The following is a 224,069-nucleotide window of genomic DNA, read 5'->3' as shown; positions in this document are numbered from 1 at the left end:
TGAATGGAAGGCAGAAGCTCTGTCTCGCACCAGGTCCGGAACGTCGTCGGCGTCGCGGAGCGATCCTTGGGGCACGCCGCGTTGTCCATCCCCTCGTTCTTGGCGGTCATCATCTCGACATAGCCTTGCGCCATGCCCTCTGACGCACCCATGCCGCGCATCATGCCGCCGAAATCCTTCACTGACATCTCGTGGAATGCGATCTCGCGGCCGAGTACGTCGGACAGGACCCTCGCCATCTCTTCAAAGCTCAGGTCCTCTGGTCCGCAAAGCGCAAGCTCCGCGGCGCTGTCCCAGTCTTGTCCGATCAGCAGCCGAGAGGCGATCGCGGCGACATCGGCCTTCGCGACATGCGGAAGTTTCAGATCGCCCGGCGTTGGCTGGTAAAATGCGCCCTGCTCGCGGATCGGACCGATTTGACGCGCGATATTGTCCATGAGCGAAGCACAGGCAAGCGAGCGATAGGCTACGCCGGTGGCAGCGATCATATCGTCCATGGCAATACTTGCGGCGGCGAGGCCTGCGGGCTTGGGCCATCCGCGCCCGAGGGCCGAGACGCCAACGATATGGCTCACTGACGATCCGGGCAGCGCGGTGCAAAACGCGCGTGAGAAGTCGACATAGGCGTCTTCGGGGGTCTTCGCGCGGACTGATCCTGGCGGCAGCCAGAACACCGCCGAGACTCCATCAAGTGCCCGTGCAATCGCGCCACCGTCGGCGTGAGAGCCTTCGACGATATCGACCCGGCCTCGCGTGTCCGCGTCGAGCTTTGAGGCATCGCGCAAGATAACACGGACCTTTTCCCCTGCACCCAGAACGTTCGACAGAACGCGGGCACCGATATCACCAGTGGGGGTAGTGATCAGGATCATGGTATTTCCTTTTTCATTTGACACTTGACCATCTACGCAAACCGCTCGGACTTTCTATGCTTGCAAATCCGCATTTTTATAGCCATCGTCCGGATCGTCATGGATACATTGTCCGGAATTGTCGCTCTGCTTCAGCCTCACGATTGCGTCGCGGCCGGATTTGACGCGGCGGGCGATTGGTCCATCCAGTTCGAGCGCCATGTCGGGTTGAAGTGTAACTCTGTCATCAAGGGTGGATGCTGGATCACCGTGGACGGTGGTAAGCCGGTGTGGCTGGATGCCGGGGATTGCGTGATCCTGCCGCATGGATTGCCGTTCATTATGTCAGCGCGTTCCGTCAGCCATGGAACCGATGCCAATGAAATTTATGCGCCCGTCGCACATGGCGGCACGGCCAGCTATGGCGGCGGTGGAGAGTTTTTCATGGCCGGAAGCCGTTTCCTGCTCTCGGGGCCAGCCGCCGAGATGCTTCTTCCGTCCCTGCCCCCTATTCTGGTCGTCAAGGGGGGCGAAAAGGGAGAGGTGCTGGCGTGGGCGCTCAACCGTATCGCGCGCGAGTTGCGCGCGCCGGAACCGGGCAGCGCATTGACCATCGCACATTTGTCCCACCTCATTCTTGTGCAGGCACTTCGTGTGTTCCTCGCTCAGGACCATAGCGGCGTTACCGGTTGGCTTGCCGCACTTTCAGACCTCAACATTTCGCGTGCGGTTGCTGCCATCCATGCCGAGCCTTCGCGATCCTGGACGGTGGCTGGTCTGGCCGCCGAGGCCGGGCTTTCTCGAACAATATTCGCCGAACGCTTCCGGCAGATCACCGGGCGAACGCCGCTTGGATACCTGACCCAGTGGCGCATGTTGCTGGCCATGGACCGGCTCTTGGCGTCAAACGCAGCTTTGGCGAGGATCGCATCAGACGTCGGCTACAGTTCGGAAAGTGCCTTCGCGGCAGCGTTCAAACGTGAGACGGGTCATTCCCCAAGGCGCTACGCACGCGAGGCGCGCAACGGGACATCCCGTTCGGCACTGCGCCGTTATTGCGCGTCAAACGATTGACATGACAAAGGGAACTGCACGCTCGCCCGCAGAACGCATCCATGCTCACGGTTCGATAGCCGACGGTGTTGTGATATTGTCGGGTGGAATGTGGGGCTGATGCCAAAGCTCATGGGTCTGGTCACCGATGAAATGGACGCTTCTTGTCTAACCGCAAAGAAGAAGCGCCAGTGGGGCGTCCAGCAACCGAAGCAGCGGGGCGCATTTTCCCGGGAATTTTCCGGCCTTGAGGTGTCTTCATCCAAGTTAGCGGCCGGACCTTGGCGCAAGGAGCGCTAGACTGTTCTGTCAGCCTGAGGGATTATCCGCGGTCTCGCAGGTCCCCTCGGTTCCGGCGCCGCACATGACCCTGCCGAAACGGCGGCCGACATGGAACTTGCGATGCGGACCTCACCGGCGTACCGCCACTTCCAGCGCTTCGCCCAAGATATCCAGCCCGTGCGTGATCTCCGCATCCGTCGCCGTTAACGGTGGCGCGATCCGAAAGACTGCGCCCATGGCGGGTACTTTGACGATGTTCATGCTCAAACCGCGTTCCATCGCCGCCTCGGCAATCCGGTCGCCCATCTCGAGGTCAGGTACGCGGCTATTTCGGTCGGTCACAATCTCTAGCCCAAGCAACAAGCCGCGTCCGCGTACGTCTCCTATGCAGTCGTGGCGCTGCTGCAACGCCAGCAACCCGTCGCGCAACAAGGCCCCGGCCTGTGTCGCCCGCGAGATCAGCCCGTCGCGCTCCAGCACGTCCAGCACAGCCAGCCCCACGGCAGCCGGCAGAGGGTCAGAAACATGTGTGGTCAGGAAGATGTACCCGCGCTCGTGCGCTTTCTCCTCGATCTCCCGGCTGGTCATCACCGCCGACAGCGGCAGCCCCGCGCCCAATGTCTTTGACAGGGTCAGGATATCCGGCACAACCCCGTCCCGCTCGAACGCGAACATTGTGCCGGTACGCCCCACCCCGGTCTGCGCCTCATCAAGGATCAGCAGCATCTCGCGCTCCTCGCACTTGCGCTTTAACGCGGCAAGATAGCCCTCAGGCAACTCGATGATCCCGCCCGACGACAGGATCGGCTCTGCGATAAACGCCGCAAGGCTGCCCGTCGACTGCGCATCGATCAGCGCAAAGGCGTCGTCCAGCTCTGTCTGCCAGTCAAGGCTGCCATCGTCATGGGTGAAGCGCGGCCGATAGGCATGCGGTGCGGGGATCGCGAAGGAGCCGACCGTCACCGGGCCGTACCCTTTGCGCGCGGCACTGTAGGTGGCCGAGGCCGCAGCCCCCGTCATGCCGTGCCAACTTTTGGTAAATGCCACGATCTCGTGCTTGCCTGTGACGCATTTCGCCAACCGGATCGCCGCTTCATTGGCTTCGCCACCCGTCGACAGCAGCAGTGTCTTCTCCAGCCCCGGCACCATGCGGCCCAGCCGGCTGCATAGCGCGACCACCGGCTGTGAGAGCATGCCGCTGAACAGGTGATCCAGCCGCCCTGCCTGCTCGCGAATGACCCGGACCACCTCCGGGTGCGAATGCCCCAGCACGGCACTCATCTGCCCCGAGGTGAAATCCAGGATAGGCTTGCCGTCAGTGTCATAGACGAAACACCCCTCGGCGCGGTCGATGATCCGCCGTTCGAACACCGGGCCGTAACGCATCACGTGGCTGTCCACATCGGACCAAAAGCTGGAGTGTCGGTTCGCGTCGGGCATTTCGTTGTTCCTTCAATGAAATGAGTCTCGACGAGACCTAACGCAGATCGACTATTGAGTATAATTCATTCCATTGCATCCCGAATCAAGAAAGTCTCATATGCCCGATCTCGACATCGCCCTTTTGCGCAGCTTCGTCACGGTCTCCCGATCCGGCTCCATGCGCGCCGCGGCTTTACGCATCGGACGTACGCAATCAGCGGTCAGCCTGCAGATCAAGCGGTTGGAGGACCTCGTGGGCGAGGAGCTTTTTCACCGCACCGGGTCCGGCGTCACTCTTACAGTGGCGGGGGAGCGCTTCTTTCCCGGAGCCGAACGTGTCCTTGCCGCCCATGACGAAACGCTGGGATCGATCAGACAGGACGGTCTCTGCGGTTCAATCGTCTTCGGCTGCCCCGAGGATTACCTGACCGCCTTCTTCCCCGACTTGCTGCGGCGCTACGGTGCCGCGCATCCTGGTATCGAGATCGAGGTGATCAGCGCCCCCACTGTCGAACTGCGGCCTCTGCTGCAACGCCGCCGCATCGACCTCGCGATCGTGTCCTTGCCAGACACGGCGGACCCGTCCGACATCATCCGCTATGAACCGCTGGTCTGGATCGCGTCAACCGACGCGCCAGCCTTGCTGCAGGAACCGATTTTACCGCTTGCCCTCTCCGCACCCGACTCGCTCGACCATATCGAGGCACGCCGCGCGATGGATGCCGGTTCCCGCCCCTATCGCGTGGCCCACGCCAGCAACGGGCTTGCGGGCCTGCTGGCCATCGCCCGCTCCGGCCTCGCGGTCAGCGTGGCGACCCGCGCCGCCGTGCCCAGCGACCTTTCCATCATCACCAACGGATTGCCTCCTCTGCCCAAACTCGGCATCTCGCTCGCTTACGCGTCCGCACGCCCATCCCCCGCGAGCCGCTCCTTTGGCCGCTTCGTCGCGCTGAACCTGACGTAGACAAATTCTGATTTCTTTCGCGCAAAGACATCGGTGAAGTCGGAAATCGCTGAAGCCTTGAGCGCCCGTTCGACCATCCATGATGGAGAGAGATGAGCCCACCCCGTGAACGAAGGCGACGTGGATCTCGGCTGAATTCCCCGTCTAGGTGGACCGCACCCATCGGGAAAACAGCCCTTGCAGATAGTGGAACGGGCGCATTCGGGCTTTAGGCGCCGTCGCCCGTTCCACGCGTTCAGTCTGATATGATCCAGCCCTAATTGGCGCATGACCCGCTTCGTTGGGCGACGTCCAGCTCTTCAGTTGGCGTCACAAGCGCGGTCAACGGGGTGGATCACGCCCAAGAGCCTGACGACGTCAGCACTCGCTTCGGGTTGGATCGCGGTCGCAGCGTTGCTCGCGCGCCCGATCAGACATGATCTGGGCATTAAGCGCGGTCTCGCTGGTCAGATTCTGCAGATGGGCCCTCTTTAACCTTTCTGACGAAGAGCTGTCGTCCTGCATACACCCGGCCACCAAGACCGTGACTGCTGCCACGACCAAGAGGCGCGTCGTCGTTCGATGACACTGTGACAATGAGATATCTCGCATCTTAATTCCTTCCGGAGTTCTGTGTACCTGTTTGCGGCGGCGGTCCGCACCGCTGCGAACCCCCGTCGCTGCGCAAGGTGCCGACGAAGATTGCGTGAACATGGCGTAGTTGAGAAAATGGCTGCCATCGTTAAGGTCCCTTGGCGTCAACTGGCAGTCAGGAGGGTGGGGTCAGCCTGATAGGCGTGCGGTCAGTCCTTGGGATCATCTGAGCCGGTGCGTTCTGATGGTGTGGGGTCAGACGTCTTGAGCCGCTTGGGGAGGTGGAACGTCAGGCCCCGGCCGTCGCGGGCCGTTTGAACCAAGACCGGATCACGGGTGCCAGCCATTGCTTCAGCGGGCACACCTTGGCGCTTTTGCTTGACGCACAGCTACAGGGGCAAGATTTCTCGGAGCCGTGGATCGGCGCAGGTATCCTGTTGACCGCGCTCGGTCGTGGTGGCGACGACCTGACCCCGGAAAGCGCAGCGCGGTTTTCCTTCTTCGATGTGGATTACACATCAATCCGAAGCCCGATCCTCGTGGCTTGCGGGGCCGAGGATCATCCGCACGTCACGCCGCGCGGCCCTGAATGGCATGCCGACGCCTTTACCGACGCGCCGGGAGCCAATGCGCTGCTGATGATCGCAGGTGTGGGCCACGGCCTTGGCGGTATCGCCGGTCTGGACGCAAAAGAGACGGAGGCCGAAGCCCCCGACGCGCATGACGCGACGCGGCGTCTGACGTACGCCTAGCTGTCGAAAAGCCTCGGCATCGAGGCAGAGACATGGAACAAGGATCGAATGGCCTTGAGTGACGCCACCGCAGATTTGGCAACTCTGGCCGAAAAATCAGCCTCTCAGGCGGCGTTGATCTCGGGCATCTTCACATCGGCCAGCTTGCGTTGCTGGGCCATGATTTCGATGTAGGACAGGCCGGGGTTCGCCTCGGCCAACATGCCGACCTTCATCCAGAATTCGGCCTGAGCGTTGATCGAACGGCACATGACGGTGCTCGACTTACGCAGTTCCTCGTGCAGTTCCTCTGCGATCTTCACGATGCCCATCCGGATCACTCCTTTCAAACAATATGCGAATCATATACGAAACGCATACTGACTGTGATGATCCGTCAATCGGGCGGCGTCGGCAAGAAGATTCACCAACAAAGAAGGGACACCGGGTGGCCACTTACATCAACGTCCCTGTCGCTCCGCCCGCGCAGAGCGCCCGGCGGACGGAACGCATCAAGCTCTACGGGCCGGATGCCTTTGCGGGCATGCGTCGCGCCGGGGCCCTGACCGCCCGATGTCTGGACGAGATCGCCGCCCTTGTCCGGGACGGAACGCCCCTGTCCGAGATCAACACCTTCGTGCTCGACTTCGCCGCGACACATGACGCCCGACCGGCCACTTTGGGCTACAAAGGCTATGAATACGCCTGCTGCACGTCGGTCAATCACGTGGTGTGTCACGGTGCCCCCACGGCGCGAAAGCTGCGCGCGGACGATATCGTGAACGTGGATGTGACGCTTGTCCTTGACGGCTGGTATGGCGATGCCAGCCGGATGTACGCCGTGGGCAAACCCAAGATCGCCGCCGAGCGGCTGATCCGTATCGCGCATGAGGCAATGATGCGGGGCATCCGGGCGGTGCGTCCCGGCGCGCGGTTGGGTGACATCGGTCATGCCATCCAGAGTTACGCAGCGTCGCAGCGGTGTTCCGTCGTCCGTGATTTCTGCGGTCACGGCATCGGGCAAGTCTTTCACGACTCGCCGAACATCCTGAATGTCGGCAAACGGAACACAGGACCCGAACTTCGGGAAGGGATGATTTTTACCGTGGAACCGATGATCAACCTCGGACGGCCTGACGTGAAGATGCTTGCCGACGACTGGACCGCCGTGACGCGGGACAGGTCATTGTCGGCGCAATTCGAGCATTCGATCGGGGTTACAGCGGAAGGCTTCGAGATATTCACGCTCTCGCACCAGGGGCTGCATATGCCGGGGGTCGATCTGGCGGCTGCACAAACCTGAGCGATCAGAGCTCTTCGTCGGACTGCACCGCGCGGTTGCCCATTCCCTACTCAGAAAATTCATGGAGCATCATCCCCATGCAACCTTCGCCCGTCATCATCGCCCGACTGTTGGCCGTATCGCTTGGATTCGCAATGACATCACCCGCGAGCGCCCAAACAGGCAGCGATTTGGACATAGGGGAAAGCATGCCGATTGAGGAAGAACTGACCGCATCGGGCCCGACTGGCCCCCTCAGGGGAACCTTGACCCTACCGACCGAGCATGGGCCGCTTCCGGCGGACGTGCCGGTGTTTCTGGTCGTGCCCGGTTCCGGGCCAACGGACCGCGACGGCAATTCGCCCCTTGGCATCGCGGCGGCGCCATACAGACTGCTTGCCGAAGCACTGGCCGAGCGGGGCTACCCATCGGTGCGAATCGACAAGCGCGGCATGTTCGGATCCGAGGGTGCCATTTCGGACCCGAACGATGTGACGATCGCAAGCTATGGCGACGATCTTCTTGCCTGGACAGCCGCCATCAGGAAGCGGCTGCCCACTCAGGACGGCACGCGCTGCGTCATCCCGATTGGGCACAGCGAGGGCGGGCTGGTCGCCTTGGCCGCCATGGCGCGCATCCCGGACGCCTGCGGGGTGATCTTGATCGCCAGCATCGGCCGGGCCTTGGACGAAGTGATAGGCGAGCAGCTGCGCGCCAACCCCGCCAACGCGCCTTTCCTGCAGGAGGCCGAGGCGGCAATGGCCACGCTGAAGCGTGGCAATCGGGTCGATACGGGCACCATGAGTCCCGCACTTCGGCCCCTTTTTGGCGCAGAGGTCCAAGGCTTCTTGATCGACGCAATGTCATACGACCCTATCGAATTGGCAGCCCGTGTAGAGGTTCCCATGCTCGTTCTGCAAGGCACGCGCGACCTGCAGGTCAGCGTGACGGATGCTCGCATGCTGGCAGATGCCAAAGCTGATGCGACCCTCGCATTGCTTCCTGACGTCAATCACGTCCTCAAGACCGTGGCATCCGAAGACGCTTCGGCGAACCTCGCGACTTACACCAACGCGGCCATTCCGATTGCTCCCTCGGTCGTGGATGCAGTTGCGGATTTCGTTCAAGGGATCAGGCAAGACTAGACCCACGAGAAGCGCGGAGCAGTCGCGCTCAACGCGTCGTTCTGGAAACTGGTAGAAGCATGATCATGCAAAGGGTTTCCTCTCGATCTCCGAAAATCGCTGATTGCAACATGCTTCAGGCAACTCCGAAGCTTACTGATACAGATCACGCGCTCGAATTCGCCGGCGTTCGCGCCGGTCCGCTTTTTCGCGTGGTCCACCAGACAATCGCAGTGATGACGACAAGCCCGGCGCTCGGCACGAGGTTGGCGGGGGTTCCGGCGATCTCACCACGGCTGCTCAGGTCGCCCCCCAGGTCGAGATGGAGCGTCGTGGCCAGAACCAGGGCGCTGACGTTGTAGACCGCGTGCAGCACGACGGCGACCTCAAGGCCCCCCGTTCTCCAGGTTATGGTGGCCATCGCACCGAAAAGCACGAGATACGAGCCAAGAATGTAAGGGGCCAAAGTACCGTGAAAAAGCGAGAACAAGACCGTCGTGACGCCGATACCGAGCATTGCACCGGACAGAGATTCACGTGTCCAACTGCCAACAACCCGGAACATCAAGCCACGAAGCCCGTATTCCTCACCAGCGGCCGCCAGCGGGGTGAGCGTCATGCCGATGATGAAGAACGCGACCAGGTCCGCCGTGCTCCATGGGACTGTGTCACCGGGTGTCAGAAGAAATCCGACTGACATGACGATGAGGAGCAAGGGGCCGAATACAATCAATGCGCGACCGAACACCCCAAACCTGAATCGTCCTGCCACCGAATGCAGGGAGCGGGCGGGAATTCCATAGAGCCAGCGCTGTAGCAGCATGCTGTATGGAATGAGCAAAGCCAAGGACAAGGCCCCCGCAGCGTGCATCAGAGGCGTGAAGCCTGTCCGCCCGAGAAGCTGGGTGTCGATGGCCGAGGCCACGGCGAGGCACACTTGCGCGAAAAGAACGAGACCCGCAAATAGCAGGATGATCGCGACGATTCCTCGGACGATCTTCCGTTTTTCGTCCGCGTAGACGCGATGGTATTCCAAGTCGGCAGGAACCCGCGGTGTGCGTACCATCTCGTCAGGTTCCAGGAACCAACTCTCACGTTTGCGACGCATTCTCTTCCTTTCTTCAGTTCACCCACGGGGAACGTAATGCCGCGCCCTACGCAATCGCGGCCCGCTTTGGGTTCTGCGGCTGATGTCCTATGCGCAGTGGAAACCCGTTCGAGCACCCCTTGCATGCCAAGCACGGCCCTAGTGGAAATCTGCGTTGATACCCGTATCCAGATCCTGCCCCCTTCGCCAAAACACTTGGAAAGCATTCAACATCGAGCTTTGGCCAATCATTACAGGAGGGCCCGACCTTCAGATCTCAGAGCCGCTTCACAAAAAAGAGCCTCGCCTCGTTCATAGGATAACCGTCGATCCGGCCAAATTCGCTGTAGCCCAAGCGCTTGTAGAACTCAGGTGCCTGAAACGAGAATGTGTCGAGCCATATGCCGTCCATCCTTCGCAGGCGTGCTTCCTGCTCGATGCGCGCCATCAACTGGCCACCGACCCCCTTGCCACGGCTCTCCTCGGTTACTGCCAAGAGCTCGACGAACACCCACTTCAGATCAAGCGAAAAACGGGCAGCAAGACCACCGAGGTAACGACCGTCTTCATGCGCCTCGAATAACACCGTCTCGGACTTGAATGATTTCCCGATCGCCTTGGAGTGAAGATCAAGAAGCGCCAGAATACGGTCGCGTGCTTCACCTTCGGAACCTTCGGCAGGGCGGATCTCGGTCATTGTGATATCCTTTCGTCAGTATTTGGTCGAACTAGGGAGATGGTTGCACCGGCAACCGGGGCTGACCTCGAGCCCGGTCCAGTGGGCAGCAAAGGCCCACATGTCGGAGAACTCTGCGATAACCATGTTAGTTGGCTTGCCGGTCCCGTGCCCGGCGCGGGTTTCCACGCGCAGAAGATGCGGCCTGTTTCCGATGTCGGCGGCCTGCAACGTGGCCGTATATTTGAAAGAATGCGCCGGAACGACCCTGTTGTCCGTATCCGCCGTCGTGACAAGAATTGCAGGGTAGCGCGCACCCTCGCGGATTGTGTGGAGAGGCGAATACGACAGAAGGGTTTGGAACTCTTCTTCGACGGCAGGGCTGCCAAACTCCTCAACCCAGGTGGCGCCGCTTGTAAAGCGATCAAACCGCAGCATGTCGAGCACCCCCACCCCCGGCAGGGCTGCGGCGAAGAGGTCCGGTCTTTGATTGACGACGGCGCCGATCAGTAACCCGCCGTTCGACTCTCCATGGATCGCGAGTCCATCAGCGGGCGTGATGCCTTGGTTGATCAGATACTCACCGGCAGCGATGAAGTCGTCGAACACGTTCTGCTTGTTGGCGCGTCGGCCTGCATGGTGCCACGCTTGGCCGTACTCGCCACCGCCACGAATATTCGCCACTGCGTAGACGCCGCCCTGCTCAACCCAGGCCATGGCGGCGGGCGAGAAATGTGGCACCATGCTGATCGCGAAGCCGCCATAGGCATTCAGCATTGTCGGCGCCGGACCGTCAATGTCTTTGCGCCGAACAACAAAGAGTGGCACCCGCGTGCCGTCCTGCGAGGTGTAAAAATGCGGCTCGACCGTGATCGTGTCGAGATCGGTTGCGATTTCGGGTTCGGCCCAGACCGTCGTGCGGTTTGCATCGACGTCAAGACGCAGGACGGTCAGCGGCGCATCAAAACTGGTGAAGGCGAAGAAGGCCTCGTTCGCACCGGGACGACCACGGACGATGCCGGTGCTGCCGGGCCCCGGCAGCGGGACTGTGCCCTCGAACGTTCCATCTAGATTGTAAAGCTCGGCCTGCGACTGGACATCGATCGTGTAGGACAGCAGCAGCCGGTCACCCAGCATCGCGGATCCACCTTCGCGCAAGACTGCATCGGGCCGTTCCGGGATCATTTCCGAAAACCCGGGCTGCGCCTCCGAGAGGTCCATCGTTACAATCCGACCCCGAGGCGCATCCTTCTGCGTTGCAAAGAAGAGTTTCGTGCCGACGTTGCCCAGCAAGAGCCAACGATCATCGTAGCTTTCGATGATGGTATCAGGCGCGGGATCGGCGGAAGACAGGTCCGTCACCGTGACCGCAACGCCCCCCGTCAGCGCGGACGTGTAGACGATCAGGTAACGGCCATCCGGCGTGACATCGACAGAATGCAACAGGGCTTGTCCCGCCGTCGCCGCATGGATCAGCTGATCTTCCGACTGGTGCGACCCGAGTCGATGAAAATAGACGGCATGGCCTTCGACGCCGGCGCTAAAGGCTGCCCCTGCCTCGGGTTCGGGAAACCGGGAATAATAGAACCCCGAACCATTGGGATGCCAGGCGATCGTGGTGAACCGTGCCCATTCCACCGTGTCGTCCAGGATCTCGCCTGTCGATGTGTTGATCACCCGAATGGTCCGCCAGTCCGATCCGCTGTCCTGCATGGCAAATGCCACGAACGTGCCATCGGGCGAGGCGGCCCATTCGGCCAGCGCCACGGTGCCATCCTCTGACCAGGTATTCGGGTCGATCAGGATACGGTTCGCGCCGTCAGCCCCTTCACGCACCAGAAGTTGCGCCTGGTTGTCGAGCCCGCCGTTGCGCGTGAAGAAGTAGAGGCCGCCGCGCTCGACCGGTGGGGTCAAAGTTTCGTGGTCGAACATCGCCGTCAGCCTGCGATGAAAGACATCCCGCCCGGAAAGACCCTCGAGATAGGGCGTTGAGACGGCATTCTGCGCCGCAATCCATTGCGCGACCTCGTCATCCTGGCGCGGATCGTTTTCCAGCCAGCGGAACGGGTCGGCGACGGTGACGCCGAAATGCAGCTCTTCGGTATCGGTCTGACGTGTGTCCGGATAGGTCATTGGCATATCATCCTCTGCAAAGGCGGGGGCGTTAGACAGGAGCAGCGCCGTGGCGGCAGCGCCAAGAAGGTGCTGCGTCACCGAGAGACGCCCCTGTCGCTTGGACATCTCTTGTCGCAATCGGCGGATGGATATGCGCCCGGCGGGCCGGCTGCTTCGTGCTGTCATGGTGATGTTTCCTTTTTTCCTTTCGGACGCGCTGGCCCGAGTGGGCTGCCGCCGTCAGGCAACGGCGTCGCAGATGGGGAGTGTCGCGGCGGCCCGGATCGCCGAAAGGATGCGGGCCGTTGCCTCCTCAGACGTCACGTGCATACCGGCGTTGATCACGGCCGCGCTGATCTCTTCGTCCACCAGGCGCATCGCTGCTGTGATGGCAGCGGCGCAGAGCCTGACCTCGAAATCGTCCGCAGTCCGCGCCGCACGGTCAGCGACGACGCCGATTAGCTCCATCTCCGCCGCATGACAGGCCATGAGCCAGGCAGAGCGCAGGGCCGGTTCGCGGTGCAGGATCGCGAGGATCCGGACAGCGGCAATGCTGTCGCGGACGAAGGCATCGTCAGAGATGAATGCCGTCATGGATCGGGCCAGGAATTGGTCGATGCTTTCGGTTTTCGGCCATTGGCCGAGCAGTGCCGCGAAGCGCAATTCGCTGACTTTCAACACCGGCTCGACGCAGGCTTCCTTGGATCGAAAGTATCGCCAGACAGTTCGCGTCGAGATGCCAGCCGCGGCGGCTATGTCGTCACCGCTGGTCGCATCAAAGCCCTTCTCCCAGAACAGCCTTGCTGCATGTCGGGATACGTCGAGCCGCGCGTCCTCTAGTCTCGATCCGTCTGTCACTCTGTGGCCTCCGTTCCCTCACGAGGGTGCCAGTGGGTTGTTTTTTCGTCGGGCAAGTGAACAGTTTCGCAACATCCACACCAGCCATGTCACTAAGTGACACGAGCACTAGATGTCACTTAGTGACAGTGAGCGCAAGAGGGTAGCTGTTCTTTTGGCTCGCCAGGCGCCACCATGATCACTGACTAAGCCAGATCATGCCCGCAGGCTGCGAGAACCCCCGGATTGGGCGATCCCGAAGTGCTGGTGGGTACAGGTGCTAGGCACTGGTGCCCAAGGCTGGTTCTGCCGATGCAGTAAGCAGCCAACTTCTGAAATCTCGCATGGCAGGTGTAGGCGGTCGGTCCGCAGGCCATGTCAGGCAATACCTACTCGCAGACACCATCGTCGAGAACGGCTGAACCAACCGCCCATCCGCAATGCGGTTTGTGAACATTTCCACCGGTAGGAGCGCCACGCCCCCGCCATCCGATGCAATCTCGGCCATGGCGAGCGAGGAATCGAATATCGGACCGGTCAGCGGTGGACAGAGTGCCCCTGCCTCTGCAAACCAGCGCGGCCATTCATCGCTGCGATAGCTCCGCAGCAGGACCTCGCGGCTGAGGCTTTCAGGGGTCGTCAGATATTCGGCCATCGACGGCGCACACAGCGGTGCGAGCGGAGCCTCAAGCAGCACGTCAGACTCAAGCCCGGTCCAGGAACCGCTGCCATAGCGGATCGCCATGTCGAGCCCCTCGCGCAGGATCTCGACGCGGTTGTTGTTGGTCGAAATGCGAAGGTCAATCGACGGATGCTCCTGCCGGAACTCAGGCAAACGCGGCCAAAGCCAACCGACGGCAAAGGTCGTGACAACACCGATCTTCAACGTCTCGATGTGGCGATGTCCGGTAATGCGGTCGAGCGTTCGCGCCATTGCGTCGAAGCCGTGTTCCAGAACAGGGTACAGCGCCCTGCCCTCATCGGTCGGCACCAATCCGCCGGATGCGCGCACGAACAATGTGACGCCGAGCCGATCCTCGAGCCGTGCCACCTGATGGCTGACCGCGGCTTGGGTGACGCGCAACTCTATGGCGGCGCGGGTGAAACTACCCTGCCTATAGGCCGCCTCGAACACGCGGAGTCCGTTCAGAGGCAGGTCCGGGCGATCCATCGGCATTACTCCAGCTAATGCCAAGTGTGATACTTTGTCGTTTGATGGCCGTGAAGCAGCAAACTAAGGGGTGCGGCGTGACATCCATTGATGTCTCGTAAATTCCAGACCTTGATGGTCGCCCGTCATCACTCGCCTTGAGCAGGCGACGAAGCGGTGCCATGCGCCATCGACTCAGACAAGGATGAACTCATGTTGACACATGCCGTGACGCTGCCCCTACTGGCCGCCGGGGTTTCCCTCGCACTGCTGACAGGCGGCCCTGCCTTTGGCCAGAACCCGAAACTGCATCTTGCCGCAACCATCGACCGCATCGAACAAGAGCTCGACGCGCGCGTCGGTGTTGTGATCCGCGACAGCGGCTCGGATTGGACCGTCAGCCATCGTGCCGAGGAGCGGTTCCTGATGGCCAGCACCTTCAAGACCATGCTGTGCGGCGCCGTCTTGCATCGCGTCGATGAGGGCGACCTAGATCTCGAAGAAAGGATTGCGATCGAGGCCGCAGAAGTCCTCGAGTATGCGCCTGTCACCGAAAAGATGGTCGGCGAAACGATGAGCGTGGGCGAACTATGCCACGCCGCGCTCGACATGAGCGATAACACTGCGACCAATCTGCTGATCGACCGGATCGAAGGACCACAAAGCGTGACCGCATTTTTGCGCGAGATCGGCGATCCGGTGAGCCGTCTGGACCGCCGCGAGCCGGACGTGAACACCTTCGCGCCGGACGACCCGCGCGATACAACCACGCCCGAAGCGATGGTGTCGACGATGGAGACGTTGCTGACGGGCGGTGCACTGTCCCCGCAATCGCGCGCGCAACTGGTCGACTGGATGACCGACGGTGGCGTTACGGGCGCACTGATCCGTGCGAGCACGCCAGCGGGCTGGCATGTCGCCGACAGATCGGGAAGCGGGAATTTCAACCGCAACATCGTGGCGATGGTGACGCCGCCGGATCGGGAACCCTACTTCATCGCCATCTTCCTGTCGGATGCAGATGCCGACTTTAACACCCGCAACGGCGCTGTGATCGAGCTGTCCAAAGCCGTCATGCAGGTCGTGACAAGCCGGTGAGATGGTCGCGGCCGCGCCCAACAAGGCGCGGCCCCCTCCACCAACGCAAGTCGAAGCGCGCAGAGATTTCCAGACTGCGAGTGCGAGGCTCCGACCGCGAAATCGTGATCAGTCCACAAATCGCCACTGGCGAATGTGATTGATCAGCGCCCGCAGCTTTGGTGCCATGTTCTGACGCTGTGGGAAATACAGGTAGAATCCTGAAAACGGCGGCAGGTAGCCCGTAAGCAACGGGACCAGTGCGCCACTATCGAAATGTTCTCTCATGCAGTCCCATGGCGCAAAGGTGATACCGCCATCCGCCAAAGCCACCCGCAACATCAGACGCAGGTCGTTGGTTGTCACCTGTGGATCCACCATGACATCGAAGGGCTTGCCATTCTCCTCGAACTCCCATCGCCACGGGGCCGTGTCGGGGGCGGGTCGCCATCCGACACAACGATGATCGAGCAGATCCTTGGGGTGGTTCGGTGCGCCATATCGCGCGATGTAGGCGGGCGTGGCTGCCGCCACTTCGCGTTGCGGGCCGCCAACGGGCACGGCGATCATATCCTGCTCGATCACTTCGCCCAAGCGGACACCTGCATCGTAACCACCGGCGACGATATCCAACGCGTCATCTATGACCGTCACATCCACCGTAACCTTGGGATGCGCCTCGGCAAAACGCGCAAGCAGCGGCCCCGACAGGAACTCCTCGGCAATGGATGTGACGGCCAATCGCAGCCGCCCACTCGGCACATCTTCATTGGCCTCAAGCGCGTCCTGAACCGCCGCCATTGGAGCGCGCAAGCTCTCGACCAGCCGGGCACCGGCCTCGGTCAGGCGAACCGAGCGGGTCGTGCGCATGACCACCTGTATGCCCAAGGCATCCTCCAGGCGGCGTATGCCTTGGCTCACAGCGGATCGCGTCACACCGAGCCGGTCCGCCGCAGCGCGAAAGTTCTGCTCTTCGGCAACGGCGAGCAGGAGTGGCAGCAAGTTCAAGTCCATAGGATGCCCCCATTGTCGCGCAATGCTAACCAACCAGTCCAGCAATAACGGTATACCGTTCACAATGATCTGCGTCCATCTTGCTTTTTGCAACAGGCAGATAAGGAGAAAATCATGGATAAGGTCATCTTGATTACCGGCGCCTCCAGCGGCATCGGCGAAGGCATCGCGCGCACGCTTGCAGCGCAGGGCGCGAAAATCTTGATGGGCGCGCGCCGCACGGATCGGCTGGACGCCATCGCACAGGATCTACGCGGCCATGGGGCCGAGGTCGCGACGTGGTCGCTTGATGTCACCGAGCTTCGCTCCATGCAGGAATTTGCGCAAACGGCGCTCAACCTGTGGGGCCGCATCGACGTGCTGGTGAACAACGCCGGAGTGATGCCCCTGTCGCCCATGTCCGCCGTCAAATTCGACGAATGGGAGCGGATGGTGGACGTGAACATCAAGGGCGTTTTGTGGGGGATTGGGGCCGTTCTTCCGGTCATGGAACGGCAAGGCGAAGGCCAGATCATCAACATCGGCTCTATCGGCGCGTTGCAGGCCGTACCGACGGCGGCCGTCTATTGCGGCACAAAATTTGCGGTTCGGGCGATATCGGACGGGCTGCGTCAGGAAAGTAGCGCCATCCGTGTCACCTGCGTGAACCCCGGCGTGGTAGAGAGCGAACTCGCCTCCACCATCACCCACGAAGAGACGCAGGCGCTCATAGGGGATTACCGCGCCATTGCACTGCAACCGGTTGATATCGCACGCGCCGTAAGCCAGTTGATCAACGCCCCGGCGACCGTGGACACAACCGAGATCACCATCCGCCCCACAGCATCCGCAAATTGAGGTCGACCATGGAGAAATCAGCCATGCTCACCGCCGTCCTTCTGGCCATCGGTGCCGAATTCGCCCGGAGTGAAACCCCGCACCCCTATGTCGGGATGTGGGTCACCGCCGACAACCGCATCCGGCACGAACTGCTGCCGAATGGCCGCTACGTCGAGGCCCGCGGCGAACGAGAACGCGCCTACGAAGGCCGCTATGAGATCAACGGCACATATATCGAATACTGGGACGACAGCGGCTTTACCGCCGACGGTGAATTCGTTGAACCCGATGTGCTGCATCATGCGGGCATGGTTCTCTATCGGAAGTAACCTCGATCACGCTGGCACATTCTCACCCGCTTTAATCCGGAAGTCGTCGGCTCTCCCGCCTGAGGGGAGCCGACGCAGATCTCCGGACTATACGTGAATACTCACCACCAATGGATTTCAATCTCTCCAGCCCGAAACGGCTATAGAGCCTTCGGTAGGGTTGTCGTGAACAAGAGAGTTAGCACCGGGGAGAGGACGCCCTTAGTGCCGCGACAATTGCGACTGCTTCGGTCGCAAGTTGGTCGCGCGTCGGGGTGATCCCCAAAACCACCATGCGCCAGTAGAGCGGTGCGGGAAGCAGATCGAGGGCCAGATCACGATCGACGGCCTGGTCCAACTCGCCCCGCGTAATCGCGCGGTCGAGAACGACCTGTGCCTGCTCCCGGCGCGCTTTGGCAACCTGAGTGTTCAGATCTCGCATCGGCGCGGACCGTGCAGCCTCGGCATGAAGATCCGGTAGGATGCGTCGGATCATGGGATGGCGAAGGACCACTCTCAGGCGGATCAGAAAGGCAAGTACATCGGCCTCCAGGCTTCCATGGTCGTCGGGCATGGCGATCGTCAACCCAATCGTTGACACTGCCGCGACTGCAAATTCGTGGTGCGACGAAAAGCGACGGTAGATCGCGGCTTTGCCGGCCCCCGCTCTGGCGGCAACCCTTTCCAGGCTTATGGCGGCAAAGCCGCGTTCCGCCCATTCCTCGAAGAAAGCGCGGTAGAGCGCATCGGTCAGATCGGCACGTTGCACGGCAGCCCCGGAAGGTTTTCGTCGGGATTTAACGACGGAACGGTTGCGTTCCAACGAAAGTACTCCTATTTGGTCGATACGTTACCGTTCCATCCATATGAGGTTCCATCATGGCTGACAAGTTCGATAGTTTCTCTGACCTGCTGCGCGCGGCATTAGGTGACCGGCTCGCACCTGCGGACAGCTTGCTCGGTCTTTTCACAGATGACGTGATCTTCGAGTTCCCCTATGCGCCTGACGGGCTGCCAAAGCGGCTGGACGGCAAGGCTGCCCTTGCGGCGCATCTTGAAAAGCTCGGCCCTTTGCTCATCTTCGGGCCGATGGAGCTCGGCAGCGTACATGCTGCTGGCGATACGGTGGTCTTCGAGTTTTCCTGCAGCGGCGCGGGCGTGAATACAGGTGCTCCTTATAATCAGAAGTACATTTCGGTGGTCACTGTGCGGGAAGGGCGCATTGCGCATTACCGCGACTATTGGAACCCGCTGGTCGTGCTGACAGCCTTGGGCGGCACCGAGGCTGCCGCCGCTGCGTATGAAGGGACAGCATGATGGTGGTCGAGCGGGTCCTCATCACCGATGTCATTGGCAGGCCGGTGCGCCAGATTTCTCTTGATCCTGCCGCTCTGGCAGCGCGCTTCGTGGCGCAGGGCCTTCCGCCTGACTACGCCAAGACGCTCACGGGTCTGGGCGTAGTCAGGCGGGCGCTAAAGACTGTATGACCCTGGGCGTTGAGCGGATGACCGGGCAGCGGCCCACGTCATTCCGCGACTTTGCGCACCGCGTCTTCGTGCAGCTATCGCGCACAGATCCTTGTAAAGTCGATGGGCCGGATCGTCCATCAGGAGTCATCACGCTTTGATCGGCTGACGACCGCGAAAGCCTGACTGAAGCGTCGGGAAAAAGAACTTGCGACGCCGGATGGGTTCGTCGACTGCGGGTGTTTGTTAGGCAAGTGGCGTTGTCCGTGCTTAGGTCATTGTTACTCCAGATGTCGTGACCGCATGTCGATTTAGGCGCCGTGCAATCCTCTGTTCTCCATCGTCAAAAATGCTGAAACCGCGTTCGAGAGTATCGCCGGGCATGTGAGATCATTGAGGGTCGCTGTCGTCGGATCGAGAGCGCAGCCGTGGTCCAGAATTCCCGTGCGTCGACACATACCTTCTTCCGCGTTGGGCCGGTGCGGATGCCGGACAAAACCCGACTCGCATCGTGCAAACAGCGGGATGCAACAATGCGCAAATTCGGCACATGCACAGCAGAACACGCAACGCCGACAAGGCGGAGGCCGCCTAAGATGTCTTCGAAATTCCCGATGTACTGCATGCCGAACACCGATGACGCCTGACAAAGAAAGGGATCAGCAATGCGCATCAATGATCTGCCCCACACGACACTGACGCGGCGCACGGCTCTCGCCTCTGCTGGTGCTTTTGCAACAGCAAGTGCGTTGTCCCTTCCAAGTTTTGCCCAGGATCAAATACAAGGAGATTTTGACATGGCAGAGATCACTACCCCCGACGGCAATCGCATTTTCTACAAGGATTGGGGCCCGCGCGACGCCCAGCCGATCGTCTTTCATCACGGTTGGCCCCTCAGCTCCGACGACTGGGACGCGCAGATGCTGTTCTTTCTCTCTAAGGGCTACCGGGTGGTGGCACATGACCGGCGCGGGCATGGCCGTTCGGAGCAGGTCGACAGCGGCCACGACATCGACCACTACGCCGCAGACGCCTTTGCCGTGGTTGAGGCGCTGGACCTGCGCAACGCAGTGCACATCGGCCATTCCACCGGCGGCGGCGAGGTCGCGCGCTACGTGGCGCGGCACGGTGGACCGGCTGGCCGGGTGGCCAAGGCCGTTCTCGTTGCCGCCATCCCGCCGCTGATGCTGCAGACCGAGACCAATCCTGAGGGCACGCCGATGGAGGTTTTCGACGGTTTCCGCGCGGCCCTCGCCGGAAATCGCGCGCAATTCTTCCGCGACGTGCCCGCCGGTCCGTTCTACGGGTTCAACCGAGAGGGTGCGACGGTCCACGAGGGCGTCATTCAGAACTGGTGGCGGCAGGGCATGATGGGCAGCGCCAAGGCGCATTACGACGGCATCAAGGCCTTCTCGGAGACCGATCAGACGGAGGACCTGAAGGCGATGACCGTGCCGACGCTCGTCCTGCATGGCGAGGATGATCAGGTGGTTCCAATTGCAGCCTCGGCCGAAAAGGCTGTCAAACTGCTGCCAAATGGCACGCTCAAGACCTATCCGGGGTTCTCGCACGGCATGCTGACGGTCAACGCCGACGTGCTGAACGCTGATCTGCTGGCCTTCATCACGGGCTGATACACCTGCGGCCCGCCCTGCTGCGATTGTCCGCGCAGGCAACGCCTATCGTCCCAAACAAAGGAACTGTGCCATGTCGAAACGCGATGCCACTTTCCCACCAAACGCCACGCGCTTTGGCAGCGGTCGGCGTCTGCTGGCTCGCCGGTTTTGATGTCGAGATCACGGTGATGGCGCGCATTCCGGGTTGATGCCCGATCAATCGCGGCACCTTGAGGCAAGCGAAAACACCCAAGAACACATGAAATCACCCAAGGAGAGAGCACATGACCAAGCCTGAATTACTAACCCCGGACAATTGCCAGATCATCTTTATCGACCACCAGCCACAGATGGCCTTTGGCGTGCAGTCGATCGACCGGCAGGTTCTGAAAAACAATGTTGTGGCCCTCGCCAAGGCGGCCAAGGTGTTCGACATCCCGACCACGATCACCACGGTCGAGACCGAAAGCTTCTCTGGTCACACGTATCCGGAACTGCTGGCAGTCTTCCCCGATCATCCGCTGCTCGAGCGCACCTCTATGAACTCCTGGGACGACCAGAAGGTGCGTAATGCGCTCGCGAAGAACGGCCAGAAGAAGGTCATCGTCTCTGGGCTCTGGACCGAAGTCTGCAACAACTCTTTCGCCTTCAGCGCAATGGCCGAGGGCGGCTACGAGATATTCATGGTCGCTGACGCCTCCGGCGGGACCTCGCAGGAGGCGCATGACTACTCCATGCAGCGCATGATCCAGGCCGGGGTTGTGCCGGTGACCTGGCAGCAGGTGATGCTGGAATGGCAGCGCGATTGGGCGCACCGTGAGACCTATGATGCCGTCATGAGCCTCGTGCGGGAGCATTCTGGCGCTTATGGCATGGGCGTCGATTACGCCTACACCATGGTTCACAAGGCGCCTGAGCGGGTCGAGCATGGAGAGCGTCTGGCACCCGTGGCCGCCGGATCGGCCGCCGCCGCCGAATAGCGATCTCGATGCGCCGGGTCCGGCGGCTGCTCTGCCCCGCAGCCGCCCCATTCCCTGCCGACGCATCGAGCGGGCCTGCATCGCCCCGCAGGCCCGCCCTTTCTTTCAGGCTGGGGTGAAGAGTGCTGCTGGGACGTTTGACATGCACGAGACGCGACAACACCCGATCAAAACCGCCGCGCCGGTCACCCGCCGGTGGGTCACGAAATCAGGTGCCGCGCTTGGCGCGCTTGGGCTTTTTGCACCCGACACTGCGCAGGCACAATCCAACACGGAGGACGGCATGGCCGACACGATCATCAGAAACGCGCGTGTGACGACGCTTGATCCCGCGACGCCAGACGTCGACGCCGTCGCGATCCGGGATGGTCTCATCTTGGCAACGGGAAGAGAGAACGAGATCATGTGGCTGGCAGACTCGGACACGCATGTGATCGACGCGGGCGGCAGGCGCGTGATTCCCGGCCTCAACGACAGCCACACGCATCTGATCCGTGGCGGGCTCAACTACAATATGGAACTCAGGTGGGAGAACGTTCCCTCGCTCGCTGACGCGCTGCGGATGCTGAAGGAACAGGCGGACCGCACCCCTGCCCCGCAGTGGGTCCGCGTTGTTGGCGGCTGGTCCGAATTCCAGTTCGCCGAACGGCGCATGCCGACGCTTGACGAGATCAACACCGCCGCGCCCGACACGCCCGTTTTTATCCTGCACCTCTACGGTCAGGCGTTGATCAACCGGGCGGCCATCGCGGTGCTGGGTTTCGGGAAGGAGACGCCGAATCCGCCGGGTGGCGAGATCCAGCGGGACGCCCAAGGCAACCCCACGGGCCTTCTAATCGCCAAGCCCTCGGCGCTCATCCTCTATTCCACCCTCGCGATGGGGCCAAAGCTGCCCCTCGAGGAGCAGATCAACTCTACCCGCCATTACATGCGCGAGATGAACCGCCTCGGTATCACATCGGTGATCGACGCCGGTGGCGGCGGCCAGAATTATCCGGATGATTACGCCGTCATCCAGCAGCTGCACGACGCGGATCAACTAACGGTTCGAATCGCGTTCAATCTTTTTGCGCAGACTGCGGGTGCAGAGCTTTCGGACTATGAGAACTGGGTAGCAATGACCGAACCCGGTGCGGGATCGAACATGCTACGGATGAACGGAGCGGGTGAGAACCTGACTTGGTCGGCAGCGGATTTCGAAAACTTCCTCGAACCCCGTCCCGATCTCGTCCCCACAATGGAAAGCGAACTGGAGCCGATCGTCGAGTTGCTGGCGGTGAACAAATGGCCGTTCCGCATCCATGCGACCTATGACGAAACGATCGACCGGTTCCTAACCGTCTTCGAGCGTGTGAACCAGCGCCAGCCGTTCGAGACGCGGTTCATCATCGACCACGCAGAGACGATTACGCCGCGCAACATCGAGCGGATCACGGCGCTTGGCGGCGGCATCGCCACGCAGCATCGAATGGCGTTCCAGGGGGAGTATTTTGTAGACCGCTACGGCGCGGAGGCGGCGCAGGCGACACCGCCGATCCGGCGGATGATCGACATGGGCACCCCGGTCGGTGCTGGCACCGATGCAACACGCGTGGCTTCTTACGACCCGTGGGTCAGCCTCTACTGGATGACCACCGGCAAGACGCTGGGCGGCATGCCGCTTTACAGCGAGGACAACCTGCTGTCGCGCGAGGAGGCGCTGCGGCTCTGGACGCATGGGTCGGCATGGTTTTCGGGCGAGGCGAATGAAAAAGGCACTCTTGCGCCCGGCATGTACGCCGATCTCGCAGTGCTCTCGGCAGATTACCTGAGCGTGCCGCCTGACGAGATCCGGCAGATAAACGCCGTCCTAACCATGGTCGGCGGCCGTATCGTGCATGGCGAGGGCCCGTTCTCCGATCTTGCACCGCCGCTGCCGCCCGCCTCGCCGGGCTGGAGCCCAGTCGGCGCGGTCCCAAGTCCGGGCGCGCGGCAGGCGACCGGTGCCACTGAGATGCGTATTGACCGCGCATGCCACGATGGCTGTGCCAGCGCCTGCTCGCTGCACGGCCATGACCACGGAATTGCCTGGACGAACCCCATTCCCGTGAAAGACGTAAAGTCCTTCTGGGGCGCGCTCGGCTGTTCGTGTTTTGCGGTGTGAAGGGAGGCAGGATGGATTGGAAACCCTATGCTGTGTCGTTTGCGTTCGGGCTCGCCGTCGGGGGGCTCTACGCACTTTTTGGCACACGCTCGCCCGCGCCGCCAATCATCGCGCTGCTTGGCCTGCTCGGAATGCTGCTGGGCGAGACGGCGGTTTCATGGCTTAGGGACCGGACGACAGCCGCAGGGGCCACCGCCCATTGCCTGCACGCGAAACATTTCGCAACGTCCGAGCGTCAGGAGACGGAGGGATGACGCGCTGTCTTGCACTTCTGTTCGCAGTGACGACCGCGCATATGGCCGTCGCCGAACAACTTGTCTTTGAAGGACGGATCGAAGCCTCCGACCGTGCGGTCCTGTCCAGCCGCCTGAACGGCGTCGTAGCTGAAATCCTCTTCGAGGGTGGTGATCACGTCAAAGCGGGTCAGCCGCTGATCCGTCTTGATCCGACCGATGTGGCACTCGCACTGGAGATGACCGAGGCGCGGCTCGCCGAGGCCCAAGCGCGGCTCGACGGGGCGGCCCGGCGAACCGCCCGTCAGGAAGAGATGCTTGACCGCGGGGTTGCTGCGGATGCCACTGTGGGACCCGCCCGCACCGAAAGGGCGATGGCCGAGGCCGCGGTTGCGCTGGCAGAGGCCGAGCGGCGGCGGGCGGCGCTCGATCTCGAACGTGCGATCATACGCGCCCCGATCACTGGCCTCATCTCGCCGCCAGCCGTTGCCGTCGGCACCTTCCTCGAGGCGGAGGTTGCCCCGCCACTGGCGACGATCATCACGCTTGACCCGGCGGTCGTCGCCTACCAAGCACCCTATGCTGAACGGCTCGCCTCCCTCGAAGCGACCGGGTCCAGGACGGTTGCCGAGTTGCTGGAAACCGTCCGAGTAAAATTGCGGCTCCCCGGCGACAGGATCTATCCCGGAGAGGCGAGCCCCCATGCAGCAAGCCCCGAGGTCGACGCAGAGACTGGCACCGTAACCGTATGGGCGCGGTTTCCGAACCCCGATGCGCTGCTGCGGCCCGGCATGGCCGTAATGGTCCTCTCGGAGATCAGCCAGACCGAGGTAGCGCAATGAGCGAGACCACCGCAGTTTCGGTGCCAGTGTCCTTGGCCTTCGCCCCTCACGGGTGCAGGGCTTTGGCGATCCTTGGGCTTGCGACGGTCGTTTCTACTCTCGGAAGCTGGATGCACGATTTCGGCGCGCGCAGGCTTGGGCTTGGAACTTTTGCATCAAGCGCCGCGCCAAAGATATACTCTCTGGTGACCACAGCCGGTCGCCAGCCCGAAGACACCTAAACAGGAGACCAAAACATGAGCTGGAGCCCTTGCCCCGACCCAACCCTCGGTGACGCCGAAAGCGTCGATGCCATTGAGACAGTCATCGTTCCGCGCGCTGTCGATCTCGGCGAGATGACTGTGCGCAGGGCCCTACCCTCGACCGCGCGTCAGATGGTCGGGCCCTTCATCTTCTTCGACCAGATGGGACCAGCCGAGTTCCTAACCGATCAGGGCATTGATGTACGGCCGCATCCGCACATCAACCTCGCGACGGTAACCTATCTCTTGGAGGGTGAGATCCTGCACCGTGACAGTCTCGGAACCGAACAGGCGATCCGTCCCGGTGCCGTGAACTGGATGCGCGCGGGCCGCGGGATCGTCCACTCTGAGCGGACCGCGCCCGAGCTCAAGCGCACCGGGCAGCGGCTATTTGGGTTGCAGACCTGGATGGCGCTACCGGCTGCGGCAGAAGAATCCGATCCGGCCTTCATCCATCATGGTGAGCCGGACCTGCCGACCATCGAGGACGGCGCGCTGACTCTCCGCCTGATTGCGGGCGCGCTCCACGGCGTGCGCTCGCCACTCGCGACGGCTTCTGAGACGCTCTATGCCGACATCGCGCTGGCGGCGGGCGGGACCTATCGCGTGGAGGCCACGCATGACGAGCGCGCACTCTACATCCTGACCGGCCCGATCGCTGTCGATGGAAAAACCCACGAGCCTGGGACCTTGCTGATCCTCGCTCCGCGCGCCGAGGCGGTGATCACGGCCGAGCGCGACGCTCGCCTGATGCTTTTTGGCGGCGAGCCAATGGAGGGCCCGCGTTACATCTGGTGGAACTTCGTCTCTTCGCGCCCCGAACGCATTGAGCAGGCTAAGGAGGAATGGCGGCGCGGCCGCTTCGACACTGTGCCCGGCGACGAGGCGGAATTCATCCCGCTGCCCGAGACGAACAGTCCCCAGCAACGCGCCACGGGCCGTGAGGATCACCAGACATGACCGCCATTCCGGGGCTGCACCACGTCACCGCCATCTGCTCTGCCCCGCAGACCAATCTCGATTTCTATACCGGCACGCTTGGCCAGCGGTTGGTGAAGAAGACGGTCAACTTTGACGATCCCGGCACGTATCATCTTTACTACGGGGACCGAGCCGGGACGCCGGGGACTATCATGACCTTCTTTCCCTTCATCGGTTCCGGACCCGGACAGGCGGGCCACGGCATGGCCTCTGCCGTGGCCTACGCCTCTGATGCCGCGGGCCTTGACGCATGGGTGGACCTTTTGGCGCAGGGCGATGTCAACTTTGACGGGCCGGAGGAGCGGTTTGGTGCCAGGGTGATCACGCTCGCCGACCCCGACCGGCTGTCCATCGAAATCGCCGAGACCGCCGACATGGCGCCCGGCGGCTTCCATTCGGTCACGCTACGCCTTGCCGATCCAGAGCCGACCGCGCGGCTCCTGACCGGGATCATGGGCTACGAGGAGCTTGGCGAGGAGACCGGCCCCGGCCTGTCACGCCTGCGCCTGCGCGCGCCGGGCGGAGAAATGGGCAGCGTCATTGATCTCGTGCGCGACGATGCCACAACGACCGCCCGACAGGGCGCGGGCACCATCCACCACGTCGCCTTCCGCGCCCGCAACACCGAAGAGCAGCGCAACTGGCAGGAGCGCCTGCGTGCCGCGAGGCTCGACGTGACGCCGATCATCGACCGCCAGTATTTCAAGGCGATCTACTTTCGCGAACCGGGCGGCGTGCTCTTCGAGATCGCCACGGACCCGCCGGGCTTTGCCATCGACGAACCGGAGGAGGCACTGGGCCGCAACCTGATGCTCCCCACGCGTTACGAACCGGACCGCGCGCGCATCGAGCGCATTCTCCCGCCACTGTCCGGGCATATGTGACGGACGATCCACACAGTGCTGGCCGCATCCACCGGCGCGGGCCTAGCTAGCCCTCATGCTCCTGCACAGCCGGGGGCCGAGACCAATGAGACCTTCGACTGCGGCGCGGCCCTTGTTCCGGCCAGTGCTGCATTGTTCGCACCCTGGGCGGGCGGGCGGCACCTGAAGGCCGTGGGTGGCCTGTCTGGCGGCCTTGTCGGCACTGGTGATGCGACGGGCGACCCCTTTGGTGGCCTCAACGGTCATACCCCGAAACACTTTGACTACGCGGCCGATCTCTTCGAATTGCCTATCTACTTTGGCTGCCACACCCGCGACCTGCATGTCCCGCTTGCCCGCGTGCGAGAGGGCGAAACGGTCCATGCAGGCTCGCAAGCTGATTGTCGAATGGCGATACACCCCGGTGCCGGACACGCGATCACCGCGCACGATGTGTCCACTCTGCGCAGGCTGCTATCTGACCCCGGCGCAGACATAGCTCTTCTTTCGCGTCCGCCAGTTGAGATTATTCGTCAACCTATCGCGCCACCCTTTTAACTTCGAGCATCCCAAATTCAGATTTTCGCATTGGGCAGTGCATCATCTTTGCACCCCGAACCGAGGTCGCGCATTGAGACTCATAGCGTCTTTCCACCTCACTTCGTCGAAGCAGCCGTGGCCCCGGCATCCGTGCCTTGGACGGCCTCTGCCGCCCCCTTGGCTGCCGCATCGATCACGTCGGCAACCGCCTTCGGCTGCGTCAGGAACACGACATGGCTGCCGCGCACCTCAGTCGTCTCGGCACCGATCCGGCGGGCAGTGCTGCGAAGGAGATCTGGCGCGATGGCACCGTCCTCGGTGGCGACGACAAACCAGCTGGGCTTGGTCTTCCAGGCAGCGACAGTCACCGGCGCTGCAAGTGCGGCCATCGCGATTGGCACTTGAGCATCACGCAGAAACGCCGCGTCGGCCTCATCGGTGTCACCTGCAAAGCCGGCATGGAAGTGGTCGGCATTCAGGTAGGCAAAGCCGTCCGGCTGCTCTTCGGGCACAAAGTTCGGGGGCGGCGGGATCTCGGAGTACTGATCAAGCGTGGATTGGCCAACCTCGGGCGCGAATGCGGCGACATAGACGAGGCCGACAACCTTCGGATCGGTGCCGGCCTCGGTGATCACGCTGCCGCCATAGGAGTGGCCGACGAGAATGACCGCGCCGTCCTGCCTGTTCAGCACACGCTGGGTTGCCGAGACATCGTCGGCGAAAGAGGTCAGCGGGTTTTGCACGATGCTCACATCATAGCCACGCGCGGTCAGCTCATCATAGACCCCGCGCCACCCGGATCCGTCGGCGAATGCACCGTGGACAAGGACGATGTTAGGGACGGGGTTGGCATTGACGCCGAAGGCGACACTGCCGGCCAAGGCTGCGGCGGTCAGGGTTTTCAGGGTATTGGGCACGGTCGTATCTCCTTTGTGAGTTGGAACACAATGCTGCCGCTGGTCGTCGCGCCGTGAAGCGTGAACGGACAGACATCAAGTGCAGGCGCGTTGAAGGGTCCAACAAAGCGCCACTGGTCACGCCGATCACAAGACCAACGACCAGCGAAATCACATCGAGTTGAAGATGGCGCAGGAGTTCGTGGCTCGCGGAACGGCAATGGGTAAACTCTAGCGAGCGCCCTTGTGCCCTGCAGCGCCGAAGCTGTCGCGAAGGTGCCGATCTTGCGGCCTTTCTGATTTGTGCCTGAGAAACAGAGCCGCGAGACTGGGGCTGTTTCGGTCGAGCGCCCTTCTGCGGACGCATCTGGCCACCGCGACTATGGTCTCGCCCTCAGAGCAGGCCGCGCCGGACGACCGCTATGAGGCGCGTGCGAGGTCATCCAAATCTTCATCCGGATCGACGGTGGCCGGTTCTGACGGACCCGTTCAGCCCTCGACAGCCGACAGATCTCGGCATTGTCCGGCATCCCGACCAACCGCAAAGTTGTGGTGCACAAGCCTTTTGCAGTTTGCGTTCAGCAAGGGAAGCGCGCTTGGCAAAAGCGACATCACAGCAAGATCGGCACTGTCACGGCAGTTCCCGCGCCGCGCTCCTCAGGCATCTTCTCTAGTTTTTGTCATCAGGACTCACCTCTTTCTCATACGCAAAGGATGATATCATGACCTTCCGCAACGGCCTCGACTCGCTTCTTCGACCCGAGGATTCGGTCCTCGTTCTGATCGACCATCAGCCCTATCAACTCGCAAACCTGAATAGCCACGACCCGCAAATGGTGGTGAACAACACCACCGCACTGGCCAAATGCGCAAAGGTATTCGGCGTGCCCACAATCCTGACAACCGTCATCGCCGCCCGGGGTGGCGACCTCTTCCCCCATGTCAGCGAAGTGTTCCCCAACCAAGAGGTGATCGACCGAACGACAATCAACACCTGGGAAGATCCGAAGGTCGTGGAAGCGGTCAAGGCGACCGGCCGCAAGCAGTTGGTCATCGCCGGTCTCTGGACAGAGATCTGCGTGGCAATGCCCGCACTCCAGGCGGCGGGCGAAGGCTGGGACGTGACCGTCATCACCGACGCGTCTGGTGGTACGTCGGTCGAGGCTCATGAGGTCGCTATTCAGCGGATGATCGCGGGCGGCATCAACATGATGACTTGGCTGGCACTGGCATCGGAATGGCAGCGCGACTGGGCCCGGGCCGAGACTGCAATCGCTCTTAACGACGCCCTAAGGGACCATCTTGGCGGCAGCGCCATCGCCTATCTGTGGGAACAGCAGCTGCTCAACACAGAGGTTCCAAGCGTCGCCGCCTAACCTCGGCGGGGATGACGAAGCGCCTGACCGCCCCCTCTTACGCGTTCAAGCACGCAGATGCCGAGATCGCCTTGGCCTCTCAATAGGGCGGGCAGCCGCCCAACGTCCAGACCGGCCAGACGCGGCGGTTCAAGGCGGATAGAGAGGCCAACAGGCTCGTTACGAACACGGCCAAACAGGCGAACGCGCGTGCGCTGATCGAAAGCTGCCTCGGGGCGAACAAGCCGGTCGCCCTAAGCTGCCATGCGCCCGGCGTCCTGCGCCATGCCACGGCGCCTGACCGGCACCGATGTCGCCAATACGGAGCACGGGCGCATTCCAACCCTGCATTCGTTCCTTTACCAACCGGGCACTTGTTCGTTGCCCCCCGTTTCGACCGGCACAGGCCCTTGCATGCCAGGCATTGTGCAAAACCCTGCAGATATCCAGCGATTGACCGCGCGGGCCTGCCTGTCCGCACCATCTTTGAACCCGAAGGCGCTGAGCCTACTGCGCCCAATCCTACATCAACCCTTTGCTCGGTGAGTGATATGGACCTTTCTGCCTACCTTACATTCGTCATTGTCAGCGCCGTCCAGACCGCGACGCCTGGCCCCTCTACGTTGTTCATCGTGAACAATGCCGTCGCCCACGGCTGGCGGCGCGCACTGGGCGCGCTCAGCGGCGATCTAGTCGCAATCGCGCTGCTGGCCACGCTGTCCGTCGTCGGATTGGGGGCGCTGCTCCAAACCTATCCTGCCGCCTTTCTCACACTGCGCCTTGCCGGTGCTTTTTACATCATCTGGCTCGGTTTGACCTTTCTACGCGCCGCGCCCCCGCAACCACATCCGTCGGCACAAAGGACCATCCACGAACAAAGTGGATTGGCGCTTTGGATCAACTCCTTCGGCGTTGGCATCAGCAATCCCAAGGCCGTACTCTTCTTCGCCGCGTTGTTTCCCCAGTTTCTTCCGGCTGGCAGCGGAACGGCTGTCTTGGCCCTTTTGGTTTCAACATTCGTGGTCGTGAAATTCGTCATTCTCGGGGGCTACGCGATCGGAGCGCGACAGGCGGTGCGGCTCCTGAGCAAGCCCGAACATGCAAAGCGTGGACGCATGCTGACCGGCATCATCTTCCTCGCCTTCGGGGCGATTATGATCTGGTCTGCGCTGACCGCCACATAAGACCACGTCGCCATGCACGGGCTGACCCGCGACTGGGCCGAAGCGCCTCAGATAGGCGTCGACATCTTCCGCGTCGAGGGCGGGAAGCTGGCGGAACACCGGGAGGTTCTAGAGAGCAAGATGCCACAACTCTTGGCACCGCCGGCCTGATGATCTTCGACCCTGGGCAAGACACGTATCAACCCTGAACGGAACATGCGTGAACGTCCCCAGCCCCTCGGGTCAGGGACATACGTGCCTGCGTCCCGGCTTACACCGGCAAGCATCACCGCAGCGTGTAGGAGCGCACCGGGTCACGAACGGCCCTGCGATAATCGGACGGGCTCACGCGCATTAGCTTGACGAAAACTCTGGCGAGGACCTGGTTGGACGAATAGCCAACCTCAAGCGCGATCTGCGTGACCGGCAGGTCCGTGTGTTCGAGCAGTTCGCACGCCTTCTCCACTCTCAGCCGCGTCATGTAGACCCGTGGCGGCACCCCGACGCTCTGTTTGAACATGCGGGCGAAATGGTAGGGTGAGAGCCGCGCCTCGGCCGCCAGATTATCCAGACTGATGTCTTCCGAGAACCGCTCATGCATCAGCTCGAGGCAACGACGTTCTGCCCACGGCGCAAGGCCGCCCCTTGCCGGAGCAAACGGCGTTCCGCCCAAGCGGCAGAGTTCGGCGAGGATCTCGCAGCCAGCGGCCCGCGCAAGCAGCCGCGACGGTGCCCCTTCGTCCTCGCAGAGTGCCCAAAGGTTCCGCAGCGCCGACCGGATGGACGGCGAGTCCAACACTAGGCCGTAGGTGAAGGAGGTGTCTAACGAGAACCGACCGTCGGCGGCCTCGTCGAGCACGTCCTGCCACTGCGCCAAGGGAAACACCAAGCTACGCAGCCGATGGCTTTCGTCATTGATCACTGTGGTCGCAAAGTCAGGCGCGGCCAAGGCGAGAGTGCCTTTACCGGTTCTCACATCAAAGCGGCCTCCTCCCAAGTTTCCCCTGACACGACTACAGCCAAGCATGTCCTCCATTAGGACGATGTCCGGCAAGGCCGGGCGAGACATGTCTCCGGCCGGGCGCGCCACTTCCAGAAGATCCAAGACCCCACCGGATGATTTTCTGGCCCGCACATAGGACGCATGTTGGCCCTCGCTGTGCCACTGGGCGAATGAAGAATGCGCATGAAAGGTCATTGTCGTCCCTCTAGAGCCACACGCGCGCCAAAGGGTTTTCGCGCCCGTTGATTAAGACGCCTGTCGACCTTCGCGATGGGGAGGACGAATATGCAGGCAGTGTCATCGTTGCATCTCCCATCAGGGAGACAAGCCGAACTTCAAAACAAACATGTCTGTTCGGCAGCGTTGGTACCGATGTTTCACTATCTACGTTGACCTCGAGAATATTAGTCGAATCTGACGTTGATCGCAACAAACGAAGACCGATGACGCGGCGGCGGTTCGCCCTGAGTGTTCCCCATGGTCAGGAGTTTGTTGCGTCAGCAACAAGCAGGAACAGGTTGCATCAAGCGAAAAACGTGTTGGGCATCTCGACGCAAACCTGAGTTCAATCTGCTCTTCTTGCCAAATATTATGTATTTGATAGTCATATATAAATCAGGAAAAAATCCCGATAACGGGCAAGGATTTCTTACGAAAGCCACCATCAAGTCCTGTTGCAACATCTTTTAAGGCACAGTTGATTGCGGCGACCAAATCAGGTGCTTTGGTCGGGCAATTGACGGGCGTCAGTTCGTGGAGGACGGCAAATCTATCCGCAAGAGCGGTGCCATTGCAGCAATGTCAGCGCGTCGTTTCCGCCATCTTCGGCTGCTTCGCTTTCGTGGCCGGGCGCGGCTTGGTCGGGCCATGGCCTGACACGTGCCATGAAATGCGCTGTCGATTTGTCGGAAAAGGCCGGGTGATCACGTCGGCGCGGCACCACACCCTCTGGCGTAACGGCCACTGACCGACAGCAGGAATTCAAGCCATTCGCAGAAACTCAACCGTCCAGAGCAAGCCCGATACAGATACCGGTAAGTAGACGCAGTGGACTAACTGCGACCTTCCGCACGCGGACCCGAGTGACCGGCTCGTGCGCATCAAATCGCAAGAGCGGCATCGTCGTAGCAGGATCAGGAACGTGGGGGCGGACGGCACGCGCTAGACCTGTCTCACTGCAACGCTTTGCGCCCAAACCTCTGCGAACCAGCACGATCTTGTTTGGGCGGACAAAGCAAGCCGGAAAACGGCATGGCTCCAACGAACAGGATTGACCATGACTACCCAAGATTCCCCGACATCACGTCTGACAACCACTGCTGGCGCACCCGTCGCCGACAATCAGAACAGCCTCACCGCCGGGGATCGTGGCCCTGTTCTGATTCAGGACTGGCAGCTGATCGAGAAACTGGCCCATCAGAACCGCGAGCGAATTCCCGAACGTGTTGTCCATGCAAAGGGCTGGGGCGCGTATGGGACGTTGAGGATCACAGGCGACATATCGCATCTGACCTGTGCAGCCGTGCTGCAACCCGGCACCGTGACGCCAATGATCGCGCGCTTTTCAACCGTGGCCGGGGAAGCGGGTGCTGCAGACCATGAGCGGGATGTGCGTGGCTTTGCGCTCAAGTTTTATACCAACGAAGGCAACTGGGATCTCGTCGGCAACAACACGCCGGTCTTCTTCGTGCGCGATCCGCTCAAGTTTCCAGACTTTATCCACACGCAAAAACGCCACCCGCGCACCAACCTGCGATCGCCCACCGCCATGTGGGACTTCTGGTCACTCTCACCCGAGAGCCTGCACCAGGTGACAATTCTGTTCTCGGATCGCGGCCTGCCCGTCAGCCCAATGCATATGAACGGCTATGGCAGTCACACCTACAGCCTCTGGAACAACGAGGGCACGCGGGTCTGGGTCAAGTTCCACTTCAAGACCCGACAGGGTCATCGCCACTACACGAACAGCGAAGCGCAAGACGTCGTGGGGCGAACCCGCGAAGGCTATCAAGAGGCGCTGTTCGGCGCGATCGAGGCGGGGGAGTTCCCGCAATGGACTGTAGAGGTGCAGATCATGACACAGAACGAAGCCGAGGCGTTCGCGTTTAACCCGTTCGATCTGACCAAGGTTTGGCCCCATGCGGAGTTTCCCCCGATCAAGATCGGCGTGCTCGAACTTGACCGCAATCCCGACAACTACTTTGCCGAGGTCGAGCAGCTTGCCTTCAGCCCATCGAACGTCGTGCGCGGCATCGGCCACTCGCCGGACCGGATGCTGCAGGGCAGGATCTTTGCCTATGCCGACGCCCATCGCTACCGGCTGGGCACCCACTACGAGGCGCTGCCGGTCAACAGACCGCGCTGCCCAGTACATCATTATCACAAGGACGGGGCGATGCGCTTTTTCGACGCCGCAGCCAATCCGGACGCCTATTACGAACCGAACAGCCTAGACGGTCCGCAGCAGGATGCGTCCTTCGCCGAACCAACGATCGACCTGCAGGGTCCGGTCGGCCGGTTCGACCATCGCGACGGCAACGACGATTTCATCCAGCCGCGCGCGCTGTTCCAGCTTTTCGACCAAGAGCAGAAAGACCGGCTCTACGCCAATATCGCCACGGCTATGTGTGGCGTTCCTGCTGCCATCACCGAGCGGCAGATCCGGCTGTTCCACCGGGTTCATCCAGATTTCGGCGCGGGTGTCTGCGCGGCGCTTGATGCGATGGACCCGCAATTCTGAACCAAGCCGGCGCGCGAAGAATGAGATGAATAAATCGGAGCCCCCCCTTGAAACAGGCCTTCACAACAGCGCCGACAGAGACGCTATCGACACGCGCAACCGACGGGAATGCCGAGCCGCCTTTCAATCGACACATGATCGGATGACCAGAGTCCATCGTGACACAGGGTGAAGGGAGAAGAAACGCGATGAGCACCGAGTGGCCTCACCTCGACTACCTCGGGTGGCGAGAGACCTGCTCTGCCCTCCACCTATTTCTGCAGATTGCAGGAAAATACCGGCTCGCACATACGCCGTGGCTTAACCATTCTTGGAACGCGACATTCTATGTCACGCCGACGGGGCTGGCATCTTCTCTGATCCCCGACGGTCCGGGCATCGAGCTCCTGTTCGACTTTCGAGAGCATATGGTCGTGGGAAGCTGCGGCAACGGCCACCGGGCGTCTTTCGCGCTCGGGCCGACCACGGTCACGGCATTTCGTGCAGAGTTCGAGACGCTGATCACCGACCTTGGGGGCACGCCGAGCTTCAACGACACCCCGAACAAGGTGCCCTACCCCGTGCCGTTCAGCGAGGATCATCGCGACCGGCCCTATGACCGGGACGCGGTGCAGCGCTACCATCAGGCATTGGTGGCAATCGACAGGGTGTTCCACCGGTTCCGGACGTCCTTTGTCGGCAAGTCCAGCCCGGTCCACCTGTTCTGGGGCGCGCTGGATCTCGCCGTGACCCGTTTTTCGGGGCGGCGCGCCCCGCTGCATCCCGCCGGGATCCCGTTTCTGCCAGACGACGTGGCGCAGGAAGCCTATGACCGCGAAATGTCCGCCGCCGGGTTCTGGCCGGGCGGCAATGGCATCGACTACCCCGCCTTCTATGCCTACGCCTATCCGTCCCCCACCGGGTACCGAAGCGCGTCGGTGCGTCCCGACGCGGCCTTTTGGCACGCGGGGCTGTCGGAATTCATGCTGCCCTACGAGGCGGTACAGAGCGCGCCAGATCCCGAAGAGACGTTGATGGCGTTCTTGGTCTCGACCTACGAGGCCGCGGCCAACCTTGGCGGATGGGACCGCGACCTTCTGGAATGTGCCCATGGACGCCCGCGTCAGGTGCGCGCGCCGAATGCCACACAGACGATTGCCGTCTTGGCGACGGATGGCACGGTCGAGCGGGAAGACGGCCCGTCGAAGGGGCGCTATCGGCTTGTCGTTGATGGTGTCGAGGCCGAGATGAGCTATAGCCGCGTCAGCGCAAGCCAGATCATCATTGATCACACCGAAATCCCCGACGCCTTGCGCGGTCGCAAGGTCGGAGCAAGGCTGTTGCAACAGGCGATCGAGGACGCGCGACAGGATCAGGTGGTCATCATCCCACTCTGCCCGTTCGCGAAGGCAATGATCGGTCGCCATCCGGAATGGCAAGACGTGTTGTCCCCATCAAAGACCTGACAGTCGTGGATCGACCTTGTGGGCTTAAAGCTATTGGCGACTCACGGGTCGCGGTTTCCCGGGGCCCTCTATCCGGGCGACACTCTGTTCGCACTGTCACGCGAAGCCCCGGAGCAGCTTGCGTCCTCACACGCTGGCCTTCTTCTAAGGCTCCCCCTCACGAACTCAGCCTTGAAACAACGAACACCAAATTCGAACACCTGAACTGGCTTCAACCATCTATCCGGGCCAGAAACCGCCGGAGCCGCACATCCTGTGGCGCTTCGAAGATCTGCGCCGGTGTGCCCTGCTCGACGATCTTGCCACCGTGCATGAAGAGGATGCGATCGGCAATCTCGCGGGCAAACTGCATCTCGTGGGTGACGATCAGGATTGTCTGTCTCTGCTCCGCAACCCGGCGCATCAGATCGAGCACTTCTCCGACCAACTCCGGGTCCAGAGCCGAAGTCGGTTCGTCGAACAGCATCAGCTCCGCTCCAAGTGCCATCGCGCGGCCAATGCCGACCCGCTGCTGCTGCCCGCCGGATAGCGCTGCTGGATAGCTGTCGGCCTTGTCGGCGAGACCGGTCTCGGCAAGCACAGCTTTGGCGCGCGCAGCGGCCTCGGACTTGGGCAAGCGCTGCACTGTTATCAGCGCCTCCATGATATTCTCAATCGCCGTCTTGTTGGCGAAAAGCGCGTAGTTCTGGAACACGAACCCGGTGCGCCGCCGCAGGCCAAGGATGTCAGAGTTGCGTGCATGGGCGGCATCCACCGTCAGATCGCCAATAGAGATCAGACCGGCATCCGGCCGGTCGAGGTAGTTGAGGCAGCGTAGCAGGGTCGATTTTCCGGTGCCCGAGGGACCGATGATCACCACTCGCTCGCCCGCAGCAATGTCAAGGTCGATACCGTCAAGGACAGGCTTTCCGCCGAATGTCTTTGTCAGTCCCCTGATCGAGATTCCGGTCGTCGATGTCATCGCGCGTAAGCCTTATCGAGATAGGTTTCCAAAACTTTCTGGCCCTGATTGAGCGCTTCAACCATACCCCAGTAGATCACCGCCACGACAAGAAAGGCCTCGAAGTAAAGGAAGCTGCCGGCAGCTTCTTTCTGGGCGGCGCCCATCATCTCGGTGACACCAAGGGTAAAAGCGAGCGAGGTCGCCTTGAGCATGTCGATGAAGTAATTGACCAGCGTTGGCGCCGCCACACGGGCGGCCTGCGGCAGAATAATGCGCTGCATCAACTGCCACTGGGTCATCCCAATAGACTGGCCCGCCTCCCACTGGCTGCGGTCGACGCTGATAATTGCGGCGCGGATTGATTCTGCCATATAGGCCGCGAAGTGCAGCATCAGACCCAGGATCGCCGCCGTGACCCCGTCGATCCTGGTCAGAACAGACAGTACCTGTGGCAGCCCGTAGTAGAACAGAAAAAGCTGCACCAGAAGCGGAGTGCCGCGAAAGAAGCTGATAAAGACAATCACCAGCCAATCCAGAATCGGCACACGCACAACCCGTTCAACCGCCAGAAGGGCTGACAACACCAGCGCGCAAACCATGGCCACTGACGCCATTGCCAGCGTCAGCGGCACATAGCTCAGGATCACCGGCATCAAGCCGACCATGTACCCGATGTCGAGCCCCTGCACGGACTATTCCGCCAAAAGCGTGGTGATGTCGGACCCGAACCACTTCTCAGAGATCTCGGTCAAGGTGCCGTTCTCGCGCAGGACGACAAGTGCTGCATCGACCTTGGAGCGCAGGGCGCGGCCGTCTTCGTCATCACGAAACGGCAGGGCATTGCGAATTTCCGAGAACGGCTGGCCAGCCAGTTGCAGCGGCAGTGGGCTTTGCTTGATCACCTGAGCCGAAGACACCCGGTCCATCACAAAGGCATCGACGCGGCCAAGTGCGGTGTCCTGCTCGATATTGCTGTCGTAGGTCCTGATCTCGACCTCACCGGCAAAGGGCAGATCGCGCAGCAACTGTTCAAAGTTCGAACCGAGGTTTACGGCCACTATCTTGCCGCGCAGATCGTCGACCCCGGCGATAGCGTCATTGCCCTTGCGCGTTACCACTTGGGCACCGTCGATCACATAGGGTTCGGTAAAGGCGAACTTCGCCTCTCGTTCTGGCGTGATGGTGATTTGGTTGGCAATGGTGTCAATACGGCCCGCATCCAGCGCACCCACCAGCCCGGAAAAGGACATGGTTTCGAATTGGATGTCGAGATCGGCCACCTCGCCCACCGCATTCATGACATCAACTTCAAAACCCTGCAGGACATCTTGGCGCACAAAGGTGAAGGGGAAATAGGCGCCGGACATGCCGACAGTCAAAGTGCCGTCCTCGGCCTGAGCAGCGGCAGCAGAAGCGGCGACAAATCCGGCCAGAGTGGCGGCGCGAAGGATATAGGTCATGGCGAGAGACTCCTTGGTGTCTGCAACAGGGGCAGAGATGCCCACCCATGTGGGCAACCACAAGAGCGACCGGAAATCAGGTCCCGGCATCCCCACAGACGGGAAATATCGGAATGGACCGAGCATTTTGGCCGTAATCTTCGAAACCCGTTCCATCAGAACGACCGGAACCGCGACAAATGTCCCTGAGCTGAGATGTCGTTTCCAGCCACAACGCGGTTGAGCATGGCGGCTATGCATCCGACGCAGGGGAGATTGGCCGCAGTGAAGGCTATGGTCTTGGGCGATGTTCCGGAGCCCCGCTTTTTCGCCTTGACCAGTCATTGGCCCGCATAGCCCAGTCCAAGCCAGTCGGCCACCTCGGCGACGTCTGCGGCGGTTAGCTCATGGCCGCTGGGTACTGTTCGGGTGTCGACCTGCGCACCCTGCGCCCTCAGATTATCGGCCAGTACTGGAGCGTAACTGTCCTGCCCATTGACCATCAGCACATGCGTTCCAGAGAGATCCTCCGCCGGTAGCGGATCAAGGACCTGAACCGCGCGTAGCAAAACAGCACGGCGTACAGCGGACGGGTAGACCTGCATCACGGCGGCCAGAAAGTTCGCGCCGTTGGAATAGCCGAGAAAGAAAAGCCGGGTCACATCGATCCCGTAGTTGATCACCGCGTCCTCGACGAAAGCGGCGAAGGCTTCGGCTTCGCTTTGGATATCGGCCTGATCGAATGTCGTGGCGTCGAACCGTCGGAACCAGCGATTGATCTGTTCCTCGGTGGCCCGGCCACGCACCCCCAGAAGCGTCGCCTGCGGGGCGATGCGGCGCGCGATCGGCATCAGATCGGCCTCGTTTCCTCCGCTACCGTGGAGCAGCACCAGAGTAGTGCCGTCGGGCCTTTCTGGCCGGTTGAAGCGGTGCACGAAGGGGAGCTTTCGGACGGGGAACCGCTCGTCGCCCGGCATCGAGAATTGAGGCAGCATGGCCTCGATATCTTGGGTGTGGCCCGCAACATGCGGCGGAAAGAACAGGGTCCGGCCAAGGGCCTCCGGTGCTTCGTCAATGGTCATGCCCGGCCCGTCAGTGGCGTATTCCATCAGGATACCAGCCGGATCGCGAACATAGAGCGACAGGAAGTACTTTCTGTCATGAATTTCTGTCGGTCCATGATCCAGGAGCGCTTGCCGCAGGGTTCGGATGTCATCGGCATCCTTCGCCCGAAAGGCCACGTGATCGGGCACGCCGGCCCCTGCGACGGATGGTACAAAGCCCGGTGCGTCCCGGACATCGACCACATCTGTCTCTGACGTCATGCGTTGCGTCAGGCCTGTGTGTTGCGCGTACTTATAGCCGAATACTTTCAAGAACTCTGCGGTCTCTCTGGCCTTATCGGTAAGGACGGTTACGCCCCGCAAGCGTATGGGTCCCTCCAGAAGCGGAGCGGGGGTCGACAAGGCGACGCCAACCAGTTTCACGATCAGCCCGTCTGGATCCCTGAGCCGTAGAACCGGCTCTCCGAATTCGCGCGATGGCCCCTCGAACGGGACACTCGCCGCGAGCGCCTTGCTCAGCCAGCTTTCGATGGAGGCCGGGGGAACCGCTAGTGCAATTTCCAGAACCTGGCCGATGCCGGTGCGTCCGCGGCCTGTGGCCTCCCAGACGAGGAAGGTCAGAAGGGATCCGGGGCTGCCCAAGCCATCGCCGTAGATCAGGTGCAATTGCTCGGAATCCGCATAGCCCGCCGTCCGCTTGACAAGTTTGAGGCCAAGAAAGCCGACATAGAAATCGACATTGGCCTGCACATCAGCGGTGATGCCGGTGACGTGGTGAAGTCCACTCATCATTCCTCTGGCATCACCTGCGCTCACGCCCTGCCCTCCCGCGCAATGATCTTTTGGACGGCGGCTCCTGCGGCGATCCTGTCACGCAGCCTCTGCACATCGGAAAAGTTCTGAAGCCCGCCTGGCAGAATTTTTGCCCCCCAGCGGATCATCGGGAAAGCATAGGCATCAATCACCGATCGTCCGCCGAGATGGCGGTTCGGAATGCCGAGATGCTGAGAGGCCAGCTTGAGCCCGGCCCCGACCGTTGCCTGCCGGGCTGCATCGCTCTTGTAGATTGTGTGGCGGTTGGGCATGAAGATCAGCCAGAATGAGGCGTGAAGGTCCGCAGTGAGAAAGGCAGACCAGCATTTCGCGCGGATACTATCACCGCCGGACAGTCCGGCCTCCGATAGCTTTTGCGCTAGATCATCGAGGATCGCGCCGGCCCGAGTCAATAGCCAGCCACTGTCTTCCCGACAGGTCGGAACGGTGCCCGCGGGATTAATGGCGAGAAGCTCCATTGAGCCGACCCTTACCTTGACCGCCTTGTAGGGTGCTCCGATCCATTTCGGCACGATGTGCGGTACCAAAGAGCAGCCAGCCGGGGCGTAGTAGACAGTGGGCATTGCGTTCCCTTTCCGGGATGAACTGTGACGTCAGAGATCACCGCGTGATATGCGCGCATGATGGACGCAGCGTACTGGCGATACCCCATCGCGTCAGGCCGAGCGCGCGAAGGCAAGAAGATCGGCATTGATGAGATCCGGATGCGTGGCAAAAAGCCCGTGTGAAAGGCCTGTGTACGACTTCAGCGTGCCATCCCTGACCAGCCAGATCGCCTTGTGGGCCGAATTCGAAATCGGCACGATCTGGTCATCCTCGCCGTGCAGGATCAGAACCGGTGCGGTGATCGCTTCCATATCCTCGCTGAAATCGGTCTCGGAGAATGCGGCGATGCAGTCAAAATGTGCCTTTGCGCCGCCGGACATGCCCTGCCGCCACCAGTTGTCGATCAGACCCTGACTGACCTTCGCGCCATGCCGGTTGAAGCCGTAGAATGGGCCGCTTGGCAGATCGAGAAAGAACTGCGCTCTGTTGGCCGACAGCGCAGCGCGCAACCCGTCGAAGACCTCTGGCGGCACGCCATCCGGATTCGCATCGGACCGCACCATCACCGGCGGGATCGCAGCGATCAGCACCGCGCCAGCGACACGGCCCCGCTCGGCCCGCGCCGCATAGCGCGCAACCTCGCCGCCCCCGGTCGAATGCCCGACATGGATCACGTCGTGCAGGTCCAGCGCCCAGGTGATCTCGGCAACATCGGCAGCATAGGTGTCCATGTCATTGCCGCTGTCGGTCTGGTCGGATCGCCCATGTCCGCGGCGGTCATGGGCTATGACGCGGTAGCCATGGGACAGGAAGAACAGCATCTGGTTGTCCCAGTCGTCGGCGCTCAGCGGCCAACCGTGGTGAAACATGACGGGTTGGGCATCTTTCGGACCCCAGTCTTTGTAGAAAAGGCGCGTCCCGTCGGATGTGGTGACAAATGCCATGGAAAAGCTCTCTGAAGTTCGACTTGAGTTGATGGGTGGTTCGGGCAGGCAGACGGACGTCAGGCCTTGGGCGTCTTGCGGCGTGTCATGGTGGCCGCAGCAGGTGGCGGACAACTGGCGGCTTGTCGCCCAAATGGTATTCGTTCAGGAGGTCCTGATCCAACTGGTCGGCCCGGGTCACCCGCTCGTGCTGGCGCTGATGCTCGACCCAGCTTTCCACCACGAACGTCTCGACGATCCGCCCCGGTTCGGCGACATCTTCCCAGACATCCCATCGAATTGCCCCGTCGCGATGCCTCACAGACTTGAAACGGCGTAGGGCAGACACGAACTCGACCAGCCGCGAAGGCTCGACCCAATATTCGATTTCGATCAGGACCGGACCGCGGTCCATGCCCGGCTGCACAGAAACGACGGGGTCCGCCCAATGGTGCGAGGGCGCAAGATCGGTGCCCGAATGCTGCGGCAACCGCCAGCGGACCGCCAGGACAACGGCCAGGATCTGCCCCACGCCCGCGATCACCAGAGCCGTGGCGACGCTGGTGCCGGTGGCAAGCGTTCCCCATAGGACGCTGCCGCATGTCATCGCACCCTGAAACGTCAGTAGATAGACCGCCAGCGCCCGCGCCTTGACCCATCCCGGCGCAGCCATGTGCGCGGCAACGTTCAGCGACGTCAGCATGCCGATCCAGCCCAGACCGGCCAGGAAGAGAACGGCTCCGGCGACCCAGGCATGGCTGGCCCGCGCGAGCGCCAGCATTGCAAGCGCGAAGAGGAGTGTCGCGGCGACAGACACCGGATTGGCGGGCACTATTGTCCGCACCCGCTTGAGCAGGATCGCACCGGCGACCGCCCCGGCACCCATGCAGCCAAGAAGCACGCCATACCCGGCTGCATCAAGACCAAGCCCGCGTCGCGCGATGAGCGGCAGCATCGCCCAGAGCGCGCTTCCGAACAGGAAGAACCCCATCGCCCGGATCAAGACAAGGCGCAGCGCAGGAGAATGGCGCGTATAGCGGTAACCGGCTTTCAGGGCACCGAAGAAATGCTCGGGTGGCAGGGTGCGGGCGGCCTGAGGGCGCTTCCAGGTGACCAGCACAACAAGCACGCCCAGCACGGAAAGCGCGTTCAGCGCGAAAACGGCTGGAATGCCGGCAAGGGCAACGATGGCCCCGCCCAGCGCCGGGCCCACCGCGCGCGAGATATTGACGCCGAGGCTGTTCAGCGCGATGGCGTCCGGTAGGGCCTGCCTGTCCACCAATTCCGGGACGATCGCCTGAAATACCGGAGCACTGAGCGCGGCCGCAATGCCTAGCATGAACGTCGCGGCGAGCAGGATGCCAGGAGAGACAAGCCCAGCCGCCGTCAGCATCGCCAGGGTCATCGCCGCAAGCAGACCAAGCACCTGTGCTGCCAGCAGCATCTTGCGCCGATCCACGATGTCGGCCAGTGCTCCGGCAGGCAGGGCAAGCAGGAACATCGGAAGCGTCGTCGCGGTCTGGACCAATGCGACCAGCAGCGGGCTGGGCGACAGCGAGGTCATCAGCCATCCGGCACCCACATCATGCATCCAGGTCCCGACATTAGAGACAATCGTCGCGATCCAGAGCGCCCGAAAGACCGGGTAGCTTAGCGGGCGGGCGCTGCCAGTATCCTCCGACATTTTCTCAAGCATTGAATTTTCCAGTTGGGGGGAAGCGGCCCGCGCTGGCAAAGACGGTCAGATCTGCTTTGGACATGAGATTTTCCATGGTTTGAACGGACGCAGGACGCGCGACGACACCCCATCAACGTTGCGGGACGTGTTGGATGACGCAGCGCCAGAAACGGATTGCCGCCGGGCCATGGCTTGCGATGACCACTTCGGCACCTGCCGAGCGATCGAAAACCCGTCCTCCTTTTGAGCTGCGATGGACCGGATGCGTTGATCTTCAGGACGCATCTGATTTCCTCGCAGAGCTATCCCGGGTGGGAAGCGCGAAGGACTTGGCGTGCAGAACCGACTGCACGACGCTTGCATGGCCCTTGAGCCATTGAACTCCGGCCTCTCCGGCAAGCATGCCCAAGAGGCCGAGCAAGGCGATTATCGGTGGTGCGGGCGAACGAACCGAAACGAGACCATAGATCATGCCGATGACGAGACCGACAACCAGCGAAACGATGAACGGTTGAAACTGGCTCATGAGGGGGTGCCTCCCTTAGGATCAGGTCAAGGGCAGGATATCGTGCGGTCCACCGCCACGCGGCGCAGATGCTGCCTCGAAGGTGCCGATCTTGCGGCCTTTCCGCTCTGCGCGATCGGAACGCAAAGGGGGCCCTTTGTCCGGACCTCTGCCCCCGGCGTGAATCGCCGCTGCCGCGTGCGTTTGACTGCAAAATCGGAGCCGTCGCAGCAAGGCCTGCAACGAGTTCTACCGGAGCAAATTGAACGGCTCGCTCAGTCTGGCCTATTGCGGTCGGGGGTCGTCAGCATCCTGTCTTTACGGAACCAAATGTCCGGCTGGCGATGATAAACGTTGGAAACCTACGATTCATGCTCGCACCACACGCGATCTTGGCGAGGTGCGCGGTTTGAGGGGAGAGGGCGAGGCCTGAGGACGTGTCCAGGACGGTCGGGCAGTTGGGGCCACGCAATAACGACGCAAAGGCACCAATTACGCTACAGGCCGCCTAGCGGTGAACCTTGGCCTCGCACTGCGAGAACAAACGTTTCCTTACCAAAAGGTCGGCAGGTCACGCAGACAAAGCACCCTATCCCCGTTTTTGCCACTTGGTCCCGCAATTCCACGCAGAATGGATAGCAAGAGCGGTCCATCCCAAGCAAGTTCAGCACCGCGCGCAAGTGATGGATTTGCTAACTTTGCTAAGCGCAGTTCGGATCCAGAGCAATCTCAGGGAATAAATCATGCCCTATCCCAACGACCTAGCATCCATGCCTCAGGACATAGAGGTGCCGTTCGTTGTCATCGGCTTGATCAAGGTTAACCAACCCGTCTGCATGCCGCGCAGTGGTGCGCAATGCTTGGGTCCGAGTTTGGTTATGAACGGCGCATTGAGCAGCACGTGTCACCTGCTTTCCACGGTGTGCGCCAATTAGCGCGTAGACGGCCGAATGCCGAAACAAAGTCAATGTTCGGCACTCTTCCGGGGGCATGAGTACGACCCCACACCAACCTTCAAAGCGGACGCCTTGAACCAGAAGATCGCAAATGCGCGATATCAATTCATCTGAAACTGGAGAACAATCATGCGAGCTATGAGCCTTACTGAATTCGGCGGCCCCGACGCTTTCGCTCTTTCTGAATATGAGACCCCCAAAGCCAGCGCTGGAGAGGTATTGGTCCGGGTCCATGCAACCTCTATCAACCCGCTCGATTATCAGGTGCGCCGCGGCGACTACCCCGATCTGGTGCCATTGCCTGCGATTACCGGTCACGATGTCTCAGGCGTTGTGGAAGCCGTCGGCTCTGGCGTATCGGCATTCAAGCCCGGCGATGCCGTCTGGTACACACCGCAGATTTTCGGGGGTCACGGCAGCTATGCCGAGTACCACGTCGCGAGCGAGGCGATTGTTGGTCACAAGCCGGCTGGTCTCACCCATCTTGAGGCAGCCAGCCTCAGCCTCGTAGGCGGCACGGTTTGGGAGGCGCTGTTCACGCGGGCGGGCTTGCGCCTTGGAGAAACTGTCCTTGTCCACGGCGCGGCTGGCGGCGTGGGGCATGTTGCGGTTCAGGCCGCCAAAGCATCTGGCGCGTTCGTTGTGGCGACCGCTTCGGGCTATGATGCCGACTTTGTGCGCAGCCTCGGTGCCGATGTGGTGATCGACTATCGCACCGAAGACTACGTGGCCGTCGTGAACCGCGAGACTGGCGGCGTTGGCGTGGACGTCGTCCTTGACACGATCGGGGGCGACACGCTTGAACGCAGCCCGCGCGTGCTCGCGCAACTCGGTCGCATCGTCTCGATCGTCGACATTCCCAATCCGCAGAATCTGATCGAGGCCTGGGGGTGCAACGCCAGCTATCATTTTGTCTTTACACGTCAGAACCGGGGGAAGCTGGACGAGCTTGCAACCCTTGTTGACCGAGGATTGTTGAAGCCGCATGTCGGCGCGGTCTACCCGCTGGCCGGCATCCCCGACGCCCACGCCCTGCTGGAGCGCCCGCGCAATGGCGTACGCGGCAAAATCGGGATCGCCGTCGTCGACGAGAATGCGTCCAGTCAACCATGAGCCCTCGGTTGATCGCATGTCCGGCAATAGAAAAACCGGGAATAGATGCAGCTCCGTTTTCGAGAGCGCATTAGGGAACTGAAGGAGAGCTGTCATGGTTATAGAAATTGCTACCTTCCAACTGGCACCCGGAAAGGCCGCAGAGTTCTTCAAGGCCATGGAGAACGCAGCAATACATTTGCGCAAAGCGCAAGGGTATCGCGGTCACACCGTCGGCCTTGGCGTCGAGGCGCCGGGCACGGCGACCTTGATCGTCGCATGGCGCAGCTACGCAGATCATGTCGAACACTTTGAGCCGAGCACGGCGCATGAGCAGTTTGTCGGCATTCTCGATGGCCTCTATGACGGTGAAATCAGCGTCATGCATGTCGAAGCCGAGTCGCCACAAGGCTCCGTGTCGCTGCCGATCTTTCAAAGTGAGGCTTAGATTCAAGGCAAGATCGGCACCATTGCCGCAACTCGCGCTCTGCGGTCTTCGCAGTCCCATGCTACAGTATTCGGATACCGTGGAGGACCTGCATGGATCGGTCGAAGCCTGACAGCTTCACGGATCGTGAGCATCTGGGCTGACCTTGTTCGAAACAATTAACGAATGGACTGAAATCATGCCCAAAGGGTCAGACCTGTTTGTCGCCGCACTGGAGAACGAAGGGGTTGACCGAATTTTCGGCGTGCCCGGCGAGGAAAACCTCGACTTCGTCGAGGCCCTGCGCTCCTCTCGCATCGAGCTGGTTCTGACACGGCATGAGCAGGCGGCCGCGTTCATGGCGGCGACGCATGGGCGGCTTACCGGCAAGCCCGGCGTCTGCCTCGCCACGCTCGGCCCCGGTGCCCTGAACCTTGTGACCGGCGCGGCCTATGCGCATCTGGGTGCCATGCCGATGATCCTCATCACCGGACAGAAGCCAGTGATGAGCGCCAAGCAGGCCCGGTTCCAAATCGTCGACATCGTCGCCTCGATGAGGCCGCTCACAAAGATGACACGCCAGATCCTGAGCCCCGCCGCCATTCCCGCGGCGGTGCGTGACGCGTTTCGCGTCGCGGCCGAGGAACGGCCGGGGCCCGTGCATCTCGAACTGCCGGAGGACGTCGCGGCGGCGAACGCCGAGGGCGCCAGCGTCATTCCGCGCCATTCCTACGACCGTCCGGTCGCCAGTGCCGCCGCGCTCGACAACGCGGCCAAGATGATCCTTGCCGCCAAAAGGCCACTGGTCATGATTGGCGCGGCGGGCAACCGGCCCGCGCTGGTCGAGCCGCTGTCAGGCTTCATGGCGCGCACCCGCTTGCCGTTCTTCAACACGCAGATGGGCAAAGGCGCTGTCGATGGCGGCTCAAACCTCTATGTCGGGACCGCCGCGCTTTCCGAGGGGGACTATGTTCACGAGGCTATCGAACGCGCCGACCTGATCGTCGCCATCGGCCATGACACGATCGAAAAGCCACCGTTCCTGATGAAAAACGATGGCGGACCCAGAGTTGTCCATGTCAGCTATGAGTCCGCGACGGTCGAACAGGTCTACCATCCGGATATCGAGGTGATCGGCGACATTGGCGCGTCTGTCAAAGGCCTTGCAGAGCGGCTGGAAGGCAGAGTGTCACCCGACGAGGGAATGCTCCAATTGCGCCAGAGGATTCTGGCCCGGCTCAACGATCGCGCTGAAGAAAATCGCTTCCCGGTGACGCCTCAGCGTCTTGTGCACGAGGTTCGCCGGGTCATGCCAGAAGACGGCATCGTCTGCCTTGACAACGGCATGTACAAGATCTGGTTCGCCCGCAATTACCGCACCCATGTGGCCAATACGCTGTTGCTCGACAATGCGCTCGCCACGATGGGGGCGGGACTTCCCTCGGCGATGATGGCAGCCATACTTCACCCCGAGCGCCGCGTGATGGCTGTCTGTGGCGATGGCGGGTTCATGATGAATTCGCAGGAGATGGAAACAGCTGTGCGGCTTGGGCTGAACCTTGTCGTGGTCATCCTCAACGACAGCGCCTACGGGATGATCCGCTGGAAACAGTCGGTCGACGGTTTTCCCGATTTCGGCATGACCTTCGGCAATCCGGATTTCGTGCGCTATGCCGAGGCCTACGGCGCGAAAGGATCCCGCGTGCGTGCGGTCGAAGACCTTTTCCCGGTGCTCGAAGCTGCCTTTGAGGGCGGCGGGGTCCATCTGGTCGATGTGCCGATCGACTATTCAGAGAATACCCGCGTTCTGGTCGACGAATTGCGCAACCGCACACCCGATGTGGAATGTTCATGACCCGTCGCAGAACGCAGACCCCTGAGATGCGAGGAGATCGGACATGTTGACTGTCGTGCAGGCCTTTGATCGTGCACCGATCGCCCAGATCGAAACCGACGATGCCGCCGCGCTGGAGCGCAAACTTCAAGCCGCCAGCCGCGTGTTCGGGGAGCGCGATGGCTGGCTCAAGCCGCATCAGCGGGTCGCGATCCTGCGCAGGCTGGCGGTTCTGATGGAGGGCAGGCGCGACCATCTTGCCATGCAGATCGCGCGCGAGGGCGGCAAACCTCTGCCTGATGCCATCGTCGAGACCAATCGCGCCATTGATGGCGTTCAAAACGCCGCTGACGAACTGCGCACCTTCGCCGGCCGGGAAATCCCGATGGGGCTGTCGGCGGCGGCGGACGACCGCTGGGCCTTCACCACAAAAGAACCCATCGGCATCGTCGCGGCGATTTCCGCATTCAATCACCCGCTGAACCTGATCGTGCATCAGGTCGCCCCAGCCATCGCAACCGGCTGCCCCGTCATCGTGAAACCGGCAAGCGCAACACCGCTGTCCTGCCTCGACGTCGTGGCGCTGGTCCACGAGGCCGGCCTGCCCGAACCTTGGTGCCAGACCTTCGTCACTAATGACAATACGCTCGCCGAGAAGCTGGCGACCGACAGCCGGGTTGCCTTCCTGAGTTTCATCGGCTCGGCAAGGGTCGGCTGGTCCCTGAAGGCCAAGCTCGCGCCGGGAACACGCTCGGCGCTGGAACATGGCGGTGCCGCACCAGCCATCATCGACCGCAGTGCCGATCTTGGCAAGGTCATCGAACCGATTGTCAAAGGTGGATACTACCATGCCGGTCAGGTCTGCGTATCGACACAGCGCATCTACGTTCACAACGATATCGCCGACGATTTCACGCACCGCTTGGTCGCCCGCGTTGACACGCTGCGCACGGCTGATCCGACCCTTGAGGATACCGAGGTCGGACCGCTGATATTGCCGCGCGAGGCCGACCGTGTCGCAGATTGGACCCGCGCGGCAGTGTCAGGCGGGGCGGTCCTCGCGACCGGAGGCGAACGCCTGTCCGAAACCACCCTGAGCCCGGCGGTGCTGCTGGATCCGGCCCATGACGCGAAGATGTCCATGCTGGAGGTCTTTGGCCCCATTGTCGCGGTCTATCGCTACGATGATCTCGACGACGCCATTCGCCGCGCCAACGCGCTGCCGACGGCCTTTCAGGCCAGCATCTTTGGACAGGACATCGGTGTCGCCCTACGCGCGGCCAACCGCCTTGATGCTTCGGCGGTCATGATCAACGACCCGACGGCCTTTCGGACCGACTGGATGCCTTTTGCGGGCCGCAGGGAATCCGGATACGGCACCGGTGGCATCCCTTTCACGATGCAAGACATGACACAGGAAAAGATGATCCTGATGCGCAAGAGTTAATGGAAAACAGCCCCAAAACAAAGCTGCCCGAGGCGGCATGTGCACCGGCACGCAGGAAAGCCCGCCCTGCTTCCCCAATTGTCTGCCCGTACGTTTGCACAAGGACGGCGCTTTTGACGCGGCTTGTGCGCGTCCGGTCAAGTTGCGCTTAGTCTGATCTGATCACGCATGGAGCAGTCTCATGGTTGAAGTCGTCGCCCGGTTCGTAGAAGGCAATATGATGCGGCATGTATCGACCATGTCGCTGACGTCGAGTATCGGCTTGATGGCGATTTTCGCCGTAGACCTTATCGACCTGTTCTTCATCTCCATGCTTGGGCAGGACGCGCTTGCCGCAGCGGCCGGGTATGCCAGCGTGGTGATGTTCTTCGCGAGCGCGATCAATATCGGGCTTTCGATTGCAGCAGGCTCACTGGTGGCCAATTCGTTGGGAGCCGGCAAGACTGTTCCCGCACGAGAGCACGCGTTCAGTGCCAGCATATTCGCCATTGCCTTCGGACTTCTGATCCCCCTGTTGGCGCTGCCTAATCTGGGCTATCTGCTGGGGCTTCTCGGCGCCTCCGGTGAGGTGGCCGACCGCGCAGCGGATTACCTGTGGATTATCCTGCCGGCCACCGTCTTTTCCGGGTTGGGCATGACCACGGTGGCGGTGCTGCGGGCCTATGGAGACAGCAGGCGCGCGATGTTTCCGTCATTGACCGGGGCGATGGTCAACGGGGTGCTCGACCCGATCTTTATCTTCACGCTGGGGCTGGGCCTTGAAGGGGCAGCCTGGGCAACTGTTGCGGCAAGGTTCGCCACCATGCTGATGGCGCTGTGGCCAACCATCCGGCTTTACAATGGTTTCGCAATCCCGCGCATCGGTTGTTTCCTTTACGATATCCGCGAGGGCATGCAGATCGCGCTTCCAGCCATCTTGGCCACCGTCGCCACGCCGGTTGGCACCGCCATTGTCACCCGCGAGATGGCCAAATACGGGACCGATGCGGTGGCCGGCATGGCGGTGATCAACCGGATGTCTCCGGTCGTGTTTGCCGTAGTGCTTGCGCTGTCGGGTTCGATCGGGCCGATCATGGGGCAGAATTTCGGGGCCGGGCGGCGTGACAGGGTGCGGGAAGCCTTCTACGACGCGGTTATCTTCTCGGCGATCTACGTCCTGGTGGTCTCGATCATCCTGTTTCTGTTTCGGGGACAGATCGCCGATTTCTTTGGAGCCAAGGGCGAGGCACGGGCGCTGATCCTGCTGTTCTGCTGGCCATTGGCGCTGGCCAGTTTTTTCAACGCGGTGATCTTCGTGGCCAGTGCCTCGTTTAACAACCTCGGGCATCCAAGTTATGCGACTTGGGTAAACTGGGGACGCCAGACACTGGGCACCCTGCCGCTGGTGGTGATCGGCGGGGCACTGTACGGGGCGACAGGGGTGCTTATTGGACAGGCGGTCGGCGGCATCATCTTTGCCTTGATCGCGGGATGGCTGAGCCTTTGGATGATCACCGAGCAATCGCACCCGCTAAAGCAGCTTAAGTGTCGGTTCCAATTGCAACGGCGCATGCACGAAATGTATCAAGAGGTAGGGTGAGCAGGTTTTCCCTGCGTGGGAAAAATGTCAGGGCCCTGCGCAAATTCCGGTTCGGCGCGCTCATAGTCACTGGGGCTGCCAATGTCGATTGACGCCAGTGCGAATTTTTCGATGATTTGAGCGCAGGCTCAGGCTGGACCTATGTATGCTGCGGATCGCAGATAGAAAAACACCGCGAACAGGATAACGGATTTCAGATAAAATGTGCCTTTGAAAGCAACCATCGCGCTTTCCAGCTATAGCTGCGGGCTGATCTTCTGACGCGATGCGCCCGCGGCACCAAAAGCACCCCTAGGACCTTTGCGACAGAACCCTTGTGGCGGCTGTCAGTCCGCCGGAACCGACGCATGGCGCAGAACATCGCGAATATCAGTTTTGGACAAAAGACCGTCTTCAACAGCGATATCGGCCAGCGGCTTGCCCTCGGCGAGTGCCCGTTTGGCCATGGCCGAAACACGTGTATACCCCAGTTCTTTGAGGAAAACGGTTGAGACGCCGAAGGATTGCGCGAGGTTGAGATAGCTGCGGTCCTCATCCACCTCCAGTCCGACGATGCAGCGCGCCGCAAAGCGTTGGGCGGCGGCGGTGATCAACGCCATCTGCTCAAAGAGAGACAGGGCGATCAGCGGTTCGAAATGGTTGATCTCCATCTGGCCAGACTGCGCGGCGATGGCGATGGCGGCATCATGGCCATGCACGCGCATCCAGACCTGTTGGACGGTCATGGGGATCACCGGATTGACCTTGCCTGCCATGATGGACGAGCCGGGTTGCACAGGCGGCAATCGCAATTCGCCCAAACCCGACGCGCCGTCGCTGCCAAGGATCACCAAATCCGCGGCAAGCTTGGCCATAATAGCGGAAAGATTACGAAGTTCTGCCGAAAGGCGCACAAACCCGTCGGCGGCATGCATGGCATCGAATGGGTCCTCCGCCAAACGGATTTCCATGCCGAACACCTCTGACAGAGCGGGGGCAATGGCGCGGCGATAGCCCGGAAATGCGCCAAGACCTGTCCCGATTGCGGTGCCGCCCATCGGGACGGTGCGCAAGGTCTCAACAGCGCTTTGCACAGCCGTCAATGCGCGTGACAGGGCACTCGCGTGACCCAAGAAATATTGCCCCCATGTCATCGGTTGGGCCGCCTGCATGCAGGTCCGTCCCGTGCGCAACATGTCGTTAGTTTCATCAGCCTTGACGCGCAGAGCCGAAATCAAGATTTCTATTGCTGCGGTAATGGACGGCCCTGTCAGAACACAGGCCAGCTTCACCGCTGTCGGAAGGGCATCATTGGTGGACTGGCTGCAGTTGACGTGATCGTTGGGATTGACGCGCACATAACATCCCGGTTTGTCGCCCAGGATCTGGCCCGCACGGTTTGCGATCACCTCATTGAAATTCATATTGGTGGATGTGCCCCCCGACCCTTCTAGAAGGGCTGTGGGGAATTGATCGGCATGACCGCCAGCCACGATCTCGTCACAGGCGGCGATGATGGCATCTGCCACGTCTGATGCCAAAGCACCCACCTCTTGATTGGCCATGGCTGCCGCGCGTTTGACCAGCGCCATGGCGCGCATGAAATCAGGATAGGCCGAGAGAGGCAGCCCCATACCGGCAAAGTTTTCCAATGCGCGTGCGGTATTGGACCCATAGAGTGTGTCATCAGGCAACTGGACGTCGCCAAGGCTGTCGGATTCAGTGCGATAAGTCATGAGCGCCTACAGGATCTGAGCAAGGAATTGCTGTGTGCGGGGGTCTTGAGCGTTGTCAAAGAAGGTCGCGGGTGGGCCGGACTCTACGATCACCCCGCGATCGGTGAAGTAAATGCAATCTGCGATCTCGCGGGCAAAGCCCATTTCATGCGTGACGAGGATGCAGGTCATGCCATCTGCTGCAAGGTCCTTGATCGTCGTAAGAACCTCTTTCACGGTCTCGGGGTCAAGCGCGGCGGTCACCTCGTCAAACAGCATCACGTCAGGGTTCATGGCAAGCGACCGCGCGATTGCAACGCGCTGTTGTTGGCCCCCGGACAACTCGCCGGGGTAGGCATCTTCCTTGCCGTTCAAACGGACCTTGGCAATCAGCGCCAGCGCGCGTTTTTCCACCTCTGCGCGGTCTTGGTTGAGCACTTTAATTGGTGCCATCATCACGTTTTGTAAGGCGGTCTTGTGCGGGAAAAGATTGTATTGCTGGAACACCATGCCAACCTTCTTTCGTAGGGCGAGTTTGTCCAGCTTTGGGTCGTTGACCTCTAACCCCTCCACGGTGATCGAGCCTGCCTGAATGTCGTTCAGCGCATTGATGCAGCGGATCAGGGTCGATTTTCCCGAACCCGACGGCCCGATGATACAGACCACCTCGCCTTTCATCACGTCGAGCGAGATACCTCTGAGCACTTCGACAGCGCCAAAGGATTTGTGCACGTCTTTCAACGACACGATTGGCTGTTGGGGGGTCCAGGTCATGGAAGCCTCGCTCATAGTTTCACCGAGTATTTTCGTTCCAGAACGCGCGTCAAAGAGCTGATCGGGTAACAATAAAGGAAGAACCAAGACAGAATATAAAGGTACATCGGGATCAGAAGATCAGCGCGCCCTTCAGCACTCAGCGCAGCGCGCGTCAGGGCCATAACATCATCAACCCCTATGATGGACACCAGCGGCGTCGCCATCGTCAGGACGGCGTAGAGATTCATCCAAGACGGCAGCACGCGCTTGACGGTTTGTGGAAGAATGATGTTCGTCAGGGTCATCCGGCGGCTGAACCCCAAGGATTCAGCAGATTCCCATTGGCCCGTCGGGATAGACAGGATCGCACCCCGCATGAATTCCGACGTATAGGCCATCACGGGCAACGACAGGCCGATCACAGCCTTGATCCAGCCGGGGAACGGGATCTTCACGCCGAAGATCTCGAACTGGAATGGGATCAGCAGAATGCAATAGAACAAAAGGACAAGCCAAGGCGAGTTGCGGAAGAACTGTGTGACAAGCCATGCAGACTGCCGTATCGGACGGATCTGCGACACCTGCAGAACACCCAGGAACACCCCCATAACCGTCCCTATCAGCATCGACAGAACGGAAATCAGGACGTTAAAGCCAAACCCTTTGGCCAAGGTGGGTGTCCATTCCAAAAGGATCATGTGGATCGTGCGTTCGTCTGGCGTTGCAAGCTGCGCAAAGGCGGGACCGATCAGCACGGCGGCCAAGGCCAGCACAAGCGCTGTAAGCGTCCAGAGATTGAAGAGCCGATCCGCAAGCGGCAACCCATCGGCGCGCAGGCGCATGGGCAGCATCACCGGCATGTGGCCGCGAACCTTGGGTTTCAGATGTGGGGAATACATGGTCATTCTCCGTATCCGGGGATGCGCAGCGCCTTTTCCCAACGATGCAGGACCCAGACCAGGATGGCGACCAGACCCACGTAGGACACCAGCAAAACGTTCATCATCTCGCGCACGTTCAGATCCTCGGACCAGATCTGCGCCGAGACATAGAGCAGTTCCGGCACGGCAATCGCATAGGCGAGCGTTGTGGTCTTGACCAGGTTCACCAGATTTGTCCCAAGCGCCGGCAATGAGACGCGCACCGCCAGCGGCAGCACGATATCGGTATAGATTTGCAGGCGCGTATACCCGAGCGCTTCGGCGGCCTCTACCGTAGAACGCGGCACGGCCTCGACCCCTGCGCGAAAGATTTCCACATTCAAAGCGCCCGCAAACAGCGACAGCGAGATGATGGCCCATCCGAAATTGCTGATCAAAGGCTGCGGCAAACCATTCTCGCCGGTGATCCGGAGCACCGTGCCAATGGCAAAGTAAAAGAAGTAAAGCTGAACCAGTGGAGGGGTGTTGCGAAAGAACGCGACAAAAAGCCCGACAGCCACCCGTAACGTGCGTGACGGTGCGCCTTGGACAGCGGCCCCCAGAACGCCGACCACGAGCGACAAAAAGATCGACACGACCGAAAGTTTGATCGTCATCCAGAGGCCAGAAACATAGCGACCGCGATTGTAATCGTCACTGACCACGGCAAGGTTCAAGAACCAGTCGGGGCGCAGCCAGTCGATAAGGGGGTTAACAAAGTCCATCGGATCGGATCACCTCTGTCGCAGCGCAAAGAGATGCCCGGCAGAGACAGGCGCTGCCGGGCAGTTCAGCAAGGACAGGTTATTTCAACCTGTCGTGCTCTGCCTGCAGGAACGGGCTGGGCGCGATGCCATTTGCGGCGTTCCGTTCGATCAGATAGCCGGATTTGTGCCAATCGGTGACGATCTCGCTCATCAATTGACCATAGGGTTGGTCAAGCTCTTCCAGCGGGACTGCGATGGACCATGCCTGCGGATCTTCGGTTGGGAAAGGCATTTCAAACTCGGCCCATTGTGCGTCAGAGGCCAGTTGCGATTCGATCCACGTATTGTCGTATAGAAAGGCGATGCAGCTTCCGTTCAAGAGTGCCGCTGTCGCCTCTGGAATGCCTGCAAAAGCGACCAGATTGGGGCCATAAAGTTGCGTGACTCGCTTGTTATAGTAAGAGCCTTGCAGCGCGCAGACGTCTGCGCCCTTCAGATCTTCCCAATTCTTGAGACCCGCGGCCTTGGGCGCCAGAACATTGGTGCCGCCGGCGTAGTAATTCGGCTCGATCATGCCGATGACTTGACGCCGCTGTTCGTTATCGCCCATCGTTGCGATGATCAGGTTGATACGCCCTTGTTGCAGGAATTCCATGCGGTTAGACGCGACCACCGGGACCAGCTCGACCTCGACCCCCAGCCGCTCGGCGACATCCTTGGCCAGGTCGATCTCAAGACCCTGCAACTCGCCGTCAGAGGTCAGATACCCCCAAGGCTTGTAGTCCTGCTTGACGCCAACGACGATCTTTCCGGCATCCTTGATATCTTGAAGAGCGTCGGCCATGGCGGCGGTGCTGGTCAAGGTGGCCACAACGGCGGTCAGTGCAGCTTTAATATAAGTCCTCATTCCACTCTCCTGTTGTCTGGTGCCAACACGTCTTGCGTGCTGCTTCGGAAGTGATGAAGTTTTGCCTCTGACGAGTCCAGAAAAAAATTGCATTTGTTATTTTTTACAAAGAAAAATTACACTTGCGCCAATTCAGTCTCCGCATAACACTGCGGGTGCCGAGGTAAGAGGTTTGCCGGTTATGAAAATTGACGAAAAGTTAACCCAAGCGTTGCCAAACCTGCCGCGCAAGTTGGCCGTCGCGGCCCGCTATGTGCTTGATAACCCAGAGCGGATTGCAGTGGATTCGATGCGCTCTGTGGCTCAGGCCTGCGGTGTGGCCGCCCCGACGATGCAACGACTTGCGCAACATATGGGATATGAGGGCTACGATGGGTTTCGACAGGACTTTCAGAAACTGTTGATGGGGCGCGGCTTTGGGGCGCGGGTTGACGCATTGCGCAGCACCTTTCAGAGTGACTCATTGGCTAAACTGGTCAGTCACATGACAGAGGCCGCTCAGAATAACATCGCAGAGGTTGCCGCGCATCTTGAGCCAAAGGAGGTTGGGGCCTTTGTTGCCGCTGTCCGTCGCAGCGGGCGCACCTATGTGATTGGCGCAGGCTCCATGTATTGGGCAGCTGGTATGATCGAGGCAACCGGACGACTTGCGGTGCCCGATCTGGTGTCTTTGCCTGCAGGCACCGTGGCGGCGAGCGAGCGTATTTCGACAATCTCCAGTAGCGATACTGTGCTCGCACTTGGAATCGCGCCCTATTGCGCCCAGACAATTGACGCCATGCAATATGCACGTCGCGCGAGTGCGTCAGTTTATGCCATCACCGACAGGCCCAGTTCGCCATTGGCACCCTATGCGGACGGGCTCTTTCTGGCACCGACGGCAAGTCCGCATTACTTTCCGTCAGCCATCGCTGTGCAACTTGTCGCAGAAATTCTATTGGCGGCCTGTGCCGCAGCCAGCGGTGACGCCTCACGGCATCGGCTACGGCAATTGGATGAAATCCGACGCTCCAGCGGTGCCTATCTCGACGAGTAGCGCAACGACCAGTCTCGACACTGCGCCCCGGTCGAATTCCGTTTTGATCCTGATCCGCACGTCATCGTCAGTTGGCTCAGGAACCACGCGAGCACGAGCTGCACGACCAGATCAAGGCTGCGCCAAGCTCGAACCGTCAGGTTCGCGCATCAGACCTGTGTCGCGTCACCGGGCAAGCCGCTTGTGGCGCTCGGGTCATCAAGGTCATTCGGCAAGGCTCGACCCTTGAAGGCTAATAATGGGAAATAAAGCCTGATGGTTACGCAGCATGTCCATGTTGCACTGCCTCGCCCCAGAGACGCGACTGCGCCATCAAATCGATCACCGGCGGCGGCCTCGCTTAATGTCACCAAACCCGTGTTCACCCACGGCTTCTTGCCTGACGAAAGGCACCGGGTGCCTGGCCTGTCCACCGCCGGAAGCTTCTCGAAAAGCTACTGGCATCGCGGTAGGCCAACACAAGTGCGATCGCGTCAACGCCAAGGGTTGTCTTGGTCAGATACCTAATCGCAATATCCTGCCGTGTCGCATCTAACTCTGCTTGAAAAGACGTCTTTTCCTGCCGCAGGCGGCGTTGCAGCGTGCTGCGGCTGATCCCAAGAGAGATGGCAACGTCTTCGGCACCTGTGCGCCCAGAGAGCATCAGATCGGCCAATGCTGCCCGCACCCGCGCGGCGGCGGGCAAAGGATCATTCTGGGCCGCCAGCTGTAGCTTCAGGTCTGCCTCTACATCCGCCCAAAGGGCGGGGTTTTCGGAAATGAAACGGCGTTTCGCGTCCTCTGGCGAAAAGGTGACAAAGGTTGTAGCCGACCGCTCGGGCATGATCCCCAGATGGCTCGCGATCTGTCGCCTTTCCTCTTCTGAGCCGTCGAACCCCGCCGCAACCGGGCAAACAAAATGAGCGGTGGCCCCCCGAATGTTCTCCAGCATGCAGACAAGCTGCAAGGCGCCAAGGCTGGGTGGCATCGGACTATGGATATCGACGCTGTCATACTCTGCGCGCAAGAGCTGGCCATCCTTGAACACCTGCATCCGGGTCGGACCCAGCAGGGACTTGAATTGTGCCAGGCGCGTCAGGCCAGTTTCCAGGTTTGGGGCACAGGAAAGGGTGAAAAAAACCGGGATCACCGGACCCCGGGAAATCGCGACCCCCAGATAAGGGACGAAATCGCGACGGGGCGAGAGGCGTGCAATGGTGTTCCAGGCCTCGAAATACTGGCCAGCCGTCACGCGCAATTCGCTGCGGTCCTGCGCAAGTTTGGCCAGACCTGCCGTCTCGAGCATCACTTGCGGATCGATGCCAAGGATCCGGCAAGACACGTCGGTTCCCATGAAAAGGGAATAGGTCTGTGGGCTGTCCATCGGCTTGGTCCTTGAGGAGTTGGCCATTTATGCCACGGGGGAAAGACCAAGACCATATCCGCAGGGCCGTCTGACCCGATTTGCCAGTGATTGACCACATCTGCATGTCGCTCTTGCTAAGTGCTGGATTTACACTCTCAGGGCGCGCGGTGTCACGCCACGTCCACGAACCGATTGGAGTGAAACATGCTACTCACGGTGAACGGTAAAAGTCATGATGTTGATTTACCATCTGACATGCCCCTTCTTTGGGTTTTGCGGGACGGGCTGAACGTAACGAGTGTGAAGTACGGATGTGGCATCGCGCTCTGCGGTGCTTGTACGGTCCATATTGGCGGCGATGCCGTGCGCTCCTGTCAGGTGTCCTTGGGCGATGTCTGGGCAGACGTCACGACGATCGAGGGGCTGGGAAGGCCCGGCGCTCTGCATGCGGTGCAGGTGGCGTGGATCGCGCATCAGGTGGCGCAATGCGGGTACTGCCAATCCGGCCAGATCATGCAGGCCGCCGATCTTCTGGCGCGCAATCCCGAGCCATCCGATGACGATATCGACGCCGCGATGTCGGGCAACCTGTGCCGCTGCGGGACCTACCCGCGCATCCGCGCCGCTGTCCACGCCGCGGCCAGCGCGATGCGGGAAGTGTGAGGGATGGGCCGCGCCAGAACCATCGCCCGCCGCAGCTTCCTGATCGGATCCGCCGCCATTCTGGGCGGGGTCGCCTTCGGGGCCTATTTCGTGTCCCGCCCGATCGCTAATCCCTTGCGTGACGGTCTGGCACAGGGCGAGGCCGCATTAACCCCTTTCGTCAAGATCACACCGCAAGGCATCACGTTGATCGTGCCGCGCGCCGATGTGGGCCAAGGCATCGCCTCGACCCAAGCCATGCTGATTGCCGAGGAGTTGGACATCGACCCGGCCACCGTCACGCTCGACCCCGGCCAGCCGCATCAGGCCTATTTCAACGGCGTCATCGTGGGTGAAAGCATGCCCTTCCCGGCATGGGAGCATGGGGCGGTGGCCAACACTATGCGCGACGTGATGAGGAACGTCGCACGCCTGACCGGCTCTCAGTTCACCGGCGGTTCCTCATCGGTCGCCGATCTGCACGAAACCCTGCGCCTCGCTGGTGCCACTGCCCGCGAAACTCTCAAGGCCGCTGCATCGGCGCGCACGGGCGTGCAGCGCGCCGACCTTCGGACCGAGGACGGGCAAGTTGTTTTGCCAGACGGCACCCGCATTCCCTACACCGAGCTTGCCGGCGAGGCGGCGGCCATCGCGCCTTTCACCGACGTAACGCTGCGCCCTGCCTCCGACTGGACGCGCTTGGGCAAACCCTATCAGCGCCTCGACATCGTTGCGAAATCAACCGGCACGCAGGATTATGGCATCGACTTGGTGCTGCCCGGCATGCTGCACGCCACTGTGCGCGCGAACCCGGGGCGTGGTGGGGCCATGGCGGGTTCTAACGCCGATGCAGCGCTTGCGATGCAGGGCGTGCGCGCGGTCGTTGCGGTAAACGAGGGGCTGGCGGTCATTGCCGACAACACTTGGTTCGCGTTTCAGGCGGCGCAGGCGCTAGAGGTCGATTGGCTGCCCCCCGACCATCCCGCCAGTTCCGCCGAGATGTGGCAGGCGCTGTCAGCTGCCCGCACGGACGCGTTTCGCAACAGCCGCCTGCGCGACGACGGCGATGTCGAGGCGGCGCTCGCCGGGGCCACCGTGATCGAGGCGGAATACCGCACGCCCTTTCTCGCCCATGCCGCGCTCGAGCCGCTTAGCGCGACGGTGCTGGTCGAAGCGGAGAGCGTGCAGATCTGGACTGCAACGCAGATCCCCGCCGTGGTGCGCGATGCGGCGGTGGCGCTGACCGGCCTCGATCCGTCGCAGGTCACACTTCATGCCCTGCCCGCAGGCGGCAGTTTCGGTCGCAGGCTCGACCATGACTATGTGGTGCAGGCGATCCAGATCGCCGCAACCATGCCCGGCACGCCGATCAAGACTACCTGGAGCCGAGAGGAGGACATGACGCACGATTATCCCCGCCCCCTGCACATGGCTGTTGGCCGGGGCGCGGTGGGGAATGGCCGGGTGCTGGCCTATGATCTCGACAGCGTCAGCCCCTCGCTCATCTCGTCCTGGTTCGGGCGCATCTCCAGCGTGCCGCCGGGGCCCGACACGATGCTGGTCTGGGGGGCCTTCGACCAACCCTATGCCATCCCCAACTATCGCGTCACCGGCTATGCCGCGCCGCAGATGATACCGGTCGGGTCGTGGCGCTCGCCCGGGGCCTGCTCCAATACCTTCTTTCACGAAAGTTTCCTGTCCGAATTGATCCATGCCGCCGGTGCCGACCCCTTGGAGGAGCGCCTGCGCCTGATCGCCGACCCCGATAGCCGCCGCGTGCTCGAGGCGGTGGGCGAGATGGCGAACTGGGCGGGCGCTGACATCGGGCCGGGGCGCGGGCGCGGCATCGCCTTCGCCCATACCCACGGCGTGCCCGTGGCCGAGGTTCTTGACGTGACCCTGACCGAGCGGGGCATTCGCATCGACGAGGTCTGGATCGCCGCCGATTGCGGCACCGTCTTTGACCCCGCGAACGCCGAGGCGCAATTGACCGGGGCCGCGATCTTTGGCCTTGGCCATGCGATGAACTGCGAACTGACCTACGAAAACCACGCCGTGCAGCAGACCAATTTCGATGCCTTCGAGGGAATGCGCCTGAACCAGACGCCGCGCTTCCACACGCAGCTTTTGGGGCGCGCCGAGCGGGTGCGCGGTTTGGGCGAGCCCGCGACCGCGCCCGCCGCCCCTGTCCTCGCCGATGCAATCTTTGCCGCGACGGGCCGACGCCTGCGCGAAATGCCGTTCAGCAAATTCATCAGGTTCGCATGAGAGCGCTCATGCCCTTGAAGCGGCACCTGCATGCTTGCTGCGCATTCTGGCGGGCCCAACCCTCATCCCAGATCAAATAACGCGCGGGACAGCCCCGCCTGACGCGAACGAAAAGGAAAACCCATGGACCAAACCATCTATCCCCAAGGCAGCACAGCGCTTCTTTGCGTCGATCCCTATAACGATTTCCTCGCTGAGGATGGCAAGATGTGGCCCGCCCTCAGCGAGGTCTCGAAAGCCGTTGATCTGCATGCCAACCTGATCAAGATCCGCGCGGCCGTGCGAGAGGCCGGACATCCGATCTTCATCCTGCCCCATCACCGCCACCGCGCCGGCGATTTCGAGGGATGGGCACACCTGACGCCGTTTCAGGCGGCGGCGCATGACCACCAGATGTTCGCCGAGGGGAGCAGGGGCGGTGACTGGTACGAGGGATTCGGCCCCGACCACGGCGACATTGTCGTCAAGGAACACTGGGGCGCCTCCAGCTTTGCCAATACCGACCTTGATGTGCAGCTGCGCCAACGCGGGATCACCCATGTCATCTTTATCGGGGCGATCGCCAATACCTGCACCGAAGCGTCAGCCCGGTATGCGGCCGAACTTGGCTATCATGTGACCCTTGTTCGCGACGCAACGGCGGCCTTGTCCCCGGATGCGCTGCATGCCGCGCATGAGATCAACGGCCCAACCTATGCCCACGCCATTCTCACCACGGCAGAGGTGGTGGGGAAACTGCGTTCACGGGCATAGACATCATCCGCTTTGATGAGGCTGGCTAGATAGCGGACCTTGTGGTGATGATCCGCCCGATAGCTGCCATCATAAGGCTGGGCGAAGACGCCGCGCGCCGCAGGGCAACCGCGAACCAAGCTGCTCAAGACCAGAGCGCCGAATAGGGTGTTTGAACCGTCGAGATTGCGAGCGTTTCACGAGGCCATGAATAGATTGTTTGCCAATATATACTTGGTGATCCTCTTGGTGATCAAAGCGCGCAATCAGGCGAAAGACTTTGTTTTCTTCAAAGGACTTACCCATGACAAACAGAAATCTTTGCGCTCACCAGGACAAGCTCGGGTATGTACCCTCGGCCGATTTGGAGCGGCGAAACCAACACTCTCGATCTTCACACTATCGGCGCCGCTCTTGATATCAGCCTTGGCCAGTCAGACCTTGTCCGATAGGCTTGGGCTGCTTCATTTGCCTATTTCAGATCACCTTTGAATAGTGTTCTGATGGGGCACGGAACTTAGCATCTGGAACGGCTCATTTTCGGGCGGCGATCCATCAATCAATCGGAAGCCCTATGGCCGAAGCACGCGCGGTTTTTCTGGAGGGGAACCTCTTTCGTCATATCACGGTGATGGCGCTGACCTCGTCGGTGGGTCTGATGGCGGTTTTCGCAGTCGATTTCATCGACATGGTCTTTATCGCGATGCTGGGCAACGCGGAACTGGCGGCGGCGGTGGGCTACGCGGGCGCGATCCTGTTCTTCACCACCTCCTTTGGCATCGGCATGGCGATTGCGGCGGGCGCACTGGTGGCCCGGGCGCTGGGACAGGGCGACGCCGAGCTGGCCCGCGCGCAGGCGGCGGCAGCGCTTGTCTGGGGGGTGGTTTTTGGCGCGGTCTTCGCGGCGACGGTCTGGCTGAACCTTGCGGGACTGGCGGCGCTGATGGGGGCTACGGGCGAGACGCTGGATCTCGCGGTGCATTACCTGCAAATCATCGTGCCCAGCCTGCCCTTTCTGATCGTCGGCATGGTGGGCGGTGCGATCCTGCGCGCCCATGGCGACGCGCGCCGCGCGATGATGGCGACGATCTGGGGGGCGCTGGTCAATGCGGTGCTGGACCCGATCCTGATCTTCGGCCTTGGGCTCGACCTGACAGGTGCTGCACTGGCCAGCGTGGCGGCGCGGCTGGTGATCGCGGGCACTGCGCTGATCCCGATCTTTCGCCATCACGGTGGGCTGGTGCGGCCCGGTCTACCAGAGATGTCCATCGCCTTCGTACCGATCGTGACCATCGCAGCCCCGGCGATCCTGACCCAATTGGCGACGCCCGTCGGACAGGCCGTCGTCACCCGCGCCATGGCCAGCTTCGGCGAGGCGGCGGTGGCAGGCATGGCCATCGTGGGCCGGATGACGCCGGTGGCCTTCGGCGTCATCTTTGCGCTGTCGGGTGCCATCGGGCCGGTAATCGGCCAGAACTTTGGCGCGGGGCGGATGGACCGGGTCCGGCAGGCCTACCGCGATGGGCTGCTCTTCTGCGCCCTCTTCACCCTTGCGATGACGGCGCTGCTGTTTGCCTTGCGCGGGCCCATCATTGCGCTTTTCGGGGCTGAGGGGGTGACGCGCGACCTGATCCTCCTGTTCTGCGGACCGTTGGCGCTGGCGTTTTTCTTCAACGGGGTGATCTTCGTCTCGAACGCGGTCTTCAACAACATGGGTCACCCGTTCCGCTCTACCTGGATCAACTGGGGGCGGCACACGCTGGGCACCGTGCCTTTTGTTCTTGCGGGCGGTGCGCTGTTTGGCGCGTCGGGGGTGCTGATCGGGCAAGCGGTGGGCGGCGTGATCTTTGCCGGTGTGGCGGCGCTGATGGTGCGGCGGATGATGGACCGCAAGGCAGGTGCGCCGCCCCCGGAAAAGCCGTTCGACCGGCAGGCGCGGCTGATGAGCCTGATGCACAGGCGCCGGTGACTCTGCGCGGCGGCCTTTTCGATAGGGTAACCAGGGTCGACCATCCGTCATAGGTATGTCGGCGAAAATGGCCCAGCCGATGCCGCACGACGCGTCCCAAGACCGATGCCAATCAGTCCAATCGCCCCCTGCCACCCGGCAGATTACCTGTTGCCAGACAGCAAAACTCCACACATCCCTCGGGGCAAAGCGCGCTCGCGACCATCAAGCCTATGTTTTCGCTAAGCAGGCTTGCATCTGAACTTGGCACCCTCTGCCCGCCAACCGAAATGCCAGCAACGCTGCACAGGCGGCTGGCGCGGTGCGTGCCTCGCACGGGGCGTAAAGCCGCGCGCAGAAGGTGCTTACATTGGGGTATGAGCAGAGAAAGCATGGACGGCTTTATCCACGCAAAACAACGGCCTATGTCATAATCATGGTGCCCGCGGCCGGACTCGAACCGGCACGGCCATACGGCCGGGAGATTTTAAGTCTCATGTGTCTACCATTCCACCACGCGGGCACGAGGGGCGCGGGCGGACAATATCCGCTTTGACGGAGGTGTAAAGCCATAGCCGGGCCTACGCCACGGATCAGATCACATCCGAGAGCGCATTTTCCTTGACCGCCTGCATCGCCACATAGGTCGAGGTATTGGCCAGATGCGGCAGGGTCGAGATATGTTCGGCAAGCACCCGGCGATAATCGGCCATGCTCTGCGTGCGAATTTTCATAAGGTAGTCGAAATTGCCTGCAATGAGATGCACTTGCTCGATCTCGGGGATCTTTGACACGGCGGCGTTGAATTCTGCCAAGGCCGCTTCTCGGGTGTCGTGCAGGCGCACTTCGACAAAGCTCACGTGATCGAGGCCGAGGCGGATAGGATCAAAAAGCGCGCGGTAGCCGGTGATGACACCATCGCGCTCGAGCCGCCTGAGCCGCGCTTGGGTGGGGGATTTTGACAGACCTATCTCGCGTGCCAGCTCTGTGACGCTGATCCGGCCGTCCCCTGCCAGAACCCGCAGAATCGCCCGGTCAAAGCGGTCGAGGTCAAGCTGTTCGTTTTGATCCATCATATGCTCCAAATTCAAACCATCCGACCTGAGATTTCATTCTAATCAGGAAAAGTCACTGGTTCAATGATGCTATGATATGCCATCCAACCATGGGGATCCGCATGCCATACGACACCGATATCCGCCGCGCCATCGAGTTTGCCACCTATGCAGATGAGAGCGAGACATTGGCACGCCTGACCGCTGCCGCAAACCTCTCTGAGGCAGACCGGGCGCGGATCTGCGCGCGCGGTGCCGCGCTTGTTCGGTCCATCCGCGGGCAATCGAGCCCGGGGCTGATGGAGGTGTTTCTGGCGGAATATGGTCTCTCGACAGATGAGGGCATCGCGCTCATGTGTCTGGCAGAGGCGCTTTTGCGTGTGCCCGATGCCGACACGATCGACGCGCTGATCGAGGACAAGATCGCGCCTTCGGACTGGGGCAAGCATATGGGGCATTCCACCTCGCCGCTGGTCAATGCCTCGACCTGGGCGTTGATGCTGACCGGCAAGGTGCTCAAGGATGAAAAGCCCGGCCCCGTGGGCCATCTGCGCGGGGCCATCAAGCGGCTGGGCGAGCCGGTGATCCGCACTGCCGTGGGCCGCGCGATGAAGGAGATGGGCCGCCAATTCGTGTTGGGCGAGACCATTCAAGGGGCCATGGACCGCGCGGCGGGGATGGAAAAGAAGGGCTACAGCTATTCCTATGACATGCTGGGTGAGGCGGCGCGCACTGATGCGGATGCCACCCGCTATCACCTCAGCTATTCGCGCGCCATCACGGCGATTGCCAATGCCTGCACGCAGGCCGACATTCGCAGCAATCCCGGCATTTCTGTAAAGCTCTCGGCGCTGCATCCGCGCTATGAGGTGGCGCAGCGCGAACAGGTCATGGCGGTTCTGGTGCCGCGTCTGCGCAGCCTCGCGCTCTTGGCGAAATCAGCCAAGATGGGGCTGAACATCGACGCCGAAGAGGCCGATCGCCTGTCGCTCTCGCTGGATGTGATCGAGACCGTTCTGGAAGAACCCGCGCTTGCCGGATGGGACGGGTTTGGTGTGGTGGTGCAGGCCTATGGCCAACGCGCGAGCCACGTGATCGACTTTCTCTATGATCTGGCCACGCGGCTTGACCGCAAGATCATGGTGCGTCTGGTCAAAGGCGCCTATTGGGATACCGAAATCAAGCGCGCGCAGGTGGCGGGGATCGACGGGTTTCCGGTCTTTACCTCCAAGGCCGCAACCGATGTGAGCTATATCGCCAATGCGCGCAAGCTTTTGTCGATGACCGACCGCATCTATCCGCAATTCGCCACTCATAACGCCCATACCGCCGCCGCCATCCTTGATATGGGCAGCGACAAGGGCGCGTTTGAATTTCAGCGCCTGCATGGCATGGGCGAGGCGCTGCATGACATCATCCTCAAGGCAGAGGGCACGCGGTGCCGGATTTATGCCCCAGTGGGCGCGCATCGCGATCTCTTGGCCTATCTGGTGCGGCGACTGCTGGAAAACGGGGCGAATTCCAGCTTTGTGAACCAGATCGTCAACGAAGACGTGGCCCCCGAAGAGGTCGCGCGCGATCCTTTTGTGGCGGTGAACGATCCGCAGCCGCACTTACCCAAAGGCCCGGACCTGTTTCAGCCCGAACGGCCCAATTCGCGCGGCTTTGATCTGCGCCATCAACCGACGCTCGACCGGATTGAGGCGGCGCGCGCGCCCTTTGCGCAGCATCGCTGGGAAGCGGCACCGCTGATCGCGGGCATGGCTGCACCCCAAACCCCCGAAACGGTCGAGAACCCGGCAGATCCCGCAGACATGCCGGGCACCGTAGCCTGGGCCAGCAAGGCCGACATCGAGGCGGCGCTGGCCGCCGCAGCGCCATGGAACGCACCTGCCAACGCCCGAGGCGTGATTCTGAACCGCGTGGCGGACCTCTATGAGGAAAATTACGGCGAGATTTTTGCGCTCCTGGCCCGTGAGGCCGGGAAATCCATCCCAGATGCCGTGGCCGAATTGCGTGAGGCGGTGGATTTCCTGCGCTACTACGCCGCCAATGCCCCCGAAGAGGCCCCTGTCGGCACCTTTACCTGTATCAGCCCGTGGAATTTCCCTCTGGCCATTTTTACAGGCCAGATCGCGGCGGCGCTGGCCGCTGGCAATGCCGTGTTGTCGAAACCTGCCGAGCAGACGCCGCTCATCGCGCATTTGGCCGTGGGCCTCATGCACAAGGCGGGCGTGCCTGCCACGGCGCTGCAACTGTTGCCCGGTGCGGGCGATGTGGGGGCAGCACTTACCTCTGACGCGCGTGTGGGCGGTGTGGCCTTTACCGGCTCGACCGAAACCGCGCTGAAAATCCGCGCGGCCATGGCCAAGCATCTGGCCCCCGGTGCGCCGCTCATCGCGGAAACCGGCGGCATGAACGCGATGATCGTAGACAGCACCGCGCTGCCCGAACAGGCCGTGCAGGCGATTGTCGAAAGCGCGTTTCAATCGGCCGGTCAACGCTGTTCGGCGCTGCGCTGCCTTTATGTGCAAGACGACATCGCGCCGCATTTCCTAGAGATGCTGACCGGCGCGATGGATGCGCTGAACGTTGGCACCCCTTGGCATTTGAGCACCGATTGCGGGCCGGTGATTGACGAAGAGGCGCGCGCCGGAATTGCCGCGCATATCCAGACCGCGCGCGCCGAAGGGCGGCTGTTGCACGAGCTGAAGACCCCGAACGCAGGCACCTATATTGCCCCCACGCTGATCAAGGTTGGTGGGATCGGCGAGATTGAGCGCGAAATCTTTGGGCCCGTCCTGCATGTGGCCACGTTCAAATCCGGCGATCTTGACCGGGTGATCGGCGCGATCAACGCCACCGGCTATGGTCTGACCTTTGGCCTGATGACGCGGATCGACGACCGCGTGCAGCATGTGACCGAGGCGGTGCATGCGGGCAATATCTATGTCAACCGCAACCAGATCGGCGCCATCGTCGGCAGCCAACCCTTTGGTGGCGAAGGCATGTCGGGCACCGGGCCCAAGGCCGGCGGGCCGCATTACCTCACGCGCTTTACCGCGCGCGCAGCGCCGGAACAGGGCGAAAAGTGGACCGAGGCCATGTCGGCCAATGCCGCGCAAAAGGCGCTTGATGCGGCCAATGCCGCCGCCCGCACGCCGCGCGCCGCCCTAGTTCTACCGGGGCCGACGGGGGAATCTAACCGCCTGACCAGCCATGTCCGCCCTGCACTTCTTTGCATGGGGCCGGGGGCAGATCTGGCGGCAGCGCAGGCCCGCGCGGTTGAGGGGCTGGGCGGGGTGGCGGTGATCGCCACGGGCCGCGTTGACCCCGAGGCGCTTGTGACCATGGGCGGCCTCTCTGGCGTGATCTGGTGGGGATGCGAAAGCGAGGCGCGCGCCTATGCCGGGGCCATGGCGCGGCGCGCAGGTCCGATATTGCCGCTTATCACCGGGTTGCCCGATACCGGCCATGCGCTCCACGAACGGCATGTCTGCGTGGATACCACTGCGGCGGGGGGTAATGCGGCGCTTTTGAGCGGGATGTCCTGAGCCTCGGGTGGATCAGGACAAAAGCATCCACAGGGCCACGGCCCCCAGGGTCACGCCGAAAGCTGTATTCAGTGCGCGCGCGCTTCCAGCGCGGGCAAAAAGCTGGCCCAATCTCGCGCCCATCATGGTCCACAGGGTAAAGGCCACTAGGTTGTTAAGCGTAAAAATCGTGGTGATACCCAGAACCAACACCGTCCGGTTGGTGTCCGAAACGCTCAGGAATTGCGTGAACATCAGCGCGATGATCACATAGGCCTTGGGGTTGAGGAGCAAGAGCACCGCCCCATCCCCAAACGAGGCCGGGCGTGCCTCAATCGCGCTGTCGCGCGCCCCGGCACGCAGTAAACCCCAAGCGATCCAGAAAACGTAAAGCGCACCCGCGAGTTTGAGCAAGACGAAGACCCCCGGCGCAGCCTCAAGCGCGCCGACAAAGCCGAAACCTATGGCGGCGGTCACCAGCCATGTGGCGATGTGATACCCAAAGCTTGCCGGAAACGTCGCCCTCATCCCAAAGCGCGCGCCATTGGCGGCGAAAAAGAGATTGCCGGGACCGGGACTATAGGCCAGCGGCAAAAGAAAAAGCACAAGCGCAAATGCAAGCTGGGTCATCGTCATCTCCTATGGATGGGACAACTTTGCGCACCGATCCCGATATTGGGCGACCCGGTTCTTGCGCAAATCGTGGCGGCGGGTGCAATCACCGGCTTTCCGTCCCCCGTGATCCGCGCTAGCTTTCGCGCATGTTTCCGATCCGCGATCATAATCCTTCGGGGCGCACACCCTATGTCACCTACGGGCTGATTGCGCTCAACGTGGTGATATTCTTGGCCTATTGGCCGCTTTTCTCAGATGAGCGGGCGCTCAATGTCTTTTTCTACGACTGGGCGATGATCCCCGCCAAAGTCACGCAAATCGGTGACTTCACCGGGCTTTTGACCTCGATGTTCCTGCACGGCGGGGTGCTGCACCTAGCGGGCAACATGCTGTTTCTGTGGATTTTTGGCGACAATATGGAGGACCGGATGGGGCATGTGCCCTATCTTGTTTTCTACATTGCCACTGGCGTTGTGGCGGGGCTGGCACAGATCTTGGATAGTCCGGGGTCGATGGTGCCGACCGTCGGGGCCTCTGGGGCGATTGCCGGGGTGATGGGGGGCTATCTCTTGCTATTTCCGCGCGCGCGGGTCGATATCTTGCTGATCTTCATCGTCTTTTTCCGTGTCATCACGATCCCGGCGGCAATTTTGCTGGTGCTGTGGTTTGCCATTCAGGTGATGGCTGGCCTCGGCAGCGATCCCGATATGGGCGGGGTCGCCTATTGGGCGCATGCGGGCGGCTTCGTGGCGGGCGTCCTTCTGACCCTGCCGATATTTCTGCGGCTGGGCGGCCCGCTTTTCTGGCGGGCGACAGCAGGCACTCCGCCCAATCCAGAGGCTGACTACCGCTTTCGCCGCAGTTCTATTCCAGCCGTGAGGAAACGCCGATGAATACCCCCCTCAAAGTGACCTGCCACTGTGGCGCGGTTGAGCTACGCGTGACGCTCTCGAACGGGCTCGAGACTGCGCGGCGGTGCGATTGCTCGTTTTGCCGCAGGCGTGGGGCAGCGGCGGTTTCGGCCCCCTTGGACAAGGTCGAGGTGGTCCGGGGTGCGGATAATCTGACGCTTTATCAATGGGGCACAGGCACGGCCAAGCACTATTTCTGCAAGACGTGCGGGATCTACACGCATCATCAGCGCCGCTCGGACCCGAATGAATATGGCGTCAATCTTGGGGCTATTGAAGGCGTCAATCCGCGTGATCTAGACCCGATAGGTTGGGTGGACGGGGTCAACCATCCATCAGATCGCTGACCCGGCGCATCAGGGGGCCGACAAAACCCATATGCCGTCCATGAGGCAGCGTTTGGTCCGCAGCCCGCGGGCGGGCTCTGCCCCCTTGGGCCTGAAGCGATGCGCAAGCGTGACACAAGCGCCCTCCACCGAGATGATCCGCACCACACCATCAGCGCGCGTGTTGGGGTTTTTCCAACTCACCTCATCGCCGACTTTTCCGCGCCCTTCCGAATAAAGACTGGCCGCACTGCGCATCATGATGTTGACATCGCCTTGAACCATTCCAGAGCGATCCAAATCGCGGAGAATGGCATTAGCCGAAGCTGGGGCTGCCCCCATGAAGACCATGACACCAATGGCAACAGCGTGCGCGAAATTTCTTTTGTGGATCATGGATCGCCTTCCCCGAGTTGTTACACCAATGCTGGAAAGGTAGGTGGCACTCCTCAGGGCGTCAACACAAAGCCCGCCTCAGCCCCGGATCACGCCCGCAAACTTGTCAAAGATCGCCTCGTTGCCGCAGATCACTTCGCCATCGGCCAGAATATTGCCACCAGAGCGCAGCGGTTCGACAAAGCCGCCCGCTTCGCGCACGATGATCACCCCTGCGGCCAGATCCCAGGCGTTCAAACGCCGTTCCCAGAACCCCTCATAGCGCCCTGCGGCGACATAGGCCATGTCGAGCGCCGCTGATCCCCAGCGGCGCACACCCGCGCAGGTGGGCATCAGCCGTGCCAAATCCTGCAAGGTTTCGGGCAGGTCGGCCCGCCCGCCAAAAGGCAGGCCCGTAGCAAAGATTGACTCGATCATCTTGCTGCGCCCCGAGACACGCAAGCGGCTCTCGTTCATCCAGGCACCTGCACCTTTTTCGGCAAAGAACGCCTCGTCCTTGCTGGCGTCATAGATGACACCTGCCACGACCTCGCCCTTGTGTTCGAGGGCAATGGAGACGGCCCAATGCGGCAGGCCGTGCAGAAAATTGGTGGTGCCATCCAGCGGGTCGACAATCCAGCGGCGGGTGGGGTCCTGCCCCTCTTCCTCGCCGCCCTCTTCGGCCAGCCAGCCATAGGTCGGACGCGCGCCCATCAACTCGGTCTTGAGGATTTTTTCCGCAGCAATATCGGCGCGGCTGACGAAATCGCCCGCGCCCTTCATGCTGACCTGAAGGTTCTCGACCTCGCGGAAATCCTTGGCCAGTGCCCGCCCCGCTTTGCGCGCGGCCTTGAGCATGACGTTGAGATTGGCACTACCTACCATGGGACGGGCTCCTTTTGGGTCAGGCCGGGGCTATACGCCGCGCATCCGCAACAGACAAGGCCCGATCAGGTAAAGCGGTTGTCACGCGGAAAGCCGCGCGGGGCCATGCGCCCCGATCCAGCGCGCTTGCCCAACCATTCCTCAAGATTGCTTTCCGTGCGGGTGCGCCCTGCGGGATCGCGCCAAGTCAGACCGGCCGCGAGATCAAAGGTGGTGGCATCGGACAACCCACCGTCCTTATATTTCTGAAGCCGCACGCCCTTGCCGCGCCCAAGTTCGGGCAATTCATCCAGAGCGAACACCAGCACCTTGCGATTATCCCCAACGCAGGCGACGTGATCGCCCGTCACCGGGCGGCAGACCAAGGCGCGCGCCGGTTCTTTGAGGTTCAGCACCTGCTTGCCGCTGCGGGTCTGGGCGATCACCTCTTCCTCGGGCACGATAAAACCGTCGCCTGCGTCAGAGGCGACCAGCAATTTACGCCCCGGTTTATGGATAAGCAGATCGACGATGCCCGCCTCATTGGGCAGATCGACCATCAGGCGCAGCGGTTCGCCCATGCCGCGCCCGCCGGGCAGGTTTGACGCGCTCAGCGTATAAAAGCGGCCATTGCTGCCAAAGACCAGAATCCGGTCGGTCGTCTCGGCATGGAACATGAAGCGGGGGCCATCGCCATCCTTGAACTTCAACTCGCGGCTCAGATCGAGATGCCCGGTCATGGCCCTGATCCAGCCCATTTGGCTGCACACCACCGTGATCGGTTCACGGTCGATCATCGCCTCAAGCGGCACGTCTTCGACGCTGCCCGCCTCGGCGAATTGCGTGCGGCGCGCGCCGATGGGATGGGTCTTGCCAAAGGTCTTTTTGACCTCTTTCAACTGATCGGCCACCGCCGCCCATTGCAGGGATACATCGTCGAGCAGATCCTCAAGCCCCGCACGTTCCGCCATCAATGTGTCGCGCTCTGCGCGCAACTCCATCTCTTCCAGACGGCGAAGGCTGCGCAACCGCATGTTCAGGATTGCCTCGGCCTGCACCTCGGTCAGCCCGGCCTCTGCGGTGGGTGGGGGCGGTACATAGTCCGCCTCAGACATTGCACGCGGCACGGTGCGGCCCCAATCCTCGCGCATCAGTGCCGCCTTTGGATCCTCGTCGTAGCGGATGATGTCGATCACCCGGTCGAGGTTGAGGAAGGCGATAATCAGCCCTTCCAGCACCTCCAGCCGGTGGTCGATCTTTTCCATCCGGTGCACAGAGCGGCGCAACAGCACCTGCTGCCGGAAATCAAGGAAGGCGCGCAGCACCTCTTTCAGCGAGCAGACCTTGGGCGTTACGCCATCAATCAAGACGTTCATATTGAGCGAGAACCGCACTTCCAATTCGGAGTTGCGATACATCATGCCCATCAACACCTCGGGATCGACATTCTTGGACCGTGGTTCCAGTACCAAACGCACGTCATCGGCGCTCTCGTCGCGGACATCGGCAAGGATCGGCACCTTGCGGGTCTGGATCAGTTCGGCAATCCGCTCGATCAGCTTGGATTTCTGCACCTGATAGGGAATTTCGGTCACGACAATCTGCCATTGACCGCGCCCCAGATCCTCCAACTCCCATTTGCAGCGCAGACGGAACGCGCCGCGCCCGGTCAGATAAGCCTGTGCGATGCTCTCGGGCGGCTCGACGATGACACCGCCGGTGGGGAAATCGGGGCCGGGGATATACTGCAGTAGCGTGTCGTCGCGGGCATCGGGCGACTTGATCAGATGCAGGCAGGCATCAATCAATTCGGCGATGTTATGCGGCGGAATATTGGTCGCCATGCCAACGGCAATGCCCGAAGAGCCATTGGCCAGCAGGTTCGGAAAAGACGCCGGAAGCACGACAGGCTCGCGCAGGGTGCCGTCGTAATTGTCACGGAAATCGACGGCATCTTCGGCCAGACCATCCAGCAGCGCCTCGGCAAAGGCGGTCATCCGCGCCTCGGTATATCGGCTTGCGGCGGGGTTATCGCCGTCGATATTGCCGAAATTACCCTGCCCATCCACGAGCGGATAGCGCACCGCGAAATCCTGTGCGAGACGCGCCATCGCATCGTAAATCGCCGCGTCACCATGCGGGTGATAGTTGCCCATCACGTCGCCGGAAATCTTGGCGGATTTGCGGAATCCCCCCGAACTGGACAGGCGCAACTCGCGCATCGCGTAGAGAATGCGGCGATGAACTGGCTTCAACCCATCCCGCGCATCGGGCAGCGCGCGGTGCATGATGGTCGAAAGCGCATAGGTCAAATAGCGCTCGCCAATCGCACGGCGGAGCGGCTCTGACACAGCCTCGGGCTGCATATTGGGGTCGTCCAACAAATCACTCATGGATATGGTGATAGCCCTGCCACCCTGCGGCGTAAAGCATCCAGAGGCCACAGGTTTCAATCTTTTCCGATTTCCCCTCATGCGACGGCACGAATCGGATATACTGGATGCGCTGCCAAGCACTTTAATCTGTCGTATGGTACTGGGGGGATGCGCAATGTGGCGCTTTATTCTTGTGAGCTTTGCTTTTCTGGGATGGTCTTTTTATGAATTGAGCGGCGGGGCTGATTATCGCCCGTCGGCCAATTCCATTCAGGCGCGTGCCCTTCTTGACAATCACCGGCCGCAGGCCCGGCCCTTGCGTGTGAATGTGATCGAACTGGCGCAGGATGGCACACCCCGGCAGGATGCCGAGGTCACGCGCACCATCACCTCGCTGCATGATCTGGGCCTCAGCATGGGTGATAAAGTGGTGCTGACGCTGGCCTCTGCCGAAGGGGACGCAACACCTGATCCCATTTCCCTCAACCTGCCGACCGTGCGTGTGGCAACGCCCACCGCCCTGCCCGACACGCCAGAGGTGGCCCAGCCCGTGCAAGCGGTTGCGCTGGACGGTGAGACGCTGGCCGCGGCCTCAGACCTGCGCCGGGTTTCGGGAAATTCGGTCAATCTACGCACCGGGCCCGGCACTGGTTTTGGTCGCGTGGCCAGCCTGAAGCGCGGCACCGAAGTGATCGTGCTGCGCGACCCCGGTGAAGGCTGGATCAAGCTGCGCGTGGTCGAGACCGGGCGCATCGGCTGGATGGCAGAGACGCTGCTTACGCTGGCCTCTGACTAACTCTTGCATCGCGGCGCGGCGCACGCCACAAGGTCGGGCATGACGCAACGCTCCATCCTGATCACCGGCTGTTCTTCGGGCATCGGCTATAACGCAGCCCACGGGTTGCGCGCGCGCGGCTGGCGGGTGTTTGCCGCCTGCCGGCAACAAGCCGATTGCGAACGGCTGCGCGCGGAAGGGTTCGACAGCCCACGCATCGACTATGCCGATGAGGCCAGTATTGAGCAGGCCGTGGCCGAAGTGCTGACCGCCACCGGTGGGCGGCTGGATGCGCTGTTCAACAATGGGGCCTATGCCTGTCCGGGGTTGGTCGAGGATTTGCCGCGCGACGCGCTGCGCGAGATTTTCGAAAGCAACTTTTTTGGCTGGCATGACCTGACACGACAGGTGATCCCGGCCATGCGCGCGCAGGGGCATGGCCGCATCGTGCAATGCTCGTCGGTATTGGGTCTGGTTACACTCGGCTGGCGCGGGGCCTATGTGAGCACCAAATTCGCCCTCGAGGGGCTGACCGATACGCTGCGGATCGAAATGCGCGACAGTGGCATTCATGTCTGCCTGATCGAACCTGGTCCCGTGACCACAAAAATCCGCGAGAATGCCCGCGCGCCATTTGAACGTTGGATCGACTGGGAAAGCGCGCATCGCATGGCCGAATATCGCGACAAGTTGCGCCCGCGTCTTTACGGCCCCTACGCCAAAGACAATTTCGAACTGCCCCCCGAGGCGGTCACCAAGAAACTGATCCATGCGCTCGAAGCGCCCCGCCCAAAGGCGCGGTATTACGTGACCACGCCCACTTACCTCATGGGCACGCTGCGCCGCATTCTGCCCACGCGCCTGCTGGATTGGGTGATCTCGAAAGCGTGACGGGCGCGCGCCCGCGTCATATTTTCCCTTTCGCTTTTCGCCCCGCGCCGCCTAGATGTGCCCCAGCACCAACCCCGAAAGGACACCTTATGCTGCAAGACCCGCTTTTCATCCTCATGGCCGTGGGCTGTATTGCGGTGGCGGTGATCCTGATCCGAGGCATTTCCACCTTTGGCAAAGAAGGCGTGGAGAATGCGAAACGATCGAACAAATTCATGCAATGGCGGTTGATCGCGCAATTCATAGCGATCATCCTCATCCTAATTTTCGTATATTTCCGCAGGCAGGGAGGATAATCCATGGTGGTTCTCAACAAAATCTACACGCGCACCGGCGATGCGGGGGAAACAGCACTGGGCAATGGCACCCGCGTGGCCAAACATTCGGCCCGCGTGACGGCCTATGGCACGGTGGATGAGGTCAACGCGACCGTGGGTCTTGCCCGGCTTTATGCCAAGGACGAAACCGACGATGCGCTGGCACGCATCCAGAATGACCTGTTTGATCTGGGGGCTGATCTCTGCCGTCCGGATATGGAGCGTGACAAGGATGCCGAATATCCGCCTCTGCGCATGGCCTCCAGCCAAGTTGACCGGCTGGAAGCCGAGATTGACGCCATGAACAAGCATCTCGAGCCACTGCGCAGTTTCATTCTGCCCGGTGGATCGCCCTTGGCCGCGCATCTGCATCTATGCCGCACCGTGTCACGCCGGGCAGAGCGCCTGACGGTAGAGTTGTCGGCGCTGGAAAACGTCAACGAATCGGCGCTCAAATATCTGAACCGTTTGAGCGACTGGTTCTTTGTCGCCTCTCGCATGGCCAATGACAGCGGGAAAGCGGATGTTCTTTGGGTTCCCGGTGCCAATCGCTGAAACACTCTGGCAACATTCTTGCGCTGAAAACCTGAAACGCGACGTCGCCGGACGATAACGTGACGATTTTGCCCTGTTTCCCGTGCGGCTGAGCCGGTATCAACGCGCTGGAGAGATTATCCGGGGGGCGCACTGCCCCCCACCACCATTAAGGGAGACCATGCCAATGAAGGTGCTCGTGCCTGTCAAGCGTGTGATCGACTATAACGTGAAAGTTCGTGTGAAGGCGGACGGGAGCGGTGTCGATCTTGCGAATGTGAAGATGTCGATGAACCCGTTTGACGAAATTGCCGTCGAAGAAGCGATTCGCCTCAAGGAAGCAGGCAAAGCCAGCGAAGTCATCGCAGTCTCTATCGGCGTGAAACAGGCGCAGGAAACGCTGCGCACGGCGCTTGCCATGGGCGCGGACCGGGCCATTCTGGTGGTCGCCGCCGATGATGTGCATCAAGACATCGAGCCGCTCTCGGTGGCCAAGATCCTTGCCAAAATCGTCGAAGAAGAGGCACCCGGCCTTGTGCTCTGTGGCAAGCAGGCGATCGACAACGACATGAACGCCACCGGACAGATGCTGTCGGCGCTTCTGGGTTGGTCTCAGGCCACCTTTGCCTCGTCGCTTGACGTGGATGGCGACACCGCCGTTGTCACCCGCGAAGTCGATGGCGGCTTGCAAACGATCAAAGTCAAGACGCCGACCATTGTCACCGTCGACCTGCGCCTTAACGAGCCGCGTTATGCCAGCCTGCCCAATATCATGAAGGCCAAGAAAAAGCCGCTGGATGAGAAAACCGCCGCCGATTACGGCGTCGATGTCACGCCGCGGCTGGAAATCACCGGCACCTCCGAGCCCGCAAGCCGCGCGGCGGGTGTCATCCTCGGCTCGGTCGACGAGCTGGTTGCGAAACTCAAGGAAGTGGGAGCCGTATGATGTCTGTTCTTCTTCTCGCCGAAGTCACCGATGGGGAATTGTCGCTGGATGCGACCGCCAAGGCGGTCACGGCAGCGGCCAAACTGGGCGATGTGACCGCGCTCTGCTGTGGCGCCTCTGCGGCGGCGGCTGGTGCTGCGGCGGCCAAAATCGCCGGTGTCAAAAAGGTGCTGGTGGCCGAGGATCCCTCGCTTGGGCACCGTTTGGCAGAACCCACAGCGGCGCTGATCGTCAGCCTCGCGGGCGACTATAGCCATATCGTGGCCCCTGCGACCACGGACGCCAAGAACGTGCTACCGCGCGTGGCCGCACTCCTGGATGTGATGGTGATTTCGGACGCCTCAGGCGTGGTCGATGCCGATACGTTCGAGCGCCCGATCTATGCCGGCAACGCGATCCAGACCGTTAAATCGCGCGACGGCAAAAAAGTCATCTCCTTCCGGACCTCGACCTTTGACGCAGCGGGCGAACAGGCCGCAGCACCGGTCGAGACAATTTCGGCCACGCCGAACCCCGGCCTGTCGGAATGGATCGAAGACAAGGTTGCGGCCTCTGATCGCCCTGAACTGACCTCGGCGGGCGTCGTGGTGTCGGGCGGGCGCGGTGTCGGCTCCAAGGACGATTTCGCACTGATCGAAGGGCTTGCGGACAAGCTAGGAGCCGCTGTTGGGGCTTCTCGCGCCGCAGTCGACTCGGGCTATGCGCCGAACGACTGGCAGGTTGGGCAGACCGGCAAAGTCGTGGCCCCCAACCTCTATGTCGCCGTGGGCATTTCCGGCGCGATCCAGCATCTTGCTGGTATGAAGGACAGCAAGATCATCGTCGCCATCAACAAAGATGAAGAAGCGCCGATTTTCCAAGTGGCCGACTACGGCCTTGTCGCTGACCTCTTTACCGCCCTGCCGGAACTGACCAAAAAGCTCTGATTTGCGGCAAAGCGAAACCGAAGCCCGCGCCTAATCGGCGCGGGTTTTTTATTTGCGCAACAAGGTTTCCAACACCGGCGACAGGGCACGCGATGCCTCGGAATGGGCCAGCAAACCGGGCAGATCGGCGGCGACCCCCTCTTGCATCGGATCAAACCGCATGCCGCGTGTGCCCTGCGCACAGGCCTCGGGGCTGATCACCACCTCAACCACATGGGCCGCCCGGGCCCCCACAGCGCGCAGCATGGCGCGGCTGACAAAGGCAGGATCGTCCGCGATGCCCGCTGCCTCATGCCCAAGGCCGGGCAGATGCCGCGAGAACCACATCAACACGACTGGCGCAGTCAACCGTTCAAGCAACGCCTGCATGCGCGCCACCCAGACCTCTTGCAGACCTTCGCGCAGCACCGCAAACCGGTCAGGCGAAATATCCGCCAAGCGCTGCATCATGTGGCGGGTAAAGTGGAACTCGGTAAAATCGACCTCGGGATAGAGGCGGCGCAAGCGGGGGCTCGCCTCTAGAAAGCGGTCGTTGCGGCGCGGATGCACCCGGTAGAACGGATTGCAAAGGTTGATCGCCCCCGGCACCTGCAACACCACGGCGCGCGCGGCTGACACCAAATCAAGCAGGCCCTCATCCTTGAGAAAGGCATCGACACCCGCATTTGGCCAGCCGAAATTGACGCAGGCCGTTCCCAAGGATCGCTCCATCAGATCAGGATAGGGTCGGTCAATGAAGGTGCCATAGGTTTCAGTGCCGCCAAGGCAGGCCACGAAATCCCCCGTCAAGCGGCGCTGCGGGCCGCGAAAGACCAATTTTGACCCGTCATACCGGACAGGCCGATAGTCGAGGGGCCTATGCCCCAAGCGTTCAAATCCCATGTTACCCACCTTGATCTACTCACCCATGGAAAGGGTGGACGATTCCTCTTGCTAAATCGCTAAACGACCAATTCGCGGATTATTTTACCTATCCCATGCCCTTGCGGCCTACGCCCGCTGCGGCCTATGCTGCTGCAGCAATCGGACAGGGATCGGGCGGATGGACATCACGAGAATCGGTGTGGTTGGCGCGGGCCAGATGGGCAACGGCATCGCCCATGTGATGGCTCTTGCGGGCTACGATGTGCTGCTCAACGACATCAGCGCCGAGGCGCTGGATCGTGCCATGGCGGCCGTCCGCAAGAACATGGAACGCCAAGTCAGCCGGGGCAAGATCGCGCAAGACACTATGGAGGCCGCACTAGCGCGGATCACCACCACCCAGACACTGACCGATCTGGGCAAGACCGATCTGGTGATCGAAGCCGCGACCGAACGCGAGGCAGTCAAACAGGCAATTTTTGATGAACTCTTGCCGCATCTGGAGCCGCATACGATCCTGACCTCGAACACCTCGTCGATCTCGATCACGCGGCTTGCGAGCCGCACCGACCGACCCGAGAAATTCATGGGCTTTCATTTCATGAACCCGGTGCCGGTTATGCAACTGGTGGAACTGATCCGGGGCATCGCCACGGACAAGGACACGTTCAACGCCTGTCTCGCCGTGGTCGAGAAACTGGGCAAGACCGCAGCTTCTGCCGAGGATTTTCCGGCCTTCATCGTCAACCGCATCCTGATGCCGATGATCAACGAGGCCGTCTACACGCTCTATGAAGGGGTTGGAAACGTCAAATCCATCGACGAGTCCCTCAAACTTGGGGCCAATCACCCGATGGGGCCGCTGGAATTGGCGGATTTCATCGGGCTTGATACCTGTCTTGCGATCATGAATGTGCTGCATGACGGCCTGGCGGATACCAAGTATCGCCCCTGCCCGCTGTTGACGAAATATGTCGAGGCTGGGTGGCTCGGGCGCAAGACCGGGCGTGGGTTCTACGATTATCGCGGAGAAGTGCCCGTGCCCACGCGGTGAGCGTTACTTGCTGCTATCGCCCAATGAGAGCGTGTGGGCGCGCAGCCATTCCATGAAACCGCGCGGGTCGCTTTCCAGCATCGCCATGCGCTCGTCGCTGATCGGCGCACCTACAACCGGTTTCTGGGCATTGTTGCAGCTATGCACGACCTCATGCAAAAGCAAACCTTGCCGCAGGGTGGCAGACGTGCGGTTGGCGATCTGATACCAGCGAGAATTCGCCCCCGGAAAAAAGATCGGCACGACGCGCGCACCGGACCGCCGGATCATCTGCGCGGTGAAGACATTCCATTCCCGTTCTATCGCAGGCCCAAACATCGTATCGCTTGAGGCCACGACGCCCGAAGGAAATACGCTGATAACGCCGCCCTCTTTGAGATGCGCCATCGCCTTGGCACGCATCTCGACCGATTTGCGCTGTGCATCGGGTTCGTGGGGAAACGGGACAGAGATCATGTAAGAGGCCGCCACCTCGTCGATCCCGGTCAAAAGCGCGCGGGTGAGGATCTTGTAATCACTCCGCCGCCGACCGATCAGATCGGCAAGGATCATCCCATCCACCAGACCATGCGGATGGTTGGCCACCACCACCACCGGCCCCTCAAGCGGGATATGCGCCACTTCTTCATCCGGGGTCAGCAGGGGAATACCCATGGTATCCAATGCCGCGCGCCAAAACGCCTGACCGGTTGGGGCACCACGTTTCTCGAATTTGCGGATCATGCGCAGGATGGTGATCTTGCCGGTCATCCATTCCATCACACGGATGATGAACGAAGTCAGCCCGTTGTCAAAACTATTGGCATAGGTCAGGCTGCGGCGGTCGTATTTAGTATAGAGGACCGTATCGCCCGTCTCTGTGCCGGACTCTGGCTGCGCCTTGATGTTCACTGCTTTGTTCCTGTCCCGCTCGTGTCGCGACTTCCCGATCCCGCGCGCTTACATGCTTTCGCCAAACCTGTCGGCAACCAGTGCCGAAACCGCCTCTGCCAGAGGGGTTGCATCCGGCCCAACGACTTCGACGTCAATAGTGGTTCCTTTGGCCGCTGCCAACATCAAAAGCCCCATGATGCTATCGCCCGAGGCGGATTGGCCATTGCAAGAGACCTCTGCACGGGCGTCAAAACCCTCGACCACCTCGACCAATTTGGCCGCGGCGCGGGCGTGCAACCCCTTTTCGTTGACGATCTCCATCCGGCGGATCACCTTGTCCATGCTCACCCCTGCCTTCCTACTCTTCTGATACGTTATGGCTGTCGATGTATTTGCGCCCTGCCTCAAGCGCGGCGCGCACCGCATCGGGCAACGGCATGTGTCGGCTCTTGGCCAGCTTGATCAGCATCGGCAGGTTCGCACCATAAAGTATGCGCCGATCATTCGGGCGACAGGCGCGCAGCGACAGGTTCGAGGGCGAGCCGCCAAAGATATCGGTCACAAGCACAACGCCGCCACCTGTGTCGACCGCATCAGCCGCTGCACAGATCTCGTCTTGTTTGGCGGTGCGATCATGGTCGCCCTCGATGGAAATCGCCATCACCCCGGTCTGGGCCCCCACCACATGTTCGACGGCCCTGAGATACTCATTGGCCAGCCCGCCATGCGCCACGATCACGATCCCGATCAAGACTGCGTCACTCCTCAGACGTCGCGGGCGGGGCCGGGGGCCTCTGCCCCGCTGCGCCGCTCCAGTTCTCGGTGCCTTATTGACACTTGCCAGCCATCTTTCGCAAGGGTCGCACCCAAAGTTTCTGCCATCGCCACGCTGCGATGTTGCCCGCCAGTGCAGCCAAAGCCTATCGAGAGATAAGCCTTGCCCTCGGTCTCATAAGCGGGAAGCAGCAGTTCGACAATCTCTGTTACCCGCTGGCGAAATTCTGCAAAGAGCGGATCGCCCGCAATATGCGCCGCCACTTGGGGCACACGCCCGTCAAGGGCCCGCAGGTCTGGCTGCCAATAGGGATTGCGCAGAAACCGGCAGTCAAACACCATATCAAGGCCGCGCGGCAGCCCCCGCTTGTAGGAAAACGAATGCACCGAGACCGCAAGGCTTTCGGCATCGCCCGGCCCATACCAGCGCCCCAATTCTGCGCGCAGGTCATGCGGCGTCATGTCGGACGTGTCGATCAGCAGATCAGCCCGAACACGGACCGGGGCGAGCAAATCGAATTCGCGCGCGATTCCGGCCTCGGCACTCTCGTCCGGGGCCAGCGGATGCCGCCTGCGGGTTTCGGAAAACCGCCGTTGCAGGATTTCGGCGCGGCAATCGAGATATAGCACCTGCAACGGTTGGCCGGGGTGCCAATCACTGCGGTCGATCATCTCGATCAGGGCATTGGTCGAAAAATCACGATTGCGGGCATCAACACCAAGTGCCAGCGGCTTGTCGGATTTTGGCGCCTCCAAAAGACGCGGCAAGAGCGAGAGCGGCATATTGTCGATCGCTTCATAGCCCATATCCTCAAGCGCGCGGATCGCGGTGCTGCGCCCGGCACCAGAAGGCCCCGTGACCAGAACAAGGCGATTGCGCGTCTTTCCGGCCTCTGTTCGAGCGTCAGGCTCGGACGGCATGGTATGGCTCCTTCAGATCAACGTCCCATGCATGAGATATAGCAGGACCGCAGCCGGAAAATGAGCATGATCCGCTTTTTTTACAAGCGGCAGGCTCTGCCCCAGAAGATCGGCATGTTCGAGCGGTGGCAAGCGGTCCGTGCTTTCGGTGTCCAGATCGACAATCAAAGCAAGCGGCTTTGGCCCGGTCGAGGGTATTTGCAGGATACCCATACCGCGCGCCTCGATCTGCCCGCGGATGGTTTCAGGCGCATCCGCCATGATACGCCCTGCCTCAAGCCAGAGACGGGTGCGGTCATCGGCGACCAACCCCGCGCCAAGCGCCAGAAGTTGCAGGGCAAGGCCGGACTTTCCGCGCCCCGATGCCCCCCGGATCAGCACCGCGCGGCCAGAATGCGCCACGCAGGTGGCATGTAGGATGATGTCGGCGGGATGAGGCGCGTCTGTCACCGGCTCAGACCGGCAGACCCACGACAAAGCGCGCGCCCAAGGGATCTGAGGTGGCATCAGCATGGGTGGGACGAATGTTTTCGGCCCAGATCACACCATCATGCGCCTCGACGATCTGTTTGGAGATCGCAAGACCAAGGCCAGAATTATTGCCGAAATCCCCCTCGGGCCGCTCGGAGTAGAAGCGTTGGAAGACCTTTTCCAGCGCCTGTTCAGGGATACCAGGGCCGGTATCTTCGACCACCACCAGCACGCGATTGGCACGGCGGCGCGCCCAAACGCGGATTGCGTCACCCTCTTCGCAGAAACTGATGGCATTGGTGATGAGATTGACAAACACCTGTGCCAATCGCCCCTCAAGCCCGGTGGTGACGATGGGCTGAGGCGGGAAATCCATGATGAATTCGATCCCGTTCTTCTGCGCCTCTTCGCCCAGATAAGTCCCAAGGTTCTGCAACATCTTGAGCAGATCAAAGGATTCTTGTTCTTCCTTGACCAATTCGCTGTCAAGCCGCGAGGCATTGGAAATATCGCTCACAAGACGGTCCAGCCGGCGCACATCATGTTCGATCACCTCCAACAGACGCTCGCGCTGATCGTCGCGCTTGGCAATGCGCATGGTGCCCACGGCAGAGCGCAGGCTGGCGAGAGGGTTCTTGATCTCATGGGCCACGTCAGCGGCGAATTGCTCGTTGCTGTCGATCCGGTGGTAAAGCGCCGAGACCATGCCACGCAACGCACCGCTAAGACGCCCGATTTCATCGGGGCGCGCGGTCAGGTCGGGGATACGGATACGTCCCTTGGCCCCTTTGCCCTTGTTACGGTCGCGCCCGATTTCCGCAGCCGCCGCCAGATCGGCCAAGGGGTTCGAAATGGTCGAGGCAAGAATGAGGCTGAGACCCACCGATACCAAAGTGGCAATCAGGAACATCTGAAGCACGCGCTCGCGCTCTACCCTTGCCAGCTTGTCAAGCTCGCCGCTGGCATTGGCCAACGCCACCACCGCGACAGGTGTATTGCCTTGCATCACCGGGGCGGCCACCGTCAGAACAACGCCCTGCGCGGTCTCGGCGGTGCGCACTTCTACGCCGCCCCCCACTGCCAGATCGACCATGTCACGGGCCACATCCTCAACCACGCGGCTGGCAGAGACCTGATCCACGCCAGAAAACGGGCTTGAAATCCGATCCCACACCCGGCTGAGAAAATCCGTCATTGGCGTTGATGGCAGGGTCGCGGTGCGGTCCTGACCCATCGTATCGCCCTGCTTGCGCCCCACCAACATGCCGGTGCGATCAAACAAAAACACCTCTGTTCCGGTCTGAATATCCAGATTGTCCAGCGTGGTGGCCATGTCCACCCCATCGCCGGTTGCAAAACTGACCGGCGCACCGACAGGCAGACGCGCCTCGACCACATCCGCGATCAGGGCTGTCTGCACCATCAGGCTGTTCGCGCGCTGCATCGCGAGATTGTCGCGTGACGAATTGAGATAGAGGATACCCACAACCAGCACATTGAGCGCAATCAGGTTGAAGGTGATGATCTTGCGCGTCAGCGAGGAGTCACGAAAGCTGAACCAGCCGCGTTTGGCGCGGCGGGCATTCAGCTCTCCTTCGTCCAGACGATCCGGTGCGACAAAATCATCGCCAAGGACAAGGTCGTTATCCTTTCGCGGCTGCACGCTCCGCACCCCTATCCGCTCGACCAGAGCCATTATTCTTCGTTGTACCGATATCCGATACCATAAAGCGTCTCGATTGCCGAAAACTCAGGATCGACCATGCGCAGCTTCTTGCGCAGCCGCTTGATGTGGCTGTCGATGGTGCGGTCGTCGACATAGACCTGATCATCATAGGCCACATCCATCAGCTGATCGCGGCTTTTGACGAAGCCGGGCCGCTTGGCCAGCGCCTGCAACAGCAGGAATTCGGTCACGGTGAGTGATACATCCTGCCCTTTCCAGCTGACCGAATGGCGCAGCGGATCCATCAAAAGATTGCCGCGTTCGATCACCTTGGTTTCTTCGGTTTCGACAACGACATGCCCATTGGCTGCATCCTGACGGCGCAGAAGGGCGCGGATCCGTTCCACCAGCAAGCGCTGCGAGAACGGCTTTTTCACATAGTCATCGGCGCCCATGCGCAGGCCCAGAACCTCGTCGATCTCATCATCCTTGGAGGTGAGGAAGATCACGGGCATCTGCGATTTCTGGCGCAGGCGTTGCAACAGGTCCATGCCATCCATGCGCGGCATCTTGATGTCGAGCACGGCCATATCGGGCAATTTCTTGCTAAAGGCGTCAAAGGCCTGTTGGCCATCATTATAGGTTTCAACCTCAAAGCCTTCGGCTTCGAGTGTCATGGATACGGATGTCAGAATATTCCTGTCATCGTCCACGAGGGCGATTTTGGACATAGTTCTATTCCCTTTACTGCTCGGTCTGCCTGCATTTTTTGTGCCACTATGCTCTGTTTCCGGTCGTTTGATCAATTCAAATCTGCGAATCAGCCGGGTCGCCATGGTCGATTGACGCAGAAATTTCTTGAGAATGGCTAAATTGACTCACTTTACACGCTCTGGCAGTGCAATGTTTGCGCCACCATCCACTTGGTTGCGCTAACCTGCGGCTGGTTGCGCTAACCATATGAATCTGCCCTGTTATTTTTCCAAAGCGGCATGTTAAGAGCCGCGCAGCCGGGCATGCTGCCCGACCGACGCCGCCCAAGCGGCGCCCTGAACGATCCCGTAGGAAAGCTGCGGATCTGGCGAACAGGAGCTTGACAATATGACATTCGGACGGGTGAACCCGCATTTCCAGCTTGAGGATCAAGGTATCACGGGGCTGGGAACGGTCCATTACAACCTCATCGAACCGGCACTGATCGAAGCCGCGCTAAAGGCCGGTGAGGGCACCCTGGGCCAAGGCGGCACGCTGCTTGTGACCACCGGCAAATTCACCGGCCGGTCGCCCAAGGACAAGCATATCGTCAAAACCGACAGTGTTGCCGACACGATCTGGTGGGAAAACAACGCCGCCATGTCGCCCGAAGGGTTCGATGCGCTCTATGCCGATATGCTGACCTATCTTAAGGGGCGCGATGTTTTTGTTCAGGATCTGATCGGCGGTGCCGACCCCGCGCATTCCATCAACATGCGGATGATTTCGGAACTTGCGTGGCACAGCCTCTTCAACCGGACCATGCTACGGCGTCCAAAGCGCGACGCGCTGGACAGCTTCATCGCTGATTTCACGGTCATCAACTGCCCGGGCTTCAAGGCAGATCCCGAACGCCACGATTGCCGCTCGGAAACGGTGATCGCAATGAATTTCGACCGCAAACTGATCCTTGTGGGCAATACCGAATACGCGGGCGAAAACAAGAAATCGGTGTTCTCGCTGCTGAACTACCTCTTGCCGGAAAAAGGCATCATGCCGATGCATTGCTCCGCCAATCACGCGGAGGGCAATCCCGTCGATACCGCCATCTTCTTTGGCCTCTCGGGCACGGGCAAAACCACGCTATCGGCTGATCCCAACCGCACGCTCTTGGGTGATGACGAACATGGCTGGTCGGATCGTGGCACCTTCAATTTCGAGGGGGGCTGCTATGCCAAGACCATCAATCTGAGCGCCGAGGCAGAGCCGGAAATCTATGCCACCTGCGGCATGTTCGGCACGATCATCGAAAATATGGTGTTCGATCCTGAAACGCAGGAGCTGGATTTCGAGGATGACAGCCTGACGCCCAACATGCGCTGCGCCTATCCGCTGCATTACATCTCGAACGCGTCAGAGACCGCGCTTGGTGGGCACCCCAAGAATGTCATCATGCTGACCTGCGATGCCTTTGGCGTATTGCCGCCAATCTCGCGGCTGACCCCGGCACAGGCGATGTATCACTTCCTCTCTGGTTTCACCTCCAAGATGGCGGGCACGGAGCGGGGAATTGATGAACCGCAGCCCGTGTTCTCCACCTGCTTTGGCGCGCCCTTCATGCCGCGCCGCCCCGAGGTCTATGGCAACCTTCTGCGCGAAAAGATTGCCAAGCATGGCGCAACCTGCTGGCTGGTCAACACCGGCTGGACGGGCGGCGCATTCGGCACCGGATCGCGGATGCCGATCAAGGCGACGCGGGCGCTTTTGACCGCTGCTCTCGATGGCTCGCTCAACGATGTGGAGTTCCGCAAGGACCCGAATTTCGGCTTTGACGTGCCCGTGGCGGTTCCCGGCGTGGCCGAGGTGCTGCTTGATCCGCGCCGAACCTGGACCGATCCCACCGCCTATGATGCGCAGGCGGCCAAGCTGGTGCAGATGTTTGCCGATAATTTCGCGCAATATGTCGCCTTTATCGACGAGGATGTGCGCGCGGCGTCGCTGGGCTAAGCCCCCCCATTCGGGAACGCCTGGACCCTCGCCTTGACGGGCGGGGGTTTTTCTTTGGGCGCAAATCGCGCGCGTCCTGTCGGATTTCCGATTTCCTTCGCCGCGCTCTGCCGTTAGCGTCCCGCCAATGTAGTCAGAAGGGAGACAAAGATATGAGCCAGTTCGAGAAAAAGCTTGCCGAGATGGGCGTAACCCTACCCGAGGCCCCTGCCCCCGCCGCCAATTACGTGCCCTATGTGCAGGCCGGTGACATGCTTTTTGTCTCGGGCCAGATTGCCAAGGAGGGCGACACGCTCTTGACCGGCAAACTGGGCGATGATCTTGACGTGGCGGATGGGGCCAAGGCCGCGCGCGCCTGTGCGATTGCCCTTTTGGCGCAGGTCAAAGCAGCCTGCGGCGGTGATCTTGACCGGCTGGTTCGGGTGGTGAAATTGACGGGTTTCGTCAACTCAACCGCCGATTTCACCCAGCAACCCGCCGTCATCAACGGCGCGTCCGACTTTATCGGAGAGGCCTTGGGCGATGCAGGCAAACACGCGCGTGCCGCTGTTTCGGCCCCCTCATTGCCTTTTGGCGTCGCGGTGGAAATCGACGGGGTATTCCAAATCAAATGAGCGCGCTGCCCGACGGTTTCCGCCGTATCCCGCTGGCCCATCGCGGCCTGCATGACGTGACCGATGGTCGCCCCGAGAATTCACGCGCAGGTATCGCAGCGGCAATTGCGGCAGGCTATGGGATCGAGATCGACCTGCAACTGAGCCGTGACAATCAGGCGATAGTGTTTCACGACTACGACCTTGGCCGGCTTACGGCGGAAAAAGGCCCGGTGCGCCAACGCGATGCGGCGGACCTCGCGCAAATCCCGCTTTTGGGCGGGGATGAGGGGATACCCGACCTGCCACAGATCCTTGACCTTGTGGCAGGCCGCGTCCCGCTCTTGATCGAGCTGAAAGATCAGCAGGGGCAAATGGGCGCAAGCTGTGGCACGCTCGAGGCCGCCACCGCAGCGGCGCTTGCGGGCTATGTGGGGCCGGTTGCAGTCATGTCTTTCAACCCAGATATGGTGGTGCAGATGGCCCAACTTGCCCCAGATACGCCGCGCGGTATCGTCACCTGCGCCTACACGCCCGAGGATTGGCCGCTGTTGCGCGCAGAGACCCGCGCGCGTCTGCGCGACATCCCGGATTACGAGGCAAGTGGCGCTTGCTTTGTCAGCCATGACATCGACGATCTGACCGCCCCGCGCCTAGACACCCTGCGCGCCAAGGGGGCCGCGATCCTCTGCTGGACCGTGCGCAGCCCAAAGGCCGAGGCGGAGGCGCGCAAACATGCCGACAATATCACCTTTGAGCGCTATTTGCCCGATCACCCGGCTTGATCCGCGCGCCGCGTGACCCAATTAATCCGCCGGGGCAAAGGAACCGTCAGGGCAGATGACGCAAGATCAGATCACCGTCACCCTGCATGAGCGCCTGTCCGACATCGGGCAGGTGGCTTGGGATGCCTGCGCCTGTCCCGAAACCGCCGAAGGCAGGCCAGACGATCCCTTCACCACCTACCGCTTTCTCAAGGCCTTGGAAGACAGCCGCTCGGTCGGCACGGGCAGCGGTTGGCAACCGCATTACCTGAGCGCCGAACAGCATGGTCAGATCATCGCCGTGGCACCGCTTTACCTAAAATCCCACTCTCAAGGCGAATATATCTTTGATCACAACTGGGCGCATGCCTATGAACGTGCGGGCGGGCGCTATTACCCGAAATTCCAGATCGCCGTGCCCTTTACCCCCGCGACAGGCCGCCGCCTGTTAACCCGTCCGGGATACGAGGACACGGGGCGCGCAGCATTGATTGAGGGCGCGCGCGATGTGGCGCTGCGCAATGGGCTGTCATCGCTGCATATCACATTTTGCACGCAAGCAGAGTCAGAGGCGGGCGCAGCCCTTGGCCTATTGCCCCGGCGCAGCCAGCAATATCACTGGATCAATCGCGGCTATGCCGATTTTGACGCCTTTTTGGCCGATCTATCCTCGCGCAAGCGCAAAGCGATCCGCAAGGAACGCGCCCGCGCTGCAGAGTTCGGCGGCGAGATTGTGACCCTGACCGGCGATCAGATCCTGCCCGAACACTGGGACGCGGTCTGGGCCTTTTATCAGGACACCGGCGCGCGCAAATGGGGTACGCCCTATCTCACCCGCGCCTTTTTCACCCGTGCGCATGAAACGCTGCGCGATGATATATTGCTGATCCTCGCCTTGCGAAACGGGCAACCTATCGCGGGTGCTTTGAACCTGATCGGCGCATCGGCGCTTTATGGCCGGTATTGGGGCGCGATCGAGGATCATCCCTGCCTGCATTTCGAACTCTGTTATTACCGGGCTATCGAATTTGCGATTGCTCAGGGTCTGCAAAGAGTAGAGGCTGGCGCGCAGGGCGAACATAAATTGGCGCGCGGCTATCTGCCGGTGGCCACACATTCGCTGCATTGGCTGCGCGATCCCGGCTTTGCCGAGGCGGTGGCGCAGTATCTCAAGGCCGAGCGTGCCGCAGTTGACCAGGATATAGATATACTCACCAGCTATGGGCCGTTCCGCAAGACCGCACAGGAGGATCACGAATGACCGAGAAACTCAGCGACACCGCCCGCAAGACAACGCTGGCACCGCTTTTGGAGAATGGCTGGGCCATGGTCGAGGGGCGTGATGCCATCTCCAAGACCTATAAATTCAGCGACTTTCCCGAAGCTATGGGGTTCATGACCCGTGCCGCGATCTGGGCCGAGAAGTGGAACCACCATCCCGAATGGTTCAATGTCTATTCCCGTGTCGAGGTTACGCTGACCACGCATGATGTGGACGGATTGAGCAGCCTTGACGTGAAGCTCGCGCGCAAGTTCGACGGGCTAGTGGGCTGACGCGCAAAAAAAACGCCCCGGCCTATGGCCGGGGCGTGGTTATCGCAGGTTCGTACTTTGTTTGCGCTTAGTGCTTGCGCAGCTTGCGGATTGCTTCCAGCTCCGAGGCGCTAATGCCGGTGTTGCGGGCGATGCTGTCGGGCTTTTGGCCAAATCGGGCCATGTCGATGGCCTGTTCGATCATGCGGTCACTCACCAGCCAGTCGAAATCGCGGCGCATCTCGTCCATGCGGTCGGCGATGCTCATCAGCGATGCCTCGTCGCTCAGGCCCAGTCTGTGACCCAGACGCCGTGCGATATGGTCAATCTCCGGGTCGCTCAACCGCAGGACCTGTCCGCTCAGATGCGCCAACATTCGCGCGATCCGAACCGAGACCGCCACAAGCAGCGGCAGGGTGATCATGCAAAGCACCGCGAGCGCGTAGAGGGTAATTTCAAAGTAGGTCATGCTCTGCCTTGTCTCAGCGCGTCATCGCGCTGTAGTCCTGAAAAATGCTGTCGGCGATGCGCTTGGCATCGACCGGATAGTTGCCGTTGGCCACCGCCTCTTTGATCCGCGAGACACGCTCGGCATCAAAGGGCGGGCCTTGCTCGACCATTTTCTCGATCACCCCGACCGAGGCCGAAGAGCTGAGTTTCACGGAATCCACCGCACTGACGGGCTTGTGTGCCTTGGCACCGCTGGCACCGCCCGGTGAGGCCTCGGTCGAAACCGGCATGAGCCGCGGTCGCGCGGCGTGGGAAGAATTGACTGAATCGACCATCTGATCTCTCCGGTGAGGCGCCATTGGGGCGCTGTTCTTGGAGTGAAAAACGGCAGGTCTTCACCGAATGTTAGGACGCACCGTCACTTTGTTGCGTCCCGTCACGGTGACATGCACCACCTCGCCACTGCCAGCATTGGTCACGCGGATATCCTGCCCCATCTGGCCGGGCTCCAGCGCGACGCCTGCTGCCTCGATCCGAATACCGCCGAGGTCGGTGGCAATCGTCACCGGGCCGCCCACATCGACCTGCCAGTCATGTTCCAGATGCCGCGCCAAAAGCGGCTGACCAGCACCCAAGTTGCTTTTGAGGCGGCGACCGATGGCCGTCTCTGGCGACATCACCAGATCGCCCCGCGCGCGCGCGCCAATCGGGGCTTCACGCAGATGCGTGGCCTCAAGAACAGTGCCGCGCGGCAGGCTTTCGGTCAGCACCAGAGCGGGGCGTTGCGGTGCATCGTCGGTCACCCCCGGCAGGCGTGGCGCGGCGGCCCCGCCTTCGATCCGGATCACCCGGCTCCAGCCACCCGGGCTGGCGCAGGTCACTTGCACCGCCTGCCAGCCGCCCTGATGTGGCGCGACGTTGAGGGGGGCCATACAAGGGGGATAGGGCCGATTGGCCGAGACCACCGGCGCGCCCCCCTGCCCTGCATCACGCAGCGCTTGCGCAATCACCGCCTGCACCGCCTGTCCGTCCAGAGCCGCTGCATCAAGGGGCAAGAGGCAGGCCAAAACCACAGCAATTCCGCCCCGGATCACAGCCCCGCCTCGACAAAATAGACCCGCAAGCCATTGAAACTTGCCGGGGAGCGTGTGGGATCGAGCGGGCGTAACGTGGTATGGCGATTGTCGAGGCTGACCACTTCCAACAGGCCGAAACCGTCATTGGGATCATCGACAAAGGCAAGGCTTGCCCGCGTCAGCCCATGCCGACGCCCCAAGGGCACGCTTAGCCCATCCGCACCCAACGCCAGACGCGCCTCGGCGGGTTGGCAGGCCAGGCCGTCCAAAATGGCGCGCACCTCTTGCAAGAGGCCAGCAGTTAGATCGGTTTCCGCGCGGCTGCGGCTCTGGCCCGCGACATAGCCCGCAAAGCCGCCACGCGGCACCATGGCCTCGCGCTGAAAGCGGCGGGTGACGTTGGTGCCGTCTTGACCCATCAGCGCAAGGTCAAGCGTGAGGCGCAAGAGCTTGCCTTGCCGGTCCACAGTGATGCTTTGGCTCATGCGGTGATCGCCCGGCGCGGGCAGGGATTGCCCCCGTGTCAGCGCGGTGTAATCCAGCGCCGCCGCAACCGGCGCGGCAGAGACGGGCGCGATCCGTTCCAGATCGGTATCAGGATGGGCGCGCAGTACCTCCATCAGGTCGCGTGCCAGCCCCTGCGCTAGGGGTTCCGCCCAGGCCGAGGCCTCGGGGGTTACCCGGATTTGCGGCGGCGTGGCGCTGACCGTCATCCGCCGGCGCGACGCACAGGCACCCACCGGCATCGGCCCAACTTCCGCCGCGACCCGCACCAACCATTCCCCGTTCTGCAACTGGGCAGACAGGACACGATGGGTCAGAATACGCCCCGTGGGGCGCAAAATGGTCAGATCGGCGGTGATACGCCCCTTGTCCATCGCGGTATGACCGCGCAAGGACGCGCCACCCGACAGCGCCGCCGTCACCAGCGCCTCGCCAATCGCGCGGCGGCGTGCCGCGTCCTGATCGGCGGCAGAGGCGACATAGGCCCGCCCCTCAGCCTCAACCCAGAGCGTTGCCTCTTTGGCCCCAGCCGCAGCACAAAAGAGGCTGCTCAGCAGAACCAGAAACCAGAATTGCGGCCGAAACACATGCCCCCACATGGCCTAGCCCCGCTGCCGCACGGCGCGCAGGATGTAGCGGACCGTATCGGGATCAAGTGCCAGCACCACCTCAAAGGAATCGTCGCCTTTGGGCGTGATCCGCAGGGTGCGCGCCCCCCGGATTTCACCTGCCACCACCGCGCGCACCGTGTCGCTGCGCAGAACCTGATCGTGCAGCGTGCTTTCGGAATTGATGCGGATGCCGTGGATTTGCTCGGTCAGATCGCGGATCGCCTCAAGCCGCGCAGCGCGGATCGCCATCAGGCGCCGCTCGTTGATCGAGGCCCCCGGCTGGGTCGAGACCTGCGACAGGCCAAGCCCGGTGAATTGCACCACCTCAGGTGCCTGCGCCGCCGCAGGCACAGGCAGGCCCGACAGATCATCCCGCAACTGGGCCACGGCCTCGGTTCGGGGGCTGGCATCGGCAGGCAGGGCATCGACCGCACGACCGGATGACATGCAGGCACCAAGCGGCATCAAGGCCAGCGGCAAGAGCAAGGGACGAAGCAATCTGGAGAACATGGGAACCTCTTTTGACGGGGCCAGACAGGCGCGGTTTTCAGCGCCAGACCTGCAAGGTGCGTGCCAGCCCCAAGCCCATTCCACCCCCCCGTCGTGAGACCCGAAAATTGGCACGCGATTTGCACCGATTACCCCGATGTGATGCAACACAAGGGATACCCGATGGCCGCGCTGAGCCGTGCCTCTTACCGCCCACAACTCGGGGCTGGCCTGCTGCCTGTGGGCATCCTCGCCGTTGTGGCGATGATGGTGCTGCCGCTGCCCTTGGCGCTGCTCGACATTTTCTTTGTATTCAACATCCTTCTGTCGCTTTTGGTGCTGATGGTCGCGCTCTATAGCTACCGCCCGCTTGATTTCTCGTCTTTTCCGTCGGTCCTGCTGATTGCCACCGTGTTCCGCCTTGCGCTCAACGTGGCCTCGACGCGGATCGTTCTGACCTCGGGGCACGAGGGCAGCGGGGCGGCGGGCAAGGTGATCGAAGCCTTTGGCAATTTCGTGATTGCCGGCAATTTCGCTGTGGGTCTGGTGGTTTTTGTGATCCTCGTGATCATCAACCTGATGGTTATCACCAAGGGTGCCGGTCGCGTGTCCGAGGTGTCGGCCCGCTTCACGCTGGATGCCATGCCCGGCAAGCAGATGGCGATTGACGCCGATCTCAACGCTGGAATTCTAACCCCGGAACAAGCGCGCGCACGCCGCGCCGAAGTGGGCGAAGAGGCGGATTTCTACGGTGCCATGGATGGTGCCTCGAAATTCGTCAAGGGTGACGCCATTGCCGGTATCCTGATCCTCGCCGCCAATATTCTGGGCGGTATTGTGATTGGCACCGCACAACACGGGCTCTCGCTGGGCCAAGCGGCGGAAACCTACGTGCTCTTGTCCATCGGCGATGGTCTTGTGGCGCAAATCCCGTCGCTCCTGCTCTCGATCGCCACGGCAGTGATCGTGACACGTGTGGCCTCGACCAAAGACATGACGGGCCATATCGGCAGCCAGATCGGCATGCACCGGGCGTGGCTGCCCGTGGCGGCGGTCATGGCCATCATGGGCCTCATTCCGGGCATGCCGAACCTGCTCTTTCTCATCGCAGCGCTTGCCGCAGGCGGCGTAGCCTGGGCCACCCGCAAACAGCTCGCCCCCGGTGAGACCGCACCTGCGGCTGCTCCCGGCCAAGCGCCGCGTCGCGCAGCACTTCCCGCCCCGGGCGGCGCAAGCACCGGACAGCCGGGCACGCGCCCAGATACAAGCGGGGCCATCACCGCCGAAGAGGTGACGGATTATGCCCCCATCACCATCCAGATCGGTTTCGGCCTCATTCCCCTGATCGAAGAGGGTGCCGGCGGCGCGCTCGTGTCGCGCATTACCGGCATCCGGCGCGAGGTGTCGACGGCCATGGGCTTTGTCATTCCCGGCGTGCGCATCCGCGACGATATGGGACTGCCTGCCAACAGCTACCGCATCCGTATCCGTCAGGCCATCGTGGCCGAGGATATGGCCTATCCAGATCGCAAGCTGGCGCTGCCCGGCGGCGGCACCACCCGGAAGCTGCGCGGGATCGAGGTCAAGGACCCGTCCTTTGGCATGGATGCCGTCTGGATTCAGCCGCATCAACAGACCGAGGCCGAGGCGGATGACTACGTCGTGGTTGAACCCGCCTCTGTGGTCGCCACCCATCTCAGCCAGATGCTTTATGCCCATGCCGCCGATCTCTTGGGCGCGGATGACGTGCAGGGGCTCTTGGACAATCTGGAACGCTCGGCCCCGACGCTGGTCGAATCCGTGGTGCCGAAACTGGTGCCGCTGCATGTGCTGACCGCCGTTTTGCGCGCGCTCTTGCGAGAGCGGATGCCGATTGCCGACCTGCCACGCATCCTCGAAGACCTGGCAGGCATGTCCGCCCGCCTCAGCGAACCGCAGGATATGGCCGAGGCGCTGCGCCCTGCGCTTGCCCCGCAACTCTTGCAACAGATTGCACCACTCAAAGATAGCCTGCACCTGATCACGCTGGCCCCCGAACTAGAAGATTTGTTGACCCGGTCCAAGCATGAGAGCGCCGGGCTGATCGTCGAGCAGGGGTTAACGCGCCAGATCCTTGGCCAGCTGAACGAGGCGCAGGAAGCGCTGGCCGGTCAGGGCCGACAGGCGGTCGTGGTGGTTTCCGCCGCGCTGCGCCGCGCCTTTGCCGCCTTTCTGCGCACCCATGGTGTCGATGCCATCGTGATGGCCGTCTCCGAACTGCCCGACAATCGCCGCGTCGAGATTGCCGCCTCTATCGGCGGTGCCAGAACCGCCCCGCCAAAACCGTCCAACTGAGGATGTGACCAATGAGCACGATGACCTTTCGCGCCCCCGACAGCGTGACCGCGCTGGAACAGGTGCAACGCCGCCTCGGGCCGGACGCCCTGATCCTGTCCAATGACCTGATCGACGGGCAAGTGGTAATCGTGGCCAGCGATGACGATCCCGAGGCCCTGATCAAACCCGCGCCACGTCTGCGGGCTGTGCCTACGTCGCCGCGCGTCGACGTGGTGATTGATGAACCGATTGACCCGATCACGCCGCCGCCGTCGTCTGGGCTGATGACCGCTGCGGTCACAGCAGCTGCACCACGCTTGCCCAGCTTTCTGAATGCCCATGCGCCCAAACCCTTTGACCGGATGCTGGGCGAGGCCAAGGCCACTGCGCCTGCCACTGCGCCTGCCACTGCCACGGCCCCCGAGACACCCGAAGCGCAAGCCCCCGACCACAAAACGCCAGAGCCCGTGGCCCCGGCCCTGCCTGATCCGCTCATCCTGCGCGATCGCCTGCTCTCGGCCCCCCGGATTGTCCTTGTCGGGCCGGTCGGCGCGGGCAAATCGCAGGTCGCATTGCAACTGGCCCTGATGCGCCTGACCCGCACACCGGGTCTGACCGTAGAATTCTGCTTTTGTGGCACAGGATCGCATGGGGATGGCGCCGTCTTGGCACAGAAATCGCATCTGTTGGGTATGACAACCCTGTTTCACACCCCCGACACCCTCGCCGCGCCGCAAGCGGGCACTGTCCAGATCGTCGTGATCTCAGGGCGGGGCAGCGATGGCACATCTTTGGCCGAAGTCGCACTGGAGTTGCCAGAGGCCCGCGCCGCGCTGGTCGTGCCCGGCGGCCTGCGCCCCGAGCGCATCGCCGCCCTCCGGCAGCGTTGGGCAGAGCGGATAGACTCTGCGATCCTGTCGGGGTCCGAGGACATGCCTGACGCAACCACGGATGTGGCGGCCTTGCGGGCTGTGGGTCTGGTGCCGCTCTGGTGCGCCTCCAACGACCGGCTGGTCGAGGGCTTGCGCGTGATCGAAGGCGACAGCGCAACCGAACCCGCGACCAACGATGATCCTGCGCCTTTGGCTCAGCCCATGCTCTTTCGCCACCACGGCCCCGATGCGGAGTCCCGGTCATGATCGCCCCCCAAGCCTATGCGGAACAACAGCCCAATCCGACCCGTCTGGTCGAACAGCACATGCCGCTTGTGCAGCGCCTTGCGTGGCATTTCCACGGTCGCGTGGGTCGTTTCATCGAGATCGACGACCTGCTGCAGGCAGGTTATCTGGGGCTGATCGACGCCTCGCAACGCTATTCGGTCTGTGATGGGGTCAGCTTTGCCGCCTATGCGACCATTCGTATTCGTGGCTCGATCATCGACCATCTGCGCCGCAATTCCAACCTGTGCCGCAACTCCATCACCATGCGCCAAAAGATCGAGGCCACCCGCCGCAAGCTGTCGCAAAAGCTTGGGCGCGAACCCGAGGTGCCGGAACTGGCGCAGTCACTCGAACTTTCGACCGAGGAATTCCAGGACTGGGAAAACCGCTTTCAGACCAATCAGCTTCAGTCGCTCGACGAGGTTTATACCGATCACTCGCTGCTTTTTAGCGATCATGGGTCTACCCCCGAGGATGAGGTTGAGCATATCCAGCTCAAGGCCCTGCTGCAAAGCGCGCTGCAGGATCTGCCCGAACGCTCGGCCTTGGTGCTGCAACTCTATTATGTCGAAGAGCTTAACGTCTATGAAATCGCGGCGATCCTTGATGTCACAACCGGGCGCGTATCGCAGATCAAAAAAGCTGCCATCGGCCAGTTGCGCGACCTGATGCAGGCGCGGCTGCACAACACCGCAGCAGAGTGATCCGCCAGAGCGTGCGGGCGGATCAACCGGCCAAAAGGATTTCGTTCTCGGGAAGGGCCTCGGGCCAGAGCGCCAGCGCGTCGCGGGTTTGCCAGACGCCCAAGGTCTCAGCCAGCGGTGCATAGGCCCGCCCAGCATGACCCGCCACCGCAAGCGCCGCATGCGCCTCGGCCCGCAGCTCTGGTGCCAGTCGCGCAATCATCGCAGGACAGGGAAAAAGGCTCTCGACCGGGGTGCCATTGGCAAGGATCAGTGCGTGGTGATCAAGCAGCAGATGGTGATAGGCCAGCCGCCCGGCCAGATGCGCCACCCGCACCCCCGGCAAACCGACAAACCCCAAGGCGGGGCCTAGGCAAAGCGCGCCATCGGCACCCGGCTCCGGCACAGGCAGATGATGAAACGGCGACAGTTTGAGCGGGCGCATGGGATGCCCGGCCCCCAGCGCCCCAACCTCGAACCTGACCGGTGCCACCGAATTTGAGGTTAGCGGATCAAGATCGACGTCGGTCACTCCCGCCCAGATCACCACCCGCTCTGCGCCTGATGTATCCAGCACTCGATCGCCTGCGACCAGCGTCTGCACATTGCGCTCGCCCGTGGGGGTCAAGATTCCGGTGCCTGCAACCAATCCCAGTGGCATGCCCGCATCAAGGCGATAGGCGGCAGCGGTCAGATCGACAACAAGCGCCACCATTCCCGGCGCATGTGGCACAGCTTGGGGATAGAGAAAGAGGGTCTCACCCGTGTCTTCCTGCCGCAAAAGAACCAGATCGCGGGCCTCGCCCTTGGCCTCGATCACGTCAAGCAAGGGGATTCCCGGCTGCGCGCGACCTGAGCCAAGCACAGTGCACGCGGCCCCTCTAAGGGTTACCTGCGCCCCTGGGATCAGCAGCACCCCGTCAACGGACAGCGCAGCCTCGCGCAACTCGGCGAACTCTTCCACGCCGACCGTCGCATGCGACAAGGTCGGGCACGCTCCAAGAGGCGCACCGCCAAAGACCTGATAGACCACGTGCCATTCAGCCATGCCGCTTGCCTTTCCTTGGTGCCGCGCCATCGTTCCGCGCGCCGTTTTGCGGATCAGCGATCCGCATTCCAGCCTTCCACCAGATTGGTCAGGTAGTCGCCGGTTGAATTGAGCTGGGTCACGATCATTTCCATTTGCGTGAACTGCCCAAGATAGCGGGTGCGCACCTCTTCAGACCGCAAGTTCAGCGCTTCGAGTGCAGTGGTTTCGGTGACAATCGAGGCACCCAGCGCGTCCTCGCGCTGTGCCAGCGCGTTGCCGTCGGCCAGGATGCCCGACAAATAGGATTGCAGGCTGCCAACCATGCTGGGTTGAAAATTGATTTCAGCCCGCTCTGTCCCTGTGGCAACCGTCAACGTCAGGCCGCGCATCGGCCCCGAGGGCACGCGGTAAGCCCAATCGCCATTGGCCTGCGCCGAACCGATCAAGGCCACACCGGCCAGCGTGGCCTCGCCCGTGGCGGCATCGCGGGTCAACGCATAGCGGCCCGCCGTGGCACCGCTGCCGGGTGTTCCACTGATTTGCACAGTCGTACCCACCAGATCGTCACGGATCAGCGGATCAAGCAGCGCCGGATTGGCCGTCAGCGCCGTTGAAAAACGGTCAGCATCGAGCGACAGGCTTCCGTCGCGCTCTGTTCGGATACCAATATCCGACAGATGCACGCCCTTCACGCCAAAGCCACGGGAAAGCACCGATTGCATGCCGCGCAGCACGCCATCGGCCAAGCTGTCACCCGCCAGATCGCCCGCCACGCCACCTTCGCCAAAGCCGCGTGCAGTCAGCGATTTAACAAGGCCCTGCGTGGCGTTGATAATGTCGACAAAGCTTTGCATCACCTCAAGCGCGCCCTCGACATTGGCGCGGCCCGAAAGGTTGGCATCGCTCAGGGTCTGCCCCGTCACATTGAGGGTCACACCGGGCAAAAGATCGTCGATCTGATTGCTGGAGCGGGTCACGGCAATGCCATTGAGGCTAAGCTTGGCATCCTGCGCGCCTTGCACCTGCACCGCGCCGGGATCGGCGCTGATGTCGAATTGCGCCATGCGCGGATCGGCATCCGCCGCCACGCTGAGGCGCAGCGCGTTCTGCGATCCGGTTTCGGAAATGACGCCCAGCGAAAACGTGCCATCGCCAAGGTCAATGACCCGCGCCGACAGCCCGTCAAGGCTGCTCAGCGCCTCGGCCATGTCGGCAAGGCTGCTGCCGGGTTGAAAGGTGATGGTTTGCGCCGTCCGAGTCCCGGCGCTGAATACGGGCGGAACATCCGCCGACCAGTTGCCGAATTCCACCGTCAGCGCGCCTGCGCCAATCTCGGCCTCGGCCTCGGAAAAGCCAACAAAGCTCAGCACCTGCGATTGCGCCAGCTGCGAGACGCCAATGCGCGCGTTTTGGAGGTCTACCTTGCCCGGATCACTGACCGTGACCGAAACGGCGCTGTTGTCACTGCTTAGACTGCGAGACGAGAGGCCGCGCATCAATTCCAGCGCATCGCCCATCTGTTCGGCCTGTCCGCGCAGGCGGTCATAGCCCGACAGGCGCACCTCGGCCCGGTCGATGCGCTCGGCGATCAGCGCCCGCCGGGGCGCGATTTCGGCCTGCGTGAGCGAGTCAGCCAGTTCCGCGATATTGATCCCAGTGCCGCCGCGATTGAGCGCGGTCAGAATCTCGTTTTCCATGATAAGCCCTCTTCGCCCCTGACAACGGCGCGCAACGCCAGGCTGTTAGCCCCGACGCCTCAATAGGTAATCTCAATCTCGATCCGGCGGTTCTGTGCGCGGCCCGCTGCAGTGTCATTCTCAGCCACGGGCAGGGATTCACCCCGGCTGGTCGCGGTCAGACGCTCGGGTTCGATCAGCCCTGAGCCCGACAATTCACGCACGACCGACGATGCCCGCGCCGCCGCGAGCCCCCAATTGTCGCGATAGGGTGACGCGCCACCAAGTGGCACCGAATCTGTATGCCCGGTCACGACAATCTCGCTGGCTTCACCCATCGCGGCAAAGGCCAGACGTGCCATGACATCGCGCGCCTCGTCCGTCAGGTCGGCCCCGCCCGAAGGAAAGGCCCCGCCTTCGCCCACGGTAATCACCACTTTGTCCTCGCGCTGTTCGACCGATACCAGCCCCTCGCCGATTTCTTGCTGCAAAGCGACCTGGAGTTGTGCATCGGCAATGGCGGCGCTGCGCGCGGATTGGCCGGCTTGGGTTTCTGCTTCGGCCTTGCCCTGCATAACCTCGGCCATCTCTTGTATATTGTCCGCAAGCCCTTGCATCATCACATCCGATGTGGATTGCCCGGTCGCCTCTGCGGCCTGTTGCAGGGCCTCGGCGGCCTCGGTCAACTGTCCCGGCAGGCTTTGGGCATCGGGGGCATCAAAGGTCATCACCACTTCACCTTCGCGGGACTCGACCTTGACCTGACCAGACTGCAACGCCTCTTGCAAAGCCTCGGCCATTTCGCGCGCCTCGGATTGGCCGGGCGCATCGGCCCCTTCGCCCTCGGCAGCGCCCTTGCCATCCTCTTCCGTCACCGGACGCTGGATTTCGGGCTGCTCTGTCTCGGTCGTGTCTTGTGTCATCTGTTCAGTGACCGACATCTCGGGTGACGGGCTAAAGGACAGATCCAGAATCGTGGTGCCCTTGGGCTGTTCCATCACCGGCACCTGCCGTTGCACCCCAAAGGCCATGCTGAGCGAGCCTGCTACCATCTTGAACTTGGGCTGGTTGAACTCGGCAAAGGACAGGATCAGCACAAAGAACGCCATCAGCAGCGTGGCGATATCGGCAAAGGTCGCCATCCACGCCGGTGCGCCCTTGGGCGGGCATTTCGGGCACTCGTCCTCGGGGTCCTCGACGGGCACCGGCAGGGGAATGGGTTTGCGCGCCATGGCTCAGACCACCTTGCCTAGGCCGCGAGCAGTTTGGTTTGCAGCTTGGGCGGCAACACCGCGACCATCTGCTCTTGAACGTTGCGCCCGGATTCACCCTTGGCGATATTGCGCAGGCCCGCCAGAACCATATCCCGATACGCGGTTTCACTGGCGGTATATCCCTCGAGCTTGGACAAGACGGGGCCGACCATCACATTGGCAATGAAAGCCCCGTAAAGCGTGGTCAAAAGCGCCACCGCCATCGCGGGGCCAATGGCCTTGGGGTCGGCCATGTTGCCCAGCATCTGCACCAGACCAATCAGCGTGCCGATCATACCCATGGCGGGGGCGATGTCGATCCAACCGCGCAGCGCTTCATGCACTTCGCCGTGGCGCACCTTCATCGCCTTGATCTCATCAGAAAGTTGCTTGACCAGCTTGGACTCGTCCGCGCCATCCACCAACATCTGCAATCCCTTGGAAAAGAACTTGTCGGGCACTTCCTGATTTTCCAGCGCCATAAGGCCATTCTTGCGCGCGACATCCGACAACTCGACCATCTTGGTGATCAGCTCTTCCTTGCTTGGTGCCTTGGGCATGAACGCCTTGCCCACCGCGCCAAAGCTGCGCAGGAAAATTGGCATAGTGCATTTGTACATGACGGCAAAGAACGTCCCACCGAACACGATTAGGATCGACGCCACGTCGATGAACGGCCCCAGACCGCCCGCAGCCAGCATCGAGCCGACCACCATTCCCAGCGCACCGATCAAACCGATGAGCGACGCAATATCCATTGACGGGACTCCCTGAAAAGCGTGGCAACCGGCACTCTGCCAGGTCTCGCAAGAGAAGGGGCAAGAACCATACCAAGCCGATCAGGGTTAGTCGCAAAAGTATTAATTCGTTTAATTACAGACACTTAAAACGATTTTTGGAAATCTTACTAAACATTTTCCGCCGCCGCCGTTGCTCTTGTCAAGCGCTGGGCAGCGTACAGCCAGCAAGCGCCGGCTGGAGTAGCCCCCTGAAAGTGGTCCACCAACTGGGATAGATTGTCCCGTGAATTGGAGGATCAGCGATGGCTGGAAAACGAGAGAAGCCCGAAGAGATCGTATCGAAGCTTCGGCAGGTTGAAGTTCTGCAAGGACAAGGCGCGACGATCGCCGAGGCGGTGCGCCAGATCGGCGTGACACAGCAGACGTTCTACAGGTGGCGTAAGCTCTATGGCGGGATGGGGAGGTCTCAGCTCGCACGCCTGAAGGAGCTTGAGAAAGAGAACCAGCGATTGCGGCGGGCTGTGTCCGACCTCACCCTGGACAAGCTGATCCTGACCGAGGCAGCAAAGGGAAACTTCTGAGCCCTTCGCGTCGCCGGAAATGCATCGACCATGTGCGGCGGGAACTTGGCGTATCAGAGCGCCGGGCCTGTCGCACACTGGGGCAGCACCGATCCACGCAGCGTAAGATGCCGCAAGGCCGTGCTGACGAGCAGCGTCTGACCGACGACATCATTGAATTGGCTGATCAGTACGGGCGCTATGGATATCGCATGGTCACTGGCCTGCTCAACAATGCAGGTTGGTGTGTGAACCATAAGCGGGTCGAACGCATCTGGCGGCGTGAAGGGCTGAAGGTCCCTCAAAAGCAGAAGAGAAAGGGGCGGCTCTGGCTGAACGACGGGTCGTGCGTGCGTCTGCGGCCCGAGCGCCCCAACCATGTCTGGTCCTATGACTTCGTCCAGGATCGCACCGCAGATGGCCGTGTCTACCGGACACTGAACATTATCGACGAATACACCAGGGAGGCGCTCATGATCCGCGTCGATCGCAAGCTCAACTCAACGGACGTGCTGGATGCACTGACCGATCTGTTCATCCTCCGCGGCCCGCCTGAATACATCAGATCCGACAATGGCCCGGAATTTATCGCTCAGAAGGTGCGGGACTGGATCGCCGCCGTCGGAGCGAAGACGGCCTATATCGAGCCGGGATCACCCTGGGAGAACGGATACTGCGAAAGCTTCAACGCCCGGTTCCGTGACGAGCTGTTGAACGGCGAAATCTTTTACAGCTTGAAGGAAGCCCAAATCCTGATCGAGCAATGGCGGGTTCACTACAACACGGTCAGGCCGCACAGCGCATTGGGCTATCGCCCACCCGCGCCCGAAAGCATCGTTCCGCTGGATCAAAGGCCCACAATGCACTAACAATCAAATCGGACCACCCGATGGGGGCAGACCAGCGTCGCCCACGAGCACAGCGTCTAGACGCAGGTCGATGGGAAACTGTTCCGTGATGGAAGAGGTGGGCCAATAACTCGTCATGAACTGCGCTCCGGTATACAGAGGGATATACCACCGCTATAGCAGCATCTCTGACGATCCTTGCGCGGGCAAAAGGAGTCTCGAGACTCTCTAAAGATAGATTTCCGACGCAAGGATACGCGCGACACGTTCAGCGGCGCGTCTTTTGCGGGGTCTTGCGCATGGGCATGACCGGCACTGCGCCTTCGGGAAGAGAAGCGGTTTCCCAATACCGCACGTTCTGCACCCGGCTGACAAGCGGCGCGGCCCCGGCAAAACGCCGGTCCTCACGCGGTGCCGGGTCTGCAAGGCGCGGCGCTTCGCGTGGGGGAAGGCTTGGCCCTGTGACCATCGGCGCGGCGCGCGCAGCCTCGGACTGTCGTTCCACAGCTGGCATCGCCTCGACCGGGCCTAGGCGCGCCATGACAGCCTGCACGCGCCCCAGATAAGCCGCGCCGCGCCTGGGATCGCGGGAATGGTAATAGCGCGTCGCCGCGTCCCAACTGCCGGTTTCCGCGCGCAATTCGCTTAGGTATCGGGCGGCGTATTCTATATTCTGGACAGGGTCGATCATCTCTTCGAGAGTGGCGAAATTATCGCCATGCCAGCGATAATTGAGCTGCATACAGCCCACATCAAACCCCCGAACCCCGCGCGAAACCAACTGTCGCAGATGGGTCAACGCCTCGTCTTTGCCTGAGTAGTAATAGCCCTTGCCCCGCACATTCGAGGTCCAGGCCCAGGCCCGTGTCCCGGTGTCGCCTAGTGCCCGTCCCGATTCTGTGCGCGCGATGGCGCGCAACAGGCCCTTGGGCAAACCATGACGCTCAGCGGCCTGCGTCGCCAGCGCCTCGCAATTCGCGGTGCTGGCGGATGAAAGGGACGGCACCCAGAATAGCGCCACACACAAAAGGATAAGATGTCTCATGCCCTCGCGTTGCAAGCGTCGGGCCAAGTTTGGCACAAGGCCCGAAAACCTCAGCGCAGGAAATCAAACAGGCTTTGCTGGGTGATGCGCACATAGGCCTGTTGCGTGGCGTCCCGCGTCAGCATGGATTGCTGAAGCCGCGTCAGCGCATTGGCAAGATCAAGATCCTCCAGCCCTGACACCGCTTGGCTCATCGCCAGCTTGCGGTTGTCGATCACATCCGATTGCCGCGCGGCATCCGCCGACAGCGCCCCCAATTGCGTGCGTTGGTCGATCAGATGCTCTGACGCCCCGCGCAACCGATCAATCACCGCATCCCGCGTACGCGCAAAGGGCACCAGCGCTTGCGTCCCGCCTTCGGCGTCGCGTGCCACCATCAACACCCCGCCTGCATCGGGCGCGCGCGCGATATTCGAGACCTTCACATCGCCCTGAGCCGTGAGCATCAGACCACCCGTCTCGGGATCAAGCGCGGCGCTGATGCCGGTGGCTGCGGTCTGGGCATTGATCGCCTCAACCGCCCCTGACATGGCCCCTTCTGCGGCGACAAACGGAATCGTCGTAGATCCCAAAGGCCCCTCCAGCGTCATGGACCACGCAGCCGGCGCACGGCTTAGAGTCAGATCAAGGTCAAGCTGGCCCGCACCCGTGACGCTGGCGCGCGGCGCACTGCTCGCTGTGCCAAGGCTGGCCAGAAAGTCGTCGATCACGGCAAAGACATCGCCGCCCTCGGAGCCGATCGCAAACACCGCATCCCCGCTCAGCCCTGTTGGCAGGCTCAGGGATTCCGAAACCTGCAAGCGCGATTGCCCACCATCGCCCTGATAGACCACGCCGCCCGGCCCATCGCGAAACGGATCGGATTGCGTGCCATAGCCGCCAAAGAGCGCACGACCGCTCTCGTCGCGGGCATTGGCAAGGCCCAAGAGGCTGTCGCGCAGCGCCCGCACCTCGGTGCCGATACTGTCGCGCTCGGTCGCCGTCGCCGTGTCCGATGCCGCACGCAGCGCCAACTCGCCCACCCGGCGCATGACATTGCCCGCCTCGCTCAGCACCGTGTCGGCCTGATCCAGCCGCGCCCCAGCCCGTTCAAGATTGTTGGAATAACGATCCAACGCCTCTTGCTGTTCTTTGGCCGCCGACAGGCGCAAGGCGCGCACCGGATCGGCAGAGGGGCGGGGATCATTCACGCCAGAGGAAATCTGCCCCTGCAGATCGGAGATCCGCTCATTGACCTGTGACAGGTTGCGTGTGGTGACGTTGTGAAAAAAACTGGTGCCGATACTCATTCAAACCCTCATATCGCTTGCAGCAGGGTGTCGAACAGGGACCGCGCCACTGAAAGGACCTGTGCATTGGCCTGATAGGCCTGTTGCTGTTGCATCAATTGCGCCGCTTCCGCATCCAGATCGACGCCGCCCAACTCTGACTCGGCGCGTGCGGCGCTCTCAGCCTCGGCCTCGGCAGTGGCGACCCGGCTCTCGCTGGCCGTAACCTGTGCCCCCGCCCGCTGTTGCAGACTGGCAAAGCCGGTGGCATAGCCGCCCCGCCCGGTCAGCCCGTCGCGCTGCCGCAGATTGGCCATCGCCTCGACACTGCGCCCATCCCCGGCCCCGCCTGCGTTGGGCGCAGTCAAATATCTGTCACCGGTCACGCGCCCACCGCCCAACGTGATCTCCAGATCGCCAAATCGTGCCGTGCCCGCCGCATCCAGCGTGCGCGACGCCAAATGCGCGCCACTGTCGCGATCGAAAAGCCCGACAAGACCTGTGGTGGCATCAAGCACCCGCACTTCGCGGGCGCGCTCTGTCGCGGGCGTATCGCTGATCTGTCCTGCCAGACGCAGGGCACCAGTGCCGCCCATCACCACGATCAGATCCTCATCAGGAATAGAGTTGAGGCGCAGCACAGAGCCCCCGCCAGTGGCGACATTCTCAACCCCAAGCACCCGGTCATCCGTGGCCGTCAGACGCAGCGCGCCGTCTTCTGTCACCTCGGCGCGCAGGCCCAAGGTCTCGAACCCGGCAGCTGCCGCCCCCGGCTGCGCCTCAATCATCATTTCGCCGTCAAGGGCGCTGAACTCGATCTCGACCCGGCCAAAGGCGGTGTTGATATAGCCTGTGCCGGGGAACGTAACAGGCAGAACCACCGCCCCCGCCGACACGCTGACAAAATGCTCCTGCCCATTGAGCTTGATGGTAAAGCTCGACGGCAGGCTCCCGGCATCGAACGGCTGTCCGATGACCGTTGTCACCGGCGCATTGCCAGCCCCCATGCCAAAGCGCGCCGCCTCGCCCGCATCGCTGGGCAGACGCAGAGCAGAGCCATCAAGCGTGCCGCCCTCGGTTTCAAGGATGAGGCGGTTGTTCTCGTCAAATCGCGCAGTGATGCGGCCCTCTTCGGGGCCGCTCACCACCGGCGCGCCGCCGCTCATCCGAATGCCATAATCCTGCGCCCCAAGGCTTACGCGCATTTGCGCGCCATCGGGTGGCAGCGCCGGTAGCGCTGCACCCGTGATCCGGCTTGCTGGGGCCGTAGCCCGCAGATCAGCGGCCAGCGCCCGCGCCATTGCGGCCCCCGAGCCAAGCGCCGGATCGGCCTCAGCCGTCACCACGCGGCCATCGGCCCCGGTCACGGCGATCCGTCTCAGGCTCAGATCCCCCGGTCCCGGCTCTGCCGGGGTCAGGGTCACTTGCGCGCCTGCTGCGCCAGTCTGCCGTGTGATAAGGCCGTTCTCGAACCCATCTGGTGCGGCCACCTGCAAAACACCGTTCTCGGTGACGCCAAAGCCAGCGCTACCGCTCAGGCGCACCGTGCCGGAAATCCGCGCCGCATCCGGCCCGCCAGCCCCAAGGCTCACCGTGCCCAACGCCGCGCCATCCGGTGCCAACCGCGTCAACAAGGCGGCCTCGCCTCCGGAGTGGGTGAGGCGCGACAGGGAAATATCTGCGCCTTGATCCTCGACCAGCACCAGCCGACCGCCATTGGGGGCCCGCTCGGCGCGGATGCCCGTGGCCCCCGATTGCGCGTTGATCGCCGCTTGCAGCCCTGCCACCCCGACCGCGCCCATATCGGCCGAAATCGTGACGGGCGTCAGGTTCTGCCCGCTCAGCTGAAAGGACAGCACTCCGCTTGTGGGCAACGCCAGCGCAAGCCGTGTTTCCGCCTCGGCGCGCACCGGCAGGGCAGTTGTCAGTTCCTGCGCCATCCAGGCCGCATTGGCCCCCTCTGGTAGACGCAGCGTGCTGGATTGCGTCGCCCCCTCATAGCCGACCTCAACGCTGGGGTTGGCCGGGGCGGGGATGGTGCCGATCCAGGCAGCAATACCGCCAGCCTGCCCCAAGAGCGCCACGTGATCGCCCCCCACGGATTGCCGCCCAAGGCTGAGCCCGCCATAGGGTGCGGCCCCGTCCAGGTAGTCGGCGCTATAGGCCGCATCTGCGTGAAACCCGTTTTCCTGCGTCAACAGCGCGGCCGCTTCGGTGGCACCCAAAGGCGGACCAGAAAGTTGCCGCCCGTCGCGGGTAAAAACCGACAGCACCGCCGCCGGGGCCGCATCGGCGACCACCACACCCGCCACGCTGCCAAGATTGGTCGCAAGGCTCGCGACAAGCGGCAAGACCCCGTCACGGGCCATAAGGGTCAACGTATCACCCTGCGCCTCGGCCAAAAGCCCAAAGGCGGCCAGGCGCTGCCCATCAGCGGTTTCTACCGCGCCGGAATTCAGCGCCGCCGCCAGTGCGTCGGTCGTCAGCCCCGCAGGCAGTGCGAATTGCGCGACACCTTCGGGCGTGGTCAGGCTTAGCGCTTGCGGGTTTGCCCCTGCAAGCGGCCCTAGATCCATCGCCGCAAGGCGCGGTTGCACCGACAGCGCGGCATCTGCATGACCCGCCGCGATCACGCCGATGACGCCTGCATTCAGAAATTCGACAGGATTTTCCCCCAGAACCCCCGACAGATCCCGCGGTCCGGTGCCCTGTGCGCTGAGCACCGTGGCGCTTAGCGTGGCAGTGCCGCGATTGCCCGGCACGGCGCTGACTGTCAACGTGCCTGCCGCCGCAATCCCCTGAGGGTCGTTTAGCACAAGTGTCATATGCCGCGCCGAGGCATCCTGCCGTGCCAGCGTGATCCGGTCGCCATCCAGCGGCACACCACTCATCTCGATCCGTAACCCCGGCAGGCTGAGGGTCTGTTCGCCTGTCGCCAGAACCTGCCCAGCCGCATCGCGCGCCTGCCACAGCCCAGAGGGTGCATCCTGCACCAGGGTCAGCGGCCCCGCAGGCATGACAGTTGCATCGGTGATTGTCACACTGGCCGCCCCCGTGCCGCGCATCAGCGCGCCCGGCGTGGCCTCCCATCCCGATACGGAAAAGAGCGCGCCACCACGCCCGCCCGTGGGCGTCAGGCCTTGGGCATGCACCGCGTTGATTTCTTCCGCCATCCGGCTGGCCCAGAGATCCAGATCAGAGGCCGCTTGCGCCATGGCCCCGGCGGCATTCGCCAGACCGCCCAGCATTCCGCCGCGCAGCGTGGTCTGCACCTCGACCGCTTTGGTGTCAGCGGAGGTGACAGTGTAGCGCCCCGCCGTGCCAACCTCGATCCGCCCGGCACGACCGCGTTCCAACACCATCGGCCCGCTGCCATCCGCGCCAAGCCGCACGGTCGCGCGGCCAGCATCATCCATCTCGACATCAATCGCCACAAGTTCCGCAAGATTGACCAAGAGCCGGTCGCGCTGATCCAACAGAGGATTGCGTGCGCGCTCATCGGTGACCTGCGCCAATTGTTCCTGAACCTCGGCCAAACCGCTCAAGACGGTGTTGGCCCGCTCTACGGTCTGTGCGGTCTCTTCGCGCACGTTGCGCGTCAGCACGTCGATCCCTTCGGCCAGATCGGCCACACCCCCGGCCAGCGCTGTGCCCGCACTCAAGACCGCTTGCCGCAGCCCCTGATCTTCAGGCACCTGCGACAACCCGTCGAGCGCATCGAAAAATCCATCCAGCAAATCGGGCAAGCCGCCCTCACCCGGCAAAAGGCGATCTTCCAGCGCCTGCACATGGCTCAAATGCGTCTCTGCCGCACCAAGCGTGCTTTGGGCATCGCGGCTGCGCGCAGCCACCAACCCGTCAAAGGCGCGGCGGATGTCCACCACGTCCACACCGCCACCAACGCCAACCTCCTGCATCACCGCGTCGCGGCGGCGATACCCGGCCGTATCGACATTGGCGATATTCTCGCCGGTCACGCCAAGCGCTGTGCGATAGGCCAGAACCCCGCCGCGCCCGATGTCCATGAGATCGACCATGGTTTACTCCTGAACCCCACCCAGATGGGCGGAAAACTGGCGATAAATTGCCTCTGATAGGCCCAGACCCGAACGCCCGGCCCCGACTTCGGTCAGCGTGCTGTCAAGCAAGGATTGAGCGGTCTGGGTCGCAGAACTTTCCGTCAACGAATCTCCAAACGACGCAGCGCGCCCCGATTGTAGGATCTGATTGAGAAAAAGCGCCTCGAACCCCTCTGCCGCGCCACGCAGCCGATCCTCGTCGCGCGTGGCTTTGGCGGAAATGCGGTCATCCGAGAGGCTGGCGGTCTGGCGCGCGTCAAACGCTGTGGCAAGCGGGGGCAGGGTCATGGCGGCGCGCTCCTCAGATCACGATCAGTTCGGCGCGCAGCGCACCCGCACGGTGCAGCGCCTCAAGAATAGCCACCAGATCAGCGGCACTTGCCCCCACGGCATTGATCGCATCAACCAGCGAAGCCAGCGACACACCGGGATCGAAAACGAAGGCGGGATTGTTTTCCTGTTCCACGTCAATCTGTGTGTCCGGTGTCACCACGGCATTGCCCGGCACCACCACGCCCCCATCCTGACCATTGACCACCGTCGCGGCCTGATCGACGTTGAAATCCTCGTTCACCCGCACGGTCAGCGACCCATGCGACACGGCGGCGGGCGTCACCCGCACCATGCCACCGATCACCACCGTGCCGGTGCGCGCATTGACGATGACTTGGGCAGGCGGCGCAGCGGGATCGACCTCGATATCCTGCAAAAGCCCCATGAACGGCACCCGCGCCGCCGGATCGGCAGGCGCACGCACCCGCACCGAACTGCCGTCAAAGGCCACGGCCACGCCATCGCCGAATTGCGCATTGATCGCATCGGCCACATTGCTCGCGGTCGAGAAATCCGGGCGATTAAGATTCAGCACGAAATATTCGGTTTCGAGAAACGACGTCTCGACCATACGCTCAACCGTGGCACCGCGCGGCACCCGGCCCACGGTGGGCACATTGACCACGACAGACGAGCCGTCACCGCCCTGCACCCCCAGACCGCCAACCACCATATTGCCTTGGGCGATGGCGTAAACCTCGCCATCGGCCCCCATCAGCGGCGTCATCAAGAGGGTGCCACCTTGCAACGACTTGGCCTTGCCAGCGGTCGAGACCGTCACATCCAGCACTTGACCGGGCTTGAGAAACGGCGGCAATTCCGCCGTCACCATCACCGCAGCCGCATTCTTGGCATCCAGATCATTGGTCCCCACCTCCAGCCCGAGGCGCGAGATGATGGATTGCATGGATTGCCGCGTCAGCCCCGAATTGCCATCGCCCGAGCCATTGAGGCCCACGACCAGGCCATAGCCCACCAACGGGTTTGACCGCACCCCGGCCACATCGGCAAGATCCTTGAGCCGGTCCGCCAGCGCCGCCCCCGGCACAAGGCACACGAGCAACAGCAGAAACCGCAGCATACCCGCGCCCATCATAGCGGTGACACGGTTTCAAAGGCGCGGCGCAGCCAGCCTTGTTTGGCTGTATCGGCCACGTCACCGGCCCCGACATATTTGATCTCGGCATGGGCGATCCGGTCCGAGCGCACGACGTTATCAGCGGAGATATCGGTAGGCCGCACAACACCGCGCAGACGGATATATTCCTGACCGTTGTTCAGCGTCAGTTGTTTTTGCCCGATGATTTCCAGATTCCCACCCGGCAGCACCCGCACCACCGAAACCGACACCCGGCCGGTCAGCGAATTGGACTGCGTGGCATTGCCCCGCCCGGCATAGCTGCGGGTGGTGCCGCTGGTCAGGCGCCCATCGTCAAAGCCAAAGGACAGAACGTCAGGCAAATCCAGCTCGAAACTGTCGGTCTTGCTTGATCCCGCGGCCTGCGATTTGCTGGCGGCGAACCGTTCCGAGAATTCGACCGTCAGGATGTCGCCCACGGCACGCGCGCGCCGGTCGGCCACGAAAAGACCGTTGGAATATCCGGCATAGATCGAACCGGTGGGCATCAGGCGCGATTGCTGCACCTCTTCGACCGGATAAACCGGTGCGTAAAGCTCCGATTCCGCTTCCTCGATCTTGGTGGAGCAGCCCGCCAGCGCGATCAGCGCGGCGGCGGTGCAGGTGAAACGGCGCATCATGGTCCCCTTCAGAGGTTGTTGGCGAGATAGCTCATCATCTCGTCCGAGGCCGAGATGGAGCGGGAATTGATTTCATAGGCGCGCTGCGCTTCGATCATTTCGACCAGCTCTTGCACCACATTGACATTCGAGGTTTCAAGCGCGCCCTGAACCAGATCGCCCATGCCATCCTCAAGCGGATTGCCCACAACCGGTGCGCCGCTGGCGGTGCTCTCGACCACAAAGGTCTCGCCCACCGGCTCTAGCCCGCGCGGGTTGGCGAATTGCGCAAGGGTCAACTGCCCCACCTCTTCGGCCTCGACCGCATCGGGCAGGGTCACGCTGATGATGCCATCGCGGGAAATGCTGATGCTGGTGGCCTCGGGGGGGATCTGGATTTCGGGCTGCACGACATAACCGCTCGATGTGGTCAGCACGCCATCGGCATTCTGGGAAAACGTGCCGTTGCGGGTATAGCCGATCCGCCCGTCGGGCATCAGCACCTGAAAGAACCCCTTGCCGTCAATCGCAAGATCAAGCGCGTTGTCGGTCGTGGTCAGGCTGCCTTGGGTATACATCTTTTCGGTGCTGACAAGGCGCACACCCGTGCCCAACGTGGTGGGCGCGGTCTGTTCAGTGGCTTCCGAGGTTTGCGCTCCCGCCGGACGCAGCGTCTGATAGAGCAACGTTTCGAAATTGGCGCGGTCGCGCTTGAATCCGGTGGTGTTGACGTTGGCCAGGTTGTTGGAAATCACCTGAATGCGGGCCTGCTGGGCGTTCAGCCCGGTTTTGGCCACATGCATCACGTTCGAGGACATCGGCGCTGCCTTTCCTGAGGTCTCTGTTCGATCTCAGTCTGCAAGCCGCGTGCCAGCCCAATCAGGTCTTACGACCAATGCCTCGGCAATTTTAGCCCCATGTTCGAAAAATGCAGCCTCGGGCCGTTCAAGGCACAGGCCTGCACGCCTCGGGGCGCGCCTCGGCGGGCATGTCTGCGCACCATTTGACAAATTCTGCGCCTGCGCGTTCCTGCACCGCCAACCGTGCCTTTGGCTCCAGATCGGCCATCGCCACCTCGCGCAGCGCCACGGCACCCGGCTCTTCAAACGCGGCCCCAAGGGTGAACCACAGCGCCGCCTCGTCCATCTTCGCGGGCGTGCGCAACTGCGCCTCAACCCGGCCAATCGCCGCGAATTGCCCCGGCACGCCGTCCCTGGCCCGCGCGCTCAGATCGGCAATCAGCCGGTCGGCCAGACGGGCGCGCGCCGCCTCTGTCAGCCGCCCCAGCAACAGGTCGCTGACCTCCATCGCCCGCATCTCGCCCGCAAGACGGGCGCGCCACGCCCAATAGGCCGCCGCCTGATCATCCTGCGGCACGCCCTGCCCGCGCGCCAGCATCACCGCCAGATTGACCTGCGCCGCGCGGTGCCCGGCCTGTGCCAGATCCGCGAAAATCGCCACAGCAGCGCCCGCCTGCCCATCCTGAGCCAAGGCCACGGCGCGACCGAAATCCGGCGTGGACCCGGCCATCGCCGCCGCACCACATAGCCAGAGCGCAGAGACCAGCAGAACGCGCCGCATCTATTTGCCCGCCATCATCACGAGTTGCAGATACATCATGCGCCGCCGCTCGCCATCGGGGCGCTGCTCATAGACCACCAAGCGATGCCGCTGCGTCGGGGTCATTTCCACCTCGATACTGACCGCCTCGGGCAAATGAATGTCGTGCTGTGCAAGCAGCGCTTTGGGATCGGCCAAGAGGGCAGTGCTGAACGCGCGATCAATCCAGCTGCGCGCCAAGGCCCGCCCAAGGATTTCCGGCAAATGCCGCTCGACCAGTGAAATGTCATGCAGATTGGTGCTTCGCCGCACCAGAGGAAAGGCATCCGGTGTCTGGCCCGGTGTGGCCTGTCCCGCAGCCCGGCGCAGAATCCTGAATTTCGACAAGGCGCCCGCCACTCTGCCCACTCCTTTTGGTTCCTTTGCGTCGCTCGGGCGACACGGCCCCACGCAATCACAACGACAGAAAAGACCGCCAGTTTAGCGCCGCTTGGCGCGATCCTTGCTCTTTGCCTTACATGACCCGGATTTCGCCTCGCCAACCGCTGATTGTCTTTGCCGTGACTGCAAGTCTCGGGCCAATCGCGCTTGGTTTGGCCAGTCTCTGGATCCTGAACCAGACGCCTGCGGTGCCACAGCCCACAGCGGCACCCGCGCCCGCATCAGAGGCCCCCACAGGGCCAGAGCCGCGCCGCTATCTGCCGCTCAGCCTGCCTGTGACGGTGTCGCTGCCCGAGGGTGGCGGCACGCTCAGCATCGGCTTGGGCGTTGCCCTGCGCGAGGCAGGCAGTCTTGAACTTATGGCGCGACTGGCTGATCGCCAGCAAGAGGCGCAGGCCGAATTGGCCGATGTCATGCTGCGCGCCGCCGAAAGCCTGCCTGCCGATACACGCCTTGCAGCGCTGCGCGACAGCCTGCCTGAAACCCTGCAAGAGGCGATGAACGCCCGGTTGATCGCCATGGGCGAAGAGCCCGCCATTCTTGAGGTTCTGATCCTCGACTGGGCCCATGCCCCGTGATTGGCAGACTTCTTGCAGCCCGAAAACAAATACCAAGCCCGAGAAAGGACATCCCATGATCGCCATGCGCCAGACCTTCATACCCGCCCCCGGCACCGATCCGCACAAGGTGGGCGTGGAACTCGTTCTTTGTGATGAACATGGCGAACCCCGGCGTCAGCATGTCTGGGGTTTGGTGCGGCTTCTGCGTCGCCTCTGCTGAGGGCGTGCCGGGTTTTCTTTAGCGCTGATGCCGCAGATGATGCCGCAGGCGCAGCGCAAAGCCCAGAGTTCCAAAACCACAGATTGCCCAGCCGATCAACAGAGGTGCCGGCATCAACCCCGCCACCGCCGTAGCCCATCCGGGTTGCAGGTAGAGCCCGGCAATCAACGCGCCCGCAATTGTCAGAAACATGCGCAGCCGCAGACAGGTGCCGCAGGCCGTTTCAGACGCAATCGCCATCAGCGCGGCCCCACCTTGCGGTCGCAGTTCAGATAGACCAGATTGGCCCGCCCCTGCCCTGCCCGCCGCGCCGCCTTGGCCGATAACACATCGGCGGTGCGACGCACGGCATCCAGCGCCTCGGCCAGGATCGCGATGCGGTCCTGCGCGCCATCCTCTGCGAGAGAGGCACCACCAACCAAGGCAATGACTGCGCAGCGCAGGGCATGATCCGCACGCGATACCGCCGCGTGATCGCCCGTCTCGGCTGCTGCGACAAGCGCGGTCGTCAAGTTACGGATCTGATCGCCAAGAAGGCTATAGGTCATCTGTTGTACCACACGTGTCATACCGCCTGCGCCTTGACCTGAGATCCGATCTGTTGCCAGGCGTCCAGAATATCGCCCATGGCGGCGGCGGCCTCGGTCAGGCGCGCGCCCTCCTCGCCCCGAAGACCTTTGAGCACGTGGAACCGTGCAAATTCGTACAGCTGGAACAAATCCCCTGCCAGATCGCCACCCGCCTCGAAATCAAGGCTCGATTGCAGGATGTAAATCGCCGTCAATACCCGATTGACGTGATCAGAGGGCAATGGGCGCGCCTCTTGTTGGGTGCGCGCCAAGACACCAAGCGAGCGGTTGAGTTCGCGCAGCGTGACAAAAACGATGTCATAGGGGTCGGTGGCCGCCTCCTGCACGAGGGTCTCGGCCTGACGGTAACGGGAACGGGCGAAGGCGAAACTCATCGAAACTTCCTTTGACATGATTGCCAGATCTGTTTTTCAAAACGGCAAAATGCGTCAGGATGTTAGCCCCGGTGGCATGACCACCGGGGCAGAGTTTCACGCGGCCACGCTCGCTGTGCGCGTATCGCCCGAAACCAAGGCGCTGACGGCCACAACCATGCCCACTTCGCCCCCCGACAGGACGGCGATACCGCTCATGTCGCGCATCCCCGACAAAACGCCCTGCAACGGACGCAGCATCACAAGCTGCTGCCCCAAGAGTTCGTCCACCGGAATGGCGATGCGGGTTTCGTTGCTGCTCAAAATCACATAGAGCCGTGCACCCCGCGCCGCCTCGGGCGCCTCTGGCATCAGCGGATGCACCGGCACCAGCGCGCCCTCGTCGATGTTGAGCATCCGCGTTGCCCCAGAGGCCGACACAGGCAAAAGCCGGTCGGTCTGAAGGATGCGGTGAATCGTGTCCACAGGCAGCACATAGCGCACATGCCCCACTCGGACGACCATGCCATCGAGGACAATCATATGCTGCGGCACGCGCAGATGGAACCGCACCCCGGCCCCAGCGGGCAGGCTGACGCGGCGCAGCGCACCCTTTTTGCGCGCCATCTCATCGGCCAGCGCAGCATAGGCGGGGGCTGTCGCAGCCTCGGGGCTGTTATCGGTCAGCTCGACGCGCACGTGATCGCTTTCGGCCTCGACCGAGATATGAAACCGCGAGGCAGGGTATTCTCCCGCCAGTCGCAGATTGACCAGGGTCTTGAGCGGGCCGCGCAATTCCTCGATCAACATTTGGTCGAGCATTGCATCGCCGCCCACATAGGTGACAGTTGCATCGACCCCGATCTTGCGCGAGCGTGTGGCGACATAGGCCTTGAGCGGACGCAACAGCACCTCGGCCGGGCGCGACCGCTGCGCCACGCTTTCTTGTTGCAGATGTGACAGCTCTGTAGAGAGTTGCGCACCGGACTCGCTGATTTCCTGAAGCCGCAGATGATGCTGCTCCAAACGGTCGCGCAGGACAGAGCGCACACGCTGCTCCAACTCACCCACCCCGGCGACGCGCAGCGCCTCCAGCACATCCTGCACCAGATCAACCGAGGCCAGCTGCGTCAATTCATGCTCAAGCTGCGCATGGCTGGCGGAAATCGCCCCCACCGCCTCGAGCAACGCGAGGCTGTCGCCAACATCCGACATCGGGATCAGGTCGAGCGTGTCCGGTTCGACGGCATCGCTTTCAGATGCCTCACTTACCCGCAACGCCCGCGCCATCATCAGGCGCGCGCCAGTTGGGTCGAGCATGGCAAGCCGCTCGACCATCCGATCTTCTTCCAACGTCGAGGCGACGAGGAAATCAAACAGGGTCGCCTTATCCAAGAACACCGTCACGTTGGTGATCATGCGGACGACGCCGGTGGTAATCCACTCAAGAAAGCCCTGCGCCAGCGCGTCATCATCATTCAGATCGGCGCGCAAAACGTAGAAATGCAAGCCTTCCTTGATCGCCTCATGGGCGGTCTTGACGCTCTCGGGCGACATCACGCGGTGGAATTCCGGTGGCAGGCCCAACCGCGTCTCGATGCTCTTGGCGGTCATCACGCCACTGGCTACGAAACAGGCGTTGGTCGCCTCTTCAAACATCTTTTCGATCCGCGACGTATCGGGCGTATCGCCCTGATCCAGCGCATCGAACACCAGTTCCATCGTATCGATGAACCCGCGCCCCATCTGGAGCAGGATCACATCTGGTGCCTTTTGATCAACGCGCACCCGCGCGAATAGATCAATCAGCGCCATCGTCAGTTGCGACGCGGTGTCGATCCGATAGTTCAAACAGGCGAAATGAACCTGCCGCATCAACGTGTCGAAGGCCGGGAACCAATTGGCCTCTGCCTCGCCACCGCGCGCCTCCAGACCCCTGCGCAGGCTTTGCAGCGTCTCAAAGATATGATCGGCGCACCACATGCTCAAAAGCTTGCTTGGTGCCATTCTCTCGGCATCGAAGACCGAGGCGGGCAGGCTGCGCTCGACGCTGACCAATTCCTCATACAGCGCCAGTTCCGCCGCACGGTAAGCCTGGCCTGCAGGCTCTTGCGACAGCCTATGGGCGCTATCGACCAGCCGCACATAGCCGCGTGGCGCGGCCAGATCGGCAATCCGTTCCGCCAAATCGCGCCGCTCGTCCATGGTGCAGGGCGTTTGGCCCGCCATCCGTATGCCTTGGTCGGAAATCAGCGGATAAAGCTCTGCAACCGCGTTGAAGAACGCGCGGCCATCGCTGATCGCATCGACCGGCTCAGGCGTGGGCGTGGGGATGTGACCGGACGTGAAATCCTTGGCATAACGGGCCCGCAGCGCGGCGACATGGCCGTCGGCGTCGGGGCGGCTCATGCCTGTGGCGTCGGCTATCGGGTCCAGCAGCGCAACCCAGTCTGCCAAATACAATTGCCGCGCGGCATAGCGCAGGCCATCCGCTTCTTTGCGCAAAGTGGCTGGGCTTGTCGCCTCTGACCAATCCGAGCAAAGCGCGTCTAGTTTCTCGAGCGTCTTGGCCACCATATCGGCAAAGATTTGATGATACGTCGGGTCTGCCCGCAGCTTGCCTTCAGTGATTTCGACAACGGGTTTGGGCCGTGCTTTGGTTTTCTTTTGCGGCGCAGCCTCGGGTTCAGGGGCGGCCGCAACCTCGGGTTCAGGCTCTGGCTCAGGGGCCGCAACCGGGGCCGGCGCTGGCATTGGCTGTGCCTCTGGGGCGGGCATGTCCATCGCTTCAGGCTCGGCGCTCTCTCCGCCCAACAGGCGACGCATCGCCTTGCTCAGATCGCGGGTTGCGGTAAGGTCCGGGGCATCTGCATCTAGAAACGGTCCCAACAGGGCCAGCCAATCGGCAAGGTTCAATTGCCCGGCCGCATAGTGCAGGTTATCCGCTTGTTTGCGCGCAGCACGTGGGCTGCTGTCCTCGGCCCAATCCGCAAGCAGAGCGTCAAGCCCGTCGCACGCCTTGACGGCCATATCGTTGAAAATCTTGTGATGCTCCGGGTCAGGTGCCAAGAGCTTGCCTTCTGTAACCTCGGCTACGGTCTTGACCTGCGGTGCGGGCTCAGGCTCGGGCTCCGCCTCCAGCTCTGGCTCCAGCTCGGGCTCAACGTCAGGCTCTTCCTCGGCCTCTGCCTCGGGGGCTAGATCTTGGTCAAACTCCGGCTCGTCATCGTCACCTTCGAATTCGTCGAAATCCGCGCCATCGCCGCCATCCAATTGATCCAGCAACCCCGCCAGACCCATATCAAAGGCCGGAACCTTGGGTTTGGGTGCGGGCGCGGGTGGAGCGGCTTCCGGCTCTTCTTGCACGTCAGCGGGCGTCGGCGCTGCCTCATTCTGCGGCTCGGCGGCCTTGTCCTCAGACGGGGCCGCGGGTGCCTCGGCCTCGCGCCCTGTCAGCCGCCCGATCATCGCGCGCAAATCCTGTTTCAGCCCCGCCGTCGGTTCCGGCTCTACATCGGCGCGGGTGTCGGCGGTTTCTTCCAGCATCCCGCGCAGCGCATCGCCGGTGCGCATCAGGATGTCGGTGATCTCACCACTCATCGGCACGCCTTCATCGCGCACCAGCCCGATCAGATCCTCGGCCAGATGCGCCAGCCCCTCGACCTGGGCCAGTCCCAGCACGCGCGAGTTGCCCTTGAAGGTATGGACAGCCCGGAACAGAGCGCCGATATGCGCGCCCATATCGCCTGCGCCCCCTTCAAGGGCATCGAGCGCCGCTTCCATAGCGTCAAGGGACTGCGCGCCGTCATCGGCATACAGCATCCAGATTTCGTCCATCTCGTCCATCATGGTGTCACCCGCCCAGTGGGTTGCATTCCGGCCCTTAGGCCCCGACCAGCGCCCGCATTACGCGCGTCAATTCGTCTCCGGTCTTTTCCTCGAGGTCATGCGACACCGTGCCAGAGGGCTTGGAAACCACCCCATCCGCCCCCAGTTCGCGCGCCTTGGCAGCCAAGGGCGACCCCTGCACCGTCACCGAGGACAGCATGCAGATTTTGGCCCGCGTCTTGAGCTTGGCGTGACGCAGAAATTCCAACCCGTCCATCACCGGCATCTCGATATCGAGCAGGATCAGGTCAAGGTCCGGAAGATCCGGCAACTTGTCCAGCGCCTCTTGCCCATTGGCGGCCTGTGCCACAAGTTTGAAATCCTTGCGGGATTTCAGAAAGCTGGAGATGTAGAGCCGCATCATTGCGGCATCGTCCACCACCATTACATTGTAAACCATCGTCATTACTCCGAATTATCTGGAATTGCGCGGGAATGAGGCGGCACCGGGCCGCCCCCCGCTTGCCTCAGAAGCCGTGAAAGCCGCGTGCGTCGAGATCAAGCGATCCGCCGCCGTTCAGACGCCCGTTGGGCTTGCCGCTCATCATCGCCTGAATCTGCGCCATCATCTCGGGCGTCAGACCGTTGAAGCCCCCCATCGGCATAGCCGCAGCCGTGCGACGCAGCTTGAAGCGGCCGATTTCCTCTTTCATCTGCTGGGTGGCCGCACTCATCTCGGCGGCTCCGGCAGCAAGCTCATCCGCCTGTTGGCTGGAATCGAGCGCGGATTTGGCGATTTCGGTCATAGCCATCGAAATCTGCGCCACGCCGCGTGACTGTTCCGCGCCAGAGCGATCAATCTCTTCGACGATTTCCTTGACCTGCGTGATCTGCTGGGAAATGCCGGTGAAGGCTTCGGATGTCTCATCCGCAATGCGCACACCCGCATTCACCCGGTTCGACGCATCCTCGATCAGATCCGAGGTCTCGCGCGCTGCTTTGGCAGAGCGCCCGGCGAGGTTGCGCACCTCTTGTGCCACCACCGCAAAGCCGCGCCCGTGCTGCCCAGCCCGCGCCGCCTCGACCGCCGCATTCAGCGCCAAAAGGTTGGTCTGGAACGCAATCTCGTCGATCACTTTGATGATCTTGGCAATGTCCTGAGACGAGGTCTTGATGCCATGCATGGCGGTGACCATGTCCTTGATCTTGGCGGCACCCTGATCGGCCAGGCCCACGGCGCTGCCCACGAATTTCGACGCTTTCTGTGTCGACTCGGCGTTGGCGCGCACCTGCTGGTCTGTCTGGTTGACCGACGCAGACACCTCTTCGACCGAGGCCGAGGCGACCTGTGAATTGGTCGAGAGCGTCTGGCTCGAATGGGCCACCTGAGTGACCGTTGTCGCCACCTGATCCACCTGCTCTGCAATCACCGCAAAGGCACTGTTGAGGCTGCCAAACGCCTGTTCGAAAGACTCGATCACACTGCGGTATTCACCCTTGAACTTGGACAGGTCGGCCTGCACGTCAAGATTGCCCGCAACAATGGAATCCGACAGCGTGCGGATTTCAGCAACGACCCCCCGGAAGTTGCCGCGTACCTTCTCGATGATGGTGTTGAGGAACACCTTCTTGCGCGGCATCTGCGGGAAGGGCGCATCGAAATTACCTTCGCCGAACTCTTCAAAGACACCCATCGCCAGCTTCTTGGTCTCGATATGCGCCAGCACCATAGCATTGAGCATCTCTGCCGCCTTGCGGACCTCTGCCTTGTCAAAGGTGTTGCTGTCGATGAAGACATCGATATCGCCCGCATCATGCGCCGCGGCCATTTTTTCCATCTCGGACAGCAGAAGCCGGAATTGATCCAGCGTGCGGTCATTCTCGGCCGTGACGCGCTTGATCTCGGTCACGTCACGCCATTCCACCAGCACGAATTGCGTGCCGCGCTCGACGCCCGGCACGGGCGTCGCGGTGAACTCCAGAGAGATGCCTCCGACGGTAAACGCCCCCTCGTGCGGACCTGTCATGTTGTCCATGATACGCCGCTGGTAATGCGGGTTCTTGTGGAACACATCGACATTCTTGCCGATGATGTCGCGCGCCCGGAAATTCGGCAGATCGCACCGGATGTCATTCTCGATCCGCTCGAACATCTGGAACCCGGTTTCGTTGCAGTAGAGGATGTTGTAATCCTCATCCGCAACCATGATGGGATTGCCAAGCGAGGCCAACAGCGTGGTGGCCACAACGCGCTTCGAGAAATCCATTTCTTTCATATCGTCCATGGTGTCGTTGGCCTTGGGTTTGCTGTCGCGCGGGGATTGCGAGGTCATTTGTTCTTTCCTTTCGGTGTCGCCGGCGGGCTGGTCCGGCGCGGGCTGGGGGGAGGATGTCTCCGTCGTCGGCGTTGCGGCCGACCGGGACGTGAAAACAAGGTCCGGATCGGTCTCCGGGGGATTGGGTTCTGGGGCAGCCATGGATCAGGCCTCGGCCATCATTGGTGGGACGAGCACGTCATCCTCGACCAGTAGGTTGACATTGAGCAGGATGGCCACCCGCTCTTCCAGACGGCCCAGACCCAACACAAGGCTGCGGCCCTCAGAGCCCGAGAAACTATGCGTCCGGTCAATCTGGTTCGCCGGAATATCGAGCACCTCGTTGACACCATCGACAATCAGGCCCACCGGCGCATCATTGACCTGCAACACGATCACCACGGTGCGGTCATCATAGGCCTTGTCCGGCATGCCAAAGCGCAGCCGCACGTCCATCAGCGGGATCACCTTGCCACGCAGGTTGATCACGCCCTTGATGTAATGCGGCACGTCCGGCACGCTCATGATGCGTTGCAATCCGACAATCTCGGTCACGACGCCAATCGAAACCCCGTAGAGCTCAGAGCCGACCGGAAAGGTCAGATACATGGTCTCAATGGAATCCGACGGCTCGGCCTGAAGCTCGGTCTGCGGTGTCTGCGTATCGGCAAACGCGGTTTTGGTCATGGTCAGACTCCTCTATGGGTCATTCGGGGGGCCGGGGCGGCGGGTGCCCGCTGGGTTGCAGATGTCGTGCCAACCGAAGCCAGCAATTGCGCCGCCATCTGGTCGAGCGGCACTTGCGCCAGCGCAGCCCCTCTCTCCCAGGCGCGTGCAGGCATGCCAAAGACCAGCGATGTTGCTTCGTCCTGCACATAGGTCTGCGCCCCGGCAAGACGCGCAGCCAGCAGGCCATTGGCCCCGTCGCTGCCCATGCCGGTCAGCACGGCGGCACTCAGGCGCGGCGCAGCCACTTGCGCGGCTGATGTCAGCAGCACGTCGACGGAAGGCATCGAAAAACAAACCGGATCGCCCGTCACCAGCTCGACCGCCAAGGTACCCGAAGCGGCGCGGCGCAGCCGCATGTGCCGCTCGCCCCCCGGCGCAATAAGGGCGAGGCCAGGGCTCAGACGGTCGCCATGGTGCGCCTCGCGCACCTCGATGGCGCAGGTCGCGTTAAGCCGTCGGGCAAAGGCCTCGGTAAAACCCGCAGGCATATGCTGAACAATCACGACAGGCGGACAATTGGCAGGCAGTGCTTGCAACAAAGAGCCAAGCGCCTGAACCCCGCCTGTCGACGCGCCAAGCGCGATCACCCAATCGCGCGATAAAACAGGAGCGGCCAGTGTCGGCGACGGCACTGGCGCTGGATCCGAAACCGGAGATTTCATCCGGTGCATATCGACCTGTGCCACCGCCCGCACCCGCGCAGCAATGGTCGCCAATGCGATATTGTCGACCATACCCGGCGCCACGCCTTGCGGCTTGGGCATCACATCGACCGCCCCGGCCTCGAGCGCCTCGATACTGCGGCGCGCCCCAAGCTGCGTGCTTGACGAGACAACGATCGTGGGAATTCGCAGCCGCGCCACGGTCTGACGCAGGAATTGCATCCCGCCCAGCCCCGGCATTTCCAGATCAAGCGTGATCACATCCGGACGGCGCGCCATGACAAACTCATGCGCCTCTTCGGCACTCGCGGCCTCGCCGATCACCTCGATGCCGGGATCAGCACCAAGCGTCCGGGTCAGAAAACGCCGGAAAAAACTTGAATCGTCTACGACAAGCACCGTGACGGGTGCAGCAGAGCGGGTCATCATGACCTCCTTCGGTAAAGACCGGTGGCGACAGGCTCCCATAGGGTGCCCAATTGGCGCACGGATTCCGTCACAGAGGTGATCAGCCAGCCACCCGGCTCGACCACGTCATAGAGGGCATTCACCGTGGCAACCTGATCGGCCCGGTCGAAATAATAGAGCACGTTCCGGCAGAACACGGCCTGAAACGGAAGGTTGAACGGATAGGGTGTCGCCTTGAGGTTCATGCGCCGAAAGGTGCAGGCCCGACGCAACTCGGGCGCCACCCTGTATTGATCCAGCCCCGCAGGTTCGAACCAACGCTTGAGCACCATCGGATCGGTCTGCGAAAACTGGCGGTGGGAATAGATGCCCAACTCGGCCCGCTCGACCATCGGATCGCTGATGTCAGTGCCCAGAATATGCGTGCGGTTCAGCGCCGCGGGCCCCAACCGGTCGGCCAGCATCATGCCGACGGTATAGGCTTCTTCGCCACTCGAGCAGGCCGCCGACCAAAAGCGGAACTCAGGCCGCTCTTTCAGTTCGGGCAGGGCAAGGTTCATGAACTGATCCAACACCTCGATCTCGCGAAAGAAATAGGTGTGGTTGATCGAGGCCGCGTGCAGCACCGCAAGCTGTAGATCCTGCGCGCCAACGCGGTCCAACTCGCGCGCGAGATGGTTCAGATCGGGCAGATCAAACCGCCGCAACACGCGCTCCATACGCTGCCGCAGCAGATCAGCCTTGGACGGACCAAAGGTGATTCCGCAGCGGCGGCTCAACCAATCGCGCAACTGCTCGAATCCGGCCTGATCCGCATAGACCTGCATCAGCGCCCGCCCCCGTTTGCCAGTCGCTCGCAATCGAGCACCATCGCCACCTCGCCAGAGGACAAGAGAGCAAAGCCCCAGCTCGCGCGCACCCGTGTCAGCGTGCCTTCAAGCGGCTTCATCACCACCTGCTGACGGTCAAGGATTTCATCAACGGGCACCGCAATCGGCCCAGAGGTCGACTCGAACACGATGAACACCATCTCTGACAGCGGCGGCAATTCGCTGCGCATACCGTCAAAGAACTTCTCCAGGCGGCATACCGGAATGAACCGGTCGCGCTGTCGCAACATCTCGCATCCGCCCTCGGCGGACAGGGCCAGATGATCCCCGAGACCCGGTTTGACGATCTCGGCAATATCGTCGATGGGCACACAATAAAGCTGCGTGCCCAGCCGCAGGATCACGCTATCGAGAAAGGCCAAAGACACCGGAATATGCAGCGACACGGTCGTGCCCTTGCCTTCTTCGCTCTGGACCCCGATCCGCCCCCGCAAATCTTTCATGGTGGTGTTGAGCACATCCATACCCACACCGCGCCCAGATAGGGTTGTCACGGCTTCGGCGGTCGAAAAACCGGGCTCAAAGATCACCTTCCAAACGGCGGCATCTTCGGGCTCTTCGGTCGGGCCAAAGAGACCCCGCTCGCGCGCCTTGGCCAGGATCTTACCCCGGTTCAGCCCGCGCCCGTCGTCGATCACCTGAATTCGCACCTCGCTGCCCACCTGAGCGGCAGACAGGATAATGCGGCCCGCAGGCGATTTGCCCGCCGCCTCGCGCTCGGCCGGCGGCTCTAGTCCGTGATCGGCGGAATTGCGCACCACATGCAGCAACGGATCATAAAGACGGTCCGCTACAAGCTTGTCGATGGATGTATCCTCGCCACGCATCTCAAGGTCGATCTGCTTGCCGGTTTCACGCTGCAATTCACGCACCATGCGCTTGAGCCTGCGAAACACCTCATCCACCGGAACCAGCCGCAATTCGCTTGCGGCATCCTGCACCTCGCCCACGATCATCGACAGCCGATGTGCCGCCGCCTCGAACCCCACAAGGTCGAGATTGGCCAGTTCCGGCGCATTGATGGTTTCAGACACCGACAGCGACAACTCGCCCACGAGGTCCATCAATCGCCCGATCTTGTCCGACGAGACGCGAAGCAACGCCCCGCCAGAGGCCTGCTCGGGCACCTGCTCTGCACGCGCCGTCATGCCTGCGGCCCTCGTTCAGGACACAGCTTGTTTGGGAACACACTCGCCATGTGATCAGGTCTTTCTCAATCTGTCGGCCTGCTAGCCGGTGACATCTGCATGCGCCGATGCAACCGGCGTGCCAGACTAAATCCCGCGCTCAGGCGGCATCTTCGGCGTTCCCATCGAAATTGAAAATACAGACCCCCTCGAACCCGGTAGATCGAAAGAGAAAGGTTTTCTTCATCGTCTGGATGAAGCCCCCATGTTTCTTTTCGAAGTTCTTGAGATCCGCGATACTCGGGAAGAACAGGTTGACGGAAATGTCCCCCTCCTTGCCGATCATGACGGTCAGGCCTGAGATACGGCATTCCGGAATCGCATTCCCCAGAATCTCCGTGATGAAAGGGGCCGCGATCTGTGCCGCATCGAGGCTTGGAAACTTGAGATGATACGTTTTCGATAACATTGTTGCCTACCAGTTGAGCTCTTCTGAGTTCCCAAACGGACCCCTGCCCAAAAATGTGAGCGCCCAGACGACATATCTCGCGAGTATCTTTGGTGCGCGCCCGCTCGCTTTTGGCGTGATCCGACGCTGAAAGCGCAACATGATCCAAAGGACAGCGCCACATCTCTCCCCGAATGACGAAGCCTCGACAGGTGACAGTCGACACCTCGCGTTTTCGTCGGAGTTGCGACGTTTTCAGGGTCCTGAGACCGAAATTTCCCCGCAAAATCGCGACTTTGGGCAATTCCGGGGGTGAATTGCCCCCAAATCCCGCGTGGCACGATCCCTGCTTACAGTTTTCATATCGCAATCAACGAGGTTTCCCATGGCCGACATCTGCATCACCGCCGCGAATTTCCCTCAGGCACAAGCCCTCAAGGCCCTGCTCGACGGGCGTCGTCTGAATGTTCGCATCGGCTATCAGCCCACCTGTCACACCTTGGTGCAGGGGGCGCCCGTGACCGACCAGCGCGCGCTGGTGGAACTGGCCCGCAAGCTGGGGGCGAAACGGATCGTGGTGATCGAAGGTCAGGCCGCAGAATTTGCTCTGCGCGAGGATCTGGGCGGACGCATGCTGACCGTATCGCTGCCCGATAGCGGCCTGCCCGCCCTGCGCGATGCCGCCTTGATGGCAGTGGCCGATCTCTTGGCTGCTCCGTTCGGCACCATGGTCGCCGCCGACCCGAACTCTGGCGCGCTGATCGACATGGCCCGCCGCGTCGCTCGCTTTGACGTCAGTGTCTTTATCAACGGCCCCACCGGCAGCGGCAAAGAGGTGCTCTCGCGCCTGATCCATCAGGCCTCGCCGCGCGCCGACAAACCCTTTGTCGCCATCAACTGCGCCGCCATCCCCGAGAACATGCTCGAAGCGCTGCTCTTTGGTCATGAAAAAGGGGCCTTCACCGGGGCCAACACCGCCAACAAAGGCTATCTGCGCGCCGCCGACGGCGGCACGCTGCTCCTTGACGAGATTTCCGAAATGCCGATGGCGCTTCAGGCCAAACTCCTGCGCGTCATTCAGGAAAAGGTCGTGACCCCGCTCGGTAGCCAGACCGAAGCTCAGGTTGATGTCCGCATCCTCGCCACCTCCAACCGCGATATGGAGGCCGAAATTGCCCGCGGGGCCTTCCGCGAAGACCTCTACTACCGCCTCAACGTGTTCCCCTTGGAAACGCTGGCCCTCTGCGCCCGTCCGCAGGATGTGCCGGTGTTGGCGCAGGCCATGCTGCGCCGCCACACACCCGAGGGCCTGCCCACGCCGCTTTTGTCGCCCGAGGCCTGCGACATCCTCGCCGGTCACGCCTGGCCCGGCAATGTACGCGAGTTGGAAAACGTGATGCAGCGCGCGCTGGTGCTCGCCGATGGCATGGTGATTGCACCCGAACATATCATGCTCGTTGCCCGCCCCACCTCTTTGACACGCTCGCGTCCCGCAGCCCTTCCCACCTCTCTTGCCGCCTGATCCTGACCTGACATGAGCCTGACCGGCATCTCCTCTTCCGTCAGCATGATGCACGCCTCGCAGGCGGCAGCACGCCCTGACCCTATTCAGCGCCCGACCGCCATGGCCGACGCGCAGGGGCCGGGCTTTGCTGAACGGCTGGGCAAGGCGGTCGAGAGCGTGAACACCCAGCAAAGCAAGGCCTCGCAGGCCGCCCGCGATTTCGAAACCGGGCGGACCGAAAACCTCGCCGCCGTCATGGTCGAGCAACAGGTCGCATCGCTGGGGTTTCAGATGACGATGCAGGTCCGCAACAAGGCGCTCACCGCCTATCGCGACATCATGAATATGCCGGTCTGAGGCCCAGACTAGAACCACGGAAGTAGAGACTATGGACGGACAGCAAACCACCCTCCCGGCACAGGCTGGCGCCACCTCGCTTGTGCAACGGGCGCGCCTTGCGCTCTCGGGCATGGATGGGTTCATCGCCCAGCCTGCCCTGCGCCGTGCCCTGCCCGCGATTGGCGTGCTGTTGGTCGTGACGCTTGGTCTGGCCGCGTGGCTGCTTTTGGCCCCCGCCAACCGCGTGACCCTTCACGCAGGTCTGCCCGAGGCGGAAAAATCCCTGGCCCTCGACGCGCTGACTGCGGCTGGCATGGACGCCCGGCTTGATCCCTCTTCCGGCGCGCTTACCGTGGCCGCTGATCAGTTTCACAGCGCCCGTATGCTCTTGGCCACCCAAGGTTTGCCCGAAGGGGCGACCGACGGCATGTCAGCCATTGACGAAATGCCCATGGGCACCTCGCGCCAGATCGAATCCGCCCGCCTGCGCCGGATGCAGGAACTCGACCTTGCCCGATCGATTCAGGAATTGCGGCCAGTGCGCGCCGCCCGCGTGCATCTTGCCCTGCCGGAACGCAGCGCCTTTGTCCGCGACAGCCAACCGCCCCGCGCCTCTGTGTTTCTCGAACTCGCGCCGGGCATGGCCCTGGACCAAGCGCAGGTGCGCGCCATCGTCAGTCTCGTTGCCGCCGCCGTGCCCGATATGCCGCGCGGCAATGTCTCGGTCGTGGATCAGACTGGCACGCTGTTGACCAGCCCCGAAGAAGACCCGGTGCAGTCCGAAGCGGACCGCCAGATGCAGCACCAGCGCCGGCTTGAAACCCTCTACCGCGACCGCGTGCTGTCGCTGCTCACCCCCATCGTGGGCGCGGGCAATGCCGCCGTCGAAGTAACACTCGATATGGATTTCACCCGCTCCGAGATCACCAGCGAAGAATACCTGCCCGACACCGCCCTGCGCAGCGAGCAAAGCAGCAGCCAGCAAACCAGCGGCGCGCAGGCGGGCGGCATTCCCGGTGCCGTGGCCAACACGCCCCCGAATGAGGCGCAAATGGCCGAGGCCGCCACCCAAGGTGCCAAAAGCGGCACCACCAACAGCGCCACCTCCTCGACCCGCAATTACGAGGTCAGCCGCCGGGTGGAAACCCGCCAGCCGCAGACCGCTCAGATCAACCGCGTGCATGCCGCCGTGCTTTTGCACCGCCTGCCGACCCCCGCCGCCCCTGCCGAGGGTGAAGCCACCTCTGCCGCCCCCGAGGCCGTGCCCCTCGCGGAAATCGAGGCGCTGACCCGCTCCGCCATCGGCTATAACGCAGAGCGTGGCGATATCGTCACCGTGGCCAGCGCCCCGTTTGTGGTGGCCCCCTCCGTCATTTCGGCAGAGCGGTGGTATGACGCGGCTTGGCTGCCGACGCTGGGGCGCACGCTTGCTCAACTGGCGCTCTTTGGCATCATCGTGCTGGGTGTCGTGCGCCCGATCCTCAATCGCCTGCTGCCCCCCGTCGGCGCCACCGCCACCACCGGCATGACCTATGGCGATGCCATCGAAGTGCCCCGTGGCGAGAGCCTGTCAGCCCTGCGCCAGCGCCTTGAAACCGCCGCCCCGAATGCCGAGGACCTCAACGGTGCCATCACCTATGAGGAAAAGATCGACCTCCTCCGCCAGATGGCTGGGTCCGAGACCAATCGCATCGCGGGCGTCTTCAAATCCATGATCACCCCCACTGGTGAGGACCGGCCATGACCCTCGCGCTCCCTGCCCCCTCTGGCACGCGCCCCGGCGCGGACCTGACCCCGGTGCAAAAGGCCGCCATCCTGATGATGATCTTTGGTGAGGAAACCGCCGCACAAATCCTGCGCGCCCTTTCCCCCTCCGAAGTGCAGGTTCTGGGCGAGGCCATGTTCACCGTGCAGGGCGTCGATCACGACACGGTCGATGCCGTGCTCAACGAGTTTCTAGGGCTGGTCAGCAACCAGACCGGCATCGGAATCGGTGCGGGCAATTACGTGCGGCAAGTGCTTGATCAGGCGCTTGGCGCCCATAAGGCGCAATCTGTGCTTTCGCGCATCGTGCCCTCCAACAGCGAACGCCCGATCGAAATCCTCGACTGGATGGACCCCTCTGCCGTGGCCGAGCTTATTCAGGATGAACATCCGCAGATCATGGCGCTGGTCATCGCCTCGCTCGACTATGCCCAAGGTGCCGAAGTGCTCAAGCTGCTGCCCCCCGAGGCACAGCCCGAAATCATCCGCCGCATCGCCACGCTCAACACCGTGCAACCCGAGGCGCTGCGCGACCTCGAAGAGGTGATGCGCGCCAAGTTCAAGGCCAACACCACGCTGCGCGCCTCGCAGATTGGCGGGGTCAAGGCCGCCGCACGGATCATGAACTTCACCCGTCAGGACATGGAAGAGCGGATTATGAAAGACATCCGCAAGGATGACAAAACGCTGTCCGAGGATATTCAGGACAATCTTTTCGTGTTCGATTACCTCATCAAATCCGACGAACGCGCCCTGCAAACCGTGCTGCGCGAGATCGACAGCGAGATTCTGATCCTCGCCCTCAAAGGGTCCAACCCAACCCTGCGCGACAAGCTCTTGGGCTGTGTTTCAGCCCGCGCCGCCGCCAATATCATGGACGAGATGGAGGCCATGGGCCCCGTACGCCTGAGCCAGGTGCAGGAGGCCCAGAAACAGGTCATCACCGTCGCCCGTCGTCTGTCGGACGAGGGCAAGATCACGCTCGCCGGACGCGGCGGCGAAAAGATGGTCTGAGACCATGACCGCCATGCCTGCCCCTGACCTTCCCCCCGCGCCCGGCGCACTCACGCCCGAGGATCTGCTGGCGCTGGTGCGTCGGTCTTCGCAGCAATTCCAGCGCCGCGATCCTGCCATCCCTGAAACGCAAGCCGAGAGCAGCTTTGCCCCGCAGACCGTGGTGCGCCCCCTGCGCGCGCCCGCGCCAGAGGCAGAGCCCGCGCCTGTCACCGCAACGCCCGAAGAGAAACCCACCGCCAGCTTCACCCCTGCGCCACCCCCGGCCACTTTTGACATCGAGGCCGAGCGCCGTGTCGCTTGGGCCGAAGGCCACGCCGCCGCCCTGCAGGACATCGAGGCCGCCCGCGCCGCCGCCCGCGCCGAAGCACTGGAAGAGGCGCGCGCCACCGCCGCGCAGGATATCGCTGAAACGCGCGATGCTTTCACTGCCGCGATCACCCGCCTCACCAGCGCCGAAAACGAACGTTTGGCAGACCTGAGCACCAAGCTGGAGCTGGCCGTGCGCCAATTGGCCACCCAACGGGCCGGGCAGAAAATCGACGAGGCCCCCCGCCCCTTTCTGCGCCGCATCGAAAAAATCACCCATCAAATCGCCGCCGGGGCCGAAAATACCGTCGTGTTGATGAACCCCGCCGACCTTATGGCGATCAAACCGCATATCAAGGATTTCAGCCCATTGGCCAAGGGGCGGCTGTCGCCCGACACCACCTTGGGGCGCGGGGATCTGCGCATTCGCATGGAAGATATCACCTTCTCCGATGTGATCGCCGAACGCGACGGGGGGCTGGCATGACCGATCTTCTGGCGCGTCTCGCACAGGCCACCGAGGCCATGACCGAGGTGCCGCCCCCCGGCTATTCAGGTCAGGTGCTGCGCTATGATGGTCTCATCCTCGAATGTGCGGGCTTTCCTGCCAGCCCCGGCACGCGCTGCCGCATAGACACCGAGGATGGCAAGGGCGCCACCGGTGAAATCGTGGGCTTTGCCAATGGCCGCAACCTGCTCTTTCTCGATCAACCCGGTGCGCGCATCACCCATGGCTGTCAGGTGCACAAGATGCGCGGCGGTCACAACGCCGCCATGGGCGACGCCCTCTTGGGCCGCGTGCTTGATGCGGAAGGCGCGCCGCTTGACGGCTATGGTCCGCCCGATTGCCCGGAAACCCGCCCGCTCTCGGGCCGCGAACAAAACCCGCTTGCGCGCCAGCCCGTCGATGCCCCGCTTGATGTTGGCGTGCGCGTGATCAACGCCGCGCTCACCGTCGGGCGCGGTCAGCGCGTGGGCATCATCGCAGGCTCGGGCGTCGGTAAATCCGTGCTCATCGAAATGATGACCCGCTACACCTCTGCCGATGTGATTGTCGTTGGGTTGATCGGGGAACGCGCCCGCGAAGTGGGCGATTTCGTCTCCAAGGTCATGACCGGTGAGAACCGCGCCAAGACCTGTGTCGTCGCCGTGCCCGCCGACCGCTCGCCGCTTCTGCGGCTGCGCGCGGCACATCGCGCCACCGCGATTGCCGAATATTTCCGCGATCAGGGCAAGCAGGTCATGCTGATCATGGACAGCCTCACGCGTGTGGCGCATGCCCGCCGCGAAATCGGTCTGGCATTGGGCGAGCAACCCACCGCCAAGGGCTATACGCCCTCTGTCATCTCGATGATCCCCGGCCTGATCGAGCGCGCCGGTCCGGGCCTGCCCGGTCAGGGCAGCATCACCGCGTTCTATACCATTCTGGCCGATGGCGACGACACCACCAACGATCCCGTTGTGGACACGGCCCGCGCCATTCTCGACGGGCATTTCGTGCTTTCGCGCAATCAGGCGCAGATGGGCATCTATCCCGCCATCGACCTCACCCAATCGGTGAGCCGTGTGATGAAGGACATCGCCGAGAAACCCCACCACGCAGCCGCCATGCGCCTGCGCCGCCTCATTGCCCTGTATATGGAGAACCGCGACATGATGCTCATGGGTGCCTATTCCCCCGGCCAAGACGCCACGCTTGACGAGGCCGTCACCCTCTGGCCCCGGATCGAGGCCTTTATCCGGCAGGATATCCATGAACCCGCCAGCCTTGAGGACAGCATCAGCGCCCTTTGCGCGCTGACAGGCGGTGCCGCATGAGCGCGCGCCAGCACCGTATCCTGACCCTGATGGCCCGGCAGGAAAACCGCGAGTTGGGGCACCTCTCCATGCAGCTTGGCCATTTGCGGCGGCAGGAAATGCAGCAATTCGACATGGCCGACCGTCTGGGTCAAATGCTCGACCAGAGCGCACAGGCCCCGGCCGAGCCGATGACCCCCGGTCAACTGAGCACGGCGCATTTCATGGGGCGCACCCTTGTGCAGCAGCTTGAGGCGACGCGCAGTCAGATGGCCCGCACGCGGCAAGAGCGCGCCGCCGTGGAACATGACCTCTCGCAGCACCAACGCCGCCAGCAGATCCTGCAAGAGCGCGCGGACCTTAGCCGCCGCGCCCTGCACGCGGCCCGCGCCGAGGCCGAAGACAACGCCACCCTGCCCCGCCGTACGCGGTAACGCGATAGCGCCGCTATCGCACCAGCCCGTCACGCAACGCACGCAGATGCGCGGGGATCTCCCGCGCCGTCACCCCTGCCTCGCGCACCAGCCCGTCGAAATGTAACGTGATCGCCTCGATACGTTCGGTGTCGCGAAACACCATATAGTTGCGCCCCAGATAGAGCACCGCCAGCAGTGGCCCAAAAAGCGTGATCGGCGCGGAATAAACCCGCCGCGCGTCAAAGAGATAAAGCCGCAGGCGCGGATAAAGCTGCGTCGTCGTGGCAATCAGGTGATCAAGCTGCGCGCGGCGCAGATCTGCGGGCAACCCGCGATAATAGCCCTCGCCGCGCGCAAAACTCTCGATCTCATACAGCGGCAGAGCAATCTCGTAATCCGACCGCGCCGCCCGCATCCAGGCCATGCGATCCTCGGACGCGCCAATCGCCTGATCGGTCGAACGGCCCAGATGCGGCGCATATTCCCATTCCAGCATCGCGCGGGTCTTGAGCATATCGGGCAGCGCGGCCGGCACATGGCGGATCTTGTATCCCGCCGCCTCCTTGTGCCACGCGAAAATCTGTTCATCGACAAGGGCGCGTGGGGCCTCGGTCAACGACAGCGTGTTGGCCAGCATATCGGCGGCGGTTTCGGGTCGGTCGGTCAGGCCCAACAGCCAATCGGCAGAGACCCCTAGCGCCGAGGCGCATTCCCCCACCACCTGCGCATTGGGCAGCCGCGCGGCATCGCCCTTGAGCAATTGCGACACGGTCGAGCGATCCACCTCAATCGCCCGCGCCAAAATGCTCTGATTGCTGCCACGACGGCGCATCGCCTCGGTCAGCCGGTTTCGAAACAGGGTGGCCCGCAGGCGTTTGTCGATTTTTTTGGACATGCGGTGACTATAATCACATTTGCGGAGAAATGTTAACCATTTCCGAAATGGCGCACTCAGAAGATTGAAACGACTGTCAGGGGAAGATGCACATCAAAAGGACCCAGAATGCACGCCCCATCGCAGCTGAACGCGCGCCCCGAAGCAGGCAGACAGCCGCCCAAGACGCGGCAGGCGGCTCGCGTTGAATGGCCCACGCTTGGCCTGCTGGCGCTCTGCTACGCGATGTGGGTCTTTGGCACCACGGCGGCGTCGGCCCTCGCGTTGCCGCTTGGCATTGTCGTCACCGGCCTCGCCATCGCCCTTCATTCCTCGCTCTGCCATGAGGCGCTGCACGGGCACCCGTTCCGCTCTCAGCGCCTGAATGAAACGCTGGTCTTTCCCGCCCTCTGCCTTGCTATCCCCTATGCAAGGTTCCGCGACACCCATCTTGCGCATCACCGTGACGAGTTTCTCACCGACCCCTATGATGACCCCGAGGCGAATTACCTTGATCCGATTGTCTGGGCGCGGTTGCCGGGTTGGGTGCGGGCGGTGCTGCGGTTCAACAACACACTGGCGGGGCGGATGCTGATCGGGCCAATGGTGGCGCAGATCTCTTTTCTGCGCAGCGACTGGCGGGCGATCAAGACAGGCGACCGTGCCGTGCGCGATGCTTGGCTCTGGCATATCCCGGCAGTGGCGCTGGTGCTGGCTTGGCTGTGGTTTGTGCCGATGCCGGTCTGGGCCTATCTGCTGGCGGTCTGGCTGGGCTTGGCGATCCTGAAAATCCGCACCTTTTTAGAGCATCGCGCCCATCTGCGCGCCAGCGGCCGTACCGTGCTGATCGAGGATCGCGGCCCTTTGGCGTGGATTTTCCTCAATAACAATCTGCATGTGGTGCATCATATGCACCCCGAGGTGGCATGGTATCGCCTGCCCGCGCTCTATGCGGCGCGGCGCGACCATTACCTGCGGCGCAACGATGGCTATGTCTATCGCTCCTACGCCCAGATTTTCGCCGCGTATTTCTGGCAGGCCAAGGACCCGGTGGCGCATCCGCTCTGGCCCGGGCGCTCTGACGGCGACACATAGGCAGCAGCACGGGTTAACCCCGCAGCACCGCCCCCGGATTCATGATCCCCAGAGGATCGAGCGCCGTCTTTATCGCGCGCATCGCGTCCAATTTCACCGGATCACCATAGCGCTCCAGATCCTCGACCTTGAGCCGCCCGATGCCATGTTCGGCGCTTACCGATCCGCCCATCTCATGCACCAGATCATGCACCGCACGCTTGATCTCGTCGCGCTCCGCCACATGATCCGCACGTCCCCGCCCCGGCATGGGAAAGACGTTGTAATGCAGGTTGCCATCGCCCAGATGCCCAAAACAGTTGATCCGGAACGCGCCGATCCCGGCGATGACCACATTCGCCTGCACGATAAAATCGGGGATCAGCGACATCGGCAGTGAAATGTCATGCGAACTGATGGACCCGATGCGCCGGTTGGCCTCTGGAATTTGCTCACGCACCTCCCAGAACTGATGCCGCTGGGTTTCGGATTGCGCGATCATGCCGTCGCTGACCAGCCCCGCCTCGAACGCCTCGGCGAATAATCCCTCCAACATCGCCGCCGGATCAAGCCCACTGGCCAGCCCCACGTCGATCAGTACGAACCATTCAGGCATCTTGGCAAAAGGATGGCGGATATCGGGCAAGGTCTCGGCCAGAAATTCGAGCCCGGCCCGGTGCATGATCTCGAACGCGCTGACCCCCTCGCCGATGCGCGCACGCGCCAGCGCCAAAAGGTCAAGCGCGGCGCGTGGTCCCTCGACCACCATCAGCGCCGTGCCCTCGCCCATGGGGCGCGGAGAAAGCTTGAGCGCCGCAGCAGTGATCACCCCCAAGGTCCCCTCGGACCCGATCAGAAGGTTGCGCAGATCATAGCCTGTGTTGTCCTTGCGCAGGCGTTTCAGACCGTGCCAGATGCGCCCATCGGGCATCACCGCCTCTAGCCCCAAACACAAATCGCGCGCATTGCCATAGCGCAGCACATTGACGCCGCCCGCATTGGTGGCAAGGTTGCCGCCGATCCGCGCCGATCCCTTAGCGGCGATGCTGAGCGGGAAGAGCCGGTCCACTTCGGCGGCGGCGGTATGGATATCTTGCAGGATCGCCCCTGCCTCGACCACGATCACGTTTTCCGCCGGATAAATGCCGCGCACCGCGCGCATCCGCTCAAGGCTCAGGATCACCGGCGTCGGGCCACCGGGGGCGATCTGTCCCCCCACAAGGCCGGTGCCGCCGCCATAGGGCACCACCGGCACGCGCGCAGCGGCACAGGCACGGACAATCTCGGCCACGTCTTCGGTGTTGCCGGGGGCCAGAACCACGCCCTGCCCCTGCCAGCGGCCGCGCGGCTCCTCAAAATAGCCGGGCGTGGCCTCGCGGAACACGGGCGCGGGCAGGCGCGCGCGCAGCGCGTCGATGAAAGCGGGGGTGGCTGGGGCCAAGGTGGGAGTCTGGGTCATGCGCTTTACCTATCACGTTGCCCGCATCGGTCCAGCCCTTCGTGAGAGGCAAAGAAGCGGCGCATGGAACGCGAATGCACGGCTTTCCCCCTTGTCTCTGCCCGCCCTCCGGGCCATTTTGCGCGCCATGCAGATGATCCCCCGCGCCCCGCTCTTTCTTGGCCTTGCTGGCCTCTTGCCCTTTCTCTGGGGGGCACTGACCGTGGTCCTGCCCGACCTCGGCCTCTGGACCGCGCAGACCATCGGGCCGCGCTTTGCCGGGCCATACGTCATGCTCTTTTACGGCGCGGTGATCCTGTCGTTCATGTCGGGCGTGCTCTGGGGTTTCGCCACGCGGGCGACGGGCACGATGGCAGGCATCTGCTATGGCCTTTCGGTCATTCCGGCCCTTTGGGCGTTTTTCATGACCGGCGGCGGGCCAACCTCGGCGGGAACAAGCCTCATCTTCGGTTTTGCAGGCCTTTTGGCGCTGGATTGGCAATTCTGGCGATGGGGCCTCACCCCACCTTGGTGGATGGCGTTGCGGATGCTGCTGACGGCGGTGGTGATCGGCTGCCTTGCGGTGGGGGTGTTGCTCTGATGCCCGCGCTTTTCGCCTATACTGACGGGGCCTGTTCCGGCAATCCCGGCCCCGGTGGCTGGGGGGTGCTGATGCGCGCCATGGACGGCGATGCCATTCTCAAGGAACGCGAACTCTCGGGGGGCGAGGCCGATACCACCAACAACCGGATGGAGCTTTGGGCCGCCATTGCCGCGCTTGAGGCGCTGTCGCGCCCTTCAACCATCACCATCGTCACCGACAGCGCCTATGTCAAAAATGGTGTGACCGGCTGGATGCACGGCTGGAAGCGCAACGGCTGGCGCACCGCCGACAAAAAGCCGGTCAAGAATGTCGAGCTATGGCAACGGCTGGACGAGGCGCAGAAACGCCACACCGTCACGTGGGAATGGGTCAAGGGCCATGCAGGCCACCCCGAGAATGAGCGCGCCGATGAACTGGCCCGCGCCGGGATGGCCCCCTACAAGCCAAGCAAGGCCAAAGGATGAGCGCGCTCATCCTGCTCGATTACGCCTCAGTGCTGATCTTTGCACTGACCGGCGCGCTTGTGGCCTCGCGCCAACAACTCGACATCGTGGGCTTTGCCTTTATCGCCTGCCTGACGGCGGTCGGCGGCGGCACGCTGCGGGATGTGCTTTTGGATCGCAACCCGGTGTTCTGGCTGGGCAATCCCAACTATATCCTCATTGCCTGCGTCGCCGCCCTTTTTGTGTTTTTCACCGCTCATCTGGTCGAAAGCCGCTATCGTCTCTTGCTCTGGCTCGACAGTTTCGCGCTGGCCGTCGCGGTGCCTGCGGGCGTAAGTGCGGCGATGGTGATGGGGCAAAGCCCGGTGATCGTGGTGCTGATGGGCATGGTCACGGGCTGTATGGGCGGGCTGATGCGCGATGTGGTCTGCAACGAGGTGCCACTTGTGCTCAAACAGGGCGAGCTTTACGTGACCGCCGCCTTTGCCGGAGCCTTGGGCGCAGTGATTGCCGCAACGCTCACCAACGATCCGCTTGTGATCTTGGGCACCTGCGCCGCCCTGACGTGGGCGCTGCGCGTGGGCTCTCTCACGCTTGGCTGGCGGCTGCCGGTCTACCGGGCGCGCCCGCCACGGCAATAAACCTCAGCGCCGCTGACCGATCATCTTCCACAGCCAGACGAGCAGCATCGCGCCCAGAACCGCACCGATCAACCCGCCAAGAAAACCCGTGATCATCAGCACCATGCGAATGACCACCGCCCCGATCAGCGTTCCGGCAATGCCAATGAGGATTGTCGGCACCACGCCCACCTCAACCCGCATCAACCGCGTCGCCAGAAACCCGGCCGCAATCCCCACGATCAAAAGCCCGATGATGCCCATGCCTTACCTCCGATTCCGCCAATGGGTCGGCACGATGATCAGCGCCCCGATTGAGGATAGGATCGCATCAATCCCCGGCGCGCCAAAGCGGATACCGAACATGATCCGGACAAAGTAAAACAGAAACGCGCCGCCGATGCAGATGATGATCGAGGGCAAATAGCCATTGCGGGTGAACCCGCTCTTTTCGCTGGCGTAACCCACGATGCCCGCGATTACTACCGTACCGAATAGCTGCATGAACATCGCGTCACCCCAATTGCGTGCCACGCGGCAAGGGCATGCCGCGCAAGAACTCGTCAGCATCCTGCGCCGCGCGCCCGGCCCGTTGCAAGCGCAAAAGCCGCACAGATCCCGTGCCGCAGGCTACGGTCAACCCGTCGGCCAGAACGACACCCGGCGCACCGTGCGCCTCTGCCATGGCAGAACAAAGCAGCTTGATCCGCTCGCCCCCCACCTCGCACCAAGCCCCCGGAAAGGGCGAGAGGCCCCGGATCAGCCGGTCCACCTCTGTGGCAGGGCGCGTCCAATCCACCCGCGCCTCGGATTTGTCGATCTTGGCGGCATAGGTCACGCCCGCCTCGGGTTGTGGCTCTGGCGTCAAGGCGTCGAGCCGCTCCAATGCCGCGACGATCAACCGCGCGCCAAGGGCAGACAATCGGTCATGCAATTCCCCTGTGGTTTCCTGGGGGCCAATCGCCACAGGCTCGCGCAGCAGAACCGGCCCGGTATCGAGCCCCGCCTCCATCTGCATGATGCATACGCCTGTCTCGGTATCCCCCGCCATGATGGCGCGGTGAATGGGCGCGGCCCCCCGCCAGCGGGGCAAAAGGCTGGCGTGAATGTTCAAACACCCGCGCGTTGGCGCATCGAGCACGGCCTGCGGCAGGATGAGGCCATAGGCCACCACCACCGCCACTTCGGCCTTGAGTGCTGCAAACTCTGCCTGCGCCGTGGCCTCTTTCAAACTCACCGGATGGTGGACCGGCAGGCCAAGCGCCTCGGCGCGCGCCTGCACCGGGCTGGGGCGGTCTTTTTTGCCGCGTCCCGCCGGGCGCGGCGGCTGGCAATAAACCGCCGCCACCTCATGGCCTGCGGCAACCAAAGCCTCAAGCACCGGCACAGAGAAATCCGGCGTTCCCATGAAGATCACACGCATGCCGCCCCCTGTCCCTGTTCCCAGAATACTCAAATCCGCCGCTGCCCCAAACGCTGCCTCAGCCGATCTTGCGCGCCCGCCTGAGCAGCATATCGCGCTTGACCCGGCCCAGACGGTCGAAATACATCCGCCCCTGCAAATGGTCGATCTGATGCTGCACGGACGTGGCCCAGAGGCCGACAAAATCGCGCTCCTCAACCTCTGCGTCGGCATTCAGGAACCGCACCGTCACCGCACGTGGCCGCTCAATCATTGCCGAGACACCGGGAAGACAGGGGCTGGCCTCTTCATGGGGGCGCAATTGCACGCTCGCGTGCAGGATTTCGGGGTTGGCCATACGCACCGCTTGGCCCCGCGCCGTGCTGGCATCGACCACGGCCAGCGCTTGCATCTCGCCCAATTGCGTGGCGGCCAGCCCCACGCCCGGCATCGCCTCCATCACCGCGATCATCTCATTCCAGAGGGCGCGCGTTTGGTCGGTGATCTCAGGAAGCGGTGCCGCAGGCATCCGCAGCCGCTTATCAGGCCAGCGCAGGCAAGGGCGCGGCGCCACGGCTTAGCCCCGCGCCAGTTCGCGCTTGAGCTTTTGCATGCGCCGGGTGATGAGTTGCCGCTTCATTGCACTGAGGTAATCAATAAAGAGCTTGCCATCGAGATGGTCGATCTCATGCTGCACGCAGGTGGCCCAAAGACCGCCAAACCCTTCCTGATGCTCCACCCCATCCAAGTCCATCCACCGCATCTCGACCTCTGCAGGGCGCGTGACATCGGCGAATTGATCCGGAATCGACAGGCAGCCTTCCTCATACACGCTCTTTTCCTCGGAAAAGGCGGTGATTTCGGGGTTCAACATCACGATCGGGCGCGGGGTGGCCCCCTCATCCTTGACGCAATCCAGCACGATCAGACGATCCATGACGCCCACCTGCGGCGCAGCAAGGCCGATGCCCGGCGCGTCATACATGGTCTCGAGCATATCCTGCGAGAGTTTGCGCAACGCATCGGTCACGTCCTTCACGGGCGTGCAGACCTTTCTCAGGCGCGGGTCGGGATGGATCAGAATGGACCGTTTCATGGCGGCTATTTAGGCGATGACCGGGCGTTCTGCAACGCCCCTTGCGCTCGGGCCGCGATCGGTTAGCCTGCGCGCCAAACGCAGAGCCGGAGACCCCTATGAATTTCGACGAGATCATCGACCGCCGCGGCACCCATTCCGACAAATGGGACATGATGCAGGCCAAATATGGCGTCTCGCCCGAGGATGGGATTCCGATGTGGGTGGCGGATATGGATTTCCGCCCGCCCGCCTGTGTCACAGAGGCCCTGATCGGCATGACGCAGCATGGCGTCTACGGCTATTATGGCGACGATGCCGCCTACCGCGCCGCGATCCAGTGGTGGATGCAGACACGCCACGGCTGGACGGTCGAGGCGGATGCGATCTTTACCACCCATGGCCTGGTGAATGGTACCTCGATGTGCATCGACACATGGACCGCGCCGGGGGATGCGGTGGTGGTATTCACCCCCGTCTACCACGCCTTTGCCCGTGTGATCCGTGCTGCGGGGCGCGAGGTGCGCGAATGTCCCCTCCTCAACACCACAGGCCACTACGAGATGGATTTCGACGCCTATGATGCGCTGATGACGGGCAATGAAAAAATGCTCATCCTCTGCTCGCCGCATAATCCCGGTGGCCGGGTCTGGACCAAGGCAGAGCTTGAGGGTGTAGCCGATTTCGCCCGCCGCCATGACCTCATCCTCGTGTCGGATGAAATTCACCATGATCTCGTGATGCCCGGCCAGCGCCATACCGCCCTGCCCCATATCGAGGGTATCGCTGATCGGCTGGTGATGATGACCGCCACCACCAAGACCTTCAACATTGCAGGCGCGCATCTGGGCAATGTGATCGTGCCCGATGCAAAGCTGCGCGCGCAGTTTGCCGCCCGCATGGGCGCGATGGGGATATCGCCCAATTCCTTTGGTCTCTTCATGGCCGAGGCCGCCTATAGCCCCGAGGGCGCAGAATGGGTTGATGCGCTCTGCCTCTATCTCGATGGCAACCGGCAACTCTTTGAGGCTGGAATGCAGGCCATTCCCGGTGTGCGCGCCATGCCGCTCGAGGCGACCTATCTGACGTGGATCGACTTTTCCGGCACCGGCATGACGGCGGCAGAGTATACCGGCCGGGTCGAACGGGACGCGCGCGTTGTGGCCAACCACGGCCCGACCTTTGGCACCGGCGGCGAGAGCTTCCTTCGGTTCAACATCGCCACACCGCGCGCCCGCGTCGCAGAGGCGGTCGCGCGTATTCAGACCGCCTTTGCCGATCTGCAATGAGCGTCCGGGGCGCGGGCCGATGACGCGGGTTTTTATCACCGGCACCGCCGGATTTATCGGCTATCATCTGGCAAACCTGCTGCTGGATGAGGGCATAGTGGTGCATGGCCTCGACGGCATGACCGACTATTACGACGTCAGCCTGAAACAGCGCCGCCACCAGATGCTGATGCAAAAGCCGGGGTTTGTCGCGACCGAGGCCATGCTAGAGGATCAGACAGCGGTGGACGCCGCGATTGACGCCTGCGCCCCTGACATCATCGTGCATCTCGCGGCGCAGGCAGGCGTGCGCTACAGCCTTGAAAATCCGCGCGCCTATATCGACGCCAATATCGTCGGCACCTTCAACATCATGGAAGCGGCCAAGCGCCATGCGGTGCGCCATCTCCTGATGGCCTCCACCTCCTCGGTTTACGGCGCGAATACCGACATGCCCTATGCCGAGACGATGAAGGCCGACAGCCCAATGACGATCTACGCCGCCACCAAAAAGGCGACCGAGGCCATGGGCCATGCCCATGCCCATCTGTGGAACCTGCCCACCACGATGTTTCGGTTCTTTACCGTCTATGGCCCATGGGGCCGCCCCGACATGGCCTATTTCAAATTCGTCGAGGCCATTCTGGCGGGTCGCCCCATCGACATCTACAATCACGGCGAGATGTATCGCGATTTCACCTATGTGGGTGATCTGGTGCGCGGTATCCGTCTGCTGATGGATGCCGCCCCCGTGCGCCCCCTGACGCCCGAGGATATCGCCCCCGGTGACAGCCTCTCGCCCGTCGCCCCCTACCGGATCGTCAATATCGGCAATTCCGAAAAGGTGCGCCTCTTGGATTTCGTCGCCGCCATCGAAGACGCGCTAGAACGGCCCGCCATCCGCAACATGATGGAGATGCAAAAGGGCGATGTGCCCGCCACTTGGGCGGATGCCCGCCTGCTCGAAACACTGACCGGATACCGCCCGCAAACCAGCGTGCGCGACGGGATTGCCCAATTCGTGCGCTGGTATCGCAGCTATTATCAGGTCTGAGCAGGAATCTAAGGGCAGAGGGCGGCAAGGGCCATGGCGTCGCGCGACCTGCGCTACTAGCGTGCGCCTGAACTCAGCCCCCCAATGACGGAGACAGCCCGCCCATGAGCAAGACCGGCAAACCGATCAATCTGGCGCTTCAGGGCGGTGGCGCGCATGGGGCCTTTAGCTGGGGCGTGCTGGACTACCTGCTCGAGGATGGGCGCCTGCATATCGCGGGGGTCTCTGGCACATCAGCCGGGGCGATGAACGCCGTGGCCTTGGCAGATGGCTTTACCCGCGCCGGGCCCGACGGCGCACGCGCGGCGCTTGACCACTTTTGGCGCAGCATGAGCGGCAGTGTCAAACATTCGCCGATGCAGCGCACGCCGCTGGACCGTCTGACCGGCAACTGGGGGCTGGAAAACAACCCGTTTTACCATTTCATGAACGCGCTCACTGGCGTTGCCTCGCCCTATCAACTCAACCCGATGAACATCAACCCGCTGCGCGATCTGGTAGAAGAAAGCATTGATTTCGAGATGGTGCGCAAATGCACGGCGTTCGAGCTCTTTGTCTCGGCCACCAATGTTGAAACGGGCCGGGTCAAGGTCTTTGCCCGCGAGGAATTGACCGCCGATATGGTGATGGCTTCGGCCTGCCTGCCGCAGATGTATCAGGCGGTCGAGATCGACGGCGTGCCCTATTGGGATGGCGGCTATATGGGCAACCCGTCGCTTTTCCCGCTCTATGGCAAGACCGGCACCGATGACATCGTGGTCATCCAGATCAACCCGATCGAGCGCAAGGGCGCACCGCGCTCGGCGCAGGAAATCCAGAACCGTCTGAACGAAATCAGCTTTAACGCGAGCCTGCTCAAGGAACTGCGGGCCATTGATTTCGTGGACCGCCTGATTGCTCAGGACAAGCTTTCGACCGATCACTATCGCCCGGTCAAGGTGCATCTGATCGAGAATGAAGCAGCGCTGAAACCGATGGGGGCCTCGTCCAAGATGAATGTCGAATGGGCGTTTCTGACCCGCTTGCGCGACATCGGGCGCGAGACGGCGGCGGCATGGCTTGATGCGAATTACGACCATGTCGGCGTCAAAAGCACGGTGGACCTGCGCGCCATGTTTCAGGGCATTGGGGCCGAGCATCAGGGCTGAGAGGTGCTGCTGCGTGCAGTTTCAGGCGAACCGCGTCAACCATCCCAAACTTGCCTCTGTGCCCGCCTCACCGGGCCGGTACTCGGCCCCGAACGGCCCTGGCCAGCCGAGCGCCGCAATCTGCGGCAAAAGCCAGCCATAATCCACCTCGCCTTGGTCCGGCGCGCCACGGTCCGGCACGCCGGCAAACTGCACATGACCGATGATAGGCTGATAGCGGGCAAAGCGGCGCAGCAAATCCCCCCCCATGATCTGCAAATGATAGCAGTCGAACATCATCCGCAAATTGTCCCGCCTCAGCGCCGCGATGACAGAGGCAGCATGAGCCGTCGACGACAGGTGATACCCCGGCACATCGCGCTGATTGATGGGCTCGATCAGGATCGTTAGGCCATGCGGCGCGGCCAGATCACAGGCATAGGCCAGATTGCTCCGAAATACCGCCTCTGCCTCTGCCCCGCTATCGGTGCATCCGGCCATGACATGCACAGCCCCTGCGCCAATGGCCTGCGCATAGTCCACCGCCTGCCGGATCGCTGCGCGGGCCTCGTCCTCGCGGCCCGCAACAGCAGCCAGCCCGAAATCGCCCGCCGCGCGGTCGCCCGGCCATGTGTTCAGCCCCAGCATCGGCAGCCCGGTTTCCTCCAATGCCGCGCGCACCTCATCTGCGGCAAAGTCATAAGGAAAATGGCATTCCACCGCCGCAAATCCCGCCCGCGCCGCGGCATGAATCGCCTCGGGCAAAGGCCGGTCGGTGAATAGAAACCCCAGATTGGCCGAAAACCGCATCAGTCCCAATCCACCTCGAATTTGCGCACCACCTGCGCGATCTGCCCGGCATCAAGCGGACGCGCCCCGGTGCCCCGCAAAATCAGCGCCAGCTTCGCGGTTTCCTCTAACTCTTCCATCGCGAACACCGCCGCCTCCAGATCCTTGCCCGCCACCACCGGGCCGTGATTGGCCAAAAGCACCGAGGCACGCCGCCCCGCCAACCCCCGGATCGCCTCGGCCATCGCGGCGTCGCCGGGCACATAGAAGGGCAAAAGCGCCACCTTGCCCACCCGCATCACCGCATAGGCGGTAAGCGGCGGAATGGCATTGTCAGGGTCCGTGTCGGGCAGGATCGAGAGGGCGACGGAATGCGTGGAATGCAGATGCACCACTGCCCCCGCACTCTGCCGCGTCTCATAGAACGCCGCGTGCAGCGGCATTTCCTTGGTCGGCGGATCGCCCGAAATCAGCCGCCCGCCCGCGTCAAACCGGCTCAGCCGTGCCGGATCTAGCCGCCCCATGCTGACCCCCGTCGGCGTGACCAACAGCCCGCCATCCTCGGTCCGCACCGAGATATTGCCCGAGGCCCCGCCGGTCAGCCCCCGGTCAAACAGCGACTTGGCCCAGAAACACAGGTCTTCGCGCAGGCGGTTTTCGCTCATGTCGAGGTCTCCATCCTCTGCGCCGCTTCGATAAAGAAATCCGGCCCGCCGAAATTCCCCGATTTGAGCGCCAGCACAAGGTCATGCCCCGCTCGCATCACCGGCACGCCGGGGGCAATCTCGGGTCCGATTTCAAGCTCTTTCAATCCCAACGCTTCGACCACCGCGCCCGAAGTCTCGCCGCCTGCAGTCACAAGCCGTGTCACACCACCCGCCACCAGTGCGCGCGCCAGTGCCGCAAAAAGCGCCTCAATGGCCCCCGCCACTGCCACAGCGCCGAACTGCGCCTGATCCTGCGCCACCCGTGCCGGATCGGCAGAGGAATAGATCATCGCAATCCCTTTCTGCGCAGCGGCCCAATCCGCCAGATCCTCCGCCGCAACCCGGCCCGCCATGACGTCAGCCGCAGAGATTTCCCGCGCCGGATGCGCGGTTGCATGCCGCGCCACCTGCCCGCGCGTGGCCTCGGAACAGGACCCAGACAGAACGACCACCGGACCAGACTGCCCGTGCCACGCACCACCCTTGCCCGCCAACTGCCCCCGCGCCCAAAAATTGTCAGGCAGGCCCATGGCGATCCCTGATCCCCCTGTGATCAGCGGCAACTCTGCCGCCGCATGGCCCAAGGCCACCAAATCCGCATCGCTGACCGCATCCGCGACAATCAACCGATGCTCCTGTGCCGCAAGGGCCGCCTTGATCGCCTCTGGCCCCTGCCGCACGATCTGCGCGTCCAGATGCCCGACCGTGCCGCGCACCTGTGCGCCCAGCCAGCGGCGAATATCGGGATCGGTCATCGGCGTCAGCGGATGATGCTGCATCCCGCTTTCGCTCAGCAGGCGATCCTTCACAAAGAGATGCCCTTGATAAACCGTCCGCCCCGCCCCCGGAAAGGCCGGGCAAAAGATCACCTGCTGCGCGCCCAAGGCATCGGCCAAGGCCTCGGCCACCGGGCCGATATTGCCCTCGGGCGTTGAATCAAACGTCGAGCAATATTTGAACAGGATTTGCTGGCAGCCCTGCGCGCGCAACCACTCTAGCGCCGCCAGCGCGTGCGCCACCGCCTCGGCCACAGGGATAGATCGGGATTTGAGCGCGACCACCCCCGCCTCAACCCCAGTATCGGCAGGCGCATCCGGTACACCCACATATTGCACCGTGCGCATGCCCGCCTTGGTCAGCGTATTGGCCAGATCACTTGATCCGGTGAAATCATCGCCGATACAGCCCAGCAGCATCAGACGTCCCCCGGCAGGCGCAATCCGGCGCGGGCCGCAATGTGTTTGGTGATGGCCGCATCATCCTCGCGCCCCAATCCCGCGCCCGACGCCGCGCGATATTCCGCCAGCGCCGCCGCAACCAGCGGCAAAGGCAGGGCCACGCGCGCGGCCATCTCTGCCACGATCCCAAGATCCTTGGGCCAGATGTCGATGGCCGAACGCGGGGCATAATCCGCCTCGATCACATGCGGCGCGCGGTTTTCGAACATCCACGAATTGCCCGCTGAAACCTTGATCACCTCCAGCACACGGGCCAGATCCAGCCCCTGCGAGGTGGCAAGGCTTAGCGCCTCGCCCATGGCCGCGATATGCACGCCCGCAAGCAATTGATTGACCGCCTTCATCGCCGATCCCGGCCCGGCGCAATCGCCCAAGCGATGCACCGTTTCGGCCAATGCCGCCAAAACCGCATCGGCCCGGTCAAACGCCTCGGCCCGGCCTGACGCCATGATCGAAAGCCGCCCCTCGGCCGCCTTGACCGCCCCACCGGAAATCGGCGCATCCAGATAGAGCAGCCCCCGGCGCGAGGCCTCTTCTTCCATCTCGCGGGCAAACTCCGGCGCGACCGTGGCACAGCCAAGGATCACACCGCCCGCCTGCACCCCTTCGGCCCAGCCTTGCGCCCCAAAGAGTGCATCACGCGTCTGCGCGGCATTGAGCACAACACAAACCAGCACCGCCGCCTTGGGCGCACCCCGGTTCAGCGCGCGCGCCCCCGCAGCAACCAGCAAATCGCGACGCCCTGCGTCCGGATCATGGCCATACACCTCGAACCCCGCCCGCAGCGCCGATTGCGCCATGCCAAGGCCCATCGACCCCAGCCCAACAAAATGCACGATCTCTGTCATTGCCCCACCGAAAGAATGGTCTGCATCGGCCAGAGCGTAATGGCCGGAATATAGGTGATCAGCATCAAGGCCCCGAACACGGTCAGCACAAACCAGAAAAGATGCGGAATGACCTTTTCAATCGAGAGATTGGCCACCGCACAGGCCGCGAATAGATTGACGCCCAGCGGCGGCGTGATCATCCCCAGCGCCAGATTGACCACAAGGATCAGCCCGAAATGCACGGGATCAACCCCGTAAGACACGGCAATCGGGGCCAGAATTGGCGCCAGCACAAGGATCGCCGCCGAGGTCTCGATGAACATGCCCACCACCAGCAGCATCAGGTTCACCACCAAGAGAAACGCAAAGCGGCTCTCGAAGATATCCTTGAACCAAGCCGCGATTTCATTGGGCAGACCCGAGCGCGTGATGAGAAACGAGAAGAGCGCCGCCGCCGAGATGATCAGCATGATCGCCGCCGTCGCCAACACTGTCTTTTTCAGGATCTCGGGCAGGTCCGCAAACCGCAACTCGCGGTAGAACACCATACCCACGATCACGGCGGCGGCCACCGCGGCGGCGCTCGCCTCGGTCGGCGTGAAAACGCCCGAATAGATGCCGCCCAAGATGACCACCGGCACGATCAACGCGGGCAAGGCAGACCAGAGCGCCGGGCCAACCCTTGGCCGATCGCGCCCATCCTCAAGCCCGATACCCCGCACACGGCACAGGATCAGGACCAGGGCCATCAGCGACCCCGCCACCAGAAACCCCGGTCCTATGCCTGCAAGGAACAACTGCCCAATCGAGGTATCCGTCGACACGCCATAAAGGATCAATGGAATCGACGGCGGAATAAGCACGCCCAGTTCGGCGGAACTCGCCTGAACCGAGGCCGCCATGGGGGCCGGATAGCCATGTTTCACCATCGCCGGTATCAGGATCGCACCAATCGCAAAGGTCGTTGCCACCGACGAGCCAGAGACCGAGGCGAACATCATGCACGTCAGCACGCAAGAGGCCGCAAGCCCGCCTTGGATACCGCCCACGATGGATTTCGCCAGTTCCACCAAACGATGCGAAATCCCCCCCGCCGACATGAGATTGCCCGCCAGAATAAAAAGCGGGATCGCCATCAGCGGAAAGCTGTCGATGCCCGTGAACATGCGCTGCGCCACCAACAGCAGCGGCAAGCGCCCATTGGCCTCGATCCCGATGACCGAAGCCAGACCAATCGCCACCGCAATCGGCACGCCAGCCAGAAAAAAGATCGCGAGCGAAAGGGCAAGGGCAGCGTTCATTGCAAATCCGCCGAGAACGCAACCGCGCCCTTTTGAACCGCCCGCAACATGCAACCCAGAATGGCCAAGAGGATAAACACCGATCCCACCGGCAGCGCCGCATAGACCCAAGCAATCGAGATTTCCAACGCCGCCAGCTTTTGCGACATGACCCGTTCGGTCATCGCCCAGCCCTGCCAAAAAAGAATGCAGAAAAACACCACCGACAGGCTCATCGACACAAGGTAAAGCGCAAAGCCCAGACGGGGAGGCAAGATCTTTTGCACGATTTCAACCGCGATCATCGCCCCTTCCCGGAACGCCGGGGCCACGGCCAGAAACACGCACCAGATCATCGCCGAACGCGTGATGACCTCGGACCATGTCGACGGGTGCCCGAACACAAACCGCGTCGTCACCTGATACAGCGCAAGACCGACCGCGATCAGCAAAAAGACAATCGCCAACCGCAGGGCCAGTTGCGTGGTGATGGCCTCAAATCTCAGAAACAACGTCATGCGCGCCCTTCCGTCCGCCCCGGTGCGTGGGACGCACCGGGATCAGCTTCGTGCCTTGGATCACTCCACGGCCTTGATCCGTTCGATCATCTCGCCACCGTATTGATCCGTGTAAACGGAATACGAGGCCTGTTCCGCCAGCGCGGCAAAGGGGGCCTTGTCGATATCGGTGATCACCTCCATGCCGTTTTCCCGCAAAAGCGCAACACCCGCCTCTTCCAGCCGGTTGACCTCGGCCCGCGTCGCCGCTGCCGATGCCTTGGCCGCCTCATCGAACCAGCCGCGCTGCTCTTCGGTCAGACCATCCAGCAGAACCGGCGAGGCCAGAACAGCGGCAGGCGAATAGACATGCCCGGTGAGCGAGACATATTTCTGCACCTCCCAGAATTTCGACGCCGTGATCACCGTGACCGGGTTTTCCTGCCCGTCGACCACACCTTGTTGCAGGGCCGAAAACAGCTCGGGGAAGGCCATCGGCGTGGGGGCCGCGCCCATACCTTCGAACGCCGCCATATGCACCTTGTTCTCCATCGTGCGCAGCTTGAGCCCCGCCAGATCCTCGGGCGTGCGCACGGCGCGCTGCGAGTTGGTCACATGGCGAAACCCGTTCTCGGACCAGGCCAGCGCCACCAGATTATTCTTGCTGATCTCATCAAGCAATTCCTGCCCGATCTCGCCATCCAGCACGGTGCGGGCATGGTCATAGTCGCGAAACAGGAACGGCAGATCGAGCGCATAGACCTGCGGCACGAAATTCCCCAAAGGGCCGGTCGACGTGATGACCACATCCAGCGAGCCGATCTGCAAGCCTTCGATCATATCCCGCTCGCCGCCCAACTGCCCGGCGGGGGCCTGCTCGCCGGTAAAGGCACCACCCGACAATTCGGTCAGCGTGTCGATAAAGGCCTGCGCCCCCACCCCGTAATGCGACGTGGGCGACAGCGCATGCCCCACCACGATATTCTGTTGCGCCTCTGCCGCCGTGGCCAAACCCAGCGCGGCAAACGCTCCGAGTGCAAAATGTTTCATGTGATCCTCCTCCTTTGTTTTCGTTGGTTCAGTCCACCGGGGCCTCCCGCACCCCGTTAGCCTGTTGTCAGACTATCCATATACTCGCGAACAATCTCGGCAAAATCCCGGTTGGGTGCAAATCCCAGCGCCTCGGCGCGTGGCGTTATGATCTGCCCCGGCCATGTGGTCACGATCCGCTCGATCGCGGCATCGGGCTGCTCTGTCACCCGCGCCGCCACCTCTGCGCCCGCCACGGCCTCTAGCGTTTCCAGCATCGCGCCAACTGTCACCGATATCCCCGGCAAGGTGACGGTGGTCTCCAGCCCCAGATCGGCTTGCGCCAGCCCAATGGCGGTCAGCGTATAGTCAAGCGCCTTGGCAGGCGAGGCCAGATGCATCCGCAATCCGCGCCCCACCGGCAACTCGGCCGCAACACCGGCCAACGGCTCGCGGATGATCCCGCTGGCAAAGCCTGATGCGGCGCGGTTGGGCTTGCCCGCCCGCACCGCTATGGTCGGATAGCGCAGCGCGCGGCCCTTGATAAATCCCTTGCGGCTGGCATCACGCACCAGCAACTCGCCCATCAGTTTTTGCGTGCCATAAGAAGACAGCGGCGCAGGCAAGGTCTCTTCTGAAATCGTGTCATTGTCGGCGCAGGAAAACACCGCGACCGACGAGGAAAAGACAAAGACCGGCGGCTTGCGCAGGCTACGGCAGGCGTCGATCAGGGCAATCGTGGATTGCAGGTTAACGGCCATGCCCAGCGCGTAATCCTCTTCTGCCTGCCCCGAGACGACACCGGCCAGATGGATCACCAGTTCGGGCGCATCCTCGACAATCCGGGCCAGCACGTCGGCACTGTCCAAGGGGCCGGGCACCGCATGCACCCGTCGGCAGGACTGCGCCAGATCAGCCAACGGGGCCTCGGCAATATCGGTGGCCAAGATGGCCGCGATCCGGCGGTCCTGTCCGTCCACGATCAGGCTGTCACGCTCAGAAAGCGCGCGAACAACGCGCTGACCGATAAATCCCGCCGCTCCGGTAATCAGAATACGCACGCCAAATCCCCCTCGATCCAGACTGAACCAAGTTATGACAGCGCTGTCAACATGGTTCTAACCCACCGCCTCGTTGCCGCAAGATCGGGGCGCGCGCCAATTTGCAAACGATAGCGATCTGGCCTGACAGGCACCTTGGCCCCTATCCCCAAGATGCGGCCTCAAAGCGCCGCGGTCACCGCCGCGCAGCACCCGCCTGTCCCCTCGGACGGGCACTGTTACTTCAAATCAAAACATTGATAATTATTATATATTTTCAGAAACGAAATGCCCGCCCGTCAAATTACAGCGCCTATGCAACGGACGATCACCGCGCGGTTCATCGCTTGGGGTCAAGGTCTATTTCTGCCCGAACAGAACCTGCCCCGCCATTCCTCTCAGTCTCAAACATTAGGTGCCACCAGCCCCAAAAATCATTCCTCTGCTACAGATTCTCAATGACAGCGCCGTCATTTTGCGCAATCTGGAGATATGGACCCGAACGCGCCCGAACCCCCTGTCCGTCGGCCCACCCTCTCTCAGGTGGCCAAGGCCGCAGGCGTCAGCGAGATCACCGCCAGCCGCGCCTTGCGGGGCGGCAGCGCCGTGGCCAAATCCACCCGCCAAAAGGTCGAGCGCGCCGCACAGGCCCTGAACTACATGCCAAACCGCCTTGCCGGAACGCTCGCGGGCGGGGCGTCGCGCCAGATCGCGGTGGTCCTGCCCTCGCTCTCCAACATCGTCTTTGCCGATGTGCTCAAAGGACTGGAACGCCGGCTTGAGGATGACGGCTATCATCCGATCCTGGGCATTTCGCATTACGACGCCAGCCGCGAAGAACACCTGCTGCGCGATCTTTTGTCATGGCGGCCAGCGGGCCTTGTTCTTGCGCCGACCTCTGGCAACGCGGCCACGCGCGCACTCTTGCGTGCCGCCGAACTGCCCGTGGTCGAGGTGATGGATACAGACCCAGACCCCGCCGATCTGGCCGTGGGCTTTTCGCACCGCGCCGCAGGCCGCACCATGGCGCATTACCTGATCGGGCGCGGGTATCGCCGGATGGCCTATATCGGTCATGACATCGCCACAGATTTCCGCGCCCTTGCCCGGCTGGACGGCTTCAAGGATGCGCTAAGCGACGCGGGCCTCACCCTATCCGACACGCTTATCCTCGATGGTCCCTCCTCGGTGCCCTTGGGGCGTGAAGGGCTGGCCCGGTTGTTCAGCCAGAGCAAGGCAGCCCCCGATGCGGTCTTTTTCTCCAATGACGACATGGCTGTCGGTGGGGTCTTTCATTGTCAAACCGCAGGCCTCGCGCTGCCCCATGACATCGCCTTGGCCGGGTTCAACGGGCTGAGCATCGGGCAGGCATTGCCCACGCCGCTGACCACCATCGCCTCGAACCGCGAACATATCGGCTATGTCGCCGCCGACCACATCCTGCGCCGCCTCAAGGGCGAGGCCCCGCCCCGGATCACGCAAATTGACTTTCGCCTTGTGCCCGGTGCCACGGCCTAAGGCTGGCAATCGCGCGCGCCCGCCCCATCTAGCCCCTCACCAAGGCTGAGCAGAGGCAGGCGGCATGACCGAACAGAACAATCAGACCCGCACCGCCCCCGTGCCCGGCCACCGCATTGGGCGCATGCTGCGACTGGGCGGCATGACCACCGGCATCATGGGCGATATGCTGGCCGGTGGCCTGCGCCAGATGGCGCAGGGCCAGCGCCCGCATCTGCCCGGCCTCTTGCTCAGCCCCGCCACGGCCCGCCGCGTCACCCGCGATCTGGGTCAGATGCGGGGCGCTGCGATGAAACTGGGGCAGATGCTCTCGATGGATACGGGCCTTGTGCTGCCGCCCGAGATGACCGCAATCATGGCGGCATTGCGGGCCGAGGCCCCGCATATGCCACCCAAGCAGTTGCAATCCGTGCTTAACACCGCATGGGGCACAGGCTGGTATGGGCGGTTCAAGCGCTTTGATTTGCGCCCCTTCGCCGCCGCCTCTATCGGACAGGTCCACCGCGCCCAAACGCCCGATGGTCGCGATCTGGCCATCAAGGTGCAATATCCCGGCGTGCGCGCCAGCATCGACAGCGATATCGACAATCTGGCAACGCTCCTGCGCGTTCCGGGTCTTATCCCGCGCGAGATGGACCTTGCCCCGATGCTGCACGAGGCCAAGGCGCAACTGCATCAAGAGGCGGATTATATCGCAGAGGCCCGCCATCTGACGGCGTTTCAGACGCTTCTGTCTGGCTCAGATGCATTCCGCCTGCCCGAGCTGCACCCCGACCTCAGCACGCCCGAGGTGCTGGCCATGACCTATATCGACAGCCAACCCATAGATGCACTGACCGATGCGCCCCAAGATCTGCGCGATCACGTGGCGCAACAGTTGATCGACCTGACCTTGCGTGAACTGTTCGAGTTTGGCCTGATGCAGACCGATCCCAATTTGGCCAATTACCGCTTTGACCCTGCCACAGGGCGGATCGTGCTTTTGGATTTCGGGGCGGTAATGGCGATTGATCCGGCCCTCACCGAGGAGTTTCGCACCCTGCTCAACGCGGCACTGGACGAGGATGCCGCACGCACCCGCGCGGCCATGCTGCGTATCGGCTATTTCAGCGCCGCCACCGCCCCCCGGCATCAGGCCCTGATCCTCGAGATGTTCAACACCGCCATGGCCCCGCTGCGCCAAAGCACAGCGTTTGATTTCGGGGCCTCCGATCTGGTTCGCACCCTGCGCGACATGGGGATGGCCATGGGCTCAGAGCGTGAGTTGACGCATGTGCCGCCCCCCGCCACGATGTTCCTGCATCGCAAGATCGGCGGCATTTACCTTTTGGCCAGCAAATTGCGTGCCCGCGTCGCACTGCGCCCATTGCTTGAGCGCCACCGCTGAGAACGGCGCCTAGTCGGCCAGAACCGGCAAGATTGCCGCGTCTCCCAGCACCGGGCAGCGCCCACCCAGATCCAGCAACCCATGGCCAAAGATGTCATCCACGCCCGGCGCGCCCAGATCGGCGGCGCTCTGGCTAAGCGCCGCGCGCAGCTCTGCCGGGGTCATCCCCGGATTGCCCTGTTGCCAGAGCGCCACCGCCGCCGTCACATAAGGCACCGCAAAAGAGGTGCCAGTTTTCCACCGCGCCCCCTGAACCGACGCCGCAGTCCAGACCTCGACCCCCGGTGCCGCCAGATCCACATGCGGCCCCCGCCCGGCGCGGCGATAGATCCCCCCGGCCTTGTCCACCGCTGTCACGGCAATCACGCTGTCATAGGCGGCGGGATAGGCGGGCGGCGCGTTTGGCCCGCCATTCCCCGCCGCTGCCACCACAACGACAGTCTGCGCCGCCTCAAGCGCTGCCAAAGTCTCTTGCAAAACGCTGTTGGGCGGCCCCGCAAGGCTGAGGTTGATCACCGTCGCCCCGGCCCCGACCAGCTGATCAAGGCCCCGTACCAGCGTAAAGGCATCGGCACGCTCATCCCCAGACTCCTTGTGAAACGCATCCACCGCCACCAGCGGAACCCCCGGCAAGAGCCCCGGCGCACGGGACGCCGGATCACCCACCAGCAGCGCCGCCACCGCCGTGCCATGAATGGCACTCGAGGCATTGTAATCCTCAGGAGCCACCCGCGTCAGTGCCACCTGCGCCCCCGCAAGCGCGCTGTGATCGGTGTTGATTCCGGTGTCGATCATCCCGATCGTCACCGGCGCACCGCATCCCTGCGGCCCCAGAGGGTTGGGCCAGTCAATCAGGGCCCGCGCCGGACAATGCAGCCCCTCACAAGGCAGGGGATCACTGGTCTCCTCATCCGGCGCGCGGCTTTCCTCGGCTTCGACCCGGTAATAATGGTTGAAATCCGCCGTCTCGCCCGTGGGCAGCGCCTGCACCGCCGCCCGCGCCTCGTCCAGCGTGGTGCCCTCTGGCACCGAAAGGCGTTGGATGTTCACACCAAGGCTAACCAGATCAATGCGGTCAATAATGCCATAGCCCTGCGCCACCAAAGCGGCGGCATCCACATCATTCAGCCCGCGCGCAATGATTTCGTTGGGGGCTTCGGTTGGGCGTGGCGCTGCACGGGGGGCTTGGGCGCGGGCGGCCTGCCGCGCAGGTTCTGGCAACGCGCCCCGAAAGAGCGCACGCAGATTGCGGCGATAGTCGCGAAGCGTGGTCTCACCCGTTCCAATCCCGCCAGACTTGCCACCGCTTCGGCTACCACTGCTGCTACTGCTCCCGTCATCCCCATCATCCCCGTCGCCGTCGCCATCACCGCCGTCGCCGTCATCGGCCCAAGCCATCGAAGCAGAAAAGCCCCCCTCAGGCCAAGGTCCAAGAGGCACAAGCCCAAGGATCAGAACCCAGACCAGTATCGCTCGTAACACGCGCACGGAATTTCCCCTCTTGTCGCCTTGCCTCAACATGCCATGTTACACAAAACGCTGTAACCCCGGTTTTATTCCCGCCCCCGTTTCAAAGGCCGCGCCGCAATGCCAGACAAGTTTACCGAGGATGTCGTGGCCTTGCTGCCTGCCCTCAAACGCTTTGCCCTCTCGCTCTGCCGTCGGGGCGATCTGGCCGATGATCTGGTGCAGATCACCGCCGAACGGGCGTTTCGCGCCCGCGACCGGTTTGACCCCGCGACCCAATTGCAACCCTGGCTCTTTCGCATCCTGCGCAATGCCTGGATCGACACGCTGCGCCGCGATGCCACCCGTGGCGAGGTGGTGGACATCCACGAAAGCCCCCAGCCCGATCCCGTGGACAGCGCCGCCCAAACCGATGATCGCCTGACCCTGAACGCCGTGCGTCGCGCGATGGAGGATTTGCCCAACGACCAGCGGCAGGTCTTGCACCTCGTCTGCATCGAAGGGCTCAGCTATGCCGAAACCGCCGCCACTCTCGACATTCCCCAAGGCACCGTGATGAGCCGCCTCAGTCGGGCGCGCTTAGCGCTTGCAAAATCCGTGGGAATAGACCGAGACCCCAGCCGTTAACCCCGTGTCAGGGGAAGGAACACACCGATGCAGATGGATGACGACAGATTGATGGCCCTCGCCGATGGCGAGATCACCGGCAGCGAAGCCGAGGCGTTGCACGACCGCATCGCCGCAGACCCGGACTTGGCCGAGCGCTATGCGCTCTTTGTCGAGACCGCGGAATTGGCGCGCCAAGCGATGCAGGACCTGCCCGAGGCGCAGGTTTCCGACGCGCTCGTCGCACGCATCCGCGCGATGGGCGCGGCCAGCGCCCCGCCAGAGGCCTCTAACGTGGTGCCCCTTCGCACCGCGCCAGCGCCCGTCGCGCCCACCCGCTGGCAGCCGATGGCACTCGCCGCCAGCCTTGCGCTTGCCGTGGGTCTGGGCGCGGGGCTGATGCTGTCAAACGGGGCTGAAACGCCGGTTGGTGCGCCCTTCAGCACCGCCCTGACCGAACATTTGGACAGCCTGCCTTCGGGCAATGCCGCGCAACTGCCCGATGGCACCGCCCTGACGGTGGTCGCCTCCTTCACCGATGCCGCAGGCCAGTTCTGCCGGGAATATGAGGCGGCAACGCCCGGACGCGGTGGCTTTGTCGCCGTCGCCTGCCGCGAGGATGCCGGATGGCAGCTGCAATTTGCCATGGCGCAAGCCGGTAACGCAGGGGCCGAGGCCGGATATGCCCCCGCCTCCGCGCTCGAAACGCTTGATGCCTATTTCACCGCCACCGGCGCAGGCCAGCCGATGACCCCGGACCAAGAGCGCGGCTTTCTGCGGTAGGGGGCTGCGGGGCGCAAGGCCCCCTAACCCGGAATGACAAACCGCCGGTCCGGATGCTCCAGCCAATCCGCAGATCGCGCCCTCAGCGCGCCCACCAAGGGCGCGAACCAATCCCAATTGGCCGCCGCACTGTCATTCACCACCAGCATCTTCTTGCGGCTATAGATCGGGGCCTCGCGCAACTCAAAAAGCCGCCCCTCCGACACGAGTGGTGCCGCCAGCGCACGCGGCAGATAGGCCGAGCCCCCCCGCTCCAGCAGGAATTGCAGCGCCCAAAACGAACTGTCAAAACTCACCCGCGCGATTCCGGCATCGTGATACGTCTCGCCATGGGCGCGGCGATACTCCTCGCCATGATCCACGAAAATATACTTGGGATCAGCCCGGATCGAAGTCACTTCGCGGTCGGAATAGAGCACCAATTCCTCGGGCGGCAACGCATGCGCGGTCTGATTGCCCCGCGCCGAGGCCCCATAGGTCAGGATCACATCCACCAGCCCCGCCGCCAGCCAATCCTCCAACTCGCGCCCGCCGCCCTGCTGCACCGACACCGCCATATCAGGATGGCCCTGCACCACCCCGTCAAAAAACGCCCGCCCCGGCCCGTGCCACAACTCGCGGTCACAGCCAAAGGTGCAGACCGAACTCAACCCCGCAGGCAGGCCCGTTTCATAGCGCGCCTGCCGCCACAGCCCGGTCATGATCCGCGCATAGCGCAACAGCTTGGTGCCTGCAGGCGTCAGCGTCGTGCCTGATTTCTGCCGATTGAGAAGCTGTTGGCCCAACTCCTCTTCCAGCGATTTGAGCCGCGCCGTCACCGTTGATTGCGTCACGTTCAGCTTTTGCGACGCTCGCACCAGATTGCCGGTCTCGACAATGGCCAGAAACGTCTGCAGGGCGGTGATGTTCATGGGGGCGCGCTCTCAATTCGAATTTCCCGCATATTTGCAGCAAAACAATTCGTTTTCAAGAATGCTGCTTTTGTGCGAATTTCCCCCGACCCGCCGCCTCGGCACCCCAGAACACGCAGGACAGACCATGACCCTAGAGCTTCGCCGCAGCCTTACCCTCGTGCAACGCACCCACCGCGAAGGCGGCAAGGACGTCGCCGACCCCACGCTGCTGGTCGCCGCCCTGGCGATCATTCGCAACCCGTGGTTCGGGCGCGGCCATGTCGAGGATCTCGGCCCCGAAATCCGCGATCAAGGCCCGGTTCTTGGCCGCCTGCTGACCGACATGATCCTTGATGTCACCGGCGACCGGCTTGAGGGATATGGCAAGGCCAGCGTCGTGGGTATGGGCGGCGAATTGGAACATGCCATGGCCCTCACCCATACGCTTTGGTTCGGCAACCAGTTCCGCGATGCGGTCAAGGCCAAGACCTATCTCGCGTTCACAAACACGCGCGGTGCCGCAGGCGCAGCGCTGATGATCCCGCTGATGGACAAGGACGACGCCGGGCGGCGCTCGCATTACCAGACCATCCACACCGTTGTGCCGGACGCGCCCGCCGAGGATGAAATCATCCTCGCCCTTGGCGCCTCGGTGGGCGGTCATCCGCATCACCGCATCGGCAACCGCTACGAAGATCTGCGCGAGATGGGCCATGATGTCGACAATCCGGCGGGGGTCTGAATGGCGCGCACACCCGAGGGCACGGCCTATGACCTGACCGGGCCTTTGGATGCACCTCACGTGGTGCTGATCCACGGCCTCGGCCTCTCGCGGAACAGCACATGGGGGGTGATCGCCCCTCTGCTTGCCCGACACTTTCGCGTGCTCTGCTACGATCTGCCCGGCCACGGTCAAAGCACGCCGCACCCCGGCCCGCTTACCCTCACCGCGCTCTCAACCCAACTCATCTTCTTGATGGACCGGCTCGACATTCCGCGCGCGGCCCTCGTGGGGTTTTCGTTGGGGGGCATGATCAACCGGCGCGCAGCGCTTGATCATCCTGCCCGCGTGACCGCCCTCGCGATCCTCAATTCCCCCCACGAACGCGCCCCCGATCTTCAGGCGCGGGTCGCGGCGCAGGCGCGGGATGCCGCTGCGGGCGGTCCGGCGGCCACAATCGACGCAGCGTTGGACCGCTGGTTCACCCCAGAATTTCGCGCAGAAAACCCCGCCAAGGTAGACGCCATCCGCCAGACCGTGCTCGCCACCGATCCCGCCAGCTATGCGGCGCATCGGTTGGTGCTGGCAGAGGGCGTGACCGAATTGATCCGGCCCCAGCCACCTCTGACACCGCCCGCGCTTGTCATGACCTGCGAGAATGACAGTGGCTCGACACCTGCCATGGCCGAGGCGATCGCGTCAGAGATCGCAGGCAGCCAGTGCCATATCCACCCCGCCCTGCGCCACCTCGGACTGATCGAGGCGCCACAGGCCTTCGCGGGCAGGCTCACGCAATTCCTAAGCCGACATGCCTGCGCTTAGTCAGCCGCGTCGCCCAGCCATTTATACATGACGCGCGCATCCACCAGACCGGCCTCAGGATGGCGAAAGGCCCGTGGCAAATGGCCGACTGTGTCAAACCCAAGGCTCTGCCAAAGCGCAATCGCGCCCCGGTTGGTCTCGACCACGAAATTGAACTGCATCGCCAGATAGCCCAATTCGCGGGCCTCGTCCTGAGAATGCACACACATGGCCCGCGCAATACCCTGCCCGCGCGCGGCCTCAGAAACCATATAGCCTGCGTTGCACACATGCGCCCCGCCACCAGCCTGATTTGTCTTGAGATAATAGGTGCCCAGCACCTCGCCACCGCGCTCAGCCACATAGGTGGCGCGCGGCATCTCCATCCACAGAGAACGCACCGCCTCGCGGGTCAGCCCCGGTTCGATGGCATAGGTATCGCCTGCCCGGATCACATCGCGCAGGATGGGCCAGAGCGCTGCGAAATCCGCCTCGCGCGCCAGCCTGATGATGATACCCGCCTGATCTGTCATACCATACTCCCCCGCCCGCCATGGCTAGCGGCGGGCGCAGGGTTTGGCAAGCCTCAGCCGTTCAGATCAACCACAACCCGGCCCTTGACTTGCCCTTTCAGGATATCTGCCCCCAGACGCGGCAAATCCTCCAGAGTGGCGGGCGTGATCATCGCCTCCAGCTTGTCCATCGGCAAATCCCGCGCGATCCGCTCCCAGGCGCGGACCCGGTTGGCATAGGGCTGCATCACGCTGTCGATCCCCAACAGGTTGACGCCGCGCAACAGAAACGGAATGACCGTCGCTGGCAGGCCCGCGCCCCCCGCCAAACCCACGGCTGCAACGCTTGCGCCGTATTTCATCTGGCCCAACACCCGCGCCAGCATGGCACCGCCCACGGCATCGACGCAGCCGGTCCAGTTCTCGCTCTCCAGCGGTCGCTTGACGGTCTCCGCCAGGTCCTCACGCGGCACGATGCGGCTGGCCCCCAATCCGCGCAGATAGCCTTCTTGCTCAGGGCGTCCGGTCACCGCAGCCACCTCATGCCCCAGATGCGCCAGAATGGCCGTGGCCACCGATCCCACACCACCGGCGGCACCTGTGACCAGCACTTCGCCATGCCCCGGTTTCAGCCCGTGATCCTCAAGCGCCATCACCGCCAGCATGGCGGTAAAGCCTGCGGTGCCCACCGCCATCGCCGCGCGAGTATCCAACCCCTCGGGCAGCGGCACCAGCCAATCGGCGCGCACCCGCGCCTTCTGCGCATATCCGCCCCAATGCGCCTCGCCCACGCGCCAGCCGGTCAAAACCACACGGTCGCCGGGCTTGTAGCGCGCATCATCACTCGCCTCGACCGTGCCGGCAAAATCAATCCCCGGCACATGTGGATAGGACCGCACCAAACCGCCGCCCGGCCCGATGCAGAGCCCGTCCTTGTAGTTCACCGTGGAATATTCGACCGCAACCGTCACCTCGGCCTCGGGCAGATCCGCAAGCGTCAACTCTTTGACGCCTGCCGATGTCTTGCCGCTCTCCGCGTCTTTCTCGACGACCAATGCCTTGAACATCTCTCTCTCCTTCTTTCTGCAAGGCGCGCGCGCCTCGCTTCATCTGGCAAAAAATACCTCGGGGGGGACGCCCGGAACGGGCGGCGGGGGCAGCGCCCCCATGCCCCTCTCAGGCCCAGAACCCCGCCTGCACAGAGGCGCGGCGTTCCCCATCAGGCGTCACCACTCGCAACTCCGTCCCCGCCTCCCAATGGGTCATCCGCATCATGCCGATGGCCACGTTGGTTGCGAAATCCGGCGACCACGTGGCCGAACTCACCCGGCCCACACGCGCACCCTTCTCTGACAGGACCGGCCACCACTCGCGGCAGGGCGGCACCGCCGTCCCCTCGATGGCAATGGCGCGGATCTGCTGCACCGGCCCTTCCTTGGCCACGCGGAGCAGCGCATCCCGCCCGATACACCCAATCGCCGTATGGGTGTTGCAAAACTTGCCCAGCCCGCATTCATGTGGCGTGTTGTCATCGGTCATGTCATTGCCATAGCTCAGCAATCCGCCCTCAATCCGCTCGATCAGGTTGGGGCAGCCGGCGTGCACATCCATGCTCTTGCCCGCCTCCATCAGCGCATTCCAGAGCGGCATGCCAATATCGCCGCCTTCGACATAGATTTCAAACCCGCCCTGCTTGGAATAGCCCGAGCGCGCGATCACCATATCCCGGCCTTGAAAATCAAAATGCCCAAAGCGGAAGAACCGCACATCGCGCACCGCGTCGCCAAACACCGCCGCCATCAGATCATCGGCGCGCGGGCCTTGAATGGCCAGCGGGCTCACTTCCGGCTCATCCACCAGCACATCCAGCCGCCAGCCCTGCGCGATCCCCTTGACCCAATAGAGCAGATCACTATCGGCAATCGAAATCCACCAACGGTCCTCGGCCAGCTTGACCGCCACCGGATCGTTGAGCATGCCGCCGGTCTCATCCACGATGGGCACATAGAAACACTGCCCCGGCGTCATGCCGCGCAAATCGCGCGGGGTCAGCATCTGCATCAGGCGGCCCGCATCCGGCCCCCGCAATTCCACCTGCCGTTCGCAGGCCACGTCCCAGACCTGCACCGCCTCTTTGAGGTGGCGATAATCCTCTTCGATCGAGCGAAAGACCGTGGGCAACAGCATATGGTTATAGACCGTATAGGCCTTGACCCCCGCCGCCTCGACCCCTTGGGAAAAGGGCGTGCGGCGCAACCGGCGCGACGGGGACAGAAGCGGAGCGTTCATTGGGCCTCCTCAGGCATGAAAACAAGGTCGGTAATCGGCGCGGACAGGCCCGCGCGCGTCAGCATCGCATGCACCTGCCCCCGGTGGTGGGTTTGGTGGTTGAAAAAATGGGTGACGCAGGTGGCCACCGGCCGGGTGATCTCGCCGCCCACGGACCCAGAGTAAAACGTCAGATTGCCGGTAAGGTCGATACTGTGCACCCGCCCCGCCCACGCCTTGATCCGCCCATCGGTGGTGAACCGTTCCGCACTCCATGCGGCCCCTGTCGGGGTCAGCGTTGTGCTCTGCTCAAAGCCAGTCTCGGGCGGTGCGGCGCTGGCATCAAACCGGCTAAGCCACATCTGATCCGCCCAGAGAATATGGTTGAGCGTGCCGAGGATCGAGCCAAAGAAGGCCCCGTGATCCTCGGTCAGCACCTTGCGGCTCACCCCGTCTATCGCACGCATCACCTGCGCGTTTTGCCACGCATTATAGCGCGCCATCAGGCGCACATGATCCGCCGCCAGCAGCATCAGCGCGGGCCTTTCCAATCAATCTGGCAGATTTCCGCGCTGCGCCCGTCAAAATCCCACACCCGGCCAAAGGCGCGCACGCGCCCCTTGGTGGCGGTGGCAACGGTGATGTCGGGCCCCATCCAGTATTCGGTGTTGGTGACGACAATATCCTCGCCCTTGTGGCCCGGCACCGGCACCACTTCGCCTTGGATCATCTTGCCCACCATCAGGCGGCGCGCATTGCCTTCGGTCTCGAAAATGACCGGCGCGCGTTCGGCCCCGATAAACTCGCTGACCAGCACCCCAAAGAGGCCGGTCGTGCCGCGCGCCTTGCCGCTGAAGATATTGACCAAAGCGTCATAAGCGGCTTCGCTTGCACGCTCGTCGATAAAGGCCGCGGCCTTCCAGTTGCCGCGTGCCATCAGGCCGGGAATTTCCAGCATAAGACCCACGTTGAGACCGCTCAGGTCCTCATCGCCATAATGGCCCTCGTCGATGCGCACGCCCGACCACGCCTGACAATATCCCTCGGTGGGCGCATGCTTGCCCAAAGAGACCACGCAGGGGCAGAATACCGTGCAGTTGCAGTTGAGGATCAACTCCCCCTTGATCACCCAGGGCACTGTGCCCAAAGTATCCAGAGCCATTTTTGGCCTCCTCTCTTAGATTGACGTGAACAGAACCCAAACCGACGCGGCGATCAGCACCGCGCCCAAGGGCCGGGTCAGATAGCGCCCAACTTGGGGCAGTTTTTCCAGAACCATGATCACCGTCGCGAGCCCCATGAAGGCAAGGTTCATGACCCCCCCGACAAAGGCCAGCGCCATCAGCGCCCAGCAACATCCAAGGCACACCAACCCCAGCCGCACGCCGTTGCGCAGCGCGCCCTCATCCCAATGCTGCATGAAGAACGACAGCGGGCGGCGGCATTTCGACAGGCAGGCCTCCTTGACCGGGCTGAACTGATAGGCCCCGGCCACCGCCAGCAAAACCGCCGACAAAACGCCAGAGCGGCTATCGCCAAACGCCGTCAGCAATCCGGCCTGAAACAGCGCCATTTGCGCCCCTGCCGCGATCACCGAAAACCCAAGCCAAACGCCCAGATACCCCATCACCAGCGTGCCGAACTGTGTCTCGCCGGTATGGCTCAGCTCTTCATAGGTCGCAAAGGCAGGCAGTGCTGTGGGGGCCATCATCGCCGCCGACATCAGCGCCCACATCAGGATGATGCGGCCAAATCCGGCGGCATCGGGCGTGACAATGCACAGGCTTTGCAAGAAATCAGCGCCGTAAATCACCGCCCCATCGCGCAAATCTGCGGGCAACGCCATCGCATAAAGCAGCGCCCAGGCCCCCAGAATAAGCGCGAACAGCACAAGCCAGTGCCCCCCACCCATTCGCCTGACCTGTGCTGCAATCATCGCCTCATCCCCGCGACTCACCTCTTGCGTTTAAATTGTCAGACATTTAAATGTATGACAAATGAAAATTGATCCGGATAACAAAGCCGACCTTTCGGCCCAGATAGCCGAGGCGATCCGCGATGCGATCGTCTCGGGTCAACTCATCGTTGATGAACGCCTGCCCTCCGAGGCAGAGCTTGCCGATCACTTCGCCGTGTCGCGCCCCACGGTGCGCGAGGCGCTGAAACGGCTGGCCGCGCAATCGCTCATTCGCACCCAGCGCGGGGCCTTTGGCGGCGCCTTCGTCAACCGCCTCAGCTATCCCGAGGCCTATGGCCAGCAGATCACCACCGCCACGCTGCTCCTCAGCATGAACAGTATCAGCTTTGATACCGCCTGCGAGGCGCGCTATGCTTTGGAACGCGCCTGCACGCCCTTGGCGGCCCAGCGCCGCACGCCCGACACGCTCGCCACCATGCGCGCCGAGATTCACCGGCAGGGACAGCCGGGGCTGACCGATGAAAGCTTTTGCGCCTCTGACGTGGCGTTTCACCGCGCGCTTGTGGACAGTGCGGGCAACCCGGTGCTCAGCTATCAACTCGCCGGCGCGGTCGAGGCGATGCAGCCCCTGATGAATATGATCACCTTTACCGCCCGCTCGCGCGAGGCCATCGTGGGCCTTCACACCCGCATCGCCGATGCGCTGGCCTGTTCAGACGCCGAGGCCGCACAAACCGCCCTGACCGAGCTAGAGGCCTATACGCTGACCCTTGGCCGCGATGTCATGGCCGCGCGCGCGCCAAAATAGCCCCTCAGACACCCCAAGCCGCGCATTTGCGGTCAATCGTCTTGCGCGCTACGCCCAAACGTCGCGCCGCCTCGGCCCGGTTGCCGCCGCAAGCATCGAGCACCGCCATGATGTGACGCTGCTCGACATATTCCAGCGTCTCGAGGGCCTGCTCGCCGCCGCCCCGGCCAGAGCCCGCGAATTCCTCGGGAAAGGCCCCAAGGATTACCGACCGTTCGATGAGATTGCGCAATTCCCGCACATTGCCGGGCCAGTCATAGCGGCTCAGCTTGAGCAGGACATCCGCATCGAGATCAAGCGCGGGCATCCCCAAAGCCCCCGAAAATTCGCTCATAAAGAGCGCCGCCAGTTCAACGATATCCTCCTGACGCTCCTTGAGGCTGGGCATTTCCACGTTGACGATATTGATCCGGTGAAACAGATCCGCCCGGAACCGCCCCGCGTTCACCGCCGCCTTCAAATCGGCATTGGTGGCAAACAGGAACCGCAGATTAAGCGGGATTTCCCGTTCAGACCCGATGGGTCGAATGCGCTTGTCCTCTAGCACACGCAGCAGCGCCGCCTGCACATGTTCGGGCAATTGCGCCACTTCATCCAGCAAGAGCGTGCCGCCATCCGCATGCAGCAGCAAACCATCCTTGCGCGCGCGGCCATCCTCGACCACGCCAAACAATTCCTCGGCGATCCGATCCGCCGAAATCGCGGCACAATTGACCGCGACAAAGGGCTTCTCGGCCCTGTTCGATAGCCCGTGCAGGGTACGCGCCGCAATCTCTTTGCCGGTCCCGCTTGCCCCGGTGAAAAGAACCGAGGTGGGCGCAGGGGCCAGCTTGCCCAGCATCGCCCGCACGCTTTGAATCGCGGGCGAATGTCCCAGCAGCCGACCGCGCGCCGCCTGCCCGCCCGCCGACAATTCGTGCCGCAACAGGTAATTCTCCCGCGCCAGATATTTGCGGTCCAGCGCACGCGCGACCGAATTCAGGATCTGGTTGGCGCGAAACGGCTTGAGCACGAAATCCGTCACCCCTGCCCGCAGCGCCTTGATCGCCGTATCAAGATCCGCGTAGGCGGTGATCAGGATCGTATCAGCAAATAACCCGACCCGCCGCTGCTCCTCCAGCCAGTCAAGGCCGGTCTTGCCGGGCATGATATTGTCGAGAATGACCAGATCGAAATGCATCTGATCAAGGATCATCGCCCCCTCGGCACAGGTGCGCGCCTGCTCCACGTGACGGCACCGCGCCCCCAGCGTCTTGATAAGGAAATTGCGCATTCCCGGCTCGTCGTCGATAATCAATACCGACGCATGCGCAAGGTTCTGGCCATAATCCTCCGCTGTTTCTTCGGGCGCGGGATGCGGCGTCATTCGGCCGCGTCACCTAGCCGAACAGCATCACCCGCGCGCTTGGCCTCAGACGTATAGCCCAACTCGTGCAGCACGGTGGGGGCGGCGGCGGAAATCACCGCGCAGGCGATAAAGGCCGCAATCATCGCTTTCATTCTGTCAGTTCCCTTCTGTTGCGGTGGCACGGCGCAGATAATCAATCATATCTTGCCGGTCCTCAGCCGCTGTGATCCGTTGCATTGGCATCTTGGAGCCGGGGATATAGTGATCTGGTCCAAGGTCGAAGAGCGCGTCAATCGTTGTGTCATTCCAGACGATCCCAGCCCCATCGAGGATATCGGAATAGGCATAGCCCGGCACTGTCCCCGCCTGACGCCCAAAAAGACCATAGAGCGTCGGCCCCGCCTTGCGCGAAGGCGGCGGCGTCAGAGCATGGCAGATGGAGCATTTGCGCATGAATTGCCGCTCGCCATTTTCCATCTCCTCAGGCGCGCGCAAAAAGCTGTGATCCGTCTCGCCCGCCGGGTCATACGCGCCCAGCATCTCGACCGGCCAGCCATAGACGACCTCGCTCAGCCCACCCGCATAGATCATACGCCCGTCGGGCGAGAAATCCAACGCCCAGACCGGACCGCGCGCCATGGCCTGAAAATCACGGGCGATCTGCCAGGCATTCGTGTCGATCACCATGATATAGCCCTGCCCATCCCCCGCCGCCAATTGCGCTGTCGCGGCGTGATAGGCCATCGACAGCACCGGGCGACGCTCCAGCGTGAAATCCGCGATCTGCTGACCGCTTGCCGGGTCGATCACCCGCGTGGCCCCATCAACCGCGCCATAGGCCAGCCACGCATCCTGAGGCCCCAACAAGATCTTGTTGATCCCAAACCCCTGATTCAGCAGTTCGCGCGGCGGGGCATCCACCTCTTGCCAGCGCCATTCCTGCAATGACCCATCCGCAGACGAGGAATACAAAACCGCCCCATCGCTGCTGAATGCCACATCGCTGACCGCCGCATCATGCCCCGTCAGAAAGCGCGCAGCCCCCCCCGCCACCGGCCAAATCCCAATCGAGCCGTCCCAACTCGCCGAGGCAATCCACGCCCCATCCGGCGACACATCCAGCGCCGCAACCTTGCCTTTGTGGCCAACGTGCCGGGTGCCCTCTCCGGTTTCCCTATCCCAGACGATCAGCGTAAAGTCATCGCCCCCCGACACAAGCCGCCCGTCCTCCAGTGCCGCAACCGCAACTACCGCCGCCGCGTGACCTTCGAACCAGCGCGGGGTGCGTCCCTCCCAGAGGCCCACGGAATTGTCGAAACTAACCGACACGACCTCGCCACTCTCAGGCAGCACGCTCAGCCCCATGACCGGCCCGCCATGCCCTTTGAGCGTGGTGAACTCTTGCGCTGCCAGAGGGCTTGCCCCCGCCAGCGCCCACAGCCAGAGACCAAAGGCACGCGCCCCCATGGTTATTCCGCAGGATGCGCGGCCTTGCCGGGATCAGGCGCATGGCCCTTTTCCTGCAACTCCTTAAGCCACAGGCCATGATGCTCGCGCGCCCATTGCTCTTCGACCTCGCCCGACCCCATGGCGTCAAACGCGCCCTCCATGCCGACCGACCCAATGTAGATATGGGCCAGAATGATCGCGGTCAGAACAAAGGCCATGATCGAGTGCCAGAGCGTCGCCAGCTGCATTTCCTCATGCGGTGCCAGCATCACCGGCAATTCGCCAAAGCCGACCGCTTGTGGCAATCCGGTCTGGTTGAGCATGACAAAGGTCTTGGCAAACATCGGCATCTCGAACGGAAAGAGCAGTGACAGGCCCGTGGCCGAGATCGACGCGCCAAACACGATCACCGCCCAAAAGATCATCTTTTGCCCGGCGTTGAATTTCTTGGCGGGCGGATGCACACCCTTGCTGAAAATCCCGCCGCCCACGGCCAGCCATTTCAGGTCCGTCCGGTTGGGAATATTGTGCAGAACCCACATAAAGAACACCATCACCAGACCCAGCATAAAGGCCCAGGAGATGTTGTTATGCACCCATTTTGACGCCACCGCGATGGTCGCGAACGCCTCATGCCCCAACAGCGGGATCACCACCGTTCGGCCAAACAGAACCACCAGACCGGTGATCGCCAGCACCACGAAAGAGCCCGCCATCAACCAATGGCCAAAGCGTTCGACCGCCTGAAAGCGGGTAACCGTGCGGCCCGTCTTGGCCCCGTCGATCCGGATTTTGCCCCGGACAAGATAGAAAAGCGCCAAAAGGACCAGCGTGCCCCCCAGCAGATAGGCGCCATAGGTGGCCAGCGGCCCCTTGCGGAACTCAAGCCAGGTCATGCCGCCGTCCTGAATGAGAACGCGCGCTTCGGGTCCGCCTGCGGACACCTTCACATCATCCAACCCATAGCGCAGCGCACGCCACACTTCGGCATCTGATGCCCCGCCCAAGGTGCCCAACTGCCCCGCCATACCGGCCGCGTCATCCGCGTTGCCCGTGGCGTTGCGGCGGAAACTGTCGTCAATCTGCTCGCCGCGCTGCCGGGCCAGAATATCGTCTAGCGTCTGTGCTCCGCCTGTGGCGGACCGGTCAGGCCCAGTGGCCGTTGGCGTGTCCTGCGCCATGGCAGGCAGTGCGAGCAGAAAACACAAAGCCAAGCTGAGAATTGCGCGCATGATGTCCTCGATCCAAGTCTTGATGTTACGATTTCTTCAAAAGAAATCGAACCGGAAACCTTAAAGGTTTCCGATTGCTTTCGCACCAATGCCGGAGGTCTCGGTGACCTCCGGCATTGGCATCAGCGCCTTCAGCCGCCGCTTTGCTGGCCGTAGGCAGAACCCCAGCCCCAAGCGCCCGAGCCGAAACCACGGGCCACAACGCGTTCGCGGTAAATGGCCGACACGACGTCGCCATCCCCCGCCAACAGCGCCTTGGTCGAGCACATCTCGGCGCAGATGGGCAATTTGCCCTCGGCGATCCGGTTGCGCCCATACTTCTGGAACTCAGCCTCGGAGTGGTTCTCTTCCGGGCCACCGGCGCAGAAGGTGCACTTGTCCATCTTGCCCCGGCTGCCGAAATTGCCCGCCTGCGGGAATTGCGGCGCACCGAACGGGCACGCATAGAAGCAGTAGCCGCAGCCGATGCACAGATCCTTGGAGTGCAACACGATGCCCTCCTCGTTCTGATAGAAGCAATCCACCGGGCAGACCGCCATACAGGGCGCATCCGAACAGTGCATACAAGCCACCGAGATCGAGCGTTCGCCGGGGCTGCCGTCGTTGATCGTCACCACCTTGCGGCGGTTGATCCCCCACGGCACCTCGTGCTCGTTCTTACAGGCCGTGACACAGGCGTTGCATTCGATGCAGCGCTCGGCGTCGCAGAGAAACTTTGCTCTTGCCATTCTCTTTCCTCCTTACGCTGGCATGATTTTGCAGAGAGTCGCCTTGGTCTCCTGCATCTGCGTGACCGAGTCATAGCCATAGGTCTGAGCCGTGTTCGTGCTCTCGCCCAAGACATAGGGATCGGCACCAGCGGGGTAATTCCCCCTCAGGTCCTTGCCCTCGAAATGGCCTCCAAAGTGGAACGGCATAAAGACAACGCCTTCCGCCACCCGCTCTGTCACCATTGCCATGACCTTGACCTTGGCCCCTTCAGCCCCTTCAACCCAGACCTGTGCGCCGTCCCGCACGCCGATGTTATTGGCATCGCGCGGGTTGATCTCGACGAACATATCCTGCTGAAGCTCGGCCAGCCACGGGTTTGACCGTGTCTCGTCGCCGCCGCCCTCATATTCGACCAGACGGCCAGAGGTGAGGATGATCGGATACTCTTGCGAGAAATCCTTTTGCTGGATCGAAGCATACATGGTCGGCAAACGCCAAGCCTTGCGGTCCTCATAGGTCGGATAATCCGCCACCAGATCACGACGGTTGGTGTAGAGCGGTTCACGATGCAACGGCACCGGGTCGGGGAAGGTCCACACGACCGCCCGCGCCTTGGCATTGCCGAAGGGCGCGCATTCGTGCTTGATCGCCACCCGCTGGATACCGCCCGACAGGTCGGTCTTCCAGTTGGCCGTAGGTCCGCCCACTGCGTCGATTGCGGCGCGCTCGTCTGCGGTCAGATCGCCGTCCCAGCCCAGATCCATCAGCATCTGCATGGTGAATTCCGGATAGCCATCCTGAATCTCAGACCCTGCCGAATAGACACCCTCGGCCAAGAGGTTGTCGCCATCCCGTTCCACGCCAAACCGGGCACGGAAGGTCAAGCCACCTTTGGAAACCGGTATCGACATATCATAGAGATTGGCTGTGCCGGGATGGTTCATCTCGGCCGTTCCCCAGCAGGGCCAGGGCAGGCCGTAGTAATCGCCATCGGCCGGGCCGCCCTTGGCGCGCAACGTGGTGCGGTCAAAGGTGTGCTGGTTGGCCATATGCAGCTTAAGCCGCTCTGGGCTCTGGCCGGTATAGCCGATCGTCCACATACCCTTGTTGAACTCGCGGGTGATGTCTTCGACGTTGGGCTCTCCGGCTTCGTCAATCGCGATGTTGCGGAACATCCGGTCATGGAAACCAAACTTTTGGGCGAACAGCGCGAGGATTTCGTGGTCAACCTTGGACTCAAACAGCGGGTCCATGATCTTGTCACGCCACTGCAACGACCGGTTCGAGGCGGTGACAGAGCCGCGCGTCTCGAATTGCGTGGTAGCCGGCAGCAGATACACGCCATCGGTACGGTCGTTCATGACAGCAGAGACTGTCGGGAACGGATCGACCACAACCAGCATGTCCAGCTTTTCCATCGCGGTTTTCATTTCCTTACCGCGTGTCTGGCTGTTGGGCGCATGACCCCAGAGAACCATGGCCCGGACATTGTTGGGCTGATCCATATTCTCCTTGTCTTCGAGAACACCGTCGATCCACCGCGACACGGTGATGCCGCTGAGGTTCATCATCTTGGTGTCCGCATAGGTGGCATCCGAGAACCGGCTCTTGAGCCAATCCATATCCTCGCCCCAGACACGCGCCCAATGCGCCCAAGATCCTTCCGCCAGACCGTAATAGCCGGGCAGCGTGTCGGCCAGAACACCAAGGTCCGTGGCTCCCTGCACGTTGTCATGTCCGCGGAAGATGTTGGTGCCGCCACCGGCCACACCCATGTTGCCCAGCGCCAGCTGCAGGATGCAGTACGCGCGGGTGTTGTTGTTGCCGTTGGTGTGCTGCGTGCCACCCATACACCAGATGACAGTACCGGGGCGGCTATTGGCCAGCGTCCGCGCCACGCGGCGCAGCTGCTCGCCCGGCACGCCGGTAACGCGCTCGGTTTCTTCGGGGGTCCACTTGTTCACCTCGTCCTTGATCTGGTCCATGCCCCAGACGCGGGTGCGGATGAATTCCTTGTCTTCCCAGCCATTCTCAAAGATGTGCCACAGGATACCCCAGACCAGCGCCACGTCCGAACCGGGACGGAAACGCACATATTCATCAGCATGCGCCGCTGTGCGGGTAAAGCGCGGGTCGCAGACGATGAGCGGCGCGTTGTTTTCTTCCTTGGCCTTCAGCACGTGCAACAGGCTGACAGGATGCGCCTCGGCAGGGTTGCCACCGATGATGAAAATCGCCTTGGAATTGTGGATGTCGTTGTAGCTGTTGGTCATGGCGCCGTAGCCCCATGTATTCGCAACGCCCGCAACGGTGGTCGAGTGACAGATCCGCGCCTGATGGTCGACGTTGTTCGTGCCCCAATAGGCGGCGAATTTGCGGAAGAGATAGGCCTGTTCGTTATTGTGCTTGGCAGAACCCAGCCAATAGACGGAATCCGGGCCGCTTTCTTCGCGGATCTTCATCATGCCGTCGCCGATCTCGTTGATCGCCTGCTCCCAGCTGATGCGCTTCCACTCACCACCCTCTTTCTTCATCGGGTATTTCAGGCGGCGCTCGCCATGGGCATGCTCGCGCACGGCGGCACCCTTGGCGCAATGCGCGCCCAGATTGAACGGGCTATCCCAGCCGGGTTCCTGCCCCGTCCAGACACCATTTTGCACCTCGGCCACAACCGTGCAACCGACCGAGCAATGGGTGCAGACCGATTTGACCGTCTGAACCGCCGCCGTCGCAGCGCTCTGCGCATTGGCGCGGGTCACGGTGCCCCCCATGGCACCGATTGCGGCAAGGCCACCGATGGCCAAACCGCTGCCACGCAAGAATGCGCGGCGGTCCACCGATGTTCCGGCGACCTCGGACAGGATACTGGTCCGCTGGGGGCGGCGTGCAACCCCGTTGGTCTTTTTCCTCAACATGTTTCTCTCTCCTCCCTGGGCCCTCTTGGGCTGGGTACTGCGATTGTCCCTGACGCTCTGGCCACTTGACCGCGCACCAGCGTTGACGGGCGTCCGATCCTAGAAGCGGGCGCTCTCGAAATAGGCGCGGGTATGCGCGGTGTCCTGCATCCGATCCGATGTCAGGTCTGGCTCTGCGGCTTGGGCCTCGCCCGTCGTGACCATCGTTGCGACCGCGACAGCGGGCGCGCCGGTGGCGGCCAGTTTCAGGAAATCACGGCGGCTGCTGCCAGCCTCGGTCTTCCGGGTCATGAAGGTCTCCCTCCCCTCGTTGTGACGGATCGCTCCGCCGGTTGCGATACGGGCTTACGCCCCGCTCATTCGAAAGCCCTGCGCCTCGATCTCCATGAACACCCGACCGACCGCGCCGACCGAGGCATAGAGAACCGAACTCTGCGCAGCCTCCAAATCCGTGAAAAAATGCCCGGCCCAAGGGCCGATATGCTTGGCAAAGAACGCCTGTTGATCGGCCAGCGTCGCAGGCTTGCCAAAGCGCCCTCTGATAAGTCCCGCCATCATCTCCATGAGCGAGGCGATATTGTCCTCCGGCTCATAGACATTTTGCGCACGGGTCATGCCGCGCGCGGCCATGTCGCGGCGCAGCCCCGCCAGCGGCTTCTCATTGAGAAAGCCGGTTAGATAATAGCTGGCATAGGGCAGCAATTCGCCCCGTCCCAGCCCGATAAAGAGCGCGTTGAACTCGCGCTCGACCCCGGCAGGCTTGCTCACCCCAGCCACACGCGCCAACGCGCTCACGGCTTGGCCCATTGGCGTTGCATCCCCGTTCAGCGCGGCGGTCTGTGCCAACAGCGCCTCACCCGGCGGGCGGGCCAGAATGGCGGCCAAAAAATCATAAAGATCGGCACGCAGCGCATCCTCTGCGGCGATCTCGGGCTCTTGGGCTTTCAGCGCCTCGGCTTGGCTCATGCGGATACTCCAGCCTGTTCATCAAATTGAAATCGCATCCTGCGGCGCGGCGGCAGGGGGGTGTCATCCTGTGCCGCCACTGTCTCGGCCTCCGCAAATGCACCGCTTGTCTCAGAACCTGCATCCGGGTCGGGCGCGGCCTCGACCTCTGCGACTTCTACCAGTTCGGGCTCATCGGCCACGGCCACAACATCAGCCTCTGCTGGCCCTCGGGCCAATGCCTCGGCTTGGCGTGCCATTTCCTGAACATGCGCCAGCATGCCCTTACCCACCTGATAGGTGGTCTTCATACCCGGCACCACCATCGCGGCATCGGTGTAATCGTCGGCATAGTCGTTCAGACCGTCCAGGTTGGCCAGCACCGGATTGCTGACCCATAGCCGCCGCAGCGCCCGCCGCCGAAGCCGCTCTGGCACCGCCTTATCCATGAATACGCGGAAATCGTCGCCCATTTTCAATGCGTCAGGATCAGGCAGACCCAATTCCTCGCACAGCTCTGCGTCGGTCTTTTCCTCAAGCTCTGCCTCGCGGGCAGCTGCCGCAAGCTGCTCTGCTGCACGCGCCTCGTCTTGCGCCTCAGCTTCAACCCGCGCCTTGCGCCGGGACCAGAAATCAGACGCGCGGCTCAATTCAGCCTCCCCCGGCGCATCCGCTCTGGCGTGGCAAAGACATCGCGCGGCTGCACGATCCGTGCATCCCCGATCCCGTCCTGCGCGCGACCATCGGCCTGCTTGTCACGGCGACGCTTCTGAAACGCCTCTTCCTGATGATGTGCTTCGACAAAATCGCGGACCAACGCCACCAGCCCCTCGGGCATCGGCACCTTTTCCACAATATCATCGCCATTGTCGGCATAATCCTGCGCCTCAAAGGGCGAGGCTGTAACCAGCACAACCTCATAAGGCGCGCGCTCTAGATCAGCATTGGGCCGGTTTCGCATGATTACAAAGACCGACGGCACCCGTGCGGACAGACCCTGCAAATAGGCCTCGGTCTGGGTGTGATGCAGATCAAGCAGCACGGTCGCGGCGTGGAAATCCACCGCCTCGCCCTCGCGCCGCAACTCGCGCCAATCCGCCTGCGGTGCCCCCGGCAGAACCGATACCGCCCGCCATGCCCACGCCGCCCACCGGGTAACACCCGGCGTGCGCCGCATGACAATGCCCAAGGGCACCATCATCTGTTTCTCAAGCATCTGTGTTTCGTGGCGATAGGTCACGCGGTCGTGCATCCTTTGCTGCGTGGTTCCAGATTGGTTTGGTTTCCGGACCACGCAAAGCCCTTTTTGTGTGCAACCGTCCACATCGAGTCCGATCCGGACATTTTGAACCACCCATCGGCACGTCAGCGGCCTCAAAGGACAGAATGTCCAGTTGGCCCCTTTCAATGCTGCACTGCCGCATGACAAGATATTGAAAACAAACAGAATCAATCGGGTTTAAAACAGCGCCTGAACCGGCCCTCTCCCAAGGCCGAACGATTCGAAAAGCGGTTTACGAGGGCTTCGAATCATGCCTAATCTCTGCGCAAAGTGACCGATCCGGTCCGCTTCCCAGACGTGTCAAACACCGGGGTAAACATGCCTAAACACCTGATTTTATGCGATTGTTCCGCCAGCCAGACGCTCGACCCCGAGGGGCTCTCCAAGGCCACCGGCCTGAGCTGTTCACGCCTACACAGTGCGCTCTGCACCGATGAAATCGAGGCCGCGACCAAGGCCATCACCACCGGCGAGGCAATTATTTGTTGCGCCCAAGAAGCCCGCTTGTTCGAGGATCTGGCAGCCGATCTCGAGGTCGACAGCCCCCCCCTGATCGACCTGCGCGACCGGGCCGGTTGGTCGGATGATCCAGCCTCAAAACTACCCAAAATGGCCGCCCTTCTGGCCGAAGCCAGCCTGCCAACCCCACCACAAAAGACCGTAGACGTCATATCCGAGGGGCTGTGCCTTATCCTTGGTGCCTCGGATGTGGCCCTGCCCGCCGCTGAAAAACTCGCCCCCCTCCTTGGCGTCACCGTGCTCTTGACCGACGAGACGGACCCGCCCGAGAACCGCGATTTCGATGCCATTCGGGGCCGGATCACACAGGCCAGCGGTGCGCTTGGCCAGTTCGAGCTGCGCATCGACGCGCTGCAACAGATCAACCCCGCCGGACGCGGTGCCCTGCGCTGGACCGCACCGCGCGACGGCGGGCAGACGCACTGCGACGTGCTCTTGGACCTGCGCGGCGGCACGCCCCTATTTCCCGCCCCCCAGAAACGCGAAGGCTATTTGCGCGCTGATCCCGGCAGCCTGCATGCCGTCTCCGACGCGGTCTTTCAGGCCGCCCAGATGATCGGCACCTTTGAAAAGCCGCTTTACGTGGCGCTTGAGCCGCTCATCTGCGCCCATTCCCGCGCCGAACAGACCGGATGCAGCAAATGCCTCGATATCTGCCCCACCGGCGCGATCAGCCCGGATGGCGACCACGTCAGCATTGATCCGATGATCTGCGCGGGCTGCGGGGCCTGCGCCGCGCGCTGCCCCTCGGGGGCCATTACCTATGATGCGCCCCCCCCTGACATGACCTTCCGCCGCATTCAGACGCTGGCGCAGGCCTATCGCAAGGCTGGCGGCACCGCTCCGCGCCTGCTTGTCCATGACACCCCCCATGGGGCCGAGATGATCCGCCTTGCCGCCCGCCACGGGCGCGGGCTGCCCGCCGATGTGATCCCGCTAGAGGTTTCGGCGCTTGCAGGCTTTGGCCATGCTGAGATCCTCGCTGCCCTCGCCTCGGGCTTTGCCGAGGTGGCGATCCTTCTCGCCCCCACAACCGAACGCGACGCGCTGGATCAAGAGGTGCCGCTGGCGCAGGCCATGGCGGGCGCAGGCACCGTCCACCTGCTTGACCTCACCGACCCGGATGCGCTCTGCGACGCGCTCTATGGCGCGGCCCCGCCCGCGCCCCTTGCCAGCCCGGTCCTGCCGATGGGCAGCCGCCGTCAGGTCGCGCGCCTTGCCGCCAAATCCCTCAACCCATCGGGCGGCACCCTGCCTTTGCCCACCTCCGCCCCGTACGGCGCGGTGCTGGTCAATACCGAGTCCTGTACGCTGTGTCTCTCCTGCGTCTCGCTGTGCCCCTCGGGCGCGCTGATGGACAATGAGGACAAACCGCAATTGCGCTTTCAAGAGGATGCCTGCCTGCAATGCGGCATCTGCGCCACGATCTGCCCGGAAAAGGCAATCACGCTTGAACCGCGCATGAACCTTGACGACACCGCCCTAACCCAAGTGGTGCTGAACGAAGAAGAGCCATTTGCCTGCGTCGAATGCGGCACGCTTTTTGGCTCCAAGGCCACAATCAACCGCATCACCGAGAAACTCGCGGGCAAGCACGCGATGTTCGCCACCTCGGATGCCGCGCGCATGATCCAGATGTGCGAAGGCTGCCGCATCAACGCGCAGTTCAACTCTGCGAACAACCCCTTTGCCATGGGGGATCGTCCGCGCGTCCGCCGCACCGAAGATTACCTGACCAAACGCAAGGATCACTGAACTTGGATCGGCGCGCCCAGATCGGCGGGGGCCAGCCCCGCCACATAGGCGATGATCGCCTCCAACTCATCGAGCGTGACCTCGATGGGCGAAATCGGCGAGGGCAGATGGCTGGCAAAGGGTTGGGTCACACCGGCCACTTGGGTAAAGGCGGGATGCGGCTTGAGCGCAAAAAAGCTCTGAAACCGGGCATCCCAGTCCGCAAAGGTCCGCAGCACGGCAAACGACGGGGTCGAGCCGATCGCCCCCATCCGGTTCTCGGGCGCCACAACGTGACAGCGCCCGCATTGCAGCAAGGACACCTCTTTGCCAAGGGCAGGATCGCCGTCGAACACCGCCGCCGCCTCGGCCTCTTCCACAACCTGCGGCAAGCCAAAGGGGGCCACACCGGCCACCTCATAGCTTGTCACCGTGCGCTGACCTATCTCGGATGTCAGCCAATCGGCAAACAGGGCCGCCCCCGGATGCGTGCCCGCAACGCCCATGCGCCAGACCGCGCCCACGCCCTCGAACACCGCGCGGCCCTCTTCTTGACCCAAAATGATCTCGGCCTCGCTTGCCTCTGCCACCACCTCGACCCGCACACCGGTCTTGAGCGCAAAGCGCGGCACGAGATAGCCCAGCAACCCGGACTCGACCAGAACCACCGGCGCGCTCAGCCGAAACCGCTTGTCATCGGCCTGCGCCAGATCAGGCATAAGCCACAGCAGCGTTGCGAGCCACAGCATCGCAATCCGGGACAGTCGCGTGTAAGGGGTCACCAACAGGCACATACCCAAGCCTAGAAAACCGCCTATATCGGCGTCAAGCATTCAGATCAGCAAAGGGAGAGACCAATGAGCGACGATTTCAACATGTCGATGCGCAAATTCCTCAAACAAGTGGGCGTCACCTCGCAACAGGCCATCGAAGACGGCCTGCGCAAAAAGGGCGCGACCGCCGGACAGGAATTCACCGCCAAGGTGGTGCTGACTGTCGATGGGCTCGATATCGAACACACCGTGACCGGCATTATCAAAGGGCAGGACTGACGTGGCATTGACCAGAGAGAGCGTCCTTGAGGCGCTCAAGAAGATCACCGATCCGGTCAGCGGCTCAGACATCGTCGCCGCAGGCGTGATGCGCGCCCTCACCATCGACGGCGGCACCGTGCGCTTCGTGCTGGAAATCGACCCGGCCAAGGCGCAGGCCTATACCCCGGTGCGCGACGCCGCCGAGGCGGCAGTCACGGCACTTGCCGGGGCCGAAAGCGTGTCGGTCGTGCTCACGGGCCATTCGACCAAGGCTCCGCCCGATCTCAAACCTTCGCGCAAGGCAGAGCCGAAAGGCCCCGAAAAAGTTCCCGGCGTCAATCACCTGATCGCCATCGCGAGCGGCAAGGGCGGCGTGGGCAAATCCACCGTTTCCGCCAACCTCGCCTGTGCACTGGCCGCCGAAGGGCGGCGCGTCGGCCTCTTGGATGCCGATGTCTATGGCCCCAGCCAGCCGCGCATGCTGGGCGTCTCTGGTCGCCCCGCCAGCCCCGATGGCAAGACCATCCTGCCCATGCGCAATCACGGCGTCACGATGATGTCCATCGGCCTCATGACCAACGAAGGTCAGGCCGTGGTCTGGCGCGGCCCGATGCTGATGGGCGCGTTGCAACAGATGCTGATGCAGGTGCAATGGGGCGCTTTGGATGTGCTCTTGGTGGATCTGCCGCCCGGCACCGGCGATGTGCAAATGACACTGGCGCAAAAGGCGCAGGTGGATGGCGCGATCATCGTCTCAACGCCGCAGGATGTGGCGCTTCTGGATGCCCGCAAAGGGATCGACATGTTCAACCAGCTGCATGTGCCGGTGCTGGGCATGATCGAGAACATGAGCACGCATATCTGCACCAACTGCGGCCATGAAGAGCATGTGTTCGGCCATGGCGGCGTGCGGGCAGAGGCCGAGAAACTGGGCGTGCCACTCTTGGCGGAAATTCCCCTGCATCTCGACATTCGCGTGGCCTCGGACGGCGGCGCGCCCATCGTGGTCTCGAAACCCGACAGCCCACAGGCGCAGGCCTTCCGCGAGGTGGCCCGCCACCTCATCAACGCAGGGCTGGCATGACCACGCCCAGCTTTCCACCTTTGATGTCAGGGCGCGCCGTCACCGGCGCGACCCACCCTTTTGACATGGCCTGCACCCTTGCCGCAGAGGGCTGCGATGCAGGCCTCATCGTGCATAACCTCACGGCCAATCACCTGATGGCCGCCATCGTCCTCGCCCCCGAGGTGCCTTTGGCCGAGGCCATGGTAATGCTGCCCACCTGCGGCGTCGGCTTTCAGAATGCCTTTGGCGCGCTCGCCCCACCCGAGGTGGCCGTGCATCTTGAATGGTCGGGCGGCCTCCGCCTCAACGGGGCCTCTTGCGGTCGGCTGCGCGTGGCCGCAGGCGGCACCGACCCCGAGGTCGAACCCGACTGGCTGGTGATCGGCCTTGATCTGCCGCTGATGCAAATCGCAGAGCGCCCCGGCGACCAGCCCGACCAGACCTCGCTCTATGACGAAGGCTGCGCCGAACTCGACCCCGTGGAATTGTTAGAGGCTTGGGCGCGCCATAGCCTCGTGTGGATCAACACATGGGAAGACGCAGGCCCCCGCGCGCTCCATGCCGAATGGCGCGGCCTTGCCTGGCGCATGGGCGAAGAGATCACGCAAAACGGCCGCACCGGGACGTTTCAGGGCGTGGACGACCGCTTTGGCATGCTCTTGCGCGAGGGCGACACCACCCATCTCATCCCGCTCACCACCCTGTTGGAGACCCAATCATGAAACTCGCCCGCGCCATCCATTTCGACGAGAGCGATCAGCGCGTCTACCACAGCCCCGCGCGCACCGGCGAATGGTGCATTTCGGGCGGGTTCGAGTTTTCCAACTGGTCCGAGGCGGACCTGACCGGCAAATCCCGTCAGGCCTTTGCCAATGGCTGGCTCGGGGTCGAAACCTTTGGCCGCGTGACCTTTGTCGCCGTGACCCAAGTCGAAGAGGTCGAGATTGCCGCCCTGACACAGGCGCTGGCCCAACATTTCGTCGACATCTACGGCGCGCCGGACCTCGCCGCAGCCCTGCCCGTCGCCCGCGAGGAAGTGGCACAAATGGCCGACCTCTGCGAAGATCACACCCCCAACACCCTCCTCACCGTGATCCGCGAACTGACCGAAGCGGGCGTGCGCGAAACCTTCAGCGTGATCGAAGCCCAAGACGCAGGGCTGGAACAATTCGCGTTGCACGGCAGCCTGGATGACGACCACGGGCACGATCACGACCATGGGCATGGGCACGGGCACGGGCACAAGCACTGAGGCACGTTGAGAAAAGGCTGAGCGGCTTTTGGAGTTCGGGGTTGCGCAGGAACACGGCCCGAGACGTTTCCCCCGACAACAGGCGTGCAAGGGCTCGGGCGGTCCGGCAATAGGGACCGAGGTGAGGGACAAAGCGGACATTTGCCGCCATATACAGCAAGGTCTGCTATGCGGACCTTGCAGCCACTGGACCTCATGCTTTCGATGGCGGCTTTTTGCACGGATACTTGTTATGGTAGGAGGCGTAGATGGAACATTCAGTTATTCTTCGCGGCTATCGCTACAGTGTTTACAACCGCATTGCGCGCGTCGTGCTGCACGAAAAGGGCGTCGCGTACGAAACTGACGAGATTGATCCTTTCGCACCGGATGTCTCGGAAGACTATCTCAAGCGCCATCCTTTTGGTCGGGTGCCTGTTCTGAGCCATGGTGAGTTTGATGTATTCGAAACTTCCGCAATCTCTCGGTACGTAAATGCGGCCTTCGGGGGACCGGAGTTGATGCCAGCCAAAGCTAAGACATTGGCACGCGTCACGCAGGTGGTCTCAATTGTCGATAGTTACGGCTATCGCCCTATGGTCCGACAGGTTTTTGCCCATCGAGTTTTTCGGCCTGCTGCAGGTGAATGGGCAGATGAAGCTGAGATCCGGGCGGGAATCGATGCGTCTCACGTCGTACTAAGTGCACTGAATAGTATCGCAAAAGAGGGGGGCATCTTGGATGGTCAGAGTTTCACCCTTGCAGACTGCCACCTTGCACCGATGATCGCTTACTTTGTTCAAGCACGAGAAGGTGCTAATGCATTGAAGGCTTACTCAAAGCTTGCAGATTGGTGGGCAGCCGTGTCGCAACGGGAAAGTCTCCACGCCACTGAACCCGGCCTTCCAAGCAACTGACGCATTTCGCCCTTTCGGGAAGCGGTCACTCATGCAAGTCGCAGCATTCGGCGCAACGGGCTCGTACCTGCAGTTCGCTGTATCAGGCACGAATGTCCGCTAAAGGCCAGTCATATTACCGCGACCCGTAACAGCCTTGCCTTGCGACCGGATGGCTCAACATCCCCCTTCCCTCCACGCCCCTCCTCCCCTATCCCATCCCCAAAACCCAAACCCCAGGAGACACCATGCAGAACAGACCCTTGGGCCGGACCGGGATCGAGGTGAGCGCGCTCTGCCTTGGCTCGATGACATGGGGCTCTCAGAACACCCCCGCCGAAGGCCATGCCCAGATCGACCGCGCGCTGGAGCGGGGCGTGAACTTCATCGACACCGCCGAGATGTATCCCACCACCCCCATCAGCGCGGAAACCACCGGCCGCACCGAAGAAATCATCGGCGAGTGGTTCGCGGCCTCAGGGCGGCGGGCCGACGTGATCCTCGCCACCAAACATTCCGGCAAGGGCTTCAAACACGCCCGCGACGGCGCGCCGATCACGGCGGGGTCCATACCGCAGGCCATTGAGGGATCGCTGCGCCGCCTCAAGACCGATCATATCGACCTCTACCAATTCCACTGGCCCAACCGGGGCAGCTATATGTTTCGCCAGAACTGGGCCTTTGACCCCTCAGCCCAGAACCGCGACGAGACAATCGCCCATATGCAAGAAACGCTTGAGGCCCTGCAACGCGAGGTCGCGCGCGGCACCATCCGCGCCTTCGGCCTCTCGAACGAGAGCGCCTGGGGCATGGCGCAATGGCTCCGGCTGGCCGAGGCGGGCCACGGCCCCCGCGCCGCCACGCTCCAGAATGAATACTCCCTCCTATGCCGCCTCTATGATACCGACCTCGCGGAACTCAGCGTCAACGAGGATGTGGGCCTTCTGGCTTTTTCCCCCCTCGCGGCGGGGCTGCTCAGCGGCAAATATCAGCACGGCGCGCTGCCCACCGGCTCGCGCATGGCGATCAACGGCGATCTGGGCGGGCGCAAGACCCCGCGCGCGTTTGAGGCCGTCGCGGCCTATCACGCGGTCGCGCAAAAACACGGGCTTGACCCCGTGCAACTGGCGCTTGCCTGGTGCCTCACGCGCCCCTTCCTTGCATCCGCCATCTTTGGGGCCACGGATATGGACCAACTTGATCTGGCGCTTGGCGCGGCGGACATCACGCTCGCCCCAGAGGTGCTGAGCGATCTCGACGCCACCCACAAGGCGCATCCGATGCCCTTCTGATCCCTACCGCTTGCGCCGCGCGCCGGGGGTCTTGGACTGAAACCCCGGCGGGCGCTGCGCCACCCAAGCGATGAATTTCGCCAAACGCGGATGCGCGCGCAGGGCCTCGACAGTGGCATAGCTGCGCGCCAATTCACCTTCCGTCAACGTCGCGTGAATCTCGTTGTGGCAAATCTGATGCAGGCGCACCACCGGGCCCCCTTTGCCGCCCTTCAATTTGGGCACAAGGTGATGCAGGCTCTGGCGCGCCTCGGGCGGGATTGGGCGCAAGCAAAGCGGGCAAATGGGCCATTCCGACAGTTTAACTTGATCCTTTCGCAGCCTGCGGGCAAGAGGATGGCGTGTGCGAGACAAAAGGCAAGGGGTGTGTGATGGACGGGCAGCCAGAGATCATCGGGCAGGCACTGGGCTACGCGATGCAGGGCTGGGATCTGGCCAAGGGCTGGCTTCTTAGCCCCGCCGCCTGGTCGCAGTTTGGCCTGCTGGTGGTGGCGTGGCTCTTGGCCGTGCTGATCACCCGCCGGATACGGCCCGCACTCGCCCGGTTTCTGACCCCCCCTGCAGAGCAGGAGAACATCATCGCCTCGGCGCGGCGGTTCATCCTTATGTTCCTGCCGCTCCTGATGCCGTTGCTCGCCTATGGCCTCACCGGCATTGGCGAAGGAGTCACCCGCTCGATCTTTGGCACAGGCGATGTCATCGCCTTTGGCAAGCGGCTGTTTCTCGTCCTCGCCGCCCGTCTCTTTGTGCGCGAAATCCTGACCGATCCGTTTCTGCGGGCGCTTGGTCGCTTCGTGCTGATGCCGGTGGCGCTGCTCTATCTCTTTGACCTGCTCGGTCTGGCCAATGAAAAACTTGCCGCGATATCGGTCGATCTGGGCAACATCAGCTTTTCGGCCCTCGCGCTCATTCGTGGTGCGGTCTCTGGCGCGCTGCTTTTCTGGCTTGGGCGCTGGTCCAATAGCCAATCCGAGGATTTCATCAAGCGCCAGCAGGAACTCCGCCCAGCCACCCGCGAACTGGCGATGAAGGCCAGCCAGATCGTGATCTTCGGCGCGGCCTTCCTGCTGCTGATGTCGATCATGGGCATCGACCTTACGGCGATTGCCGTCTTGGGCGGTGCGCTTGGCGTGGGCATCGGCCTTGGCCTGCAACAGATCGCGGCCAATTTCGTCTCGGGCGTGATCCTGCTGTTGGAGGGGCAGACGACCGTGGGCGATTACGTCGTGCTCGATGACGGATCAGAGGGCACCATCGTCAAGATGACCGCCCGCGCCGCCATTCTGGAAACCGTCGATGGGCGCTGGATCGTGGTGCCCAATGAGGATTTCATCACTTCCCGCGTGGTCAACTATTCCGACGCCGGCAAGCGGCATCGCTATGAGGCCGCCTTTTCCGTCAGCTACGACACCGATATCACACGCATCCCCGCGCTCATCGAACCCGCTGTCGCCGCCGTGCCCGAGGTGCTGAAAGATGGCAAACACGCCCCCGAATGCGAACTCAAAGCCTTTGGCGAAAGCGGTGTGGATTTCTCGGTCGAATACTGGGTCGATGGGATCGAGGACGTGACCGGCAAATACCAGTCCGACGTGCTCTTTGCGATCTGGAACGCCCTGCGCGCCGAAGGGGTCGAAATGCCCTATCCGCAACGCGTGGTGCATCACCGGGGCCTGCCCACCCCCGCGATCCCCGCCGCATGACCGACGCGCTGGTCATCGGGGCCGGGCCTGCGGGCCTGATGGCGGCGCGCGAACTGGCGCGGGCCGGGCTGCGCGTGGTGGTGACCGAGGCGAAACCCTCGGTAGGTCGCAAATTCCTGATGGCGGGCAAATCCGGGCTGAACCTGACCAAGGCGGAACCGTTTGAGGAGTTTCTCGCCGCCTACGGCCCCGGTGCCGACGCGCTGCGCCCGATGCTTGCCGCCTTTGGCCCCGACGCGGTGCAGGATTGGTCACGCGCCTTGGGGCAAGAGGTCTTCACCGGCTCTACGGGCCGGGTCTTTCCAACGGTGATGAAGGCCTCGCCGCTTCTGCGCAGTTTCCTTTCGGAATTAAAGGGGCTTGGGGTTGAAATCCGCACCCGCTGGCGCTGGTGCGGATGGGACAATGGCGCGATTTTCGACACGCCCGAGGGCACGCAACGCCTGCATCCCACCGTGACCGTGCTGGCCTGCGGCGGCGCAAGCTGGGCGCGGCTTGGCTCGGACGGGGCATGGGCGGCGCATTTCGACGCCGCCACATTGGCCCCGTTTCGCCCCGCCAATATGGGCTTTCTGGTCGCATGGTCGCCCCATATGGCGGCGCAATTCGGCCAGCCGGTCAAAGGCGTGGAATTGCGCGCCGGGGCGCTGCGCTCACGCGGGGAATTTATCATTTCCAACCAAGGGCTCGAGGGCGGCGGAATCTATGAGGTCAGCGCCGCCCTGCGCGATGGCGCGCCGCTCACGCTCGATCTTTTGCCCGATCTCACCCCATCGGAAGTCGCGCAGCGCTTGGCCCGCACCAAGACCAGCGACAGCCTCAAGAACCGCCTGCGCAAGGCGTTTCGCCTCGATCCGGTGAAACTCGCGCTGGTGATGGAATTTGGCCGGGGGGCCAGCGATTTGCCTGCCTTGCTCAAAGGCCTGCCGGTGCCGCTCTCGGGGCCGCGTCCGATGGATCAGGCCATCTCAACCGCAGGTGGGGTGCAGCTGAGCGCGCTCGATGCGGGCCTCATGCTGCGGGATCACCCCGGCGTATTCGCCGCCGGGGAAATGCTGGATTGGGAGGCCCCAACAGGTGGCTACCTGCTCACTGCCTGCCTTGCCACCGGCCTTTGGGCCGGGCAGCACGCCGCAGCTTTCGCTCAGGGCAGCGCCGCCGCCCGTTGACAGGCCGGGCGCTCGACCATCATCGCCATGTAATCCTTGAGCTTGTCGTCCGGATCAGCAAACCCGGCCTTGCCCGCCCACATCAGACAATGCACCAGGAGGATATCCGCAATGGTCATCGTCTCGCCTTGCAGAAACGGGCCAGTCAGCGCATCGGACAGGCGCGCAAGATTGCGCTCATATTCCCATTTGAGCGAGTCTTTCACCGCCGGCACCCGATGCTCTTCGGGCAGCACGAAACTATGCCGCGCCGCAGTCCAGAGCGTGCCGTCAATCTCGTCAAGAATCTGATGCGTCAGCGCATCCTGCCGCGCCCGCGCAACCGTGCCGGGGGCATGGGTGAATTGCCCATGCTTATCGGCCAGATATGTCATGATCGCGGCGGAATCGGTCAGCACCGCATCACCATCCCGCAGCGCCGGGATCTTGCCCGAAGGGTTTGCGGCCAGCGCCTCGGGCGACCAGGGCGCAACAGCCATGTGATTATAGCCGACCCCCATTTCCTCCAGCAACCACAGCACGCGAAAGGCGCGACTGGCCCGAGAGCCGATAACATCATACATGGCGATTTCCCTATTGAGTGTTGGTGCGGCACCATTGCCCAAAGGCTGACCCAAGGCAACGGGGGCAGCTCAGGCAACAGGTTGGATATCACGCACTCGTGTTCGGGCTGTCCGATCCCGCGTCTAGGAGGCTTGCCCCAAACTCCAGTACTCAAACAGTGCAGACTCGGCCCTAAGAACAAATCCCTTGATTTGGGAACAAAATCGTAAAACTTTTCGCTGACGTAGAAGGACTATTTGGCGAGGCCGGCTCGACATAACCGCGTTTGCATTTTGTACCGGATATTCAAAACATATGAGGAAACGAGGTGATAATCATATCTGGTGCCACGAAATCAGGCGAAGCCACCGTCTATAAATTGGTCTTGGGTTTACTTGATATTACCCACAATTCTGAATTGCGGGCGAGGCAAAAGACCCTGCTACGCTTACGAGATTTCGTTTCACCCGGGGGGCTGCTTCGAGCGGATACAGCCGCTTTCAATAAGGTCATCGACCAAAAAGATCCACAGAAGCTTGTTTTTCGGATGCAGGGCGAACTGTCGAAAGAGCTTGCCGCCAAGTTCCTTGAGCATGGGGTTCGCGTGATCCGGGTTTCTCGGGATGCGGCAGGCATCGCAGATGCGATCATGCGGCATGCGACCCACTCGCGCCTCTTCGATGATCCAGAGTACATGCATTTTGCGACCACAGTCGAAAAAGAACATGCGATTGCGCAGGCTAGGGTAAGCCTTCGTAGCAATGGGTCATGGGCTCAACTCGGCAATGCACTAGACTTGAAGTTTGAGCATCTTGTGGCCGACCCTACAGAGGCCTTGTCCAGTCTCGCAAGGTTTCTGGGCCTGAACACGACCTCAGAAATTTTCTCCAGATCACTTGGCGCACTCACTGATATTCTTGACCAACCGTTGCGAGACGGAAATCTACCCGGAGAATTTCATGGGCTCATCTATGCACAAGGTCGGGTATTGGCAGCAGAGCAAGATAAGCAGGGACAGTGGTCAGCAAGTGTTGAAACTTACGCCCCCTCACCTGTGCAGGATGCACTTGGAGCTGCAGAGCTGATTGCGCATGATGGCGTTGCATTTCAACCTTTGAAAATTGCGCGCATGAACGGCGTTTTATCTTGGGAAATCAATTCATTGAATGGCTTTGGTCACGATGGTTCATGGCAGGTAGGAGACCTGATAAATCTCGAACCAATTTCAGTGTTTGGAGATGAACTCGGAGGGCAAACAGGTAAGGGAAGGCCCTCTGGAACTGCCATGCTGATGGAGCGGCGCGTTGTCGATAGTCGGCAGGTTATGCGACTTATGGTTCAGGACATTCCGATGGACAGTTTCTTTTACAATCAGTCAATCATGATAGACGGCATTTCGCTAACCATTGCAGATTTCGTTGGTGACCAAGAAATTGAGGTCAACCTTAAGGAACATACCTTGTCCCGAACAACCGCAGCCAAGTGGGAGCCGGGTCGGAGGGTCAAACTCGAACCTGATCGCCTATCGACTATCTTTTTCCCACCCAAGGTAGCCTGATGCTGTTCCAGCTTTCCGGTGTGGGAATGCAAAGGCCCTCCCTTCAAAAGTACGATCTGTCGCGGCATACCGCCCGGCCCCTTAACCCTACACTTCCCCCAAACCCGCACCGACGCAATACAGCCCCGATACCGCTCCGTAATTTTCATAAATTTCCGTCTGTTAACCCAGATTCGCCCGGATCACCGCGCCGTGGCCAGCATCGCCAGCCGGATCAGTGCCCGCTCGACCAGTGCCATGTCGGGCGCGCGCTGTCCGGCGGAGCGCAGGGTGAGGTCGGTATCCGTCAGGATCGTCAGTGCCTGTTGCAAGCGCTCCGCGCCCCAGCCCTGCGCCTGCCGCAGCATCCGGTCGCGACGGGGCCCGAAAATGGGCGGGCGCATCCGGGCAATGCCCTGCGCCGCCCCTCCGGGGTCCGACGCAGCGGTATAGAGCGCCCGAAAATGCCGCGTGGCCCCGATGCACAGGCCAACAGGCTGGGTGCCCTGCGCCTTCAACCGCCGCATCACCGGGCCAATCTCGGCTGACCGCCCCTCTGCCACGATATTGAGGATGTCATCCAAATCCGCCTCGGTCGAGGCAGGGGCGCAGGCGGCGATATCCGCCGCATTCAGCGGCGTGGCGTCCCCCAACTTATAAAGCGCCAGCTTCTCAATGGTCTGACGAAAATCGCCCGGATCAAGATCGCGCGCCAGCGCCGTCAGATCGGCCATGACCGGCCCCGGCACATCACGCAAACCGGCGCGGGCCAATGTGGCCTCAATCTCCTCTCGGCTGGGGGGATCGTCATAGATTCCAACCGCATAGGCATTGGGATGGCTCTCAAACGCCTTGCGAATTTTCGATGTCGCCTTGAGCGCGCCTGCAGTCACGATGATCTGGGCATCCCCCGCCTGCCAGTCGCTGAGCGCCGCCAGAATGGCATCGGCGGCGGTGTCATTGGCATCCTCGACAAAGGCCGCGCGCGGGCCGGGAAAGAACCCCTGCGCCTTGACCGCATCCAAAAGCGCGGCCGGGTCTTTGCGCAAGTCGCCCGCAGGCAGACGTGTCAGGCGCATTTCGGCATCCGCCGTAGGGCCGAGCAGCGCCGCGAGCATCTCTTGCCGCCTGAGCGCCACACGCATCGCATCCGCGCCATAGATCAGGATACCGGTGCGCTGCGCCTCAGGCTTGGCGAAATAGCGGACAGCATCGCGCGGCGAGAGCTTCATTCCGGCTGAGGCAGGTCTGCGGCCAAGAGGCGGGTCAGCACTTGATCCGCCAGAATCGCCATCAACCGCGCCTCGGCGTCGCGCTCCGCCGCCTGCACCGCCACGGTCGTGCCGGTCGCGGAATAGCCGGTAAAGCTGGTGACTTCGCCCGAGGTGACAATCACCCCCGTCTCAAGATCACGCAAGCTATAAGCCACTGTTCCCAATAGGTTAAAGCGGGATGCCACGTTATTGCGGTTGATCGCCATGGCCTGCGTGTTCAGCGTGACGACCGGGATCAGCGCATAGCGCGGATTGGCGGGCCTGCCCAACCGTGTCTCAATCTCTTGCGTCAAAAGATAGGACGCGCGGGTATCGGGGGCCTCCACGACCACCCGCCCCATCAGCGCCGTACCCGCCCCGCCCGGCCCATAGGCGGGCGCAAAACCGCACCCCGCCAGCAGGGCGAGGCCGGACATCAGGAAAAAGCGGCGGCTATACCACGACATTGACGATCCGTCCGGGGACGACGATGATCTTCTTGGGCTGGGCCCCGTCCAGCGCCTTGACCACAGCATTGTGGGCAAGCGCCAGTTTTTCAACCTCGGATTTCGGCATATCGGCCGGCACGGTGATTTCGCCCCGCCGTTTGCCGTTAATCTGAATGGGCAAAATGACCGTCTCGTCGATCAGCATGGCCGGGTCGGCGACCGGCCAAGGCGCTGTGGCAATCAGACCCTCACCGCCCAGCATCGCCCAGATATCCTCGGCCAGATGCGGGGTCATGGGCGACATAAGCTGCGCCAGCGTGCGGGCGGCGGTGGTCTTCGCCCCCGTCCCTGCCTGCGATTTCGCCAGCGTGTTGGTAAAGGCATAAAGCCGCGCAATCGCCGCGTTAAAGCCGAAACTGTCGATGCCCTTGGTCACCTCGTCGATGCATTTGTGCATCTCACGCAAGAGCGTGTCATCCTCTGGGGTGGCGGGCGCGTCGCTCGCCGCGATCTCGGCGGCAATGCGCCAAACGCGGCTCAGGTGCCGATGCGCCGCCTCAGCGCCCGAGGCGGTCCATTCCACATCGCGCTCGGGCGGGCTGTCAGACAGGACAAACCAGCGCGCCGTATCGGCCCCGTATTGCGCGATGATGGTCGAGGGATCGACCACATTCTTCTTGGATTTCGACATCTTGGCAGAGGGGATGATTTGGACGCGCCTACCAGCCTCGCCCTCAATCAACCAGATATTTTCCAACTGCCTCACATCTACTGCCTCTTCACCGTTGGCGACGGCAACCGAGCGCTTGATGGCTTTCTTCTCTCCAAAAGAGTCTGTAAATTCAATTACATCTTCTGGGAAAAGGAATTCAGTTCTCAACGGCTGAGCCGAAAGAGGCTCATCTCCCTGAGAACCTAGATCACTATTGTCTAAATACTGATATATGGAGTGCGTCACCATCCCTTGGGTGAACAACGCATCAAAGGGCTCAATCGCCTTCTGCGGCAAATGGCCGGTGATCTGCATCGCGCGGGCAAAGAACCGCGAATACAAGAGGTGCAGGATCGCATGCTCGATGCCGCCGATATACTGGTCCACATTCATCCAATACTCAGCCTCGGCCATATCCGTGGGCGTCGCGGCATGGGGCGCGGTAAAGCGGGCGTAATACCAGCTTGAATCCACGAATGTATCCATCGTGTCCGTCTCGCGCCGCGCGGGCGCGCCACAGCGGGGGCAAGCACAGTCGCGCCATGTCGGATGCCGATCCAGCGGATTGCCGGGGGCGTCAAAGGTGACATCATCGGGCAGGCGGATGGGCAGGTTTTCCTTGGCTTCCGGCACCACGCCGCAGGTGTCGCAATGCACCACCGGAATGGGGCATCCCCAATAGCGTTGGCGGCTCAGACCCCAATCGCGCAAGCGGAATTTCGTGACACCTTGGCCCACGCCATTGGCCTCACAAAAATCAATCGCGGCGTTGACACCCGTCTCGCCGGTCTGAATTTCATTCCCCGCCACCAGGCGCGTATACCGCACAGCTTCCGATTTGAGCGGCACATAGGGCGCCGCCTGAATGTCATGGTCGCCCTCGACCGGCAGGAAGGTATCGACAATGGGCAAATCATATTTGCGCGCAAAATCATGGTCGCGCAGATCATGCCCCGGACAGCCGAAAATAGCGCCCGTGCCATAGTCCATCAGGATGAAATTGGCGATATAGACCGGCAATTCCCATGCGGTATCAAAGGGATGGCGCACACGCAGCCCGGTGTCGAACCCCAGCTTCTCGGCCTTCTCGATCGCCTCGGCGGTGGTGCCGCCCTTGCGCGCCTCGGCGCAGAACGCCGCCACATCTTCGCGCTCGGCCTCAAGCCGCTTGGCCAGCGGGTGATCCGGCGAAATCCCCACAAAGGATGCCCCCATCAGCGTATCGGGCCGGGTGGTGTACACCTCGACCCGGTCATGCCCCTCTGGCCCGTCAATCAGGCCAAAGGCAAATTGCAGCCCGCGCGATTTACCGATCCAGTTCTCCTGCATCAGCCGCACCTTGGCGGGCCAATTGTCGAGGGTATCGAGCGCCTCAAGCAGATCCTCGGCGTGGTCCGAAATGCGGAAGAACCATTGCGTCAGTTCGCGCCGCTCCACATCCGCGCCCGAGCGCCAGCCCTTGCCGTCAATCACCTGCTCATTGGCCAGAACGGTCATATCGACCGGGTCCCAGTTCACCACCGCATTCTTGCGATAGACCAGCCCATGTTCGAGAAAATCCAGAAACAGCGCCTGTTGCTGGCCATAGTATTCCGGATCGCAGGTGGCGAATTCGCGGGACCAGTCGATGCTCAGGCCCAATGGCTTCATCTGGGCGCGCATGTCGGCGATATTGGCGTAGGTCCAGTCCTTGGGATGGCCACCGCTCGCCATGGCCGCATTCTCTGCGGGCATGCCAAAGGCATCCCAGCCCATCGGATGCAAGACGTTATGACCGGTGGCAATCTTATAGCGCGCCACCACATCGCCCATGGTGTAATTGCGCACATGGCCCATGTGGATACGCCCCGACGGATAGGGAAACATTTCCAGCACGTAGTATTTCGGCCGTGTCTCATCGCGGCGCGCACGAAACACATCGGCCGCCTCCCAGGCGGATTGCCATTTCGCTTCGACGTCACTGGCGGCATAGCGCGACATGGGGCGCACCTCTTACTGATAGGGTTGTTGCAGGGGGTGATAGGCGGTTGGCGCGCGCGGGTCCAGTGGGGGCGCGTAAAAATGCAAGGGGTTTGCGCGGGCCGATCGCCTGATTATAACCACGAACAACCTTTGAAATACGGACACCTATGAAAATCCTTTTTATCCATCAGAATTTTCCCGGCCAATACAAACATCTGGCCCCGCTTCTGGCCCAGCAGGGGCATAACTGCGTGGCGCTGACCCTGCGGGTCAAAGAGGCCATGAAATGGCAAGGCGTGCAGGTGATCCCCTATGCCCTGCCCAAGCGCAACGGGCAAAGCCTGCATCCCTGGCTGGTCGATCTCGATACCAAGGTCACGCGCGCCGAGGCCTGCTGGCAGGCGGCGGTAGACCTACGCGCAAAGGGCTATACGCCCGATCTCATCCTGGCCCATCCCGGCTGGGGAGAGTCGCTTTTCCTGCGCGATGTCTGGCCCACGGCCAAGCTGGGCCTGTATTGCGAGCTCTATCACCTCGCGGGCTATCCGCATCTCAACTTCGATCCCGAATTCGCCTCTAAAAACATCGAGGCCGAGGCCCTGCGCATCCGGATGAAGAACATCAACAATCACCTGCATTTCGAGACCGGGCACGCCGGAATCAGCCCGACCCGGTTTCAGGCCGATACCTTTCCCAGCCCCTTCCGCGAGAGGATCACGGTCAGCCATGATGGCATCGACACGGTTCAGGCCGCCCCCCTGCCTGATGTCCGCCTGACCATCGAAGGGCAGTGCGACGTGACCCGCGCAGATGAGGTGATCACCTTTGTAAACCGCAATCTAGAGCCCTATCGCGGCTATCATGTCTTCATGCGCGCCCTGCCCCGCCTCTTGCGCGAGCGGCCCAATGCAACGGTGCTGATTGTCGGCGGGGACGAGGTGAGCTATGGGGCCCGCCCCCCCAAGGGGCAGACATGGAAGCAGATTTTCATTGATGAGGTGCGCGCGCAGATTTCAGATGAAGATTGGGCGCGGGTGCGGTTTCTTGGGCGCATCCCTTATGATCAGTTCCTGCGGCTTTTGCAGGTCAGCCGGGTGCATGTCTACCTTACCTATCCCTTTGTCCTCAGTTGGTCCCTGATGGAAGCGATGTCTTGTTCCGCCGCGATAGTCGCAGGCGATACCGCCCCGGTGCGCGAGGTCATCACCCATGGCGAGACCGGGCGGCTCGTGGATTTCTTTGACCGCGAGGCGCTGGTGGATGAGATTTGCGCCTTGTTGGAGGATGCCGGCACACGGGCGCAGTTGGGCAAGACCGCGCGCGAGCTGATCCGCGCGCGCTATGATCTGCGCGGCATCTGCCTGCCGCGTCAGCTTCGCTGGGTCGAGGATCTGGCCTCCGCCGGGTGATCCCGGCGGCACAGGTCGTGGTCGGCTAAAGACGCCAGCACATAACAATCGCGTGCGGCCCCCTCGCCCGTGCATCCCTCTGCAATGCGCGCCAACTCGGTCTCAAGTGCGCGCAATCGCCGGATTTTCTCCCGCACCGCCCCAAGCTGACCTTGCGCGATTCGGGTGGCCGACCCGCACCCGCGGTCGGGGTGATCCTGCAACTCGATCAGCGCCGCAATCGCCTCGAGCGAGAACCCCAGATCGCGGGCATGGCGGATGAACCCCAACCGCTCCAGCTCTGCCCGCCCGTAGCGGCGTTGATTACCCGCACTGCGCAGAGGCACAGCAATCAGGCCACGGGATTCGTAATAGCGGATGGTGGGCACCTTGACGCCCGTGCGCGCCGACAGCTCGCCAATCGACAAAAACATCCCGAAACCCCCTTGAAGCTCTAGTCACTAGAGAGATTACATTGCCCCTGACGCAAATGCAAAGGAGGTGCAGCATGGCGGGATGTTGTGGCCATGAGGCCCAGTTCGATGGGCTCTCAGCCGCCTACAAGCAACGGCTCTGGATCGTGATCGCCCTCAATGCCGCGATGTTCGGGGTGGAAATGGCCGCAGGCCAAGCCGCACAATCGCAGGCGCTCAAGGCCGATGCGCTGGATTTTCTGGGCGATGCGCTGACCTATGGGCTGTCTTTGGCCGTGATCGGTGCCAGCCTCCGGGTGCGGGCTACGGCGGCGCTGTTCAAGGGTCTCAGCCTCATGGCGATGGGGCTATGGGTGCTGGGCAGCACCGTCTATCGCGTGATCTATCTGGGCGTGCCACAAGCCGAGATTATGGGCAGCATCGGGTTTCTTGCCCTCATGGCGAATGTTGCAAGCGTGCTCTTGCTCAGGGCCTACAAAGATGGCGATGCCAATGTCCGCTCAGTCTGGCTCTGTTCGCGCAACGATGCCATCGGCAATGTGGCGGTGATGGTCGCAGCGCTTGCGGTTTGGGGCACCGAGACCGGATGGCCCGACCTGATCGTGGCCGGGCTCATGGCGGGCCTTTTTGTCAACTCGTCGCAACAGATCATCCGGCAGGCGCTAACAGAGCGCCGCCATGCCAAGGGGGTGCTCAGAACCGCGCCGCATTGATCCGCAATTGCCGGGCGCGGTTGAGAATCGCATCCTCGACCGCGCGCTCGGTTGCGGCATCCACCGAACCGCCCCGCGTTTGCAGCGCAACGTTGAGGGACCGCGCGTCAAGCGCCGGGTCGCTGATCAGGATGGTGGCGCGATAGGCCTGCCCACCCCCCGGTGGGGTGCCATAGCCCGTTGAAATCACGCCGGTAAAGGGATCGGCGGCCTCAATCGGCAGGAAATCCAACACCTGCAGCGACGCCGTCCAGAGAAAGCGGTTGACCTTGACGGTGTCCCTCGCCCCACGAAACGAATCCAGCAGAGAGCCTTCATTCGCGGCCGCCTGTCTTTCTCTGCCGCCTTTAACGCGCATGGCCTCCGGGTCCAAGGTCGCATTCTGGAACGCGCCGCAGCCGCTCAGAAGCACGAGACTGGCCAGCGTCAGGCCGAAGATCTTGAAACGCGAATGGGTCATGGCACCGTCCGGGATTGTTTCCATCCCTACTATCCAAGCCGGGGCTAAGGGGCAAGCCGTTTGACGGTCTGTCGCGCACTTGTGCGGGGGGTGGCCCCTGTGGCATGCAAGAACAACGCAATGAATGAGGACGATTATGGGTCTGAGCGAAATCAGGGCACGGATGGACAAGGCCTGCACCGCAGCAGGGCGTGCGCCGCAGGATGTGGAATTGATCGCCGTCTCCAAGGTGCAGCCCGCAGAGCGCGTCGCCGCTGTTCTGGATCAAGGACACCGCGTGTTCGGCGAAAACCGGGTGCAAGAGGCAGCCGGGCGATGGCCAGCCTTTCAGGACCGCTACACCGACATAGTCTTGCATCTTATCGGCCCCTTGCAGAGCAACAAGGCACGGCAGGCGATGGAGATGTTTCAGGCCATCCATTCCGTCGACCGCCCCAAAATCGCACAGGGCATCGCGCGGCTGGCGCAGGAAATGGGGCGCTGCCCGGACCTTTTCCTTCAGGTCAACACCGGCGAAGAGCCGCAAAAGGCGGGCGTTCTGCCACAAGAGATTGATGGGTTTGTGGCCGAGTGCCGCGCGCTCGATCTGCCGGTCAAGGGGCTGATGTGCATCCCCCCGGTCGAAGAAGAACCCAGCTTGCATTTCGCCCTTCTGGCGAAAATGGCGGCGCGCAACGGGCTTTCGGGCCTTTCGATGGGCATGAGCGGCGATTTCGAGAGCGCGATTGCGCAGGGGGCCACGCATGTCCGCGTTGGCTCTGCGATCTTCGGAGAACGCGACTACGGCTAGGCCGACACGCGCATTTGTTGTCAGGTCGGGCGCGCTGGTGTAGTGTCTTCCAGGTAGAAACGGATTGCATCGGAGACACCAATGCGCCTTTTATCTCTATCGCTTGCCGCTCTTGCCTTGTCTGCCACCACGGCTGCGGCCGAATTCACGATATCCTTTGACTGGGGCAATATCCCTGCCTGCCGCACCGGCAAGCCCAATACGGTCGGCAGCCCCGCCTTTGTGCTGCGCGGGGTTCCGGCTGGCACCACATCCATCGAATTCTCCCTCAAGGATCGCGATGCGCCCAACTACAACCACGGCGGCGGGCGCCTGAAGGTAGGAAGCGACGGGCAATTGCCCTTCGGAGCCTTCAAATACAAAAGCCCCTGTCCACCGGGCGGTGTGCATACCTATGTCTGGACCGCCACAGCGCGCGCCGACAAAAAGGTTCTGGCCCGCGCCACGGCAAGCCGACAATATCCCGAATAGGTATCAGCGCGGCGGCACGATCAATCGCGCGCCAAAGGTAATCTGCTGCGCTATATGGAGCAGGTGATCGGGGCGCAGCCCGATACAGCCTGCGGTGGGATAGCCCGGTCGCCGCCAACGATGAACAAAGATGCACGATCCCCGCCCCCGCACCGCCTGCGGCCAATTCCAATCGGTGATCAACACCAGATCATAAAGCGGATCGGCGCGGCGTAGCACCTCATGGCTATGCGGATAGGGCGCGCGCACCATAAGGTTGTAATCCTCGTCGCCCGCATCGTCCGACCACAGATCACCGGGCCGGATCGGCACCGCCCAATCGGTGGGCCGCGCCATGCGGTCAGGGCGATAGAGCAGCCCCACGATGCGATGCGCGCCCACCGGCGTCGCCCCATCCCCTTCGCGCTTGCGCGCCGATACCCCGCCACGCCCGATGGTGCAGGGATAGCGCCGCCCACGAAACCGCAGGCCAAGTGGGGTCAGAACCAGATCATCAGGCGTCATGGCCCCTTTCTGCCTGATCTCTCAGGGCGGGCCAAGCGCGAAGTGCAGACCCTGCTTTCTTCTTGGTGCAAATACTCAAAATCCCCCTCTCCCCTGGCCACCGCAGATGGTGGCAAGACGCGCGCGCCGCCTCTATATTGGGGCAAAGACAGGGGGAACCGGACCATGCGACATCTGATAGGCCTCATCGGGGCGCTTCTCATGCTGGGCACCATCCCGGCGCAGGCCGAGCGTGGAGCGCTCAGCGCGCATGTGTTTGGCAATTCTCTGGTGCATCACCTCAGCGACGATCCGTCCACCAATGTGCCCTACTGGCTGGCGCGACTGGCGCAGGCAGAAGGGCGCGATCTGACCCTGTCGGGGCAATGGGGATTTCTGCGCGACTTCGCCACGCAGGGCATCGCCCCCAACTGGTCCTTTGACGGTGTGACAGCCCGGCGCGGTGCCGCTGATACCGTGCTCATTACGCCGGCTAATTTCATTCAATATCAATCACCTGATGCCGCGTTTGAGGGGGACAACCCTGACAATGCCAGCCCGGTTTCGGCAACCGTTGAGGTCATCGACCGCGCCACCGCCGACTGGCCCGGCGCGCGCATCGTGATCTACGAAGGCTGGCCCGACATGGGCGGCTTTACCCGTGGCTTTCCGCCTTCGGATCGCAATCTGCGGCGCTGGCACGGCTACGCGCTCAGCGATTATCACGACTGGTTTCGTGATTATGTGGCCGCTTTGCAAGCGGCACGCCCCAGCATCGAGATCACGCTTCTGCCGGTTTCTTCGGTTCTATCCGGCCTGCAAACCGGCCTGTTAGAGGACATACCCGTTGAAGCGCTCTATTCCGATGACGCCCCGCACGGCACCGCCACGCAATATTTTCTGGCCGCGCTCGTGGCGTATAGCGCGCTCTACGAAACGCCGGCACCGACCGGGTTTGCACTCCCCGACATCTTGCATCCGCTGGTGCGCGACACCTATCCCCGCCTGACCGAAGAAGTGGCCCAAGCGCTCGGCCTGCGCGACACCACCCAAGCGAGCCCCCCGGCGCAAGCGGTGGCCACAGCAGGCATCTCATCCGGCGCAGGCCTCGCCAACCCAAGCCTGGGCATGGGCCTGAACGGCATCGCGGATTGGTCGAGCCAGCATCCTTTCGTCGATGTGATGAAAACCGCGCGCCCTTGGGTCGGCCATAGCGCGGACCAATGGGGCGCCTTCACCACCGAGGCGTTATTGGCGGGGGGCTATCTCGACGCCTTCGGCTGGCCCTTGGCCCTGCCCGACGGGGCCAAGGCGCTCGAGGCCTTCATCCTGACCGATCAACCCGCGGCCGCCACGCATCTGAACGGGCGCTATGTGCTGCGCTATACGGGCACCGGGGTGATCCGGGTCGTGGGCCGCGCCGATAATGTCCGGTATGACTATGGCAAACGTGAGGTGCGCTTCGATGTGACACCCGGCGATGGCCCGGTGGCGCTCAGCCTGCTTGAGACAGATGCGGCCGACCCCCTGCGCGACATCACCGTGGTGCGCGAGGATCAATTGGCACTGCATGACTTGGGCGTGATCTTCAACCCGCTCTGGATCGAGAAAGTGGCCGATCTGCGCGTGATCCGCTTCATGGACTGGATGTTCACCAATGGCGCGCCACAGGTCACATGGGAAGATCGCCCCCTGCCCCAAGACGCCACCTATGTCTGGCGCGGCGCGCCGCTCGAGGTGATGGTCGCGCTCGCCAATCAGATCGGTGCTGACCCTTGGGTGAACATGCCGCATATGGCCGATGATGGCTATATCCGGGGCTCTGCCGCCTATCTGCGCGACCATCTCGCCCCCGACCTCAAGGCGCATGTGGAATATTCCAACGAGGTCTGGAATTTCATGTTTCCTCAAACGGTCTGGGCCCGTGATCAAGCGCTGGCGCTCTGGGGCGACGCGGCGGGGGACGATGCCTGGATGCAATTCGCAGGCCTGCGCGCGGCGCAGATGGCCGATATCTGGCGCGCGGAATTCACCGGCCAAGAAAACCGGCTAACGATCGTCGTGGGCACCCATACCGGCTGGCCGGGGCTGGAAGAGCCGCTCTTGATGGCCCCGTTGGCCCTTGCGCAAGGACAGTTGACCGCGCCGCCTGTCACCCGCTTTGACGCCTATGCCGTCACTGGCTATTTCGGCTTTGACTTGGGCGGCGAGGATCAGCTTGGCACCATTCAGGGCTGGATCGCCACCAGCGCGGCCATCGCCCGCGCCAAGGCGGTCGAACTCGGCGCGGACCCCGAGGCGTATCTGGCCGCACATCGCTATGATCTCGCCTATGATCTGGCCGCCGAGGCGCTGCGCCAGGGCTCCTTGGGGGAATTGCTGCGCGATATCCTGCCCTATCACGCCGGGATCGCCGCCCAGCACGGCCTGCGACTGGTGATGTATGAGGGCGGCACGCATGTGGTGGGGCACGGGGCCGTGGTCGAGAATGACGCGCTGACCGAGTTTTTTGTCGGCTTCAATTACAGCCCACAGATGGGCGTGCTTTATGACGAATTGCTAAGCGGCTGGACAGCGGCAGGCGGCACGCTTTTCAACGCGTTCGTCGATGTCGCCGCCCCTTCGAAATGGGGCAGTTGGGGCGCGCTCCGGCATCTCGACGATACGACCCCTCGCTGGGACGCGTTGATGCGGGCCAATGCGCAGGCACCGGAATGGGATGCGGACCGCGCGGCGGGCACATTCCTGCACGGCCGAACCGAGGTCGCCGGGCCAGAGGGCGCACGGCTTGAGGGCACGGCCAAGGCCGATATCCTGCTCGGCGCGGCCGGGGATGATGTGCTTGTGGGTAATGGTGGCCATGACCGCATCCACGGCGGCGCGGGCCGTGATCTGGCGATCCTGCCCGGAGACCGCGAAACCTATGGCATCGGGCGCGACGGCGCGCGGGTGATCCTTGAAGGACCGCAAGGGGCGGTCGTGCTGGTCGATGTCGAAACGGTAGAATTCGCCGACACACCCGGTCAAGCGGTGGCGCTCAGTGATTTGATGTAGGGCCGCGCGCGGAATCAAGGCGCCAAGCGCCGCCGCGCGATCGCTGGGCCGTCCCGCGTTACCCCTGCAAATCCCCAAGAAACCCCCTGATCTCTTCCGCAACGCCCCTCGCATGGCTGATCGGGCCCATATGCCCCGCGCCCTGCACCACCACGCGCAGCGCCTCTGGTATGCGCGCCATCAGCCCCGCATTGATCGCGGCAATGATCGCCGGCGAGGCGCTGCCTTCCATCAACAAAACCGGCACGCTGATCCGCGTCAACGCGCCGCTCGACAGCATCCCGCCCGCATCGCCATAAAGCGCATCGGTCGCGGCCTCGATCAGCGGCATCTGCGCCGCCATCGCCGCGCGTGCGCCCTCAGGCAGTGCGGTCCAGCCGCGCCGGTCGCCCCAAACGCGGGTAAACCCTTCGGCGGCGCGCAGAAAATCCCCCGCCGCCATGCCCGCCGCATACTCGGCCATTTCGGCCTCGTGGCCTGCGCGCAAACCGGGCTGATCGTGCAGACCCACGGCAAAAAACACCGGCTCATAAAGGATCAGCGTGCGCACCAGATCCGGACGCTCGACCGCAAGTCGCAACGCCACCGTCGCACCGAACGAATGCCCGATGATATCCGTGGGCGCCTCCAGCAGGCCCGCCGCCATCGCGGTGCTGACTGCCTGAATCTCACCGTCGCCGGTCCAAGCCGCGCTTTGCCCATGCCCCGGCAGATCGAACGCGGTAAGGCGCAGCGCGCCCCCCAACTCGCGCGCCAGCGGCCCCCAACTGCCGCTATGCGACAGCGAGCAGTGGATCGCCAAGGCCCGCCGAGGCCCATGGCCCAGCTCTGTCCAATGGGTCGGAAATCCGCCCCTTACCCCCTGCGGCATAGGATCAGAGCTTGCCCGCCAGATGCAGATCAAGATCCTCAAGCCGGTCCTGACCCCAGAAGCTCTGGCCGCTGTCCACCACATAGAAGGGCGCGCCAAAGACGCCAGCTGCCACCGCCTCTTCGAGGTTGGCGGCATAGGTTTCCGCCCCGCTGAGCAATCCCTTGTCCGCCAAGGCCGGATCGAAACCGGCGCGTTCAAGGCAATCGCGGATCACCTCATCCTCGGCGATGTTGCGCTCTTCCGCCCAGCAGGCGCGCAGAATGGACTGCACCAGCCCCCCCAGATCACCACCCCCCGCCGCCTGCGCGGCGATAATGGCATAGGAGGACGGCGCAGGATTGGTGGGCCAGAACGCAGGTTTAAGCGTCAGCGCCATACCGCGTTTCTTGGCCTGACGCGGCAATTCCTGATTGCGATAGGCGGTGCGGATGGGGTGCCGGTCCGCAGGTGCGGCACCGCCCGTGCGCGCAAACAGCGCCATGATATCGAGCGGTTTATAGCTGAGGCTGGCCCCGTGCCGCGCCGCAATCTCTTCTAGCCCCGCGCCCGCCAGATAGGCATAGGGCGAGAGGGTTGAAAAATAATAGTCGATATGGGCCATTTCGGCACGTTCCTTTGCTGCATCGCTTTGCCTGAGCATGACCACATGCTAAGCGGTGTCAACATCACGAATCTGTCATATTGCACAGCCGGGGACCCCATCATGCCAGCCACATCGCAACCGAAGCTCATTTCGGGCAATGCCAACCTGCCGCTTGCCACGGCGATTGCCCGGCGGATGTCGATGCATCGCGGGGTCAATGTGGGCTTGGTCGACGCCCGTGTCGAACGCTTCAACGATCAGGAAATCTTTGTCGAGGTCTACGAGAATGTGCGCGGCGAGGATATGTTCATCATCCAGCCCACCTCGAACCCGGCCAATGACAACCTGATGGAGCTTCTGATCATGGCCGACGCGCTGCGCCGGTCGTCGGCGGCGCGGATCACCGCCGTGATCCCCTATTTCGGCTACGCCCGTCAGGATCGCCGCTCCAAGGCGCGCACGCCGATTTCGGCGAAACTTGTCGCCAATATGATCGTCGAGGCCGGGGTAGAACGCGTGCTGACCATGGACCTGCACGCCGCGCAGATTCAGGGCTTTTTCGATATTCCGGTGGATAACCTCTACGCTTCCCCGATCTTTGCGCTCGACATCATGACCCAGTTCAAGGGCCGGATGCAGGATGTGATGGTGGTCTCGCCCGACGTGGGCGGTGTGGCGCGCGCGCGCGAGCTGGCCAAACGGATCACCGCCCCTCTCTCGATCGTGGACAAGCGCCGCGAAAAGGCGGGCGAAGTGGCGGAAATGACCGTGATCGGCGATGTGACTGACAAGATCTGCATCATTGTTGACGACATGTGCGACACCGCTGGCACGATGTGCAAAGCGGCCGAAGTGCTGATGGAAAACGGCGCATCCGAGGTGCATGCCTATACCACCCATGGCGTCATGTCTGGCCCGGCGGTCGAGCGGATCACCAAATCCGTTCTGAAATCCATGGTCATCACCGACACGATCCTGCCCACCGAGGCGGTGCGTGCCACGCCCAACATCCGCATCATCCCGACAGCCCCCGTCTTTGCCCAAGCCATCCTGAACATCTGGAATGGCACGAGCGTGTCGTCGCTCTTTGACACGCCGACGCTCGAGCCGGTCTATGAGGGCCAGTTTGGCGGCTAAGCGAGCCGCGCCCGAACGCGGCGCGTGACGGGCATGGAGCCGTGGATCTTTCTCTCGATTGCAGCGGCAGCGTTCCAAACGCTGCGTTTCATGCTGCAAAAACACCTGAGCATGGGCGCGCTCAGCGCAGGCGGCGCAACGCTGGCGCGGTTTTTCTACTCCGCACCTTTCGTGGTGGCCTTGTCCCTGGCCTATCTGGCTGCAACCGGTGCCGCTTGGCCAGGCTACACCCCGCTGTTCTGGGCCTATGCGATTTCGGGCGGGCTGGCGCAGATTCTCGCGACATGGTGCGTGGTGGCGCTCTTTGCAGAGCGTAATTTCGCCGTGGGCATCACCTTCAAGAAAACCGAAGTGGTGCAGACGGCCCTTGTCGGCCTTGTGATTCTGGGCGATCGAATCACGTGGCTGGGCCTTGGCGCGATCCTCTTGGGGCTGATTGGTGTGCTGATCCTGTCGGAAACGCCGGGATTTGAAGGGCGTTGGTGGCGGCGCTTTGGCAATCGTGCCGCAGCGCTTGGGCTGGCCTCAGGCGCGTTCTTTGCGGTCTCTGCCGTGGGCTATCGCGGCGCCACGCTAGAGATTGCCAGCGCAGACCCGCTATTGCGGGCCGGTCTGTCGCTGATGATGGTGACGGTGATGCAGGCCGTGGCCCTCACGCTTTGGCTGATGTGGCGCGAACCGGGCCAGGTGGGGCGCGTCATCGCAGCGCGGCGCACGGCAGTCTGGATGGGGCTGACCGGCATGGCGGGCAGCCTCTGCTGGTTCACCGCCTTCACGCTCCAAAACGCGGCGATGGTCTTTGCGGTCGGACAGGTCGAGGTGATCTTTTCGCTCTTCGCCTCGGTGCTTTTCTTTGGCGAGCGCATCACCCGGCGCGAGGGCTGGGGCATTGCGCTGATCACGCTCTCGGTGATCGCGGTGGTAGCGCTTAGGTAAGGTGCGTTTGGCCCCTAGCGTTGAGCCGCGCGGTGCCCGACCGCGGGAGGGCGCTGCAACAGAAGTGATGGGCAGTTTATGCCTGCCAAGTCTTCCGCGGGTTCAATGAGATGAGCCGCTGCAAAGGCGCCCGCCCGGGGGGCGGTCGGGCGCCGCGCGGCGGTGCCTGCGGCACCTTGATTCCGCGCAAGAGGAAACTCGGGGAGGTCCCACGTCACCCAGACGCCGCGCCCTTCAGCCGCAAGAACAGGCTCTCTTCGTCATCATTGCGAAAGAACGGCACCGATACAGGCGGATTGCGGTCATGCGCCCGCGCCGTGACCTCTGCCAGCACCACCTCGGTGATGAACGGCAGATCAAACCGGCGCGCCTCTTCCAGCGGGATCCACTGCAGATGGCTTAATTCTTCGCAGGCGGCGGAAAAATCATCCGGGTCCCCCGCCAACGCCTCGGCATGCACCAAAAAGAACCGCGCATCGAACCGGCGCGGACGCCCCGGCGGAGTAATCGCGCGAAACACGAATTGCAGCGGATCGGCCACCGGCACCAGACCGCGCGCGGCAAAGCCTTGCCAATCACCGGGCACATCACCCGGCCATGCGCCGGGCATACCAAGCGCCAAACCAGTTTCTTCCCACAACTCGCGGATGGCGGCGGCGGCAATCGCATGGCTCAGATCGCGCTCACAATCCTCGGTCAGGCGCGCGGCGCAAAGCGGCGGCAGGGGGCGCACAAGCGGAATTTCGGCATCGCCCGCATCCACCGCCCCTCCGGGAAAGACGAATTTGTTGGGCATAAACGCCGCTTCGGCCCCGCGCTGCCCCATCAGAACATGCGGCCGCTCTGGATCACGCAGCACAATGACGGTTGCGGCGTCGCGAATAGCGGTCTTGTCGATTGCGGTCATGCCTGCCCCTTTGCGGCGGGGCTAGTGGCTCTCTTTGAACCCATGCATCAGCCGCGCCCATTGAAAGGCCACAATGGCCCCCTTCAATCGGGGCAAAAGGTAGAGCGACAGCGCGATGGTGCCAATAGCGAATATCGTGAACAGCACCAAAGGCTCGGGCCGGAACTGGACAAAGGCAATATGCAGCAGCGGTGCCATCAGATGCCCCACGATCAGAATCGTCAGATAGGCCGGGCCATCATCAGCGCGCGCATGGCTCAGATCCTCGCGGCACACAGGGCAGGTATCGCGCAGCTTGAGATAGCTGCTCAGAAGCGGGCCACTGCCACAGTTCGGGCATTTCCGGGAAAACCCCCGGCGCACCGCAGGCCAAAGGGCGCGGTCAGTCTGTGTCATCGTCGTATCGCCCATGAGAAGCCTCGCTTTGCGTTTGCGCAAACATGGCGCACGCGGGACATAGAGGAAAGATGACAGACCGTCCTTGCGGCGCGATGTCGCAAAGCCTGCACCGCATCTGCAAAAAATTTCATCCCTTGCGACGGAGCGGCCCGCGCCCCGCGTAAGAGACCTTAGAAACGCCCCAACGATCCGGGCGCTTCACGACAAGGCATCAAATCCCTGAGGGAGAGACGATAATGCAAAAGACAGTTCTGATGGTGGGCCTGACAGCGGCGATTCTGGCCGGTGGGCTCAGCGTGGCACAGGCCGACAGCCACAAGGGCAAGATGGGCAAAGGCATGGGCATGCAGCACAGCTTTGAAGAGCTGGACGCCGATGCCGATGGCAAGATCACGCCAGAAGAGATGGCCAACCACATGCAGGCGCGGTTCGAGGGTGCCGATAGCGATGGCGACGGGGCCCTGTCCAAAGACGAGCTGGTCGCCCGCATGACCGAACGTCAGGCCGAGCGCATGGCCGCCTATGCCGATCACATGATCGAACGGCATGACGCCAACAAGGACGGCACGCTTACGCCCGATGAAATGCAGGCACGCAACAAGGGCAAAATGTTCGAAAAGATGGACGCCGATGGCGATGGCGCGATTTCCGAGGAAGAGTTTTCCCAGATGCGCGCCCAGCACGGCAAGCATCACGGCATGATGAAAGACAAGAAGGCCAGCGAGTAACATCTTGCGGCGCGGGGACACCCCCGCGCCGGGCCTCTGGTCAGGGGCCGATCCGAAGGATACGCTAAAGGGTGATGCGCATGCCATTCGACGCCATGGAGGATCTGCCCGATGACGCGCTCTTGGCGCGGTTCGCGGACGGTGACGGCATGGCCGCGCGCCTCCTCACGCTGCGCCTGACACCGCGCGTCATGGCGCATGCCTACCGCCTCTTGGGCAACCGCACCGAGGCCGAGGATGTAGCGCAAGAGGCGCTCTTGCGGCTCTGGCGTCAGGCCCCCGATTGGCGACCCGGCGAGGCCAAGGTCAGCACTTGGCTTTACCGCGTGGTGGCCAATCTTTGCATCGACCGGCGCAGGCGGGCGCGCGGCGGCAATCTGCCGCTTGATGCGATACCAGAGCCCGAGGATGAACAGGCCAGCGCCGCCGAACGGATGCAGGACCGCGCCCGCGCCGACGCGCTGCAATCCGCGCTCGATCAGTTGCCCGAACGGCAACGCCAAGCGGTGGTTCTGCGCCATATCGACGGGTTGGCGAACCCCGAGATTGCCGAAATCATGGACGTGACCGTCGAGGCGGTCGAAAGTCTGACCTCACGCGGCAAGCGCGCACTCAGCGCGCTTCTGGCGGGGCGACAAGAGGAGTTGGGATATGTCGATGAGCGATAAGGATCAGGATATTGGCGGGCTTGGCGCGTTTTTTGACGCCGCCCGCGCCCATCCGCCCGCACCGTCGGCAGAGTTGCTGGCGCGCGTGCTCAGCGATGCCGAGGCCGAACAGGTCTGGATCACCCGCCGGACTGAGGCCGCACGCGCCGCGCCGCGCTCTGGTCTTCTGGAACAGCTCTATCGCCTCTTGGGCGGTTGGCCCGCCATGGCCGGGCTGACAACGGCCGTTGTGGCGGGCGTCTGGATCGGCACCACCCTGCCCGAGGGGCTATCTGGCAGCAACGAGGCGGCCTATCTGGTCGATATCACACCCGAAGCGGTGTTTGAACTGGCAGGAGATTTCTGATGACAGAGCAGCAGGGCACTGGCCGGACCAAGCCTTGGGTGCGGGCGCTTTTGGTGGCCTCTCTGGCGCTGAACCTTGCGGTGGCGGGGTTGGCAGCGGGCTGGGCGCTGCGCCATGGCGGCGATCACGCCGGTCATCACCCCTCGCGGCTCGATATGGCCGGTGGGCCGCTCACGCGCGCGCTTTCGGATGCCGACCGCCGCGCCATAGGCCGCGCGATGCGGGACGCATGGCGCAGCCGCACGAACAACGGCCCAAACATCGGCGAGAGTTTCGACGCGCTTGTGATCGACCTGCGCGCCGTGCCGTTTAACGCTGACCGGGTCGCGGCCCAGATGCGCACCCAGCGCGATGGGTTCGCCGCGCGCTTTGAGATGGGACAGGAGGTGCTTTTGACACATCTCGCCGCCATGTCCGACGCCGACCGCGCCGCCTATGCCGACCGGCTCGAGGCGCAGATCGCCGAATACCGCGCCAAACGCGAAAAACATCGAAAAGACTGACAGCGCTCAGCCGTGCCGCAAAGCACGCGGCGTGGTGCCATATTGCCGCCGCAGCGCGCGGGTCAGCGCCGCAGGCGATTCGTAGCCCGAGCGCAGCGCAATCTCCGCCATACCCAGCCGCGTGTTCTCGACCAGCTTGCGCGCCGCCGCCAAGCGCAGATGCCGGTACACCGCCCCCGGCGGTGCCCCAAGGCCCGCCCGAAACCGTCGATCCAGCGTGCGCGGCTGGCACGATAACCGCCGTGCCAGATCGCTCAGCGACAAGGGCCGCTCGACATGATCGCGCATCAATCCCAGCGCCCGGCGCACCAGCGGATCGCCCACGGCCACATCCTCGCGCGTCGGGGTCACTGGCGGATCGTCATGAAGAAACAGCGCCTCGACATCCAGCCGCACCGCCATGCCCAAGTGATCGCTGATCAGCCCCAGCGTCAGATCAAGCGCCGACATCGCCCCCGCACAGGTCATCCGCGTGCCATCGCGCAGCACCCGCGCGCGCTCTGGCGTGACCGTCAGAAACCGCTCGGTAAAGGCATCCAGCAAATCCCAATGCACCGTCGCCCGCCGCCCATCCAATAGCCCCGCCGAGGCCAAAAGCCACGGCCCGCTATCCAGCCCCACCGTCACCCCCGCCCGCCGCGCCGCCGCTTGCAACGCGCGCCGCGCGGCGGCAGTGTCGTGCCGGTCGTGATCATAACTTGCCAGCACAAAAAGGTAATCGCAGGCCGTCAGCGCCCCCAACCCGCCATGCGCCAGCACCTCGATCCCACTGGACGAGCGCGCAGGCGCGCCGTCCAACGTCAGGATCTGCCAGTCAAAGCCACGGCGCGGCCCCAGCGTATTTGCGGCGCGCAGCGGCTCCAGACAATTGGCAAGGCACAGGTTTGAAAACCTGTCAAAGAGCAACAGCGCGATACGCACCGGGGCGTTTGGTGATTTTGTCCATTCCAGCATGATTATTGTCTGATACCGCAAAATCAAAAGCCATACCAGCACGCTAGGCTGGCCCCAACACACAAACCGGAGGATGCCATGCCGCTCACCATGAACCGCGAGGTTTTCATTACCTGTGCCGTCACCGGATCGGGCACCACCCAAGACAAAAGCCCGCATGTCCCCCGCTCGCCCAAAGACATCGCCGAAAGCGCCATTGCCGCCGCCAAGGCAGGGGCCGCCGTGGTGCATTGCCATGTGCGCGACCCCGAAACCGGCGCGCCCTCGCGCGATCTCAAACTCTTTCGCGAGTTGACCGACCGCATCCGCGACAGCGACACCGATGTTGTGCTGAACCTGACGGCGGGCATGGGCGGCGACATGATCTTTGGCGGGGTGGAATCCCCCCTGCCCCTCTCGCCCAAGGGCACCGATATGGCAGGGGCAACCGAACGTGTCGCCCATGTCGCCGAATGCCTGCCCGAGATTTGCACGCTCGATTGCGGCACGATGAATTTCGCCGAGGCCGATTATGTGATGACCAACACCCCCGGCATGTTGCAGGCCATGGGCCGGATGATGACCGAATTGGGCGTAAAACCCGAGATTGAGGCGTTCGACACCGGCCACCTTTGGTATGCCAAGCAATTGGTCAAGGATGGCATTCTGGAACCCGATGCGCTGGTGCAGCTTTGCATGGGCGTGCCATGGGGCGCGCCGGATGATCTCAACACCTTCATGGCGATGGTCAACAACGTGCCAGACACTTGGACCTTTTCCGCCTTTTCGCTGGGCCGCCACCAGATGCCCTATGTCGCGGCCTCGGTGCTGGCAGGCGGGCATGTGCGCGTCGGGCTCGAGGATAACCTCATGCTCGACCGTGGTGTTTTGGCCACCAATGCGCAACTCGTGGAAAAGGCAAAGGGCATCATCGAGGGCTTGGGCGCGCGCCTCATGACCCCCGCCGAGGTGCGCCAGAAACTGCGCCTCACCAAACGGGCCCCGCGCGGATGAGCCAGCGCGTCGTGATCACCGGCGGCGCGTCGGGGATCGGGCGGCGCTTGGCCGAACGCTTCGCCGCGCGCGGCGACCGGGTGGCGATTTGCGATGCCGATGGCGATGCGGTGGCCCTTATGCAGGCTGACCACCCTTTGATGATCGCCCGTCAGGCGGATGTGACCAACGAGGCGCAGATGACCGCCTTTCTGGGGCATGTCGAGGACACATGGGGCGGGGCCGATGTGCTCTGCGCCAATGCTGGCACCGGCGGCCCCGCAGGCCGGATCGAGGATCTCGATTATGCCGCATGGCAGGCCTGTGTTGGCGTCAATCTCTTTGGCACCTTTCTCGCCTGTCGCTGGGCGGCGCGGGTGATGCGGGCGCAAGGCGCGGGGCTGATCCTGATCACCACCTCCACCTCTGGCCTGCACGGCGTGCCCTATCGCACCCCCTATGTGGCCGCCAAATGGGGGCTGGTGGGGCTGACCAAGACACTGGCGATGGAGCTTGGCCCCGCCGGTGTGCGCGTCAACGCCATCGCCCCCGGCGCGGTCGAAGGCCCCCGGATGGAGCGTGTGGTGGAAATGGAGGCCCGCGCTTCGGGCCGGACCGAGGATGAGGTCCGCACGCTCTATGCGCGGGGCACCAGCCTGCGCACATGGGTCACGGCGGATGATCTGGCGGATATGGCGCTGTTCCTCGCCTCCCCCGCCGCAAGCAAGGTAACGGGCCAGATCCTGGCCGTGGACGGACATACGGAGAGCATGGTTTAATGACGAGAACAGCAGCAATCATCGGCGGCGGTGTGATCGGCGGCGGCTGGGCCGCGCGTTTCCTTCTCAATGGCTGGGATGTGCGGGTGTTCGACCCCGATCCCGAGGCCGCGCGCAAGATCGACGCCGTGCTGGCCAATGCCCGCCACGCCCTGCCCATGCTTTATGACGTGGCCCTGCCCGCCGAGGGGCACCTGACCTTTCATACAACCCTATCCGAAACCGTCATGGGCGCGGACTGGATACAAGAAAGCGTGCCCGAACGGCTGGACCTGAAACACAAGGTCTTCCAAGCGCTGCAAGAGCATTGCGACGCAGGGGCGATCATCGGCTCCTCCACCTCAGGCTTCAAACCCTCGGAATTGCAAGGCGGTGCCGCGCGCCCCGAACAGATCGTCGTCACACATCCGTTCAACCCGGTCTATCTCTTGCCCCTCATCGAACTAGTCACGACCGAGAAAAATTCCCCCGCCCTCATCACCCGTGCCAAGGATATCCTCACCTCGCTCGGTCATTTCCCGCTGCATGTGCGCCGGGAAATCGACGCCCATATCGCCGACCGCTTCCTCGAGGCGGTGTGGCGCGAAGCGCTCTGGCTCGTCAAGGACGGCATCGCCACCACCGAGGAAATCGACAACGCCATCCGCTACGGCTTTGGCCTGCGCTGGGGGCAAATGGGCCTCTTTGAAACCTACCGCATCGCGGGCGGCGAAGCAGGCATGAAACATTTCATCGACCAATTCGGCCCTTGCCTGTCGTGGCCCTGGACCAAACTCATGGATGTGCCGGAACTGACGGATGAACTGGCCCAGATGATCGCCGATCAGTCCGACGCGCAATCCGGTCACCTCAGCATTCGCGAACTCGAACGCAAACGCGACAATAACCTTGTCGCCATGCTGCGCGCGCTGCGCCAACAGGGCAATGCAGCGGGGCGGCTGATCAACCAACACCAGCAGACGATCAAGACCACCCTCACCGACGGCCCCCCCATCACCAGCGCCCGCCGCGTCATTCCCGCCGACTGGACCGATTACAACGGCCATATGAACGAGGGGCGTTTTGGCCAGCTTTTCAGCGATGCCGCCGATGCGGTGATGACCCATGTCGGGGCCGATACAGCCTATATCGCTGGCGGGCTGAGCTATTTCACCGTCGAGAACACCATCAGCTTTCTCGCCGAGGCCCATGCCGGCGAGCATATCCGCGTCGAGACGCGCGTCACCCAAGGCGAGGGCAAGAAACTCCGCTGTTTTCACGAAATGAAACGCGAGAGCGATGGCGCGCTCTTGGCCACCTCGGACCAGTTCATGCTGCATGTGGATCTCAAGTCCCGCAAATCCTGCGATCCGCGCGCCGATGTGCTGGCGCGGGTCGTGGCATTGGCCAAACAGCACAAGGAGGCCTGAGATGCATTTCGGACTGACCGACGAGCAAGAAATGATCGTCGGAGCGGTGCGCCGCTTTGTCGAGAATGAGATATACCCCCATGAGCCCCTTGTTGAGCGCAGCGGCGAAGTGCCCCCCGAAGTGGCCCAAGCCATCAAGCAAAAAACCATCGACCTTGGGTTCTACGCCTGCAATTTCCCCGAGGCCGTCGGCGGCGCAGGGCTGAGCCATCTTGAGTTTGCCCTTGTCGAGCGCGAACTCGGGCGCGGCTCCATGGCGCTCACGCATTTCTTTGGGCGACCGCAGAATATCCTGATGGCCTGCACGGGCGAACAGATCGAGCGTTACCTCTTGCCAGCGGTGCGCGGCGAGCGGATGGATGCCCTTGCGATGACCGAACCGGGCGCCGGATCAGACGTGCGCGGCATGAAATGCGCCGCCCGACGCGACGGGGGTGACTGGGTGCTCAACGGCACCAAACATTTCATCTCGGGCGCGGATCACGCCGATTTCGTCATCGTCTTTGTCGCCACCGGCGAGGATCAGACCGACAAGGGGCCCAAGAAACGCATCACCACCTTCCTCGTGGATCGCGGCACGCCGGGCTTCACCATCCGCGACGGCTATAAATCCGTCAGCCATCGCGGCTACAAGAACATGGTGCTCGAATTCGACGATTGCCGCCTGCCCGATGCCCAGGTTCTGGGCGAGGTGGATGGCGGCTTTGCCGTGATGAACGAATGGCTCTACGCCACCCGGATCACCGTGGCCACGATGGCGGTCGGGCGCGCACGCCGCTGCTTTGACCACGCGCTGCGCTACGCGGCAGAGCGGGAACAATTCGGGCAGGCCATTGGCAAATTCCAAGGCGTCAGCTTTCAGCTGGCCGATATGATCACCGAAATCGACGCGGCCGACCTTTTGACCCTCAACGCCGCGTGGCGTCTGGATCAGGGCCTGCCCGCCAACCGCGAGATCGCCAGCGCCAAGCTCTACGCCTCTGAAATGCTGGCCCGCGTCACCGATGCCACGCTGCAAATCCACGGCGGGATGGGGCTGATGGATGACCTGCCCATCGAACGCTTCTGGCGCGACGCACGGGTGGAACGCATCTGGGACGGCACATCCGAGATTCAGCGCCACATCATCAGCCGCGAAATGCTGCGGCCCCTCGGCGCATGAGACGGATCGCCGCCTGCGGCGCCGACACGCCGGGGGGCGCCGCCCCCCGGACCCCCCGAGGTATTTTGGGCCAGATGAAACAGGCGCACCCCCTGCCCGTTACAGACAGGGGGTTTCACCTGGCGCGGTCATCGGCTCCTCAGCCTGTACCGCCCTGTCAAACTGCCGCAAAATGGTTAACCAACCCTTTCATCTGGCCAAAAATACCTCGGGGTGAATGGCCCGCAGGGCCAGAGGGGCAGCGCCCCTTTCTTTTCCAGAGTGCCCGCACATGACCCAAGACCTCTCCCGCCTGCTGCGCCCCGCCTCCATCGCCGTGATCGGCGGCGGCACATGGTGCGCCAATCTTATCCGGCAATCTGTGGCCATGGGCTTTGCCGGGCCGGTCTGGCCGGTGCATCCGACCAAGGCACAGATCGGCGGCGCGCGCGCCTATCCCTCGCTATCCGCCCTGCCCGGCGTGCCCGATGCGGTCTTTGTCGGCGTCAACCGCGACGCCACCATCGCCACCATCGCGCAGCTTCGGGAGATGGGCGCGGGCGGCGCTGTCTGCTTTGCCGCAGGTTTTCTCGAGGCCGAGGCCGAGCTGGGCGACGGCGCTGAGATGCAGGCGCGCCTGTTGCACGCAGCGGGCGACATGCCGATCATCGGCCCGAATTGCTATGGCTTCGTCAACTATCTCGATGGCGCGCTCCTCTGGCCCGATCAGCATGGTGGGCAACGCTGCAAGAGCGGCGTGGCAATCCTCACGCAAAGCTCGAACATCGCGATCAATCTCAGCATGCAGGCGCGCGGCCTGCCCATTGCCTATCTGATGACCGTGGGCAATCAGGCACAGCTGGGCCTGTCGGCGCTTGGCCGCGCTCTGCTAGAGGATCCCCGCGTCACCGCCCTTGGCCTGCATATCGAGGGGGTGGGCGATCTGCGCGCCTTCGAGGCGCTGGCAGAGGCGGCGCGCCGGGCAGGCAAGCCCATCGTCGCGCTGAAATCCGGGCGCTCGGATCAGGCGCGCGCCGCCACGCAATCGCACACCGCCTCTTTGGCCGGGAGCGGGGCCGGCGCGGCGGCCCTCTTGGCGCGATTGGGAATTGCGCAGGTCACGTCCCTGCCGCAGATGCTGGAGACCCTGAAACTCTTGCATTTTGCAGGCCCGCTGCCCGGCAATGCCGTGGTCTCGATCTCTTGCTCGGGCGGCGAGGCAAGCCTGATGGCCGACACCGCCCTTGATCACGCCCTCACCCTGCCACCGCTCACGCCAACACAATCCCGCGCGCTGCGCGCCGCACTTGGGCCACGGGTGGCGCTGGCCAACCCCTTGGATTACCACACATTCATTTGGGGCGACGTGCCCGCCATGGCCGCCACCTTTGCCGCCGCTCTTGATGGCCCTGCCGATATCGGCGTGATGATCGCTGATTTTCCACGCCCCGACCGCTGTGATCCCTCCGCTTGGGACTGTATATTCGAGGCAGGCGCAGAGGCGCAGCGCCGGGTGGGCAAACCGCTCGCGCTCATCGCGACCCTGCCCGATTGCCTGTCAGAGAGTGTGGCCGAGCGCGCCATTGCAAGCGGATTGATCCCGCTTGCCGGGCTGGATGATGGGCTCACCGCCATCGCCCGCGCCGCGTGGCTGGGACAGGCGCGCAGCACGCCTTTGCCGCTCCTCTTGCCCGGCACGCCGACGCAGCCCCGCACCCTGACCGAGGCCGAGGCCAAGGCGGCGCTCGCCGCCCACGGGCTGCGCATCCCACAGGCGCGCCGTGCCGCAACACCCGCCGAGCTTACCGCAACCCTCAGCGACATGGCTTTGCCGCTGGTCATCAAGGCCGAGGGTCTGGCGCATAAGACCGAGGCAGGCGGCGTGATCTTTGTCCACCACGCGGACGACCTTGCCGAGGCTCAGGCCAAGGCCCGCGCCATGCCCTGCCAAAGCTGGCTCATCGAAGAGATGATCGCGGCCCCTATCGCGGAACTGCTAATCGGAGTGCTGCGCGACCCGGCGCATGGGTTTGTGCTGACCTTGGGCGCAGGCGGCACGCTGACCGAAATCCTGCGCGATACAACCAGCCTGCTCTTGCCGGTGACAGAGGCCGACCTTACCCAAGCCCTCAGCCACCTGCGCGCGGCCCCCCTGCTGGGCGGCTATCGTGGCCAGCCCACCGCCAACCACGCCGCCATTCTGCGGGCGGTCATGGCCGTTCAGGACTATGTGATCGCCCATGCCGCGACCCTCGAAGAGGTGGAAATCAACCCGCTCCTCTGCACCGCATCGGATGCGGTCGCCGTGGATGCGCTCATCACCAAGGGAGAGAGACCATGACCGACACGCCCATTCGCACCGAACGCAACGGGGCCGTGCTTGAGGTGACATTGGATCGCCCCAAGGCCAATGCCATAGACGCCGCCACCAGCCGGATCATGGGCGAGGTGTTCCGCGACTTTCGCGACGATCCCGACCTGCGCGTTGCCATCCTGACCGGCGCGGGCGGAAAATTCTTTTGCCCCGGCTGGGATCTCAAATCCGCCGCCGAGGGCGAGGCCCCCGACAGCGATTATGGCGTTGGCGGCTTTGGCGGATTGCAGGAATTGCGCGGGCTGAACAAGCCGGTGATCGCCGCGATCAATGGCATCGCCTGTGGCGGCGGGCTGGAACTGGCGCTCTCAGCAGATATCGTTCTGGCCGCAGACCACGCTACCTTCGCCCTGCCCGAAATCCGCTCGGGCACCGTGGCCGATGCGGCCAGTGTCAAACTGCCCAAGCGTATCCCCTATCACATCGCCATGGAGCTTTTGATCACGGGCCGCTGGTTCGATGCAAAAGAGGCCGCGCACTGGGGGCTGGTCAACCACATCCACCCCGCCGACCGGCTGATGGACGAGGCGCGCGCCATGGCCCAGACCATCGCCGCCGGCCCACCGCTGGTCTATGCCGCGCTCAAGGAAATCGTGCGCGAGGCCGAGGCCATGCGCTTTCAGGATGCGATGAACCGGATCACCCGGCGACAATTCGAGACTGTGGATACCCTCTACGCCTCGGAAGATCAGAAAGAGGGCGCGCGCGCCTTTGCCGAAAAACGCGATCCTGTGTGGAAAGGGCGCTGACGAGGTTTCGATTGGCCAGTGCGGGGAATGGCCTCAAGGCGACATTGGACCTGTGCGATGAGCCGCGCGGTCGCTGGGCCGGGGACTAGCGATGCAACGGCAGTGACTGCCACTTAATGCAAGCAAAGTCCGTATGACTTGAAAGAGATGCGCTACATCTCAAAATCGCTAGGCCGCGGGACGGCCCAGCGATCGCGCGGCGCCCTTCGGGCTTGATTCCGCGCGTAAGCGCTTGGGGCCAATGTCCGCTTCAGGCCAAAACCCGTCCTGCCTCCTCACAGCCCCTCAAATCCGTCCGAACACAGCCGCCAGAATCTCGCTCAGCCGTGCCGCATCCTCTTCGGTAAAGGCCGCCGGTTGATCGCTGTCGATGTCGAACACCGCAATCAGCCGCCCCGCCCCGTCGCGCACCGGCAGCACAATCTCTGAGCGCGTGGAACTCGCACAGGCGATATGATCCGGAAAAGCCTCGACATCCGGCACCAATTGCACCGTGCCCGTGCGCGCCGCCGCACCGCAGACACCGCGCGAAAACGGGATGCTCAGGCAGCCATGCCCGCCCTGATAAGGCCCGATCTTGAGCATCTCAGGCGCGGTGACACGGTAAAACCCGGTCCAGTCGAACCGATCATCCGCATGGTGCACCTCGCACACCACCGTAGCCATGAGCGCAACGGCGTCGCTCTCCCCTTCGGTAAGCGCGGCGATGGTGCGGGCGATATGGTCATAATCAATACGCATGACAGCCCTATGCCACGGCCCAAGCGCCAAGGCCAGAGCCCGCATGCAGCCTTTGGGTTGCATCCTGTGTCCACCCATGGCAGAGACGCGCCCGCAATAAAATTACGACATGGACTATAAGGAATACGACATATGTCCCGGCTGACCCTGCACCGCAACCAGACCCGTGATCTTGAACCTCTGGCACGCCTTTTGACCGACAAGGATGATCTTGCGCTGGTCAATCCACAGGCCAGCCATCCGTTTGACGCACGCGAATGGGCGCTGAAATGGGTGGGCGACCTTGAGGACGAAACCTTTTATCTCTGTGATGAGAACGGGCAAGAAGTGGGCTTTTTCGCCCTGCGCGTGGGCGTCGGCCCCGAGGTGCGCCACCTCACCTATGTGTTTGTCGAAGAACGCATGCGCGGCGGCACCGGCGAGGTGCTCTTGTCCCTCGCCGAAGAGGCCGCCCGCCAACTCAAGGCGCTGACCATCACCCTCAAGGTCGAACTCGACAACGCGCCCGCGCTCAACCTCTACCGCAAGGCGGGGTACGAGGAACTGTCGCGCCGCCGGGGCATGGCCACCATGCGGCGCGATCTCGAGGCGGCCTGAGGGGCGTCAGACCCGCTCAATCGCAATCGCCGTGCCTTCGCCGCCACCGATGCAGATAGCGGCCACACCACGGCGCAGCCCGCGTGTTTCCAACGCATTGAGCAGCGTCACCATGATCCGCGCGCCGGACGCCCCAATCGGATGACCCAGCGCACAGGCCCCACCATTGACGTTAAGCCGCTCTCGCGCCACGCCCATCTCGTGCATGAACGCCATGGGCACCACCGCAAAGGCCTCGTTCACCTCCCAGAGATCGACATCCGCCACGCTCCAGCCCAGCCGGTCCAAGAGCTTGCGCGCCGCAGGCACCGGGGCGGTGGTAAAAAGGCCGGGGGCTTGCGCATGGCTCGCGTGCCCCATGATCCGCGCGCGCACCTGTAGGCCCCGCGCCTCGGCCGCCGCGCGCGAGGCCAGCACCAGTGCCGCAGCACCATCGCTGATCGAGCTGGAATTGGCCGCCGTCACCGTGCCCTCCGCGCGAAACGCGGGTTTCAGCGTCGGGATTTTTTCGGGCCGCGCCTTGGCGGGTTGCTCATCCGCAGAGATCACCACCTCGCCCTTGCGCCCCCGCACCGTCACCGGCGCAATCTCACGCGCGAACGCCCCCGAGGCTTGCGCGTCCAGCGCGCCTTGCAACGAGGCCAGCGCATAGGCATCCTGCGCCTCGCGGGTAAATTGAAACGCCTCGGCGCAATCCTCGGCAAAGGTGCCCATCAGGCGGCCCTTGTCATAGGCATCCTCGAGCCCATCAAGGAACATGTGATCGACCACCTGCGCATGACCCAGCCGCGCGCCGCCCCGCATCTTGGGCAAAAGATAGGGCGCGCCCGACATCGATTCCATTCCGCCCGCGATCATCACCTCGGCATGACCCAAGGCAATCTGGTCAAAGGCCATCATCGCCGCCTTCATCCCAGACCCGCACATCTTGTTGAGCGTCGTGGCAGGCACCTCTTCGCCAAGCCCCCCCAGAAAACCGGCCTGCCGCGCCGGGGCCTGCCCCTGCCCCGCAGGCAGCACACAGCCCATCAAGACCTCGTCCACGGTCTCAGCCCCGGCATCCAGCAGTGCCGCGCGAATCGCAGCGCCGCCCAGTTCTGCCGCCGGTACACCCTCGAAATCGCCCTGAAATCCACCCATGGGCGTGCGCGACGCCCCGGCAATCACCACCTCTTGCATCTTTGCCTCCTCGCAAATCCTGATCCTGCATACCGAATGGTAAGGAATTGGGTCTAGCGTGCCCTGTATTACTACGTATCCTGCCGGAGGCACCATGGATCTCAACACCACGCATCATCCTGACATGACCATCATCACCGTCGGCGAGGCACGTATCGACGCCGCCGCCGCCATCCGCTTCAAGGACGCCATGCGCGCCGCTACGGCCAGCGGGGCGGGGCCAGTCGTGCTCGATCTGGGCAATGTCACTTTTGTGGATTCCAGCGGGCTGGGTGCCATCGTCGCCGCGATGAAACAGATGGGCGGCGAGCGGCGGCTCGACCTCGCCTGTCTTACCCCCGATGTGGCCAAGGTGTTTCGCCTCACACGGATGGATACGGTGTTCACCATCCATGACGATCTGCGCAGCCTCCAATCCCGCGCGACAGGGTGATCGGGCAGGATGGGCGGCCCCATGATGACCCTTGCCAGAGGTCGCGCGCCGTGATCCCTGATCCTGCGGCTCAGCACCTCACGCTTCACACCCGTGCCTCAAACCTCGCCGTGCGCGAGGTGCTGGCGCGCACCCGCGACTGGCTGCACGCCTGCGCCATGCCCGATGAGGCATGTGGCACCGTCGAACTCGTGCTGGCCGAGGCGCTGAACAATATCGTGGAACATGCCTACCCGCCCGAGACCCCCGGCGACATCCAGATCGCGCTTGCGCTTCATCCGGCCCGGCTTGTCGCCATACTCAGCGATCAGGGCGCGGCCCTGCCCGGCCTTTGCCCCCCCGACGGCCTCTTGCCCGAGCATGACGTCGCGCGCGGTGCCTTGCCCGAGGGCGGGTTTGGCTGGTTTTTGATTCGCGATCTTACCGACCGGATCGACTATCGCCGCGCCGCCGGATGCAACCATTTGACCCTCGAATTCCACCGCGCCCCGCTCTGACACAACCCTAGGGTTAGACCGCCGCAATCTTACCTTAATCCCGGCCAACTCACGCCGCAGAACCCCGTCATACAGAAACCCGTAGCTGCATATGGCTTCCCTCGGCGTCGCGTGTAATTGCCCCCACCCAGCGCGCGGCGTCGAGGCTTACTCTTCTCCCCCGATTGGCAAAGCCGCAAACTGCGCCTAGTGTCCCCCCATCACGGACACAAGGACAAGACATGCGCGACTTTCACAAGCCCGGCCGCTCGGCCACCTTTTCCACCAACGGAATGTGCGCCACCTCGCACCCGCTTGCGGCCAAAACCGCCATCGACATTCTCGAACGCGGCGGCAACGCCATGGACGCCGCGATTGCAGGCGCGGTCCTCTTGGGCATTTGCGAACCGCAAATGACCGGCATCGGCGGCGATTGCTTCGTCCTCTTCACCAAACCGGGCGATCCCACCATCCACGCGCTCAATGGCTCTGGCCGCGCGCCCGCCGGGGCCTCTGCCGCCGCCCTGCGCGCCGCAGGCCATGACACCGTACCACTTCAAAGCGCACATGCCGTCACCGTCCCCGGTGCCATCGACGCCTTTTGCCGTCTCAGCGCCGATCACGGCCGGCTTGGCCTAGATACCCTTCTCGCCCCCACGATCCGCTATGCCGAAGAGGGCGTGCCAGTGGCCCCCCGTGTCGCCTTTGACTGGCCCACGGCGGGTGCCGCGCTTCAGGGTCATGGCCTCACCCATTACATGCCCTCAGGCACGCCGCCCACAGCAGGCCAGATGTTCCGCGCCCCCGGTCAGGCCGAGGTGCTGCGCCGCATCGCCCGTGACGGGCGTGCCGCCTATTACGAAGGCGAAGTGGCCGAAGACATCATCACCACGCTCAACGCCTTGGGCGGCACCCACACGGCGGCCGATTTCGCCAACCAACACAGTGACTACACCACCCCGGTCAGTGGCGAGTACAAAGGCGCCAATCTGGTCGAGCATCCACCAAACGGCCAAGGCGCCACCGCAATCCTGCTGCTCAACATCCTGAAACATTTCGACATTGCCGGAATGGACCCGTTTGGCGTCGAACGCACCCATATCGAGGCCGAAGCAACCAAACTGGCCTATGACGCGCGCAACCGCTTTATCGCCGACCCCGATCACATGCGCAAACTCGACTATATGCTCTCAGACGAGACCGCCGCAAAACTCGCCGCGCTGATTGATCCCAAACGCGCCATGGCCGCCGCCAAACCCCTGACCGAGGCCGTGCATCGCGACACGATCTATATCACCGTGGTGGACCGTGACCGCATGGCGGTGTCGCTGATCTATTCCATCTTCCACGGTTTCGGCTCTGGCATCGCGTCTGAAAAATTCGGCGTTCTGCTGCAAAACCGTGGCGCAGGCTTTACGCTGGAAGAGGGGCATCCCAACGAACTCGGCGGCGGCAAACGCCCGATGCACACGATCATTCCCGGCATGTTGGTGGAAAATGGCCGCGTGACCATGCCCTTCGGCGTGATGGGCGGCTCGTATCAATCAACGGGGCATGCACGTCTGGTGTCGAACCTGCGCGATTTCGGGATGGACCCGCAATCCGCCATCGACGCGCCGCGCGCCTTTGCCGATCCTCTGGGTCTCAACCTTGAGCGGGGCTATGGCGACGCTGTGGCGCAGACCCTCGCCGATATGGGCCACGACATCCTGCACATGCCCGGCCCCATTGGCGGCGCGCAGGCGATCTATATCCATGACGATGGCGTGCTTGAAGGTGGCAGCGACCCGCGCAAGGACGGCTGCGCCCTGGGCTATTGATCAGGCAACACAGGGAGGGTGGGTGCAAACCCACCCTCGCCCACTCAATTCAACTGGAAATGCAGCGGATAATGCCCATCCTCGAACGGACCAAACAGGTCCGGAATATCGGGATGCCCCACCGGCTCGCCGGAATAATCGGCGACAAGATTCTGTTCACTCACATAGGCCACATAGTAGCTTTGCTCGTTTTCCGCGAGCAGGTGATAGAACGGCTGTTCCTTGGATGGGCGGCTATCTTCGGGAATCGAGGCATACCATTCCTCGGTATTCGAGAATTGCGGATCGACATCAAAGATCACCCCGCGGAACGGGTGTTTCTTGTGACGGACCACTTGGCCCAGATGATATTTTGCACGTGTTTTAATCATATCGCGTTTGCCCCTAATGCCAGAGTGTAAACCTTTCAAGGGTGGTTTGTCCAACAGTCGGCTGAATCATGCGAGAAACAGTCTGTGAACGTAGGCGTTACAGCGCTGCAGCGCGCAACCGCGGCGAATTCGTGATTTCCCCCGGCCAGAATTTCCAGTAAACTGCATAAAAAAAGAGAGCGAGAGGCAAATGAGCAGAACTCTTCGCGCGTTGATGGTGTTGTTTGTGCTGGCTTCCTGCGGCGGTGGCGGCACGGGCTATGGCACCGCCCCGCGCAATCTAGACCACGCATGCGCCATTCTGGACGAGCGCCCCGAATACGCCCGCGCCTTCCGCGCGACAGAGCGGAAATGGGGCGTGCCCGCCCATGTGCAGATGGCCACGATCTATCAGGAAAGCAAATTCATCAGCGATGCGCGCACCCCGTTTCGCTGGACCCTGGGGGTGATTCCCACGGGCCGGGTCAGTTCGGCCTATGGCTATAGCCAGGCGCTGGACGGCACATGGGAGGAATACCAGCGCGAAACAGGCCGTTTCGCCGCTCAGCGCACCAATATTGCCGATGCCACCGATTTCATGGGCTGGTATATGGCCAAATCCAACCAGAGCCTTGGCATCCCGCTCACGGACGCGCGCAACCAGTATCTCGCCTATCACGACGGGCGCACCGGCTATGCCCGTGGCAGTTTCAACAGCAAGCCGTGGCTGCTGCGCGTCGCCGACAGTGTCGAAACCCGGTCACAAAATTACCGCGCGCAGCTTGGCACCTGTGCTCTTGGGCGCGGTCTGATCTGATCCTTGCTGGGCCTGCGGCGCGGGCTCAGCGATCCACCCGCATCCGCTCCTTGCCCGGAATGACGAAACTCTCGTCATTCAGCCGCACATCGCGCTGCATATCGCCCAGAACCACCGTGGTCTGGCTGCCGCTGCCGTCATGGATCACCCATTGACGCAATTCCACGGGGCTGCCGGTAAAGACCAGATCAATACTGCCATACTCAGGATTCGCCGGGTCCTGCGCGCGCACCGTGGTCGAGGTGCCATCGCTCGCATGTCCCACCACCATCCGCTCGCGCGTCAGGTCCACATTGCGCGCCAGGATGATTTTCAGCGGCGTGCGGTGAAGTGGATAGCCCACCGGCCCATCATTCGAGCGCGGGTCGATAATCCCCACCGTATCGCCATCAGCCACCACCAGCGCCTGTTCGGGCGGGTCATATTCAAACCGCACCCGACCGGGGCGCTTGATCAAAATCCGGCCCGTGCTGATCGTGCCATCCTCGTTGATCTGGGTAAACGCACCTTGGGCGGTCCGCAAACCGTTCAGATAGTTTGAGATTTCCGGCAAAGACAGCTTTTCCGCCGCCGCCGGGAGGGCCATCGCCGCCCAGAGGACGGGAACCATAAGAAAACGCATCTTGTTCATACCCCACAGATAAGACACCCCGCGCGGGATTGCACCAGCGCGGGGCGTAAATTTTTCACAGCTGAGCGAGGCACCGCCGGTCCTACTGCGGCTCCGGCACCAGCACTTCGCGCTTGCCCACATGGTTCGAGGAACTGACCACGCCCTCATCCTCCATCTGCTCGACCAGACGCGCAGCCTTGTTATAGCCAATCGCCAGTTTCCGCTGGATATAAGAGGTCGAGCATTTGCGATCCTTGATCACAATCGCCACCGCCTGATCATAAAGCAGGTCATCACCCTCGGCCCCGCTGCCTGATGAAAGGCCCAGCACCGCATCAATGCTCTCGGCCTTGTCCTCATCCGGCCCTTGCAGCACCGATCCCACATAGGTCGGCGGGCCATAAGCCTTGAGGTGATTAACCACCTCCTCAACCTCTTCATCGCTCACAAAGGGGCCATGGCAGCGGGTGATCTTGCCGCCCCCCGCCATATAGAGCATGTCGCCCATGCCAAGAAGCTGCTCGGCGCCCATCTCGCCCAGAATGGTGCGGCTGTCGATTTTCGATGTCACCTGAAACGAAATCCGCGTCGGAAAATTCGCCTTGATCGTGCCGGTGATCACATCCACCGACGGGCGCTGTGTCGCCATGATAAGGTGAATACCGCTTGCGCGCGCCATCTGCGCCAACCGCTGAATACAGGCCTCGATCTCTTTGCCCGCCACCATCATCAGATCGGCCATCTCATCGACGATGACGACGATATAGGGCATCTTCTCGGGTGCGAATTCTTCGGTTTCAAACACCGGCTCGCCGGTGTCATCGTCAAACCCGGTCTGCACCGTGCGGCTGAACA

The 224,069-nt window shown here is 62.5% G+C and carries 228 protein-coding genes and 1 tRNA gene (2 of these 229 cut by a window edge); 107 read left to right on the top strand and 122 right to left on the bottom strand.

All coding sequences use genetic code 11. The annotated features are described in order from the left end of the window. Positions 1-872: the 5' portion of an NAD(P)H-binding protein gene (locus RAK1035_RS10860; protein WP_008280028.1), read on the bottom strand. It extends 10 nt beyond the left edge of the window; the window shows 872 of its 882 coding nt (coding positions 1-872); it begins with the start codon at positions 870-872; its stop codon lies beyond the left edge, outside the window. A 99-nt stretch (positions 873-971) separates the two neighbouring features. On the opposite strand from RAK1035_RS10860, the gene RAK1035_RS10855 reads away from it, so the two are divergent. Then, positions 972-1,925: an AraC family transcriptional regulator gene (locus RAK1035_RS10855; protein WP_008280027.1), complete on the top strand. Its 954-nt coding sequence runs from the start codon at positions 972-974 to the stop codon at positions 1,923-1,925. A gap of 390 nt (positions 1,926-2,315) precedes the next feature. On the opposite strand, the gene RAK1035_RS10850 is transcribed toward RAK1035_RS10855, so the two are convergent. Beyond that, a complete protein-coding gene (locus RAK1035_RS10850) occupies positions 2,316-3,626 on the bottom strand; it encodes an aspartate aminotransferase family protein (protein WP_037297154.1) in 1,311 nt (436 codons plus the stop codon). Positions 3,627-3,726: 100 nt separating this feature from the next. On the opposite strand from RAK1035_RS10850, the gene RAK1035_RS10845 reads away from it, so the two are divergent. Further along, entirely contained in the window at positions 3,727-4,572 is an 846-nt protein-coding gene (locus RAK1035_RS10845; RefSeq protein ID WP_008280025.1) for a LysR family transcriptional regulator, read from the top strand. Between the two features lie 854 nt (positions 4,573-5,426). After that, positions 5,427-5,897 carry a hypothetical protein gene (locus RAK1035_RS10835; protein ID WP_008280024.1) on the top strand — a complete coding sequence of 157 codons (471 nt, stop codon included), beginning with the start codon at positions 5,427-5,429 and terminating at the stop codon, positions 5,895-5,897. A 104-nt stretch (positions 5,898-6,001) separates the two neighbouring features. Here RAK1035_RS10835 and RAK1035_RS10830 read toward each other — a convergent pair whose 3' ends face one another. Next, a complete protein-coding gene (locus RAK1035_RS10830; protein WP_008280023.1) occupies positions 6,002-6,208 on the bottom strand; it encodes a ParD-like family protein in 207 nt (68 codons plus the stop codon). A 116-nt stretch (positions 6,209-6,324) separates the two neighbouring features. Here RAK1035_RS10830 and map point away from each other — a divergent pair, with 116 nt between their 5' ends. Beyond that, the gene (gene map / locus RAK1035_RS10825) at positions 6,325-7,179 is read left to right on the top strand and encodes a type I methionyl aminopeptidase (RefSeq protein WP_269724450.1); all 855 of its coding nucleotides are present in this window, start codon (positions 6,325-6,327) and stop codon (positions 7,177-7,179) included. Positions 7,180-7,367: 188 nt separating this feature from the next. Next, positions 7,368-8,303, top strand: coding sequence for an alpha/beta hydrolase family protein (locus RAK1035_RS10820; protein WP_008280020.1), 936 nt, complete (start codon positions 7,368-7,370; stop codon positions 8,301-8,303). Between the two features lie 145 nt (positions 8,304-8,448). Here the strand turns inward: RAK1035_RS10820 and RAK1035_RS10815 are convergent, their stop codons facing one another. The 5 genes from RAK1035_RS10815 to RAK1035_RS10795 form a co-directional block, all read right to left on the bottom strand. Beyond that, positions 8,449-9,390, bottom strand: coding sequence for a CPBP family intramembrane glutamic endopeptidase (locus RAK1035_RS10815; RefSeq protein ID WP_008280019.1), 942 nt, complete (start codon positions 9,388-9,390; stop codon positions 8,449-8,451). Positions 9,391-9,646: 256 nt separating this feature from the next. Further along, positions 9,647-10,066: a GNAT family N-acetyltransferase gene (locus RAK1035_RS10810; RefSeq protein WP_008280018.1), complete on the bottom strand. Its 420-nt coding sequence runs from the start codon at positions 10,064-10,066 to the stop codon at positions 9,647-9,649. 15 nt (positions 10,067-10,081) lie between these two features. Further along, positions 10,082-12,346 carry a prolyl oligopeptidase family serine peptidase gene (locus RAK1035_RS10805; RefSeq protein WP_198133567.1) on the bottom strand — a complete coding sequence of 755 codons (2,265 nt, stop codon included), beginning with the start codon at positions 12,344-12,346 and terminating at the stop codon, positions 10,082-10,084. 54 nt (positions 12,347-12,400) lie between these two features. Further along, positions 12,401-13,018: a TetR family transcriptional regulator gene (locus RAK1035_RS10800; RefSeq protein ID WP_050775731.1), complete on the bottom strand. Its 618-nt coding sequence runs from the start codon at positions 13,016-13,018 to the stop codon at positions 12,401-12,403. A 259-nt stretch (positions 13,019-13,277) separates the two neighbouring features. Beyond that, on the bottom strand, positions 13,278-14,174 hold the full coding sequence (locus RAK1035_RS10795; RefSeq protein ID WP_008280015.1) for a LysR family transcriptional regulator: 897 nt from the start codon (positions 14,172-14,174) through the stop codon (positions 13,278-13,280). Positions 14,175-14,360: 186 nt separating this feature from the next. Here RAK1035_RS10795 and bla point away from each other — a divergent pair, with 186 nt between their 5' ends. Further along, positions 14,361-15,245, top strand: coding sequence for a class A beta-lactamase (gene bla, locus RAK1035_RS10790; RefSeq protein ID WP_037297149.1), 885 nt, complete (start codon positions 14,361-14,363; stop codon positions 15,243-15,245). A 108-nt stretch (positions 15,246-15,353) separates the two neighbouring features. Here the strand turns inward: bla and RAK1035_RS10785 are convergent, their stop codons facing one another. Continuing rightward, positions 15,354-16,238, bottom strand: coding sequence for a LysR family transcriptional regulator (locus RAK1035_RS10785; protein WP_008280013.1), 885 nt, complete (start codon positions 16,236-16,238; stop codon positions 15,354-15,356). A gap of 114 nt (positions 16,239-16,352) precedes the next feature. On the opposite strand from RAK1035_RS10785, the gene RAK1035_RS10780 reads away from it, so the two are divergent. Beyond that, positions 16,353-17,075, top strand: a complete 723-nt coding sequence (locus RAK1035_RS10780; protein WP_008280012.1) for an SDR family oxidoreductase — start codon at positions 16,353-16,355, stop codon at positions 17,073-17,075. A 23-nt stretch (positions 17,076-17,098) separates the two neighbouring features. After that, a complete protein-coding gene (locus RAK1035_RS10775) occupies positions 17,099-17,386 on the top strand; it encodes an Atu4866 domain-containing protein (protein ID WP_199861257.1) in 288 nt (95 codons plus the stop codon). Positions 17,387-17,564: 178 nt separating this feature from the next. On the opposite strand, the gene RAK1035_RS10770 is transcribed toward RAK1035_RS10775, so the two are convergent. Further along, on the bottom strand, positions 17,565-18,188 hold the full coding sequence (locus tag RAK1035_RS10770; RefSeq protein WP_037297143.1) for a TetR-like C-terminal domain-containing protein: 624 nt from the start codon (positions 18,186-18,188) through the stop codon (positions 17,565-17,567). Between the two features lie 56 nt (positions 18,189-18,244). Between RAK1035_RS10770 and RAK1035_RS10765 the strand changes: the two genes are divergently transcribed. The 11 genes from RAK1035_RS10765 to RAK1035_RS20190 all read left to right on the top strand — a co-directional run bounded on the left by RAK1035_RS10765 (position 18,245) and on the right by RAK1035_RS20190 (position 27,289). Beyond that, positions 18,245-18,682: a nuclear transport factor 2 family protein gene (locus RAK1035_RS10765; RefSeq protein WP_008280009.1), complete on the top strand. Its 438-nt coding sequence runs from the start codon at positions 18,245-18,247 to the stop codon at positions 18,680-18,682. Next, the gene (locus RAK1035_RS20195; RefSeq protein WP_008280007.1) at positions 18,679-18,852 is read left to right on the top strand and encodes a hypothetical protein; all 174 of its coding nucleotides are present in this window, start codon (positions 18,679-18,681) and stop codon (positions 18,850-18,852) included. Before RAK1035_RS10765 ends, RAK1035_RS20195 begins: the two co-directional genes overlap by 4 nt. 776 nt (positions 18,853-19,628) lie before the next feature. Then, on the top strand, positions 19,629-20,465 hold the full coding sequence (locus RAK1035_RS10760; RefSeq protein WP_008280006.1) for an alpha/beta fold hydrolase: 837 nt from the start codon (positions 19,629-19,631) through the stop codon (positions 20,463-20,465). A 266-nt stretch (positions 20,466-20,731) separates the two neighbouring features. Continuing rightward, positions 20,732-21,427 carry a hydrolase gene (locus RAK1035_RS10755; RefSeq protein WP_037297138.1) on the top strand — a complete coding sequence of 232 codons (696 nt, stop codon included), beginning with the start codon at positions 20,732-20,734 and terminating at the stop codon, positions 21,425-21,427. Between the two features lie 142 nt (positions 21,428-21,569). Continuing rightward, entirely contained in the window at positions 21,570-23,570 is a 2,001-nt protein-coding gene (locus tag RAK1035_RS10750) for an amidohydrolase (RefSeq protein ID WP_112303149.1), read from the top strand. Positions 23,571-23,581: 11 nt separating this feature from the next. Then, positions 23,582-23,824, top strand: coding sequence for a XapX domain-containing protein (locus RAK1035_RS10745; RefSeq protein WP_008280001.1), 243 nt, complete (start codon positions 23,582-23,584; stop codon positions 23,822-23,824). Beyond that, positions 23,821-24,645, top strand: a complete 825-nt coding sequence (locus RAK1035_RS10740) for an efflux RND transporter periplasmic adaptor subunit (protein ID WP_008280000.1) — start codon at positions 23,821-23,823, stop codon at positions 24,643-24,645. The genes RAK1035_RS10745 and RAK1035_RS10740 overlap by 4 nt, the downstream gene beginning before the upstream one ends. Beyond that, the gene (locus RAK1035_RS20390; protein WP_157132393.1) at positions 24,642-24,866 is read left to right on the top strand and encodes a hypothetical protein; all 225 of its coding nucleotides are present in this window, start codon (positions 24,642-24,644) and stop codon (positions 24,864-24,866) included. The genes RAK1035_RS10740 and RAK1035_RS20390 overlap by 4 nt, the downstream gene beginning before the upstream one ends. Positions 24,867-24,881: 15 nt before the next feature. After that, a complete protein-coding gene (locus tag RAK1035_RS10735; RefSeq protein ID WP_008279999.1) occupies positions 24,882-25,847 on the top strand; it encodes a pirin family protein in 966 nt (321 codons plus the stop codon). Beyond that, positions 25,844-26,752 carry a ring-cleaving dioxygenase gene (locus RAK1035_RS10730; protein ID WP_008279998.1) on the top strand — a complete coding sequence of 303 codons (909 nt, stop codon included), beginning with the start codon at positions 25,844-25,846 and terminating at the stop codon, positions 26,750-26,752. Before RAK1035_RS10735 ends, RAK1035_RS10730 begins: the two co-directional genes overlap by 4 nt. Positions 26,753-26,767: 15 nt before the next feature. Beyond that, positions 26,768-27,289, top strand: coding sequence for a hypothetical protein (locus tag RAK1035_RS20190; RefSeq protein WP_157132392.1), 522 nt, complete (start codon positions 26,768-26,770; stop codon positions 27,287-27,289). 98 nt (positions 27,290-27,387) lie between these two features. Here RAK1035_RS20190 and RAK1035_RS10720 read toward each other — a convergent pair whose 3' ends face one another. Continuing rightward, positions 27,388-28,188 carry an alpha/beta hydrolase gene (locus RAK1035_RS10720; protein WP_008279996.1) on the bottom strand — a complete coding sequence of 267 codons (801 nt, stop codon included), beginning with the start codon at positions 28,186-28,188 and terminating at the stop codon, positions 27,388-27,390. Between the two features lie 701 nt (positions 28,189-28,889). On the opposite strand from RAK1035_RS10720, the gene RAK1035_RS10715 reads away from it, so the two are divergent. Together RAK1035_RS10715 and RAK1035_RS10710 are read left to right on the top strand one after the other, a co-directional pair. Continuing rightward, positions 28,890-29,543, top strand: a complete 654-nt coding sequence (locus RAK1035_RS10715; protein WP_008279995.1) for a hydrolase — start codon at positions 28,890-28,892, stop codon at positions 29,541-29,543. A 530-nt stretch (positions 29,544-30,073) separates the two neighbouring features. Then, positions 30,074-30,706, top strand: coding sequence for a LysE family translocator (locus RAK1035_RS10710; protein WP_008279994.1), 633 nt, complete (start codon positions 30,074-30,076; stop codon positions 30,704-30,706). A gap of 265 nt (positions 30,707-30,971) precedes the next feature. Here RAK1035_RS10710 and RAK1035_RS10705 read toward each other — a convergent pair whose 3' ends face one another. Both RAK1035_RS10705 and RAK1035_RS20185 read right to left on the bottom strand, forming a co-directional pair. After that, positions 30,972-31,883 (bottom strand): helix-turn-helix domain-containing protein, encoded by a 912-nt coding sequence (locus RAK1035_RS10705; protein ID WP_008279992.1) that lies wholly within the window; start codon positions 31,881-31,883, stop codon positions 30,972-30,974. A 574-nt stretch (positions 31,884-32,457) separates the two neighbouring features. After that, on the bottom strand, positions 32,458-32,628 hold the full coding sequence (locus tag RAK1035_RS20185; RefSeq protein ID WP_157132391.1) for a hypothetical protein: 171 nt from the start codon (positions 32,626-32,628) through the stop codon (positions 32,458-32,460). Between the two features lie 336 nt (positions 32,629-32,964). On the opposite strand from RAK1035_RS20185, the gene RAK1035_RS10700 reads away from it, so the two are divergent. After that, positions 32,965-34,428, top strand: a complete 1,464-nt coding sequence (locus tag RAK1035_RS10700; protein WP_008279991.1) for a catalase — start codon at positions 32,965-32,967, stop codon at positions 34,426-34,428. Between the two features lie 188 nt (positions 34,429-34,616). Next, positions 34,617-35,873, top strand: a complete 1,257-nt coding sequence (locus RAK1035_RS10695) for a DUF5996 family protein (RefSeq protein WP_037297135.1) — start codon at positions 34,617-34,619, stop codon at positions 35,871-35,873. A gap of 211 nt (positions 35,874-36,084) precedes the next feature. Here the strand turns inward: RAK1035_RS10695 and RAK1035_RS10690 are convergent, their stop codons facing one another. From RAK1035_RS10690 to RAK1035_RS10655, 8 genes are all read right to left on the bottom strand, one after another. Then, on the bottom strand, positions 36,085-36,834 hold the full coding sequence (locus RAK1035_RS10690; RefSeq protein ID WP_008279989.1) for an amino acid ABC transporter ATP-binding protein: 750 nt from the start codon (positions 36,832-36,834) through the stop codon (positions 36,085-36,087). After that, entirely contained in the window at positions 36,831-37,505 is a 675-nt protein-coding gene (locus RAK1035_RS10685) for an amino acid ABC transporter permease (RefSeq protein ID WP_037297133.1), read from the bottom strand. Before RAK1035_RS10685 ends, RAK1035_RS10690 begins: the two co-directional genes overlap by 4 nt. Positions 37,506-37,508: 3 nt before the next feature. After that, a complete protein-coding gene (locus RAK1035_RS10680; RefSeq protein WP_037297131.1) occupies positions 37,509-38,276 on the bottom strand; it encodes an amino acid ABC transporter substrate-binding protein in 768 nt (255 codons plus the stop codon). Positions 38,277-38,596: 320 nt separating this feature from the next. Next, entirely contained in the window at positions 38,597-40,111 is a 1,515-nt protein-coding gene (locus RAK1035_RS10675) for a VOC family protein (RefSeq protein WP_008279986.1), read from the bottom strand. A 20-nt stretch (positions 40,112-40,131) separates the two neighbouring features. After that, complete coding sequence (locus tag RAK1035_RS10670) at positions 40,132-40,716, bottom strand: glutathione S-transferase family protein (RefSeq protein WP_008279985.1); 585 nt, start codon at positions 40,714-40,716, stop codon at positions 40,132-40,134. A gap of 93 nt (positions 40,717-40,809) precedes the next feature. Then, complete coding sequence (locus RAK1035_RS10665) at positions 40,810-41,643, bottom strand: alpha/beta fold hydrolase (protein WP_008279984.1); 834 nt, start codon at positions 41,641-41,643, stop codon at positions 40,810-40,812. A gap of 85 nt (positions 41,644-41,728) precedes the next feature. Next, the gene (locus RAK1035_RS10660; RefSeq protein WP_008279983.1) at positions 41,729-43,318 is read right to left on the bottom strand and encodes an MFS transporter; all 1,590 of its coding nucleotides are present in this window, start codon (positions 43,316-43,318) and stop codon (positions 41,729-41,731) included. 256 nt (positions 43,319-43,574) lie between these two features. After that, on the bottom strand, positions 43,575-43,826 hold the full coding sequence (locus RAK1035_RS10655) for a DUF1427 family protein (protein WP_008279982.1): 252 nt from the start codon (positions 43,824-43,826) through the stop codon (positions 43,575-43,577). Positions 43,827-44,890: 1,064 nt separating this feature from the next. Here RAK1035_RS10655 and RAK1035_RS10650 point away from each other — a divergent pair. From RAK1035_RS10650 to RAK1035_RS10630, 5 genes are all read left to right on the top strand, one after another. Further along, entirely contained in the window at positions 44,891-45,874 is a 984-nt protein-coding gene (locus RAK1035_RS10650) for a zinc-dependent alcohol dehydrogenase family protein (RefSeq protein ID WP_037297129.1), read from the top strand. A gap of 94 nt (positions 45,875-45,968) precedes the next feature. Further along, positions 45,969-46,301 carry an antibiotic biosynthesis monooxygenase family protein gene (locus RAK1035_RS10645; protein WP_008279977.1) on the top strand — a complete coding sequence of 111 codons (333 nt, stop codon included), beginning with the start codon at positions 45,969-45,971 and terminating at the stop codon, positions 46,299-46,301. A gap of 178 nt (positions 46,302-46,479) precedes the next feature. Continuing rightward, on the top strand, positions 46,480-48,135 hold the full coding sequence (locus tag RAK1035_RS10640) for an acetolactate synthase large subunit (RefSeq protein ID WP_008279976.1): 1,656 nt from the start codon (positions 46,480-46,482) through the stop codon (positions 48,133-48,135). A 43-nt stretch (positions 48,136-48,178) separates the two neighbouring features. After that, positions 48,179-49,561: an aldehyde dehydrogenase family protein gene (locus RAK1035_RS10635; protein ID WP_008279975.1), complete on the top strand. Its 1,383-nt coding sequence runs from the start codon at positions 48,179-48,181 to the stop codon at positions 49,559-49,561. Between the two features lie 181 nt (positions 49,562-49,742). Continuing rightward, positions 49,743-51,140 (top strand): MATE family efflux transporter, encoded by a 1,398-nt coding sequence (locus RAK1035_RS10630; RefSeq protein WP_008279974.1) that lies wholly within the window; start codon positions 49,743-49,745, stop codon positions 51,138-51,140. Positions 51,141-51,466: 326 nt separating this feature from the next. Here RAK1035_RS10630 and RAK1035_RS10625 read toward each other — a convergent pair whose 3' ends face one another. From RAK1035_RS10625 to RAK1035_RS10605, 5 genes are all read right to left on the bottom strand, one after another. Beyond that, the gene (locus RAK1035_RS10625; RefSeq protein ID WP_008279973.1) at positions 51,467-52,855 is read right to left on the bottom strand and encodes an aspartate ammonia-lyase; all 1,389 of its coding nucleotides are present in this window, start codon (positions 52,853-52,855) and stop codon (positions 51,467-51,469) included. A 6-nt stretch (positions 52,856-52,861) separates the two neighbouring features. Beyond that, positions 52,862-53,608 carry an amino acid ABC transporter ATP-binding protein gene (locus RAK1035_RS10620; protein WP_112303147.1) on the bottom strand — a complete coding sequence of 249 codons (747 nt, stop codon included), beginning with the start codon at positions 53,606-53,608 and terminating at the stop codon, positions 52,862-52,864. An 11-nt stretch (positions 53,609-53,619) separates the two neighbouring features. Next, positions 53,620-54,495 (bottom strand): amino acid ABC transporter permease, encoded by an 876-nt coding sequence (locus tag RAK1035_RS10615; protein ID WP_008279971.1) that lies wholly within the window; start codon positions 54,493-54,495, stop codon positions 53,620-53,622. Beyond that, entirely contained in the window at positions 54,492-55,235 is a 744-nt protein-coding gene (locus RAK1035_RS10610) for an amino acid ABC transporter permease (RefSeq protein WP_008279970.1), read from the bottom strand. The genes RAK1035_RS10615 and RAK1035_RS10610 overlap by 4 nt, the downstream gene beginning before the upstream one ends. 79 nt (positions 55,236-55,314) lie before the next feature. After that, positions 55,315-56,124 (bottom strand): transporter substrate-binding domain-containing protein, encoded by an 810-nt coding sequence (locus RAK1035_RS10605; RefSeq protein ID WP_008279969.1) that lies wholly within the window; start codon positions 56,122-56,124, stop codon positions 55,315-55,317. Between the two features lie 181 nt (positions 56,125-56,305). Between RAK1035_RS10605 and RAK1035_RS10600 the strand changes: the two genes are divergently transcribed. Further along, positions 56,306-57,160 carry a MurR/RpiR family transcriptional regulator gene (locus tag RAK1035_RS10600; RefSeq protein ID WP_008279968.1) on the top strand — a complete coding sequence of 285 codons (855 nt, stop codon included), beginning with the start codon at positions 56,306-56,308 and terminating at the stop codon, positions 57,158-57,160. 361 nt (positions 57,161-57,521) lie between these two features. On the opposite strand, the gene RAK1035_RS10595 is transcribed toward RAK1035_RS10600, so the two are convergent. After that, complete coding sequence (locus RAK1035_RS10595) at positions 57,522-58,523, bottom strand: AraC family transcriptional regulator (protein ID WP_008279967.1); 1,002 nt, start codon at positions 58,521-58,523, stop codon at positions 57,522-57,524. Between the two features lie 186 nt (positions 58,524-58,709). Here RAK1035_RS10595 and RAK1035_RS10590 point away from each other — a divergent pair, with 186 nt between their 5' ends. The 4 genes from RAK1035_RS10590 (at position 58,710) to RAK1035_RS10570 (ending at position 64,116) form a co-directional block, all read left to right on the top strand. Continuing rightward, positions 58,710-59,168 carry a (2Fe-2S)-binding protein gene (locus tag RAK1035_RS10590; RefSeq protein WP_037297125.1) on the top strand — a complete coding sequence of 153 codons (459 nt, stop codon included), beginning with the start codon at positions 58,710-58,712 and terminating at the stop codon, positions 59,166-59,168. A 3-nt stretch (positions 59,169-59,171) separates the two neighbouring features. Further along, entirely contained in the window at positions 59,172-61,415 is a 2,244-nt protein-coding gene (locus tag RAK1035_RS10585) for a xanthine dehydrogenase family protein molybdopterin-binding subunit (protein ID WP_008279965.1), read from the top strand. A 123-nt stretch (positions 61,416-61,538) separates the two neighbouring features. Further along, entirely contained in the window at positions 61,539-62,168 is a 630-nt protein-coding gene (locus RAK1035_RS10580; RefSeq protein WP_008279964.1) for an isochorismatase family cysteine hydrolase, read from the top strand. Positions 62,169-62,721: 553 nt separating this feature from the next. Further along, on the top strand, positions 62,722-64,116 hold the full coding sequence (locus tag RAK1035_RS10570) for an MATE family efflux transporter (protein WP_008279963.1): 1,395 nt from the start codon (positions 62,722-62,724) through the stop codon (positions 64,114-64,116). 416 nt (positions 64,117-64,532) lie between these two features. Here the strand turns inward: RAK1035_RS10570 and RAK1035_RS10565 are convergent. Both RAK1035_RS10565 and RAK1035_RS10560 read right to left on the bottom strand, forming a co-directional pair. Then, positions 64,533-64,618, bottom strand: a tRNA-Leu gene (locus RAK1035_RS10565). Between the two features lie 70 nt (positions 64,619-64,688). After that, a complete protein-coding gene (locus tag RAK1035_RS10560; RefSeq protein ID WP_008279962.1) occupies positions 64,689-65,171 on the bottom strand; it encodes an Lrp/AsnC family transcriptional regulator in 483 nt (160 codons plus the stop codon). A 101-nt stretch (positions 65,172-65,272) separates the two neighbouring features. Between RAK1035_RS10560 and putA the strand changes: the two genes are divergently transcribed. Next, a complete protein-coding gene (gene putA / locus RAK1035_RS10555) occupies positions 65,273-68,704 on the top strand; it encodes a bifunctional proline dehydrogenase/L-glutamate gamma-semialdehyde dehydrogenase PutA (RefSeq protein WP_037297310.1) in 3,432 nt (1,143 codons plus the stop codon). A gap of 12 nt (positions 68,705-68,716) precedes the next feature. Here putA and RAK1035_RS10550 read toward each other — a convergent pair whose 3' ends face one another. Then, entirely contained in the window at positions 68,717-69,319 is a 603-nt protein-coding gene (locus tag RAK1035_RS10550) for a LysE family translocator (protein WP_008279960.1), read from the bottom strand. Positions 69,320-69,444: 125 nt separating this feature from the next. On the opposite strand from RAK1035_RS10550, the gene RAK1035_RS10545 reads away from it, so the two are divergent. Both RAK1035_RS10545 and RAK1035_RS10540 read left to right on the top strand, forming a co-directional pair. Continuing rightward, complete coding sequence (locus RAK1035_RS10545) at positions 69,445-70,191, top strand: rhomboid family intramembrane serine protease (protein ID WP_008279959.1); 747 nt, start codon at positions 69,445-69,447, stop codon at positions 70,189-70,191. Beyond that, the gene (locus RAK1035_RS10540) at positions 70,188-70,556 is read left to right on the top strand and encodes a GFA family protein (RefSeq protein ID WP_008279958.1); all 369 of its coding nucleotides are present in this window, start codon (positions 70,188-70,190) and stop codon (positions 70,554-70,556) included. The genes RAK1035_RS10545 and RAK1035_RS10540 overlap by 4 nt, the downstream gene beginning before the upstream one ends. A gap of 9 nt (positions 70,557-70,565) precedes the next feature. On the opposite strand, the gene RAK1035_RS10535 is transcribed toward RAK1035_RS10540, so the two are convergent. The 3 genes from RAK1035_RS10535 to RAK1035_RS10525 all read right to left on the bottom strand — a co-directional run bounded on the left by RAK1035_RS10535 (position 70,566) and on the right by RAK1035_RS10525 (position 74,167). Then, on the bottom strand, positions 70,566-70,931 hold the full coding sequence (locus RAK1035_RS10535; RefSeq protein ID WP_008279957.1) for a hypothetical protein: 366 nt from the start codon (positions 70,929-70,931) through the stop codon (positions 70,566-70,568). Positions 70,932-71,009: 78 nt separating this feature from the next. Further along, positions 71,010-71,795: an inositol monophosphatase family protein gene (locus RAK1035_RS10530; protein WP_037297120.1), complete on the bottom strand. Its 786-nt coding sequence runs from the start codon at positions 71,793-71,795 to the stop codon at positions 71,010-71,012. A 65-nt stretch (positions 71,796-71,860) separates the two neighbouring features. Continuing rightward, positions 71,861-74,167: a DNA topoisomerase IV subunit A gene (locus RAK1035_RS10525; RefSeq protein WP_008279955.1), complete on the bottom strand. Its 2,307-nt coding sequence runs from the start codon at positions 74,165-74,167 to the stop codon at positions 71,861-71,863. Between the two features lie 157 nt (positions 74,168-74,324). Between RAK1035_RS10525 and RAK1035_RS10520 the strand changes: the two genes are divergently transcribed. The 6 genes from RAK1035_RS10520 to RAK1035_RS10495 all read left to right on the top strand — a co-directional run bounded on the left by RAK1035_RS10520 (position 74,325) and on the right by RAK1035_RS10495 (position 78,538). Continuing rightward, positions 74,325-74,945, top strand: a complete 621-nt coding sequence (locus tag RAK1035_RS10520; protein WP_008279954.1) for an SH3 domain-containing protein — start codon at positions 74,325-74,327, stop codon at positions 74,943-74,945. Between the two features lie 39 nt (positions 74,946-74,984). Continuing rightward, positions 74,985-75,815, top strand: a complete 831-nt coding sequence (locus tag RAK1035_RS10515; protein ID WP_008279953.1) for an SDR family oxidoreductase — start codon at positions 74,985-74,987, stop codon at positions 75,813-75,815. Between the two features lie 89 nt (positions 75,816-75,904). Continuing rightward, complete coding sequence (locus tag RAK1035_RS10510; RefSeq protein ID WP_008279952.1) at positions 75,905-76,111, top strand: twin transmembrane helix small protein; 207 nt, start codon at positions 75,905-75,907, stop codon at positions 76,109-76,111. Between the two features lie 3 nt (positions 76,112-76,114). Continuing rightward, positions 76,115-76,687: a cob(I)yrinic acid a,c-diamide adenosyltransferase gene (locus tag RAK1035_RS10505; protein WP_008279951.1), complete on the top strand. Its 573-nt coding sequence runs from the start codon at positions 76,115-76,117 to the stop codon at positions 76,685-76,687. Positions 76,688-76,853: 166 nt separating this feature from the next. Beyond that, positions 76,854-77,612, top strand: coding sequence for an electron transfer flavoprotein subunit beta/FixA family protein (locus RAK1035_RS10500; protein ID WP_008279950.1), 759 nt, complete (start codon positions 76,854-76,856; stop codon positions 77,610-77,612). Beyond that, a complete protein-coding gene (locus tag RAK1035_RS10495) occupies positions 77,612-78,538 on the top strand; it encodes an electron transfer flavoprotein subunit alpha/FixB family protein (protein WP_037297306.1) in 927 nt (308 codons plus the stop codon). Before RAK1035_RS10500 ends, RAK1035_RS10495 begins: the two co-directional genes overlap by 1 nt. 48 nt (positions 78,539-78,586) lie before the next feature. On the opposite strand, the gene RAK1035_RS10490 is transcribed toward RAK1035_RS10495, so the two are convergent. Then, the gene (locus tag RAK1035_RS10490; protein WP_008279948.1) at positions 78,587-79,420 is read right to left on the bottom strand and encodes a DUF6473 family protein; all 834 of its coding nucleotides are present in this window, start codon (positions 79,418-79,420) and stop codon (positions 78,587-78,589) included. Between the two features lie 160 nt (positions 79,421-79,580). Here RAK1035_RS10490 and RAK1035_RS10485 point away from each other — a divergent pair, with 160 nt between their 5' ends. Next, positions 79,581-80,456 (top strand): 3-hydroxybutyryl-CoA dehydrogenase, encoded by an 876-nt coding sequence (locus RAK1035_RS10485; protein WP_008279947.1) that lies wholly within the window; start codon positions 79,581-79,583, stop codon positions 80,454-80,456. A 3-nt stretch (positions 80,457-80,459) separates the two neighbouring features. Here the strand turns inward: RAK1035_RS10485 and RAK1035_RS10480 are convergent, their stop codons facing one another. The 7 genes from RAK1035_RS10480 to RAK1035_RS10450 are packed head-to-tail and all read right to left on the bottom strand — an operon-like array spanning position 80,460 to position 85,892. After that, complete coding sequence (locus tag RAK1035_RS10480) at positions 80,460-81,347, bottom strand: lysophospholipid acyltransferase family protein (protein ID WP_008279946.1); 888 nt, start codon at positions 81,345-81,347, stop codon at positions 80,460-80,462. 48 nt (positions 81,348-81,395) lie between these two features. Next, positions 81,396-81,671, bottom strand: a complete 276-nt coding sequence (locus RAK1035_RS10475; RefSeq protein WP_008279945.1) for an HPr family phosphocarrier protein — start codon at positions 81,669-81,671, stop codon at positions 81,396-81,398. A 16-nt stretch (positions 81,672-81,687) separates the two neighbouring features. Next, positions 81,688-82,080, bottom strand: coding sequence for a PTS sugar transporter subunit IIA (locus RAK1035_RS10470; RefSeq protein WP_008279944.1), 393 nt, complete (start codon positions 82,078-82,080; stop codon positions 81,688-81,690). Positions 82,081-82,094: 14 nt separating this feature from the next. After that, positions 82,095-83,024 carry an RNase adapter RapZ gene (gene rapZ, locus RAK1035_RS10465; protein WP_008279943.1) on the bottom strand — a complete coding sequence of 310 codons (930 nt, stop codon included), beginning with the start codon at positions 83,022-83,024 and terminating at the stop codon, positions 82,095-82,097. Positions 83,025-83,036: 12 nt separating this feature from the next. Beyond that, positions 83,037-83,474 (bottom strand): HPr kinase/phosphorylase, encoded by a 438-nt coding sequence (locus RAK1035_RS10460; RefSeq protein WP_008279942.1) that lies wholly within the window; start codon positions 83,472-83,474, stop codon positions 83,037-83,039. A gap of 4 nt (positions 83,475-83,478) precedes the next feature. Further along, a complete protein-coding gene (locus RAK1035_RS10455) occupies positions 83,479-85,191 on the bottom strand; it encodes a sensor histidine kinase (protein WP_112303078.1) in 1,713 nt (570 codons plus the stop codon). After that, the gene (locus tag RAK1035_RS10450) at positions 85,191-85,892 is read right to left on the bottom strand and encodes a response regulator transcription factor (protein WP_037273860.1); all 702 of its coding nucleotides are present in this window, start codon (positions 85,890-85,892) and stop codon (positions 85,191-85,193) included. The genes RAK1035_RS10455 and RAK1035_RS10450 overlap by 1 nt, the downstream gene beginning before the upstream one ends. A gap of 370 nt (positions 85,893-86,262) precedes the next feature. On the opposite strand from RAK1035_RS10450, the gene RAK1035_RS10445 reads away from it, so the two are divergent. The 5 genes from RAK1035_RS10445 to RAK1035_RS10425 all read left to right on the top strand — a co-directional run bounded on the left by RAK1035_RS10445 (position 86,263) and on the right by RAK1035_RS10425 (position 90,772). Next, entirely contained in the window at positions 86,263-87,861 is a 1,599-nt protein-coding gene (locus tag RAK1035_RS10445) for a phosphoenolpyruvate carboxykinase (RefSeq protein ID WP_008279939.1), read from the top strand. Between the two features lie 152 nt (positions 87,862-88,013). Then, the gene (locus RAK1035_RS10440; protein ID WP_008279938.1) at positions 88,014-88,475 is read left to right on the top strand and encodes a RidA family protein; all 462 of its coding nucleotides are present in this window, start codon (positions 88,014-88,016) and stop codon (positions 88,473-88,475) included. Further along, on the top strand, positions 88,472-89,239 hold the full coding sequence (locus tag RAK1035_RS10435; RefSeq protein ID WP_008279936.1) for a glycerophosphodiester phosphodiesterase family protein: 768 nt from the start codon (positions 88,472-88,474) through the stop codon (positions 89,237-89,239). The genes RAK1035_RS10440 and RAK1035_RS10435 overlap by 4 nt, the downstream gene beginning before the upstream one ends. Positions 89,240-89,294: 55 nt before the next feature. Beyond that, positions 89,295-90,479 (top strand): GNAT family N-acetyltransferase, encoded by a 1,185-nt coding sequence (locus RAK1035_RS10430; protein ID WP_008279935.1) that lies wholly within the window; start codon positions 89,295-89,297, stop codon positions 90,477-90,479. Next, a complete protein-coding gene (locus tag RAK1035_RS10425) occupies positions 90,476-90,772 on the top strand; it encodes a 4a-hydroxytetrahydrobiopterin dehydratase (RefSeq protein WP_008279934.1) in 297 nt (98 codons plus the stop codon). Before RAK1035_RS10430 ends, RAK1035_RS10425 begins: the two co-directional genes overlap by 4 nt. Positions 90,773-90,839: 67 nt before the next feature. Here the strand turns inward: RAK1035_RS10425 and RAK1035_RS10420 are convergent, their stop codons facing one another. Genes RAK1035_RS10420 through RAK1035_RS10400 form a run of 5 tightly spaced genes read right to left on the bottom strand, consistent with a single transcriptional unit; the run spans position 90,840 to position 93,902 of the window. Continuing rightward, positions 90,840-91,220, bottom strand: coding sequence for a hypothetical protein (locus RAK1035_RS10420; protein WP_008279933.1), 381 nt, complete (start codon positions 91,218-91,220; stop codon positions 90,840-90,842). 13 nt (positions 91,221-91,233) lie between these two features. Then, a complete protein-coding gene (gene flgM, locus RAK1035_RS10415; RefSeq protein ID WP_008279932.1) occupies positions 91,234-91,536 on the bottom strand; it encodes a flagellar biosynthesis anti-sigma factor FlgM in 303 nt (100 codons plus the stop codon). Positions 91,537-91,596: 60 nt separating this feature from the next. Continuing rightward, positions 91,597-92,295: a flagellar basal body P-ring formation chaperone FlgA gene (gene flgA, locus RAK1035_RS10410; protein ID WP_008279931.1), complete on the bottom strand. Its 699-nt coding sequence runs from the start codon at positions 92,293-92,295 to the stop codon at positions 91,597-91,599. Beyond that, positions 92,292-93,380: a flagellar assembly protein T N-terminal domain-containing protein gene (locus tag RAK1035_RS10405; protein ID WP_008279930.1), complete on the bottom strand. Its 1,089-nt coding sequence runs from the start codon at positions 93,378-93,380 to the stop codon at positions 92,292-92,294. The genes flgA and RAK1035_RS10405 overlap by 4 nt, the downstream gene beginning before the upstream one ends. A gap of 3 nt (positions 93,381-93,383) precedes the next feature. Then, entirely contained in the window at positions 93,384-93,902 is a 519-nt protein-coding gene (locus RAK1035_RS10400) for an LPP20 family lipoprotein (RefSeq protein ID WP_008279929.1), read from the bottom strand. Positions 93,903-94,064: 162 nt separating this feature from the next. Between RAK1035_RS10400 and flhA the strand changes: the two genes are divergently transcribed. From flhA to RAK1035_RS10385, 3 genes are read left to right on the top strand one after another with little or no spacing between them, the layout of a single operon-like run. Beyond that, a complete protein-coding gene (flhA, locus tag RAK1035_RS10395) occupies positions 94,065-96,215 on the top strand; it encodes a flagellar biosynthesis protein FlhA (RefSeq protein ID WP_008279928.1) in 2,151 nt (716 codons plus the stop codon). A gap of 11 nt (positions 96,216-96,226) precedes the next feature. After that, the gene (locus RAK1035_RS10390; protein ID WP_008279927.1) at positions 96,227-97,336 is read left to right on the top strand and encodes a hypothetical protein; all 1,110 of its coding nucleotides are present in this window, start codon (positions 96,227-96,229) and stop codon (positions 97,334-97,336) included. After that, positions 97,333-98,061: a sigma-70 family RNA polymerase sigma factor gene (locus RAK1035_RS10385; protein ID WP_008279926.1), complete on the top strand. Its 729-nt coding sequence runs from the start codon at positions 97,333-97,335 to the stop codon at positions 98,059-98,061. Before RAK1035_RS10390 ends, RAK1035_RS10385 begins: the two co-directional genes overlap by 4 nt. Positions 98,062-98,083: 22 nt before the next feature. Here the strand turns inward: RAK1035_RS10385 and RAK1035_RS10380 are convergent, their stop codons facing one another. The 4 genes from RAK1035_RS10380 to RAK1035_RS10365 are packed head-to-tail and all read right to left on the bottom strand — an operon-like array spanning position 98,084 to position 102,757. Then, positions 98,084-99,088, bottom strand: a complete 1,005-nt coding sequence (locus RAK1035_RS10380; RefSeq protein WP_050775729.1) for a Hint domain-containing protein — start codon at positions 99,086-99,088, stop codon at positions 98,084-98,086. 53 nt (positions 99,089-99,141) lie between these two features. After that, positions 99,142-100,767 carry a flagellar filament capping protein FliD gene (gene fliD, locus RAK1035_RS10375; RefSeq protein WP_008279924.1) on the bottom strand — a complete coding sequence of 542 codons (1,626 nt, stop codon included), beginning with the start codon at positions 100,765-100,767 and terminating at the stop codon, positions 99,142-99,144. A 59-nt stretch (positions 100,768-100,826) separates the two neighbouring features. Beyond that, positions 100,827-101,978 carry a flagellar motor protein MotB gene (locus RAK1035_RS10370; protein ID WP_008279923.1) on the bottom strand — a complete coding sequence of 384 codons (1,152 nt, stop codon included), beginning with the start codon at positions 101,976-101,978 and terminating at the stop codon, positions 100,827-100,829. A 17-nt stretch (positions 101,979-101,995) separates the two neighbouring features. Further along, positions 101,996-102,757: a motility protein A gene (locus RAK1035_RS10365; RefSeq protein WP_008279922.1), complete on the bottom strand. Its 762-nt coding sequence runs from the start codon at positions 102,755-102,757 to the stop codon at positions 101,996-101,998. Positions 102,758-103,041: 284 nt separating this feature from the next. Here RAK1035_RS10365 and RAK1035_RS10360 point away from each other — a divergent pair. Then, positions 103,042-104,168 (top strand): IS3 family transposase gene (locus tag RAK1035_RS10360; protein WP_085976969.1). Its coding sequence is split into 2 segments (ribosomal slippage): positions 103,042-103,306 and positions 103,306-104,168, totalling 1,128 coding nucleotides; the frame shifts between segments, so codons are not numbered across the junction. Between the two features lie 247 nt (positions 104,169-104,415). Here the strand turns inward: RAK1035_RS10360 and RAK1035_RS10355 are convergent. The 9 genes from RAK1035_RS10355 to RAK1035_RS10315 all read right to left on the bottom strand — a co-directional run bounded on the left by RAK1035_RS10355 (position 104,416) and on the right by RAK1035_RS10315 (position 114,568). Beyond that, complete coding sequence (locus RAK1035_RS10355) at positions 104,416-105,192, bottom strand: transglycosylase SLT domain-containing protein (protein WP_008279919.1); 777 nt, start codon at positions 105,190-105,192, stop codon at positions 104,416-104,418. A 50-nt stretch (positions 105,193-105,242) separates the two neighbouring features. Then, positions 105,243-106,481, bottom strand: a complete 1,239-nt coding sequence (gene flgL, locus RAK1035_RS10350) for a flagellar hook-associated protein FlgL (RefSeq protein ID WP_008279918.1) — start codon at positions 106,479-106,481, stop codon at positions 105,243-105,245. Positions 106,482-106,489: 8 nt separating this feature from the next. Further along, complete coding sequence (locus tag RAK1035_RS20385) at positions 106,490-110,497, bottom strand: FlgK family flagellar hook-associated protein (RefSeq protein WP_008279917.1); 4,008 nt, start codon at positions 110,495-110,497, stop codon at positions 106,490-106,492. A 3-nt stretch (positions 110,498-110,500) separates the two neighbouring features. Next, on the bottom strand, positions 110,501-110,827 hold the full coding sequence (locus tag RAK1035_RS10340) for a rod-binding protein (protein ID WP_008279916.1): 327 nt from the start codon (positions 110,825-110,827) through the stop codon (positions 110,501-110,503). Between the two features lie 13 nt (positions 110,828-110,840). Then, positions 110,841-111,953, bottom strand: a complete 1,113-nt coding sequence (locus RAK1035_RS10335) for a flagellar basal body P-ring protein FlgI (protein ID WP_037297111.1) — start codon at positions 111,951-111,953, stop codon at positions 110,841-110,843. A gap of 11 nt (positions 111,954-111,964) precedes the next feature. Continuing rightward, positions 111,965-112,630 (bottom strand): flagellar basal body L-ring protein FlgH, encoded by a 666-nt coding sequence (locus RAK1035_RS10330; RefSeq protein WP_008279914.1) that lies wholly within the window; start codon positions 112,628-112,630, stop codon positions 111,965-111,967. 8 nt (positions 112,631-112,638) lie between these two features. Continuing rightward, a complete protein-coding gene (gene flgG, locus RAK1035_RS10325) occupies positions 112,639-113,427 on the bottom strand; it encodes a flagellar basal-body rod protein FlgG (protein WP_008279913.1) in 789 nt (262 codons plus the stop codon). 127 nt (positions 113,428-113,554) lie between these two features. Further along, complete coding sequence (locus RAK1035_RS10320; RefSeq protein ID WP_008279912.1) at positions 113,555-114,190, bottom strand: hypothetical protein; 636 nt, start codon at positions 114,188-114,190, stop codon at positions 113,555-113,557. Further along, positions 114,191-114,568, bottom strand: a complete 378-nt coding sequence (locus RAK1035_RS10315) for a hypothetical protein (protein WP_050775728.1) — start codon at positions 114,566-114,568, stop codon at positions 114,191-114,193. A gap of 161 nt (positions 114,569-114,729) precedes the next feature. Here RAK1035_RS10315 and RAK1035_RS10310 point away from each other — a divergent pair, with 161 nt between their 5' ends. Further along, positions 114,730-115,188 carry a hypothetical protein gene (locus RAK1035_RS10310; protein ID WP_157132389.1) on the top strand — a complete coding sequence of 153 codons (459 nt, stop codon included), beginning with the start codon at positions 114,730-114,732 and terminating at the stop codon, positions 115,186-115,188. 55 nt (positions 115,189-115,243) lie between these two features. Beyond that, the gene (locus tag RAK1035_RS20180) at positions 115,244-115,390 is read left to right on the top strand and encodes a hypothetical protein (RefSeq protein ID WP_008279909.1); all 147 of its coding nucleotides are present in this window, start codon (positions 115,244-115,246) and stop codon (positions 115,388-115,390) included. 18 nt (positions 115,391-115,408) lie between these two features. On the opposite strand, the gene RAK1035_RS10305 is transcribed toward RAK1035_RS20180, so the two are convergent. The 11 genes from RAK1035_RS10305 to RAK1035_RS10255 form a co-directional block, all read right to left on the bottom strand. Continuing rightward, positions 115,409-115,630 (bottom strand): hypothetical protein, encoded by a 222-nt coding sequence (locus RAK1035_RS10305; protein ID WP_008279908.1) that lies wholly within the window; start codon positions 115,628-115,630, stop codon positions 115,409-115,411. Next, the gene (locus tag RAK1035_RS10300) at positions 115,630-115,959 is read right to left on the bottom strand and encodes a hypothetical protein (protein WP_008279907.1); all 330 of its coding nucleotides are present in this window, start codon (positions 115,957-115,959) and stop codon (positions 115,630-115,632) included. Before RAK1035_RS10300 ends, RAK1035_RS10305 begins: the two co-directional genes overlap by 1 nt. Next, on the bottom strand, positions 115,956-116,354 hold the full coding sequence (locus RAK1035_RS10295; protein ID WP_008279906.1) for a flagellar export chaperone FliS: 399 nt from the start codon (positions 116,352-116,354) through the stop codon (positions 115,956-115,958). Before RAK1035_RS10295 ends, RAK1035_RS10300 begins: the two co-directional genes overlap by 4 nt. Before the next feature lie 96 nt (positions 116,355-116,450). Further along, positions 116,451-120,182: a chemotaxis protein CheW gene (locus RAK1035_RS10290; RefSeq protein ID WP_008279905.1), complete on the bottom strand. Its 3,732-nt coding sequence runs from the start codon at positions 120,180-120,182 to the stop codon at positions 116,451-116,453. 34 nt (positions 120,183-120,216) lie between these two features. Beyond that, positions 120,217-120,621: a response regulator gene (locus RAK1035_RS10285; protein ID WP_037273780.1), complete on the bottom strand. Its 405-nt coding sequence runs from the start codon at positions 120,619-120,621 to the stop codon at positions 120,217-120,219. A gap of 67 nt (positions 120,622-120,688) precedes the next feature. Continuing rightward, positions 120,689-122,494 carry a methyl-accepting chemotaxis protein gene (locus RAK1035_RS10280; RefSeq protein WP_050775727.1) on the bottom strand — a complete coding sequence of 602 codons (1,806 nt, stop codon included), beginning with the start codon at positions 122,492-122,494 and terminating at the stop codon, positions 120,689-120,691. A gap of 147 nt (positions 122,495-122,641) precedes the next feature. After that, positions 122,642-123,163: a chemotaxis protein CheW gene (locus RAK1035_RS10275; RefSeq protein WP_008279901.1), complete on the bottom strand. Its 522-nt coding sequence runs from the start codon at positions 123,161-123,163 to the stop codon at positions 122,642-122,644. A gap of 2 nt (positions 123,164-123,165) precedes the next feature. Next, positions 123,166-124,293, bottom strand: a complete 1,128-nt coding sequence (cheB, locus tag RAK1035_RS10270; RefSeq protein WP_232279159.1) for a chemotaxis-specific protein-glutamate methyltransferase CheB — start codon at positions 124,291-124,293, stop codon at positions 123,166-123,168. Further along, complete coding sequence (locus tag RAK1035_RS10265; protein WP_008279899.1) at positions 124,293-125,102, bottom strand: CheR family methyltransferase; 810 nt, start codon at positions 125,100-125,102, stop codon at positions 124,293-124,295. Before RAK1035_RS10265 ends, cheB begins: the two co-directional genes overlap by 1 nt. Then, the gene (locus RAK1035_RS10260) at positions 125,102-126,313 is read right to left on the bottom strand and encodes a chemotaxis protein CheA (protein WP_008279898.1); all 1,212 of its coding nucleotides are present in this window, start codon (positions 126,311-126,313) and stop codon (positions 125,102-125,104) included. Before RAK1035_RS10260 ends, RAK1035_RS10265 begins: the two co-directional genes overlap by 1 nt. A gap of 139 nt (positions 126,314-126,452) precedes the next feature. Next, complete coding sequence (locus tag RAK1035_RS10255; RefSeq protein WP_008279897.1) at positions 126,453-126,761, bottom strand: hypothetical protein; 309 nt, start codon at positions 126,759-126,761, stop codon at positions 126,453-126,455. 364 nt (positions 126,762-127,125) lie between these two features. On the opposite strand from RAK1035_RS10255, the gene RAK1035_RS10250 reads away from it, so the two are divergent. From RAK1035_RS10250 to RAK1035_RS10220, 7 genes are read left to right on the top strand one after another with little or no spacing between them, the layout of a single operon-like run. Then, complete coding sequence (locus RAK1035_RS10250; RefSeq protein ID WP_008279896.1) at positions 127,126-128,262, top strand: sigma-54 interaction domain-containing protein; 1,137 nt, start codon at positions 127,126-127,128, stop codon at positions 128,260-128,262. A 12-nt stretch (positions 128,263-128,274) separates the two neighbouring features. Further along, positions 128,275-128,601 carry a flagellar hook-basal body complex protein FliE gene (gene fliE / locus RAK1035_RS10245; RefSeq protein ID WP_008279895.1) on the top strand — a complete coding sequence of 109 codons (327 nt, stop codon included), beginning with the start codon at positions 128,275-128,277 and terminating at the stop codon, positions 128,599-128,601. A 31-nt stretch (positions 128,602-128,632) separates the two neighbouring features. Beyond that, positions 128,633-130,327, top strand: a complete 1,695-nt coding sequence (gene fliF / locus RAK1035_RS10240; RefSeq protein WP_008279894.1) for a flagellar basal-body MS-ring/collar protein FliF — start codon at positions 128,633-128,635, stop codon at positions 130,325-130,327. After that, positions 130,324-131,361, top strand: a complete 1,038-nt coding sequence (gene fliG / locus RAK1035_RS10235) for a flagellar motor switch protein FliG (RefSeq protein WP_008279893.1) — start codon at positions 130,324-130,326, stop codon at positions 131,359-131,361. The genes fliF and fliG overlap by 4 nt, the downstream gene beginning before the upstream one ends. Before the next feature lie 4 nt (positions 131,362-131,365). Next, entirely contained in the window at positions 131,366-132,157 is a 792-nt protein-coding gene (locus RAK1035_RS10230; protein WP_008279892.1) for a FliH/SctL family protein, read from the top strand. Positions 132,158-132,195: 38 nt separating this feature from the next. After that, positions 132,196-133,488, top strand: coding sequence for a FliI/YscN family ATPase (locus tag RAK1035_RS10225; protein ID WP_050775736.1), 1,293 nt, complete (start codon positions 132,196-132,198; stop codon positions 133,486-133,488). Next, the gene (locus tag RAK1035_RS10220; RefSeq protein WP_008279890.1) at positions 133,485-133,901 is read left to right on the top strand and encodes a hypothetical protein; all 417 of its coding nucleotides are present in this window, start codon (positions 133,485-133,487) and stop codon (positions 133,899-133,901) included. The genes RAK1035_RS10225 and RAK1035_RS10220 overlap by 4 nt, the downstream gene beginning before the upstream one ends. Positions 133,902-133,914: 13 nt before the next feature. Here the strand turns inward: RAK1035_RS10220 and RAK1035_RS10215 are convergent, their stop codons facing one another. Further along, entirely contained in the window at positions 133,915-134,778 is an 864-nt protein-coding gene (locus tag RAK1035_RS10215) for a helix-turn-helix domain-containing protein (protein WP_008279889.1), read from the bottom strand. A 108-nt stretch (positions 134,779-134,886) separates the two neighbouring features. Between RAK1035_RS10215 and RAK1035_RS10210 the strand changes: the two genes are divergently transcribed. After that, positions 134,887-135,852, top strand: a complete 966-nt coding sequence (locus tag RAK1035_RS10210; protein ID WP_008279888.1) for a fatty acid desaturase — start codon at positions 134,887-134,889, stop codon at positions 135,850-135,852. Between the two features lie 13 nt (positions 135,853-135,865). On the opposite strand, the gene RAK1035_RS10205 is transcribed toward RAK1035_RS10210, so the two are convergent. Next, positions 135,866-137,290 carry an FAD-binding oxidoreductase gene (locus RAK1035_RS10205; RefSeq protein WP_008279887.1) on the bottom strand — a complete coding sequence of 475 codons (1,425 nt, stop codon included), beginning with the start codon at positions 137,288-137,290 and terminating at the stop codon, positions 135,866-135,868. A 127-nt stretch (positions 137,291-137,417) separates the two neighbouring features. Between RAK1035_RS10205 and RAK1035_RS10200 the strand changes: the two genes are divergently transcribed. From RAK1035_RS10200 to RAK1035_RS10190, 3 genes are read left to right on the top strand one after another with little or no spacing between them, the layout of a single operon-like run. After that, on the top strand, positions 137,418-137,870 hold the full coding sequence (locus RAK1035_RS10200) for a DUF3429 domain-containing protein (RefSeq protein ID WP_008279885.1): 453 nt from the start codon (positions 137,418-137,420) through the stop codon (positions 137,868-137,870). Continuing rightward, positions 137,870-138,337: a ribonuclease HI gene (gene rnhA / locus RAK1035_RS10195; protein WP_008279884.1), complete on the top strand. Its 468-nt coding sequence runs from the start codon at positions 137,870-137,872 to the stop codon at positions 138,335-138,337. Before RAK1035_RS10200 ends, rnhA begins: the two co-directional genes overlap by 1 nt. Further along, positions 138,334-138,957, top strand: a complete 624-nt coding sequence (locus tag RAK1035_RS10190) for a trimeric intracellular cation channel family protein (RefSeq protein ID WP_008279883.1) — start codon at positions 138,334-138,336, stop codon at positions 138,955-138,957. Before rnhA ends, RAK1035_RS10190 begins: the two co-directional genes overlap by 4 nt. A gap of 3 nt (positions 138,958-138,960) precedes the next feature. Here RAK1035_RS10190 and RAK1035_RS10185 read toward each other — a convergent pair whose 3' ends face one another. From RAK1035_RS10185 to def (RAK1035_RS10165), 5 genes are read right to left on the bottom strand one after another with little or no spacing between them, the layout of a single operon-like run. Then, complete coding sequence (locus tag RAK1035_RS10185; protein WP_008279882.1) at positions 138,961-139,200, bottom strand: GlsB/YeaQ/YmgE family stress response membrane protein; 240 nt, start codon at positions 139,198-139,200, stop codon at positions 138,961-138,963. Between the two features lie 3 nt (positions 139,201-139,203). Further along, positions 139,204-139,446: a hypothetical protein gene (locus tag RAK1035_RS10180; protein ID WP_008279881.1), complete on the bottom strand. Its 243-nt coding sequence runs from the start codon at positions 139,444-139,446 to the stop codon at positions 139,204-139,206. Between the two features lie 4 nt (positions 139,447-139,450). Continuing rightward, positions 139,451-140,359, bottom strand: a complete 909-nt coding sequence (gene fmt, locus RAK1035_RS10175; protein ID WP_008279880.1) for a methionyl-tRNA formyltransferase — start codon at positions 140,357-140,359, stop codon at positions 139,451-139,453. 58 nt (positions 140,360-140,417) lie between these two features. Beyond that, positions 140,418-140,912, bottom strand: a complete 495-nt coding sequence (gene def / locus RAK1035_RS10170) for a peptide deformylase (protein WP_037297104.1) — start codon at positions 140,910-140,912, stop codon at positions 140,418-140,420. Between the two features lie 3 nt (positions 140,913-140,915). Continuing rightward, complete coding sequence (gene def / locus RAK1035_RS10165; protein ID WP_008279878.1) at positions 140,916-141,434, bottom strand: peptide deformylase; 519 nt, start codon at positions 141,432-141,434, stop codon at positions 140,916-140,918. 98 nt (positions 141,435-141,532) lie between these two features. On the opposite strand from def (RAK1035_RS10165), the gene RAK1035_RS10160 reads away from it, so the two are divergent. The 3 genes from RAK1035_RS10160 (at position 141,533) to RAK1035_RS10150 (ending at position 144,883) form a co-directional block, all read left to right on the top strand. Continuing rightward, entirely contained in the window at positions 141,533-142,702 is a 1,170-nt protein-coding gene (locus tag RAK1035_RS10160) for a MalY/PatB family protein (protein ID WP_008279877.1), read from the top strand. A 19-nt stretch (positions 142,703-142,721) separates the two neighbouring features. Continuing rightward, the gene (locus tag RAK1035_RS10155) at positions 142,722-143,735 is read left to right on the top strand and encodes an NAD-dependent epimerase/dehydratase family protein (protein WP_008279876.1); all 1,014 of its coding nucleotides are present in this window, start codon (positions 142,722-142,724) and stop codon (positions 143,733-143,735) included. Positions 143,736-143,839: 104 nt separating this feature from the next. After that, on the top strand, positions 143,840-144,883 hold the full coding sequence (locus tag RAK1035_RS10150; protein ID WP_008279875.1) for a patatin-like phospholipase family protein: 1,044 nt from the start codon (positions 143,840-143,842) through the stop codon (positions 144,881-144,883). Between the two features lie 21 nt (positions 144,884-144,904). Here the strand turns inward: RAK1035_RS10150 and RAK1035_RS10145 are convergent, their stop codons facing one another. From RAK1035_RS10145 to denD, 8 genes are read right to left on the bottom strand one after another with little or no spacing between them, the layout of a single operon-like run. Beyond that, entirely contained in the window at positions 144,905-145,672 is a 768-nt protein-coding gene (locus RAK1035_RS10145) for a hydroxypyruvate isomerase family protein (protein ID WP_008279874.1), read from the bottom strand. Next, complete coding sequence (gene otnC, locus RAK1035_RS10140) at positions 145,672-146,316, bottom strand: 3-oxo-tetronate 4-phosphate decarboxylase (protein ID WP_008279873.1); 645 nt, start codon at positions 146,314-146,316, stop codon at positions 145,672-145,674. Before otnC ends, RAK1035_RS10145 begins: the two co-directional genes overlap by 1 nt. Further along, complete coding sequence (gene otnK / locus RAK1035_RS10135; RefSeq protein WP_008279872.1) at positions 146,313-147,554, bottom strand: 3-oxo-tetronate kinase; 1,242 nt, start codon at positions 147,552-147,554, stop codon at positions 146,313-146,315. Before otnK ends, otnC begins: the two co-directional genes overlap by 4 nt. Beyond that, on the bottom strand, positions 147,554-148,444 hold the full coding sequence (gene ltnD / locus RAK1035_RS10130) for an L-threonate dehydrogenase (RefSeq protein WP_008279870.1): 891 nt from the start codon (positions 148,442-148,444) through the stop codon (positions 147,554-147,556). The genes otnK and ltnD overlap by 1 nt, the downstream gene beginning before the upstream one ends. After that, positions 148,441-149,727, bottom strand: coding sequence for a TRAP transporter large permease (locus tag RAK1035_RS10125; protein WP_008279869.1), 1,287 nt, complete (start codon positions 149,725-149,727; stop codon positions 148,441-148,443). The genes ltnD and RAK1035_RS10125 overlap by 4 nt, the downstream gene beginning before the upstream one ends. Then, a complete protein-coding gene (locus RAK1035_RS10120) occupies positions 149,724-150,224 on the bottom strand; it encodes a TRAP transporter small permease (RefSeq protein WP_008279867.1) in 501 nt (166 codons plus the stop codon). Before RAK1035_RS10120 ends, RAK1035_RS10125 begins: the two co-directional genes overlap by 4 nt. Before the next feature lie 60 nt (positions 150,225-150,284). Next, entirely contained in the window at positions 150,285-151,253 is a 969-nt protein-coding gene (locus tag RAK1035_RS10115; RefSeq protein WP_008279866.1) for a TRAP transporter substrate-binding protein, read from the bottom strand. A 56-nt stretch (positions 151,254-151,309) separates the two neighbouring features. Then, positions 151,310-152,293, bottom strand: coding sequence for a D-erythronate dehydrogenase (gene denD / locus RAK1035_RS10110; RefSeq protein WP_008279865.1), 984 nt, complete (start codon positions 152,291-152,293; stop codon positions 151,310-151,312). 471 nt (positions 152,294-152,764) lie between these two features. Between denD and RAK1035_RS10105 the strand changes: the two genes are divergently transcribed. After that, a complete protein-coding gene (locus tag RAK1035_RS10105; RefSeq protein WP_008279863.1) occupies positions 152,765-153,790 on the top strand; it encodes a LacI family DNA-binding transcriptional regulator in 1,026 nt (341 codons plus the stop codon). 64 nt (positions 153,791-153,854) lie between these two features. Beyond that, positions 153,855-155,177 carry an ABC1 kinase family protein gene (locus RAK1035_RS10100; RefSeq protein ID WP_008279862.1) on the top strand — a complete coding sequence of 441 codons (1,323 nt, stop codon included), beginning with the start codon at positions 153,855-153,857 and terminating at the stop codon, positions 155,175-155,177. Positions 155,178-155,186: 9 nt separating this feature from the next. Here the strand turns inward: RAK1035_RS10100 and RAK1035_RS10095 are convergent, their stop codons facing one another. Continuing rightward, positions 155,187-156,665, bottom strand: coding sequence for a S8 family serine peptidase (locus tag RAK1035_RS10095; protein ID WP_037297098.1), 1,479 nt, complete (start codon positions 156,663-156,665; stop codon positions 155,187-155,189). A 99-nt stretch (positions 156,666-156,764) separates the two neighbouring features. On the opposite strand from RAK1035_RS10095, the gene RAK1035_RS10090 reads away from it, so the two are divergent. Both RAK1035_RS10090 and RAK1035_RS10085 read left to right on the top strand, forming a co-directional pair. Next, the gene (locus RAK1035_RS10090; RefSeq protein ID WP_008279860.1) at positions 156,765-157,271 is read left to right on the top strand and encodes an RNA polymerase sigma factor; all 507 of its coding nucleotides are present in this window, start codon (positions 156,765-156,767) and stop codon (positions 157,269-157,271) included. 27 nt (positions 157,272-157,298) lie between these two features. Continuing rightward, positions 157,299-158,033: an anti-sigma factor family protein gene (locus RAK1035_RS10085; RefSeq protein WP_008279859.1), complete on the top strand. Its 735-nt coding sequence runs from the start codon at positions 157,299-157,301 to the stop codon at positions 158,031-158,033. A 23-nt stretch (positions 158,034-158,056) separates the two neighbouring features. Here the strand turns inward: RAK1035_RS10085 and RAK1035_RS10080 are convergent, their stop codons facing one another. Then, positions 158,057-158,944: a LysR family transcriptional regulator gene (locus RAK1035_RS10080; RefSeq protein WP_008279858.1), complete on the bottom strand. Its 888-nt coding sequence runs from the start codon at positions 158,942-158,944 to the stop codon at positions 158,057-158,059. Between the two features lie 127 nt (positions 158,945-159,071). Between RAK1035_RS10080 and RAK1035_RS10075 the strand changes: the two genes are divergently transcribed. Together RAK1035_RS10075 and RAK1035_RS10070 are read left to right on the top strand one after the other, a co-directional pair. Beyond that, a complete protein-coding gene (locus RAK1035_RS10075) occupies positions 159,072-159,668 on the top strand; it encodes an amino acid synthesis family protein (RefSeq protein WP_037297273.1) in 597 nt (198 codons plus the stop codon). Next, positions 159,669-160,469, top strand: a complete 801-nt coding sequence (locus RAK1035_RS10070; RefSeq protein WP_008279856.1) for an alpha/beta fold hydrolase — start codon at positions 159,669-159,671, stop codon at positions 160,467-160,469. Here the strand turns inward: RAK1035_RS10070 and RAK1035_RS10065 are convergent. The 6 genes from RAK1035_RS10065 to RAK1035_RS10040 form a co-directional block, all read right to left on the bottom strand. Continuing rightward, positions 160,466-160,981, bottom strand: coding sequence for a GNAT family N-acetyltransferase (locus RAK1035_RS10065; RefSeq protein WP_008279855.1), 516 nt, complete (start codon positions 160,979-160,981; stop codon positions 160,466-160,468). The genes RAK1035_RS10070 and RAK1035_RS10065 overlap by 4 nt on opposite strands. 53 nt (positions 160,982-161,034) lie before the next feature. After that, positions 161,035-162,027, bottom strand: coding sequence for an acryloyl-CoA reductase (gene acuI / locus RAK1035_RS10060; protein ID WP_008279854.1), 993 nt, complete (start codon positions 162,025-162,027; stop codon positions 161,035-161,037). Between the two features lie 109 nt (positions 162,028-162,136). After that, entirely contained in the window at positions 162,137-163,249 is a 1,113-nt protein-coding gene (locus RAK1035_RS10055; protein WP_008279853.1) for a dimethylsulfoniopropionate demethylase, read from the bottom strand. Continuing rightward, a complete protein-coding gene (locus tag RAK1035_RS10050) occupies positions 163,246-163,761 on the bottom strand; it encodes a DinB family protein (RefSeq protein ID WP_008279852.1) in 516 nt (171 codons plus the stop codon). Before RAK1035_RS10050 ends, RAK1035_RS10055 begins: the two co-directional genes overlap by 4 nt. Beyond that, on the bottom strand, positions 163,761-164,390 hold the full coding sequence (locus tag RAK1035_RS10045; RefSeq protein WP_008279851.1) for a DUF1326 domain-containing protein: 630 nt from the start codon (positions 164,388-164,390) through the stop codon (positions 163,761-163,763). Before RAK1035_RS10045 ends, RAK1035_RS10050 begins: the two co-directional genes overlap by 1 nt. A 15-nt stretch (positions 164,391-164,405) precedes the next feature. After that, positions 164,406-165,140 carry a DUF2182 domain-containing protein gene (locus RAK1035_RS10040; protein WP_008279850.1) on the bottom strand — a complete coding sequence of 245 codons (735 nt, stop codon included), beginning with the start codon at positions 165,138-165,140 and terminating at the stop codon, positions 164,406-164,408. An 85-nt stretch (positions 165,141-165,225) separates the two neighbouring features. On the opposite strand from RAK1035_RS10040, the gene RAK1035_RS10035 reads away from it, so the two are divergent. Next, a complete protein-coding gene (locus tag RAK1035_RS10035; RefSeq protein WP_008279849.1) occupies positions 165,226-165,954 on the top strand; it encodes a FadR/GntR family transcriptional regulator in 729 nt (242 codons plus the stop codon). A gap of 4 nt (positions 165,955-165,958) precedes the next feature. On the opposite strand, the gene RAK1035_RS10030 is transcribed toward RAK1035_RS10035, so the two are convergent. The 10 genes from RAK1035_RS10030 to RAK1035_RS09990 form a co-directional block, all read right to left on the bottom strand. After that, the gene (locus tag RAK1035_RS10030) at positions 165,959-167,320 is read right to left on the bottom strand and encodes a sigma-54-dependent transcriptional regulator (RefSeq protein WP_008279848.1); all 1,362 of its coding nucleotides are present in this window, start codon (positions 167,318-167,320) and stop codon (positions 165,959-165,961) included. Beyond that, positions 167,317-167,454, bottom strand: a complete 138-nt coding sequence (locus RAK1035_RS20380; protein WP_008279847.1) for a hypothetical protein — start codon at positions 167,452-167,454, stop codon at positions 167,317-167,319. The genes RAK1035_RS10030 and RAK1035_RS20380 overlap by 4 nt, the downstream gene beginning before the upstream one ends. Before the next feature lie 4 nt (positions 167,455-167,458). After that, positions 167,459-168,769 (bottom strand): c-type cytochrome, encoded by a 1,311-nt coding sequence (locus tag RAK1035_RS10025; RefSeq protein ID WP_008279846.1) that lies wholly within the window; start codon positions 168,767-168,769, stop codon positions 167,459-167,461. A 2-nt stretch (positions 168,770-168,771) separates the two neighbouring features. Further along, positions 168,772-169,983, bottom strand: coding sequence for a formate dehydrogenase subunit gamma (locus RAK1035_RS10020; RefSeq protein WP_008279845.1), 1,212 nt, complete (start codon positions 169,981-169,983; stop codon positions 168,772-168,774). Positions 169,984-170,114: 131 nt separating this feature from the next. Next, the gene (gene fdh3B, locus RAK1035_RS10015) at positions 170,115-170,711 is read right to left on the bottom strand and encodes a formate dehydrogenase FDH3 subunit beta (protein ID WP_008279844.1); all 597 of its coding nucleotides are present in this window, start codon (positions 170,709-170,711) and stop codon (positions 170,115-170,117) included. Positions 170,712-170,723: 12 nt separating this feature from the next. Further along, on the bottom strand, positions 170,724-173,609 hold the full coding sequence (locus RAK1035_RS10010; protein WP_008279843.1) for a formate dehydrogenase subunit alpha: 2,886 nt from the start codon (positions 173,607-173,609) through the stop codon (positions 170,724-170,726). A 99-nt stretch (positions 173,610-173,708) separates the two neighbouring features. Continuing rightward, on the bottom strand, positions 173,709-173,900 hold the full coding sequence (locus RAK1035_RS10005; protein WP_008279842.1) for a ubiquinol-cytochrome c reductase iron-sulfur subunit N-terminal domain-containing protein: 192 nt from the start codon (positions 173,898-173,900) through the stop codon (positions 173,709-173,711). Positions 173,901-173,954: 54 nt separating this feature from the next. Continuing rightward, positions 173,955-174,575: a TorD/DmsD family molecular chaperone gene (locus RAK1035_RS10000; RefSeq protein ID WP_008279841.1), complete on the bottom strand. Its 621-nt coding sequence runs from the start codon at positions 174,573-174,575 to the stop codon at positions 173,955-173,957. Beyond that, positions 174,572-175,204, bottom strand: coding sequence for a DUF3306 domain-containing protein (locus tag RAK1035_RS09995; RefSeq protein ID WP_008279840.1), 633 nt, complete (start codon positions 175,202-175,204; stop codon positions 174,572-174,574). The genes RAK1035_RS10000 and RAK1035_RS09995 overlap by 4 nt, the downstream gene beginning before the upstream one ends. Next, on the bottom strand, positions 175,201-175,806 hold the full coding sequence (locus RAK1035_RS09990; RefSeq protein ID WP_008279839.1) for a DUF3305 domain-containing protein: 606 nt from the start codon (positions 175,804-175,806) through the stop codon (positions 175,201-175,203). The genes RAK1035_RS09995 and RAK1035_RS09990 overlap by 4 nt, the downstream gene beginning before the upstream one ends. A gap of 348 nt (positions 175,807-176,154) precedes the next feature. Between RAK1035_RS09990 and RAK1035_RS09985 the strand changes: the two genes are divergently transcribed. Then, positions 176,155-178,110 carry a 4Fe-4S binding protein gene (locus RAK1035_RS09985; protein WP_008279838.1) on the top strand — a complete coding sequence of 652 codons (1,956 nt, stop codon included), beginning with the start codon at positions 176,155-176,157 and terminating at the stop codon, positions 178,108-178,110. Here the strand turns inward: RAK1035_RS09985 and RAK1035_RS09980 are convergent. Continuing rightward, a complete protein-coding gene (locus RAK1035_RS09980; protein ID WP_008279837.1) occupies positions 178,104-178,922 on the bottom strand; it encodes a hypothetical protein in 819 nt (272 codons plus the stop codon). The two genes, RAK1035_RS09985 and RAK1035_RS09980, sit on opposite strands and share 7 nt — an antisense overlap. 24 nt (positions 178,923-178,946) lie before the next feature. Here RAK1035_RS09980 and RAK1035_RS09975 point away from each other — a divergent pair, with 24 nt between their 5' ends. From RAK1035_RS09975 to RAK1035_RS09950, 6 genes are all read left to right on the top strand, one after another. Next, on the top strand, positions 178,947-179,141 hold the full coding sequence (locus RAK1035_RS09975) for a DUF6494 family protein (RefSeq protein ID WP_008279836.1): 195 nt from the start codon (positions 178,947-178,949) through the stop codon (positions 179,139-179,141). Between the two features lies 1 nt (position 179,142). Continuing rightward, entirely contained in the window at positions 179,143-180,207 is a 1,065-nt protein-coding gene (gene apbC, locus RAK1035_RS09970; protein ID WP_008279835.1) for an iron-sulfur cluster carrier protein ApbC, read from the top strand. Beyond that, positions 180,204-180,911 (top strand): biotin/lipoate--protein ligase family protein, encoded by a 708-nt coding sequence (locus tag RAK1035_RS09965; protein WP_008279834.1) that lies wholly within the window; start codon positions 180,204-180,206, stop codon positions 180,909-180,911. Before apbC ends, RAK1035_RS09965 begins: the two co-directional genes overlap by 4 nt. Beyond that, the gene (locus RAK1035_RS09960) at positions 180,908-181,441 is read left to right on the top strand and encodes a DUF6505 family protein (protein WP_008279833.1); all 534 of its coding nucleotides are present in this window, start codon (positions 180,908-180,910) and stop codon (positions 181,439-181,441) included. The genes RAK1035_RS09965 and RAK1035_RS09960 overlap by 4 nt, the downstream gene beginning before the upstream one ends. Positions 181,442-181,689: 248 nt before the next feature. Beyond that, positions 181,690-182,337: a glutathione S-transferase family protein gene (locus RAK1035_RS09955; RefSeq protein ID WP_008279832.1), complete on the top strand. Its 648-nt coding sequence runs from the start codon at positions 181,690-181,692 to the stop codon at positions 182,335-182,337. A 227-nt stretch (positions 182,338-182,564) separates the two neighbouring features. Then, positions 182,565-183,608: an aldo/keto reductase gene (locus RAK1035_RS09950; protein WP_008279831.1), complete on the top strand. Its 1,044-nt coding sequence runs from the start codon at positions 182,565-182,567 to the stop codon at positions 183,606-183,608. A gap of 3 nt (positions 183,609-183,611) precedes the next feature. Here the strand turns inward: RAK1035_RS09950 and RAK1035_RS09945 are convergent, their stop codons facing one another. Further along, the gene (locus RAK1035_RS09945) at positions 183,612-183,878 is read right to left on the bottom strand and encodes a hypothetical protein (protein ID WP_008279830.1); all 267 of its coding nucleotides are present in this window, start codon (positions 183,876-183,878) and stop codon (positions 183,612-183,614) included. Between the two features lie 101 nt (positions 183,879-183,979). Here RAK1035_RS09945 and RAK1035_RS09940 point away from each other — a divergent pair, with 101 nt between their 5' ends. Continuing rightward, on the top strand, positions 183,980-185,311 hold the full coding sequence (locus RAK1035_RS09940) for a mechanosensitive ion channel family protein (RefSeq protein ID WP_008279829.1): 1,332 nt from the start codon (positions 183,980-183,982) through the stop codon (positions 185,309-185,311). Continuing rightward, entirely contained in the window at positions 185,308-186,480 is a 1,173-nt protein-coding gene (locus RAK1035_RS09935) for a TIGR03862 family flavoprotein (RefSeq protein ID WP_008279828.1), read from the top strand. Before RAK1035_RS09940 ends, RAK1035_RS09935 begins: the two co-directional genes overlap by 4 nt. Here the strand turns inward: RAK1035_RS09935 and RAK1035_RS09930 are convergent. Continuing rightward, positions 186,456-187,043 (bottom strand): glutathione S-transferase family protein, encoded by a 588-nt coding sequence (locus RAK1035_RS09930; protein ID WP_008279827.1) that lies wholly within the window; start codon positions 187,041-187,043, stop codon positions 186,456-186,458. The two genes, RAK1035_RS09935 and RAK1035_RS09930, sit on opposite strands and share 25 nt — an antisense overlap. Before the next feature lie 308 nt (positions 187,044-187,351). On the opposite strand from RAK1035_RS09930, the gene RAK1035_RS09925 reads away from it, so the two are divergent. After that, positions 187,352-188,581: a sulfotransferase domain-containing protein gene (locus RAK1035_RS09925; protein ID WP_008279826.1), complete on the top strand. Its 1,230-nt coding sequence runs from the start codon at positions 187,352-187,354 to the stop codon at positions 188,579-188,581. A 182-nt stretch (positions 188,582-188,763) separates the two neighbouring features. Here RAK1035_RS09925 and holA read toward each other — a convergent pair whose 3' ends face one another. From holA to leuS, 3 genes are read right to left on the bottom strand one after another with little or no spacing between them, the layout of a single operon-like run. Then, positions 188,764-189,792: a DNA polymerase III subunit delta gene (holA, locus tag RAK1035_RS09920; RefSeq protein WP_008279825.1), complete on the bottom strand. Its 1,029-nt coding sequence runs from the start codon at positions 189,790-189,792 to the stop codon at positions 188,764-188,766. Continuing rightward, complete coding sequence (gene lptE, locus RAK1035_RS09915) at positions 189,789-190,280, bottom strand: LPS assembly lipoprotein LptE (RefSeq protein ID WP_037297097.1); 492 nt, start codon at positions 190,278-190,280, stop codon at positions 189,789-189,791. The genes holA and lptE overlap by 4 nt, the downstream gene beginning before the upstream one ends. After that, positions 190,267-192,954 (bottom strand): leucine--tRNA ligase, encoded by a 2,688-nt coding sequence (leuS, locus tag RAK1035_RS09910; RefSeq protein ID WP_008279823.1) that lies wholly within the window; start codon positions 192,952-192,954, stop codon positions 190,267-190,269. Before leuS ends, lptE begins: the two co-directional genes overlap by 14 nt. A 149-nt stretch (positions 192,955-193,103) precedes the next feature. On the opposite strand from leuS, the gene RAK1035_RS09905 reads away from it, so the two are divergent. After that, positions 193,104-194,345: a glycosyltransferase gene (locus tag RAK1035_RS09905; RefSeq protein ID WP_008279822.1), complete on the top strand. Its 1,242-nt coding sequence runs from the start codon at positions 193,104-193,106 to the stop codon at positions 194,343-194,345. Here RAK1035_RS09905 and RAK1035_RS09900 read toward each other — a convergent pair. Then, positions 194,306-194,758 (bottom strand): MerR family transcriptional regulator, encoded by a 453-nt coding sequence (locus tag RAK1035_RS09900; protein ID WP_008279821.1) that lies wholly within the window; start codon positions 194,756-194,758, stop codon positions 194,306-194,308. The genes RAK1035_RS09905 and RAK1035_RS09900 overlap by 40 nt on opposite strands. Before the next feature lie 74 nt (positions 194,759-194,832). On the opposite strand from RAK1035_RS09900, the gene RAK1035_RS09895 reads away from it, so the two are divergent. Then, the gene (locus RAK1035_RS09895) at positions 194,833-195,471 is read left to right on the top strand and encodes a cation transporter (RefSeq protein WP_008279820.1); all 639 of its coding nucleotides are present in this window, start codon (positions 194,833-194,835) and stop codon (positions 195,469-195,471) included. Here RAK1035_RS09895 and RAK1035_RS09890 read toward each other — a convergent pair. After that, positions 195,452-195,955 carry a DUF3576 domain-containing protein gene (locus RAK1035_RS09890; protein ID WP_008279819.1) on the bottom strand — a complete coding sequence of 168 codons (504 nt, stop codon included), beginning with the start codon at positions 195,953-195,955 and terminating at the stop codon, positions 195,452-195,454. The two genes, RAK1035_RS09895 and RAK1035_RS09890, sit on opposite strands and share 20 nt — an antisense overlap. Before the next feature lie 112 nt (positions 195,956-196,067). Here RAK1035_RS09890 and RAK1035_RS09885 point away from each other — a divergent pair, with 112 nt between their 5' ends. Both RAK1035_RS09885 and RAK1035_RS09880 read left to right on the top strand, forming a co-directional pair. Beyond that, positions 196,068-196,721: a YggS family pyridoxal phosphate-dependent enzyme gene (locus RAK1035_RS09885; RefSeq protein ID WP_008279818.1), complete on the top strand. Its 654-nt coding sequence runs from the start codon at positions 196,068-196,070 to the stop codon at positions 196,719-196,721. Between the two features lie 81 nt (positions 196,722-196,802). Then, on the top strand, positions 196,803-197,192 hold the full coding sequence (locus RAK1035_RS09880; protein ID WP_008279817.1) for a YbhB/YbcL family Raf kinase inhibitor-like protein: 390 nt from the start codon (positions 196,803-196,805) through the stop codon (positions 197,190-197,192). 3 nt (positions 197,193-197,195) lie between these two features. On the opposite strand, the gene RAK1035_RS09875 is transcribed toward RAK1035_RS09880, so the two are convergent. Further along, a complete protein-coding gene (locus RAK1035_RS09875) occupies positions 197,196-197,696 on the bottom strand; it encodes a L,D-transpeptidase family protein (RefSeq protein ID WP_008279816.1) in 501 nt (166 codons plus the stop codon). Positions 197,697-197,861: 165 nt separating this feature from the next. Between RAK1035_RS09875 and RAK1035_RS09870 the strand changes: the two genes are divergently transcribed. Next, positions 197,862-200,729: a hypothetical protein gene (locus RAK1035_RS09870; protein ID WP_008279815.1), complete on the top strand. Its 2,868-nt coding sequence runs from the start codon at positions 197,862-197,864 to the stop codon at positions 200,727-200,729. Between the two features lie 58 nt (positions 200,730-200,787). Here RAK1035_RS09870 and RAK1035_RS09865 read toward each other — a convergent pair whose 3' ends face one another. Together RAK1035_RS09865 and RAK1035_RS09860 are read right to left on the bottom strand one after the other, a co-directional pair. Beyond that, complete coding sequence (locus RAK1035_RS09865; protein WP_254683675.1) at positions 200,788-201,642, bottom strand: alpha/beta fold hydrolase; 855 nt, start codon at positions 201,640-201,642, stop codon at positions 200,788-200,790. Beyond that, on the bottom strand, positions 201,605-202,204 hold the full coding sequence (locus RAK1035_RS09860; protein WP_037297095.1) for a 2-hydroxychromene-2-carboxylate isomerase: 600 nt from the start codon (positions 202,202-202,204) through the stop codon (positions 201,605-201,607). The genes RAK1035_RS09865 and RAK1035_RS09860 overlap by 38 nt, the downstream gene beginning before the upstream one ends. Before the next feature lie 102 nt (positions 202,205-202,306). On the opposite strand from RAK1035_RS09860, the gene RAK1035_RS09855 reads away from it, so the two are divergent. Further along, positions 202,307-203,323, top strand: coding sequence for a ribose-phosphate pyrophosphokinase (locus RAK1035_RS09855; RefSeq protein WP_037297258.1), 1,017 nt, complete (start codon positions 202,307-202,309; stop codon positions 203,321-203,323). A gap of 33 nt (positions 203,324-203,356) precedes the next feature. Continuing rightward, positions 203,357-204,259 (top strand): EamA family transporter, encoded by a 903-nt coding sequence (locus RAK1035_RS09850; protein WP_008279811.1) that lies wholly within the window; start codon positions 203,357-203,359, stop codon positions 204,257-204,259. Positions 204,260-204,473: 214 nt separating this feature from the next. Here the strand turns inward: RAK1035_RS09850 and RAK1035_RS09845 are convergent, their stop codons facing one another. Both RAK1035_RS09845 and RAK1035_RS09840 read right to left on the bottom strand, forming a co-directional pair. After that, complete coding sequence (locus RAK1035_RS09845; protein ID WP_008279810.1) at positions 204,474-205,166, bottom strand: NUDIX hydrolase; 693 nt, start codon at positions 205,164-205,166, stop codon at positions 204,474-204,476. 21 nt (positions 205,167-205,187) lie between these two features. Next, positions 205,188-205,577 carry a DUF983 domain-containing protein gene (locus RAK1035_RS09840; protein ID WP_008279809.1) on the bottom strand — a complete coding sequence of 130 codons (390 nt, stop codon included), beginning with the start codon at positions 205,575-205,577 and terminating at the stop codon, positions 205,188-205,190. A 224-nt stretch (positions 205,578-205,801) separates the two neighbouring features. Here RAK1035_RS09840 and RAK1035_RS09835 point away from each other — a divergent pair, with 224 nt between their 5' ends. The 4 genes from RAK1035_RS09835 to RAK1035_RS09820 all read left to right on the top strand — a co-directional run bounded on the left by RAK1035_RS09835 (position 205,802) and on the right by RAK1035_RS09820 (position 207,810). After that, the gene (locus RAK1035_RS09835; RefSeq protein WP_008279808.1) at positions 205,802-206,293 is read left to right on the top strand and encodes an EF-hand domain-containing protein; all 492 of its coding nucleotides are present in this window, start codon (positions 205,802-205,804) and stop codon (positions 206,291-206,293) included. A 74-nt stretch (positions 206,294-206,367) separates the two neighbouring features. Beyond that, positions 206,368-206,961 (top strand): RNA polymerase sigma factor, encoded by a 594-nt coding sequence (locus RAK1035_RS09830; protein ID WP_008279807.1) that lies wholly within the window; start codon positions 206,368-206,370, stop codon positions 206,959-206,961. Continuing rightward, on the top strand, positions 206,945-207,307 hold the full coding sequence (locus RAK1035_RS09825; protein ID WP_232279157.1) for a hypothetical protein: 363 nt from the start codon (positions 206,945-206,947) through the stop codon (positions 207,305-207,307). Before RAK1035_RS09830 ends, RAK1035_RS09825 begins: the two co-directional genes overlap by 17 nt. Next, positions 207,307-207,810: a periplasmic heavy metal sensor gene (locus RAK1035_RS09820; protein WP_008279805.1), complete on the top strand. Its 504-nt coding sequence runs from the start codon at positions 207,307-207,309 to the stop codon at positions 207,808-207,810. Before RAK1035_RS09825 ends, RAK1035_RS09820 begins: the two co-directional genes overlap by 1 nt. Positions 207,811-207,816: 6 nt before the next feature. On the opposite strand, the gene RAK1035_RS09815 is transcribed toward RAK1035_RS09820, so the two are convergent. Then, on the bottom strand, positions 207,817-208,764 hold the full coding sequence (locus RAK1035_RS09815) for a GlxA family transcriptional regulator (protein WP_008279804.1): 948 nt from the start codon (positions 208,762-208,764) through the stop codon (positions 207,817-207,819). A 78-nt stretch (positions 208,765-208,842) separates the two neighbouring features. Between RAK1035_RS09815 and RAK1035_RS09810 the strand changes: the two genes are divergently transcribed. The 6 genes from RAK1035_RS09810 (at position 208,843) to RAK1035_RS09785 (ending at position 216,188) form a co-directional block, all read left to right on the top strand. Further along, positions 208,843-209,757, top strand: coding sequence for a 3-keto-5-aminohexanoate cleavage protein (locus RAK1035_RS09810; protein ID WP_008279803.1), 915 nt, complete (start codon positions 208,843-208,845; stop codon positions 209,755-209,757). Further along, positions 209,754-210,515 (top strand): SDR family oxidoreductase, encoded by a 762-nt coding sequence (locus tag RAK1035_RS09805; protein ID WP_008279802.1) that lies wholly within the window; start codon positions 209,754-209,756, stop codon positions 210,513-210,515. The genes RAK1035_RS09810 and RAK1035_RS09805 overlap by 4 nt, the downstream gene beginning before the upstream one ends. Beyond that, positions 210,515-211,924: a carnitine 3-dehydrogenase gene (locus RAK1035_RS09800; protein ID WP_008279800.1), complete on the top strand. Its 1,410-nt coding sequence runs from the start codon at positions 210,515-210,517 to the stop codon at positions 211,922-211,924. Before RAK1035_RS09805 ends, RAK1035_RS09800 begins: the two co-directional genes overlap by 1 nt. A 1-nt stretch (position 211,925) precedes the next feature. Then, the gene (locus tag RAK1035_RS09795; RefSeq protein WP_008279799.1) at positions 211,926-213,086 is read left to right on the top strand and encodes an acyl-CoA dehydrogenase family protein; all 1,161 of its coding nucleotides are present in this window, start codon (positions 211,926-211,928) and stop codon (positions 213,084-213,086) included. 271 nt (positions 213,087-213,357) lie between these two features. Continuing rightward, on the top strand, positions 213,358-215,406 hold the full coding sequence (locus tag RAK1035_RS09790; RefSeq protein ID WP_008279798.1) for an acetate--CoA ligase family protein: 2,049 nt from the start codon (positions 213,358-213,360) through the stop codon (positions 215,404-215,406). Beyond that, on the top strand, positions 215,403-216,188 hold the full coding sequence (locus RAK1035_RS09785) for a carnitinyl-CoA dehydratase (protein ID WP_008279797.1): 786 nt from the start codon (positions 215,403-215,405) through the stop codon (positions 216,186-216,188). Before RAK1035_RS09790 ends, RAK1035_RS09785 begins: the two co-directional genes overlap by 4 nt. Positions 216,189-216,473: 285 nt before the next feature. On the opposite strand, the gene RAK1035_RS09780 is transcribed toward RAK1035_RS09785, so the two are convergent. After that, positions 216,474-216,929, bottom strand: coding sequence for a GAF domain-containing protein (locus RAK1035_RS09780; RefSeq protein ID WP_037297256.1), 456 nt, complete (start codon positions 216,927-216,929; stop codon positions 216,474-216,476). A 132-nt stretch (positions 216,930-217,061) separates the two neighbouring features. On the opposite strand from RAK1035_RS09780, the gene RAK1035_RS09775 reads away from it, so the two are divergent. Beyond that, complete coding sequence (locus RAK1035_RS09775; RefSeq protein ID WP_008279795.1) at positions 217,062-217,526, top strand: GNAT family N-acetyltransferase; 465 nt, start codon at positions 217,062-217,064, stop codon at positions 217,524-217,526. 6 nt (positions 217,527-217,532) lie between these two features. Here RAK1035_RS09775 and RAK1035_RS09770 read toward each other — a convergent pair whose 3' ends face one another. Then, positions 217,533-218,705, bottom strand: a complete 1,173-nt coding sequence (locus RAK1035_RS09770) for a thiolase family protein (RefSeq protein WP_008279794.1) — start codon at positions 218,703-218,705, stop codon at positions 217,533-217,535. Between the two features lie 94 nt (positions 218,706-218,799). Here RAK1035_RS09770 and RAK1035_RS09765 point away from each other — a divergent pair, with 94 nt between their 5' ends. The 3 genes from RAK1035_RS09765 to RAK1035_RS09755 all read left to right on the top strand — a co-directional run bounded on the left by RAK1035_RS09765 (position 218,800) and on the right by RAK1035_RS09755 (position 221,434). Further along, entirely contained in the window at positions 218,800-219,138 is a 339-nt protein-coding gene (locus RAK1035_RS09765) for an STAS domain-containing protein (protein WP_008279793.1), read from the top strand. Between the two features lie 50 nt (positions 219,139-219,188). Beyond that, positions 219,189-219,635, top strand: coding sequence for an ATP-binding protein (locus tag RAK1035_RS09760; protein WP_232279156.1), 447 nt, complete (start codon positions 219,189-219,191; stop codon positions 219,633-219,635). A 221-nt stretch (positions 219,636-219,856) separates the two neighbouring features. Then, positions 219,857-221,434 carry a gamma-glutamyltransferase family protein gene (locus RAK1035_RS09755; protein WP_112303077.1) on the top strand — a complete coding sequence of 526 codons (1,578 nt, stop codon included), beginning with the start codon at positions 219,857-219,859 and terminating at the stop codon, positions 221,432-221,434. A 44-nt stretch (positions 221,435-221,478) separates the two neighbouring features. Here the strand turns inward: RAK1035_RS09755 and hspQ are convergent, their stop codons facing one another. Then, positions 221,479-221,805: a heat shock protein HspQ gene (gene hspQ / locus RAK1035_RS09750; RefSeq protein WP_008283234.1), complete on the bottom strand. Its 327-nt coding sequence runs from the start codon at positions 221,803-221,805 to the stop codon at positions 221,479-221,481. Positions 221,806-221,995: 190 nt separating this feature from the next. Here hspQ and RAK1035_RS09745 point away from each other — a divergent pair, with 190 nt between their 5' ends. Beyond that, a complete protein-coding gene (locus tag RAK1035_RS09745) occupies positions 221,996-222,601 on the top strand; it encodes a transglycosylase SLT domain-containing protein (RefSeq protein WP_008283233.1) in 606 nt (201 codons plus the stop codon). 25 nt (positions 222,602-222,626) lie between these two features. Here RAK1035_RS09745 and RAK1035_RS09740 read toward each other — a convergent pair whose 3' ends face one another. Both RAK1035_RS09740 and RAK1035_RS09735 read right to left on the bottom strand, forming a co-directional pair. Continuing rightward, on the bottom strand, positions 222,627-223,232 hold the full coding sequence (locus tag RAK1035_RS09740) for a LolA family protein (protein ID WP_008283232.1): 606 nt from the start codon (positions 223,230-223,232) through the stop codon (positions 222,627-222,629). A gap of 82 nt (positions 223,233-223,314) precedes the next feature. Beyond that, a protein-coding gene (locus RAK1035_RS09735; protein ID WP_008283231.1) for a DNA translocase FtsK crosses the window boundary here: on the bottom strand, positions 223,315-224,069 show its end. The gene runs 2,206 nt beyond the window's last position; the window shows 755 of its 2,961 coding nt (coding positions 2,207-2,961); its start codon lies beyond the right edge, outside the window — the gene reads right to left on this strand; its stop codon occupies positions 223,315-223,317.

It is taken from the genome of Roseovarius sp. AK1035, from assembly GCF_003288315.1.
Classification (GTDB): domain Bacteria; phylum Pseudomonadota; class Alphaproteobacteria; order Rhodobacterales; family Rhodobacteraceae; genus Roseovarius; species Roseovarius mucosus_A.
This window is presented reverse-complemented; position numbering and strand designations above follow the sequence as displayed.

Coding starts and splice junctions, on each gene's coding strand:
- RAK1035_RS10855 (WP_008280027.1), top strand. CDS start 972: ATGGATACATTGTCCGGAATTGTCGCTCTGCTTCAGCCTCACGATTGC.
- RAK1035_RS10850 (WP_037297154.1), bottom strand. CDS start 3,626: ATGCCCGACGCGAACCGACACTCCAGCTTTTGGTCCGATGTGGACAGC.
- RAK1035_RS10845 (WP_008280025.1), top strand. CDS start 3,727: ATGCCCGATCTCGACATCGCCCTTTTGCGCAGCTTCGTCACGGTCTCC.
- RAK1035_RS10830 (WP_008280023.1), bottom strand. CDS start 6,208: ATGGGCATCGTGAAGATCGCAGAGGAACTGCACGAGGAACTGCGTAAG.
- RAK1035_RS10820 (WP_008280020.1), top strand. CDS start 7,368: ATGCCGATTGAGGAAGAACTGACCGCATCGGGCCCGACTGGCCCCCTC.
- RAK1035_RS10815 (WP_008280019.1), bottom strand. CDS start 9,390: ATGCGTCGCAAACGTGAGAGTTGGTTCCTGGAACCTGACGAGATGGTA.
- RAK1035_RS10810 (WP_008280018.1), bottom strand. CDS start 10,066: ATGACCGAGATCCGCCCTGCCGAAGGTTCCGAAGGTGAAGCACGCGAC.
- RAK1035_RS10805 (WP_198133567.1), bottom strand. CDS start 12,346: ATGACAGCACGAAGCAGCCGGCCCGCCGGGCGCATATCCATCCGCCGA.
- RAK1035_RS10795 (WP_008280015.1), bottom strand. CDS start 14,174: ATGCCGATGGATCGCCCGGACCTGCCTCTGAACGGACTCCGCGTGTTC.
- bla (WP_037297149.1), top strand. CDS start 14,361: ATGTTGACACATGCCGTGACGCTGCCCCTACTGGCCGCCGGGGTTTCC.
- RAK1035_RS10785 (WP_008280013.1), bottom strand. CDS start 16,238: ATGGACTTGAACTTGCTGCCACTCCTGCTCGCCGTTGCCGAAGAGCAG.
- RAK1035_RS10780 (WP_008280012.1), top strand. CDS start 16,353: ATGGATAAGGTCATCTTGATTACCGGCGCCTCCAGCGGCATCGGCGAA.
- RAK1035_RS10775 (WP_199861257.1), top strand. CDS start 17,099: ATGCTCACCGCCGTCCTTCTGGCCATCGGTGCCGAATTCGCCCGGAGT.
- RAK1035_RS10765 (WP_008280009.1), top strand. CDS start 18,245: ATGGCTGACAAGTTCGATAGTTTCTCTGACCTGCTGCGCGCGGCATTA.
- RAK1035_RS20195 (WP_008280007.1), top strand. CDS start 18,679: ATGATGGTGGTCGAGCGGGTCCTCATCACCGATGTCATTGGCAGGCCG.
- RAK1035_RS10760 (WP_008280006.1), top strand. CDS start 19,629: ATGGCAGAGATCACTACCCCCGACGGCAATCGCATTTTCTACAAGGAT.
- RAK1035_RS10755 (WP_037297138.1), top strand. CDS start 20,732: ATGACCAAGCCTGAATTACTAACCCCGGACAATTGCCAGATCATCTTT.
- RAK1035_RS10750 (WP_112303149.1), top strand. CDS start 21,570: ATGCACGAGACGCGACAACACCCGATCAAAACCGCCGCGCCGGTCACC.
- RAK1035_RS10745 (WP_008280001.1), top strand. CDS start 23,582: ATGGATTGGAAACCCTATGCTGTGTCGTTTGCGTTCGGGCTCGCCGTC.
- RAK1035_RS10740 (WP_008280000.1), top strand. CDS start 23,821: ATGACGCGCTGTCTTGCACTTCTGTTCGCAGTGACGACCGCGCATATG.
- RAK1035_RS20390 (WP_157132393.1), top strand. CDS start 24,642: ATGAGCGAGACCACCGCAGTTTCGGTGCCAGTGTCCTTGGCCTTCGCC.
- RAK1035_RS10735 (WP_008279999.1), top strand. CDS start 24,882: ATGAGCTGGAGCCCTTGCCCCGACCCAACCCTCGGTGACGCCGAAAGC.
- RAK1035_RS10730 (WP_008279998.1), top strand. CDS start 25,844: ATGACCGCCATTCCGGGGCTGCACCACGTCACCGCCATCTGCTCTGCC.
- RAK1035_RS10715 (WP_008279995.1), top strand. CDS start 28,890: ATGACCTTCCGCAACGGCCTCGACTCGCTTCTTCGACCCGAGGATTCG.
- RAK1035_RS10710 (WP_008279994.1), top strand. CDS start 30,074: ATGGACCTTTCTGCCTACCTTACATTCGTCATTGTCAGCGCCGTCCAG.
- RAK1035_RS10705 (WP_008279992.1), bottom strand. CDS start 31,883: ATGACCTTTCATGCGCATTCTTCATTCGCCCAGTGGCACAGCGAGGGC.
- RAK1035_RS10700 (WP_008279991.1), top strand. CDS start 32,965: ATGACTACCCAAGATTCCCCGACATCACGTCTGACAACCACTGCTGGC.
- RAK1035_RS10695 (WP_037297135.1), top strand. CDS start 34,617: ATGAGCACCGAGTGGCCTCACCTCGACTACCTCGGGTGGCGAGAGACC.
- RAK1035_RS10690 (WP_008279989.1), bottom strand. CDS start 36,834: ATGACATCGACGACCGGAATCTCGATCAGGGGACTGACAAAGACATTC.
- RAK1035_RS10680 (WP_037297131.1), bottom strand. CDS start 38,276: ATGACCTATATCCTTCGCGCCGCCACTCTGGCCGGATTTGTCGCCGCT.
- RAK1035_RS10675 (WP_008279986.1), bottom strand. CDS start 40,111: ATGATGAGTGGACTTCACCACGTCACCGGCATCACCGCTGATGTGCAG.
- RAK1035_RS10670 (WP_008279985.1), bottom strand. CDS start 40,716: ATGCCCACTGTCTACTACGCCCCGGCTGGCTGCTCTTTGGTACCGCAC.
- RAK1035_RS10665 (WP_008279984.1), bottom strand. CDS start 41,643: ATGGCATTTGTCACCACATCCGACGGGACGCGCCTTTTCTACAAAGAC.
- RAK1035_RS10660 (WP_008279983.1), bottom strand. CDS start 43,318: ATGCTTGAGAAAATGTCGGAGGATACTGGCAGCGCCCGCCCGCTAAGC.
- RAK1035_RS10655 (WP_008279982.1), bottom strand. CDS start 43,826: ATGAGCCAGTTTCAACCGTTCATCGTTTCGCTGGTTGTCGGTCTCGTC.
- RAK1035_RS10650 (WP_037297129.1), top strand. CDS start 44,891: ATGCGAGCTATGAGCCTTACTGAATTCGGCGGCCCCGACGCTTTCGCT.
- RAK1035_RS10645 (WP_008279977.1), top strand. CDS start 45,969: ATGGTTATAGAAATTGCTACCTTCCAACTGGCACCCGGAAAGGCCGCA.
- RAK1035_RS10640 (WP_008279976.1), top strand. CDS start 46,480: ATGCCCAAAGGGTCAGACCTGTTTGTCGCCGCACTGGAGAACGAAGGG.
- RAK1035_RS10635 (WP_008279975.1), top strand. CDS start 48,179: ATGTTGACTGTCGTGCAGGCCTTTGATCGTGCACCGATCGCCCAGATC.
- RAK1035_RS10630 (WP_008279974.1), top strand. CDS start 49,743: ATGGTTGAAGTCGTCGCCCGGTTCGTAGAAGGCAATATGATGCGGCAT.
- RAK1035_RS10625 (WP_008279973.1), bottom strand. CDS start 52,855: ATGACTTATCGCACTGAATCCGACAGCCTTGGCGACGTCCAGTTGCCT.
- RAK1035_RS10620 (WP_112303147.1), bottom strand. CDS start 53,608: ATGACCTGGACCCCCCAACAGCCAATCGTGTCGTTGAAAGACGTGCAC.
- RAK1035_RS10615 (WP_008279971.1), bottom strand. CDS start 54,495: ATGACCATGTATTCCCCACATCTGAAACCCAAGGTTCGCGGCCACATG.
- RAK1035_RS10610 (WP_008279970.1), bottom strand. CDS start 55,235: ATGGACTTTGTTAACCCCCTTATCGACTGGCTGCGCCCCGACTGGTTC.
- RAK1035_RS10605 (WP_008279969.1), bottom strand. CDS start 56,124: ATGAGGACTTATATTAAAGCTGCACTGACCGCCGTTGTGGCCACCTTG.
- RAK1035_RS10600 (WP_008279968.1), top strand. CDS start 56,306: ATGAAAATTGACGAAAAGTTAACCCAAGCGTTGCCAAACCTGCCGCGC.
- RAK1035_RS10595 (WP_008279967.1), bottom strand. CDS start 58,523: ATGGACAGCCCACAGACCTATTCCCTTTTCATGGGAACCGACGTGTCT.
- RAK1035_RS10590 (WP_037297125.1), top strand. CDS start 58,710: ATGCTACTCACGGTGAACGGTAAAAGTCATGATGTTGATTTACCATCT.
- RAK1035_RS10585 (WP_008279965.1), top strand. CDS start 59,172: ATGGGCCGCGCCAGAACCATCGCCCGCCGCAGCTTCCTGATCGGATCC.
- RAK1035_RS10580 (WP_008279964.1), top strand. CDS start 61,539: ATGGACCAAACCATCTATCCCCAAGGCAGCACAGCGCTTCTTTGCGTC.
- RAK1035_RS10570 (WP_008279963.1), top strand. CDS start 62,722: ATGGCCGAAGCACGCGCGGTTTTTCTGGAGGGGAACCTCTTTCGTCAT.
- RAK1035_RS10560 (WP_008279962.1), bottom strand. CDS start 65,171: ATGATGGATCAAAACGAACAGCTTGACCTCGACCGCTTTGACCGGGCG.
- putA (WP_037297310.1), top strand. CDS start 65,273: ATGCCATACGACACCGATATCCGCCGCGCCATCGAGTTTGCCACCTAT.
- RAK1035_RS10550 (WP_008279960.1), bottom strand. CDS start 69,319: ATGACGATGACCCAGCTTGCATTTGCGCTTGTGCTTTTTCTTTTGCCG.
- RAK1035_RS10545 (WP_008279959.1), top strand. CDS start 69,445: ATGTTTCCGATCCGCGATCATAATCCTTCGGGGCGCACACCCTATGTC.
- RAK1035_RS10540 (WP_008279958.1), top strand. CDS start 70,188: ATGAATACCCCCCTCAAAGTGACCTGCCACTGTGGCGCGGTTGAGCTA.
- RAK1035_RS10535 (WP_008279957.1), bottom strand. CDS start 70,931: ATGATCCACAAAAGAAATTTCGCGCACGCTGTTGCCATTGGTGTCATG.
- RAK1035_RS10530 (WP_037297120.1), bottom strand. CDS start 71,795: ATGGTAGGTAGTGCCAATCTCAACGTCATGCTCAAGGCCGCGCGCAAA.
- RAK1035_RS10525 (WP_008279955.1), bottom strand. CDS start 74,167: ATGAGTGATTTGTTGGACGACCCCAATATGCAGCCCGAGGCTGTGTCA.
- RAK1035_RS10520 (WP_008279954.1), top strand. CDS start 74,325: ATGTGGCGCTTTATTCTTGTGAGCTTTGCTTTTCTGGGATGGTCTTTT.
- RAK1035_RS10515 (WP_008279953.1), top strand. CDS start 74,985: ATGACGCAACGCTCCATCCTGATCACCGGCTGTTCTTCGGGCATCGGC.
- RAK1035_RS10510 (WP_008279952.1), top strand. CDS start 75,905: ATGCTGCAAGACCCGCTTTTCATCCTCATGGCCGTGGGCTGTATTGCG.
- RAK1035_RS10505 (WP_008279951.1), top strand. CDS start 76,115: ATGGTGGTTCTCAACAAAATCTACACGCGCACCGGCGATGCGGGGGAA.
- RAK1035_RS10500 (WP_008279950.1), top strand. CDS start 76,854: ATGAAGGTGCTCGTGCCTGTCAAGCGTGTGATCGACTATAACGTGAAA.
- RAK1035_RS10495 (WP_037297306.1), top strand. CDS start 77,612: ATGTCTGTTCTTCTTCTCGCCGAAGTCACCGATGGGGAATTGTCGCTG.
- RAK1035_RS10490 (WP_008279948.1), bottom strand. CDS start 79,420: ATGGGATTTGAACGCTTGGGGCATAGGCCCCTCGACTATCGGCCTGTC.
- RAK1035_RS10485 (WP_008279947.1), top strand. CDS start 79,581: ATGGACATCACGAGAATCGGTGTGGTTGGCGCGGGCCAGATGGGCAAC.
- RAK1035_RS10475 (WP_008279945.1), bottom strand. CDS start 81,671: ATGGACAAGGTGATCCGCCGGATGGAGATCGTCAACGAAAAGGGGTTG.
- rapZ (WP_008279943.1), bottom strand. CDS start 83,024: ATGCCGTCCGAGCCTGACGCTCGAACAGAGGCCGGAAAGACGCGCAAT.
- RAK1035_RS10455 (WP_112303078.1), bottom strand. CDS start 85,191: ATGGCTCTGGTCGAGCGGATAGGGGTGCGGAGCGTGCAGCCGCGAAAG.
- RAK1035_RS10450 (WP_037273860.1), bottom strand. CDS start 85,892: ATGTCCAAAATCGCCCTCGTGGACGATGACAGGAATATTCTGACATCC.
- RAK1035_RS10445 (WP_008279939.1), top strand. CDS start 86,263: ATGACATTCGGACGGGTGAACCCGCATTTCCAGCTTGAGGATCAAGGT.
- RAK1035_RS10440 (WP_008279938.1), top strand. CDS start 88,014: ATGAGCCAGTTCGAGAAAAAGCTTGCCGAGATGGGCGTAACCCTACCC.
- RAK1035_RS10435 (WP_008279936.1), top strand. CDS start 88,472: ATGAGCGCGCTGCCCGACGGTTTCCGCCGTATCCCGCTGGCCCATCGC.
- RAK1035_RS10430 (WP_008279935.1), top strand. CDS start 89,295: ATGACGCAAGATCAGATCACCGTCACCCTGCATGAGCGCCTGTCCGAC.
- RAK1035_RS10425 (WP_008279934.1), top strand. CDS start 90,476: ATGACCGAGAAACTCAGCGACACCGCCCGCAAGACAACGCTGGCACCG.
- RAK1035_RS10420 (WP_008279933.1), bottom strand. CDS start 91,220: ATGACCTACTTTGAAATTACCCTCTACGCGCTCGCGGTGCTTTGCATG.
- flgM (WP_008279932.1), bottom strand. CDS start 91,536: ATGGTCGATTCAGTCAATTCTTCCCACGCCGCGCGACCGCGGCTCATG.
- RAK1035_RS10405 (WP_008279930.1), bottom strand. CDS start 93,380: ATGTGGGGGCATGTGTTTCGGCCGCAATTCTGGTTTCTGGTTCTGCTG.
- RAK1035_RS10400 (WP_008279929.1), bottom strand. CDS start 93,902: ATGTTCTCCAGATTGCTTCGTCCCTTGCTCTTGCCGCTGGCCTTGATG.
- flhA (WP_008279928.1), top strand. CDS start 94,065: ATGGCCGCGCTGAGCCGTGCCTCTTACCGCCCACAACTCGGGGCTGGC.
- RAK1035_RS10390 (WP_008279927.1), top strand. CDS start 96,227: ATGAGCACGATGACCTTTCGCGCCCCCGACAGCGTGACCGCGCTGGAA.
- RAK1035_RS10385 (WP_008279926.1), top strand. CDS start 97,333: ATGATCGCCCCCCAAGCCTATGCGGAACAACAGCCCAATCCGACCCGT.
- RAK1035_RS10380 (WP_050775729.1), bottom strand. CDS start 99,088: ATGGCTGAATGGCACGTGGTCTATCAGGTCTTTGGCGGTGCGCCTCTT.
- fliD (WP_008279924.1), bottom strand. CDS start 100,767: ATGGAAAACGAGATTCTGACCGCGCTCAATCGCGGCGGCACTGGGATC.
- RAK1035_RS10370 (WP_008279923.1), bottom strand. CDS start 101,978: ATGGCGCGCAAACCCATTCCCCTGCCGGTGCCCGTCGAGGACCCCGAG.
- RAK1035_RS10365 (WP_008279922.1), bottom strand. CDS start 102,757: ATGGATATTGCGTCGCTCATCGGTTTGATCGGTGCGCTGGGAATGGTG.
- RAK1035_RS10355 (WP_008279919.1), bottom strand. CDS start 105,192: ATGAGACATCTTATCCTTTTGTGTGTGGCGCTATTCTGGGTGCCGTCC.
- flgL (WP_008279918.1), bottom strand. CDS start 106,481: ATGAGTATCGGCACCAGTTTTTTTCACAACGTCACCACACGCAACCTG.
- RAK1035_RS20385 (WP_008279917.1), bottom strand. CDS start 110,497: ATGGTCGATCTCATGGACATCGGGCGCGGCGGGGTTCTGGCCTATCGC.
- RAK1035_RS10340 (WP_008279916.1), bottom strand. CDS start 110,827: ATGACCCTGCCCCCGCTTGCCACAGCGTTTGACGCGCGCCAGACCGCC.
- RAK1035_RS10335 (WP_037297111.1), bottom strand. CDS start 111,953: ATGCTGCGGTTTCTGCTGTTGCTCGTGTGCCTTGTGCCGGGGGCGGCG.
- RAK1035_RS10330 (WP_008279914.1), bottom strand. CDS start 112,630: ATGATGCGCCGTTTCACCTGCACCGCCGCCGCGCTGATCGCGCTGGCG.
- flgG (WP_008279913.1), bottom strand. CDS start 113,427: ATGTCCTCGAACGTGATGCATGTGGCCAAAACCGGGCTGAACGCCCAG.
- RAK1035_RS10320 (WP_008279912.1), bottom strand. CDS start 114,190: ATGCGGCGCGTTCTGCTGGTCTCTGCGCTCTGGCTATGTGGTGCGGCG.
- RAK1035_RS20180 (WP_008279909.1), top strand. CDS start 115,244: ATGATCGCCATGCGCCAGACCTTCATACCCGCCCCCGGCACCGATCCG.
- RAK1035_RS10305 (WP_008279908.1), bottom strand. CDS start 115,630: ATGGCGATTGCGTCTGAAACGGCCTGCGGCACCTGTCTGCGGCTGCGC.
- RAK1035_RS10300 (WP_008279907.1), bottom strand. CDS start 115,959: ATGACACGTGTGGTACAACAGATGACCTATAGCCTTCTTGGCGATCAG.
- RAK1035_RS10295 (WP_008279906.1), bottom strand. CDS start 116,354: ATGAGTTTCGCCTTCGCCCGTTCCCGTTACCGTCAGGCCGAGACCCTC.
- RAK1035_RS10290 (WP_008279905.1), bottom strand. CDS start 120,182: ATGATGGACGAGATGGACGAAATCTGGATGCTGTATGCCGATGACGGC.
- RAK1035_RS10285 (WP_037273780.1), bottom strand. CDS start 120,621: ATGGTTTACAATGTAATGGTGGTGGACGATGCCGCAATGATGCGGCTC.
- RAK1035_RS10280 (WP_050775727.1), bottom strand. CDS start 122,494: ATGACCTCGCAATCCCCGCGCGACAGCAAACCCAAGGCCAACGACACC.
- RAK1035_RS10275 (WP_008279901.1), bottom strand. CDS start 123,163: ATGACCAAAACCGCGTTTGCCGATACGCAGACACCGCAGACCGAGCTT.
- cheB (WP_232279159.1), bottom strand. CDS start 124,293: ATGACCCGCTCTGCTGCACCCGTCACGGTGCTTGTCGTAGACGATTCA.
- RAK1035_RS10265 (WP_008279899.1), bottom strand. CDS start 125,102: ATGCAGGTCTATGCGGATCAGGCCGGATTCGAGCAGTTGCGCGATTGG.
- RAK1035_RS10260 (WP_008279898.1), bottom strand. CDS start 126,313: ATGACGGCGCGTGCAGAGCAGGTGCCCGAGCAGGCCTCTGGCGGGGCG.
- RAK1035_RS10255 (WP_008279897.1), bottom strand. CDS start 126,761: ATGTTATCGAAAACGTATCATCTCAAGTTTCCAAGCCTCGATGCGGCA.
- RAK1035_RS10250 (WP_008279896.1), top strand. CDS start 127,126: ATGGCCGACATCTGCATCACCGCCGCGAATTTCCCTCAGGCACAAGCC.
- fliE (WP_008279895.1), top strand. CDS start 128,275: ATGAGCCTGACCGGCATCTCCTCTTCCGTCAGCATGATGCACGCCTCG.
- fliF (WP_008279894.1), top strand. CDS start 128,633: ATGGACGGACAGCAAACCACCCTCCCGGCACAGGCTGGCGCCACCTCG.
- fliG (WP_008279893.1), top strand. CDS start 130,324: ATGACCCTCGCGCTCCCTGCCCCCTCTGGCACGCGCCCCGGCGCGGAC.
- RAK1035_RS10230 (WP_008279892.1), top strand. CDS start 131,366: ATGACCGCCATGCCTGCCCCTGACCTTCCCCCCGCGCCCGGCGCACTC.
- RAK1035_RS10225 (WP_050775736.1), top strand. CDS start 132,196: ATGACCGAGGTGCCGCCCCCCGGCTATTCAGGTCAGGTGCTGCGCTAT.
- RAK1035_RS10220 (WP_008279890.1), top strand. CDS start 133,485: ATGAGCGCGCGCCAGCACCGTATCCTGACCCTGATGGCCCGGCAGGAA.
- RAK1035_RS10215 (WP_008279889.1), bottom strand. CDS start 134,778: ATGTCCAAAAAAATCGACAAACGCCTGCGGGCCACCCTGTTTCGAAAC.
- RAK1035_RS10210 (WP_008279888.1), top strand. CDS start 134,887: ATGCACGCCCCATCGCAGCTGAACGCGCGCCCCGAAGCAGGCAGACAG.
- RAK1035_RS10205 (WP_008279887.1), bottom strand. CDS start 137,290: ATGACCCAGACTCCCACCTTGGCCCCAGCCACCCCCGCTTTCATCGAC.
- RAK1035_RS10200 (WP_008279885.1), top strand. CDS start 137,418: ATGCAGATGATCCCCCGCGCCCCGCTCTTTCTTGGCCTTGCTGGCCTC.
- rnhA (WP_008279884.1), top strand. CDS start 137,870: ATGCCCGCGCTTTTCGCCTATACTGACGGGGCCTGTTCCGGCAATCCC.
- RAK1035_RS10190 (WP_008279883.1), top strand. CDS start 138,334: ATGAGCGCGCTCATCCTGCTCGATTACGCCTCAGTGCTGATCTTTGCA.
- RAK1035_RS10185 (WP_008279882.1), bottom strand. CDS start 139,200: ATGGGCATCATCGGGCTTTTGATCGTGGGGATTGCGGCCGGGTTTCTG.
- RAK1035_RS10180 (WP_008279881.1), bottom strand. CDS start 139,446: ATGTTCATGCAGCTATTCGGTACGGTAGTAATCGCGGGCATCGTGGGT.
- fmt (WP_008279880.1), bottom strand. CDS start 140,359: ATGCGTGTGATCTTCATGGGAACGCCGGATTTCTCTGTGCCGGTGCTT.
- def (WP_008279878.1), bottom strand. CDS start 141,434: ATGAAACGGTCCATTCTGATCCATCCCGACCCGCGCCTGAGAAAGGTC.
- RAK1035_RS10160 (WP_008279877.1), top strand. CDS start 141,533: ATGAATTTCGACGAGATCATCGACCGCCGCGGCACCCATTCCGACAAA.
- RAK1035_RS10155 (WP_008279876.1), top strand. CDS start 142,722: ATGACGCGGGTTTTTATCACCGGCACCGCCGGATTTATCGGCTATCAT.
- RAK1035_RS10150 (WP_008279875.1), top strand. CDS start 143,840: ATGAGCAAGACCGGCAAACCGATCAATCTGGCGCTTCAGGGCGGTGGC.
- RAK1035_RS10145 (WP_008279874.1), bottom strand. CDS start 145,672: ATGCGGTTTTCGGCCAATCTGGGGTTTCTATTCACCGACCGGCCTTTG.
- otnC (WP_008279873.1), bottom strand. CDS start 146,316: ATGAGCGAAAACCGCCTGCGCGAAGACCTGTGTTTCTGGGCCAAGTCG.
- otnK (WP_008279872.1), bottom strand. CDS start 147,554: ATGCTGCTGGGCTGTATCGGCGATGATTTCACCGGATCAAGTGATCTG.
- ltnD (WP_008279870.1), bottom strand. CDS start 148,444: ATGACAGAGATCGTGCATTTTGTTGGGCTGGGGTCGATGGGCCTTGGC.
- RAK1035_RS10125 (WP_008279869.1), bottom strand. CDS start 149,727: ATGAACGCTGCCCTTGCCCTTTCGCTCGCGATCTTTTTTCTGGCTGGC.
- RAK1035_RS10120 (WP_008279867.1), bottom strand. CDS start 150,224: ATGACGTTGTTTCTGAGATTTGAGGCCATCACCACGCAACTGGCCCTG.
- RAK1035_RS10115 (WP_008279866.1), bottom strand. CDS start 151,253: ATGAAACATTTTGCACTCGGAGCGTTTGCCGCGCTGGGTTTGGCCACG.
- RAK1035_RS10105 (WP_008279863.1), top strand. CDS start 152,765: ATGGACCCGAACGCGCCCGAACCCCCTGTCCGTCGGCCCACCCTCTCT.
- RAK1035_RS10100 (WP_008279862.1), top strand. CDS start 153,855: ATGACCGAACAGAACAATCAGACCCGCACCGCCCCCGTGCCCGGCCAC.
- RAK1035_RS10090 (WP_008279860.1), top strand. CDS start 156,765: ATGCCAGACAAGTTTACCGAGGATGTCGTGGCCTTGCTGCCTGCCCTC.
- RAK1035_RS10085 (WP_008279859.1), top strand. CDS start 157,299: ATGCAGATGGATGACGACAGATTGATGGCCCTCGCCGATGGCGAGATC.
- RAK1035_RS10080 (WP_008279858.1), bottom strand. CDS start 158,944: ATGAACATCACCGCCCTGCAGACGTTTCTGGCCATTGTCGAGACCGGC.
- RAK1035_RS10075 (WP_037297273.1), top strand. CDS start 159,072: ATGACCCTAGAGCTTCGCCGCAGCCTTACCCTCGTGCAACGCACCCAC.
- RAK1035_RS10070 (WP_008279856.1), top strand. CDS start 159,669: ATGGCGCGCACACCCGAGGGCACGGCCTATGACCTGACCGGGCCTTTG.
- RAK1035_RS10065 (WP_008279855.1), bottom strand. CDS start 160,981: ATGACAGATCAGGCGGGTATCATCATCAGGCTGGCGCGCGAGGCGGAT.
- acuI (WP_008279854.1), bottom strand. CDS start 162,027: ATGTTCAAGGCATTGGTCGTCGAGAAAGACGCGGAGAGCGGCAAGACA.
- RAK1035_RS10055 (WP_008279853.1), bottom strand. CDS start 163,249: ATGAACGCTCCGCTTCTGTCCCCGTCGCGCCGGTTGCGCCGCACGCCC.
- RAK1035_RS10050 (WP_008279852.1), bottom strand. CDS start 163,761: ATGCTGCTGGCGGCGGATCATGTGCGCCTGATGGCGCGCTATAATGCG.
- RAK1035_RS10045 (WP_008279851.1), bottom strand. CDS start 164,390: ATGGCTCTGGATACTTTGGGCACAGTGCCCTGGGTGATCAAGGGGGAG.
- RAK1035_RS10040 (WP_008279850.1), bottom strand. CDS start 165,140: ATGGGTGGGGGGCACTGGCTTGTGCTGTTCGCGCTTATTCTGGGGGCC.
- RAK1035_RS10035 (WP_008279849.1), top strand. CDS start 165,226: ATGAAAATTGATCCGGATAACAAAGCCGACCTTTCGGCCCAGATAGCC.
- RAK1035_RS10030 (WP_008279848.1), bottom strand. CDS start 167,320: ATGACGCCGCATCCCGCGCCCGAAGAAACAGCGGAGGATTATGGCCAG.
- RAK1035_RS20380 (WP_008279847.1), bottom strand. CDS start 167,454: ATGAAAGCGATGATTGCGGCCTTTATCGCCTGCGCGGTGATTTCCGCC.
- RAK1035_RS10025 (WP_008279846.1), bottom strand. CDS start 168,769: ATGGGGGCGCGTGCCTTTGGTCTCTGGCTGTGGGCGCTGGCGGGGGCA.
- RAK1035_RS10020 (WP_008279845.1), bottom strand. CDS start 169,983: ATGCGCGCAATTCTCAGCTTGGCTTTGTGTTTTCTGCTCGCACTGCCT.
- fdh3B (WP_008279844.1), bottom strand. CDS start 170,711: ATGGCAAGAGCAAAGTTTCTCTGCGACGCCGAGCGCTGCATCGAATGC.
- RAK1035_RS10010 (WP_008279843.1), bottom strand. CDS start 173,609: ATGTTGAGGAAAAAGACCAACGGGGTTGCACGCCGCCCCCAGCGGACC.
- RAK1035_RS10005 (WP_008279842.1), bottom strand. CDS start 173,900: ATGACCCGGAAGACCGAGGCTGGCAGCAGCCGCCGTGATTTCCTGAAA.
- RAK1035_RS10000 (WP_008279841.1), bottom strand. CDS start 174,575: ATGAGCCAAGCCGAGGCGCTGAAAGCCCAAGAGCCCGAGATCGCCGCA.
- RAK1035_RS09990 (WP_008279839.1), bottom strand. CDS start 175,806: ATGCACGACCGCGTGACCTATCGCCACGAAACACAGATGCTTGAGAAA.
- RAK1035_RS09985 (WP_008279838.1), top strand. CDS start 176,155: ATGCCTAAACACCTGATTTTATGCGATTGTTCCGCCAGCCAGACGCTC.
- RAK1035_RS09980 (WP_008279837.1), bottom strand. CDS start 178,922: ATGCTTGACGCCGATATAGGCGGTTTTCTAGGCTTGGGTATGTGCCTG.
- RAK1035_RS09975 (WP_008279836.1), top strand. CDS start 178,947: ATGAGCGACGATTTCAACATGTCGATGCGCAAATTCCTCAAACAAGTG.
- RAK1035_RS09965 (WP_008279834.1), top strand. CDS start 180,204: ATGACCACGCCCAGCTTTCCACCTTTGATGTCAGGGCGCGCCGTCACC.
- RAK1035_RS09960 (WP_008279833.1), top strand. CDS start 180,908: ATGAAACTCGCCCGCGCCATCCATTTCGACGAGAGCGATCAGCGCGTC.
- RAK1035_RS09955 (WP_008279832.1), top strand. CDS start 181,690: ATGGAACATTCAGTTATTCTTCGCGGCTATCGCTACAGTGTTTACAAC.
- RAK1035_RS09950 (WP_008279831.1), top strand. CDS start 182,565: ATGCAGAACAGACCCTTGGGCCGGACCGGGATCGAGGTGAGCGCGCTC.
- RAK1035_RS09940 (WP_008279829.1), top strand. CDS start 183,980: ATGGACGGGCAGCCAGAGATCATCGGGCAGGCACTGGGCTACGCGATG.
- RAK1035_RS09935 (WP_008279828.1), top strand. CDS start 185,308: ATGACCGACGCGCTGGTCATCGGGGCCGGGCCTGCGGGCCTGATGGCG.
- RAK1035_RS09930 (WP_008279827.1), bottom strand. CDS start 187,043: ATGTATGATGTTATCGGCTCTCGGGCCAGTCGCGCCTTTCGCGTGCTG.
- holA (WP_008279825.1), bottom strand. CDS start 189,792: ATGAAGCTCTCGCCGCGCGATGCTGTCCGCTATTTCGCCAAGCCTGAG.
- lptE (WP_037297097.1), bottom strand. CDS start 190,280: ATGTCGTGGTATAGCCGCCGCTTTTTCCTGATGTCCGGCCTCGCCCTG.
- leuS (WP_008279823.1), bottom strand. CDS start 192,954: ATGTCGCGCTATGCCGCCAGTGACGTCGAAGCGAAATGGCAATCCGCC.
- RAK1035_RS09905 (WP_008279822.1), top strand. CDS start 193,104: ATGAAAATCCTTTTTATCCATCAGAATTTTCCCGGCCAATACAAACAT.
- RAK1035_RS09900 (WP_008279821.1), bottom strand. CDS start 194,758: ATGTTTTTGTCGATTGGCGAGCTGTCGGCGCGCACGGGCGTCAAGGTG.
- RAK1035_RS09895 (WP_008279820.1), top strand. CDS start 194,833: ATGGCGGGATGTTGTGGCCATGAGGCCCAGTTCGATGGGCTCTCAGCC.
- RAK1035_RS09890 (WP_008279819.1), bottom strand. CDS start 195,955: ATGGAAACAATCCCGGACGGTGCCATGACCCATTCGCGTTTCAAGATC.
- RAK1035_RS09885 (WP_008279818.1), top strand. CDS start 196,068: ATGGGTCTGAGCGAAATCAGGGCACGGATGGACAAGGCCTGCACCGCA.
- RAK1035_RS09880 (WP_008279817.1), top strand. CDS start 196,803: ATGCGCCTTTTATCTCTATCGCTTGCCGCTCTTGCCTTGTCTGCCACC.
- RAK1035_RS09875 (WP_008279816.1), bottom strand. CDS start 197,696: ATGACGCCTGATGATCTGGTTCTGACCCCACTTGGCCTGCGGTTTCGT.
- RAK1035_RS09870 (WP_008279815.1), top strand. CDS start 197,862: ATGCGACATCTGATAGGCCTCATCGGGGCGCTTCTCATGCTGGGCACC.
- RAK1035_RS09860 (WP_037297095.1), bottom strand. CDS start 202,204: ATGGCCCATATCGACTATTATTTTTCAACCCTCTCGCCCTATGCCTAT.
- RAK1035_RS09855 (WP_037297258.1), top strand. CDS start 202,307: ATGCCAGCCACATCGCAACCGAAGCTCATTTCGGGCAATGCCAACCTG.
- RAK1035_RS09850 (WP_008279811.1), top strand. CDS start 203,357: ATGGAGCCGTGGATCTTTCTCTCGATTGCAGCGGCAGCGTTCCAAACG.
- RAK1035_RS09845 (WP_008279810.1), bottom strand. CDS start 205,166: ATGACCGCAATCGACAAGACCGCTATTCGCGACGCCGCAACCGTCATT.
- RAK1035_RS09840 (WP_008279809.1), bottom strand. CDS start 205,577: ATGGGCGATACGACGATGACACAGACTGACCGCGCCCTTTGGCCTGCG.
- RAK1035_RS09835 (WP_008279808.1), top strand. CDS start 205,802: ATGCAAAAGACAGTTCTGATGGTGGGCCTGACAGCGGCGATTCTGGCC.
- RAK1035_RS09830 (WP_008279807.1), top strand. CDS start 206,368: ATGCGCATGCCATTCGACGCCATGGAGGATCTGCCCGATGACGCGCTC.
- RAK1035_RS09825 (WP_232279157.1), top strand. CDS start 206,945: ATGTCGATGAGCGATAAGGATCAGGATATTGGCGGGCTTGGCGCGTTT.
- RAK1035_RS09820 (WP_008279805.1), top strand. CDS start 207,307: ATGACAGAGCAGCAGGGCACTGGCCGGACCAAGCCTTGGGTGCGGGCG.
- RAK1035_RS09815 (WP_008279804.1), bottom strand. CDS start 208,764: ATGCTGGAATGGACAAAATCACCAAACGCCCCGGTGCGTATCGCGCTG.
- RAK1035_RS09810 (WP_008279803.1), top strand. CDS start 208,843: ATGCCGCTCACCATGAACCGCGAGGTTTTCATTACCTGTGCCGTCACC.
- RAK1035_RS09805 (WP_008279802.1), top strand. CDS start 209,754: ATGAGCCAGCGCGTCGTGATCACCGGCGGCGCGTCGGGGATCGGGCGG.
- RAK1035_RS09800 (WP_008279800.1), top strand. CDS start 210,515: ATGACGAGAACAGCAGCAATCATCGGCGGCGGTGTGATCGGCGGCGGC.
- RAK1035_RS09795 (WP_008279799.1), top strand. CDS start 211,926: ATGCATTTCGGACTGACCGACGAGCAAGAAATGATCGTCGGAGCGGTG.
- RAK1035_RS09790 (WP_008279798.1), top strand. CDS start 213,358: ATGACCCAAGACCTCTCCCGCCTGCTGCGCCCCGCCTCCATCGCCGTG.
- RAK1035_RS09785 (WP_008279797.1), top strand. CDS start 215,403: ATGACCGACACGCCCATTCGCACCGAACGCAACGGGGCCGTGCTTGAG.
- RAK1035_RS09780 (WP_037297256.1), bottom strand. CDS start 216,929: ATGCGTATTGATTATGACCATATCGCCCGCACCATCGCCGCGCTTACC.
- RAK1035_RS09775 (WP_008279795.1), top strand. CDS start 217,062: ATGTCCCGGCTGACCCTGCACCGCAACCAGACCCGTGATCTTGAACCT.
- RAK1035_RS09770 (WP_008279794.1), bottom strand. CDS start 218,705: ATGCAAGAGGTGGTGATTGCCGGGGCGTCGCGCACGCCCATGGGTGGA.
- RAK1035_RS09765 (WP_008279793.1), top strand. CDS start 218,800: ATGGATCTCAACACCACGCATCATCCTGACATGACCATCATCACCGTC.
- RAK1035_RS09755 (WP_112303077.1), top strand. CDS start 219,857: ATGCGCGACTTTCACAAGCCCGGCCGCTCGGCCACCTTTTCCACCAAC.
- hspQ (WP_008283234.1), bottom strand. CDS start 221,805: ATGATTAAAACACGTGCAAAATATCATCTGGGCCAAGTGGTCCGTCAC.
- RAK1035_RS09745 (WP_008283233.1), top strand. CDS start 221,996: ATGAGCAGAACTCTTCGCGCGTTGATGGTGTTGTTTGTGCTGGCTTCC.
- RAK1035_RS09740 (WP_008283232.1), bottom strand. CDS start 223,232: ATGAACAAGATGCGTTTTCTTATGGTTCCCGTCCTCTGGGCGGCGATG.